Source organism: Skermanella mucosa (assembly GCF_016765655.2).
Lineage (GTDB): Bacteria > Pseudomonadota > Alphaproteobacteria > Azospirillales > Azospirillaceae > Skermanella > Skermanella mucosa.
Window position 1 is genome coordinate 663,456 of record NZ_CP086106.1, and the last position, 230,686, is coordinate 894,141.

General features: G+C 68.4%; 203 protein-coding genes, 1 tRNA gene, 1 other RNA gene and 1 riboswitch (2 of these 206 only partly in view). Of the genes, 115 read left to right on the forward strand and 90 right to left on the reverse strand.

The features are described 5' to 3' along the window. The 3 genes from JL100_RS03065 to JL100_RS03075 all read right to left on the reverse strand — a co-directional run. A protein-coding gene (locus JL100_RS03065) for a hypothetical protein (RefSeq protein ID WP_202682831.1) crosses the window boundary here: on the reverse strand, positions 1-1,664 show its 5' portion. It extends 247 nt beyond the left edge of the window; the window shows 1,664 of its 1,911 coding nt (coding positions 1-1,664); the start codon lies at positions 1,662-1,664; the stop codon falls past the left edge of the window. A gap of 40 nt (positions 1,665-1,704) precedes the next feature. Continuing rightward, complete coding sequence (locus JL100_RS03070) at positions 1,705-3,012, reverse strand: S8 family serine peptidase (RefSeq protein WP_202682832.1); 1,308 nt, start codon at positions 3,010-3,012, stop codon at positions 1,705-1,707. Between the two features lie 276 nt (positions 3,013-3,288). Next, positions 3,289-4,209, reverse strand: a complete 921-nt coding sequence (locus JL100_RS03075) for a LysR substrate-binding domain-containing protein (protein WP_202682833.1) — start codon at positions 4,207-4,209, stop codon at positions 3,289-3,291. Positions 4,210-4,319: 110 nt separating this feature from the next. Between JL100_RS03075 and JL100_RS03080 the strand changes: the two genes are divergently transcribed. Both JL100_RS03080 and JL100_RS03085 read left to right on the forward strand, forming a co-directional pair. Then, entirely contained in the window at positions 4,320-4,859 is a 540-nt protein-coding gene (locus JL100_RS03080) for a peroxiredoxin (protein WP_158043785.1), read from the forward strand. 116 nt (positions 4,860-4,975) lie between these two features. Next, on the forward strand, positions 4,976-5,506 hold the full coding sequence (locus tag JL100_RS03085; RefSeq protein ID WP_202682834.1) for a carboxymuconolactone decarboxylase family protein: 531 nt from the start codon (positions 4,976-4,978) through the stop codon (positions 5,504-5,506). 86 nt (positions 5,507-5,592) lie between these two features. On the opposite strand, the gene JL100_RS03090 is transcribed toward JL100_RS03085, so the two are convergent. Further along, a complete protein-coding gene (locus JL100_RS03090) occupies positions 5,593-6,243 on the reverse strand; it encodes a LysE family translocator (protein ID WP_228421044.1) in 651 nt (216 codons plus the stop codon). Positions 6,244-6,591: 348 nt separating this feature from the next. Between JL100_RS03090 and JL100_RS03095 the strand changes: the two genes are divergently transcribed. Continuing rightward, entirely contained in the window at positions 6,592-8,814 is a 2,223-nt protein-coding gene (locus tag JL100_RS03095) for an LPS-assembly protein LptD (protein ID WP_202682836.1), read from the forward strand. 180 nt (positions 8,815-8,994) lie between these two features. Here the strand turns inward: JL100_RS03095 and lptE are convergent, their stop codons facing one another. The 7 genes from lptE to JL100_RS03130 all read right to left on the reverse strand — a co-directional run bounded on the left by lptE (position 8,995) and on the right by JL100_RS03130 (position 17,308). Then, a complete protein-coding gene (lptE, locus tag JL100_RS03100) occupies positions 8,995-9,477 on the reverse strand; it encodes an LPS assembly lipoprotein LptE (RefSeq protein ID WP_202682837.1) in 483 nt (160 codons plus the stop codon). A 109-nt stretch (positions 9,478-9,586) separates the two neighbouring features. Next, positions 9,587-10,783 carry an O-antigen ligase family protein gene (locus JL100_RS03105; protein ID WP_202682838.1) on the reverse strand — a complete coding sequence of 399 codons (1,197 nt, stop codon included), beginning with the start codon at positions 10,781-10,783 and terminating at the stop codon, positions 9,587-9,589. Between the two features lie 24 nt (positions 10,784-10,807). Further along, a complete protein-coding gene (locus JL100_RS03110) occupies positions 10,808-12,772 on the reverse strand; it encodes a polysaccharide biosynthesis protein (RefSeq protein WP_202682839.1) in 1,965 nt (654 codons plus the stop codon). 19 nt (positions 12,773-12,791) lie between these two features. Next, the gene (locus JL100_RS03115) at positions 12,792-13,751 is read right to left on the reverse strand and encodes an NAD-dependent epimerase/dehydratase family protein (protein ID WP_228421045.1); all 960 of its coding nucleotides are present in this window, start codon (positions 13,749-13,751) and stop codon (positions 12,792-12,794) included. Next, on the reverse strand, positions 13,748-14,752 hold the full coding sequence (locus JL100_RS03120; protein ID WP_202682840.1) for an MraY family glycosyltransferase: 1,005 nt from the start codon (positions 14,750-14,752) through the stop codon (positions 13,748-13,750). Before JL100_RS03120 ends, JL100_RS03115 begins: the two co-directional genes overlap by 4 nt. A 64-nt stretch (positions 14,753-14,816) precedes the next feature. After that, on the reverse strand, positions 14,817-15,809 hold the full coding sequence (locus JL100_RS03125) for an NAD-dependent epimerase/dehydratase family protein (RefSeq protein ID WP_202682841.1): 993 nt from the start codon (positions 15,807-15,809) through the stop codon (positions 14,817-14,819). A 122-nt stretch (positions 15,810-15,931) separates the two neighbouring features. Next, positions 15,932-17,308: an oligosaccharide flippase family protein gene (locus JL100_RS03130; RefSeq protein ID WP_202682842.1), complete on the reverse strand. Its 1,377-nt coding sequence runs from the start codon at positions 17,306-17,308 to the stop codon at positions 15,932-15,934. A gap of 244 nt (positions 17,309-17,552) precedes the next feature. Here JL100_RS03130 and asnB point away from each other — a divergent pair, with 244 nt between their 5' ends. From asnB to JL100_RS03175, 9 genes are all read left to right on the forward strand, one after another. Then, complete coding sequence (asnB, locus tag JL100_RS03135; protein WP_202682843.1) at positions 17,553-19,562, forward strand: asparagine synthase (glutamine-hydrolyzing); 2,010 nt, start codon at positions 17,553-17,555, stop codon at positions 19,560-19,562. Positions 19,563-19,975: 413 nt separating this feature from the next. Further along, complete coding sequence (locus JL100_RS03140; protein WP_407696949.1) at positions 19,976-21,115, forward strand: glycosyltransferase family 4 protein; 1,140 nt, start codon at positions 19,976-19,978, stop codon at positions 21,113-21,115. 23 nt (positions 21,116-21,138) lie between these two features. Next, positions 21,139-22,362, forward strand: coding sequence for a glycosyltransferase family 4 protein (locus tag JL100_RS03145; RefSeq protein WP_202682845.1), 1,224 nt, complete (start codon positions 21,139-21,141; stop codon positions 22,360-22,362). A 225-nt stretch (positions 22,363-22,587) separates the two neighbouring features. Then, positions 22,588-23,403: an ABC transporter permease gene (locus JL100_RS03150; RefSeq protein WP_202682846.1), complete on the forward strand. Its 816-nt coding sequence runs from the start codon at positions 22,588-22,590 to the stop codon at positions 23,401-23,403. Next, entirely contained in the window at positions 23,403-24,695 is a 1,293-nt protein-coding gene (locus JL100_RS03155) for an ABC transporter ATP-binding protein (protein ID WP_202682847.1), read from the forward strand. The genes JL100_RS03150 and JL100_RS03155 overlap by 1 nt, the downstream gene beginning before the upstream one ends. A 104-nt stretch (positions 24,696-24,799) precedes the next feature. After that, entirely contained in the window at positions 24,800-26,296 is a 1,497-nt protein-coding gene (locus JL100_RS36455; RefSeq protein ID WP_202682848.1) for an FkbM family methyltransferase, read from the forward strand. A 15-nt stretch (positions 26,297-26,311) separates the two neighbouring features. Beyond that, complete coding sequence (locus JL100_RS03165) at positions 26,312-29,527, forward strand: glycosyltransferase family 4 protein (protein WP_202682849.1); 3,216 nt, start codon at positions 26,312-26,314, stop codon at positions 29,525-29,527. A gap of 390 nt (positions 29,528-29,917) precedes the next feature. Continuing rightward, on the forward strand, positions 29,918-30,898 hold the full coding sequence (gene gmd / locus JL100_RS03170) for a GDP-mannose 4,6-dehydratase (RefSeq protein WP_202682850.1): 981 nt from the start codon (positions 29,918-29,920) through the stop codon (positions 30,896-30,898). Between the two features lie 23 nt (positions 30,899-30,921). Then, a complete protein-coding gene (locus JL100_RS03175; protein WP_228421046.1) occupies positions 30,922-31,914 on the forward strand; it encodes a GDP-mannose 4,6-dehydratase in 993 nt (330 codons plus the stop codon). A gap of 65 nt (positions 31,915-31,979) precedes the next feature. Here JL100_RS03175 and JL100_RS03180 read toward each other — a convergent pair whose 3' ends face one another. From JL100_RS03180 to JL100_RS03190, 3 genes are read right to left on the reverse strand one after another with little or no spacing between them, the layout of a single operon-like run. Next, on the reverse strand, positions 31,980-33,365 hold the full coding sequence (locus tag JL100_RS03180) for a hypothetical protein (RefSeq protein ID WP_202682851.1): 1,386 nt from the start codon (positions 33,363-33,365) through the stop codon (positions 31,980-31,982). Positions 33,366-33,399: 34 nt separating this feature from the next. Then, a complete protein-coding gene (locus tag JL100_RS03185; RefSeq protein ID WP_202682852.1) occupies positions 33,400-34,311 on the reverse strand; it encodes an alpha/beta hydrolase in 912 nt (303 codons plus the stop codon). Then, complete coding sequence (locus tag JL100_RS03190) at positions 34,304-36,292, reverse strand: O-antigen ligase family protein (RefSeq protein ID WP_202682853.1); 1,989 nt, start codon at positions 36,290-36,292, stop codon at positions 34,304-34,306. Before JL100_RS03190 ends, JL100_RS03185 begins: the two co-directional genes overlap by 8 nt. A gap of 538 nt (positions 36,293-36,830) precedes the next feature. Between JL100_RS03190 and JL100_RS03195 the strand changes: the two genes are divergently transcribed. Continuing rightward, positions 36,831-39,410: an autotransporter family protein gene (locus tag JL100_RS03195; protein ID WP_202682854.1), complete on the forward strand. Its 2,580-nt coding sequence runs from the start codon at positions 36,831-36,833 to the stop codon at positions 39,408-39,410. 90 nt (positions 39,411-39,500) lie between these two features. Continuing rightward, positions 39,501-41,879 carry a hypothetical protein gene (locus JL100_RS03200; protein ID WP_202682855.1) on the forward strand — a complete coding sequence of 793 codons (2,379 nt, stop codon included), beginning with the start codon at positions 39,501-39,503 and terminating at the stop codon, positions 41,877-41,879. A gap of 10 nt (positions 41,880-41,889) precedes the next feature. Here JL100_RS03200 and JL100_RS03205 read toward each other — a convergent pair whose 3' ends face one another. Together JL100_RS03205 and JL100_RS03210 are read right to left on the reverse strand one after the other, a co-directional pair. Continuing rightward, entirely contained in the window at positions 41,890-43,539 is a 1,650-nt protein-coding gene (locus JL100_RS03205) for a sulfatase-like hydrolase/transferase (RefSeq protein ID WP_202682856.1), read from the reverse strand. Then, a complete protein-coding gene (locus JL100_RS03210) occupies positions 43,514-44,335 on the reverse strand; it encodes a VanZ family protein (RefSeq protein WP_202682857.1) in 822 nt (273 codons plus the stop codon). Before JL100_RS03210 ends, JL100_RS03205 begins: the two co-directional genes overlap by 26 nt. Before the next feature lie 163 nt (positions 44,336-44,498). Between JL100_RS03210 and JL100_RS03215 the strand changes: the two genes are divergently transcribed. Both JL100_RS03215 and JL100_RS03220 read left to right on the forward strand, forming a co-directional pair. Next, on the forward strand, positions 44,499-45,203 hold the full coding sequence (locus JL100_RS03215; protein WP_202682858.1) for a class I SAM-dependent methyltransferase: 705 nt from the start codon (positions 44,499-44,501) through the stop codon (positions 45,201-45,203). A gap of 12 nt (positions 45,204-45,215) precedes the next feature. Beyond that, the gene (locus JL100_RS03220) at positions 45,216-46,124 is read left to right on the forward strand and encodes an NAD(P)H-binding protein (RefSeq protein ID WP_202682859.1); all 909 of its coding nucleotides are present in this window, start codon (positions 45,216-45,218) and stop codon (positions 46,122-46,124) included. Here the strand turns inward: JL100_RS03220 and JL100_RS03225 are convergent. Both JL100_RS03225 and JL100_RS03230 read right to left on the reverse strand, forming a co-directional pair. Beyond that, entirely contained in the window at positions 46,061-47,143 is a 1,083-nt protein-coding gene (locus JL100_RS03225; RefSeq protein ID WP_202682860.1) for a glycosyltransferase family 2 protein, read from the reverse strand. The genes JL100_RS03220 and JL100_RS03225 overlap by 64 nt on opposite strands. Before the next feature lie 57 nt (positions 47,144-47,200). Beyond that, entirely contained in the window at positions 47,201-48,247 is a 1,047-nt protein-coding gene (locus tag JL100_RS03230) for a glycosyltransferase family 2 protein (RefSeq protein WP_202682861.1), read from the reverse strand. Between the two features lie 426 nt (positions 48,248-48,673). On the opposite strand from JL100_RS03230, the gene rfbB reads away from it, so the two are divergent. Then, positions 48,674-49,759 carry a dTDP-glucose 4,6-dehydratase gene (gene rfbB, locus JL100_RS03235; RefSeq protein WP_202682862.1) on the forward strand — a complete coding sequence of 362 codons (1,086 nt, stop codon included), beginning with the start codon at positions 48,674-48,676 and terminating at the stop codon, positions 49,757-49,759. An 8-nt stretch (positions 49,760-49,767) separates the two neighbouring features. Next, positions 49,768-50,700, forward strand: a complete 933-nt coding sequence (gene rfbD / locus JL100_RS03240; protein ID WP_267133599.1) for a dTDP-4-dehydrorhamnose reductase — start codon at positions 49,768-49,770, stop codon at positions 50,698-50,700. A gap of 70 nt (positions 50,701-50,770) precedes the next feature. On the opposite strand, the gene JL100_RS03245 is transcribed toward rfbD, so the two are convergent. Next, positions 50,771-53,380, reverse strand: a complete 2,610-nt coding sequence (locus tag JL100_RS03245; RefSeq protein ID WP_202682864.1) for a glycosyltransferase — start codon at positions 53,378-53,380, stop codon at positions 50,771-50,773. A 377-nt stretch (positions 53,381-53,757) separates the two neighbouring features. Between JL100_RS03245 and JL100_RS03250 the strand changes: the two genes are divergently transcribed. Continuing rightward, on the forward strand, positions 53,758-54,162 hold the full coding sequence (locus tag JL100_RS03250; RefSeq protein WP_202682865.1) for an HIT domain-containing protein: 405 nt from the start codon (positions 53,758-53,760) through the stop codon (positions 54,160-54,162). Positions 54,163-54,183: 21 nt separating this feature from the next. On the opposite strand, the gene JL100_RS03255 is transcribed toward JL100_RS03250, so the two are convergent. After that, positions 54,184-55,548, reverse strand: a complete 1,365-nt coding sequence (locus JL100_RS03255) for an NAD(P)/FAD-dependent oxidoreductase (protein WP_202682866.1) — start codon at positions 55,546-55,548, stop codon at positions 54,184-54,186. A gap of 164 nt (positions 55,549-55,712) precedes the next feature. On the opposite strand from JL100_RS03255, the gene JL100_RS03260 reads away from it, so the two are divergent. Together JL100_RS03260 and JL100_RS03265 are read left to right on the forward strand one after the other, a co-directional pair. After that, positions 55,713-56,264: a DUF1190 domain-containing protein gene (locus JL100_RS03260; RefSeq protein ID WP_202682867.1), complete on the forward strand. Its 552-nt coding sequence runs from the start codon at positions 55,713-55,715 to the stop codon at positions 56,262-56,264. A gap of 4 nt (positions 56,265-56,268) precedes the next feature. Continuing rightward, a complete protein-coding gene (locus tag JL100_RS03265) occupies positions 56,269-57,411 on the forward strand; it encodes a glutathionylspermidine synthase family protein (RefSeq protein WP_202682868.1) in 1,143 nt (380 codons plus the stop codon). A gap of 79 nt (positions 57,412-57,490) precedes the next feature. Here JL100_RS03265 and JL100_RS03270 read toward each other — a convergent pair whose 3' ends face one another. Next, positions 57,491-59,536 carry a 4Fe-4S dicluster domain-containing protein gene (locus JL100_RS03270; protein WP_228421047.1) on the reverse strand — a complete coding sequence of 682 codons (2,046 nt, stop codon included), beginning with the start codon at positions 59,534-59,536 and terminating at the stop codon, positions 57,491-57,493. 124 nt (positions 59,537-59,660) lie between these two features. On the opposite strand from JL100_RS03270, the gene JL100_RS03275 reads away from it, so the two are divergent. The 12 genes from JL100_RS03275 (at position 59,661) to JL100_RS03330 (ending at position 72,461) form a co-directional block, all read left to right on the forward strand. Next, complete coding sequence (locus JL100_RS03275) at positions 59,661-60,356, forward strand: biotin/lipoate--protein ligase family protein (protein ID WP_202682869.1); 696 nt, start codon at positions 59,661-59,663, stop codon at positions 60,354-60,356. Then, entirely contained in the window at positions 60,353-60,847 is a 495-nt protein-coding gene (locus tag JL100_RS03280) for a DUF6505 family protein (RefSeq protein ID WP_202682870.1), read from the forward strand. Before JL100_RS03275 ends, JL100_RS03280 begins: the two co-directional genes overlap by 4 nt. A 1-nt stretch (position 60,848) precedes the next feature. Then, a complete protein-coding gene (locus tag JL100_RS03285; RefSeq protein WP_228421049.1) occupies positions 60,849-61,874 on the forward strand; it encodes a DUF6352 family protein in 1,026 nt (341 codons plus the stop codon). Beyond that, on the forward strand, positions 61,871-62,416 hold the full coding sequence (locus JL100_RS03290; protein WP_202682872.1) for a DUF3305 domain-containing protein: 546 nt from the start codon (positions 61,871-61,873) through the stop codon (positions 62,414-62,416). The genes JL100_RS03285 and JL100_RS03290 overlap by 4 nt, the downstream gene beginning before the upstream one ends. Then, positions 62,406-63,062 carry a DUF3306 domain-containing protein gene (locus tag JL100_RS03295; protein WP_202682873.1) on the forward strand — a complete coding sequence of 219 codons (657 nt, stop codon included), beginning with the start codon at positions 62,406-62,408 and terminating at the stop codon, positions 63,060-63,062. Before JL100_RS03290 ends, JL100_RS03295 begins: the two co-directional genes overlap by 11 nt. A gap of 81 nt (positions 63,063-63,143) precedes the next feature. Then, positions 63,144-66,284, forward strand: a complete 3,141-nt coding sequence (locus tag JL100_RS03300) for a hybrid sensor histidine kinase/response regulator (RefSeq protein WP_202682874.1) — start codon at positions 63,144-63,146, stop codon at positions 66,282-66,284. 8 nt (positions 66,285-66,292) lie between these two features. Continuing rightward, complete coding sequence (locus JL100_RS03305) at positions 66,293-66,727, forward strand: response regulator (RefSeq protein WP_202682875.1); 435 nt, start codon at positions 66,293-66,295, stop codon at positions 66,725-66,727. 195 nt (positions 66,728-66,922) lie between these two features. After that, positions 66,923-67,513: a TorD/DmsD family molecular chaperone gene (locus tag JL100_RS03310; RefSeq protein WP_202682876.1), complete on the forward strand. Its 591-nt coding sequence runs from the start codon at positions 66,923-66,925 to the stop codon at positions 67,511-67,513. A 126-nt stretch (positions 67,514-67,639) separates the two neighbouring features. Continuing rightward, a complete protein-coding gene (locus tag JL100_RS03315) occupies positions 67,640-67,843 on the forward strand; it encodes a twin-arginine translocation signal domain-containing protein (RefSeq protein WP_202682877.1) in 204 nt (67 codons plus the stop codon). Positions 67,844-67,856: 13 nt separating this feature from the next. Then, positions 67,857-70,769: a formate dehydrogenase subunit alpha gene (locus JL100_RS03320; RefSeq protein ID WP_202682878.1), complete on the forward strand. Its 2,913-nt coding sequence runs from the start codon at positions 67,857-67,859 to the stop codon at positions 70,767-70,769. 16 nt (positions 70,770-70,785) lie between these two features. After that, positions 70,786-71,382, forward strand: a complete 597-nt coding sequence (fdh3B, locus tag JL100_RS03325) for a formate dehydrogenase FDH3 subunit beta (protein ID WP_202682879.1) — start codon at positions 70,786-70,788, stop codon at positions 71,380-71,382. 20 nt (positions 71,383-71,402) lie between these two features. Next, positions 71,403-72,461, forward strand: a complete 1,059-nt coding sequence (locus JL100_RS03330; protein WP_228421050.1) for a formate dehydrogenase subunit gamma — start codon at positions 71,403-71,405, stop codon at positions 72,459-72,461. A 9-nt stretch (positions 72,462-72,470) separates the two neighbouring features. Here JL100_RS03330 and JL100_RS03335 read toward each other — a convergent pair whose 3' ends face one another. Then, positions 72,471-74,078 carry a 5-guanidino-2-oxopentanoate decarboxylase gene (locus JL100_RS03335; protein ID WP_202682880.1) on the reverse strand — a complete coding sequence of 536 codons (1,608 nt, stop codon included), beginning with the start codon at positions 74,076-74,078 and terminating at the stop codon, positions 72,471-72,473. Next, positions 74,075-74,599: a hypothetical protein gene (locus JL100_RS03340; RefSeq protein ID WP_202682881.1), complete on the reverse strand. Its 525-nt coding sequence runs from the start codon at positions 74,597-74,599 to the stop codon at positions 74,075-74,077. Before JL100_RS03340 ends, JL100_RS03335 begins: the two co-directional genes overlap by 4 nt. A 195-nt stretch (positions 74,600-74,794) precedes the next feature. On the opposite strand from JL100_RS03340, the gene JL100_RS03345 reads away from it, so the two are divergent. Further along, entirely contained in the window at positions 74,795-75,772 is a 978-nt protein-coding gene (locus JL100_RS03345) for an HpcH/HpaI aldolase/citrate lyase family protein (RefSeq protein WP_202682882.1), read from the forward strand. Positions 75,773-75,829: 57 nt separating this feature from the next. On the opposite strand, the gene JL100_RS03350 is transcribed toward JL100_RS03345, so the two are convergent. Both JL100_RS03350 and JL100_RS03355 read right to left on the reverse strand, forming a co-directional pair. Further along, positions 75,830-76,279 (reverse strand): GNAT family N-acetyltransferase, encoded by a 450-nt coding sequence (locus JL100_RS03350; protein ID WP_228421051.1) that lies wholly within the window; start codon positions 76,277-76,279, stop codon positions 75,830-75,832. Between the two features lie 83 nt (positions 76,280-76,362). Beyond that, a complete protein-coding gene (locus JL100_RS03355) occupies positions 76,363-76,644 on the reverse strand; it encodes a type II toxin-antitoxin system TacA family antitoxin (protein ID WP_202682884.1) in 282 nt (93 codons plus the stop codon). A 173-nt stretch (positions 76,645-76,817) separates the two neighbouring features. Here JL100_RS03355 and JL100_RS03360 point away from each other — a divergent pair, with 173 nt between their 5' ends. Genes JL100_RS03360 through JL100_RS03370 form a run of 3 tightly spaced genes read left to right on the forward strand, consistent with a single transcriptional unit; the run spans position 76,818 to position 78,878 of the window. Next, the gene (locus tag JL100_RS03360; protein ID WP_202682885.1) at positions 76,818-77,774 is read left to right on the forward strand and encodes an acetyl-CoA carboxylase carboxyltransferase subunit alpha; all 957 of its coding nucleotides are present in this window, start codon (positions 76,818-76,820) and stop codon (positions 77,772-77,774) included. A 16-nt stretch (positions 77,775-77,790) separates the two neighbouring features. Next, complete coding sequence (locus JL100_RS03365; protein ID WP_202682886.1) at positions 77,791-78,300, forward strand: MAPEG family protein; 510 nt, start codon at positions 77,791-77,793, stop codon at positions 78,298-78,300. A gap of 50 nt (positions 78,301-78,350) precedes the next feature. Further along, positions 78,351-78,878, forward strand: coding sequence for an OsmC family protein (locus JL100_RS03370; RefSeq protein WP_202682887.1), 528 nt, complete (start codon positions 78,351-78,353; stop codon positions 78,876-78,878). Between the two features lie 303 nt (positions 78,879-79,181). Here the strand turns inward: JL100_RS03370 and JL100_RS03375 are convergent, their stop codons facing one another. The 3 genes from JL100_RS03375 to secA all read right to left on the reverse strand — a co-directional run bounded on the left by JL100_RS03375 (position 79,182) and on the right by secA (position 83,061). Beyond that, positions 79,182-79,682 carry a pyridoxamine 5'-phosphate oxidase family protein gene (locus JL100_RS03375; RefSeq protein ID WP_202682888.1) on the reverse strand — a complete coding sequence of 167 codons (501 nt, stop codon included), beginning with the start codon at positions 79,680-79,682 and terminating at the stop codon, positions 79,182-79,184. Positions 79,683-79,757: 75 nt separating this feature from the next. Continuing rightward, positions 79,758-80,162: a hypothetical protein gene (locus tag JL100_RS03380; RefSeq protein ID WP_202682889.1), complete on the reverse strand. Its 405-nt coding sequence runs from the start codon at positions 80,160-80,162 to the stop codon at positions 79,758-79,760. A gap of 184 nt (positions 80,163-80,346) precedes the next feature. After that, the gene (gene secA / locus JL100_RS03385) at positions 80,347-83,061 is read right to left on the reverse strand and encodes a preprotein translocase subunit SecA (protein WP_202682890.1); all 2,715 of its coding nucleotides are present in this window, start codon (positions 83,059-83,061) and stop codon (positions 80,347-80,349) included. A gap of 316 nt (positions 83,062-83,377) precedes the next feature. Between secA and JL100_RS03390 the strand changes: the two genes are divergently transcribed. The 8 genes from JL100_RS03390 (at position 83,378) to JL100_RS03425 (ending at position 94,984) form a co-directional block, all read left to right on the forward strand. Further along, positions 83,378-84,535 (forward strand): hypothetical protein, encoded by a 1,158-nt coding sequence (locus JL100_RS03390; RefSeq protein WP_202682891.1) that lies wholly within the window; start codon positions 83,378-83,380, stop codon positions 84,533-84,535. A 123-nt stretch (positions 84,536-84,658) separates the two neighbouring features. Next, positions 84,659-85,987 carry an esterase-like activity of phytase family protein gene (locus tag JL100_RS03395; protein ID WP_228421052.1) on the forward strand — a complete coding sequence of 443 codons (1,329 nt, stop codon included), beginning with the start codon at positions 84,659-84,661 and terminating at the stop codon, positions 85,985-85,987. Between the two features lie 187 nt (positions 85,988-86,174). Beyond that, a complete protein-coding gene (locus JL100_RS03400) occupies positions 86,175-87,101 on the forward strand; it encodes a peptidylprolyl isomerase (protein WP_202682892.1) in 927 nt (308 codons plus the stop codon). 39 nt (positions 87,102-87,140) lie between these two features. Beyond that, a complete protein-coding gene (gene argJ, locus JL100_RS03405) occupies positions 87,141-88,373 on the forward strand; it encodes a bifunctional glutamate N-acetyltransferase/amino-acid acetyltransferase ArgJ (protein ID WP_202682893.1) in 1,233 nt (410 codons plus the stop codon). A 33-nt stretch (positions 88,374-88,406) separates the two neighbouring features. Next, complete coding sequence (locus JL100_RS03410) at positions 88,407-88,844, forward strand: (deoxy)nucleoside triphosphate pyrophosphohydrolase (protein ID WP_202682894.1); 438 nt, start codon at positions 88,407-88,409, stop codon at positions 88,842-88,844. A gap of 80 nt (positions 88,845-88,924) precedes the next feature. Then, the gene (locus JL100_RS03415; protein WP_202682895.1) at positions 88,925-90,085 is read left to right on the forward strand and encodes an aminotransferase; all 1,161 of its coding nucleotides are present in this window, start codon (positions 88,925-88,927) and stop codon (positions 90,083-90,085) included. Positions 90,086-90,186: 101 nt separating this feature from the next. Beyond that, positions 90,187-94,011: an alpha-2-macroglobulin family protein gene (locus JL100_RS03420; RefSeq protein WP_202682896.1), complete on the forward strand. Its 3,825-nt coding sequence runs from the start codon at positions 90,187-90,189 to the stop codon at positions 94,009-94,011. After that, a complete protein-coding gene (locus JL100_RS03425; RefSeq protein ID WP_202682897.1) occupies positions 93,938-94,984 on the forward strand; it encodes an alpha-2-macroglobulin family protein in 1,047 nt (348 codons plus the stop codon). Before JL100_RS03420 ends, JL100_RS03425 begins: the two co-directional genes overlap by 74 nt. 15 nt (positions 94,985-94,999) lie before the next feature. On the opposite strand, the gene JL100_RS03430 is transcribed toward JL100_RS03425, so the two are convergent. Beyond that, complete coding sequence (locus tag JL100_RS03430; RefSeq protein ID WP_202682898.1) at positions 95,000-95,197, reverse strand: hypothetical protein; 198 nt, start codon at positions 95,195-95,197, stop codon at positions 95,000-95,002. A gap of 234 nt (positions 95,198-95,431) precedes the next feature. Between JL100_RS03430 and JL100_RS03435 the strand changes: the two genes are divergently transcribed. From JL100_RS03435 to mnhG, 7 genes are read left to right on the forward strand one after another with little or no spacing between them, the layout of a single operon-like run. Continuing rightward, on the forward strand, positions 95,432-97,798 hold the full coding sequence (locus JL100_RS03435) for a putative monovalent cation/H+ antiporter subunit A (RefSeq protein ID WP_202682899.1): 2,367 nt from the start codon (positions 95,432-95,434) through the stop codon (positions 97,796-97,798). Then, on the forward strand, positions 97,795-98,214 hold the full coding sequence (locus JL100_RS03440; RefSeq protein ID WP_228421053.1) for a Na+/H+ antiporter subunit B: 420 nt from the start codon (positions 97,795-97,797) through the stop codon (positions 98,212-98,214). Before JL100_RS03435 ends, JL100_RS03440 begins: the two co-directional genes overlap by 4 nt. Further along, a complete protein-coding gene (locus JL100_RS03445; RefSeq protein ID WP_202682900.1) occupies positions 98,215-98,703 on the forward strand; it encodes a Na+/H+ antiporter subunit C in 489 nt (162 codons plus the stop codon). It abuts the gene before it with no gap. Next, positions 98,700-100,244, forward strand: coding sequence for a Na+/H+ antiporter subunit D (locus tag JL100_RS03450; RefSeq protein WP_228421054.1), 1,545 nt, complete (start codon positions 98,700-98,702; stop codon positions 100,242-100,244). The genes JL100_RS03445 and JL100_RS03450 overlap by 4 nt, the downstream gene beginning before the upstream one ends. Beyond that, positions 100,241-100,714, forward strand: coding sequence for a Na+/H+ antiporter subunit E (locus JL100_RS03455; protein ID WP_202682901.1), 474 nt, complete (start codon positions 100,241-100,243; stop codon positions 100,712-100,714). Before JL100_RS03450 ends, JL100_RS03455 begins: the two co-directional genes overlap by 4 nt. Beyond that, positions 100,711-101,025, forward strand: a complete 315-nt coding sequence (locus JL100_RS03460) for a monovalent cation/H+ antiporter complex subunit F (protein ID WP_202682902.1) — start codon at positions 100,711-100,713, stop codon at positions 101,023-101,025. Before JL100_RS03455 ends, JL100_RS03460 begins: the two co-directional genes overlap by 4 nt. Beyond that, complete coding sequence (gene mnhG / locus JL100_RS03465; RefSeq protein ID WP_202682903.1) at positions 101,022-101,402, forward strand: monovalent cation/H(+) antiporter subunit G; 381 nt, start codon at positions 101,022-101,024, stop codon at positions 101,400-101,402. The genes JL100_RS03460 and mnhG overlap by 4 nt, the downstream gene beginning before the upstream one ends. Before the next feature lie 744 nt (positions 101,403-102,146). On the opposite strand, the gene JL100_RS03470 is transcribed toward mnhG, so the two are convergent. Then, on the reverse strand, positions 102,147-102,821 hold the full coding sequence (locus tag JL100_RS03470) for an OmpW/AlkL family protein (RefSeq protein WP_202682904.1): 675 nt from the start codon (positions 102,819-102,821) through the stop codon (positions 102,147-102,149). 519 nt (positions 102,822-103,340) lie between these two features. On the opposite strand from JL100_RS03470, the gene JL100_RS03475 reads away from it, so the two are divergent. The 4 genes from JL100_RS03475 to JL100_RS03490 all read left to right on the forward strand — a co-directional run bounded on the left by JL100_RS03475 (position 103,341) and on the right by JL100_RS03490 (position 109,611). Continuing rightward, entirely contained in the window at positions 103,341-105,113 is a 1,773-nt protein-coding gene (locus JL100_RS03475; protein ID WP_202682905.1) for an N-acetylglutaminylglutamine amidotransferase, read from the forward strand. Between the two features lie 2 nt (positions 105,114-105,115). Beyond that, positions 105,116-106,876: an N-acetylglutaminylglutamine synthetase gene (gene ngg / locus JL100_RS03480; RefSeq protein ID WP_202682906.1), complete on the forward strand. Its 1,761-nt coding sequence runs from the start codon at positions 105,116-105,118 to the stop codon at positions 106,874-106,876. Between the two features lie 60 nt (positions 106,877-106,936). Beyond that, a complete protein-coding gene (locus JL100_RS03485; RefSeq protein WP_323378396.1) occupies positions 106,937-108,106 on the forward strand; it encodes an osmoprotectant NAGGN system M42 family peptidase in 1,170 nt (389 codons plus the stop codon). A 278-nt stretch (positions 108,107-108,384) separates the two neighbouring features. After that, a complete protein-coding gene (locus JL100_RS03490) occupies positions 108,385-109,611 on the forward strand; it encodes a sensor histidine kinase (protein ID WP_202682908.1) in 1,227 nt (408 codons plus the stop codon). A gap of 46 nt (positions 109,612-109,657) precedes the next feature. On the opposite strand, the gene JL100_RS36655 is transcribed toward JL100_RS03490, so the two are convergent. Beyond that, the gene (locus JL100_RS36655) at positions 109,658-110,332 is read right to left on the reverse strand and encodes a cold-shock protein (RefSeq protein ID WP_323378397.1); all 675 of its coding nucleotides are present in this window, start codon (positions 110,330-110,332) and stop codon (positions 109,658-109,660) included. A gap of 382 nt (positions 110,333-110,714) precedes the next feature. Between JL100_RS36655 and JL100_RS03505 the strand changes: the two genes are divergently transcribed. Beyond that, entirely contained in the window at positions 110,715-112,430 is a 1,716-nt protein-coding gene (locus JL100_RS03505; RefSeq protein ID WP_202682909.1) for a long-chain-fatty-acid--CoA ligase, read from the forward strand. A 31-nt stretch (positions 112,431-112,461) separates the two neighbouring features. Here JL100_RS03505 and JL100_RS03510 read toward each other — a convergent pair whose 3' ends face one another. The 8 genes from JL100_RS03510 to JL100_RS03545 all read right to left on the reverse strand — a co-directional run bounded on the left by JL100_RS03510 (position 112,462) and on the right by JL100_RS03545 (position 121,943). Further along, on the reverse strand, positions 112,462-113,115 hold the full coding sequence (locus JL100_RS03510; protein ID WP_202682910.1) for a LuxR C-terminal-related transcriptional regulator: 654 nt from the start codon (positions 113,113-113,115) through the stop codon (positions 112,462-112,464). A gap of 225 nt (positions 113,116-113,340) precedes the next feature. After that, entirely contained in the window at positions 113,341-113,856 is a 516-nt protein-coding gene (locus tag JL100_RS03515; protein ID WP_202682911.1) for a thioesterase family protein, read from the reverse strand. A 13-nt stretch (positions 113,857-113,869) separates the two neighbouring features. Then, positions 113,870-115,666, reverse strand: coding sequence for an acyl-CoA dehydrogenase C-terminal domain-containing protein (locus JL100_RS03520; protein WP_202682912.1), 1,797 nt, complete (start codon positions 115,664-115,666; stop codon positions 113,870-113,872). A gap of 47 nt (positions 115,667-115,713) precedes the next feature. Next, a complete protein-coding gene (locus JL100_RS03525) occupies positions 115,714-118,059 on the reverse strand; it encodes a 3-hydroxyacyl-CoA dehydrogenase/enoyl-CoA hydratase family protein (RefSeq protein WP_202682913.1) in 2,346 nt (781 codons plus the stop codon). 29 nt (positions 118,060-118,088) lie between these two features. Beyond that, positions 118,089-119,225: a thiolase family protein gene (locus tag JL100_RS03530; RefSeq protein ID WP_202682914.1), complete on the reverse strand. Its 1,137-nt coding sequence runs from the start codon at positions 119,223-119,225 to the stop codon at positions 118,089-118,091. A gap of 42 nt (positions 119,226-119,267) precedes the next feature. Continuing rightward, positions 119,268-119,708 (reverse strand): MerR family transcriptional regulator, encoded by a 441-nt coding sequence (locus JL100_RS03535; RefSeq protein ID WP_202682915.1) that lies wholly within the window; start codon positions 119,706-119,708, stop codon positions 119,268-119,270. A gap of 818 nt (positions 119,709-120,526) precedes the next feature. After that, on the reverse strand, positions 120,527-121,459 hold the full coding sequence (locus tag JL100_RS03540) for a DUF4142 domain-containing protein (RefSeq protein ID WP_202682916.1): 933 nt from the start codon (positions 121,457-121,459) through the stop codon (positions 120,527-120,529). 202 nt (positions 121,460-121,661) lie between these two features. Further along, a complete protein-coding gene (locus JL100_RS03545) occupies positions 121,662-121,943 on the reverse strand; it encodes a hypothetical protein (protein WP_202685820.1) in 282 nt (93 codons plus the stop codon). A gap of 58 nt (positions 121,944-122,001) precedes the next feature. Between JL100_RS03545 and JL100_RS03550 the strand changes: the two genes are divergently transcribed. The 5 genes from JL100_RS03550 (at position 122,002) to JL100_RS03570 (ending at position 128,343) form a co-directional block, all read left to right on the forward strand. Next, positions 122,002-123,366 (forward strand): IS701 family transposase, encoded by a 1,365-nt coding sequence (locus JL100_RS03550; protein ID WP_228420846.1) that lies wholly within the window; start codon positions 122,002-122,004, stop codon positions 123,364-123,366. 586 nt (positions 123,367-123,952) lie between these two features. Beyond that, positions 123,953-124,855, forward strand: a complete 903-nt coding sequence (locus JL100_RS03555; protein ID WP_202685784.1) for a hypothetical protein — start codon at positions 123,953-123,955, stop codon at positions 124,853-124,855. Between the two features lie 14 nt (positions 124,856-124,869). After that, a complete protein-coding gene (locus JL100_RS03560; RefSeq protein WP_202685783.1) occupies positions 124,870-125,595 on the forward strand; it encodes a hypothetical protein in 726 nt (241 codons plus the stop codon). Positions 125,596-125,823: 228 nt separating this feature from the next. Beyond that, positions 125,824-126,831: a terminase small subunit gene (locus JL100_RS03565; protein WP_228421055.1), complete on the forward strand. Its 1,008-nt coding sequence runs from the start codon at positions 125,824-125,826 to the stop codon at positions 126,829-126,831. 147 nt (positions 126,832-126,978) lie between these two features. Continuing rightward, a complete protein-coding gene (locus tag JL100_RS03570; RefSeq protein ID WP_228420846.1) occupies positions 126,979-128,343 on the forward strand; it encodes an IS701 family transposase in 1,365 nt (454 codons plus the stop codon). 136 nt (positions 128,344-128,479) lie between these two features. Here the strand turns inward: JL100_RS03570 and JL100_RS03580 are convergent, their stop codons facing one another. Beyond that, the gene (locus JL100_RS03580; RefSeq protein ID WP_211113094.1) at positions 128,480-128,968 is read right to left on the reverse strand and encodes a copper chaperone PCu(A)C; all 489 of its coding nucleotides are present in this window, start codon (positions 128,966-128,968) and stop codon (positions 128,480-128,482) included. A 38-nt stretch (positions 128,969-129,006) separates the two neighbouring features. Next, a complete protein-coding gene (locus tag JL100_RS03585; protein WP_202681835.1) occupies positions 129,007-129,402 on the reverse strand; it encodes a DUF2946 family protein in 396 nt (131 codons plus the stop codon). 196 nt (positions 129,403-129,598) lie between these two features. On the opposite strand from JL100_RS03585, the gene JL100_RS03590 reads away from it, so the two are divergent. The 7 genes from JL100_RS03590 to JL100_RS03620 are packed head-to-tail and all read left to right on the forward strand — an operon-like array spanning position 129,599 to position 136,323. Further along, positions 129,599-130,870 (forward strand): Zn-dependent hydrolase, encoded by a 1,272-nt coding sequence (locus JL100_RS03590; RefSeq protein ID WP_202681815.1) that lies wholly within the window; start codon positions 129,599-129,601, stop codon positions 130,868-130,870. Then, a complete protein-coding gene (locus JL100_RS03595; RefSeq protein ID WP_202681814.1) occupies positions 130,870-131,715 on the forward strand; it encodes an ABC transporter ATP-binding protein in 846 nt (281 codons plus the stop codon). Before JL100_RS03590 ends, JL100_RS03595 begins: the two co-directional genes overlap by 1 nt. Further along, positions 131,708-132,625: an ABC transporter permease gene (locus JL100_RS03600; RefSeq protein ID WP_202681813.1), complete on the forward strand. Its 918-nt coding sequence runs from the start codon at positions 131,708-131,710 to the stop codon at positions 132,623-132,625. The genes JL100_RS03595 and JL100_RS03600 overlap by 8 nt, the downstream gene beginning before the upstream one ends. Next, positions 132,625-133,527, forward strand: a complete 903-nt coding sequence (locus tag JL100_RS03605; protein ID WP_202681812.1) for an ABC transporter permease — start codon at positions 132,625-132,627, stop codon at positions 133,525-133,527. Before JL100_RS03600 ends, JL100_RS03605 begins: the two co-directional genes overlap by 1 nt. Before the next feature lie 41 nt (positions 133,528-133,568). Beyond that, the gene (locus JL100_RS03610) at positions 133,569-134,576 is read left to right on the forward strand and encodes an ABC transporter substrate-binding protein (protein ID WP_202681811.1); all 1,008 of its coding nucleotides are present in this window, start codon (positions 133,569-133,571) and stop codon (positions 134,574-134,576) included. A 29-nt stretch (positions 134,577-134,605) separates the two neighbouring features. After that, positions 134,606-135,511 (forward strand): diacylglycerol kinase family protein, encoded by a 906-nt coding sequence (locus JL100_RS03615; RefSeq protein WP_202681810.1) that lies wholly within the window; start codon positions 134,606-134,608, stop codon positions 135,509-135,511. Next, positions 135,508-136,323 carry a metallophosphoesterase family protein gene (locus JL100_RS03620; RefSeq protein WP_202681809.1) on the forward strand — a complete coding sequence of 272 codons (816 nt, stop codon included), beginning with the start codon at positions 135,508-135,510 and terminating at the stop codon, positions 136,321-136,323. Before JL100_RS03615 ends, JL100_RS03620 begins: the two co-directional genes overlap by 4 nt. Here JL100_RS03620 and JL100_RS03625 read toward each other — a convergent pair. The 9 genes from JL100_RS03625 to JL100_RS03665 all read right to left on the reverse strand — a co-directional run bounded on the left by JL100_RS03625 (position 136,320) and on the right by JL100_RS03665 (position 144,269). Further along, a complete protein-coding gene (locus tag JL100_RS03625) occupies positions 136,320-138,527 on the reverse strand; it encodes an ATP-binding protein (RefSeq protein ID WP_202681808.1) in 2,208 nt (735 codons plus the stop codon). The genes JL100_RS03620 and JL100_RS03625 overlap by 4 nt on opposite strands. Beyond that, a complete protein-coding gene (locus JL100_RS03630) occupies positions 138,524-139,000 on the reverse strand; it encodes a molybdopterin-dependent oxidoreductase (RefSeq protein ID WP_202681807.1) in 477 nt (158 codons plus the stop codon). Before JL100_RS03630 ends, JL100_RS03625 begins: the two co-directional genes overlap by 4 nt. 81 nt (positions 139,001-139,081) lie before the next feature. Beyond that, entirely contained in the window at positions 139,082-140,545 is a 1,464-nt protein-coding gene (gene hydA / locus JL100_RS03635; RefSeq protein WP_202681806.1) for a dihydropyrimidinase, read from the reverse strand. A gap of 147 nt (positions 140,546-140,692) precedes the next feature. Continuing rightward, positions 140,693-141,175, reverse strand: a complete 483-nt coding sequence (locus JL100_RS03640) for a F0F1 ATP synthase subunit B family protein (RefSeq protein WP_202681805.1) — start codon at positions 141,173-141,175, stop codon at positions 140,693-140,695. Continuing rightward, positions 141,175-141,843 carry a F0F1 ATP synthase subunit B family protein gene (locus JL100_RS03645; protein ID WP_202681804.1) on the reverse strand — a complete coding sequence of 223 codons (669 nt, stop codon included), beginning with the start codon at positions 141,841-141,843 and terminating at the stop codon, positions 141,175-141,177. The genes JL100_RS03640 and JL100_RS03645 overlap by 1 nt, the downstream gene beginning before the upstream one ends. A 99-nt stretch (positions 141,844-141,942) precedes the next feature. Next, positions 141,943-142,167 (reverse strand): ATP synthase subunit C family protein, encoded by a 225-nt coding sequence (locus tag JL100_RS03650; protein ID WP_037449290.1) that lies wholly within the window; start codon positions 142,165-142,167, stop codon positions 141,943-141,945. 95 nt (positions 142,168-142,262) lie between these two features. Further along, positions 142,263-143,006, reverse strand: coding sequence for a F0F1 ATP synthase subunit A (locus tag JL100_RS03655; protein WP_201077370.1), 744 nt, complete (start codon positions 143,004-143,006; stop codon positions 142,263-142,265). 38 nt (positions 143,007-143,044) lie between these two features. Continuing rightward, positions 143,045-143,401 carry an AtpZ/AtpI family protein gene (locus JL100_RS03660; RefSeq protein WP_202681803.1) on the reverse strand — a complete coding sequence of 119 codons (357 nt, stop codon included), beginning with the start codon at positions 143,399-143,401 and terminating at the stop codon, positions 143,045-143,047. A 253-nt stretch (positions 143,402-143,654) separates the two neighbouring features. After that, positions 143,655-144,269, reverse strand: coding sequence for an SCO family protein (locus JL100_RS03665; protein WP_202681802.1), 615 nt, complete (start codon positions 144,267-144,269; stop codon positions 143,655-143,657). Between the two features lie 172 nt (positions 144,270-144,441). On the opposite strand from JL100_RS03665, the gene JL100_RS03670 reads away from it, so the two are divergent. From JL100_RS03670 to JL100_RS03690, 5 genes are all read left to right on the forward strand, one after another. After that, entirely contained in the window at positions 144,442-145,392 is a 951-nt protein-coding gene (locus tag JL100_RS03670) for an L-lactate dehydrogenase (protein ID WP_202681801.1), read from the forward strand. 135 nt (positions 145,393-145,527) lie between these two features. Next, positions 145,528-145,932, forward strand: coding sequence for a hypothetical protein (locus JL100_RS03675; RefSeq protein WP_202681800.1), 405 nt, complete (start codon positions 145,528-145,530; stop codon positions 145,930-145,932). A gap of 99 nt (positions 145,933-146,031) precedes the next feature. Continuing rightward, complete coding sequence (locus JL100_RS03680) at positions 146,032-146,604, forward strand: cupredoxin domain-containing protein (RefSeq protein ID WP_211113093.1); 573 nt, start codon at positions 146,032-146,034, stop codon at positions 146,602-146,604. A 13-nt stretch (positions 146,605-146,617) separates the two neighbouring features. Next, positions 146,618-148,321, forward strand: coding sequence for a copper resistance system multicopper oxidase (locus JL100_RS03685; RefSeq protein WP_202681799.1), 1,704 nt, complete (start codon positions 146,618-146,620; stop codon positions 148,319-148,321). Between the two features lie 19 nt (positions 148,322-148,340). Beyond that, the gene (locus JL100_RS03690) at positions 148,341-149,114 is read left to right on the forward strand and encodes a copper resistance protein B (protein ID WP_202681798.1); all 774 of its coding nucleotides are present in this window, start codon (positions 148,341-148,343) and stop codon (positions 149,112-149,114) included. A 90-nt stretch (positions 149,115-149,204) separates the two neighbouring features. Here the strand turns inward: JL100_RS03690 and JL100_RS03695 are convergent, their stop codons facing one another. Then, positions 149,205-149,906 carry a PhoH family protein gene (locus tag JL100_RS03695; protein ID WP_201077383.1) on the reverse strand — a complete coding sequence of 234 codons (702 nt, stop codon included), beginning with the start codon at positions 149,904-149,906 and terminating at the stop codon, positions 149,205-149,207. Between the two features lie 515 nt (positions 149,907-150,421). Between JL100_RS03695 and JL100_RS03700 the strand changes: the two genes are divergently transcribed. From JL100_RS03700 to minE, 4 genes are all read left to right on the forward strand, one after another. Further along, positions 150,422-150,691, forward strand: a complete 270-nt coding sequence (locus JL100_RS03700; protein WP_202681797.1) for an SHOCT domain-containing protein — start codon at positions 150,422-150,424, stop codon at positions 150,689-150,691. Between the two features lie 313 nt (positions 150,692-151,004). Beyond that, positions 151,005-151,784: a septum site-determining protein MinC gene (gene minC, locus JL100_RS03705; RefSeq protein WP_202681796.1), complete on the forward strand. Its 780-nt coding sequence runs from the start codon at positions 151,005-151,007 to the stop codon at positions 151,782-151,784. 53 nt (positions 151,785-151,837) lie between these two features. Then, positions 151,838-152,653 carry a septum site-determining protein MinD gene (gene minD, locus JL100_RS03710; RefSeq protein ID WP_202681795.1) on the forward strand — a complete coding sequence of 272 codons (816 nt, stop codon included), beginning with the start codon at positions 151,838-151,840 and terminating at the stop codon, positions 152,651-152,653. After that, on the forward strand, positions 152,650-152,958 hold the full coding sequence (gene minE / locus JL100_RS03715) for a cell division topological specificity factor MinE (protein ID WP_202681794.1): 309 nt from the start codon (positions 152,650-152,652) through the stop codon (positions 152,956-152,958). Before minD ends, minE begins: the two co-directional genes overlap by 4 nt. A gap of 137 nt (positions 152,959-153,095) precedes the next feature. On the opposite strand, the gene panC is transcribed toward minE, so the two are convergent. Next, on the reverse strand, positions 153,096-153,950 hold the full coding sequence (gene panC / locus JL100_RS03720; protein WP_202681793.1) for a pantoate--beta-alanine ligase: 855 nt from the start codon (positions 153,948-153,950) through the stop codon (positions 153,096-153,098). Continuing rightward, entirely contained in the window at positions 153,943-154,785 is an 843-nt protein-coding gene (gene panB / locus JL100_RS03725; protein WP_202681792.1) for a 3-methyl-2-oxobutanoate hydroxymethyltransferase, read from the reverse strand. Before panB ends, panC begins: the two co-directional genes overlap by 8 nt. Before the next feature lie 231 nt (positions 154,786-155,016). On the opposite strand from panB, the gene JL100_RS03730 reads away from it, so the two are divergent. The 4 genes from JL100_RS03730 to ade all read left to right on the forward strand — a co-directional run bounded on the left by JL100_RS03730 (position 155,017) and on the right by ade (position 160,180). After that, on the forward strand, positions 155,017-156,384 hold the full coding sequence (locus tag JL100_RS03730) for a CRTAC1 family protein (RefSeq protein WP_202681791.1): 1,368 nt from the start codon (positions 155,017-155,019) through the stop codon (positions 156,382-156,384). A gap of 91 nt (positions 156,385-156,475) precedes the next feature. Next, positions 156,476-157,474 (forward strand): N-acetyltransferase DgcN, encoded by a 999-nt coding sequence (gene dgcN / locus JL100_RS03735; protein WP_202681790.1) that lies wholly within the window; start codon positions 156,476-156,478, stop codon positions 157,472-157,474. A gap of 4 nt (positions 157,475-157,478) precedes the next feature. Continuing rightward, positions 157,479-158,480, forward strand: a complete 1,002-nt coding sequence (gene dgcA, locus JL100_RS03740) for an N-acetyl-D-Glu racemase DgcA (RefSeq protein WP_202681789.1) — start codon at positions 157,479-157,481, stop codon at positions 158,478-158,480. Then, positions 158,477-160,180: an adenine deaminase gene (gene ade, locus JL100_RS03745; protein WP_456115308.1), complete on the forward strand. Its 1,704-nt coding sequence runs from the start codon at positions 158,477-158,479 to the stop codon at positions 160,178-160,180. Before dgcA ends, ade begins: the two co-directional genes overlap by 4 nt. Positions 160,181-160,193: 13 nt before the next feature. Here the strand turns inward: ade and JL100_RS03750 are convergent, their stop codons facing one another. From JL100_RS03750 to JL100_RS03770, 5 genes are all read right to left on the reverse strand, one after another. Further along, positions 160,194-161,522, reverse strand: coding sequence for an ImmA/IrrE family metallo-endopeptidase (locus tag JL100_RS03750; RefSeq protein ID WP_228421056.1), 1,329 nt, complete (start codon positions 161,520-161,522; stop codon positions 160,194-160,196). Next, positions 161,498-161,863: a hypothetical protein gene (locus JL100_RS03755; protein ID WP_202681787.1), complete on the reverse strand. Its 366-nt coding sequence runs from the start codon at positions 161,861-161,863 to the stop codon at positions 161,498-161,500. The genes JL100_RS03750 and JL100_RS03755 overlap by 25 nt, the downstream gene beginning before the upstream one ends. Positions 161,864-162,081: 218 nt before the next feature. Continuing rightward, positions 162,082-162,690, reverse strand: a complete 609-nt coding sequence (locus JL100_RS03760) for a uracil-DNA glycosylase (RefSeq protein WP_202681786.1) — start codon at positions 162,688-162,690, stop codon at positions 162,082-162,084. Then, entirely contained in the window at positions 162,687-163,406 is a 720-nt protein-coding gene (locus JL100_RS03765) for a class I SAM-dependent methyltransferase (protein WP_323378404.1), read from the reverse strand. The genes JL100_RS03760 and JL100_RS03765 overlap by 4 nt, the downstream gene beginning before the upstream one ends. Before the next feature lie 133 nt (positions 163,407-163,539). Beyond that, positions 163,540-163,926 carry a hypothetical protein gene (locus tag JL100_RS03770; RefSeq protein WP_202681784.1) on the reverse strand — a complete coding sequence of 129 codons (387 nt, stop codon included), beginning with the start codon at positions 163,924-163,926 and terminating at the stop codon, positions 163,540-163,542. 145 nt (positions 163,927-164,071) lie between these two features. After that, positions 164,072-164,182: riboswitch (SAM-I-IV-variant riboswitch) on the forward strand. A gap of 47 nt (positions 164,183-164,229) precedes the next feature. Between JL100_RS03770 and JL100_RS03775 the strand changes: the two genes are divergently transcribed. Further along, complete coding sequence (locus JL100_RS03775; RefSeq protein ID WP_202681783.1) at positions 164,230-164,520, forward strand: hypothetical protein; 291 nt, start codon at positions 164,230-164,232, stop codon at positions 164,518-164,520. Positions 164,521-164,541: 21 nt separating this feature from the next. On the opposite strand, the gene JL100_RS03780 is transcribed toward JL100_RS03775, so the two are convergent. Further along, entirely contained in the window at positions 164,542-165,717 is a 1,176-nt protein-coding gene (locus JL100_RS03780; RefSeq protein ID WP_202681782.1) for an aminotransferase class V-fold PLP-dependent enzyme, read from the reverse strand. 157 nt (positions 165,718-165,874) lie between these two features. Here JL100_RS03780 and JL100_RS03785 point away from each other — a divergent pair, with 157 nt between their 5' ends. The 3 genes from JL100_RS03785 (at position 165,875) to wbaP (ending at position 169,750) form a co-directional block, all read left to right on the forward strand. Then, positions 165,875-166,690 carry a PA2169 family four-helix-bundle protein gene (locus tag JL100_RS03785; protein WP_202681781.1) on the forward strand — a complete coding sequence of 272 codons (816 nt, stop codon included), beginning with the start codon at positions 165,875-165,877 and terminating at the stop codon, positions 166,688-166,690. 13 nt (positions 166,691-166,703) lie between these two features. Then, positions 166,704-167,756 carry a YihY/virulence factor BrkB family protein gene (locus JL100_RS03790; RefSeq protein WP_228421057.1) on the forward strand — a complete coding sequence of 351 codons (1,053 nt, stop codon included), beginning with the start codon at positions 166,704-166,706 and terminating at the stop codon, positions 167,754-167,756. A 614-nt stretch (positions 167,757-168,370) separates the two neighbouring features. Continuing rightward, the gene (gene wbaP, locus JL100_RS03795) at positions 168,371-169,750 is read left to right on the forward strand and encodes an undecaprenyl-phosphate galactose phosphotransferase WbaP (RefSeq protein ID WP_202681780.1); all 1,380 of its coding nucleotides are present in this window, start codon (positions 168,371-168,373) and stop codon (positions 169,748-169,750) included. 158 nt (positions 169,751-169,908) lie between these two features. Here the strand turns inward: wbaP and JL100_RS03800 are convergent, their stop codons facing one another. Together JL100_RS03800 and JL100_RS03805 are read right to left on the reverse strand one after the other, a co-directional pair. Continuing rightward, positions 169,909-170,697: a WecB/TagA/CpsF family glycosyltransferase gene (locus JL100_RS03800; RefSeq protein WP_202681779.1), complete on the reverse strand. Its 789-nt coding sequence runs from the start codon at positions 170,695-170,697 to the stop codon at positions 169,909-169,911. A 52-nt stretch (positions 170,698-170,749) separates the two neighbouring features. Further along, positions 170,750-173,023: a GumC family protein gene (locus tag JL100_RS03805; RefSeq protein WP_202681778.1), complete on the reverse strand. Its 2,274-nt coding sequence runs from the start codon at positions 173,021-173,023 to the stop codon at positions 170,750-170,752. Positions 173,024-173,573: 550 nt separating this feature from the next. On the opposite strand from JL100_RS03805, the gene JL100_RS03810 reads away from it, so the two are divergent. The 4 genes from JL100_RS03810 (at position 173,574) to JL100_RS03825 (ending at position 177,111) form a co-directional block, all read left to right on the forward strand. Continuing rightward, entirely contained in the window at positions 173,574-174,644 is a 1,071-nt protein-coding gene (locus tag JL100_RS03810; protein ID WP_202681777.1) for a glycosyltransferase, read from the forward strand. Continuing rightward, the gene (locus JL100_RS03815) at positions 174,641-175,807 is read left to right on the forward strand and encodes a glycosyltransferase family 4 protein (protein ID WP_202681776.1); all 1,167 of its coding nucleotides are present in this window, start codon (positions 174,641-174,643) and stop codon (positions 175,805-175,807) included. The genes JL100_RS03810 and JL100_RS03815 overlap by 4 nt, the downstream gene beginning before the upstream one ends. 3 nt (positions 175,808-175,810) lie before the next feature. Next, on the forward strand, positions 175,811-176,647 hold the full coding sequence (locus JL100_RS03820) for a beta-1,6-N-acetylglucosaminyltransferase (RefSeq protein ID WP_202681775.1): 837 nt from the start codon (positions 175,811-175,813) through the stop codon (positions 176,645-176,647). A 215-nt stretch (positions 176,648-176,862) separates the two neighbouring features. Next, entirely contained in the window at positions 176,863-177,111 is a 249-nt protein-coding gene (locus tag JL100_RS03825) for a hypothetical protein (RefSeq protein ID WP_202681774.1), read from the forward strand. A gap of 81 nt (positions 177,112-177,192) precedes the next feature. Here JL100_RS03825 and JL100_RS03830 read toward each other — a convergent pair whose 3' ends face one another. The 3 genes from JL100_RS03830 to ssrA all read right to left on the reverse strand — a co-directional run bounded on the left by JL100_RS03830 (position 177,193) and on the right by ssrA (position 179,920). Then, positions 177,193-178,749, reverse strand: a complete 1,557-nt coding sequence (locus JL100_RS03830; RefSeq protein ID WP_202681773.1) for a hypothetical protein — start codon at positions 178,747-178,749, stop codon at positions 177,193-177,195. Between the two features lie 282 nt (positions 178,750-179,031). After that, positions 179,032-179,538 carry an SspB family protein gene (locus JL100_RS03835; RefSeq protein ID WP_202681772.1) on the reverse strand — a complete coding sequence of 169 codons (507 nt, stop codon included), beginning with the start codon at positions 179,536-179,538 and terminating at the stop codon, positions 179,032-179,034. A gap of 54 nt (positions 179,539-179,592) precedes the next feature. Continuing rightward, positions 179,593-179,920, reverse strand: a transfer-messenger RNA (tmRNA) gene (gene ssrA, locus JL100_RS03840). A gap of 105 nt (positions 179,921-180,025) precedes the next feature. Here ssrA and thyX point away from each other — a divergent pair. The 5 genes from thyX to JL100_RS03865 all read left to right on the forward strand — a co-directional run bounded on the left by thyX (position 180,026) and on the right by JL100_RS03865 (position 184,186). Then, positions 180,026-180,970 carry an FAD-dependent thymidylate synthase gene (gene thyX / locus JL100_RS03845; RefSeq protein ID WP_202681771.1) on the forward strand — a complete coding sequence of 315 codons (945 nt, stop codon included), beginning with the start codon at positions 180,026-180,028 and terminating at the stop codon, positions 180,968-180,970. 30 nt (positions 180,971-181,000) lie between these two features. After that, positions 181,001-181,972 carry an ABC transporter substrate-binding protein gene (locus JL100_RS03850; protein WP_211113092.1) on the forward strand — a complete coding sequence of 324 codons (972 nt, stop codon included), beginning with the start codon at positions 181,001-181,003 and terminating at the stop codon, positions 181,970-181,972. Positions 181,973-182,010: 38 nt separating this feature from the next. Then, the gene (locus JL100_RS03855; protein WP_202681770.1) at positions 182,011-182,925 is read left to right on the forward strand and encodes an ABC transporter permease; all 915 of its coding nucleotides are present in this window, start codon (positions 182,011-182,013) and stop codon (positions 182,923-182,925) included. Next, the gene (locus JL100_RS03860; RefSeq protein WP_202681769.1) at positions 182,922-183,716 is read left to right on the forward strand and encodes an ABC transporter ATP-binding protein; all 795 of its coding nucleotides are present in this window, start codon (positions 182,922-182,924) and stop codon (positions 183,714-183,716) included. The genes JL100_RS03855 and JL100_RS03860 overlap by 4 nt, the downstream gene beginning before the upstream one ends. 170 nt (positions 183,717-183,886) lie before the next feature. Beyond that, positions 183,887-184,186: an XRE family transcriptional regulator gene (locus JL100_RS03865; RefSeq protein WP_202681768.1), complete on the forward strand. Its 300-nt coding sequence runs from the start codon at positions 183,887-183,889 to the stop codon at positions 184,184-184,186. A 41-nt stretch (positions 184,187-184,227) separates the two neighbouring features. Here the strand turns inward: JL100_RS03865 and apbC are convergent, their stop codons facing one another. Then, on the reverse strand, positions 184,228-185,328 hold the full coding sequence (gene apbC / locus JL100_RS03870) for an iron-sulfur cluster carrier protein ApbC (protein WP_202681767.1): 1,101 nt from the start codon (positions 185,326-185,328) through the stop codon (positions 184,228-184,230). Between the two features lie 157 nt (positions 185,329-185,485). Here apbC and hflK point away from each other — a divergent pair, with 157 nt between their 5' ends. The 4 genes from hflK to JL100_RS03890 all read left to right on the forward strand — a co-directional run bounded on the left by hflK (position 185,486) and on the right by JL100_RS03890 (position 189,834). Then, on the forward strand, positions 185,486-186,676 hold the full coding sequence (hflK, locus tag JL100_RS03875; protein WP_202681766.1) for an FtsH protease activity modulator HflK: 1,191 nt from the start codon (positions 185,486-185,488) through the stop codon (positions 186,674-186,676). Positions 186,677-186,687: 11 nt separating this feature from the next. Beyond that, the gene (gene hflC / locus JL100_RS03880; RefSeq protein WP_202681765.1) at positions 186,688-187,698 is read left to right on the forward strand and encodes a protease modulator HflC; all 1,011 of its coding nucleotides are present in this window, start codon (positions 186,688-186,690) and stop codon (positions 187,696-187,698) included. A 127-nt stretch (positions 187,699-187,825) separates the two neighbouring features. Beyond that, entirely contained in the window at positions 187,826-188,014 is a 189-nt protein-coding gene (locus JL100_RS03885) for a DUF2065 domain-containing protein (RefSeq protein WP_158043926.1), read from the forward strand. Positions 188,015-188,298: 284 nt separating this feature from the next. Further along, a complete protein-coding gene (locus JL100_RS03890; protein WP_202681764.1) occupies positions 188,299-189,834 on the forward strand; it encodes a DegQ family serine endoprotease in 1,536 nt (511 codons plus the stop codon). A gap of 243 nt (positions 189,835-190,077) precedes the next feature. Here the strand turns inward: JL100_RS03890 and JL100_RS03895 are convergent, their stop codons facing one another. The 8 genes from JL100_RS03895 to JL100_RS03930 form a co-directional block, all read right to left on the reverse strand. After that, positions 190,078-190,272: a hypothetical protein gene (locus JL100_RS03895; protein WP_202681763.1), complete on the reverse strand. Its 195-nt coding sequence runs from the start codon at positions 190,270-190,272 to the stop codon at positions 190,078-190,080. A 155-nt stretch (positions 190,273-190,427) separates the two neighbouring features. Further along, positions 190,428-190,503: transfer RNA gene (locus JL100_RS03900), tRNA-Lys, on the reverse strand. Between the two features lie 153 nt (positions 190,504-190,656). Beyond that, complete coding sequence (rodA, locus tag JL100_RS03905; protein ID WP_202681762.1) at positions 190,657-191,808, reverse strand: rod shape-determining protein RodA; 1,152 nt, start codon at positions 191,806-191,808, stop codon at positions 190,657-190,659. Next, positions 191,805-193,724: a penicillin-binding protein 2 gene (gene mrdA / locus JL100_RS03910; RefSeq protein ID WP_202681761.1), complete on the reverse strand. Its 1,920-nt coding sequence runs from the start codon at positions 193,722-193,724 to the stop codon at positions 191,805-191,807. The genes rodA and mrdA overlap by 4 nt, the downstream gene beginning before the upstream one ends. 17 nt (positions 193,725-193,741) lie before the next feature. Next, positions 193,742-194,254: a rod shape-determining protein MreD gene (mreD, locus tag JL100_RS03915; protein WP_202681760.1), complete on the reverse strand. Its 513-nt coding sequence runs from the start codon at positions 194,252-194,254 to the stop codon at positions 193,742-193,744. 19 nt (positions 194,255-194,273) lie between these two features. Continuing rightward, positions 194,274-195,158 (reverse strand): rod shape-determining protein MreC, encoded by an 885-nt coding sequence (gene mreC / locus JL100_RS03920; RefSeq protein ID WP_202681759.1) that lies wholly within the window; start codon positions 195,156-195,158, stop codon positions 194,274-194,276. 101 nt (positions 195,159-195,259) lie between these two features. Next, positions 195,260-196,303: a rod shape-determining protein gene (locus JL100_RS03925; protein WP_158043941.1), complete on the reverse strand. Its 1,044-nt coding sequence runs from the start codon at positions 196,301-196,303 to the stop codon at positions 195,260-195,262. Between the two features lie 143 nt (positions 196,304-196,446). After that, entirely contained in the window at positions 196,447-198,027 is a 1,581-nt protein-coding gene (locus tag JL100_RS03930; protein WP_202681758.1) for a 2-isopropylmalate synthase, read from the reverse strand. Positions 198,028-199,038: 1,011 nt separating this feature from the next. Here JL100_RS03930 and JL100_RS03935 point away from each other — a divergent pair. Then, the gene (locus tag JL100_RS03935; protein ID WP_202681757.1) at positions 199,039-199,680 is read left to right on the forward strand and encodes a sigma-70 family RNA polymerase sigma factor; all 642 of its coding nucleotides are present in this window, start codon (positions 199,039-199,041) and stop codon (positions 199,678-199,680) included. 398 nt (positions 199,681-200,078) lie between these two features. On the opposite strand, the gene JL100_RS03940 is transcribed toward JL100_RS03935, so the two are convergent. From JL100_RS03940 to miaA, 5 genes are all read right to left on the reverse strand, one after another. Continuing rightward, entirely contained in the window at positions 200,079-200,234 is a 156-nt protein-coding gene (locus JL100_RS03940) for a hypothetical protein (protein ID WP_202681756.1), read from the reverse strand. Positions 200,235-200,587: 353 nt separating this feature from the next. Next, complete coding sequence (gene ilvC, locus JL100_RS03945) at positions 200,588-201,607, reverse strand: ketol-acid reductoisomerase (RefSeq protein WP_202681755.1); 1,020 nt, start codon at positions 201,605-201,607, stop codon at positions 200,588-200,590. A gap of 90 nt (positions 201,608-201,697) precedes the next feature. Beyond that, a complete protein-coding gene (gene ilvN / locus JL100_RS03950; protein WP_202681754.1) occupies positions 201,698-202,204 on the reverse strand; it encodes an acetolactate synthase small subunit in 507 nt (168 codons plus the stop codon). Positions 202,205-202,309: 105 nt separating this feature from the next. Then, complete coding sequence (locus JL100_RS03955; protein ID WP_202681753.1) at positions 202,310-204,085, reverse strand: acetolactate synthase 3 large subunit; 1,776 nt, start codon at positions 204,083-204,085, stop codon at positions 202,310-202,312. 163 nt (positions 204,086-204,248) lie between these two features. Continuing rightward, positions 204,249-205,190: a tRNA (adenosine(37)-N6)-dimethylallyltransferase MiaA gene (miaA, locus tag JL100_RS03960; RefSeq protein ID WP_202681752.1), complete on the reverse strand. Its 942-nt coding sequence runs from the start codon at positions 205,188-205,190 to the stop codon at positions 204,249-204,251. A 59-nt stretch (positions 205,191-205,249) separates the two neighbouring features. On the opposite strand from miaA, the gene serB reads away from it, so the two are divergent. Further along, positions 205,250-206,161, forward strand: a complete 912-nt coding sequence (gene serB, locus JL100_RS03965; RefSeq protein ID WP_202681751.1) for a phosphoserine phosphatase SerB — start codon at positions 205,250-205,252, stop codon at positions 206,159-206,161. A gap of 16 nt (positions 206,162-206,177) precedes the next feature. Here serB and JL100_RS03970 read toward each other — a convergent pair whose 3' ends face one another. Then, positions 206,178-207,323 carry a hypothetical protein gene (locus JL100_RS03970; RefSeq protein ID WP_202681750.1) on the reverse strand — a complete coding sequence of 382 codons (1,146 nt, stop codon included), beginning with the start codon at positions 207,321-207,323 and terminating at the stop codon, positions 206,178-206,180. A 196-nt stretch (positions 207,324-207,519) separates the two neighbouring features. On the opposite strand from JL100_RS03970, the gene JL100_RS03975 reads away from it, so the two are divergent. Then, entirely contained in the window at positions 207,520-209,682 is a 2,163-nt protein-coding gene (locus tag JL100_RS03975; RefSeq protein WP_202681749.1) for a DNA topoisomerase, read from the forward strand. Between the two features lie 77 nt (positions 209,683-209,759). Here JL100_RS03975 and JL100_RS03980 read toward each other — a convergent pair whose 3' ends face one another. Further along, positions 209,760-210,440: a superoxide dismutase gene (locus tag JL100_RS03980; RefSeq protein WP_202681748.1), complete on the reverse strand. Its 681-nt coding sequence runs from the start codon at positions 210,438-210,440 to the stop codon at positions 209,760-209,762. Between the two features lie 440 nt (positions 210,441-210,880). On the opposite strand from JL100_RS03980, the gene JL100_RS03985 reads away from it, so the two are divergent. After that, on the forward strand, positions 210,881-211,489 hold the full coding sequence (locus JL100_RS03985) for a hypothetical protein (protein ID WP_228421059.1): 609 nt from the start codon (positions 210,881-210,883) through the stop codon (positions 211,487-211,489). A 24-nt stretch (positions 211,490-211,513) separates the two neighbouring features. On the opposite strand, the gene JL100_RS03990 is transcribed toward JL100_RS03985, so the two are convergent. Beyond that, positions 211,514-211,882 carry a cupin domain-containing protein gene (locus JL100_RS03990; protein ID WP_202681746.1) on the reverse strand — a complete coding sequence of 123 codons (369 nt, stop codon included), beginning with the start codon at positions 211,880-211,882 and terminating at the stop codon, positions 211,514-211,516. 185 nt (positions 211,883-212,067) lie between these two features. On the opposite strand from JL100_RS03990, the gene leuC reads away from it, so the two are divergent. The 6 genes from leuC to JL100_RS04020 all read left to right on the forward strand — a co-directional run bounded on the left by leuC (position 212,068) and on the right by JL100_RS04020 (position 217,059). Beyond that, a complete protein-coding gene (leuC, locus tag JL100_RS03995) occupies positions 212,068-213,474 on the forward strand; it encodes a 3-isopropylmalate dehydratase large subunit (protein WP_202681745.1) in 1,407 nt (468 codons plus the stop codon). 15 nt (positions 213,475-213,489) lie between these two features. Next, entirely contained in the window at positions 213,490-214,101 is a 612-nt protein-coding gene (gene leuD, locus JL100_RS04000; RefSeq protein ID WP_202681744.1) for a 3-isopropylmalate dehydratase small subunit, read from the forward strand. A gap of 78 nt (positions 214,102-214,179) precedes the next feature. Continuing rightward, positions 214,180-215,292, forward strand: a complete 1,113-nt coding sequence (gene leuB / locus JL100_RS04005; RefSeq protein ID WP_202681743.1) for a 3-isopropylmalate dehydrogenase — start codon at positions 214,180-214,182, stop codon at positions 215,290-215,292. 107 nt (positions 215,293-215,399) lie between these two features. Beyond that, a complete protein-coding gene (locus JL100_RS04010; RefSeq protein WP_202681742.1) occupies positions 215,400-216,245 on the forward strand; it encodes an RpnC/YadD family protein in 846 nt (281 codons plus the stop codon). Positions 216,246-216,370: 125 nt separating this feature from the next. After that, a complete protein-coding gene (locus JL100_RS04015) occupies positions 216,371-216,622 on the forward strand; it encodes a hypothetical protein (protein WP_202681741.1) in 252 nt (83 codons plus the stop codon). A 125-nt stretch (positions 216,623-216,747) separates the two neighbouring features. Continuing rightward, on the forward strand, positions 216,748-217,059 hold the full coding sequence (locus JL100_RS04020; RefSeq protein ID WP_202681740.1) for a hypothetical protein: 312 nt from the start codon (positions 216,748-216,750) through the stop codon (positions 217,057-217,059). 140 nt (positions 217,060-217,199) lie between these two features. Here JL100_RS04020 and JL100_RS04025 read toward each other — a convergent pair whose 3' ends face one another. Continuing rightward, positions 217,200-218,048, reverse strand: a complete 849-nt coding sequence (locus tag JL100_RS04025; protein WP_202681739.1) for a tetratricopeptide repeat protein — start codon at positions 218,046-218,048, stop codon at positions 217,200-217,202. A 100-nt stretch (positions 218,049-218,148) separates the two neighbouring features. Between JL100_RS04025 and JL100_RS04030 the strand changes: the two genes are divergently transcribed. Further along, positions 218,149-218,289 carry a hypothetical protein gene (locus JL100_RS04030; protein ID WP_228421060.1) on the forward strand — a complete coding sequence of 47 codons (141 nt, stop codon included), beginning with the start codon at positions 218,149-218,151 and terminating at the stop codon, positions 218,287-218,289. Further along, positions 218,286-218,813: a hypothetical protein gene (locus JL100_RS04035; protein WP_202681738.1), complete on the forward strand. Its 528-nt coding sequence runs from the start codon at positions 218,286-218,288 to the stop codon at positions 218,811-218,813. The genes JL100_RS04030 and JL100_RS04035 overlap by 4 nt, the downstream gene beginning before the upstream one ends. 148 nt (positions 218,814-218,961) lie before the next feature. Here the strand turns inward: JL100_RS04035 and JL100_RS04040 are convergent, their stop codons facing one another. Continuing rightward, positions 218,962-219,225, reverse strand: coding sequence for a hypothetical protein (locus JL100_RS04040; RefSeq protein ID WP_201077482.1), 264 nt, complete (start codon positions 219,223-219,225; stop codon positions 218,962-218,964). Continuing rightward, positions 219,222-219,572, reverse strand: a complete 351-nt coding sequence (locus JL100_RS04045; protein WP_202681737.1) for a DUF962 domain-containing protein — start codon at positions 219,570-219,572, stop codon at positions 219,222-219,224. The genes JL100_RS04040 and JL100_RS04045 overlap by 4 nt, the downstream gene beginning before the upstream one ends. A gap of 169 nt (positions 219,573-219,741) precedes the next feature. Here JL100_RS04045 and JL100_RS04050 point away from each other — a divergent pair, with 169 nt between their 5' ends. Next, positions 219,742-220,761 (forward strand): aspartate-semialdehyde dehydrogenase, encoded by a 1,020-nt coding sequence (locus JL100_RS04050; RefSeq protein WP_202681736.1) that lies wholly within the window; start codon positions 219,742-219,744, stop codon positions 220,759-220,761. A 118-nt stretch (positions 220,762-220,879) separates the two neighbouring features. On the opposite strand, the gene pdxY is transcribed toward JL100_RS04050, so the two are convergent. Next, positions 220,880-221,740 carry a pyridoxal kinase PdxY gene (pdxY, locus tag JL100_RS04055; RefSeq protein ID WP_202681735.1) on the reverse strand — a complete coding sequence of 287 codons (861 nt, stop codon included), beginning with the start codon at positions 221,738-221,740 and terminating at the stop codon, positions 220,880-220,882. Between the two features lie 13 nt (positions 221,741-221,753). Further along, positions 221,754-223,112 (reverse strand): GGDEF domain-containing protein, encoded by a 1,359-nt coding sequence (locus JL100_RS04060; RefSeq protein WP_202681734.1) that lies wholly within the window; start codon positions 223,110-223,112, stop codon positions 221,754-221,756. Positions 223,113-223,345: 233 nt separating this feature from the next. Here JL100_RS04060 and JL100_RS04065 point away from each other — a divergent pair, with 233 nt between their 5' ends. Further along, on the forward strand, positions 223,346-224,236 hold the full coding sequence (locus JL100_RS04065; protein ID WP_202681733.1) for an HpcH/HpaI aldolase/citrate lyase family protein: 891 nt from the start codon (positions 223,346-223,348) through the stop codon (positions 224,234-224,236). Positions 224,237-224,277: 41 nt separating this feature from the next. After that, positions 224,278-225,336 carry a MaoC family dehydratase gene (locus tag JL100_RS04070; RefSeq protein ID WP_202681732.1) on the forward strand — a complete coding sequence of 353 codons (1,059 nt, stop codon included), beginning with the start codon at positions 224,278-224,280 and terminating at the stop codon, positions 225,334-225,336. Positions 225,337-225,493: 157 nt separating this feature from the next. Here JL100_RS04070 and JL100_RS04075 read toward each other — a convergent pair whose 3' ends face one another. The 4 genes from JL100_RS04075 to JL100_RS04090 all read right to left on the reverse strand — a co-directional run bounded on the left by JL100_RS04075 (position 225,494) and on the right by JL100_RS04090 (position 230,067). Then, positions 225,494-226,867 carry a M28 family peptidase gene (locus tag JL100_RS04075; RefSeq protein WP_202681731.1) on the reverse strand — a complete coding sequence of 458 codons (1,374 nt, stop codon included), beginning with the start codon at positions 226,865-226,867 and terminating at the stop codon, positions 225,494-225,496. 137 nt (positions 226,868-227,004) lie between these two features. After that, entirely contained in the window at positions 227,005-227,793 is a 789-nt protein-coding gene (locus JL100_RS04080) for a lytic transglycosylase domain-containing protein (RefSeq protein ID WP_202681730.1), read from the reverse strand. Between the two features lie 289 nt (positions 227,794-228,082). After that, positions 228,083-229,255 (reverse strand): NAD(P)/FAD-dependent oxidoreductase, encoded by a 1,173-nt coding sequence (locus tag JL100_RS04085; RefSeq protein WP_228421061.1) that lies wholly within the window; start codon positions 229,253-229,255, stop codon positions 228,083-228,085. A 443-nt stretch (positions 229,256-229,698) separates the two neighbouring features. Beyond that, positions 229,699-230,067 carry a hypothetical protein gene (locus tag JL100_RS04090; protein ID WP_202681729.1) on the reverse strand — a complete coding sequence of 123 codons (369 nt, stop codon included), beginning with the start codon at positions 230,065-230,067 and terminating at the stop codon, positions 229,699-229,701. Positions 230,068-230,264: 197 nt separating this feature from the next. Here JL100_RS04090 and JL100_RS04095 point away from each other — a divergent pair, with 197 nt between their 5' ends. Then, positions 230,265-230,686, forward strand: the beginning of a protein-coding gene (locus tag JL100_RS04095; RefSeq protein WP_202681728.1) for a zinc-dependent alcohol dehydrogenase family protein. The gene runs 565 nt beyond the window's last position; 422 of the gene's 987 nt are visible here — the first part of the coding sequence; its start codon is at positions 230,265-230,267; the stop codon falls past the right edge of the window.

The window sequence follows — 230,686 nt, forward strand, 5'->3', positions numbered from 1 at the left end:
TCGAAATCCTCGGCCGCGATGCGTTCCATCAGGGTCCACATGTTCTGGCGCCGGCCGCCGCCCACGGACGCGATGATCTCCGGGTCGGACAGCAGCTCCTTCACCTCCTCGAACTGGCGGTACAGCTCCTGGACGTCCAGCTCCATGTCGCCCATGTGGGTGGACAGGTTGTACTGGAGCAGCCGGATCGCCTCCTCGATCGAGGCGCGCGACGCCTTCTCCTCGGCGGCGCTGTTCTCCTCGTTCTTGCGGATGTTCTCGGCGACCTCCGTCATCAGCCCGTGCCAGAGCTGCGGGAAATCCTCGTTCACGATGGTGCCGTCGAGCACCTGGCCCTCGCCCAGGTTCAGCGCCCGGCGGTAGAAGTGCGACCGCTCGTCCACGGTCATGCGGTCGTTGCGGCGCAGCTTGTAGGCGTGCAGCTTGCTGCCGGCGGCCCGGCTGAGGTCCAGCCGCCCCTTCGCCCGGCGCAGCAGCAGGGCGTCGGCGAACTGGAAGGCGCCGAGCACGTCGCCCAGCACATAGACGTAGTAGAGCACGCTGGCCGCCAGGATGTTGTCCTTGACGACGCCCTGCTCCTCGGCGTTCTCGAAGGTGTCGACCAGGAAGTCCCAGGCGCCCATCTGGCCCTTGGCGTGCTTCAGGTCGAGCGGGTCCTCGCCGCGCCGCGACGACTGCACCGCCTCGCGGTAGGCCAGGGCGAAATACTCGTCGAACAGCCCCTTGGCGAACCCTTCCGGCGTCAGCTGCAGGTCGAAATCGCCCAGGATTGAGACCATCCGGTCGCGGATGTCCTGGGTGAACCGGGTCGGCGCGATCTCGCCCCGGCCGGCGTACTGGGCGACGTAGCTGGGCAGCAGCCCGACCGTGTTGAGCTGGTCGAGCAGCCCGCCGAGCACCGACTTGACCTTGCCCGGCGGCCCCAGCGGGATGTTCATGCCGGCGGCATTGAGCGCCAGCAGATCGGTGGTCCGCTGGTCGAGGCTGAGCCGCGCCTCCTTCAGGTAGAAATCGACCAGGGCGCCGAAGAACTTGGCCGACGGCTCCTGCGAGACCCCGACCAGGATCGCCTGCTTCAGCCCCTCGGTGTCGCGGGGATCGGCCCTGTCGTCGGTCAGCAGCTTCAGCAGCAGGTACTCGTAGACCCCCGGGGTGGCCAGGATCAGCCGCGTCGCGGCCGGCAGGTTGGAGCCGTTGATCGCCTGGGTCAGCTTCAGGATGCCGGGATAGATCCCGGCCTTGGCGACATGGTCGAACAGCTTTTCGGCATTGGTGTCGCCGTCGGCGGACTGCTCCAGTTCCTCCTCGGCTTCCTGGGCCTCGACCTTCGCCTGGTCGAGATCGTCCATCAGCTTCTTGCGCTTCTCCTCGATCCCGACCGACAGCTCGGGCGAGCCGGGCGAGGAACCCGCCGAACGCTGGAAGGAGGCCAGCGCCTTGGCGGCCGCCGAGACCCGCTCCTTGGCTTTCAGGAGGCGGTACTTGAGCTGGTCCTTGTCGGGCAGCGGGCTGGACCGGACGCTCTCGCCGGAATAGGCCTCGCTCAGCGCCGCCTGGGCCTTCAGCACCAGCGGGTCGGGCAGGCGCAGCCGAGGCTCGATGGCGATCAGCCGGCTCCGGCTGTCGGCCAGCACGGAAGTGTTGTCCAGTATCGCAGCGATCACCTTCACGTCTCCTCGTGTCTGGTCCCGGTTCCGGGGCCGGTCAGGCGCCCAGGCGGTATTCCAGGAAGCGCATGGCGTCCCGGAGGTTCAGCATGCCGAAGCCGGCCTTGGGGTCCTTGAAGTCCCGGCCGACCTTGTCCGCGGTGTGCTTGAATACGTGCTTGACCTGTTGGTCGGTCAGCCTGCGCCCGAGCGACCGGGCGTAGCATTTCATCATGGCGGCCGCCCCGGCGACGAACGGCGCCGCGTGGGAGGTGCCGGTCGAGAAGGCGTAGCCGCGCCCCAGGTAGGTGCTGTAGACGTCCACGCCCGGCGCGATCAGGCTGACCTGGTCGCCGAAGGTCGAGAAGTCGGCCACCCGGCCGTGGTTGTCGGCGGCCCCCACCGCGATCACGTGGGGCAGGGCGCCGGGATAGTAGAGCTCGCGCCGGCCATCGTTGCCGGATGCCGCGACGATGGTGACGCCGTTGCGCCGGGCATAGTCCACCACCTCGCGGTGGGGCAGTCCGCCGCCTTCGTGGCGAACGCCCAGGCTCATGTTGATCACGTCGGCGCCCTGGTCCACCGCCCATTTGACGGCGCTGTTGATGTTGTCCAGCAGGCCGGCGCCGAACCGCTTGCCCGCCCGTTCCATGGCGCCCAGCACGCGGACGGGAAGCACCGAGCAGCGCGGCACCACGCCGGCCGGCATCCTGATGCCGCGCGCGGCGATGATTCCGGCGACATGGGTCCCGTGGCCGACCTCGTCGTCGGGCACGTCGTCGGCGCCCAGATAGTCGCCGACGAACTGGCCCGCCCCGTCGAGGATGTCGACGAAGTCGCGGCCGGGGCGGAGCGCCTCCGCCAGCTCGGGATGGGCAAGGTCGATCCCGGTGTCGAGCACGGCGACCAGCACCCGCTTGTCGCCCCGCGTATAGTCCGATGCCTCGTCCAGCCCGATCGCGGTCCGGGCGGCCCGGCCGGTCCGGTCGTCGCCGGACAGCGCCGACGCCCTGGGCAGTTCCGACCGCGCGATCAGGCCCGGGCGGACCTGCTCGACCACCGGCAGCAGGGAAATGTCCTTGAGGAGGTCTGGCGGGATCTCCCGGTTGTCCTGGAGCACCAGGCGGTAGACGCGGTTGAGGCCGCTCTCCAGTTCCTGCGCAGACCACCGGCCGGACGGGTCGCGCGGCCGGTATTCCGCGGTGACCCAGACGGCGACCCGGTGGCGGTCGAGCACCCGGTCCACGTCGGGATGGATCCTGCCGCCGACGTCCGACTTGTCCCGGACCGCATCGCTCCAGGACGGCGCGGTCGCCGAGGCGGACGCAGCCCTGGGGGCAAGCCTGATGATCAGATGCGGTTTCATGGGCGGACCTGGAAGGCTCTCGGACGGACCTGTCCACAAGCCGGTGGTTGGACGGGAGTCGTGCCGCTGCAGTGATTCTGAAAACTGTTGCAGATTATATGAAATATCAGATCCGCTTTTGCGGTCTGCATACTATGCTATGCTGTAGTTATTCTTGCTTCTTCTGAATCCATACGTAGAACACGTCAAATGGTCAAGCCGGAATCACTTTGAACTCCGGCGATTTCGGGTGGTGATTACCAGGGGATGTCGGAGAGTGTCGTCCGTGCCGACCGGTCAGCCGACCGGTTCGGCGCCCAGCGGCAGATTGTCGCGCAGGAACTGCGCCAGTTCCTTGAACTCGCGGCCGCGGGCGGCCTCGCGCCGCCAGACCAGGGCGACTCGGCGGGATGGGCAGGGCGGGGCGAAGGGGCGGATCTCGACGCTCCCGTTCGGCGCGGAAGCGCCGGTCACCGACAGCGCCGGCAGCAGGGTGATGCCGATGCGGCTCGCGACCATCTCGCGCAGCGTATCGAGCGACGTGGCGGCGAAACTTTCGCGGTCGCGCGCCCGGGCATGGCCGCAGACTGCCAGCGCCTGGTCGCGGAAGCAGTGGCCGTCCTCCAGCAGAAGGACCTGCTCGTCCGCCAGATCCGATTCGTTGACCTGGTTGCGCGCGGCCAGGCGATGGCCGGCGGGCAGCGCCACCACGAAATCCTCGTCGAACAGGGGTTCGGCTTCGAATGACGGCTCGGTCACGGGCATGGCGAGCATCAGCGTGTCCAGGTCGCCGCTCTTGAGCCGCTCCACGAGTCGCCCGGTCTGGTCCTCCCGTAGATAGAGTCGCAGATCCGGGTATGTGCGGCGCAGCGAAGGAAGCACCCTGGGAAGCAGATAAGGGCCGACCGTGGGTATGACACCTAGTCGCAGGTCGCCGGCCAGCGGGGCCGCCACGCCCTGCACGCTGTCGGCCAGGTCGCGCACCTCCGCCAGGATGCGGCGCGCCCTTTCGGCCACCTCCGTGCCGATCGGGGTGAGCATCACGCGGCGTTTCGTGCGCTCGACCAGCTGGGTGCCAAGTGCTTCTTCCAATTGCTGGATCTGGGCCGACAGGCTGGGCTGGCTGATGTTGGCGGCATCCGCCGCCCGGCCGAAATGCAGGGTGTCGGCGACCGCCACCAGATAGCGCAGGTGCTTGAGCGTGACGGCCTGACTCATCGGCCCCTCCTATCACTGCGTTCGGAAAATGCGATTGGATTTATCATAGGGCTGCCGCCAGTTTTGGAACTGTTCGAATTTAATGCACTGCAGCATACGGAGCGAGTTTCATGCTTACTGTCGGCGACAAGTTTCCCGCCTTCGACCTCAAGGCCGTCGTTTCCACCGATCCGAAGGAAGCCTTCGCGCAGTTCACCGACCGCTCCTTCGAGGGCAAGTGGCTGGTCGTGTTCTTCTGGCCGAAGGATTTCACCTTCGTGTGCCCGACCGAGATCGCCGCGTTCGGCAAGCTGAACGGCGAGTTCGCCGACCGTGACGCCCAGGTGCTCGGCGGTTCGACCGACAGCGAGTTCGTCCACCACGCCTGGCGCGTCCACCACGACGACCTGCGCGACCTGCCGTTCCCGATGCTGGCCGACATCAAGCGCGAGCTGTGCACCGAGCTGGGCATCCTGGACAAGACCGAGGGCGTGGCGCTGCGCGCCACCTTCATCGTCGATCCCGAGGGCATCATCCGCTTCGCGTCGGTCAACGACCTGTCGGTCGGCCGCAACCCGCAGGAAGTCCTGCGCGTCCTGGACGCCCTGCAGACCGACGAGCTGTGCCCCTGCAACTGGCAGAAGGGCCAGGACACCCTGCAGGCCGCCTGATCCCGGTTCCATACGGGCTTCGTCAGGGTGGGCGCCGGATGGCGCCCACCATGCCGGCGCCGGTTCCGGCCGGCCTGAACTGCATTCTATTGTCCGCACCTTAGGAATTGCCTGCCATGTCGATCGATGCGCTGAAGGGCAAGCTGCCCGACTACGCCAAGGACCTGAAGCTGAACCTGTCCGGCGTGTTCAACACGCCCAACCTGACACCGCAGCAGGCCTGGGGTACCGCCGTCGCGTCCGCCCTCGCATCGCGCCAGCCCGAAGTGATCCGCGCCATCGTCGCCGACGCCGGGCAGCACCTGGAGCCGGCGGCGCTGAACGGTGCCAAGGCCGCCGCGGCGATCATGGGCATGAACAATATCTACTATCGCTTCGTCCACCTGTCCGCAACCAAGGACTACGCCCAGATGCCGGCGCGCCTGCGCATGAACGTCATCGGCAATCCGGGGGTGGACAAGGTCGATTTCGAATTGTGGTCGCTCGCCGTGTCGGCCGTCAACGGCTGCGGCATGTGCATCGAGAGCCACGAGCACGAGGTCGTCAAGAAGGGCGTCTCCAAGGAGGCCGTGCAGGACGTGATCCGGATCGCTTCCGTGATCCACGCCGTCTCCGCGGTGATCGACGGGGAGAACGCGCTCGCCTGAGGGCGCTCCTCACCACCCTGGAACGATCCGTAAAAGGCGTCGGCCCGCGAAAGCGGCCGGCGCCTTTTCCGCATGCGCGCCGGCGTTCAGTTCATCGCGGAGGCCGGCCCGGCGAGGCCGTACAACGCGCTGTACAGCGCATAGACCCCGAAGCAGGCCAGCAGCACCGCCGCGGTTTGGTTGATCCGCCGGAACACGCCGTCCGAGATCATGTGCCGCATCATGGCCACGCTGCCGCTGAGCGTCAGGAACCACAGGGCGGAGCCCAGGAAGACGCCCAGCACCAGGACGGCCGCCTCGTAGTCGGACGCCAGCTCGCCGCCCAGCCCGAAGCCGGCGAAGATCGCGATGAAGGCGAAGATGGTGATCGGGTTGGTCAGGGTGAGGCCGAGCCCGACCGCGAAGCCGCCCAGCACGGTGCGGATGTCCCGCGTGATCTCCCGCGGGTGCGGCTCGGCGCCGTAGGCCCTGGCCGCGATCAGCAGCATGACGGTGCCGCCGACCAGCCGGAAGGTCGTCTGGTGGCCGGCCAGCCAGTCGGTCATGGCCTGGACGCCGAAGGCCGCGATCGCGCCGAAGATCCCGTCGGCCACCGCGGCGCCCAGGCCGGTGGCGAATCCCGTCAGGACCCCGCCCTGGAGCGTGCGGCGGATGCACAGCAGGCCGATCGGCCCCACCGGCGCCGCGATGGCGATCCCCAGCAGGATGCCGCGCAGGAGAACTGCCAGATACTCCACAACCAGAACTCCCCAATCCCCCATGCGCGCGACGCGGCGGAGTATGCCCGCCCGGCTCCCGAAGCGGAACGGGGGAATGGGCGGTGCGGCACTAAACACGACCCGTGGGGACGCGCTTAAGGAAAGTATGGGGCGCGGAGGGTTGCCGGAGTGCAGCACCTGTGACCTTTGTACCGGCTGCCGGTCCGATGCGGCTTGCCTCCCGGACGGCCTTCGATTAATCAGGGAACCGGTACAGGGCCGCGGACCAAGTCCCATCGCCAACCATCCGCCTCCACTGGGGAGCGCTCCGCCGGGGCCGCTCCGAAGGGTATTCTTGTGCGTGCTTTTTCCTTCCGGGATAAGGGTTTGAAGCGTCCTGAACGGGGACTGCGGAACAGCTTGCGCGGCGGCCTGTTGGCCCTGGGGATCGCGGCGGCGGCGGGCGTTCCCGCGGCATCGGCGCAGCAGGCCGGGGACGACCAGCCCGTGCTGCTGAATGCCGACGAACTCACCTATGACGAGACCCTGGGCATCGTGACCGCCACGGGCGACGTGGAACTGGCCCAGGGCGACCGCCTGCTGCTGGCCGACCGGGTCTCCTTCAACGAGCGCACCCGGGTGGTGACCGCCACCGGCAATATCCGCCTGCTGGAGCCGAGCGGCGACGTGATGTTCGCGGAATACGCCGAACTGACCGACGACCTGGCCCAGGGGTTCGTGCAGCAGGTCCGCGCCCTGCTGACCGACAATTCCCGGCTCGCCGGGACCGAGGCGGAACGGACCGAAGGGGGCCGCTTCATGCGGATCAACCGGGCGGTCTATTCCCCCTGCGACCTGTGCGTCGAGGACCCGACCCGGGCGCCGCTCTGGCAGCTCCGCGCCAACCGGGTGGTCCATGACAAGGAGGCGAAGGAGGTCGTCTATCGCGACGCCTGGCTCGAGATGTTCGGCATCCCCGTGCTGTACACGCCTTATTTCGAGCATCCCGACCCGACGGTCGACCGGAAGAGCGGCTTCCTGAGTCCCATCTTCGGCTATGGCGGCAATCTCGGGACTTTCGCGGCGGTGCCCTACTACTGGTCGATCGCCCCCGACATGGACGCGACGATCACCCCGATGTTCAGCACGGAGGACGGGGTCCAGCTGCGCGGCGAATGGCGCCAGCGGTTCGAGCGGGGACGCCTGTTCCTCGACGGCAGCATCGTGAACGCCGACCGGACCACGACCTCGGGCGAGGTGAAGGAGGACCGCTGGCGCGGCCACCTGTTCGGCGAGGGCCTGTTCGACCTCGACGAGACCTGGCGGGCGGGCTTCAACCTCCAGCAGACGTCGGACCGATCCTACCTGCGGCGGTACCGGATCAGCGGCGAGGACATCCTGACCAGCCGCGCCTTCGTCGAAGGCTTCCAGGGCCGCAACTACGCGGTCGCGAACGCCTATCGGTTCGACGACCTGCGCGAGATCTATGAGAACGAGCCCTATGTGATCCCGCTCGCCGAGGCCCAGATGCTCGGCGAACCCGACTCGCTGCTGGGCGGGCGCTGGTCGCTGGATTTCGGCCTGGTCGGATTGCAGCGCCCGGAAGGGCGCGACACCCAGCGCGCCTCGATCGAGGCGGGCTGGCAGCGCCAGTTCGTCGCGGACGCGGGGCTGATCACCACGGTCAGCGGCAGCCTGCGGGGCGACGCCTATTACGCCACCGACTATGTCAGGCCGGACGATCCCACCGGGCGGGAGGACAGCACGACCGACTACCGCCTGTTTCCCCAGGGGCAGATCACCATGCGGTATCCGGTGGCGCGCCAGATCGGCACGGTCCAGCACGTGATCGAGCCGATCGTCTCGTTCACCACCTCGCCCAATGTCGACGACCAGGACGACATCCCGAACGAGGACAGCCAGGATATCGAGCTGACCGCCTACAACCTGTTCCGGCCCAACCGCTTCCCCGGCGTCGACCGGATCGACTCGGGCACCCGGGTGACCTACGGCGCCAAGACGGGCTTCTACGGTTTCGGCGGCGGCTTCTCGGAATTCTTCCTGGGACAGAGCTACCAGATCTCCCGGAACGACGAGGCGCTCGAAGCCTCGGGCCTGGGCGAGGATTATTCCGACATCGTCGGCAGCGTCCGCATCCAGCCCGGCCCCTACCTGGACCTGCAGTATAATTTCCAGCTCTCGGAGGAGGACCTGGAGGCTCAGGTCCAGCAGTTCCGCGTCAGCGCCGGCGTTCCCGTGCTGCGCGCCGGCGTCAACTATTACTACCGCGACCGGCCGACCAGCGGCGACACCGCCCCGCGCCGCGAATACTTGTCCGCGTCCCTCAGCTCGTCCTTCTCGCAGTACTGGTCCGCGGCCGTGGCGCAGAGCTACGACCTCCAGGCGACCGACGAGAGGCTGCGCAGCACCAGCGCCTCGCTGACCTACAGCGACGAGTGCTTCACCTTCCAGATCATCGGATCGCGGGACAATACCGTCCGCTCCGGCGAGGAAGGCGGCGACACGATCTATTTCCGCCTGGTGTTCCGCAACCTGGGCGAGGTCGAGGCCCCGCTGATCAGCTCCTCCTCGCAGGCGTCGTCCCAGTAAGCCCGCCGCGAGGCGGAGGGTCGGCAGGGACGCTTTTCCTTGCGGAGGGTCGGCGTCCCGCCGACCGTGGTGCGCGGGACGCGCACCCTCCCCGGGAGTCCCCCGGCTCCGGCCAGCCGATAGTCGATCGTAGGTTGGGCCGTGGCCGAACGCTCGGAACCAAATATGTCGGTCGGAAAACTAGGACGCCGACGCCGTAACCGGCTCGCGGTTGAAGAACAGCGACAGCCGTCGGGTGATGTCTTCGCTCAGCTGCGCCACGCTCCGGTCGTAGGCGTCCTGCTCCCCGATCAGGGTCGCGTACTGGCTGCGCAGGATGTTGAAGTTGCTGACGGACGTCGTGGTACCGGACAGGACGGCGGCACCCTGGGCGTTCCGCAGCGTATAGGCCGCCAGCACGTTCAGCTCGGCGCGGGTGGCGCTGTCGTCGACCGCGATGCCCAGCTTGATCACCGTCGGGTTCAGAGCGATGTCGAGGGTGTACTCCGGCGAGGCCGGCCGGCCGTCGAGATAGAACCGGTCGATCAGGCTGTTGCGGAGCTGCTGCCCCAGGCGATTCGGGATATTGTTGACCTGGACGAGCGACAGTTGCTGCGCGGCCGGGGCGCTGGCGCCGTGGAGCGGCTGGTATCCGCAGGCGGGCAGCAGCATCAGACAGAGCAAAGCGCCCCACCTTGAAAGCGGGTTTGTCTTGTTCGACGGCATCGGCCACCTGGTGAATTCACGGGACTTCAGAGAACTGATGCGGCCGGCGCGATCAGCCCCGTCGAAGCTATCCAACTCGGTGCTGGCGCGCAAGCACGTGGATCGCCAGCATCGACAGGAACAGCGCGCCCAGCCACCAGACCTGCCAGATTCCATAGGCGACCGAGATCATGGCGAGCATGCCGGCGAAGGCGGCGAGCGCTACCGGCTGGCTGTCGCGCGGCAGGGTGCCGATGTCGCGCAGGATGGTCAGCCCGGCGGCGATGCCGAGGCAGACTCCGACGAATCCAAGCTCCAGCCAGACCTGAAGGATGGCATTGTGCGGGTGGAGCGGCAGCACCGGGAAGCTGTAGCCGCCGCGGTCGACGAACACGTTCTCCGCCAGGGAGCGGGACGAATCCAGTCCCCAGCCCAACAGCGGGCGCTCGAACACGAGGTTGGACGCGTAGTGCCAGATTTCGATCCGGTGGAGGAACGAGAAGGGCAGGTCGCCCCGGTCGATCAGATCCAGGCCGTAGAGATATTCCATGGCCGGAATGGTCGCGAAGAAGGTGACGACGACTCCGACGCCCAGCAGATGCCGGACCAAGGTCGGCGCCGCCATCGCGGCCGCCAGGGTCACCAGGCCGACCAGCAGCCCGGCCATCGCCGACTCGCTTTCCCCGCCGGTCACCAGGACGATCATGCCGACCGGAAGCAGGGCGGTCGCTGCCCGCTGGCGGCGCAGCCACAACACCTGGCAGACCGGCCAGCACAGGGCCGCCATCGCGACCATGTTCCGGTTGATCAACGATCCGTAGAATTCTGTGTCGGGCAGGGCGCCGCCGCGCATCAGCCGATAGACCGGCAGGCCGTGCAGCAGGTCCAGCATCAGCAGGATCACCGCCGCGGCGTAGGCCGTCACGAACAGGCCGGCGCGGCGCCCGTCCAGCAGCGGGGCCCGGGTCGCGGCGACCGCCAGGAACAGGGCGGGCACCAGCGCGTAGCCCAGTTCCCAGGCCTGCTTGAGGCTCTGCCCCGGCCGGATGCTCCAGAGCGAGGTCAGGGCGCCGTAGGCCAGGAATCCGCCCAGGATCACCAGCCACCGGACCGGCGGGGCGGGCCAGCGGCCGGTGTCCAGGCGGTGGAGCACGACGCCGATGACCGAGCCGGCGATCATCAGCGGGGCCAGCCCGCGCGGCACTGTGACCGCGATCAGGGGGGCGAGCAGGAGGGTGATCAGGCAAGCGGTCGCGAAGCGCGCGGGCACGGCCGGCCCGCTCATGTCGCCAAACTCATTCTGGATCACTCATTCTGGGCCGCTCATCCTTGCGGGTTCATGTCGATCGGAGCCCGGTTCCCGGCGCGGGGCCTCCGCCGTGGCACCCTCCGACCGGAAATCGGGGACAAGGGTGCGCAGGGTGGCCAGGGTCCTGGGCCGGTCGGTCGCGCGCGCGGCAAGCTCCAGCTCGTTCAGAAGCCGGTTGATCACCGCGTGGTCGATCGCGCGGGGCGATGCCTGGAACACCCCGTCGGCGCTGGTGCGGGTCGGCGCCTCGCCCTCGGACAGCAGTTCCTCGAACAGCTTCTCGCCCGGCCGCAGCCCGGTGAACTCGATCCGGATGTCCTTGTCCGGGCGGAGCCCGACCAGCCGGATCATGTTGCGGGCCAGATCGACGATCTTCACCGGCTCGCCCATGTCGAGCACGAAGATCCGGCCGCGGCCCTGGGGGTGGGCCGAGCCGTAGGCGGATGCCTGGAGCACCAGCTCGACCGCCTCGCGCACGGTCATGAAGTAGCGCCGCATGTCCGGATGGGTGACCGTCAGCGGGCCGCCCGCCGCGAGCTGGCGCTGGAACAGCGGGACCACCGAGCCGCTGGAGCCCAGCACGTTGCCGAACCGGACCGTCATGAACCGGGTGCTGGCCCCCTCCGACGCCGGCAGCAGGTCCAGCGACTGGCAATAGGATTCGGCGGCGCGCTTGGTGGCGCCCATCACGCTGCTCGGGTTGATCGCCTTGTCGGTGGAGATCAGGACCATGGCGCGGGTGCCGGCCGTCCGCGCCGCGTCGGCGACGTTGCGCGTGCCGATGGCATTGGTCAGCACGCCCTCCTCCGGGTTGGCCTCGACCAGCGGAACGTGCTTCAGGGCGGCGGCGTGGAACACAAGGTCGGGCCGGGCGTCCTGGAACAGCCGCAGCACGCGGGCGCGTTCGCGCACGTCCGCGATGACGCTTCGGCAGGCCAGGTTCGGGTACCGGCTCCGGATCTCGCCGTCGATCGTGTAGAGATTGAATTCGCCCGCATCGACCATGGTCAGCTCAGCCGGGCCCAGTGCCGCGATCTGGCGCGTCAGCTCGCTGCCGATCGTGCCGCCGGCACCGGTGACCAATACCCGGCGCCCGGCGATCAGGCCTTCGATGGCGCTTCGGTTCAGCACCGTCTGGGGGCGGCCCAGCAGGTCCTCCACCGCGATCGGCCGAAGCTCGATCTTGCCTTCACCCAGCGCGTCCTTGAACTCGGTCAGGCTGGGCAGGCGGCTGAGCGACAGTCCCAGCGGTTCGGCGAGATCGAGCAGCCGGCGGATCAGGTCGCCGTCATGGTCAGTTTCCGGCTTGGTTACGATCAGCCTCTGCGGCTTCACGCCGCGCCGGTGCAGCGATTCGACCACTGAGGTCAGGTCGCCCACGCCGCCCAGCACCGGCACGCCGCGGATTTCCCGACCGATCCGGCCGCCCTTGTCATCCACCACGCCGACCACGCGGTACGCCGACTGGGGCGTTTGGGAGAGCGCGCGGATCAGTTGGTCCGCGCCGTCCTCGGCGCCGACCAGCAGCACCGGCACCTGCTGCCCGCCGCCGGAGAAGTCGGACAGGGCCAGCCGCCGGTCCTTGAACAGGCGGTAGCCGAAGCGCGGCCCGCCGAGCAGGAACAGGAGCACGAACCACTGGATCACCGGGATCGAGCGCGGGATCGTGTCCAGCCGGGTCAGCAGGAACAGCAGCAGGACGGACACGACCGAAACGACGGTGGCGGCCTTGGTCACCAGGATCAGGTCCGGGGCCGACGCGTAGCGCCAGATCCCGCGGTAAAGTCCCAGCAGGCGGTAGGTGATGGCCGCGGTCAGCAGGACCACCACGAGGCCCTCCAGCAGGCCTTCGAAATGGAACCCGAACAGGTCGTCCCCCACGCGCAGGTAGAACGCCGCGACGAAGGCGAGACCCGTCATCAGGAGGTCGTGGAAGTAGGCGAGGCCGGCTCGATCGAATTTCATCAGGTCAACGGGCGCTGCTCTATGGGCCGGCCGCAGCATTGAACCATTCCGCGGTGAGGCGCAAGGCGTCTTCCTGCGACCAATTCGGTTGCCAGCCCAGGGATTTCCGAATGGCGCGGTCGTCCAGTTCCAGCGATGCCGCCAGCCGGTCGAAGGCGTCGCGGCGTCCTATCAGGCTGAAGGCGGCCCCCAGCAGGGGCGGCGGAACGCCGAACAGACGCGCCGGACGCCCCAGAGCGCGGGCGAGCGCGCGGATCAGGTCCGGCGTCGACAGCACCGGGCCGTCATGGACCAGGAACCGGTGGCCCGGAGCGTCGCGGTGTTCGACGCACGCCGTGATGGCGCCGGCCAGGTTCCCGACATAGACCAGGCTGCGCCGGTTGCGGATGGAACCGAAGGGCAGCGGCGGGGCGCGGCGGCACAGCTCCATCAATTGCCGGAAATTGGCGCCGACGCCCGGGCCGTAGACCAGCGGGGGCCTGACCACGACCTGTTCCAGTCCGGTCCGCGCGGCAACCGCCTCCAGCGCCTGCTCGGCCTCCAGCTTGGAGATGCCGTAGGGGGAACTCGGCCGGGGCGGGGTCTCGTCGGTCACCGCATCCTCGGCGCCGTTCTCTGTCACCGCCTTGATGGTGCTGACCAGCACCATGCGGCGCACCCCGGCGGCGGCGGCGGCCTCGGCCAGCCGCCGCGTGCCCTCCCGGTTGACCCGGCGGTGCAGGTCGAGCGCCGCGGCGGACTCGCCCGGCTCCTCCGTCTGGTGGACCCGGGCGGCGAGATGGACGACCGCGTCGACCCCGTCCAGGGCGCGGGCCCAGTCGGTTTCCGGGCCGATGTCGCCGACCGCCGCCGTGTCGGGGACGGGGAGGGGGCCGGGACGGCGGACCGCGGCGCGGACATGGTGGCCCCGGCAGGCGAGCATCGGAATCAGGGCGGACGCGACGAAGCCGGTCGCTCCGGTCACCAGGACGCGCATCATGCCCTCCCGGCCGGACGGGGCAGGAAGGCCATCAGGGCGAGCACGACCAGGGCGCCGGGCACCAGCGCCATCCAGCCGACCGTCACCGACGCGGCGGCCAGGGCCACCAGGCCGGCATTGGCCGCGAGAACCCACAGCACGACGCCGGAGTGGCTGCGGCCGGCCTGGACCGCGCGCTGGTATATGTGCTCGCGGTGGGGCTGCCAGATCCGCTTGCCCGCGGCCAGCCGGCGCAGCAGCGTGAAGGTGGCGTCCGCCAGGAAATAGAGCGGGACCAGGAGTGCGGCCGCCCAGGCGCCCGCCCCGGCGGCGCCGAGCAGGAGCCAGCCCAGCAGGTAGCCCAGCGGGACGCTTCCCACGTCGCCCATGAAGACCCGGGCCGGATGCCAGTTCCAGCCGAGGAACCCCAGCGCCGCCCCGGCCGTCGCCAGCGCCAGCCAGAGCGGCACGACCCCCAGCCCCGCGGTCACCGAGACCAGCGCCAGCCCGGCGCCGATCGAGGCGGCCTCGCTGCCCGCCAGCCCGTCGATCCCGTCCATGAAGTTGAACAGGTTGACGAACCAGAGCCAGCAGAAGCCCGCCGCCAGCCGGTCCGCCCACAGGGGCAGCCAGCCCTGGAAGACCAGGTCGTGGCCCGGCAGCGCCGTCAGCCCCAGGGCCACCGCCGCGACCTGCGCCGCCAGCCGGAACAGGGCGGGGCGGCTGCGCCGGTCATCCATCCAGGAGACGGCGATCAGCCCGGCGGCGCCCGCCAGCACGGGTCCGATTCGGTCGAACGAGCCGACAATCCAGCCGATCAGCGCGAAGGCCGGCAGCAGGGTCGCCATGATGCCCCAGCCGCCGCCGCGCGGCGTCGGCACGGTATGGCTGCTGCGCTCGTTGGGAAGGTCGAGGATCGCGTTGCGGCGCAGGTAACCGAGCACCATGCCGGTCGCCATGTAGGACAGGGCGGCGGTGCCGGCGAGCAGGGCGGTTTCGAACAGGCCAATGGCATCGGTCATCGGGATATCCGGGCGGAACGCCCCAGCTTGGTCCGGCCGGATGGTCCCGGCTTGGCGAAGGCGATCATGCGATGCCGTGATAGTCCTTGTACCACGCGACGAACCGGGGAATACCCACTTCTATCGGAATGGCGGGTTCGAAACCGAGATCGCGGCGGGTCGCGTCGATGTCGGCATAGGTCGCGGGCACGTCGCCGGCCTGCATCGGCTCCAGGTTCTTCAGGGCGGTGCGGCCCAGCGCCTGTTCGATCACCTCGATGAAGCGGATCAGGCTCTCCGACTTGTGATTGCCCAGGTTGTAGAGCATGGAACGTACGCCGCGCGCGTCCGGAGCGGGCGGGCGCCCCAGCGCGGCGACGACGCCGGCCACGATGTCGTCCACATAAGTGAAGTCGCGCTCCATCCGGCCTTCGTTGAACACCCGGATCGGCCGGCCGGCCATGATCGCGTCGCAGAACAGGTAGGCCGCCATGTCCGGCCGGCCCCAGGGACCGTAGACCGTGAAGAACCGCAGCCCGGTCGCCGGCAGCTTGTGGATGTGGCTGAAGCTGTAGGCGATCAGCTCGCCCGCACGCTTCGTCGCGGCGTACAGCGAGACCGGATGGTCCACCGGATCGTCGATCGAGAAGGGCAGCTTGGTGTTTGCGCCGTAGACCGAGGAGGAGCTGGCATAGACGAAATGCTCCAGGGAATCCAGGTTCCGGGCCGCCTCCAGCATGACCACCTGGCCGACCACGTTGGCGTCCGCATAGGCGTACGGGTTCTCCAGCGAATATCGTACACCCGCCTGCGCGGCGAGATGGACGATGCCGGTGACCGGTCCGGACGATCCCGCCCGCTTCAGCGCCGCGCCGACCGCGTCGCGGTCGGCCACGTCGGCCTGGATGAAGGTGAAGCCGGTCCGGCCCGCCAGCCGCCCGAGCCGCGCGCGCTTGAGGTCCACGCTGTAATAGTCGTTCATGTTGTCGATGCCGACCACCTGATCGCCGCGGGCCAGCAGCGCCTCGGCGACATGGGAGCCGATGAAGCCGGCGACACCGGTGAGAAAGATCGTCATCCAGGACCTCGGTCGAGTTCAGTACGGCCGCTTTATGGCCCAGCCCACCCGGCAGTGCCAGCGCAACTCGGTCATAGCCCTTCCGAATCGGGATCGTACGGGTCGAGCTTCCCCGAATCGGTTCAGCCGCCGCTGTCCGCGTCACGCGGCCCGCCGTCGCGCGGCCCCAGGGCGGCCAGCAGGCGGCGCGGCAGCAGGGGCGGCGGGATGCCGACCCGCTGCCAGGCCATGGCCGCCATGGCGATCTGGCTGCCCAGCAGCGACAGGGTGGTCATGGCGGCGGCCCCCTCGATCCCGAAGGCCGGGATCATGACCAGGTTCAGGGCGATATTGGCCGCCGCGGCGCAGCCGAGCGCCCGCATCGCCTGCTGCTCGTGCCCCGTCATGGTCAGCATCAGGTGACTCGGGCCGATCACGGTGCGCAGGCAGATGCCGATCATCAGGATGCGGGCGGCTCCGGCGCCGTCGACGAATTCGGACCCGAACAGCCCGAGGATCCAGGGAGCCAGGGCGATCAGCGGAATCCCGATGACGAGCGACCCGGCGAGCGTCATCAGGGTCGTCGTCCGCATGAAGGCGGCCAGTTCGGTCCGCTCTCCCCGGGCATAGTGGGCGGCGAACGTCGGGCCGACGATCGCGCCGACCGCCAGGTACGGGAAAAGCACCAGTTCCGCCACGTTGCAGGCGACGACATAGACGCCGGCGTCGGCGGCCGTCAACAGCCAGCCGATCATCAGCACGTCGCTGCGCTGGAGCAGGAGCTGGCTGCCGCCGGTAAGCCCCAGGACGAACGCCGAGCCGATCCAGTCGCGCCGCCGGAAAATCGCGCGGGGCGCGGGGGCGGGCAGCACCGCGAGGCGCCGGCGCAGATACAGGATCAGGATCAGCGCGCTCGCCCCGCCCAGCGCCACGAACCCCATGACCGCCGGTGGCGTCAGCGCCAGCGACAGGCCGGTCGCGGCCCCCACCAGGAGCAGCACGACGGCGTCGCGTCCGAGTCGTTCCGGCGCGGTGCCCAGCACCACCTGGCCCTGCCCGTACAGGACGGCGGCATTGAGCCTCAGCATGGCGAGCAGGGGCAGCACCATGAAGCCGGCCAGGAAGGTGGCGCCGAGCTCGGCCGGGATCCCCGGCTGCAGGGATATCAGGAACGCGCCGAGCGCCGAGATCGCGATGCTGAGGCCGCCGACCAGGCCGGCGGCATGGCGCAGCACGCCGGCGAGCAGGGCCCATTCCTGACGGGCCTGGTGTGCCGCGACGCTGCGCATCATCAGCATGTCGTGGCCCATGACGGCCACGTATACCAGGATGTTGATCCAGGCCATGACGTAGGCGAAATGCCCGTAGCCCTCGTGGCCGAGCAGGCGGGCGAGCACGATCTGGAGCAGCAGGGCCTGGGCCATGCCCGCGACGTTCAGCGCCATGACGCTGCCGCCGCCCCGGGCCAGCCGCATGAGCGCCGGGTTTCGCGTGATCAGGAGAGGAAGTCGAAATGCCACCGCGATAACCGAAACCTGCGAAGACCGGGACGCGCGCCGCTGCCGGAAGCTTATGCGGCGGAGAATGCTGTCGCGCGAAGGAGGAAGTCAATGCGGCTGGGCACCTTTTCGATCGTCACCCATAAGGTGGCCCCGCTTACCGATGATTGCGCTTGCCCGGAGCGGGCGCGGGCTTCTATTCGAAGACTTCGGTTCTTCTTGAACCATCGTCGTCACGGACAGTCAGGCGGGGAGATCGGTTCCGTTGTGTGGCATCTGCGGTTTCGTCGAACCTTCCGGCCGCCGGGCGCCGGCACCCCTGGTGCGCGCCATGGCGGACGCCCTGGCCCACCGCGGTCCGGACGGCGACGGGGTGTGGACCGACGAGGCGGCGGGCGTCGCGTTCGGCCACCGGCGGCTCGCGATCGTCGACCTGTCGCCCCTGGGGCGCCAGCCGATGGAGTCGGCCGACGGCCGGCTGGTGCTGACCTTCAACGGCGAAATCTACAACTACCGCGACCTGCGCGCCGAGCTCGAGGCCGGCGGGATCCGCCTGCGCGGCCAGTCCGACACCGAGGTGCTGGTCGAGGCCTGCGCCGCCTGGGGCGTCGGGCGGACGGTGCGCCGGCTGATCGGCATCTTCGCCTTCGCCCTGTGGGACAAGGCCGCCCGGCGCCTGACGCTGGTCCGCGACCAGCTCGGCGTCAAGCCGCTCTACTGGGGCCGGGTCGGGGCAGGGGGCGGTGCCGGGATAGGGGCCGGCGTGATGTTCGCGTCCGAGCTGAAGGCGCTGCGGGTGCATCCCGGCTGGTCGCCCGGACTGGACCGCGGCGCGCTGGCCTCCTACCTGCGCTTCAACTACGTCCCCGCGCCGCACACGATCTATCGCGGCGTGGCCAAGCTTCCCGCCGGCTCGATGCTGACCTGGGAACCGGGGGCCGAGCCCCGGACCGAATGTTACTGGGACATGCGGGCGGTGGCGCGGGTTCCGCCGCGCGAGCGCGACCCGGTCTCGGCGGTCGGCGAGCTGGAGGCGCTGCTGGGCGATGCCGTCGGCCGGCAGATGGTCGCGGACGTGCCGCTCGGCGCCTTCCTGTCCGGCGGGATCGACAGTTCGACCGTGGCGGCGCTGATGCAGGCCCGAAGCGGCCGGCCGGTGCGGACCTTCTCCATCGGGTTCGACGTGGCCGGCTATGACGAGGCGGTCCACGCGAAGGTGGTCGCCGGGCACCTGGGCACCGACCACACCGAGCTCTATGTCGGCCGCGACCACGCGCGCGACGTGATCCCCCGGCTGCCGGACCTGTTCGACGAGCCTTTCGCGGACAGTTCCCAGATTCCCACATACCTGGTCTCGGAAATGACCCGCCGCCACGTCACCGTGGCGCTGTCGGGCGATGGCGGCGACGAGCTGTTCGCGGGCTATCACCGCTATTTCTGGGCGGACGCGGCGCGCCGGCGGCTGGGCCGCATTCCCCGGAGCCTGCGCGGGTTCGCGGCGGCGGCGCTCTCGGGTCCGTCCGAAGGTGCCTGGGACCGCGGGTTCGGCCTGCTCCCCCGCGGGGTCCGTCCGGACCGCGCGGGCGACCGCATGCACAAGCTGGCGGCGCTGCTGGCGGCGTCGGGACCGGACGAGGTCTATCGCGGCCTGCTGTCCCACTGGGACCCCGCGGAGATCGTCAGGGGTGCGGACGAGCCGCGCGGCATCCTGTGGGACGGTTCGGTCGCCGGCGAGATCCCCGACTTTCTCCGGCGCATGCAGTTCCTGGACACGGTGACCTATCTTCCGGACGACATCCTGGCGAAGGTGGACCGGGCGAGCATGGCGGTCGGGCTGGAGGCGCGGGTGCCGCTGCTCGACCACCGCGTGGTCGAGTTCGCCGCCGGCCTGCCGACCTCGCTCAAGGTGCGCGGCGGGCAGGGCAAATGGCTGCTCCGCCAGGTGCTCTACCGCCATGTTCCCCGTGACCTTGTCGAGCGGCCGAAGATGGGCTTCAGCGTGCCGCTCGACGGCTGGTTGCGCGGCCCCTTGCGCGACTGGGCCGAGGACCTGCTGGACGAGCGGCGGCTGGAGGAGGAGGGCGTGCTCGATCCCGGGCCGGTCCGCCGCCGCTGGGCGGAGCATCTGTCGGGCACGCGGGACCATCATGACAGGCTGTGGGGCGTTCTCATGTTCCAGGCGTGGCGGCGGCGGTGGCTCGACCCGGGCTCCAACCGGACCGGGGAGGGCGATCCGGAGATCCGGCCGCGCCCGGCGGCAGCGGCAGCCTGGTGATGGCTCATTGGGGAAACAGGAGTAGATGATTGGAAATATTCAACCGAGAACCCCTAGCCCCAATGGACTGCTGCACTTGATTTTCCGGTCTAGCCGAAAAGGCATATTTCCTTTGTTTTTGCCATCCTGATCGCTCAGGGAACTTAGATTAAGCCCCTTTGATAATTGACGGGGTTGGGTACGCTCATTAGCTATGGCATTGATGCCAACTGCTCGGGTGTTTTGTTTGCGAAACAGGCCTGCTCCGGAGTGGCAGGCAACCAGCAGGTCTGACGTGCGTGGCCAGCCCGTAAGCGACGAGAAGAGGGCCTGATTGAGTGGTCGGCACTGACAAGCGAAACATGCCCGACGGCCGGAAGCGGAACATTCTGCTTTGGTATTGGGGCAGGCGAGGCGGTGGAGCCCATTATTGCTTGGAAGTTGCCCGTGAACTGTCCCGGCGAGACGAGTTCAACCTGCACCTGTCGGTATCGCGCAATTGCGATCTCTACGGCGAGATCAAGGCGCTGGGGCTTCCGGGGTTCGACGTGGACACCTATTGCGATGTCGGATCCGCGGTCGTGGCCCTGTCGCGCCTGCCGCAGGTCAGGCGGCGATTCAGGGAATACCTGGAAAAGCACGAGATCGACGTCGTCCTGTGCACCATGCAGCACCTATGGAACCCCTTCATGCTGCCGGCGATCCGCCGGGTCGGCGCGCGGTACGTGGTGACCATCCACGACGCGACACTCCATCCGGGCGAGCGGTTCCTGCCGTACCAGTGGTGGCTGGACTGGGAGATCCGCCAGGCCGACGGGTACGTGGTGCTGAGCGACCATGTCGGCGGAGTCCTGCGCACCCGCCACCGCACCGCGGCCGACCGGATCGCCGTGGCCCCCTGCGGCCCGTTCAACCAGTTCATCGACGCCGGACGGGCCTGCCGGCCGGCGGCCGAGATACGGGCGCCCCGGCGGCTGCTCTTCTTCGGCCGGATCATCGCCTACAAGGGCCTCGACCTCCTGCTCGACGCCTACGGCCGGCTGAAGGCCGCCCATCCCGACCTCAGCCTGGCCATCTACGGCGACGGCGACCTGTCGCCGTACCGGGCGGCCCTGGAAGGGCTGGCGGACGTGACCGTGGAGAACCGCTACATCGGGGAGGAGGAGCTTCCGGCCATCCTGGAAGAGGCCGACCTCGTCGTCCTGCCTTACCGGGAGGCCAGCCAGTCCGGGGTCCTGGTCCTGGCCGAGGCCGCCGGCCTTCCGGTGGTCGGCACGCCGGCCGGCGCGCTGGTCGAGCAGATCGTCCCCGGCGTCAACGGCCTGATCGCCGCCGGCATCAGCGGCGAGGCGCTGGCGGCGTCGATCGGCCGTCTGCTCGACGATCCCGCCCTCTACCATCGCTGCATCCAGGGCATCGCCCGGAACGCCGAGTACCGCTGGTCGGAGGCCGGAGACCGCATTTCCCGCTTCCTGCTGGACCCGGGCTCGTCGGCCCCGCCGGCACCCCGTTACAGCGCCGCTCCCGGCCCCGGGACGGAGCACCGCCTGCCGCTCCGCCGGCAGGCGCGCTGACGGACGGGGACGGCATCGCCGTGATGACGGTATCCCCCCGGAAGACCGCCCGCTCGCTGTGGCGCAGCATGCCGCCGGGACTGCGACGGTCGCTGCTGTTCGGCACCACCCGGCTGGCCGCTCCCGCCGCACGGCTGCCCGGCCCGCCGCCGGCCGAGCCGGTGGTCGTCGTGGGACCCATCTCCAGCGCCACCGGACTGGGCGAGGGGGCGCGGCTCTGCATGCGCGCGCTCCGCGCCCAGGGATTGGACGTCCGGGGCTTCGACGTCAGCCAGGTCATGCTCGGCGGCGATCCGGCGGAGCCGATCGACCCCGGGGCCGCGGTCGGACCGGGGCCGGGCACCGTGATCCTGCACGTCAACGCGCCGCTGGCGCCGCTGGCCCTGCTGATGCTGGGAAGGGCGGCGGTCAAGGCCAAGCGGATCATCGGCTACTTCGCCTGGGAACTGCCCGACCTGCCGGCCGACTGGATCGCCGCCCTGCCCCATGTCCACGAGATCTGGGTTCCCAGCCGGTTCACCGCCGACGCGTTCCGGCGGCACACCGACCGGCCGGTGCGGATCGTAGCCCATCCGGTCGCGACGCCGGGCCGCACGCGGCCGGCCGGCGAGCAGGCCGGCGCGCCCTTCACGGTGCTCACCCCGTTCAACATGGCGTCCGGCTTCACCCGGAAGAACCCGGTGGCGGCGGTCCAGGCGTTCAAGCTGGCCTTCGGGCCGGCCGACGAGGCGCGGCTGATCCTGAAGACGCACCATGTCCCGTCATATCCGGCGGGCCGGGACCGGCTGGCCGAGGCGATCGACGGCGATCCGCGCATCAGCATCCTCGACGGCACGATGGACCGGAAGGAGCTGGACGCGCTGATCGCCGGCAGCGATGCCGTCATGCTGCTGCACCGGTCCGAAGGGTTCGGCCTGCCGCTTGCGGAGGCGATGGGGCATGGCGTGCCGGTCGTCGCCACGAACTGGTCGGGCAATACGGACTTCATGGATTTCGGCAACTCCTGCCCGGTCTCCTACTGCCTGGTGCCCGCCCTCGACCCCCAGGGAAGCTACCACTACGCCGACCAGGTCTGGGCCGAGCCCTCGGTGGATAACGCCGCCCGGCAACTGGGCCTGCTGGCGGAAAGCCCTGACGCCCGCGCCCGCATGGGAGAGGCCGCCACCGCGACGATCCGCCGGCGCTGTTCGGCCGAGGCCTATGCCCAGACCCTGGGCGCTCTGCTGTTGACCGGCGCAGATGTCTAGGTGCGGCTCCCCTATGGGGCAGTACGCTTGACAACAGCAAAGCGTTCCGCTCCTATTCGCGGCATGAAATACAGTAAATATTAGCTGATATGTTGTTAAACATGCTTAAGTGGAAACCTAAAGAGAGATTTCGAGTGCCAGGCAGTCTGCCGGGACGTGTGAGGCTGGATTCATGATGGACCTGCCATTTGGCGGAAGCGGGCTGACTACAATGCGGACTCTCTCATGAATGCGGTGATCACGAAAATTCCCTTTGCTGAGCCGCTGTGGCGCTACCGGGCTTTCATCTGGAGCGCCGCCACCCGTGAGATGCGCCTGCAGTCGATGAATTCCGTGCTCGGCTGGCTGTGGCCGGTGCTGAACGCCGCGGCCCTCATCCTGCTGTACATGACGCTGTTCGTGGAGGTGCTGAAAAGCAGGCTGCCGGGTTCCGACGACAGCATGTCCTATGCGATCTACCTGTGCGTCGGCATCATCACCTGGACCTATTTCTCCAACACCATCCTGCGCTCGCTGAACATCTTCGGCGAGAACGCCATGCTGCTGAAGAAGGCGGGGTTTCCGAAGATCACGCTGCCGATCATCGTGATCGTGTCCCAGGGCGTCCATTTCGCGATCATGCTGGGGGTCTTCGCCGTCCTGCTGATCGTCACCGGGCGGATCCCCGGATGGGCCCTGCTGGGCATGGTCCCGCTGCTGGTCCTGCAGCAGACCATCGCGATCTCGCTTGGCATGCTGCTCGGCACGCTCAACGTCTTCTTCCGGGACGTCGGGCAGGCGATCGGGATCGTGCTGACCTTCTGGTTCTGGCTGACACCCATCGTCTACCCGCTGTCGATCCTGCCGCCGGCGGTCGCCTCGTTCGTCACCAACTGGAACCCGATGACCCGGATCATCACCGGATACCACGACATCGCGCTCAACAACGCCATGCCGGACCCGGCCGCCTATGTCGGCCACGCGGTGCTGGCGATGTTGCTGTTCGCGCTGGCCTATTTCTGCTTCAAGCGTCTGTACAGCGCGGTCCAGGACTATCTCTGATGCCCCTGATCAGCATCCGGAACATCACCAAGAAGTATCATACCTTCGCCAGCGACTGGGACCGCTTCGTCGAGGCGATCACCAACGGCAAGGTCCGGCGCCGCCACGAGCACTGGATCCTGAAGGGGGTCTCGCTGGAGGCGGAGCCGGGCGAGTCGATCGGCATCATCGGCTACAACGGCGCCGGCAAGAGCACCCTTCTGAAGATCGTGCTGGGCGTCTCGACGCCCGACAGCGGCACCGTCGCGATCAACGGCCGGGTCGCCGGGCTGCTGGAGCTGGGCGTGGGCTTCCATCCCGAATTCACCGGCCGGGAGAACGCGACGATCAGCTGCCAGCTCCTCGGCCTCGACCCGGCGGAGATCCCGCCGCTGGTCGAGGAGATCAAGCGTTTCTCGGAGCTGGAGGACTATTTCGACGAGCCGATGCGGACATATTCCACCGGCATGCAGATGCGCCTCGCCTTCAGCGCGTCCACCGCGGTCCGCCCGGAGATCCTGGTGGTCGACGAGGCGCTGGCGGTCGGCGACGCCTATTTCCAGCACAAGTCGATGGCCCGCATCCGGCGATTCCGCGAGGCCGGGACGACCCTGTTCCTCGTCTCCCACGATCCCACCGCGATCAAGAACCTGTGCGACCGGGCGCTCATCCTCGAGGAGGGCGTGGTGATCCGCGACGGCCGGCCGGACGAGGTCCTGGACTACTACCAGGCCATGGTCAACCGGCGGAAGAAGGACGAGGAGATCCGCCAGTTCAGCAACGACGGCGTCGTCGTCACCCGCAGCGGCGACGCCCGGATGGAGATCTCCGCCATCCAGGTCCTCGACATGGATGGCAATCCCGGCCGGGTGTTCAGGACGGGGGAGACGGCCCGCATCCGGCAGACCATCACCTGCAACGATCCCGGCGTCCGGCCCAATGTCGGCATCATGATCCGCGACCGGCTGGGCAACCACATCTACGGCACCAACACTCACCTGAAGAAGGTCGCGATCGACGACCGCTTCGAGGCCGGGACCCGGTTCCACGTGGATTTCGACGTCGAGCTCCGGCTGGGCGCCGGGTCGTACAACGTGTCCGTCGCCGTGGTCGACGACGCGCTGCACAGCAGCCATCTCGACTGGATCGACCAGGCCGTCGTCTTCCAGGTCATGCCCGACGGCGTGCCCGACTTCGCCGGGCTGACGCCGCTGCCGGCCCGCCTTTCCTACGGCCTGGGGCCCGGGATCGAAGCCGGGCAGGGGGCCGCGGACCAGCGGCTCGGTGCCGACCGGGTGGAGGCGGGAGACTGAATGTCCCGGCGAACTGACGGAGCGGCGCCCCGGCCCGAGGAGCGGCGAAGCGCCCCGATCCCGGCCGCCGCCCGTGACCGATCCGATATCGAGACCCCGAGCCGATGACCTTTATTTCCTACGCCCAGAACTACGAAGACATCATGCTGTTCCGCGCCCTGCGCGACGTGGAGCAGGGCTTCTATGTCGATGTCGGCGCCAACAGCCCGGACGAGCATTCGGTGACCCGTGCCTTCTATGAGCGAGGATGGCACGGGATCAACATCGAGCCGGTCCTGGAATTCCACCGGCAATTGCTGGCGGCGCGTCCGCGTGACGTCAACCTGCCGATCGCCGTCGCCGACCGGACCGGGTTCATCGATTTCCACGACGTGGCCGGCACGGGCCTCTCCACGATCAGCCCGGAAATCGCCGACAACCACCGCGCGGCCGGCTATCAGGTCACGAAGCGCGGCGTCGTCGTCGAGACCCTCGACGAGGTGTTCAGGAAATACGTGACCGGCGACGTCCATTTCCTCAAGATCGACGTGGAGGGGCTGGAGGACTCGGTCCTGCGGGGGCTATCCCTCGCGGAAGTCCGGCCCTGGATCATCGTCGTCGAGGCGACGGAAGTGCTGAGCCAGGTCCAGAACCATGCGTCCTGGGACCCCTGGCTGAAGGAAAGGGATTATTCCTTCGTCTATTTCGACGGGCTCAACCGCTTCTACGTGGCGGACGAGCATTCCGGCCTGGCCCGCTCCTTCCAGAGCCCGCCCAATGTCTTCGACGACTGGATGCGGGTCGGCGACCGCCAGGCGCACGACAGGGCGAACGTGCTCACCGCCAAGCTGGAGGAGGAGCGGGAGGCGCACAAGGGCGAGCTGGAGATCCTGAGGACCCAGGTCGAGGAATGGAAGGCCCGGGCCGCGGCTGCCCAGGCCGCCGAAACCGCCCGCCGGGCCGAGGACGAGGCGCGGCGGCTGGAACTGCAGACGCGGCTGGGCGAGCTGATGCGTGCCCTCGACGAGGCTGCCGCGACGGCGGCCCGGAGGTCGGAGCGGGAGGCGAAGCTGCTCGACCAGATGGCGGACCTGTCCGCCCAGGCCGCCGGCCTGAGGGCCGGCATGGCGGGCCTGCGGAAGGGAATGGGCGGTTCGGCGCAGGCCGAGGCCGACGCGCTGAGGCACCGGGTGTCCGAGCTGGAGCACGCCTCGTCGGTGGCCAAGCTGCAGCTGGACGCCGTCCTGACCAGCTCCTCCTGGCGGATCACGGCGCCGATGCGCGGGGTCAAGATGGCCGCCGCGACTCTTGCCAAGTCCATGGGAGGCGCCGATGGCTCCCGGCCGGGTCCCTCCCTGGTCAGCCGCGCGGCCCACTGGTCGGCGCGCCAACCCATGCTCAAGCGGGCCGCGGTGGCCGTCCTGGCGAGGAGTCCCGCGCTGGAGCGCAAGGTCCGCTCCCTGGTGGCGCCGCCGCCGGGGGTGCCGCCGACCGTTGTCGCCGACATTCCGCAGCCGCGCCGGCCGGACGGGTCAGGCCCCGCCATCGTCTCCCGAAGCCCGTCCCCGGCGGAAGCCATCGTCGAAACCGCTTTCCGCCGCGCTCTCTCTCGCGCGCGCTGACCGGAAGAAGATCCCATGCGTATCGTCCTGGACCTGCAGTCCCGCCAATCGCCGAGCCGTGTCCGCGGCATCGGGCGCTATTCCCTGGCCCTGGCGCGCCACCTGGCGACGCTGGCGACCGGCCACGAGGTCATCGTCGCGCTGAACGGGGCGCTGCCCGACACGGTCGACGCGGTCCGCGCCGACCTGGACGGGGTCGTCCCCGCGGAGCGGATCGTCACCTGGTCCCAGCCCGGCGGCGTCGGGTCGGTGACGGGGGACAGCCGCTGGCGCGCCCGCGCCGCGGAGCGGCTGCGCGAGCGGTTTCTCGAGTCGCTGCGGCCGGACGTCCTGCACGTGTCGAGCCTGTTCGAGGGGCTGGGCGACGACGTGACCACCTCCATCGGGGAGGTCGCCGCCGACCTGCCGACGGCGGTCACGCTGTACGACCTGATCCCGCTGGTCCGGCGCGACGTCTACCTGGCCAACCCCGCGGTCGCCGACTGGTACGAGCGCAAGCTTGCGTCGCTGCGGCGGGCCGACCTGTGGCTGGCGATCTCCGACCATACGCGGCGGGAGGGAATCGAACTGCTGGGCCTGCCGGAGGACCGGGTGCGGTCGATCTCCTCCGCGGTCGACCCGATGTTCCGCCCGGTCAAGCCGGCTGACGAGGCGGCGCTGCGGCGGCGCTACGGCCTGGAAAAGCCGTTCGTCCTGTATACGGCGACCGTCGAGCCGCACAAGAACGTGGAAGGGCTGTTCACGGCTTACGGGAAACTGTCGCCGCAGGTGCGCCGGACCCACCGGCTGGCGATCGTCTGCCGGATCGACGACCACAACCTGGCGCGGCTGAACGCCGCCGCCCGCCGGGCCGGGCTGCGCGACGACGACTACGTCATCACCGGCTACGTCCCGGACGAGGATCTGCTGGCGCTCTACTCCATCTGCCGGCTCTACGTCTTCCCGTCGCTCCACGAGGGCTTCGGCCTGCCGGCGCTGGAGGCGATGGCCTGCGGCGCTCCGGTAATCGCGTCGGACTCGACGAGCCTGCCCGAGGTGGTCGGCCGCCGGGACGCCCTGTTCGACGCCGGATCGCCCGATGCCGTCGCGGGCGCCATGGAGCGGGCGCTGGGCGACGAAGGCTTCCTCGCGGACCTGCGCCGGCACGGCCTTGCCCGCGCCCGCCTGTTCAGCTGGGAGAGCACGGCGCGCAAGGCGCTCGACGCCTTCGAGGAACTGCATGACCGCCGGCGCGAAAGCTCCCGCGCCGCGGTGCGCGGGCCGCTGACGCGGCGGCCCCGGCTGGCTTTCGTCTGCCCTCTGAAGCCGGAGGAGAACCGGTTCTCCCGCCACGCCGGCGCGGTGCTGCCGGAACTGGCCCGCTACTACGACATCGAGTGCGTCGTTCGCCAGGATCTGGTCGAGGACGGCTTCGCCCGGTCGAACCTGCCCATCCGATCCGCCTCGTGGTTCGCCGGGAACGGGGCGCGCTACGACCGCGTGCTCTATCACCTGGGCGACGACGCCGTCCTCCATCCCTGGGTTTCGGACCTGCTCAGCCAGTGGCCGGGCACCGTCGCGCTGCATGACGATGGCCTGGGCGGCGCGCTGTCGCTCCTGCCGCCCGCCGAAGGGCGGCCCGATCCCTGGAGCGCCGAGCTTTACCGCTCCCACGGCTGGACGGCGGTGGTCGAGCGCCTGCGGGCCGAAGACCCCGATGCCGTCGCGGCGAAGTACCCGTGCCTCGGCTCCATCGTCGAGAACGCCGCCGGGATCATCCGGCCCGATCCGGACCGCAGCCCGGCCCGCATGGCCGAGCTTTACCGCGACGCGCTGGAGGACCATGCCGCGAATTCCCGCATGGCGCGCCTGGACCGGCTGGCCGACGACGTCATGGCGATCTCCGCCCCCGACGCTCCCGGTCCGGAGGATTGGGAGAAGGTGCTGGCCTGCGCCGCCGAGAACCTGCCTCCGGCAGTACCGGTCCGCCAGTTCCTGATCGACGTGTCGGAACTCGTGCAGCGCGATGCCGGCACCGGCATCCAGCGCGTCACGAAGAACATCACCCTGAAGCTCCTGGAGAACCCGCCGGCCGGCTTCCGGGTCGAGCCGGTCTTCGACGACGGTTCAGGGGTCTTCCGCTACGCCCGCGCGCTGACGGCGAAGCTGATCGGCATGCCCGGCAAGGGGCTCGGGGACGACCTGATCGACACCCGGCCGGGCGACGTGCTGCTGGGCCTGGACCTGGTGGCGCACCAGATCACCGGGCGGCGGGAGTTGAACCGCCGCCTGAGGCATCGGGGCGTCCGCGTCTTCTACGTCGTGTACGACCTGCTGCCGGTCCTGCGGCCGCAATGGTTCCCGCCCTTCCCGCTGTTCCGCACCTGGCTCCAAGCGATCTGCCGCGAGGCGGACGGGCTGGTCTGCATCTCGCGATCGGTGGCGCAGCAGCTGCTGGACCACCTGCCGGAACTGGGTGTCGAGCGGCAGACGCCGCTGAAGATCGGTCATTTCCATCTCGGCGCGGATATCGACACCAAGGCGGGTGCGGTATCGGACGGGGTGGCGTCCCTGCTGGAACGGCCGACCCTGAAGTTCCTGGTGGTCGGCACGGTCGAGCCCAGGAAGGGCCATGCCCAGTGCCTCGCCGCCTTCGAGGAACTGTGGGCCGCCGGAGCCGACGTCGACCTCGTCCTGGTCGGCAAGCAGGGTTGGATGGTCGATGAACTGGCCGCCAGGATGCGTGGCCACGTCGAGGCCGGCAGGCGGCTCCACTGGCTCGACAAGGCGTCGGACGCCGATCTGAACGCGCTCTACGCGGAATGCACCGCGCTGCTCGGCATGTCGCAGGACGAGGGCTTCGGGCTGCCGCTGATCGAGGCCGCCAAGCATGGCCTGCCGATCATCGCGCGGGACATCCCGGTGTTCCGGGAGATCGCCGGCGATCATGCGGCATATTTCTCCGGGATGGAGGGGCATGACTTCGCGGAGGCGCTGTCCGCCTGGATCGAACGCCGCCGGCGCGGCGACGTGCCGGATTCCGGGAGCATGCCCTGGCTGACCTGGGCGCGTGCGGCGGAACAGCTCGTCGACGCCATCCTCCACAATCGATGGGACGCCGCCTGGCTCCCGGGGGCTGCCGACCAGGGACGGCGGGCGGACGCCGGGGAGGATGAAGGTTCAAGCGCCGGCGGACCGGCCGTGACGGGCGGCGGCGAGCGGGAGCCGCCCCGCCTGGCGCGGCGTGCCTGAATCCTGGCCGCACGCCGCGGCGCCGGTTTCGTCCGCGTTTTGCCGCGACCCCGTCGAGCCTGTTGTTGTGCGCCCGTGGGATTGACTATGGTGGGTGGATCGAAGGTGATCGGTCGTTCGTTGCCGCTTTCCCGATGCGATACCGCCGGTGCTGCTTCCGGAGTGTCAGCCGTCTGGCCGGGTCCGGGTGAGCCGGCCGACCCGATGCGCCGGATCCATCCGGCGGAAGCACGACGTGCCAGGTACCTTGATATCGTGCCCATGGTATGACATTGACCGACCCGGACGATATCCAGCTTGGCGCGGGAAGATGATCTTGCTGATTTCAGCGATGTGGATTGCTTAAACGCCTCCTGTGGACGATGCCTTTTGTGATCAAGGGGAAAAGTAATGAAGCGCGCGTTGATTACCGGTGTTACCGGACAGGACGGAGCTTATCTGTCTGAACTTCTGCTCGGCAAAGGGTATGAAGTTTACGGCATGCTGCGGCGCAGCAGCTCGGCGGATGTGGTGGATTCGCGCCTGCGGTGGCTCGGGATCGAAAAGGACATCAGGTACGTCGACGGGAATCTCACCGATCTGTCCGGTCTGATCAGGACCTTCAAGGAGGTCAAGCCGGACGAGGTATACAATCTCGCGGCCCAGTCCTTCGTCAAGTCGTCCTGGCAGCAGCCCCTCCTGACCGGCACCGTCACCGGCCTGGGCACGGCCAACGTTCTGGAGGCGGTCCGCCTGGAGTGCCCGACCGCGCGCTTCTATCAGGCATCCTCGTCCGAGATGTACGGGTTGATCCAGGAACCCGTCCAGACGGAGACGACCCCTTTCTACCCGCGCTCGCCCTATGCCGCCGCCAAGCTGTACGCCCATTGGATGACGGTCAATTACCGCGAGAGCTTCGACCTGCACGCCAGCAGCGGCATCCTGTTCAACCATGAATCCCCGCTGCGCGGCATCGAGTTCGTGACCCGCAAGGTCACCGACGGCGTCGCCCGGATCAAGCTCGGCCTGGAGAAGGAGCTTCGGCTCGGCAACATCGACGCGAAGCGCGACTGGGGGCATTCGAAGGATTATGTCCGGGCCATGTGGCTGATGCTTCAGCAGGACGTGCCCGACGACTACGTGATCGCGACCGGACGCACGACGACCGTCCGCGACATGTGCAGGATCGCCTTCGACCATGTCGGCCTGAAGGCTGACGATCATATCGTGATCTGCCCCGATCTGTTCCGGCCGGCCGAGGTCGATGTCCTGCTGGGCGACTCGACGAAGGCTCGGGAAAAGTTCGGCTGGGTCCCGGAAATCGGCCTTGAAGAGATGATCCGCGAAATGGTGGATGTCGATCTTCAGCGTGTCCGCCGGAACATGAAGTAGGACCGGCTGTGTCTCTGGAGGAAGTGCCGCTCAAGGTCCTGGTAACGGGGGGAACCGGTTTCGTAGGCGGTCACCTGATCCCCGCGCTGGACGGGACGCTGGCGGAGGGTAGCGAGATCGTCGTCGGCACCTCCCGGCCGGACAGCGAGCGGGCGGGCGCGGCGATTCCGTCCGGCCGCATTCCGGTCCGCCTGATAGGCATGGACGTCACCGACGCGGCGCAGGTCAGCGCCGCCGTCCGGGCCGAACAGCCGACCCATCTGGTGCATCTCGCGGCGATCGCGGCCGTGACGGCGGCCACCCGGGACCCGCGTTTCGCCTGGAACGTCAATCTCGGCGGCACGTTGAACGTCGCCCTGGCGGTGGCTGACGAGTGCCCGTCGTGCCGCATCCTGTTCAGCAGCAGTTCGGAAGTCTACGGCGCCAGCTTCAAGGCCGGCGTACCCCTGGACGAGGGGGCGCTGCTTCAGCCGGCCAATCCCTATGCCGCCAGCAAGGCGGCGGCCGACCTGATGCTCGGGCAGATGGCGCTCCAGGGGGTCGCCGTCACCCGGGTGCGGCCGTTCAACCATACCGGTTCCGGCCAGGGCGAGCAGTTCGCCATCCCGTCCTTCGCGGCCCAGATCGCACGGATCGAGCTTGGGTTGCAGGAACCCGTAATCCGCGTCGGTTGGCTGGATGCCGTCCGCGATTTCCTCGATGTCGGGGACGTGGTCGACGGCTATGTCCGGATCATCCGATCGGCCGACCGGCTGCCGCCCGGGTGCATCATCAACCTTGCCTCGGGAACTGGCAGGCGGATCGGCGACCTGCTGGACAGGCTCGTGTCCATGTCGACGGTGCCGATCGAACTGGTCCGGGATCCCGCTCGGTTCCGCGCCAGCGATACGCCCTCGGTCGTCGGCGACAGCGGCCGGGCCCGCGAACTGCTGGGCTGGGAACCGAAGCGCGACATGGACGATACCCTGCGTTCGGTGCTGGATTACTGGCGGAAGCACCTGGGCCGGAACGACTGACCGGCCCGGCCCATCATCGAATGGGATAGGGGCCTCGCGGGGCGCGCCCCGCGAGGCCTGAGCCGTCAGCGGGCCGCCGTGGCGACCTGGCGGATCACGGACGCCAGCTGGTCGCGGGCCTTTTCCGCCATGGCCTTTCCGGCCGTGTCGCTCTCGTGGATGAAGGTCGTGAAGATCCGCGCCCTGTTTATGTAATAGACATGGCGGAATTCCGTCGTCCGCTCCGGCAGGACGCAGGTGGCCTCGCCGATCCGCAGGGTGATTTCGCGAAGCTGCTCGACCGGGCCCAGGGACGACCTGAATTCCCCTGAACAGCTGTTCTTCAGCACGGTGACATAGGATTCGGTCAATTCCGCAAGGCTGCGGTTGTCGATGATGCTGACCTCGCGGATGCCGCCGAACACTTGGCCGTACTTCCAGGCGAATGTCGCCGGCCTCTGGTCGGGCGCGACCCGGTCCAGCGAAACCGGGACGATCCCGGCCATGCCGGCGGCGGACAGCAGGTTGACCAGCGCGTCGGGCAGGGCGGGTCCCAGGATCGGGGGAGCGGCGGCCGGTGGCGGGACGGGGTCCGGAGCGGTCCCGGCGGGAGGAGCCGGCATCGGAAGCACCGAGGCGACGTTCACCGCGGGGGACTCGCCGACCGGGGGCGGGACCAGCTCGGGCGCTGCTTCCACAGCTTGGGCATTCCCGGGCGTCGGCGGCGTGGCCGTCGCGGCGGCCGGGGTGGCGGGCGGCTCCGCCTGGACCGCGGCCGGCGGGGGCTCGGGGACCGCGGCCGCCGCTTCCGTCGGGGCGGGAACCTTCGGCGCATCGGCGGCCGGACCGGGAATGGGGGCCGGCGGCGCGTCGGCGGCTGGGCCGGGAGTGGGGGCCGGCGGTGCTTCGGTGATCGTCAGGGGCTTCGCAGCCGTCCTCCCGTCGGACTGGACGCAGCTGTTCAGGTTGGCCAGCGCGGCGCCGCTGCCGCGCAGGCTGAGCGACAGCTTCACGTCCGGATTGTCGATGGCCAGCGTGTTGCCGCGGCGGATCGCCTCGAAGAAGGAAGCGTCCTTGCCCAGCGAGACCGCCAGGGCGGACGGTCTGGTGACCAGCCCCGAACCCTGCCGCGTGCCGCGCTGGTCGATCGTCAGTTTCGTCGGCAGCAGGGATTTCGGATTCAGCCTGGGTTCGGGCAGGCCGATTATCACGACGACCTCGTCGGCCCTGTTCTTCGCGATCAGCAGGGCATGCCCGTTGTCGTACCGGGTGCCCGCGGCGCAGTAGTCGAACTCGCCGCCTTCCCGCGACACGGCCGTGACCGCCCAGTCCTCGGCCGGGAGCGAGACCGCGGCGGCCCGCTTGGCGGCGGGCTTTTCGGCCGCCTTCTCGACGGCCCGCGCGGAACCCGCCGGCAGGGCGGGGCCGAGCGCCAGTCCCAGGCCGACGGTCCACAGCATCCAGTGGTTCATGACGATTTTTCCAGGTGTCATCGCTGTTCACATGTCATCGAATCGGAGCCGGACGGGGCGGCACGGCCGTGCAATCGGGAATTTCCCGGAGCGCCGCCGGCCACTCATCCAGCCAGCCCTTGTCGTGGCTGGCACCGGGGACCTGCAGGATGCGCAGGCAGGCATCGGGCGCCGCGCGCCGGGCGTAGCTGTCGGCGACCAGCCGGGGCACGATGCCGTCCCGCGCGCCGACCAGGTGCAGTTGCGGCAAGGCGCCCAGGCTGCGCGCCGAGTCGGACGGGTCGAGCGATCCGGACAGCGGCGTGATCCGATGGTGGGATGTCCACGCCGCAGTGGCGAGGTTTCCCGCCACGCTGACCACGGCCGTCACGTCGGGCCGCCTGGCCGCCAGCAGGACGACGGCGCCGCCCCCGCCCGAATAACCGATCAGCACGAGCCTTCGGGAAGATGCCGGAACCGCCCGGTCGATCGCGCCGTCCAGCGCCGCCACCACCGGCTCGGCGAGGCGGCGCGAGGTCCAGAACGCCGGCTCGCACGAGTCGCGGGAGCCCGCCGGCCGGAACTGGCACGGCCGCGCCAGGTACAGGACGTTGGGTCCGCCGTCCCGCGCGGCGAGCCGCAACGCCATGGGGTTGAGCGGAGTGGGATCCGACGACGGGTCGGAGGGCGACGACCAGGCGTAGCCGTCGCCCTCGACATAGACGTGGACGGGTTCGCCCGGCTTGTCGAAGCGCGACCAGACGGCGATGTCGAACCCGCCGGAGCGCAGGGTGGACCGGGCCAACCCGCCTTCGGCCGCGATGCCGGCCGCCGCCGATCCGCGCTCGGCCGGGCTGGCCGTGCAGCCGGCGGCGAGAAGCGAAGCCAGGAGAAGCGCCAGCCGGCGGCGCCCCCGCGGCATCCGCGGCGGCGGCCGATCGGACGCGGTGCCGGTGGGCTCAGTCACGGCGCAGTTCATGGAGCCTGTTCCTGAGCTCGGGTGTCAGGGGGATGACCCGCTCGACGCCCGCGTCCATCGCGCGCAGCAGCCGGGCCTGTCCCAGGTTTCCCCACTCGGCGGTCGGTGCCATGGCGATGCCCGTGAACCACAGGGCGACGGGATCGTCGGGGTTGCGCAGCAGCAGTTCGTTGCCGACCCGGATCGCGACAGGGCCGTTGTTCGACGTCACCAGCAGGTCGAGGAAAGGAACGGCAAGGTCGACCCGGTCGGGCAGCTGGTCGAGCAGGGCGAACAGCTTCTGGCTCCAGCCGGGGACCTCCCACTCGCGCAGGCGGTCGAGTCGGGGATCGCCCATCTTGGTCGCCAGCTCGTCGCGCATGATCAGCGTCAGCGACTTCAGCCGGATGCTCGACGGCAGGTCTGCGGCGTGGCGGTCGACCGCCCGAAGCAGGGTTTCGAACCAGAAGACCTCGCTTTCCGTCAGCGGTTGCCCGTTCTGACCTTTCGCGGCGAGTTCGTGCGTCAGGTCCAGCGCGATCCACCACAGGTGCGAGCCGCCCTGCCCGTGATCCCACAGCAGGATCGGCGGCGTGTCCGGCGACGGCGGCCGGCCGGACCTGATCACCGCGAGCAGCCGTTCCGAGTCTGCGGCTACCCGGACCGCGAGGACCGATCCGGCGGCGAGCGTCACGGCGACGATCAGCGCGATGCCGGTAGCCAGGTGGCGCGGGGTCCCGGTGCCGACAGGGCTCCGGCGCCGCCTCACGCCACCCGCGGTCGCGGCGAAGGCGACCGCCTGGAACGGAACCGCGACCGGCAAGGTGAACCAGGCCGCCAGAAGTCCGGCGATCGCCACCCAGACGGCGCACAGCAGCGCGCGGGACCGGCGGCGGGCGCACAGGATCGCCGTGACCGGCAGGGCTGCCATCAGGATGCCGCCGGGCAGTCCCGCCGACAGGATCGCCTCCAGATAGGTGTTGTGGGTATGGAAGGCTCCGCCGCCGGTGCTTCCCAAGGACTGCTGCCAGGTCTCGGTGACCGCGCGGACGTCGCGCACCCGGTGCAGGAAGCTGTAGAGGACGTCGTTGAACGAGCCCCAGCCGGCGCCGTGCACCAGCAGCATCGGGTCGGACCGGAGCGCCTCGAGCGCCACCAGGATCATCTCGGTGCGCGACAGGGGCGATTCGAGTCCCTTGGCGGTGCCGAGCCAGTACATTCCCGCCGGGACCGCCACGGTCAGGCCCAGTGCCGTTGCGACGGCCAGGGCGCGCCAGGTGCGTCCGGTCCCGATCGCCTGGGCCAGGATCAGCATGGCGGGAATCGCCGCCGCCGCGATGCCGATCGCGGTCTTGTTCTGCGACGTCGCGACGATCGCGCCGCCAAGCGCCAGGGCGGCCGCCATCCGCAGAGGGCCGGGGCCGGATGACGCGCGGCCGGCGACCCGCTCGAGTCGGCGGGCCAGCGGCGCCGGCCACCGGAGGCTCTTGTCGCTCGCGACGATGGCCATCACGGACAGGCCCAGGAGCGCCGCGAACTCCGGCCAGACCACCGGGCGCCAGGGAGAGCCGATCGGCTCGCCGACATTGAGGACCAGCAGGGTGACGCCGGAGACCGCCGCCGAGCCGACGATGGCTTGGCGGACCCGCCGGCGCTGCCACAGCGCGAGCGTCAGCGCCGTCAGGACGGCGAGGGACGCGTACCAAAGTACCCCTTCGCCGGTCTGCGGCGGTCCCATGGCCGACCGCACCGGGAGCGGAGCCGCCAGCGACGCCGCGGCCGACCAGAGCGCCAGCGCCGAGGTCGCCAGGGTCAGGGGATGGGTGAGGGCGGCTGTCACCGGGTAGCGCAGGGCGGCCATCAGCGCGAGGCATAGTGTCGCGGCGGCCGCACAGGCGAACAGCGCCGCGACGACCGGTTCCGACTGGTACCACACGCCGAACGCGAACGGTTTCAGCGCGGGCACGAAGATGAAGAACGACGCCGACACGATCGCTCCGCCCGTGGCTGTCAGCCAGGATGGCGCAGCACTGGCGGATCGTTCCGCCGATACCGCGGCGGGGCTCACGGTCGAAGGCCCGTCCGATACGGGGGAGTTGGCTGGCACCCGGATTATCCTCTCAGCGACCCGTCCAGGGCCTTTCATGACGCGGCCCATGCCGCCGACGCGGGGCGGTGCTCGGCCCCCCCGGCCGCCGTCCCGGATTGGGTCCCGACCAGGTCCGGCAGGCTCCCGCGGAGGCCGCTTCGGCGATCGCCACTATCGAGGCGAGTATTTAATGTTGCCTTAACGCTGATTTATTCCAATCGAAGGGTCGGGCACATGGGATGGGGGCCATTCCGGGGTGTGCATATCCTGATAATCACTGCCGAGGTGTGTCTTCACGGCCATATACCCGAACACGACCATTGCGACGCACGTGATGCGATTATCGGTACTTGATCCTTCTCCGAAGATTGTTTACTCATGATGGTACGCAGTTCGAAATTTGCAGAACTTTGCCGCATTCGCCGCAGGGGGCACATTTATGTTGATCAATAGACGTCGTAGGCAGCAGGCGGTACTGCTTGCAACCACATCGGTATTCGCGTTCAGCGCAGTATTCTCGGGCGCCGGCAGCGCCTACGCTCAGGCCCAGTCCGTCACGGCGGTCGCGACGGTCAGGACGACCTCCACCGTCGCCGCGTCCGAAACAGTCGTCGGAACGGCGGACAAGCCCGTGGCGATCGAACTGATCGGCGGCGGCACGGTCGAGAACCGGGGCACGATCCGCGGCTTCGCGAACAGCTCCGCCATCGTCGTCACCGGCGTCGCCTCCGCCGCGACCAAGATCGACAACTACGGCACGATCGAGGCGAGCAAGGACCCCGGCAACACGGCGCGAAACGTCGCCGCGATCTATCTCGCCAGCCGGGCTGACATCATCAACCGCCCGACGGGCGTGATCCGGGGCACGGGCGGTGCCGACGGCATCATCGTCGCGACCGACGTCGCCAACGGGGACACCGGCGGGTCGACGATCACCAACGAAGGCCTGATCTCCAGCGACAGCGGCAACGCGATCTCCGTCTACGGGGCGATGCGCAGCATCACCAACAGCGGCACGATCATCTCCCAGACCGGCACCGCCATCTATCTCGGCGCGAACGGCTCGATCTCCGACGGGATCACCAACAGCGGCACGATCCAGGGCGGTCCGGACGACGGTTCCGGCAAGGCGATCGACGCCTCGCTCAGCTCGGCCGGCCTGACGGTCATCAACTCCGGCAAGATCGTCGGCCAGGTCCTTTTCGGGTCGGGCAACGACGAGTTGCGCCTGCTCGGCGGCAGCATCACCGGCAACGTCAGCGGCGGCGCCGGCACCAACACCGTGAACGCGGTGAGCGGCACCTCCACGCTCAACGGCAGCATCTCGGGCTTCAGCGCCTTCACCATCGCCTCGGGCGCCAAGGTCAACCAGAACGGCTCCATCGCCGCGACCACGGTGACCAACTCCGGCACCCTGGATGTCGGAAGCGCCACCCGCACCATCACCGGCAACTACGTCCAGACATCGACCGGCACCCTGGCCGTCACGATCACCGACGCCGCCCAGGGCCAGCTCTCGGTCAGCGGAACGGCCAGCGTGGACGGCAAGGTCGCGCCGAACACCGGGTCGCGGACCGCCACGGTGGCTCCCGGCACGTCCCTGACGGTCCTCGAGTCGACCGGCACGCTGACCCTCGCGTCGACCGCCGGCATCGACAACACCAACGCGATCGAAAAGTTCGTACTGTCCCAATCGGGCAACCAGCTCCGGATCACCCGCGAGGCCGGTATCTCTCCCGACGCGCCGGTCCAGAAGGCGATCAACGCGATCAAGACCGGCACGGTCTCGACCGGCGGCAACGCTTCGGTCGCGACAACGACCGTCGCTCTCGAGTCGGCGCTGACCACGATCGTGGACCAGCCCGGCGGCTTGTCGCAGCGGATCACCACCGTGGGGTCGACGACCTCCCTCGGCAGCATCCTGTCGATCTTCCAGAGCTCGACCGTCACGATCAACGGCACCTCGGTCCAGCTGACCCAGACCCAGGTCAACGACATCGTCTCACAGTTCGTCAGGGAACTGACGCCTGACTTCAGCATCTCCGCCACGGGCGCCACCGTCACCAACGCGATCAGCGCTGCGTCCACGACGACGGTCAGCACCCGTATCGCGTCCATGCGCGGAGCGGACAGCCAGACCGGCATGGCCGCCGGTGACATGGTCGGCCGCGGCATCGAGATGTGGGCCCAGCCCTACCTGTCCACCTTCACGCAGGATCTGAAGGACGGCGTTTCCGGCTTCCAGGCCGACAGCCGCGGCCTGACGATCGGTGCGGATACGGTGGTCGCCGACAACCTGCGCGTCGGCCTGGCGGTCGGCTATGCGAACACCGACATCGACGGCAAGGACGCTTCCGTCGGCGATACTTCGGATATCGACAGCTACCAGGCGACGCTGTACGCCAGCTACAGCCCGGCTCCGTGGTTCGTGGACTTCCAGCTGGGCTACGGCTTCAACAAGAACGACCAGACCCGCAAGTTCAACGTCACCCAGGCCTCCAGCGGCTTCTCGACGATCGAGAACCTGACGGCGGACTTCGACTCCTCCGCCTACCGGGCCCGCGTCGGCGGCGGCATGACGACGAACCTCAACGGCTTCGAACTGACGCCCAACCTGTTCCTGCAGTACACCTACTCCGATACCGACTCCTACCAGGAGACGGGGTCGAACGGTGTGTCGATGGCTTCCTCCGACAACACGTCGTTCCAGGCCGGCATCGGCTTGCGGATCGCCTATCCCGTGGCGATCGAAGGCGGGCGCCTGATCCCCGAACTGCGCATCGGTTACACGCGTGAGTTCAACGACGACGCTCCGTCCAACAACTTCACCATGGTCAACCTTCCCGAGCTCGCCTCGACCATCAAGGGGGCCAAGCCGAGCCAGGACATCTACAATGTCGGCGTCGGCCTGACCTTCCTGTCGAACGACAAGCTGACCATCTCCGGCAACTACGACTATCAGGGCACCGACTCGAGCGACGGCCACGTCGGTTACCTGCGCCTCCGCTACAAGTTCTGATGCGGACGCTCGTCTGAGCAGCGGCAGGGGCTCCATCCTCCGGGATGGAGCCCCTGTTGTTTTGTGCGCCAGCCTAGAAGTGATGGACCCATGAACAGGATCAGGTCCGATGGGGCCGGAGCGCTCGTCCTGTTCTCCGGCGCGATACGGTTGGGAGCGCTGGCCGCCTCCCTCTTGCTGCCACTCCATGCCGCCGCGCTGGCCTGGGACGAGGCGGCGTCGCACGCGCGCCTGGAACGGGCCGCGATCGCGAAGGCCGCCGGCATCGAAGCGCTTCTCGTCCCGGCCAATCTTCTTGAAACCGAAGCGTTCGACCTTCCCGACGGGGTCCAACCCCTCCTGACGGAGCTGCTTCGAAAGCCGGTCGAGACCGCGACCGGGGGGACCCAGCTCGCCGACCGGGTCGTCCGGGAACTGGGTCTGGAGAAAGCAGCGGACATGCTCCGGTCGTGGGGCCGTCGCGACGCCGCCGAATCCGGGCAGACAGCCCTCCGGGATCGCCTCGCGGACTATGGGCGGACCGTGGCGGACCTGCTGGCGGAGCTTCCCCAAGCTCCCGCCTGCTGCGACGTCCCTGCCATCCTTGCCGATCTCCGCGCCGGCGGACCGGGCGCCGCCACCCTGGCGGCCGTGGGAGGTTCCGCGGCCGGGGATGCCGCCCGGCGACTAGCCCCCCGATTCGCCGCCGTCCTGGAGGCGCTGGTCGGCGACATGGCCGGGCTGGCCGTCTGGGGCGACGGCTTCGTCCAGGACGGGTCCGGGGGACGGATCCTGATCGGCGGAACCGGTGACGACCGCCACCGGATCGAACCCGGCACGATCCTGGTCGTCGATCCCGGCGGCAACGACAGCTACGAATTCGCCGGCCCGGTGGCGGGCGATCGAATGACGGGCGGCCAGTTGACGGTCGTCGACCTCAAGGGCGACGATCGCTATCTCGGAGATCCCCTCGCGATCCGGTCGTTCGTCGCCCTCGCGGACCTCGGCGGCGACGACATCCACGAGGGCGGTACGGGGACCCAGGCCGCCGCCCTCGGGGGTGTTGCGGTCCTGATCGACCGCGCCGGAAACGACCGCTACGTCGCGGAAACCTTCGGGCAGGCCGCCGCCGCCCTCGGGGTCGCCGTTCTGATCGACGGGGCGGGGGACGACTCGCGCGGGATCGGCGAGCGCGGGCAGGGGTTCGGCCAGGCCCAGGGTATGGCGACCGGGATCAGGGCCAGCCACGGGGGCGGTATCGGCGTCCTGCGGGACGACTCGGGGGACGACACCTACGTGCTGGAGATGTTCGGGCAGGGTGCCGGCTATTTCACCGGGATCGGCGTGCTGGCGGACGGGGCGGGGAACGACCGCTACGAGGGAGTCCGCTATGTCCAGGGCGCCGGGGTCCATGGCGGGATCGGACTGCTGGCGGACCGGGGCGGGGACGACGCCTATGTCGCGCGCCACGGCGTCGGGCAAGGCATGGGCCTGGACATGGCGCTGGGCGCTCTCCAGGACGATGGCGGCGGCGACGCCTACGAGGCCGGCAGCCTGGCCCAGGGGGCTGGAACGGCGAACGGCATCGGGGTCCTGCTGGACGGCGGGGATGCGGACAGCTTCTCCCTTGCCGCCGAGGGCTGGGGGCGCGATCATGCCGCGCGCGGCCTGCCCGGGGTCTCGTTCCTGGTCGGCGCCGGTCCGGAAGACCGCTTCCTGAGGAACGGCGAGGCCGTGGGGGTCGACCTGGATCGTCCCGACGGCCCGGCCGGCGGTCCACCTTATCGAATCGACCCACCCGGCGACTATGCCTGTCCCGCGGACGCACCTCCGGCTCCGGTGCCGGATGTCGGGGGGAACCTAACGGAGCTGATCCGGCGCAGCGCTCCGATGCAGGGTGACGGGGCTGAAGCGCTGGCGGCGTGGGCCGCGCTGGGCGGGCTGCTTCCCGGCGGGATGCCGGCCCTGCTCCGGGCGGTGCCCGACCGCGACTTCGCGACCGGCTTCGCCCTGCTTCAGGCGGTTCGCTGCCACCTGCTGGACGCCGGCCCCGAATCCCGGGCGGCGGTCTGGGCCGGGGTGCTGGAAGACCTGGATGCCCGCCGCCCCGTCGGCCAGCCGTGGCTTCACGCCCGCCTCGCCGGTCTCTCCAGGCCCGCCGAAAGCGAATCGGGCCGGGCGGTCATCGATCGGCTTGCGGCGCATCCGGCCTGCTCGGCCCGGGTCGGCGCCGTGGAACTGGCGGGCGGTGCCGTAAGGGCGGACTCGGCGCCGCCGGCGTGGCTGGCGGACTTCCTTTCCGGCATGCTCGGCGACCTGCTGGGGCAGTCCCCCGGGGATCGTTGCCTGCGGCTCGCCGCCGCGCTCCTGCGCCTTGCCGACCGAATCGGCGACCCCACCCTGGCCGGGCGCGTCGCGGAACTGGTCGCGGTCCTGCCGCCCTTCCTGGCCGACCCCGCGATCCGCTCCTCCCTTCGGCCGCCGCCCTGAGGGGGCCTTCCTATGGAACGGGGGTCATGACCAGCCAGTCGCTCCACCGGTCGCCGCGGCCCGCCAGCCCGACGCGCATCCGGACCTTGCCGTAGGGCAGGATGAAGGTCTTCCAGTAGGCGGCGTCGACCGGCCCGAACTCCCGCACGGATCCCTTGACCTCCAGTTCCCCCTTCAGGCTGAGCAGGCCCTCGCCGGCCTCGTACTGGATGACATAGTCGGTCGCCGGGTCGCCGGCCCACTCCATGCGGAAGCCCCCGGACACCTGCTGGTGGGATACGGTCCCGCTGGCCGCCGGCACCCGCCAGACCGGCGCCGCGCCGTCGCCGCCGGGGTTCGCCGCCGCCGGCCTGACGATCCGGCGCGCCGCGAAGGCCGACTCGAGCGGCCCCGACAGCCGTTCCACGGTACCGGGATGCAGGGCGGCGACGTCGGCAAGCTCCCCGGGGTCCGAGCCCAGGTCATAGAGCCGGCGGGAAACCACCGCGCCGTCCCGATGGTCCAGGTGGAGCTTCCATCCGCCCTCGACGATGGCCGTGCGATAGTCGCGAATCGCGTCCGGGTCGGGTTCCTGGAAGCCGGCCCTGCTGGTCAGCGCCATCCAGGGGCGGTCCGGGGCGATCGGGTCGGCCAGAAGGTCGCGCCCGGCCAGGGGCAGTTCCGCCGCGATGCCCAGCCGACGCATCACCGTCGGCATGATGTCCAGATGGTCGGTCGGCGCTTCGACGACGCGCCCGCCCGGCTCGTTCCGCCCGCCGCCGGCCCCGGGCACCCAGAGGAACAGGGGGATGCGGGTCACCTCCTCATGGAGGTGCCCGTCATGGGTGGTCGAGGCATGGCCGACATGGCCGCGCTCCAGGTGCTCGTCGCCATGGTCGGCGGTCACCACCAGGATGGTGTCGCGGTCGAGACCGCTTGCCTTGAAAAAGCTCCAGAACCGGCCGAACCAGGCATCGAACTCCCGGTAGGTCCCCGCATGCAGAGCGGCGATAGCCGGCCGATCGGTCGGCTCGAAGGCGACCGTGCCGGTCCGGATGGTCGGCCGGGTCATCACGGCGTCCATGCGCTCCCGGGCGGCCTGGTCACCGGCGGGCAGCAAAGCCGCCAGATCCGGCATGAAGTCGGCGGATGGCCGGTAGGGCAGGTGGGTCGGCAGGTAGTGGTGCCACAGGACGAACGGCGTCGCGGCGCCGGCCTGGCGTTCCAGCCAGGGCACCGGTTCCTCCCCGGGTTCGATCGCCAGCCCCAGGCCGCGGAAGGTGTCGATCTGCATGAAGCTCTGCAGCCCGGTCACCCGCCATCCCAAGTCCGACAGGGTTTCCAGCGGCACCTTCCACTCCGGCGGCACGGCTTGGCGCTGGGCATGGACTCCCTGCGCGAAGGGGTTGGTCCCGGTCAGCACGGAGATCACGTTGGGCGCCGTCCAGGCCGAGATGGTCCGGTGGCCGGTGAACCGGATTCCCGATTCGGCGGCGGCGGCGAGCAGGTTCGGCGTGACGTCCGGCCGGACGAAGTCGGCGCGGAAACTCTCCACGGTCAGGATCACGACGTTCAGCCGCTTCGGCTGCCCATGGCGATGCCACGCGGCATAGCCGGCCAGTCCCAGCGCGAGGGCGAGGACGGCGGCGGCGAGGCTAATTGAAAACGAGCGGCGCGACATGGGGCATCACCGGGTAGAGGGCCAGGGGAAGGGTGATCCAGGCGAGCGCCGTGGCGGCGTGCCCGACCGCCGGACCCGACGCCGTCGCGCGGGCCGCCGCCAGCAGGGCCAGGCCGGCCGCCAGGACGGGCAGCCCGAGCCAGACAGGCGGCGGCATCCCGCGATGATCGACCAGCTGGAGCACCAGGAACAGGACGGCACCGGCCAGGGCCGCGGCCGCCGTCGCGGTTCGGCGGTCCGGGCGGAACGGGACCGCCGGACCCGTCCACAGCCCGATGCCGGCGGCCAGCAGGGCTCCGGCCGCACCCGACACGCCGTTCACGGCCATGTCGCGCAACCCGTAGGTCCGGTTCGGGTGGAGGCCCTGGAGCATCTCGTCATGGATGCCGAAAAGCAGGGCGAACAGCACGGCGGTGCCGGTCAGGGCGGCGCCGCCGACATGGTCGGACAGCGCCCTGCGCAGCACCAGCGCCAGCAGCAGATACTGCGGCACATGGATGCGCTTGGCCGGAAAGGCGGGGTCGGTGATCAGCAGCCCGAGGGCGATCAGGGCCGCGGCGGCCATGACGGCGCCGGGCCGCAGCCTGGTCGGGCCGCGCCCGCGGACCAGCCACGGGACGCAGCCCAGGGCGGCCACCAGCGCCGCGAAGGGAACCAGGCCGGCCCGCTCGCCGCCCAGGGCGCCGACCAGCATCCCCCAGATTTCGAAGGTATTGACATAGAGGATGACGAGCAGCGCGGCGGCGGGATAAAGATACCGCCCGGCCGGAACCGTCCGGGGAATGTCAGTTGTCATATCCGAGTATTCGATAGGCTATAAATGAATTAACCCCTCGTTCACGAAAACAGGGGTAACTGCGCAAAGCAACACCGGATGGTCTAAAGTCCGACCGCCCGGTACTCAACAGGATCTTTGTGACGAATTCCGGGCGGCCGTCCATGACAGTACACCGACTTCCATGTCCTATGCCGAACTGACATATCGTTCGCACAACCCGTTGAAGCGCCTCGTCCAGGGCCACCGCTACCGCGCGATGCTGGGGCAGGTGGCGCCGGGGGCGGATATCCGCGTGCTGGATTACGGCTGCGGCGACGGCTTCTTCCTCAGCCTGCTCCAGCGGCGGGGCGTGGGACCGGACCGGCTGACCGGCTACGAACCCTTCGCGTCCATGGCGGCTCAGTTCGCGGCCGGCGCCGGCCGTCCCCGGCTGGTCGAACACCCGTCCGGACTGGCCGGCCTGGCGGAGGAGCGGTTTTCCCACATCTTCTGCATGGAGGTGCTGGAGCATCTGGACGACCCGGAACTGGCGGAGGCGCTCGACCGGATCGCCGCGCTCGCCGGCCCCGAGACCCGGATCATCGTGACCGTCCCGTCGGAACTGGGGCCGGCGGGCGCGGTCAAATGCCTCTTCCGGGCCATGTCGGGAACGGAACGGGTGGATCATGAAACCGTTCGGTCCGTGCTGGCGGGTCGGCCGCCGCCCCGCCTGGTCAGCGATACCCCCGAGGGGCGGTATATCTATTCCCATATCGGCTTCGACCAGCGGCGGGTGGAGGCGGAGCTGGCGAGTCGGTTCCGGGTAGAGCGGCGGTTCGGCATACCGTTCCGGTTCCTGCCCCTGTCCGTCAACAACGAGGTCGCCTTCATCTGCCGCCCGCGCTGAGGAGACGTCGCCATGGATGATCCGGAGCTTTTCCCCTCCGCCCCGCCGGTGCTGGTGCTCGGGGCGAGCAGCCTCGTCGGGCCGTACCTGCTCGCCCGGCTGGCCGCCCGCGGGCGCGCCGGCATATGCGCCGGGCGGCGCCCTCCGCCCGGCGGAACCATGGCGGCGCCGGGCTTCCCCTGGCTCCGGCTGGACGTGGCCGACCCTGCCGGCTGGGCGGTGGAGCCGGGCGCCGCCGTGCAGTCGCTGATGCCTTTGTGGCTCCTGCCGCCGCTTCTGCCCCGCCTCGCCGGGGCGGGGCAGATCGTGGCGCTCGGCTCGACCAGCGTGCAGGCCAAATCCGACAGCGCCGACCCGGAGGAGCGCGCGGTGGCCCGGCGCCTCGCCGACGCCGAGCGCGCGATCGCGGCGTTCTGCGCCGATGCCGGCATTCCCTGGACCATACTGCGCCCGACGCTGATCCATGACGGCCTCCGCGACGCCAACGTGACCGCCATCGCGCGCTTCGTCCAGCGGTTCGGCTTCTTTCCCGTCGGCATGCCGGCCCGCGGCCTGCGCCAGCCGATCCACGCCGACGATGTCGCCGGCGCCCTCGTGGCGGCTCTCGGCAACGGACTCGTGGCCGGGCGGTCGATCGACCTGCCGGGCGGCGAGACCCTGACCTATCGCGAGATGGTCCGGCGCGTCTTCGTGGCGCTGGACCGGCCGGTCCGGATCGTGCCGCTGCCCGCCGGCCTGCTCGCCGCAGGCATCTCCGTGGTCCGCCGGGTGACCGGGGTGGCCTACAGCCCGGCGATGTTCGCTCGGATGAACCAGGACCTGGCGTTCGACGGCGGCGACGCGGTGCGGTTGCTGGGCTATGCCGCCCAGCCTTTCCGCCCCCGCTTTTCGGCCTCGCCGCCGGATTTGGCCGCCCCCTGAGCCAGCCGCCCGAACCGCAGCAGCCCGGTGATCCCGCGGACGGCCCCCCTCCGGGCCAGGCTGGACAGGCGCAGCAGGAAATATCCCCAGACCAGGAAATTGACGAAACCCAGGAAGAAGCCGGGATACAGCCCGGTGAAGTTCTTGCGGAAATACCGGGTGAAGCCGCGCGCCTTGCACCACTCGATCCGGACGACCGACGCGTCGCTCGTGCTCCGGTAGTGGATCAGGCTGACCTGCGGGACGAACAGGACCGTGCCTCCCCTGCGGGACATCGCGAAGCACAGGTCCAGGTCCTCCACATGGAGGAAATAGCGCTCGTCCATGCCGCCCAGCGTCAGGTAATCCTCCAGGGGCATCAGCATGCAGGCGCCGCTGACCGCGGGAACCGCCGTGATTGTCTCCGGCAGCGGCTGGTCGTGCTGGTTCAGCCGCCGGAAATAGGGATGGTTGGGAGCCATCCGGTCCAGCCGCAAGGCTTCCACCAGGGTCAGCCAGGGCGTCGGCAGCTCGCGCCGGGAGCCGCGCTGGTCGGTTCCGTCGGGATTGACGATCCGGCACCCCGCGACCCAGGGCCGGGGCGCCGGCCCGGTCAGCCGGATCAACTCGGCGAGCGCCCCCGGCTGCAGCACGCAGTCGGGGTTCAGCAGCAGAAGATATTCGCCGCGGGCTCCGCAGGCTCCCAGGTTGCAGGCGGCCGCATAGCCGATGTTGCCGTGGCCGGTGACCACCCGGAACCGCGGGTCATGGGTGGCGCGGGCCAGCAGCGCGCCGGTCACCGCGGCGGGATTGCCGTTGTCCACCAGGACCAGTTCGATCCCGACGTCCTGCGACAGGACGGCCGCGATCGCCTCGTCCAGGACCGGGCCGGTGTGATAGCTGACCATGACGATCGTGACGGTCGGCTGGCCCTGCCGCGCCGGGCGCGGGGCGTCCCTTTCGGGCCGCGCAGCGCCGGGGGTGTCTTCAGGCCCCGCCGGCCGCCGCCTCTTCGAATCGAGATAAACGATCTTGTTCATTCAAATGGACCTTCATGTATCAATAGCGTGCCGGGATCCGGGAAATTCCGGTGGAAATCACTTCGTCAGGACAGTCGGCAGGGGGCCGGCGGCCCGGCGGGAGGGAGGAGCCAGGGGACGGGCGCGCCGGCCCATGAGCCCCGTGACGGACCAATCCACGGCGCGCGCCACGGCGGCGGCGGACAGTCGGCGCCGGGCCTGGATCGCGCGCCGGTCGGCCATGACCGGCCCGATATGGCGGACCGCGTCGCGCAGGCCGCGCAGCATCGGCCCGGCCTGGCCCAGGGCAGCACCCCTGGCCAGCAGCAGGCCGTTCGCGGCGAGATGGACGGGGAGCAGCCCGATCAGCAGCGGGGCGGGCATGTTCTTGACGAACATCCAGATCCGGTTGCGGGTGCTGTGGTAGGTGGCGAAGTCGCTGCGCCGGCCCGTGATCGCCGAGCCGACATGGAGGACCCGGGCGGAGGCGACCTGGATGCAGCGCTCGCCCGCCAGGCGCAGCCGGAATCCCAGGTCGACGTCCTCGCAATAGCAGAAGAACCTCTCGTCGAACCCTCCCGCCGCCAGGAAGGCGTCGCGGCGGTAGAGGGCCGCGGCCGCGCACGGCGCGAAGACCTCGCCTTCCGGGGGCAGTTCGGATACCGGCGCGCCGTGATGCCCGCGCCAGACCAGGCCGCTGGCATGGTAGACGTCGCCGGCGCCGTCGAGCCGGCCGGGGGACGCGGCATCGATCTGCGTCGATCCGAACATCGCGACATCGGGATGGCGGACGGTCGCGTCCGCCAGGGCCTCCAGCCACCCCGGTTCGGGAAAGGCGTCCGGGTTGAGCATGGCGATCCAGGGCTCCCGCGTCAGGCCGGCCGCCAGGTTGTTGGCCGCCGCGAAGCCGAGATTGGCTCCCGGAAGGACCAGCCGGACCCGCCGCGCGAGCGGACCGGACAGGCGCTCCAGGAAGGCGGCGGACCCGTCCGTCGAGAGATTGTCCACGACGACCACCTCGCGCGGCAGCACCGTCTGGGCCGCGAGGCTGTCGATGCAGCGGCTCAGCAGGGACCCGCCGTTGTGGTTGACGACGATTACGCAGACGGGAGCTTCGGTCGTCACGGTGAAGGGGCCTCGCTTCCGCCGTTTTCTGGTCGCGGGAAGTGCTACCACGGAAGGTTTATTCTAAAGGGGTAGCAAGCGCCTCAACAACACCAAAATCCGCATATCGCTGGGACATCTTCCTGCCGATCCGCTCAAGGTGCCGACCGGAACCCCGCAGTGGTGGCGAATATACCGGAATATGCAAAGATCTTCTCGCGATGGCTGTGTGTGCTCCCGCAAGGGTGGCAAATCGTAGTTAACGAACGGTTCACACTTTGGTGGTAGCTAATCTATGCCTTCCGGCGGAGCGTCCTCCGCCGAACGTTGGGGACAGGGCGATGCCAGCGACGACCGACGTATTTTTTGCCGCGCCGCGTGACCGGTTCTTAATCCAGTCATGACAATCATGGGGAAGTTTCACCAACCGGGACCCGGAACAGAGCCATGAAGATCATCATCACCGGCGCCGCAGGCTTCATCGGTTCGGCCGTGGCGCGGCACCTCCTGCGGGACACGAACGCCTCCATCGTGTGCCTGGACAAGATGACCTACGCGGCCCATCCCGATACCCTGGCGCCGATCATCGACGGGGTGCGGGCGGTGTTCGAGCCGGTCGACATCTGCGACCGGGCCGAGGTCGAACGGGTCTTCCGGGAGCACCGGCCCGACGCGGTCATGCACCTGGCCGCGGAGAGCCATGTGGACCGGTCGATCGAGATCCCCGGCGTCTTCATCGAGACCAACGTGGTCGGCACCTACGTGCTGCTGGAGGCGGCGCGCCGCCACTGGTCGGAGCTGACCGGGGAGCGGCGGGACGGCTTCCGGTTCCACCATGTCTCGACCGACGAGGTCTACGGCTCGCTCGGGCCGACCGGCAAGTTCACCGAGGAGACGCCCTACGCGCCCAGCTCGCCCTACTCGGCGAGCAAGGCCTCGGCCGACCACATCGTCAACGCCTGGCACCATACCCACGGGCTGCCGGTCGTCGTCAGCAACTGCTCGAACAACTACGGCCCCTACCAGTTTCCCGAGAAGCTGATCCCGCTGATGATCATCAACGCGCTGGAAGGCAAGCCGCTGCCGGTCTACGGCGCCGGGGCCAATGTCCGCGACTGGCTGTTCGTCGAGGACCACGCGGCCGCGCTGGTGCGGATCCTCACCGCGGGACGGGTGGGGCAGAAATACAATGTCGGCGGCGATGCCGAACGGAGCAACCTCGAGGTCGTGCACGCCATCTGCGACACGCTCGACGGGATGCTGCCGCGCGAGAGGCCCCGCCGCGACCTGATCACCCATGTGGCCGACCGGCCGGGCCATGATCTCCGCTACGCGATCGACGCGACGAAGATCCGCCGCGAACTGGGCTGGGAACCGTCGGTGACCTTCGAGGCCGGCCTGCGCCGGACCATCGAATGGTACCTGACCAACCAGACCTGGTGGCAGCCGCTCCGCTCCGCCGTCTATGGCGGGCAGCGCCTCGGTCTCGGCGCCCTCGAAACCACCCGCAGGCTGGAGGTTGTCGCCTCGTGACGGAAACCATGGAAAATACCGCATCCCCCCGGACGCTTCTGGTGTTCGGCCACCACGGGCAGGTCGCGACCGCGCTTCGCGAGGCGGTTCCGCCCGCCGGCTGGAGCATCCGGACGATCGGCCGCGACGGGGTCGACATCGTCGACCGCGCCGGCGTCGAGCGGGCCGTCCGGGAGAGCGGCGCCGCGCTGGTGATCAATGCCGCCGCCTATACCGCCGTCGACCGCGCCGAGAGCGAGCCCGACCAAGCCTTCGCCGTCAACCGCGACGGCGCCGCCCATGTCGCGCAGGCCTGCGCCCGGGCCGGCCTGCCGCTGATCCATCTCTCGACCGACTATGTCTTCGACGGCAAGGCGGCCGGCCACGCCTACCGCGAGACCGACCCGGTCAACCCGCTCAGCGCCTACGGCGTCAGCAAGGCCGCCGGCGAGCAGGCGGTGCGGGCGGCGGGCGCCCGGCACGCGATCGTCCGGACCTCCTGGGTATACGGCCCGCACGGCCACAATTTCGTCCGGACCATGCTGCGCATGGGCGACGAGCGGCCGGAGCTGGGCATCGTGGACGATCAGGTCGGCTGCCCGACCGCGGCGGCCGACATCGCCGACGCCCTGATCGCGATGGCGGCCCGCATCCTCTCCGAGCCGGCACCCGCGGAGGCGGGGCTGTTCGGCACCTTCCATTTCGCCGGGGCGGCCCGCATGACCTGGTACCGCTTCGCCCGCGAAGTCTTCTCGCTCGCCGCCCGCCACGGCCGCGGCACCCCGGGTCTGCGGCCGATCGCGTCGCTGGACTATCCCACCCCGGCGGTCCGGCCGGTCAATTCGGTGCTCGACTGCTCCCGGCTGGCGGCGGTCTACGGCATATCCAGCCCGCCGCTCCGCTCCAGCCTGGAAACCTGCATCGCCCGCCTGTGCGAGGCCCGGATGGAAGTGGCGGCCTGACCGGGTCCGGAGGGTGCGCGTCCCGCGCACCTTGGGCGGCGGGACGCCGCCCCTCCGCGGAAGCTTCCGGTCAATCGCCCGCTTCGGCCTCGGCGACCTGCGGCTGGGCGTTGCGGCGGCGGCGCAGGCGAATCGCCGGCATGACGTTGATCATGGAGGTCGCCAGGGCCGCCAGGTAGGGCAGCGACTGCACGACCAGCAGGCCGGCCCACAGGAAGGCGTCGCGGTTCTCGTGGCCGAACACCGCCACGATCGCCGCCGCGGCCAGCCACAGGCCGAGCATCAGCCCGATCTCCTCCCGCGCGTGCAGCAGCCCCTGGACGATCGCCGGCTGGTTCTCGCATTTGGGCGTCCGGACGAACGGCCGGCCGGAGGTGAACATCCCCTGCCAGATCGCCCGCCCGACCGTGTGGGTCAGCGCCATGCCCGCCACCGCGGCGCCGATCTTCTGGGGCCAGGTGCAGCGGACCCGCGCCTCGTAGAGCCACAGGCTGCACACGATCTTGAAGCCGAACACCGACAGGGTCGGGACCATGAAGACGGTCGGCGGGAACTCGAAATATTTCGGGAAGGCCAGCAGCCCCAGCGACCAGAACACCGCGGCCGCGGCGAACGCCATGTGCGCCGCGTCGGCGAACCAGGGCAGCCAGCCGGTCAGGAAATGATAGCGCTGGGCCGTCGTCAGCGTGCGGCTGCCCGGCATCATCTCCCGCCAGTGGCGCTTCAGGATCTGCACCGCGCCGTAGGCCCACCGGAAGCGCTGGGTCTTGTAGGCGGCGAAGCTGTCCGGCACGAGCCCCCGGCCGAAGCTGTCCGGCATGTAGACCGCCTCGTACCCGGCCTCGAACAGGCGCAGGCCCAGCTCGGCGTCCTCGGTGATGCACCACTCGCCCCAGCGGCCGACCTCGACCAGCGCCGACTTGCGGATCAGCGTCATGGTGCCGTGCTGGATGATGGCGTTGCGCTCGTTGCGCTGGATCATGCCGATCTTGAAGAAGCCCTGGTACTCCCAGTTGCACATGGCCTGGAAGGTATCGTGGCCCCAGTCGCGATAGTCCTGCGGCGACTGGACGAACCCGACCTCTGCGCGCTGGAAATAGGGCACGGTGGAGGACAGCCAGGCGGGATCGACCTGATAGTCGCTGTCGATCACCGCGACGATCTCGGCGTCGGGCGCGGTGTGGTCCAGCCCGAAATTCAGGGCGCCGGCCTTGTAGCCCGGCCATTTCGGCAGGTGGAAGAAGCGGAAGCGGTCGCCGAGCTGGTGGCAGAAGGCCTCGACCGGCCGCCACACGGCCTCGTCCCGGGTATTGTTGTCGATGATCAGCACTTCGAAGTTCGGGTAGTCCAGCTTCGCCAGCGCGTTCAGCGTCTGCATGACCATGTGCGGCGGCTCGTTGTAGCAGGGCACATGGATCGACACCTTGGGCGCGTCCGGCCCCGGCGCCCCCCGGGCCGGCTCGAACCGGCGGCGCCAGCGGTCGGTCCAGACCACTTCGGTCAGCTCCAGCCCGTCGAACAGCATGACTGCCAGCAGCACGACCTGGCAGGCGAGCAGAACCGCCCAGGCGATCTCGGTGGTCACCGCCATGCCGAAGGACATCGCCGAGGCGCCGGTCCAGACCAGGATCGAGGCGCTCGCCTGGATCAATGCCGCGTAGAAGAACTGACCGCTCGGCTTCAGGTCCGACCGGCGGAACACGAACCACAAGGTCGGCAGGAACGCCATGGCGATCGCGACGGCGCACAGGACCGGCCAGTCCGGCACCTCCAGGATGCCGCCCGACAGCGGGAACTTGGGCTGGCGTATCGCGTCCCACATGCCCCAGTTGGCGCCCGCCGTGCCTTCCAGCGTCCGCTTCCACGGCTGGTCGAAGGCTTCCATCACGTAATAGTCCAGCCGCTCGCGCGCGGCGACATTGAAGAAGGTGCGCAGGAACTTGGCCTGGTTGACCAGCGACGCCTCGGCGCCGCGCCGCCACGGGCCGTCGCTGGGCCAGCCGATCTCGCCGATCAGGATGTGCTTGCCGGGGTATTTCGCCTTCAGCTCGTTGTAGCGGAACAGGGCGTACTCGACGGCGCCCTCGGCCGGCACTCCCTCCCAGTAGGGCAGGATATGGACGGTGATGTAGTCCACCGCCGCCACCAGTTCGGGATGGTCCAGCCAGACGTGCCACGGCTCGGCGGTCGAGACCGGGACGTCCACCTGCCGCTTGACCCGCTCGATGTTGGCGATCTGCTGGGGCACCGTCACGTCGGTGCGCAGGATCGCCTCGTTGCCGACCAGCACGCGGCGGACATTGTCATGATGCCGGGTCACGCGCACGAGGCTGGCGATCTCCGCCTCGTCCACTTCCGGTATGCCCTGGATCCAGGCGCCCTGGGTGACGGTCAGGCCGTGGCGGCGGGCGGCCTGGGGGATCAGGTCGGCGCCGTTGAGCGAGCTGTAGCTGCGCACGCTCTTGACGTGGCCCGACAGCGCCGAGATGTCGCGCTCGATGTCGGCGGGGCCGGGATGGCGTCCCTCGATCGGGTTCTGGTCGACCTGGTAGGGGCTGAGCGCCACGCCGTTGATCAGGCCGGCCCAGGAGCGCTCGTCCTCGGGCCGGTTGGATAGCGCCCAGGCGCCGAGATTGCCCAGCATGACGAGCATGAGTACGAGGATCGCTGATGTGCGCATGTCTTGTCGGCTTTCCGTTATTCTTCTTGCTCGCCGACACGTGGCGCGGCGCCGCCATAGGACAGGACCTGTGACCTATTGCACCAGAACGCACGAAACCCCTTGGCATCGGGATCGGGTCGCGGCCCCGATGCCATCCACCGGCGATGACTCTCCCTGCGGGAGTCGTCTCCGGCACTGCTCAACTAACGCGAAGCCATAGATTCCACAACGCGCCACGCGGGTGCGATGCGGCATTTTATCTGCTTATCATGTAACTTAAACTACAATGCGCTTCATATGCTCGTAAACCCGCCCATTCCGTGGGCCATGGGACAAACATGTGCCGGCGCGCGTTATTCCGTTCGACGCAGCGGGGCAGGGAGGAAAATCCGATCATGTTCAAGCTTCACGACAGGCTGGCCGCCGACACCGTGCTGGTGCATCCCCTGACCTTGTGCCAGATGCTCTGCATGAACAACCGGGTCTGGCCCTGGCTGATCCTGGTGCCGGCGCGGCCCGACGTGACGGAACTGCATCACCTGTCGGCGGACGACCGCGCCCTGCTGATCGAGGAGATAGCCCAGGCGTCGGCGCTGCTCGAAGGGATGTTCCGGCCGGACAAGCTGAACGTCGCCGCGATCGGCAACGTCGTGCCGCAGCTGCATGTCCATGTGGTGGCGCGGCGCCGCGACGATCCCGCCTGGCCCAACCCGGTTTGGGGCAGTGGCATCGCCGAACCCTACGCCCCGGCAGACCTCGACTCCCTGGTGCTGCGCCTGCGGGACGGGCTGGAGACATGACCGCCGCGGACGGCCGCTTCGTCACTCCGCCGGGCGCGCCTGCCGACGGTTCTCCCGCACGGGGGCCTTGCGCTCGCCGGTGATCAGCCGGGCGCCGCGCTGGTAGGTCGCGTAGGCGACCAGCCACTGCATCGTGACGAGCAGCCGGTTCCGGAAGCCGATCAGCAGATAGACGTGGACGACCCCCCACAGCAGCCAGGCGACGAAACCCTTCAGCTTCGTCTTGCCGAAGTCGGCGACCGCCGAGTTGCGGCCGATGGTCGCCAGGTTGCCGCGGTTCTTGAACCGGAAGGGCGGCATCGGCTCGCCCCGGGTCAGATGGGCGTGCAGGTGCCTGCCGACATGCTCGCCCTGCTGCTTGGCCACCTGCGCCAACCCCGGCAGCGGCTGGCCGTCGTCGTGCATCGCCAGCGCGGTGTCGCCCAGCACGAAAATGTCGGGATGCCCGGGAACACCGAGGTCATCCCCCACCTTGACCCGGCCCGCCTTGTCGGTCTCCACGTCCAGCCACGTCCCGGCGGGCGAGGCCCTGACGCCGGCGCCCCAGACGATGGTTCCGGCCGGCACGACCCTTCCCCCGACGGTGACCCCCTCGGCGGTCACGTCCTCGACCGGAGTATCCACCATCACGGTCACGCCCAGCTTCGTCAGCGCCCGGTGGGCGTATTCGGACAGTTCGGGCGGGAAGGCCGGCAGCACGCGCGGCCCAGCCTCGACCAGGATCACGCGCGCCGTCTCGGGGTCGATGTTGCGGAAGTCGCGGGCCAGCGTGTGGCGCGACAGTTCGGCGATCGCCCCGGCCATCTCGACGCCGGTCGGACCGGCGCCGACGATCACGGTGGTCATCAGGCTCTGCTGCTTGGCCGGGTCGGGGCAGATCTCCGCCTGCTCGAAGGCCATCAGCACCCGGCCGCGGATCTGCCGGGCGTCCTCGATCGTCTTGAGGCCCGTGGCGTGGCGCTCCCACTCGTCATGGCCGAAATAGCTGTGGGTGGACCCGGTCGCGACGACCAGCCGGTCATAGGAAACGGCGGAACCGTCGGCCAGCGCCACCGACCTGGCCTCCTTGTCGATCCCGACGACCTCGCCCAGCATCACCTCGATGTTGGCGTGGCGGCTGACGATCCGGCGGATCGGCTCGGCGATGTCGGCCGGCGACAGGGCGGCGCTGGCGACCTGGTAGAGCAGCGGCACGAACAGGTGATAGTTGCGCCGGTCGATCAGCGTGACGTCGATCTCCTTCCCGCCCAGCTCATTGGCGGCGGCCAATCCCGCGAATCCGGCGCCGATGACGACCACGCGCGGGCGTCCTCCCGCTCGGCCGTCATGCCGGCCGGCGGGAGCGGCGGCGGAATGCGGATCTGCGGCTTCCTTGGCGGCGGTCATGGTTTCGTCCTCGCAGCGTTCGGTAACCATGCCCTTGAAATGGCCGCGACGCGAAAGGGTTCCCTGTGCGCCAAGCGTTCCGCCACCGGAAGCACTCCAATGGACACCTTGGCATCGGACCCCATCGGGCCACCTTGTAAAGACAGGAACACGAGGAGGACGGGATGAAGAGATCGCGAAGAATAAAGCTTACGATGCTCGGCGCCTCGGCCATCGTGCTGACCGCCTGCGAAGAACGCGTCGAAACGCAGGTATACGAGACGGTCGAGCAATGCCTGGCGAACGTCGAGGAACACCCGGACGACTGCCGCCGCGACTTCGAGAGCGCCAGGGCGACCCACGTCGAAACTGCGCCCCGTTACACGTCGCAGGCCGATTGCGAGGCTGAATTCGGCGACGGCAGATGCGAGGCGGGACCCGCCGGCCAGCAAACCGAGGCCGGCCAGGGCGGATCGTTCTTCATGCCGGTCATGATGGGCTACATGCTGGGCAATGCCCTGGGCCGGACCAGCATGGCGGCCCAGCCCCTCTACCGCCCGCTGGTCAACGGGACGCCCGGATCGTTCCGGACGCCGGGCAACGTCGATGTCGGGTCTTCCGTGGGGCGGACCAGCGTCCGGCCCTCGGCGGTCAACGCCCCCGTCGCGAATGCCGGGCAGGCCATCAGCCGCGGCGGCTTCGGCGCCCGGGGTGCCGCCACGGGTACGGGCGGCTGATCCGGTGGAACGGATCGGCCTCGCCGCCCGGCCCGATTGGCGGGACACGGCCGCCGAGGCGGGCTTCACCTTCCACTCCGAGAACGGTCCCTACTGGGACGAGACGGCGGCCTACCGCTTCACCCTGGCGCAGGTCGAGGAGATCGAGGAAGCCACCGAATCGCTGGAGTCGCTGTGCTATCAGGTCGTCGACCGTGCCGTCGGGGACCCCGCCGTCCTGGACCGCCTTGCCATACCGCGCGGGTTCCATGACCTGGTCCGGCGGAGTTGGACGGACCGGGAGCGCAACCTCTACGGCCGGTTCGACTTCAGCTACGACGGCGGGACCCCGCCGAAGTTGCTCGAATACAATGCCGACACGCCGACCTCCCTCTACGAGGCCGCCGTGTTCCAGTGGGTGTGGCTGGAGCAGATGATCGGCCGCGGCGCCTTGCCCAGGGGCTCCGACCAGTTCAATTCCCTCCACGAGCGGCTGGTCGAGTCCTGGAAAGGCGTGGGCGTCGTCGGCGACCGCCTGCACCTCGCCGGCGTGATGGACGCCGAGGAGGACCGCGTCACCGTGGCCTACCTCGCCGACTGCGCCCGGCAGGCCGGCTTCGCCACCGAGGAAATGGACGTCGCGGAGATCGGGGTGACCGCCGCGGGGGATTTCGTCGACCTGCGGGACCGCCCGATCAGGACGCTGTTCAAGCTCTACCCCTGGGAGTTCATGGTCCGGGAACAGTACGCGGCCAGCCTGCTCCGCCGGAGCACCCGGTTCATCGAGCCCGCCTGGAAGATGATCCTCTCCAACAAGGGCCTGCTGGCGCTGCTGTGGGAGATGTTCCCCGGCCATCCGAACCTGCTTCCCGCCTTCTTCGACGGGAGCGAACACGGTCTGGCGCAACCTTTCGTCCGGAAGCCGCTGCTGTCCCGGGAAGGCGCCAACGTGGAGATCGTCGGCCTGCTCGACGCGGAGGACGGCCCCTACGGCGCCGAGGGTTACGTGGTCCAGCAATACGCCCCGCTGCCCCGCTTCGACGGGAACTACCCCGTGATCGGTTCCTGGGTGGTCGCCGGCCAGCCCGCCGGCATGGGCATCCGGGAAGACACCTCCCCGGTGACCCGCAACACCAGCCGCTTTATCCCGCATTTCATCCAGGGTTAGCGCCCGGCCATGGGAGGGTGCGCGTTCCGCGCACCTTGGGCGGCGGGACGCCGCCCCTCCGCAAAGGCCGGCAGCCCCCTTACGCCTTGTAGTCCTCCGTCGTGATGGTCGGCGGGCGCTCCGGCCCGGCATAGGGGTCGAGGGCCGTTTCCGACTGGGCGATCACGCGGCAGTCGGCGCACATGTAGATGCGGTCGATCAGCGCCTTGTTGCCGAACATCCAGTGCTTGCCGGCCAGCTTCTCGGCGATCCGGTCGATCGACGCCTTGGTGCCGAACGCGGTGCCGCAGCGGATGCAGTGGCAGGGCTCCTCCTGCTTCACCATCACGGGGGACCGGGCGGCGTCGGTGAAGTCGAGTCGCGGGTTCAGACGGATCACCTTCTCGGGGCAGGTGTTCTGGCACAGCCCGCACTGGACGCAGGCATCCTCGGTGAAGCTCAGCATCGGCCGGTCCGCGTTGTCCGACAGGGCGCCGGTCGGGCAGGCGGAGACGCAGGCGAGGCAGAGCGTGCAGCCCTCCACGTCGATGTCGAGCGTGCCGAACGGCGCCCCCGCCGCCAGTGGCAGGACCGGCACCGGTTCCGGGGCGACGCCGTGGAGCTTGCGCAGCGCCAGCCGCGACAGGCCCTTCTTGTCGCCCAGCGCCAGGAAATTCTCCGGCTCCGCCCCCGGCCGCCGCGGCATGCCGTACAGCTCGCCGGTCAGCAGGTCGGGGTCGTCGGCCTCGATCAGCCCGACCCGGCCGGAGCCGAAGCCCAGGCCGGACAGCACCGTCTCCGCCAAGCCCAGGGTGCGGGCGAGCGGCAGCAGGTCCTCGCGCGGGCGGGCGGTGACCAGCACCCGCAACTCGGCGGCACCATAGGCGAAGCTTGCCGCCAGCGCCTCGATGCCGAGCTGGGTGACCGAATTGACCGCGAAGGGGATCACCCGAGCCGGCAGGCCGGCGCCGAAGCGGGCCGCGAGGTCGATCAGCGGGTCGCCGTGGTCGGCGTCATGGACCAGCACGACCGCGTCCCGTCCGCCCGCGCGGTGATATGTCATCAGCAGGGTGCGCAGCCGTTCCAGCAGCGATTCCGGCGCGGGCAGGGCATATGTGGCGGCCCCGGTCGGGCAGACCGCCGCGCAGGAGCCGCAGCCCGCGCAGACGAACGGGTCGATCGCGACATGCTCGCCGGCCGATGCGATGGCCCCGGTCGGGCAGACCTCCAGGCAGCGGGTGCAGCCGGTCTTGCGCGAGCGGGAGTGGGCGCACAGCTCCGCCCGGTAGTCCACGTAGCGCGGCTTGTCGAACTCGCCCACCAGGTCGGCGGCCTTGAAAACCGCCTTCTGCACCTCCGCCGGGCTGCCGGGGTCGGGCCTCAGGTAGCCGTCCCTCTTGCCGTGGGCCGGGAACAGCGGCGTGCCGCCGGTCAGGTCGATGATGATGTCGCAGGTGGACTTGGCGCCCCGCCGCGCCGGGCCGAACGCCAGCGCCTGACGCGACGAGGGCAGCGGGACGGCGTAGTCGTCCACCTCGATCTCGAACGCGCCGAGATGGCCGCTCGCCCGCGTGATGGTGCCCTTCAGGATCGGGAACTCCGCGGTGCGCGGCGGGATCACGGCGCCGGGCCGGGTCAGCATCACCGTGATGTCCAGCCGGTCCGACAGCTGCCGGGCGACCTCGATCGCCAACTCGTCCCGGCCATAGATCAGGGCCACGCCTTCCGACTTCAGCTCGACCGATCCGGCGGGCGGCAGGTCGAGCGCCGCCTCGGCGATCAGCGCCGCGATCTTCGGGTGGGCGTCGGCAGCCTCGTCCGACCAGCCGGCGCGCTCGCGGATATTGAAGAACCCGACCCGCGCGTCGGGATGGGTATCCTCGCGCTGCTCGTCGAACAGGGGCGCCTCCTGGGTGCAGGCGACCAGCACCGGGCCGGACGCCTCGCCCAGGGCCGCGGTGAAGCGGTCCAGCTCGCCGCGGCACAGCTGGGTGGCGACAAGGGCCGTCGCCTCGGGGCCGGCGCCGCAGGCTTTCGCCAGTTTCCCGCCGTCCAGGGGCATCGTGCCCTCGCAATTGCACACGAGGACGGTGCGGCCGTTTACGTCCATCGGGCCGGTCACGCGATCATAGGAGAGAGGTTTCATTGCGATCCTAGGGGAGTGCCCCGATATTTGCGATAACTGGCCATTTCATGAGAGTGCCGCCTTGGCGTCGGATATTACCTCAAACTCCGCTCCGGATCCCGAGCTTCCGCCGATTTATCAGCCGGTGACCATCCCGCGCGGCAGCGCCTTCGCCCGAGCCCTGGCGGACGCCGCGGCGGGAGCGGAGGCCGGCACGCTGGTCTGGACCCGGCGCGACGACCGGCTTGACGCCGCCGTCGTGCTGGAGCCGAACGAGCCGCTGGCGCAATCGCTGCCGGTCACCTACGTCGCGCTGCTCGGCCTGGGCGACGCGCTGGGCGCCCTGGGACCGCCCAACATCCCGGTGACCTTCGGCTGGCCCGACCGAATCGAGGTGAACGGCGCCACGGTCGGCGGCGTCCGCCTCGCCGCGGCTGAGACCCGGAGCGCGGACGCCATTCCCGACTGGCTGGTACTGGGTATCTCGATCCAGATCCATGGTTTTCCCGACGACGACAGCCCCGGCCTGAGCCCGGACCGCACCGCCCTCCACGAGGAGGGGTTCGGCGAGGTCGAGGCGCTGCCGTTGCTGGAAAGCTTCAGCAGGCACTTCCTTGCCTGGATGAACAGTTGGCAGGAGGATGGGTTCGATCAAGTACGGCAGGCGTGGTTAAGTCGCGCCACCGGCTTCGACGACGCGATCTCGCTGGAGGTGGACGGCGTCCGCCTGTCCGGCGGCTTCACCGGCCTCGACGATGCCGGCGGGCTGCTGCTGGGGCGGGAGGACGGCATCCGCCACGTGGCCCTGGCCCCGGTCCTGCGGGAGCCGACATGGTCATGACCCGGCTGCCGCGGACCATCCGGCTCGACGCGTCCGACGCGGCCATCTTCGAGCGCGCGGCCGAACCCGGCGAATGGGCGGTGCCCGGCGCCTTCATGTTCGTCCAGGCCGATCCCGCCCTGCTGAAGGGCAAGGCCCGGCAGGCCTTCGCCAACGGCTTCCTGGGTACTTCCAGCTTCGGCTGGTCCACACTGGTCGCGGTCGGCGAGGCGGACGAGGCCGAGGCGGCGGCCGTGGCCGAGGCGCTGGCCGACCGCTTCGTCGCGGAGTTCGGGGCACCCGACCGGGCCTCCGCCCTGGCCGCCGCGCGCGAGGAGGTGGAGTTCGCCACCGGCCTCTGCGGGCATCCGGTCAACACGCTGCTGGCGGTCAGCCGGGAATTCGGGGCCGACGGGGACATCCGGGAGAGCTTCCGGGTGATCGAGCCGAGGACGGAAAAACTTCATGCGCCGATCTGGACGATCGTTCCGGATCAGGAAGAGGGACACTGAATTGACCGCCGATTTCTGGCTGAGTTCCGGCCATCACCTGCTCGACCGCACGCCCGAGGGCCGGCTGGAGGTCACCGACGATTTCCTGCGAGCCTATCTCGCGCGGCCGGAGATCCGCCCGGTGGAGGAATCCTGCGCCGCTGAGCTGGCGCTGCACCGCTCCCTCCTCGCCGACCCGCGGGCGGAGGTGCCGCCCGAGCGGCTGGCCGCCCTGGGCGATCCCGACGCGCGCGAGAACTACGAGGTCTGGCTGGGCTTCCGCGACACCCTGGCGGCGCACGACACCCTGGAGGAGGGCTATCTGGCCCTGGTCCGCGGCGGCACCGGGCGGGTGCCCGCGCTGTTCATCGACCAGCTCGTCCACCTGATCCTGCGGACCATGCTGGACGGCTGCGCGGATCCGACGCGCGTGCGGGCGGCCGAGCTGCTGTTCCGGCCGCAGCGGGTCAACATCCAGGACGGCGCGGTCCTGGTGGCCGACGAGGAGACCGTGGACCAGCGGACCCGCGACGGCGGCTTCGGCTCGCTCGGCCGGCTGCTGTCGGAGAACGGCACCGCCGTGCGCGGCGTCGACCTCGACGTCATGACCGAGGCCAACGCCGGCCAGTACTGGGAGCGCAGCGACCGCTTCGACATGGTGCTTGAGGTAGGCTTCCCGAAGCCCGGCCTCGACGCGCTATGCCGCGTGCTGGAGCAGTGGGTCCGCCACCTGCTGGGCGTCGGCGTGCGCATCCATCCGGTCCAGCAGATCCGGGACGAGCGCTGGGTCTGGCATGTCGGCCTGGACGGGGAGGCGACCGCGATCATGAACGCGCTGTACGACGGGGCGGAGGTCGGCGAGGCGGACATGGCCCGCGTGCTGGCATTGTTCCGGCTGGAGTTCGACGATCCCGCCGCCATGCTGCCCCGGGTCGCCGGCCGTCCGGTCTACCTGGCGATGGCGATGACCGGCGACCGCAAGCTGCGCCTGAAGCCGCAGAACCTGCTGGTCAATCTGCCGCTTGCCGAAGGAGGGCGGGGAAGATGAGCACGGTTCCGAATCCGAGCGACCGGATGACGGTCGGTGTGGTCGTCGAGCACCGCCGGATCGACCATCCCTGGCAGTCCCACCGCTGGCAGCCGGTCGCCGTTCTGCCCGGCGCGCCGGCGGCGCCCGCCTGGACGGTGCTGGGGCAGGGCGAAGGCTGGGCGCGCTATCTGGCCGGCACGGCGGAGCTCACCCTCTATCCCGGCGAGACCGAAACCTACGTTTACAACCTGGAAAGCCCCGAGCCGGCCATCTACGTCGTGCTCCGCAAGAGCGACGACGCGCGCGGCATAAGACTGCTCGGCGCCACGGTCGACCCCGGCGAGGCCCACGCCCACGCCGATACCGGCGACGATCTGGTGGAAGCCCTGCCGCTTCCCGGCATCGTCCGCGACTGGATGGCGGCCTTCGTCGCGGTCCACCATGTCCCGCGCACGAAATGGAAGCGCAAGCGCGACCGCGTCGATCCCGAGGCCATGGCGATCCGGGTGCCGGGGCAGGGCCGGTTCGAGAGCTCGGAAGAGGACGACGATGACGAGTGATCGCGAAGAAGGTTTTCTGGGCCGCTGGGCGCGGCTGAAGAAACGGCCAACCGTATCGGAGCCCGAACGGGCGCCCGATCCCGTCCCGGCGGAGAATGCCGTCCAGGCCGCCGCCCAGGACACCGGGCCCGCCGCGCCGGAGGAGCCCTTCGATCCCGCGTCGCTGCCCGCCCTGGACACCCTGGACGCGGGCAGCGACTACGCCGCCTTCCTGAAGCCCGGCGTCCCGCGCGAGCTGCGGACCCTGGCGCTCCGGCGCGCCTGGGTGACCGATCCGGCGATCACCGGCTACAAGACGCTGGCCGACTACGACTGGGACTTCAACGCGCCGGGCTACGGCGCGCTGAGGGTGACCGACGATGTCGCCGACCTGGCCCGGCGGGCGTTCGGACTGCTCGACCCGGAGGAAAAGTCCGACCCCAAGCCGCAGCCTGAAGTCCCCCAGCCTGAAGTCCCTGAGCCCGAGATCCGCGAGCCGCCCGACCATCCGGCCGAATCCGTGCCCGCCATCGCCGAAGCCCCCGCGCAGCCGACGGCACCGTCAGGACTGCCGCGCGAGGCGGAACCGGAGCCGGAGCCGCCCGCCGCGGAGCGGGGTGGGCCTCGGCGGCGGCGCCACGGGGGAGCCGTCCCGACGATCGCCTGAACAGCGAAATTGTCGCATGTGATCCATCCTCAGCTGGTGTTAACGGTTGCTTGAATTTACCTAAAGTAAGCGATACCGGAAATGCCGACTGGAGTGGGAGCGGAAGTCGCCGGTCCCGGCGAGCCGATGAGCCGTCCATCGGTGCTCGGCTTGGCCAGGGGCAACCTGCTGATCATCGGTATCGTCGCGATCGCCGCGAGCCTTGCCATGGCCGTCGCGATCTATCTGTGGCAGCGGCAAGGGCTCATTGCCGAGGCCGAACTGTCGGTCCACGCCAAGGCGGAGGAGTTCGCCAGGACCGTCTCGGCTTCCCTCGACGCGGCTCGCCGGATACCCTCGACGCTTCGCCGGGCGGAGCTCGACGCCCTGGACGGGGACGACGCCCGGCGCGTCTTCTTCGCGGCCTCATCAGCGTCGGTCGCCGACGATCCGCAGATCACCGGCGTCTTCCTGGGATTCCGGTCGGGTGCGTTCTGGCAGGCGACCGACCTGATGCCGCGCCCGCTCGAAGCGGAGTTCGCTGATCGATGGGACCCGGCCTGGGAGATCCGCCGCGTCATCGAGCCCGGTTCCGGCGCCACCTGGACCCTGCGGCTCAAGGACGGCCACCGGGTCGAGGCGCCCGACGCCTCCGGTTATGATCCGCGTACGCGGCCCTGGTTCCAGGCAGCATCAGCGGCCGGCGCGGGGAGTTGGACGGAGCCCTACCGTTTCTCATCCAGCGGCAAGGACGGCATCACCTTCGCGGCGCCGCTCCGGTCGGCCGGCGGAGAGGCCTGGAGCATCCTGGGCATCGACATGACGCTGGACCGCCTGCGGGAAGGGCTGGAACGTGCCGCCGCGGGCAGCCTGCCGCCGGGCGGCGCCATCGCCGTCATTCCGGCGGGATCGGGCGGCGGCGCCCCGCTGGCCACCCACGCGACCCGGTCCGCCGATCCCGGCTGGCGCGGGATCGTGGAGGGCTTGGCCGCCGCCGGTCCGGGCACCCGGACGACGGACGATTACCGCCACATCGCGGCGGTCCTGCCGGTGGCGGAGGATCTCCGCTTTCCCTACGTGCTGGCGCTGCTCTACCCGACCAGCGCCGTGATCGGCCCGGCGGACGCGCAGCTCCGGACCAGCCTGATCCTGCTGGGGACGGCGTCGGCCGTGATGTCCGTGATCGTCGTCTACGCTTTCCGGCTGCGGCGCGAGGTCGCCGCCCGCCGCGCGGCGGAGCGCGAGCTGGTCGAGGCCAACGCCGACCTCGCCAAGGCGCGCGACGAGGCGGAAGCGGCGACCCGCGCCAAATCCTCCTTCCTCGCCATGATGAGCCACGAGATCCGCACGCCGATGAACGGCGTGATGGCGATGGCCGAGATGCTCGACCAGACCGACCTGTCCGACGACCAGCGCGACATGTCGTCCCTGATCCGGACCTCGGCCGCCGCTCTGCTGACCATCATCAACGACATCCTCGACTTCTCCAAGATCGAGGCCGGCAAGCTCGACCTGGAGACGATCCCGTTCGACCCGCTGGACCTGATCGAGGGCGTCGGCGAGCTGCTGGTCGCCAAGGCCGAGGAGAAGGGCATCGTCCTGTCGGTCGAGGCGGACGCCCGCCTGCCGCGCCGGCTGACGGGCGATCCGACCCGGCTCAGGCAGGTGCTGCTCAACCTCGGCGGCAACGCCGTCAAGTTCACCGACCGGGGCGGCGTCGTCCTCAAGCTCGTCCCGCTCGGCGCGGACTCCGGCTCCTGGTGGCGGTTCGAGGTGGTGGACAGCGGGATCGGGCTGACCGCCGAGCAGCAGGGCCGCCTTTTCACCGCGTTCCAGCAGGCCGACGGCTCGACCACGCGGCGGTTCGGCGGCACCGGCCTGGGGCTGGCGATCTGCCGGAAGATGGTGGACATGATGGGCGGCCGGATCGGCGTCGCCTCGGTCCCCGGCGAAGGCTCCGTCTTCTGGTTCGAGGTGCCCCCGGAAATCGCGGAGGAGGAGCCCCTGCGCCCGGCGTTTCCCGCAGCCGGGCTGTCCGTCCTCGCCCTCGACGTCCATCCCCTGCGCCAGTCCGCGATCCGCAGCCATCTCGAAGCCGCCGGGGTCGGCCGGCACGCCTTCCGGAGGAGCGACGGCCTGGACGCGGCGGAGATCGCGGCGGATCCTCCCTCGGTCGTTCTCCTGGACGCCGGGGACAATTCGGACCACGCTTTCGCGCTTCACCACGCGCTGGCCGGGGAACTGCCGGGCGTCCCCTGGGCGCTCCTGTGCTCGCGCGGCCTTGCCTCGACCCTGGGTGCCGCCGCGGACGAGGGATTCTTCGCGAAGCTGACCCACTCCGTCCGGCGGGAGCGGCTGTTCAACGTGGTCGGCGCCGCCGCCGGCCTCGTTCCCCTGGAGGAGCGCCGGACCGCTGCGGGGGACGAGTTCTCCGGCTGGCGGCCTCCCGACGGCGCCGAGGCGGAGGCCGCCGGCGTCCTGATCCTGGTGGCGGAGGACAACGCCACCAACCAGACCGTCATCCGCAAGGTCCTTGGCGACATGGGGTTCGCCCACGACATCGTGGACAACGGGCGGCTGGCGCTGGAGGCGCTGGACCGCCGCCGTTACGGCCTGCTGCTGACCGACTTCCACATGCCCGAGATGGACGGATTCCAATTGACCGCCGCCGTCCGCGCCCGGGAGACCGGCGACGGGGCGCGCCTGCCGATCGTCGCCCTGACCGCCGACGCCCTGCCGGGAACCGCCCAGCATTGCCTGGAGTCCGGCATGGACGGCTATCTGACCAAGCCCATCGAGCGGCGCGCGATGGCGGGCGAGATCGCGCGGTTCCTGCCCCGGGCGCTCGACCTGCGGGAACGGACCGCTGCCCAGGCGGCGCCGGCGGCACCGAGACCGCGGCTCGATCCGGCGATCTTCGACATCGGCCGGATCAATGACGTGTTCGGCGGCTTCGACGCCGACGCCAGGGCGATGCTGGCGGGCTTCCTCGACCGCGCGGCCGAGCTTGCCGCCGATGTGGAAAGGGCGCTGGGCGCCGGCGACCCCGCCGCCGCGCGCGACTCCGTCCATATGCTGAAGGGGGCCGCCGCCAGCGTCGGGGCCGTGCGGCTCGGCGGGCTGGCCGGCGACATCCAGGACTGCCTGGACGGCGGCGACGCCGACACAGCCGGCTTCCTCGCCTCGATGCTCGACCCGACGGTCGCCGAACTGCGCGGGACCGTGGATTTCCTGGTGACGTGATGACCGGCATGACCAGATCATTCAACTATGAATTGCTTCGCGTCGCCCTGATCGACGACGAGGCCTATGCGCGCCAGATCATCAAGCAGATCCTGCACCAGATCGGCGTCCGCTCCTTCGTCGAGGCGGAGGACGGCAGGAGCGGCCTGATGGAGGTCGTCCGCACCCGGCCCGACATCGTCTTCTGCGACGTCCACATGAAGCCGCTGAACGGACTCCAGTTCCTCGAAGGGCTGCGGCAGGTCAAGGTCAAGGGGCTGGACCAGATCCCGGTGATCATGCTGACGGCCGACGCCAAGACCGATACCGTCGCGGTCGCCCGGGAGCGCGCCGTCGCCGGCTATCTGGTCAAGCCCGTCAGCACCGGGCAGGTCAAGGGCAGGCTGGACCAGGTGATCGCCAACAGCCCGCGCCTCCAGGAAATTCTCCGGGGCAACCGGTGATCCGGGGGAATTCCGCCGGCTTGCGCTTCGGACCTATTGCCGAACCTTCACAATTTTTATACATTTTAGTCCAGTCTCGAAAGGATGAGCGCGCGCGACTTTTGTTGCATTGCGGTATATTCGTTCGGGAATCGGGTGGAAAGATTCTTTAATCTTTTCTCCTTAGTATGACTGGTAACTGACTCTGGTGATGACTTGACCGCTGACATCGACGAAGGCGACCTGTTGCGGGCGCAGTGCTACGGACTGCTGGCCCAACTTCTGGTCGGACCTCCGGGGCGGGACCTCCTGACGCGCGTGGCGGCGCTTCGGGGGGACGACACGGCTTTCGGCAAGGCCCTGTCCCGGCTGGCCGGGGCCGCCGCCGAAAGCGATCCGGGCACCGCCGAGCGGGAGTATTTCGCGCTCTTCATCGGCGTCGCGCGGGGTGAGCTGGTGCCTTACGCCTCCTATTACCTGACGGGTTTCCTCAACGAAAAGCCGTTGGCCCGCCTGCGTGCCGACATGCAGGGCTTCGGCATCGCCCGCCAGCCCGGCGTGTCGGAGCCGGAAGACCACATCGCCTCGATCTGCGAGATGATGGCCGGCCTGATCCTGGGCAGCTTCGGCGCTCCGGCCGATCTGGCCACCCAGCGCCGTTTCTACGACCGGCATCTCGCCCCGTGGGCCGCGCGCTTCTTCGGGGACGTGGAAAACGCGCAGGCGGCGGTGCTGTACCGCCCCGTGGGAGAGATCGGCCGGCTCTTCGTCGCGATCGAAGCCGAAGCCTTCCACATGTCCGCCTGATTTTTTTGAAGTCGAGGCCAAGCGATCCAGAGTACCCACTAGATACAGCCAGTTAGTCCCAAATAAAAAGAAAATGGCAGGCAGTTGGAGCATGACGCTGAACATTCGACACGAAGGAGCACGGGGATGAGCGCCAAGGGCAAGGCGGATGGACTGGAGCGCCGCGAGTTCCTGCGGGTGATCGGGGCGGGCGCGGCGGGCGCGGCCGCCGCCGCCCCGCTCCTCGTGGCCGGAACGGCCGAAGCCGCGGAAACGCCGGAGCAGCGCGTCAAGCAGCGCTACCGCGAGACCGACCACGTCAAGAAATACTACGAAACCAATCGGTTCTGACGGGAGCCACGCCATGTTGGTCAAGAGAGGTTCAGCAAAGGCGCCGGGTCCGCAGTCGGCCGGAACGCGCCGGTCCGGCATCCTGTCGGCAGCCGCGGGCACGTTGGCCCAGGCGCCGGTCGACCGCCGCACCTTCCTCAAGCGCTCCGGTCTGGCGGCCGGCGGGCTCGCCGCGGCCGGCACCCTGTCGGTCGGCACGGTCCGCAAGGCGGAGGCAGGCCCGACCACGCCGGGCGTCGAGATCGTCCGCAAGAAGAGCATCTGCACCCATTGCTCGGTCGGCTGCACCGTCACCGCCGAGGTGCAGAACGGCGTCTGGGTCGGCCAGGAGCCGTCCTGGGACAGCCCGATCAATCTCGGCACCCACTGCGCCAAGGGCGCCTCGGTGCGCGAGCTGGTCCACGGCGACCGCCGCCTGAAATACCCCATGAAGCTGGAGAACGGGGAGTGGAAGCGCCTCTCCTGGACCCAGGCGATCGACGAGATCGGGGCCAAGCTGCTGGAGATCCGCGAGAAGGCCGGACCTGAATCGGTCTTCTGGCTGGGCTCGGCCAAGTTCTCCAACGAGGGCGCCTACCTGTTCCGCAAGATGGCGGCATTCTGGGGCACCAACACGGTGGACCACCAGGCGCGCATCTGCCACAGCACCACGGTCGCGGGCGTCGCGAACACGTGGGGCTACGGCGCCATGACCAACAGCTACAACGACATCCACAACGCCAAGGCGATCCTGATCATCGGCGGCAATCCGGCCGAGGCCCATCCCGTGTCGCTCCAGCACGTGCTGCGCGGGAAGGAGATCAACCGGGCCCACCTGATCGTCGTCGATCCCCGCTTCACCCGCACGGCCGCCCACGCGACCGAGTACGTGCGGTTGCGCCCCGGCACGGACATCCCGCTGGTCTGGGGCATGCTCTGGCACATCTTCGAGAACGGCTGGGAAGACAAGGACTACATCGCCAAGCGCGTGTTCGGCATGGACAAGATCCGCGCCGAAGTGAAGAAGTGGGACCCGGCGGAGGTCGAGCGGGTCACCGGCGTGCCCGGCGCGCAGGTCCGCAAGGTCGCCGAGATCATGGCGAAGAACCGGCCGTCCACGCTGATCTGGTGCATGGGCGTCACCCAGCACACCGTCGGCACCGCCAACGTCCGGGCGCTCAGCATCCTCCAGCTGGCGCTCGGCAACATCGGCGTCGAGGGAGGAGGGGCGAACATCTTCCGCGGCCACTGCAACGTGCAGGGCGCCACCGACTTCGGCCTCGACGTCACCTCCCTGCCGGCCTACTACGGCCTGACCGAGGGCGCCTGGAAGCACTGGAGCCGGGTCTGGGGCGTCGACTACGAGTGGATGAAGGGCCGCTTCGTCTCCCAGAAGTTCATGGAAGCGAAGGGCATCCCGACCACCCGCTGGTTCGACGCCGTGCTGGCCAAGCCGGACGAGATCGAGCAGCCGGCCCCCGTCAAGGCCATGATGGTGTTCGGCCACGGCGGCAACACCGTGACCCGCATGCCGGAGATGCGGAAAGGGCTGGAAGCGCTGGACCTGCTGGTCGTCGCCGACCCGCACCCGACCACCTTCGCCTCCGTCAGCGGCCGCAGGAACGGGACATACCTGCTGCCGATCTGCACCCAGTTCGAGGCCGAGGGCTCGCGCACCGCGTCCAACCGCTCGATCCAGTGGGGCGACCGCGTCGTCGATCCGATCTTCGAATCGAAGAACGACTACGACGTGATGTACGCGCTGGCCGACCGGCTCGGCTTCGCGGCCGAGATGTTCAAGCGCATCAAGGTCGTGAACGGCGTGCCCGATCCCGAGGACATCCTGCGGGAGATCAATTACGGCTCGCTCTCCACCGGCTATTCCGGCCAGTCGCCGGAGCGCCTCAAGCTCCACATGCAGCATCAGGCCGATTTCGACCGGACCACGCTGAAGGCCTCCACCGGACCGTGCGCCGGCGAATATTACGGCCTGCCCTGGCCCTGCTGGGGCACGCCGGAGATGAAGCATCCCGGCACCCACGTCCTGTACGACACATCCAAGCATGTGCTTGAGGGCGGCGGCACCTTCCGCGCCCGCTTCGGGGTGGAGAAGGACGGCGCCACCCTGCTGGCCGAGGGCTCCTGGTCCAAGGGGTCGGAGATCGAGGACGGCTATCCCGAGTTCACCTACGGGATGCTGAAGAAGCTGGGCTGGAACGCCGACCTGACGGACGCGGAGCGGGCGACCATCGAGAAGATCGGCGGCGCCAACCCCGACGGCGTGAGCTGGGCGACCGACCTGTCCTGCGGCATCATCCGGGTGGCGCTGAAGCACGGCTGCTCGCCGTTCGGCAACGCCAAGGCCCGGGCGGTCGCCTGGAACCTGCCGGACCCGGTGCCGGTCCACCGCGAGCCGATCTACACCTCCCGGCGCGACCTGGTCGAGAAATACCCGACCCTGGACGACCGCCGCGACTTCCGCCTGGCCCACCTGGGCAAGACGGTGCAGGCCCGCGACGTCACCAAGGACTTCCCGATCATCCTGACCTCCGGCCGTCTGGTCGAGTACGAGGGCGGCGGCGAGGAGACCCGGTCCAACAAGTGGCTGGCCGAGCTTCAGCAGGAGATGTTCGTCGAGGTCAATACCCAGGACGCGGCGCGCCTGGGCGTCAAGGACGGCGCCATGGTCTGGGTCCACGGTCCGGAAGGCAACGGCAAGGCCAAGGTCAAGGCGCTGGTCACCGACCGCGTCGGCCCGGGCGTCGCCTTCATGCCCTTCCACTTCGCGGGCTTCTGGGACGGCGAGAGCCAGCGCGGAGCCTATCCGCCGGGCACCGACCCGATCGTGCTCGGCCACTCGGTGAATGCTCTGACGACCTACGGGTACGACCCGGTCACCTACATGCAGGAGACCAAGTGCACCCTGTGTCGGATTGTTGCGGCGTAAGGCGGGGATCAAAGCAATGGCAAGAATGAAGTTCCTGTGCGACGCCGAACGCTGCATCGAATGCAACGCCTGCGTCACGGCCTGCAAGAACGAGCACGAGGTGCCCTGGGGCATCAACCGCCGGCGCGTCGTCACCCTCAACGACGGCAAGCCGGGCGAGCGGTCGATATCCATGGCCTGCATGCACTGCACCGACGCGCCCTGCATGGCGGTGTGCCCGGTGGACTGCTTCTACAAGACCGCCGAGGGCGTGGTTCTGCACTCCAAGGACCTGTGCATCGGCTGCGGCTACTGCTTCTACGCCTGTCCGTTCGGCGCGCCGCAGTACCCGCAGGTCGGCAACTTCGGCAGCCGCGGCAAGATGGACAAGTGCACCTTCTGCGCCGGCGGCCCGGAGGACGACGTCACCCCGGCGGAGTACCAGAAATACGGCTCCAACCGCCTCGCCGAGGGCAAGCTTCCGCTCTGCGCGGAGATGTGCTCGACCAAGGCGCTGCTGGCCGGCGACGGCGACATCATCGCCGACATCTACAAGGAACGCGTCGTCCGGCGCGGTTACGGCTCCGGTGCCTGGGGCTGGTCGACCGCGTACAAGGACAAGGCGAGCGCCTAGGACCGGCTGGAGGAACGATCATGTCCATGATGAATCTCGGGCGCGTCCTGCGCCTCGCCGCGCTGACGGTCCTGCTGCTGGTCCCGGCGGTCGGGGCGGGCGCCCAATCCACGACCGGCGCGACCCCGTCCGGCGCGACCCCGGTCCCGCCGGGGCCGAACGCCCTGACCGGGCCGGACATCAGCAACGAGCAGCTGCTGTTCCAGCAGCTCCAGGGCGGCTTCCAGGGGCGCGTCAGCATCCCCGACCAGAAGTCGGCCACGCTGATCCAGCCGGAAGGCCGCGACTGGCGGGAGTTCCGCCAGGGCACGCTGAAGACCATCGCCGCGGTGGTGCTGCTGGGCAGCATCGCCGGACTGGTGATCTTCTACATGGTCCGGGGCAAGATCCGGATCGACGCCGGGCCGTCCCGGTTCCGGGTGCGGCGGTTCAACGGGCTGGAGCGGTTCGCCCACTGGATCACCGCCGTCAGCTTCCTGGTGCTGGCGCTGACCGGGCTCAACCTCGTGTTCGGCCGCTACATCCTGATCCCGCTGCTGGGGCCGGAGGCGTTCACCACCCTGACGATCTACGGCAAGCTGGCGCATAACTTCGTCAGCTTCCCGTTCGTCCTCGGCATCGTGCTGATGCTGCTGGTCTGGGTCCGTCACAACATCCCCGACGGCACCGACCTCGCTTGGCTCAAGGCGGCCGGCGGCCTGTTCTCCAAGGGCAAGCACCCGGCGGCGAAGAAGTTCAACGCCGGCCAGAAGATGATCTTCTGGCTGGTCGTGGCGGGCGGCGGCGTCGTGGCGGCCAGCGGCTACGTGCTGCTGTTCCCGTTCTACGTGACCGACGTCGCCGGCATGCAGCTCGCCCATCTGGTCCACGCGGTCCTGTCGGTGCTGCTGATCGCCGGCATCATCGGGCACATCTATATCGGCTCGGTCGGTATGGAAGGCGCCTTCGACGCCATGGGCAGCGGCGAGGTGGACGTCAACTGGGCGCGGGAACACCACAGCCTCTGGCTGGAGGAGGAGTCCCGCAAGGGCCGCGCGCCGCCGGCTCGCGGCGTCGGACACCGGGCGCCGGCGGAATGACGCCGGAGCTCAAGCGGCGAACCGGTCCTGCCTCACCTCGATCAGGGTTGGTCCCCGCCGCTTGAAAGCCTCCTTCAGGGCTGCCGCCAGCATCGCCGGATCTTCCGCGCGGACGCTGGGGCAGCCCATCGCCTTCGCCAGCATGTGGTGGTCGGGGTTCCTCAGGGTGACGCCGATTTCCGGGATGCCGCGCTGGATCATGCCGTCGCGGATCTGGCCGTAGCCGTCGTTGTTCCACATCACGACCGCCAGCGGCAGGTCCAGCTCGACCGCCGTCATCAGGTCCTGCACCGTGAACATCAGCCCGCCGTCCCCGATCAGGCAGACCACGTCGCGATCCGGCATGGCCAGCTTCGCCCCGATCGAGGCCGGCAGGGCGAAGCCCAGGGTGCCGTAGCCGTGGGGATGGTGCCACGTGCGCGGCTGGTCGGTCGGCCACAGGCTGTTGCCGGCATAGGCGATCTGGGTCATGTCGGTCATGACGATGCCATCGGCCGGCAGGCCCGCCCGGATCGCCGCCAGGACTTCCCGATGCTGCCGTCTCAAGGGCGGCAGGTCGGCGGTCGCGGCCTCGCGCGCGGCCCTGACGGCGGCGTGCTGCCGGGCCGGGTTCGGCGTCGCCAGACGGTCCACCAAGTCGCACAGGATGGAACCGGCGTCGCCCAGCAGGGCCACGTCCGGGGCCGTGTCGCGGGTCAGCGCGGCCGGGTCTATGTCGATGCGGATCAGCGTCCCGCCGAACTTCGGCACGCCGCTCCAGAAGTCGGTCTCCGCCAGTTCCGATCCGGCGACCACCACCACGTCGGCGCGCTCGATGAATTCCACCATGGCCGGATGGTCGCAGGACGACCCCAGGTTCAGCGGATGACCGTCCGGCAACACGCCTTTGGCGGCGCCGGTCAGCAGGACCGCGGCGCCGACGCCCTCCGCGAATTCGCGGACCGCCTTGGGGCAGTCGCGGGCGCCGCCGCCCACGATCATCGCGGGGCGCTCCGCCACGGCGATCAGGTCGGCGGCCCGGACCAGGGCGGCGTCGCACGCCGCGGGACGGCCGATGACGGCGCGGGCCTCCGTGCGGAAGTCGGCCGGAGACGCGAGCACGTCCAGCGGGATCTCGATATGGACCGGGCGGGGGCGGGCGGACTGGAACACGCCGAAGGCGCGCGCCATCACCTCCGGCAGTTCGTCCGCGTCCATCACGGTGTGGCTGAAGGCGCAGAGCGGCGCCATCGCCGCCTGCTGGCTCCGAAGCTCATGCAGCCGCCCACGGCCCATGCCCAGGTCGCGCCGGTCGTTGACGCTGCTCAGCACCAGCATGGGGATGCTGTCGGAATAGGCCTGCGCGATCGGCGTCGCGGCGTTGGTCAGGCCGGGACCCGTCGTCAGCAGGCAGGCGGCGGGGCGGCCCGATGCCCGGGCATAGCCGTCGGCCATGAAGCCGGCGCCCTGCTCGTGCCGCGGCGTGACGTGGCGGATGCGGCTGTTGGGCAGCCCCCGATAGAGTTCCAGCGTATGGACCCCCGGTATGCCGAACACGGTGTCGATGCCGTAGGATTCCAGCAGGCGGATCGCCGATTCGCCGCATGTCGCCTTGCCGCTTGGCGCCTTGGATGTCACGAAGTCACCTGCGCTTCCGGTTCTGTTTTTCTGTCCGGGGCAGCGTAGGCAGGCGCCGGGGCGCTGGCAAGCATCCCGAACAGCCGGCCGGCGTCGGCCCTGGCGATCGGCGGGATCGGCGTGGACCAGTCAGGCAGGGCGAACAGCGGCCAGTCCGGCTCGACCCGGAGCCCATCCCGGAAGAAGACGTCATGGCCGCCGGCCTGCTCGTACCGCCAGCCTCCCGCCGCCTCGCACAGCGGCGGCAGCACGATGGTCCGCAGCGCCTGGGCGTAGTCGAGGCCCGGACCCGACCGGACCTGAAGCCCGATGAACAGCCCGACCGCGGCAAGGACCGGGGCGGCGGACCAGAGCAGCGGGTGCCCGACCCAAGCCGCGAGGCCCAGCCAGCCCAGGCACAGGGTCCCGAACGCCAGGGCGCGCCGCCGCAGGCGGATGGCGTGATGCCGCCGGGCATCCTCCAGCGGCATCAGGTGCGGCGCGATGCGCGCTGCGAACATGTCGTCGAAATCGCTTGGCATGGTACTTTCCGCCATTATGGTGCGGCTGCGAAGAAACGTAGTATCCACCGGCAGCGTGCCCGGCGGAATATCGCGCCTTCCGTACCGCACGCCATACCTGCCGCTTTCCGGATCAGGGAAGGCAGCTCCGATACCGCGACGGCGCGGCGACCCGGTCGCCCGACCGCGCGGCGACACTGTGATGGGGGAACAGCAATGAGCTTCAAGATCGTCGAACAGGCTCCGGCCCGGCTCAACCGCAGCGAACTGGCGGTTCCCGGGAGCAGCCCGAAGCTGTTCGAGAAGGCCGCCAAATCGGCCGCCGACGTCATCTTCCTGGACCTGGAGGACGCCGTGGCGCCGGACGACAAGCCGCAGGCCCGCAAGAACATCGTCGAGGCGATCAACGACATCGACTGGGGCAACAAGACCCTGTCGGTCCGCATCAACGGCCTCGACACCCATTACATGTACCGCGACGTGGTCGAGGTGCTGGAGCAGTGCGGCGACCGGCTCGACCTGATCATGATCCCCAAGGTCGGCACCGCCGCCGACGTCTACGCGGTCGACATGCTGGTCACCCAGATCGAGGCCGCCAAGGGCCGCAAGAAGCGGATCGGCTTCGAGCTGATCATCGAGACCGCGCTCGGCATGGCGAACATCGACGAGATCGCGACCGCGTCGAAGCGCAACGAAAGCCTGCATTTCGGTGTCGCCGACTATGCCGCCTCGACCAAGGCGCAGACCACCGGCATCGGCGGCCCCAACCCGTCCTACGGCGTGCTGACCGACAAGGACGGCGACAAGCCGCGCGATTATCACTGGGGCGACATGTGGCATTACGCCACCGCGCGCATGGTGGTCGCGGCCCGCGCCGCCGGCCTGCGCCCGGTGGACGGCCCGTTCGGCGACTTCTCCGACGCCGACGGCTACAAGGCCCAGGGCCGGCGCGCCGCCGTGCTGGGCTGCGAGGGCAAGTGGGCCATCCACCCCTCCCAGATCCCCCTGGCGAACGAGGTGTTCAGCCCGTCCGAGGCCGAGATCACCAAGGCCAAGCGCATCCTGGAAGCGATGGAGCAGGCCCAGAAGGAAGGCCGCGGCGCCGTGGCCCTGGACGGCCGCCTGATCGACATCGCGTCGATCCGCCAGGCGGAAGTGATGGTCAAGAAGGCCGAGCAGATCGCCGGTTCGTAAGCGCAAGCCGGCGGCGCCCGCCCGGGTGCCGCCGGAACGCCGCGTCGGAGGCGGTCCTCAGCCTTCAAGTGAGTCCCGTTTCAAGGTCGGGAGCGCCAGGAACATCCGCCGCTCAGGTCCGAGCAGGGATCGGAAACCGAAAGCCTCATAGAACCGTCGGGCCGCATCATCGATGGGATCGACGGCGATGACCGTCATGGCGACCGTTTGCGCTGCCAGCATGGTCTTCTTCACCGCGTCGGCGAGCAGCAGGCTTCCCAGGCCCCGCCTCGCGGCGGTCCGGTCAACGGCCAGCCGTCCGACCAGGGCTGCCGGGACGGGATATTTCGGCAGGCGTTGCGTCATGTCGGGCGGGAGATCTCCGGCCGAAACGGTCGCCGCGCTCAAGGTATAATAGCCGAGGATGCGGTCCGGATGATCGGCGGACACCGCGACGAACACGCGCGCCATTACCCGGCGCATGTCTTGCGATGCCTGCTGCCGGATATAGCGGTCCAGGGACTCCACGCCGCAGGCGAAGGCTGCCCGGTCGTGCCCCTGTCCCAGCGTTTCGATTCGCAATGATCCCGCTGCCCAGGAAACCCCCGTGTTCACGAACCGACGGCCCGCCCGTGCTCGGCAAGCGCCTGCCGCAGGCGTTCGTTCGGCTCGGGCGGATCGAGCAGCAGGTCCTGGAAGCGCGCCCATTCTTCGGCGGTAAGGGCGATCGTCTCGTGCTCGCGCACGATGGTTTCCGCTTTCTGCAAAGCCACGTCGATGACGAAGTCCGTCAGCGTCTTGTCGAGATAAGCGGCCGCGCGCTCCAGTTTCCGCTTGGATTGCGGGCTGAGACGCAGGCTGACGCGATCCTGGCGCTGGGCGACGCGGGGCATGATGGCTTCTCCGGATAGTGCCGTCTCGAAACGTACGCCTTTCAGGCGTACATTGCAACGTCTTATCCACTTGGTAGCAAACTAACCTTTCTGCGTCCTATTAGCGCTGGCTCACCCTTGGGGCGTGTGGTAGGGAACCCGGTCATTTTTTCAGGCCGCCGTGAAGTCACCCCATGCAGACCTTCCTTGAATTTGAAAAGCCGATCGCGGAACTCGAAGGCAAGATCGAGGAGCTGCGGCACCTGACCGACACCGGCGACATCAATATCGCCGAGGAAGTCTCCAAGCTCCAGGCCAAGGTCGACAAGCTGCTGCGCCAGACCTACGCCAAGCTCGCGCCGGCGCAGAAGGTCCAGGTGGCCCGCCATCCCAACCGGCCGCACTGCATGGACTATATCGACGGTCTGGTCCGGGACTTCACGCCGCTCGCCGGCGACCGGGGCTACGCGGAGGATAGCGCCGTCATCGGCGGCATCGGGCGCTTCCGGGGCCGTTCCGTCATGGTCATCGGCCAGGAAAAGGGCCATGACACCGAAAGCCGCGTCCGCCACAATTTCGGCATGGCGAAGCCGGAAGGCTACCGCAAGGCGATTCGCCTGATGGAGCTTGCCGACCGTTTCAAGCTGCCGGTCATCACCCTGGTCGATACCGCGGGAGCATATCCCGGCGTCGGTGCCGAGGAGCGCGGGCAGGCCGAGGCGATCGCCAAGTCGATCGATACCTGCCTGAGCCTCAAGGTGCCCCTGGTCGCCACGGTGATCGGCGAGGGCGGCTCCGGCGGGGCCATCGCGCTGGCCGCCGCCGACCGTGTCATGATGCTGGAACACGCGATCTACTCGGTCATCTCGCCGGAAGGCTGCGCCTCGATCCTGTGGCGGACCAACACGGCGGCGGCGGAAGCCGCGGCGGCGCTCAGGCTGACCGCCCAGGACCTGAAGGATCTCGGCGTGATCGACCGCGTCATAGCCGAGCCGATCGGCGGCGCCCACCGTGACCGGGACGAGGTCATGACCGCCGTCGGCAATGCCATCGAGGACTGCCTGGACGAACTCCGCGGCCTCGAAGGCGGCGCCCTGCGCCTGAAGCGGCGCGACAAGTTCCTGGAAATGGGCCACAAGGGCCTGTCCTGACGCGATGCTCGGGCTGGTGCTCGATCGCCGCCACCTGATTTCGGCCGCCGGGGTCGTCTTCGGGACGGCCCTGGCCTGGGGCGGACTCGCGCTGTTCTGGCCCGGACCCATGGCCGGCAGCGGCTCCGCGGCCGACCGGCTGGCCTTGGCCGCCGGCCTTCTGGTCTGGCCGGCGCTGCTGCTGGTGCACATGGTTTTCGCGGTGGCCCTGGCCCGTTTCTTCACGGCCGCGTTCGATCCCCTGAACGACCCGGAAAGCCGGTTCCAGCGGCGCGCCCAGCGGGCGCTGTCCAACTCGGTCGAGCAGGTCGCGGTCTACGTGCCGGCGATGCTCTCCGCAGCGGCGCTCGCCGATCCAGGCGATATCCGCTTCGCCGGCGTCATGACCGGGCTGTTCTGCGTGTCCCGCCTGTTGTTCTGGGTCGGATACCTGATCCACCCTTATCTGCGGGCGCCGGGAATGATCATGACGCTCAACGTGAACGTCGCTATCGTCGGATACGCACTCTACCGGGCGCTGGGGTGATCGGATCACCCAGGGATGATCATCAAGAACGAGACCGGAGGAAAAACCCCATGGATGCCGAAACCCTCAAGGCCGTCCAGGCACCCTTGAAGCAGCGATACCGCGACACGCCCGAAAGCGCGGTCATTACCCTGAAGGCAGAAGGCACCGTCGGGGCCGAGGGCGTGACCTGCAAGGTGGACACCGGCCGGGCGCTGGTCGAGGCTGGTCTTCATCCCGCCGCCGGCGGCGACGGCATCGCGGCCTGCTCGGGCGACATGCTGCTGGAGGCGCTGGTCGCCTGCGCCGGCGTGACCCTGCGGGCTGTCGCCACGGCGCTGAACATCGATCTGCGCGGCGGTACCGTGCGGGCCGAAGGCGACCTGGACATGCGAGGCACCCTGGGCGTCTCGAAGGAGGCGCCGGTGGGCTTCCGCAGCATCCGCATGACCTTCGACCTGGATACCGACGCCGACGACGAGAAACTCGCCAGCCTGCTCAAGCTGACGGAGCGCTATTGCGTGATCTATCAGACGCTGCGCAACCCGCCCGCAACCGAAGCCAGGATCGTCCGGAGCAGCGACCATCCGGCACGGTAATCGCCAGTTCAATCAGGCGAGGCCTTTCCGGCAGGGCGCTAACCCTCTCACCGTCATGACCGGGTCAAGCCCGCGCATGAAGAAACAAGGGCGCCGCGTGGGACTGGTAGGGCCGGTCGCCGGTTCAATCAGGAGGGACTTTTCCGGCAGGGCTCCAATCCCCTCACCGTCATGACCGGGCTTGACCCGGTCATCCACGCGCGAACTCCATCACGCCGGTTTGCGCGTAAATGCGCGGGGACAAGCCCGCGCACGACGAAAGAGGGGCGCCGCGTAGGGCGGCCATGGCCCACCGATTCCGACCTACATGTTAATCTTTTTGTTGTCGCCGGGATGGGGCGGCTCGCCGGTCAGCTTGGACTTCACATAGCCGTAGGCATGGACCATCGTGCTGGACGGGCTATCCCAGTATTCTGCCTTCGTCACGTGGACGCGGATCAGGGCGATGTTCGGATCGTCCTTGCCCTTCGGGAACCAGGCGGCGAGTGGCTCGCTCCAGAGTTCCTCGATCTTCCCCTTGTCCCGGACGAGTTGGGCCGTGCCGGAGATCGAGACATAGTTCTGGTCGTCGGGATCGGCGTAGCTCAGGTTGACTTCATGGTGCTGGTTGACTTCGTCGACCTTGTGGGAATCGGCACCGGTGAAGAACCAGAGATCGCCGTCGAAATCGGATTGCTGGGCGACCATCGGACGGCTGCGGAGGGTACCGTCATCATCGATGGTTGTCATCATCGTGAAGCGGATGTCCTTGATCATCCCCCAGAGCTTCTTGATGTCGTCTGAATTCTGGGTGCTGGTAGCCATCGTGGCTCTCTCCGTTCCAATTGAATATCGCACTTCAACAGGAGGAGAGCCTCGGTGTTCCCGCCGTACGGCGGCTCAGAGCATCAGCGTGGGGAACGCCAGCAGCACGCCCAGCGCCGCGATGCCCAGCAGGGCGGTGGCGCAGTGGCCGTATTCGCCCGCAAGGGGCGCCAGGGTGAACTCGACGCCGGCCCGCTTCAGCGCCTGTCGGGCGTACTTCTCGGGTTCCGGGCAACGTACGCCGTCGATCCGGAACTTGGTCAGCATGTCGGAGAGGTCCTGGACCGCGGCCTCGCCCGGCAGGGCCATCAGCCGGCGGGCGGTCGAGACCGGCTCGCGGCCGCAGGATTCCAGGGCGGAGCGCAGCGTGATCGGCTGGTTCGTGACGCGGGAATTGCCGATCCGGTGGGCGAGGAGCTTGCCGATGACGTCTTCGGATTGACGGGAAACTCCGGAAACACACGGGAAGAACGCGCGCATGAACCTGCCCTCCGCTTGGGTGCATATGACTTATGGCGGAGATTGTGCGGCGCACAGACCGGTGCGACGTTGATCCATGTCAAGTTTTTGGAAAATCGTCGCAGGTGGCTTCAGTTACATTTTAGACTGTATGTCCAAACCCCCGGGGCGCCGTGTTCCGGACGCCCCGGGGTTACCCGGCTACTCAGGCGACGCGCCCGTGGCAGTGCTTGTACTTCTTGCCGGATCCGCAGGGGCACACGGCGTTGCGCGGCGTACGCGGGTCGATCTCGGCTTCGGAGCCGACCGACGCGGGCGCCACGCGCCGTACCATCCCGTCCGGCAGCGCCGCGTCGGCGGGAACGGCGTCGGCGGCGGCCAGCGCCGGGTCCTGGCGCGATTCGACGCCCTCGAACGGCGGCGGCTCCATGTCCTCGGGGTGGTTCACCCGCATCTCGACGTACGAGAGCACGGTGGTGACCGTCTCGCGCAGGTGGGACAGCATCCCCTCGAACAGCTCGAAGGCTTCGCGCTTGTACTCGTTCAGCGGGTCGCGCTGGGCGTAGGCCCGCAGGTTGATGCCCTGGCGCAGATGGTCCAGGTGGAGCAGGTGCTCCTTCCAGGCCTGGTCGAGCAATTGCAGCAGCAGGCTTTTCTCGGCCGCCCGCATCAGGTCGGGACCGTAGTTGGCCGCCTTCTGGGCCATCTTCTCGTCTGAGGCGCGGCGCACCCGGTCCTCGATCTCGGTCTCGGCGATACCCTCTTCCTTGGCCCACTCATGGACCGGCAGGTCAAGGTTCAGGACGCGGCGGATCTCCTCGTGCAGGCCGTCGATGTTCCACTGCTCGGCATAGGCGTTCGCCGGGATGGCCTTCTTGACCATCTCCTCGACCACCTCGTGGCGCATGTCCTCGATGGTGCCGCCGATCTCCGGCGCGTCCATGATCTCGCGGCGCTGCTCGTAGACGACCTTGCGCTGGTCGTTCATCACGTTGTCGTACTTCAGCAGGTTCTTGCGGATCTCGAAGTTGTGCGCCTCGACCTTCTGCTGTGCCTTCTCCAGGGCCTTGTTGATCCAGCTGTGGACGATCGCTTCGCCCTCCTTCAGGCCCAGGCGCTGGAGCATGCCGTCCATCCGCTCGGACCCGAAGATCCGCATCAGGTCGTCGTCCAGGCTGAGGAAGAACTTGGAGGCGCCGGGGTCGCCCTGGCGGCCCGACCGGCCGCGCAGCTGGTTGTCGATGCGCCGGCTCTCGTGCCGCTCGGTGCCGATCACGAACAGGCCGCCGGCCTCCTTCACGATCTCCTTGTCGCGCGCGATCTCCGCCTGGATCGCTGCCGCGCGGCTCTCGCCCTCGGCCGGGTCCTGGATGTCCGCCAGCTCTACCGCCAGGCGCATTTCCAGGTTGCCGCCGAGCTGGATGTCGGTGCCGCGGCCCGCCATGTTGGTGGCGATCGTCACGGCCCCGGGCCGGCCGGCCTGGGCGATGATCTGGGCTTCCTGCTCGTGGTAGCGGGCGTTCAGCACCGCGTGCGGGACGTTCTTCTTCTTCAGCAGGTCGGACAGCACCTCCGACTTCTCGATCGACACGGTGCCGACCAGGATCGGTTGGCGGCGCGCCCGGCACTCCTCGACCAGGACCGCGATGGCCTCGAACTTCTCGCGGCCGGTGCGGTAGACCTCGTCGTCGAAATCCTTGCGCTGGACCGCGACGTTCGTCGGCATCTCGACCACTTCCAGGCCGTAGATCTCGGCGAACTCGTTGGCCTCGGTCATGGCGGTGCCGGTCATGCCGGACAGGCGCGGATAAAGGCGGAAATAGTTCTGGAAGGTGATCGAGGCCAGCGTCTGGTTCTCGCGCTGGATCGTCACGCCTTCCTTGGCCTCCAGCGCCTGGTGCAGGCCCTCGGAATAGCGCCGGCCCTCCATCATGCGGCCGGTGAACTCGTCGATGATGATGACCTTGTCATCCTTGACGATGTAGTCCTTGTCCCGCTGGAACAGCGTATGCGCCCGCAGGGCCTGGTTGGCGTGGTGGACCAGGCTGACGTTCTGTATGTCGTAGAGGTTGCCTTCCGTCAGCAGTCCCATGTCGCGCAGGGTCTGCTCGACCTTCTCGGTGCCGGCCTCGGTCAGGCTGACCGCGCGGACCTTCTCGTCCTTCTCGTAGTCCTCAGGCGTCAGGTGCGGGATCACCCGGTTGACCGCGATGTACAGCTCGGAGCTGTCGGTCGACGGGCCGGAGATGATCAGCGGCGTGCGCGCCTCGTCGATCAGGATGCTGTCGACCTCGTCGACGATCGCGAAGTTGAACGGCCGCTGGACCATGTCCTCCAGCCGGAACTTCATGTTGTCGCGCAGGTAGTCGAAGCCGAACTCGTTGTTGGTGCCGTAGGTGATGTCGGCCGCATAGGCCATCTTGCGCTCGAAATCGTCAAGCCCGTGGACGATGCAGCCGACCGAAAGCCCCAGGAAGCCGTAGACCTTGCCCATCCAGCCGCTGTCGCGCCGGGCCAGGTAGTCGTTGACGGTGACGACGTGGACGCCCTTGCCGGCGATCGCGTTGAGATAGACGGGAAGCGTGGCGACCAGCGTCTTGCCTTCGCCGGTCCGCATCTCCGCGATCTTGCCCTGGTGCAGGACGATGCCGCCCATCAGCTGGACGTCGAAATGGCGTTGCCCCAGCACGCGCTTGGCCGCTTCGCGGACGGTTGCGAAGGCGTCGGGCAGGATCTCGTCCAGCGTCTCGCCCTTTTCCAGGCGCTCGCGCAGCCAGTCGGTCCGCTTCCGGAGTTCGTCGTCCGACAGGCCGGCCACGTCAGGCTCCAGGGCGTTGATGACCTCGACCTGCCGCAGCAGCGCCTTCACGGTGCGATCATTCGCGGTGCCGAAAAGTTTACGGGCAATAGCACCGAACATTGAGACCTCGGGTTAGAGCAAAGGACGGTTTGAGCAAGAAACGGCTGGCGCACGATCCAGGGCGCCCGCTCGGCACAGGCCCGGGCATGGCACGGCCTTGACATAAGAGTGCGCGCAATGCCTGTCAACAAGCCTGCGGGTGCGCCACCCCTGCGCCCGGCGGCGCACCCGGCCGTCCGGCGGGTGCGGCTGGCGTCTTAAGCAATCGTTAAGCCGTATGGGACAAAGATAAGCCCGCGGAGATGCATTTCCAACCGCGCAGTAGGCGCAGGTACCCGCTCCCCCGTCATTGTTGGCCCTTAGAAAGAGGCAGCCGATGGTTGGCACACTCGAAGTCCTCGCCCCGACTCTGCTCGCGGGCCTCAAGCGCTCCGATCGCCCCGATCCGGCACCCGTCCAGCCCCGGGTCGCCGCGAAGTCCGAGGCGCCGCCGCGCCGGGACGCCGCCCCGAACGCGGCTCCCCGGACCCCGTCCAATTCGAACTCCGGCGCCCCGGACGATGCCCCGAACGCCGGGAGCGTCAAGGTCGAGTTCTCCGCGACGGCGATGCGGCTCAGTCAGGTCGTCAGCGAGAATTCCCGCCTCGCGCGGACCCCGCTGTCGGTCGGACGGGCGCGCGAACCCGAACGGCCGCTCGACGCCGTGCTGGAAAAGGTGCGTGAGGACCTGATCAAGGTCCTCCGCATGTTCGGCCGCTCGGAGGAGGAAAGCCTCAAGGCTGCCGAGGCGGTCGCCGGCAAGGCTCGGGAGGCGACCGCCCGCGGCCCGCTGGCCGCGCGCTCGCCGGAGCCGGGCCAGGCGTCGGCCAACATCTCGCTGGTCTTCCAGTCGGTCAGCCTGAAGATCACCAGCGAGACCGGCAACATAGAGGCTTCCATCGAGATGGTTCGCCTGGACGCCAGCATGACGACGGGGGCCGCCCTGGCGGTCGGGCTTCCGGGTGGTGGCGCTGGGGCTGGGGCTGGCGGCGGCGGCGCTGGCGGTGGTGGCCAGCAGGTCGATCCGCTGGTGCTGGACATGGACGGCAACGGCATCGACCTGACCACGGCGCAGTCCGGCATCCTGTTCGACATCGACGGCGACGGCTCCCGCGACCGGACCGCCTGGGTGGCGGGTAAGGACGCGTTCCTGGCGCTCGACCGCGACGGCAACGGCAGGATCGACGACGGGCGCGAGCTGTTCGGCGAGCAGAACGGCGCCACCGGCGGGTTCGCCGAACTGGCCCGGTTCGACCAGGACGGCAACAGCGTCATCGATCGCCGCGATGCCGTGTTCAATTCGCTGATCCTGCTGCGCGGCGACGGTGCCATGACCCGCCTGCGGGACGAGGGCATCACCGAGATCCGCCTCGACCTCGCGATCCCGGTCGACCAGCGTCTGGCCGGCGGCAACGCGGTCGCCCAGAGCGAGTTCGGCCGGGCCGACGGCCGTCGGGGAATGCTCGCCGACGTCCTGCTCGACGTGACGGTCTGATCCTTCCGCCGGGGGCCGGTATCCGGGGCCGCCGCATGCGAATGTGTCATGCGGCTGTCATCCTGCTGTAATCCGTTGCGCCTAAGTTCCGCAAAATTTTCCTGATTGCGGAGACCCGACGGAATGCGCGCACCCCTGCTCCCGATACCGGCCCTCATGATCGGCGCGCTGGCCGCCGCTCCGCTTCCGGCCGCCGCCCAGGCGCCCGCGGCGGCCGTCCAGGTATATACGAGCAGCGATCCGATCCTGACCCTGCGCAAGGTCGCTTTCGAGGGCGGCAAGACTCTCGACCTCTCCGTCGGGATCGGCAGCGGCGCGTTCCGCGGCAAGGGCGATCCGGCCGGCATCTTCCACACGGTCAGCGACCGCGGCCCCAACTTCACCTGCGGCGACGCCGAGGACATCGTCGGCGTCAAGGGCGAGAAGATCTGCGGCGACGTCAAGCGCGGCCGCATCTACCCGGTGCCGGAATACAGCCCCTCGATCTACCGCATCCAGGTGCTGGACGGCGGCACCTTCCGCGTGCTCGACAGCATCTCGCTGAAGGATTCCCGGGGCAACCCGGTGGACGGCATGCTGAACCCGCTGACCGTGGCCTCGACCGAGCAGCCGCTGGACGCCGCCGGGAACAAGCTGAAGCAGAATCCCAATGCCGTGGACGCCGAGGGCATCGTGCGCCTGTCCGACGGCAGCTTCTGGATCGGCGACGAGAACGGGCCTTCCATCCTGCACGCGGCCGCCGACGGCCGAATCCAGGTCCGCCATGTCCCGGCCGGGACGGAAAAGGACTATGCCGGCGCCGGCTACGAGGTGAAGGGCACGCTGCCGGCCATCCTGGCCAAGCGGGCGCTGAACCGCGGCATCGAATCCATGGCGGTTTCCGAGGACGAAAACTTCCTCTATTTCGTCCTTCAGAACCCGCTGGCCAACCCGGGCAACGACGCCTACGCGGACGCCGCCAATACCCGGCTGTTCAAACTGGACCGCGCGACCATGCAGGTCGCGGGCGAGTATGTCTACGTGATGGAGCCGACCTCGGCCTACCGGGGCGAGGAGAAGAAGAAGCAGAACACCGTGCGCATCAGCGAGCTGATGCATCTCGCCGGCGACGACCTGCTGATCCTGGAGCGGACGGAGCGGACCACCAAGATCTTCCGCATCTCCCTGGCCGGCGCCACCGACATCAAGGCCGGCAAGTGGGACGACGCGGCCACGGCCCCGTCGCTGGAACAGGCCGACCTCGCCAAGGAAGGCATCGTGCCGGCCGCCAAGGCCCTGGTGCTCGACACCGTGTCCCATCCGGAGATCGCGCCCAAGATCGAGGGCATGGCCCTGTTCGGCGACGGCGCGCTGATGCTGATCAACGACGACGATTTCGGCATCGACGGCAAGCGCACCGCGGTCTTCAAGGTGACCGGACTGGCCCTCGACGCCCCGGCCAAGGGCAAATAAGGCGGCGGACCGGACGATCCATGGCCGGGATGTGGCGGGGTTCGGGCATTTGCCGGACCCCGGCAGTCCCGCCTTGCAAGCCGCTCCAAGCCGTGCTTAATCGCTGCGAAAGGGAAAAAGTGCGTGCGACCGCGGATTGCTGGCGCATGTCGCCGCACCCGTCATTCCGATGAATAAGGAACTTCTCATGTTCGCACGAGTCCTCCGCGTCGCCGCCGTCTCGCTGGCGCTCGGCGGTGCCGGCTTCGCCGCCCTGGCCCAGACCGGCACGACTGCACCGGCGGGTGCCGGCGCCGGCGAAGATCCGGTGGTGGCCAAGGTCAACGGAGCCGAGATCAAGCGTTCCGAGGTCATGCGCACGATCGCGTCGCTGCCGCCCCAGGTTCAGCAGATGCCCGTGCAGATGATCTTCCCCGCCGTGATCGACCAGATCATCAACGGCAAGCTGGTGGCCGAGGCCGGCTACAAGAACAACGTGCAGAACGATCCGGAAGTGGCGGAGCGGATGAAGCGCGCCGAGGAGCGCATCGTCCAGGAGCTCTACCTGACCAAGGAAGTCCAGAAGCGCATCACCGCCGAGCGCCTCCAGGAAGCCTACAACCAGTTCAAGCAGGAGAACCCGCCGCAGGACGAGGTCAAGGCCAGCCACATCCTGGTCGAGTCCGAGGACGCCGCCAAGGCGATCATCGCCGACCTGAAGAATGGCGGCGACTTCGCCAAGATCGCGGGCGAGAAGTCGACCGACAAGGCCGCGGCCCAGCAGGGCGGCGACCTCGGCTTCTTCACCAAGGACCAGATGGTCGAGCCGTTCGCCAACGCCGCCTTCGCCATGAAGCCGGGCGACGTCAGCGAGACCCCCGTCCAGACCCAGTTCGGCTGGCACGTGATCAAGGTCGTCGAGCGCCGCCAGAGCACTCCGCCGACTTTCGAGGAGGTGCAGGAGCAGCTCCGCAGCCAGGTCTCCGAGCAGGTGATCGGCGAGCTGGTCGAGGACCTGCGCAGCGACGCCAAGGTCGAGCGCTTCCAGATGGACGGCTCGCCGATGCCCGAACAGCCCGCCGCCACGCCCGGCGCCGCTCCGGCTCCCGGCGCCGCCCCCGCGCCGAAACCGTAACCCAAGTCAAACTTCCACGACCCGAAAGCCACGACCACCATGGCACCGACCATCTCTCCCCTTGCACCCGGCGACTTCCCTTGGATGCCGGCAATACCCGGTGTCCGGCTGGCTACGACCAATTGCGGCATTCGCTACCAGGGCCGCGACGACCTGATGGTGGCGCTCCTCGATCCCGGCACGACGGTGGCCGGCGTGGTCACGCGGTCGCTGACCGCTTCGGCGCCGGTCCACTGGTGCAAGAAGAACCTGGCGGGCGGCGGCGCCCGCGCGATCGTGGTGAATTCGGGTAATTCCAACGCCTTCACCGGCAAGGCCGGCGAGGCGTTCGTCCAGGCCACGGTGGAGGCGGCGGCCACGCTCGCCGGCTGCGAGCCCGGCGAGGTGTTCGTCGCGTCCACCGGCGTGATCGGCCAGCCGATCCCGGCCGACGCCATCGCCCGGCACCTGCCGGGGCTGGCCAACTCCTTCGACGCCGACGGCTGGTTCCCGGCCGCCAAGGCGATCATGACGACCGACACCTTCGCCAAGGGCGTCACCCGCACGGCGAGGATCGGCGACACCGCCGTGACCATCAACGGGTTCGCCAAGGGCTCCGGGATGATCGCGCCCGACATGGCGACCATGCTGGGCTTCATCTTCACCGACGCGGCGATCGCCGCCCCGGTGCTCCAGAAACTGCTGGCCGAGGCCAACGAGCGGTCGTTCAACTGCATCACGGTCGACGGCGACACCTCGACCAGCGACACCGTTCTGCTGTGCGCCACCGGCCAGGCCGGCAACAAGCCGGTCACCAAGGCCGGCGACAAGGCCCTGGCCGACTTCAAGGCGCAGCTCAACGCCCTGATGGTCGATCTCGCCCAGCAGATCGTCCGCGACGGCGAGGGGGTGACCAAGTTCGTCACCGTCCGAGTCGAGGGCGCCGCGTCGGACAAGGCGGCCAAGCGGATCGCTCTCAGCATCGCCAACTCCCCGCTGGTCAAGACCGCCATCGCCGGCGAGGACGCCAATTGGGGCCGCATCGTCATGGCGGTCGGCAAGGCGGGCGAGAAGGCCGACCGCGACAAGCTTCGGATCTCCGCCGGCGGCGTGCTGATCGCGGCCGACGGCATGGAGGTTCCGGGCTACGACGAGACGCCGGTGGTCGAGCACATGAAGGGCCGCTACATCGACTTCCTGGTCGAACTGGGCATCGGGTCCGGCGCCGCGACGGTCTGGACCTGCGACCTGACCCACGGCTACATCGACATCAACGGCAGCTACCGGAGCTGATCCGGCGGTGACGCTCCTTCCGGCTGGATCCCCATGAACTGCTTCGACCCGAACTCCACCCCCGAGCCCGGCAAGCCGATCCTGCTGGTGGTCGCGGTGGCCCTGGTCGATCCGGACGGTCGCGTCCTCCTGGCCCAGCGGCCGGAGGGCAAGGCTCTCGCCGGCCTGTGGGAGTTCCCCGGGGGCAAGGTCCATGAGGGCGAAAGCCCGGAATACGCGCTGGTCCGCGAACTGCGGGAGGAGTTGGGGATCGAGACGGCGGGAAGCTGCCTCGCCCCCTTCACCTTCGCCTCGCACCGCTACGAGAGCTTCCACCTCCTGATGCCGCTCTATGTCTGCCGCGTCTGGCAGGGCACGGTCGCCCCGCTGGAAGGCCAGTCCCTGGCCTGGGTGCGGCCCAACGACATGGGCAAATACCCCATGCCCCCGGCCGACAAGCCCCTGGTCGCGATGCTGCGGGACCTGCTGTAGGGCGGCATAGCCCATCGACCCGCCGGGTTCGATCGGCTAAGTTCCCGCCTCCCGTGTCCACAGAAGCGCCCGATTCCATCATGACCGCCAAAGTCGGCAATCCTCTCTTCCGCGATATGCCCACCACCGTGTTCGAGGTGATGTCCCAACTGGCCCTCAAGCATCAGACGATCAATCTGGGGCAGGGTTTTCCCGACGACCGCGGGCCGGCCGACGTGCTCCGGGCGGCGGCCGACGCGCTGCTGGACGGCTACAACCAGTATCCCTCCATGATGGGAACGCCGGAGCTGCGCCAGGCCGTGGCCGCCCACGCCGGCCGTTTCTACGGGCTGGAGGTGGACTGGGCGCGCGAGGTCATGGTGACCTCCGGCGCCACCGAGGCGCTGGGCGCCTGCCTGCTGGGGCTGATCGAGCCGGGCGACGAGGTGGTCCTGTTCGAGCCGATGTACGACAGCTACCTGCCCATCGTCCGGCTGGCCGGCGGCATCCCCCGCATCGTGACGCTGAAGGCGCCGGACTGGAGCTTCACCCGCGAGGACCTGGAGCGGGTGTTCGGCCCGAAGACCAAGGCGCTGGTGCTGAACAATCCGCTGAACCCCGTGGGCAAGGTCTATTCCCGCGCCGAGCTGGAGCTGATCGGCGAGTTCATGCGGCGCTTCGACGCGTACGCGGTCTGCGACGAGGTGTACGAGCACCTGGTGTTCGACGGCGCCCGCCACATCCCGCTGATCACCATACCGGGATTGCGCGACCGCTGCCTGCGGGTCGGCTCGGCCGGCAAGACCTTCTCCCTGACCGGCTGGAAGATCGGCTACGTGACGGGGGCGCCCGAGCTGCTCCAGCCCGTCGCCAAGGCGCACCAGTTCATGACCTTCACGACCGCGCCCAACCTCCAGGCCGGAGTAGCCTACGGCCTCGCCAAGGAGGAGGCGTATTTCACCGGCCTCGCCACCTCGATGCAGGCCAAGCGCGACCGGCTGGCTGCCGGCCTGCGCGAGGCCGGGCTGTCCGTGCTGCACAGCGGCGGCACCTATTTCCTGATCGCCGACATCTCCTCCACCGGATTCGACGGCGACGACGTGGCGTTCTGCCTGAACCTGACGGAGGCGGCCGGCGTCACCGCGATCCCGGTCAGCGCCTTCTTCGCCGAAAGCCCGGTGCGCAACTTCATCCGCTTCTGCTTCTGCAAGCAGGATGCGCTGCTGGACGAGGCCGTCGCCCGACTCAAGCGCTATTTCTAAGGCAATTGTATAGAACTTGCGCCATAATCCGGCGCCATGCTCCAGCAGGCGCCGCTCGGCGCCTGCTGGTTATTCATGTCGGCATCGGGGTTTGTCGTTTCATGCGCATACTGCGTCCGTTCGGGCTCGCTCTCGCCGTGGCCCTTGGGTGTTCGACGGCAGCTCCGGCACAGCAACCCGCACCGGAACCGATCCCCGAAGCGCCGCCCTTCGGCGTCGCCGGGGTCGAGGTCCTGGCGGAACGCGACGTCCCCCAGGCCTGCTTCACCTTCACCCGCCCGCTGGAGAAATCCTCCCCGACCGACTACGCCGCGCAGGTGGAGGTCGAGCCGCCCGTGCGCGTGATCGCGATCGCCCGCGGCGCCACCCTCTGCCTCGAAGGGCTGAGCCACGGCGCCGGCTACGGCGTGACACTGAAAAGGGGGCTGCCGGGAGCCAACTCGGCGGCGCTCGGGGAACCCGCGCGCTACGAGGTGGCGGTGCCGGACCGCAAGCCCGTGCTGGCCTTCCGGGGCGCCGGCTACGTCCTTCCCCAGGTCGGCGCCGAGGGGCTGCCGCTGCGCACCGTCAACGTCGCCCGCGCCCGGCTGCAGGTGCTGCGCATCGAGGACCGCTCCCTGGTCGAGCAGATCTATTACGGCCGGATCAGCCAGGCGCTGACCGAACTGGACGTCGGCGGCATCGTGGAGCGGAGCGGCACCCAGGTCTGGCAGGGGGAGATGGCGATCGGCGAAAGGCGGAACCAGGCCGTCGTCACGCCCTTCCCGGTGGAGGCGGTCATCGGCGCCTCGGGCGGCGCGCTGAAGCCGGGCGTCTATCTCGCCGTCGCGGGCAATGCCGACCGGGAGGGCGAGTCGTGGGAGGCCAAGGCCACCCAGTGGTTCGTCGTCTCCGACCTGGGGCTGACCACCTTCGCGGGGGAGGACGGGCTGCTGGTGTTCGCCCGCAGCCTGACCACCGCCGAGCCCGTGCCTGGGGTCGAGCTTCGGCTGCTGGCGCGCAGCAACGCCGAGCTGGGCAAGCTCTCGACCGGGCCGGACGGAATCGCCCGCTTCCCGCGCGAGGCCCTGGGCGGCACCGGCGGCGGCGCGCCCCAGGCGGTCTTCGCCTATGGCGCGTCCGGCGACATGGCGTTCCTGGACGTGGCCGCGGCGACCGACCCGTCCGAACGCGCCGGCCCCGGCGCGGACGGGTCGCCCCTGGACGCCTGGCTCTATACCGACCGCGGCTTCTACCAGCCGGGGGAGACGGTCTTCCTCAACGCCCTGCTGCGCGACGCCGGCGCGGTCGCGGCCGAAGGGCGCGCCCTGACCCTGAGGATCCTCCGCCCCGACGGGTTCGAGGTGGATCGGCGGCAGGTGGCCGACTCGGGCGCGGGAAGCTACCATCTCGGCCTGGAGCTGCCGCGTCCCGCCGCGGCCGGGCAATGGTCCGTCACCGCCCACCTGGAGCCGGACGGCGCGCCGATCGGCCGCGTCGATTTCGCGGTGGAGGACTTCGTGCCGCCGCGCCTCGACGTCGAGCTGGCGGCCGACCGCGACCAGGCGGATGCCGGCGCCGCCCTGGCGCTCCGGATCGACGGCCGGTACCGCAGGGCGGGACCGGCGGCGAAGCTGCCGGGCGAGCTGGCGGTGACCCTGCGCCGCGCGGCCGAGCCGTACCCCCGCTTCGCCGGCTACCGCTTCGGCCTGGTCCAGCAGCCGTTCGAGCCGCTGCGGACCGATGCGCCGGGCTTCGTCACGGGTCCCGACGGCGTCGCGCGGGTGGACATCCGCCTGCCCGAGCCGCCCGACACCAGCCACGCGCTGGAAGCCGTCATCCAGGGCACGCTCTACGACATCGGCGGCCGTCCGGCGGTGCGCGAGATCGCCCTCCCGGTCCGGCACCAACCCTTCGCGATCGGGATCAAGCCCCGCTTCGGCGGCGATGCCGTGCCGGAGGGGGCCACCGCCGCCTTCGACGTGGTCGCGGTCGGGCCGGACGGCGCGCCGCTCGACCGGCCCTCCCTGTCCTACGAGCTGTACGAGGAGGAATACGACTACGCGTGGTTCGAGGCGGACGGCCACTGGGACTACCGGGCCCAGGTCAAGGACAAGCGCGTGACCGGCGGCACGCTGGCGGTCATGGCGGAACCGCCGGCCGACGGCCGCGCCGCGATCGAGCAGCCGGTCGGCTCCGGCCGCTACCGGCTGGAGGTTTTCGATACCGGAACGGGCGTCGCGACCAGCCTGCGGTTCTCGGCCGGCTGGTGGGTCACGCCGACCGCGGGCGAGCGGCCGGACCAGGTGGACGTGGCGGTCATGCTGCCGAAATATTCCGGTGGCGAAACGGCCAAGGTCTTCGTCAGGCCGCCCTACCAGGCCCAGGTGCTGGTCGCCGTCGCCGGCCGGGCCGTCCACCAGACGGTGCTGCGCCGGATCGGGCCGGAGGGCGCGTTCCTGGACGTTCCCGTGGACCCGTCCTGGACCGCAGGCGTCCATGTGGTCGCCACCGCCTTCGCGCCGGCCGAGCCGGCCCACGGCGCCCCGTCGCGCCGGGCAGTCGGCAGCGCGTGGCTCGCGGTCGATCCCGCGCCCCGGCGTCTCGACGTCTCGATCGCCGCCCCGGCCGATCTCGCCCCCCGCGGCCGGGTCCGCGTCCCGGTCACCGTGCGCGGGGCGGAGGAAGGCGCCCAGGTCCGCCTGACCCTGTCGGCGGTGGACGACGCCATGCTCCGGCTGACCGACTTCGCCGCTCCCGATCCGGCGATGCATTTTCTCGGCCGGCGCCCGCTCGAAGTCGACCTGCGGGACGTGGGGGGACCGCTGGTGGACCGTGACGGCGCCGCCGCCCCGCGGGGCATCCGGTCCGTCATGGTTCCGCCGGTGCGGCGCCGGCCGGGCGACCCGCCGCCGCCGCGCCGGAGAGAAATGACGGCGCTTCATTCCGGCATCGTCACGGTCGGCGCCGACGGCACGGCGGAGGTCCCGCTGGAGATTCCGGATTTCGACGGCCGCCTGCGCCTGATGGCGGTCGCCTGGACGCCGGCCAAGGTCGGCAGCGCCACCGCGACCGCCGCCGTCCGCGATCCCGTCCTGGTCGAGCTGGGTCTGCCCCGCTTCCTGGCGCCGGACGACGTGGCGCAGGTCCCGCTGACCGTGACCGACCGGGGCCGGAAAGGCGGGGACTATTCGGTTCGCTTCGCCGCCGAGGGAATGGTCGCCCTGCGCGACGGCGGCGAGGTGGCGCTCCGCGATGTCCGGCCCGGCAAGCCGGTCACGGTGCCGCTGACCATCGCCGGCACCGGCGTCGGCGCGGGGCTGGTCCGGGCCGAGGTCATCGGGCCCGACGGGTTCGCCGTCACCCGGGAATGGCAGGTCGGCGTGCGCCGCCTCCAGCCCGCCGTCTCGCGCCGCCACGTCGAACTGATCGAGCCGGGCCGGAAATCGACCGTCTCGCCCGACGCGGTGCCCGAACTGGTGGCACTCCGCCGCGAGACGGTCGCCGTCATGCTGGCGATCGGGACGATGCCCGACCTGGACGTGCCGGGATTGCTGCTGTCGCTCGACCGCTACCCCTATGCCAGCGCCGAGCAGATCACCAGCCGGGCGATGCCGCTGCTCCGGCTCGGCCCCGTGATGGCGGCCCTGGACATCGCCCCGGAGGCCGAGGTCCGCCAGCGTGTCCAGCGCGCGATCGACCGGCTGATCTCGGTCCAACGGTCCGACGGCGCCTTCGCCATGTGGTCGTCCCAGGGGCCGGGGGAGCTCTGGCTGACCTCCTACGCGCTGGACTTCCTCGGCCGCGCGCGCGAGGCGGGCTACCGGGTGCCCGAGGCGCCCTGGCGGAAGGGGGGGCGAATGGCTGAACGGCGTGCTCGACAACGCCTGGCTCGACGAGGCGGAACTGGCTGCGCGCGCCTATGCCCTTTACACGCTGGCAGGTAGCAAGGCGGTTGATTTGGCCGAGGCGCGCTATTTCCAGGAGACCCATTGGGACGCCCTGCCGACCCGGCTGGCCCGCGCCCAGGTCGCGGGGGCGCTCGCCCGGCTGGGCGACGCCGACCGCGCCGCCGAGGCCTTCGGCCGTCTCGACCGCGCCCGGGTAGAGCCCGGGGGAATGCGCGATTTCGGCTCGGAACTGCGCGACCAGGCAGCATTGATCGCGCTCCTGGCGGAAGCCGGGGGTGGCCGCGACCGGCTGACCGGCCCGGCCCGGCAGCTCGCCACCATGCTGGCCGACGCCGAGGCGACCAGCACCCAGGAGCGGGCCTGGGTGCTGAACGCCGCCGCCGCCCTGGCCTCCAAGGCCGGGGAGACGAAGCTGGCCCTGGACGGCCAGCCCGTGGCGGAGTCCGGCCCGCTGTACCGCCGGCTCCAGCCCGGCGACCGGGCGATGCCGATCGAGAACACCGGCCCGGCGCCGCTCTACCGGTCCGTCACGCTGGCGGGAGTGCCGGCGAACCCGCTGCCGGCCGATGCCGAAGGCTTCCGCATCCAGCGCACCATCCTCGGAACCGACGGCACCCCCGTCGATCCGGCCGGGGTGGAGAAGGGCCGGGTGCTGGTGATGATCCTCGAGGGCGAGAGCCTGCGGCGGGAGAACCACCAGGCGCTGGTCGTGGACATGCTTCCGGCCGGGTTGGAGATCGAGAATGTCCGGCTGGCCGACAGCGGGCAGCTCGGCGACCTGTCCTGGCTCGGCGATCTCAGCGCCGCCAACCACGTGGAGTTCCGCGACGACCGGTTCGTCGCCGAGCTGGACCTGACGCCCGACCGGCCCGCGTTCCGGCTGGTCTATCTGGCGCGGGCCGTGGTCCCGGGCGACTACGCCCTGCCCGGAGCCTATGTGGAGGACATGTACAGCCCCAACCTGTTCGCCCGCGGCCCCGCCGGGCGGATGGTGGTCGGGGAGGAGTAGGGCGCGCCGCCGGGACTACGCCCCCCTGGGGCGGGCGCCGGCGTGCCGTCCGCCGGCCCTCCTGCGGGAGGCGATGAAGAGGATCGCCGCCAGCGCCGCCATCATCGTGCCGAGGCCGATGTAGAAGGCGATGGCGATCCCGATCGTGGCGGTGCCCATGAGTACGAGCGATAGGAGCCACACTCCCAGCGCCACGATAGCGCGGTCGGACATCTAACACCCCTGCAACTCTGTCTCTCTTGCCTCGACTATAGGCGTACGGATTTCGGCTCGCCCGTGGCAAGCTGTCGCTGGCCCGACTGAAGGGGAGGATTCTTAAAATGCAAATAAAACCCGCGCGGTTGAAACAAGCGGGCCGAGCCCCATATAGCGCCAGTCTTTTTGAATGAAATCAACAGCCAGCCGGTGGGCAGGGGGAAGCATGGAACCCGCGGAGGAACTCCGCCGATGCTGAGTGCTATTCTCGGCATCTTTGCATGGGCGCTGGTAGCACCAATTGTCGCAGGCAGATCGCCGAAACTGGGCGGATGGATCCTGGCCATCGTCCCGGCGGCTCTGACCGTCTGGTTCGCGGGATTCGTCCCCGAAATCGCCGCCGGCGGCGTGGTCCGCGAGGTGGTGCCCTGGATTCCGGGCCTCGACGTCAACCTGTCGTTCTATCTCGACGGCCTAAGCCTGACCTTCGCGCTGATGGTCTGCGGCATCGGCACGCTGATCGTGATCTATTGCGGCGGCTACCTGCATGGCGATCCCATGCTGCCCCGGTTCTTCCTGTACATCCTGGCCTTCATGGCCTCGATGCTCGGCGTAGTGCTGGCCGACAACGTGATCTCGCTGATCGTGTTCTGGGAACTGACCAGCGTCACGTCGTTCCTGCTGATCGGCTACCTGCACGACAGCCCCAAGTCGCGCCGGTCGGCGCTCCAGGCGCTGCTGGTGACCTCGCTGGGCGGACTGGTCATGATGGCCGGGCTGATCCTGCTCGGGATCGTGGGCGGCAGCTTCGAGTTGAGCGAACTGGCCGGGCAGAGCGACCTGCTGCGCGAGCATCCGCTCTATCTCGCGATCCTGATCCTGATCCTGGTCGGCACCTTCACCAAGTCGGCCCAGTTCCCGTTCCATTTCTGGTTGCCCAACGCGATGGACGCGCCGACCCCGGTCAGCGCCTACCTGCACTCGGCCACCATGGTCAAGGCGGGCGTCTACCTGATGGCGCGACTCGCCCCGACCCTGGGCGGGACGGAGGTCTGGATCTACACGCTGGTGAGCTTCGGCGCCTTCACCTCGCTGCTGGGCGCCATCCTGGCGGTCCGGCAGACCGACCTGAAGAGGATCCTCGCCTACACCACGATCACGGCGCTGGGCCAGCTGACCATGCTGATCGGTATCGGCAGCACCTACGCCGTGGAGACCTTCGCCGTCTACCTGCTCGCCCATGCCTGCTACAAGGGCGCGCTCTTCATGGGCGTCGGGGCCATCGACCACGAGACCGGCACGCGGGAGGTCGGCCAGCTCGGCGGCCTGTTGAAGCTGATGCCGGTCACCGCCGCCGCGGTCGGCCTGGCGGCCATGTCCAATGCCGGGCTGCCGCCGTTCCTGGGCTTCCTCGGCAAGGAATTCATGTATTCCAGCACGGTGGGCATGGCCGGGGACGGCATGGCGGCGCTCGGCTGGATCGCCACCCTGGCGATGCTGGCGTCCAACGCCCTGATGCTGGTCACCGCCGGCCTCGTCTTCGTCAAGCCCTTCCTGGGACCCAAGGTCGAGACGCCGAAGCATGCCCACGAGGCGCCGGTCAGCCTGTGGCTCGGCCCCGTCGTCCTGTCCGCGGTCGGCCTGGGCCTCGGCGTGTTCCACGGGGTGCTGGAGCGCCTGTTCGTGGCGCCCGTGGCCGCCTCGCTGGCGGGGCAGGCGGTCGATGTCCACATCTATCTCTGGGGCGGCTTCACCACCCCGCTGGGGCTCAGCATCGTGACCGTGGCGCTCGGCGCGGCACTCTATGTCGGCTGGTCCCGGGTCAAGGCGGCGCTCGACGGCGTCGCGCGCGCGCTGGGCTACGACTCCGACGGCGGGTGGGACCGCATCCTCAAGGGGCTGGTCGGCGTCGCCTGGTGGCAGACGCGGGTTATCCAGTCCGGCTATCTGCGCCACTACGTGATGTTCACCATCGGCTTCACGACTGTGGCGATCGGCGCCACCATGGTGATCCACCGGGCCTTCACCATGCCCTCCGTCTCGGTGCTGGAGGCGCCCTATACCGCCTGGGTCCTGGCATTGACCGTGATCGCGGCGACCTCCGCCGCGGTCGTGGCCAAGTCGCGCCTCGTCGCGATCCTGTCGCTGGGCGTGGTCGGCGTCGTCATCGCGCTGATCTTCCTGCTCTACGGCGCCCCGGACGTCGCGATCACACAATTCATGGTCGAGACCCTGGTGGTCATCATCGTGGCGCTGGTCCTGGCCCGCCTGCCGCGGCTGACCGCGTTCCAGCGGCCCAGCCGGCGAAGCGCCGCCCGCGACGCCGTCATCTCGATCGCCTTCGGCGCAGTCGTCACGGCGGTGATGCTGGCGGTCATCGACCTGCCCATCCCGCTGGACCTCAGCGAGTATTTCGCGACCCGCAGCTATGTCGAGGGCTTCGGCCGCAACGTGGTCAACGTGATCCTGGTGGATTTCCGGGCGGTCGATACCCTGGGCGAGATCCTGGTGGTGGCGACCGCGGGGCTGGGGGCCTTCGCCCTGCTGAAGGCCCGCCCCCGGGGCAAGATGCCCGGGACGGCCCTTCCCCAAACCGAACGGACCGGAGAACGGCCATGATGGACAGCCTGATCCTGAGGACGGCGACCCGGCTCCTGCTCAGCCTGATGCTGCTCTTCTCCTTTTTCATCCTGCTGCGCGGGCACAACGAGCCGGGCGGCGGCTTCATCGGCGGCCTGATCGCCGCCAGCGCCTTCGCGCTCCATTCCATCGCCTATGGTCCCGCCGCCCTCCGCCAGGTGCTGGTCTTCGATCCCAAGGCGATCGTCGGCGCCGGGATGCTGTGCGCCATCGCCGCCGGCCTGTGGTCGGCGTTCCTGGGCGATGCCTTCCTGACCGGCCAGTGGCTGCACTGGGGCGAGGGGGATGCGGCGTTCCATGTCGGCACGCCGCTGCTGTTCGACGTCGGCGTCTTCCTGGTGGTGATCGGCGCGGTGCTGACCATCGTGCTGTCCCTGGAAGAGGAGGACGTGTAGGTGGAAACCCTCATGGCCTTCACCCTGGGATTCATGGCGGCCGGCAGCGTCTACCTGCTGCTCAGCCACAACCTCGTGCGCGTCCTGTTCGGCCTCATCCTGCTCAGCAACGCGGCCAATTTCGTGATCTTCGCGGCCGGCGGCATGACCGAGGGGCTGCCGCCGCTGATCGCCCCGGGCGCCAAGGAGCTGACCGGCGTCTACTCCAACCCGCTGCCCCAGGCCCTGATCCTGACCGCCATCGTGATCAGCTTCGGCCTGCTGGCCTTCGCGCTGGTGCTGGTCTATCGCGGCTACCAGGAGCTGGGCACGGTCGACAGCGACCGGATGCGCCTGGCCGAGCCGCCGCACCCCGACCAGGACATCCCCGAACCCGAGGAGCCGCGCCGCCCCCAGGTCCGGGACGCCTCGCACCGTGTAGAGAACATACGTGAGTCTGTCGGGAGTGAACCCGCCGGGCGTGAACCGGCCGGGAGCGACGCATCGTGAGCTGGTACCTGATCGCTCCCATCGTGGTCCCCATGACGACCGCGGTGCTCGCCATCATGCTGTGGAACAACCGCGCCGCCCAGCGCGCGGTCAGCGCCGCCGGCGCGGGACTCCATCTCGTCAGCGCGATACTCTTGATGGCCCAGGTCTGGCAGGGCGGCATCCTGGCCGGGCAGATGGGCGAATGGCCGGCACCGTTCGGCATCACCCTGGTGGCCGACCATCTCAGCGCCGTGATGGTGCTGATCACCGGCATCATGGGGCTTGGCGTCGGCCTCTACAGCTTGTCCGACATCAACGAGGACCGGGAGCGCAACGGCTTCCACCCGCTCTACCACGTGCTCCTGACCGGCGTGACGGGGGCCTTCATCACCGGCGACCTGTTCAACCTCTATGTCTGGTTCGAGGTGATGCTGATCGCCTCCTTCGCGCTGCTGGCGCTGGGGGCGGAGAAGGAACAGCTCGACGGCGCCATCAAGTACGCCGTGGTCAACGTGGTCGCCACGGTCATGTTCCTGATCGCGGTCGGCATCCTCTACGGCCTGACCGGGACGCTGAACATGGCCGACCTGGCGGTCAGGCTGCCTCAGGTCGAGCAGCAGGGGCTGGTCACCACGGTGGCCGTCCTGTTCATGATCACGTTCGGCATCAAATCGGCGGTGTTCCCGCTGTTCTTCTGGCTGCCGGCCTCGTACCACACGCCGGCCGTGGCGGTTTCCGCGATCTTCGCCGGGCTTCTGACCAAGGTCGGCGTCTATGCCCTGGTCCGGACCTTCACCCTGATCTTCACCGGCGACGTCGCCTATACCCATACGGCGCTGCTGGTGGTGGCCGGCCTGACCATGGTGACCGGCGTGCTCGGCGCCGCGGCCCAGAACGAGATCCGCCGCATCCTGTCGTTCCACATCATCAGCCAGATCGGCTACATGGTGATGGGCCTGGCGCTCTATACGCCCCTGGGGCTGATCGGCGCGGTCTTCTACCTGGTCCACCACATCATCGTCAAAACCAACCTGTTCCTGGTGGCGGGGGTCGCGAAGCGGCTGACCGGGTCGATGGAGCTGAAGAAGATCGGCGGGCTCTACAAGGCGTCGCCCCTGCTGGCGGTGCTGTTCCTGATCCCGGCGCTCAGCCTCGCCGGCATCCCGCCGCTGTCGGGCTTCTGGGCGAAGCTGGTGCTGATCCGGGCCAGCCTGGAGATCGGGTCCTACGCGATCGCCGCGACCGCGATCCTGGTGGGATTGCTGACCATGTTCTCCATGACCAAGATCTGGGGCGAGGCCTTCTGGAAACCCCATCCCGGCGGCGACGTCAGGGTCCTGTCCATCTCGGACCTGACCGCCACCGAGCGGGTGCTGCTGGTCGGGCCGATCGTCGTGTTCGCGGCCCTGACCGTCGCGATCGGCCTCTGGACCCAGCCGTTCCTGGACCTGGCGACCCGCGCGTCGGCCGAGCTGCTGGCGCCTGCCCCCTATATCGAGGCCGTGCTGGGACCCGGGGCGGGATCGCCGGGCGCGCAGCAAGCGGGAGCGCAGCCATGACCATGTTCATGTTCAACCTGGCCCTGGCGATCGTCTGGCAGGCCGTCACGGCCAGTTTCAGCATGGGCGGCCTGATGATCGGGTTCGTCGTCGGCTACGCCGTGCTGTGGATCGCGCGGCCGGTGTTCGGCAACGACCCGTATTTTTGGAAGCTGTGGCGCATCATCGGCTTCTTCTTCTATTTCCTGAAAGAGCTGGTGGTGTCCAGCCTGAAGGTCGCCTGGGACGTGGTGACCCCGCCGATCTATGCCCGGCCGGGGGTGGTGCGGGTGCCGATCGACGCCAGGACCGACCTGGAGATCACCCTCCTCGCCAACCTGATCACGCTGACGCCGGGCACCCTGACGCTCGACGTGGCGCCCGACCGCAAGTCCCTGTACGTCCACGCCATGTTCATCGACGACCCGGAGAAGGTGCGGGCCGAGATCAAGAACGGCATGGAGCGCCGCCTGCTGGAGCTGACGCGATGAGAAGCGACCTGTCGCCCTTCCTCAACTGGTCTATCGAGATCACCTTCATCGTCCTGCTGATATCGATCCTGATCGCCTTCGTCCGGCTGGTCCGCGGACCCTCGCTGCCCGACCGCATCGTGGCGCTGGACCTGCTGACCCTGCTGGCGGTCGGCGTCATCGCCCTGTTCGCGATCCGGGAGGACAAGCCCGTTTTCCTGGACGCCGCCATCGCGCTGGCCCTGGTGGCTTTCCTCGGCACCGTCGCCTATGCCCGTTTCCTGGAACGGCGCGGACGCCATGAACGCAAGATCGAGGAGCCCGGACCATGATCGGCACCGTCCTGGAGATCCTGGCCGGCGTTCTGCTGCTGGGCGGCGCCGCCTTCTCCCTGATCAGCGCGCTCGGCGTCCTGCGCCTGCCGGACGTCCTGATCCGCATGCACGCCTCCAGCAAGGCCGGCACCCTGGGCGCCGGCATGATCCTGCTGGCGGTGGCGGTCCTGTACGGCACCGACGAGATCATCGCCCGCGCCGTCGCCGCCATCTTCTTCCTGCTCCTGACCGTCCCGGTCGCCTCCCACATGATCGGCCGCGCCGCCTACATCACCGGCGTCAAGCTGTGGTCGGGCACCGTGGTGGACGAGGTCCGCGGGGAATACGAGAGCCGCGCCGCCGACCGCCCGAAGGTCTATCCCGAGAACCAATGAGGGAGCTTGCGCGTGGATGCGCGGGTCAAGCCCGCGCATGGAGGAAAAGAACATCCCCGGCTGTCCGGCACGGTTTCGCTCGGACCGCAAAGGCGATCGTCACGGGCGGCGACACTCCCTTTTCGTCATGACCGGACTTGATCCGATCATCCACGTGCAAACTCCATCACGCCGGTTTGCGCGTGGATGCGCGGGTCAAGCCCGCGCATGGAGGAAAAGAGCATCCCCGGCTGTCCGGCAGGGTTTCGCTCGGACCGCGCAAGCGATCGTCACGGGCCGCGACACTCCCTTTTCGTCATGACCGGACTTGATCCGGTCATCCACGTGCAAACTCCCTCATGCCGGTTTGCGCGTGGATGCGCGGGTCAAGCCCGCGCATGAAGGAAAAGAACATCCCCGGCTGTCCGGCACGGTTTCGCTCGGACCGCAAAGGCGATCATCACGGGCAGCGACACTCCCTCTTCGTCATGACCGGACTTGATCCGGTCATCCACGTGCAAACTCCCTCATGCCGGTTTGCGCATGAACGAAAAAGGGGTGCCCCGTAGGTCGGGTAGAGCGAAGCGGCACCCGACATCAACTCGCCGGATTGCGTCGGGTGCCGCTTCGCTCTACCCGACCTGCATTTTTCTCCACGACGGTGAAGCCGTGCCGATCCGTATTCATCCTTGAAAGGACCGGCGGCCCAAACGAAAAATGCGGGCCGAAGCCCGCATTCTCCGCGATCCGACGGTGCGGTCCGGCTTAGAAGCGGTAGCCGAGGCCGACGCCGAAGATCCAGGGGTTGATGTCCACGTCGGCCTTCAGCGCGGTGCCGCCCAGGTTGGCCTTGACGTCGGTGCTCAGCCACAGCTTCTTGACGTCGACGTTCAGCGACCACGGGCCGGAGATCGCGTAGTCGATGCCGGCCTGGAGGGCGAAGCCGAAGCCGTCCTCGTAGCTGATCGAACGCAGCGCACCCTTCGACTCGTTGTAGAAGATGGTGTAGTTGACGCCGGCGCCGACATAGGGGCTGAACCGCTCCTTCGGGGCGAAGTGGTACTGCGCCGTCAGGGTCGGCGGCAGCAGCCAGACACTGCCCAGGTCCAGGCCGTTGGAGGCGTCCACGTCGTGCTTCGTGGTCGCGGCGATCAGTTCCAGGGCGATGTTGTCCGTAATGAAGTAGGAAACGTCGACTTCCGGAACATAGGCGTTGCCGAGCCGGGTGTTCAGGGTGGTGTCGACACCGCCCGCCGTCTTGATGTCGCCGCGCTCGGTCGGGATCACGCCGATGCCGCGCAGGCGGATGTTGATGTCGCCGGCGGCCTTGGGCTTGAAGGCGGCGGCTTCCTGGGCGCTGACCGGGGCCGGGGTGCCGGCGGCGAACAGGGCTGCAGTCAGGGCAGAAACGGCACAGGCGACACGCCAGGAACGAACCATTCTCAGTACTCCATTGTTCTTCGAATTTCTTGGAACGAAACTTCTCTCGTAAGAATGGCTCTCTATCACAATCGGCATATCGTGACTAGAAAGGCATATTTGTTTGGCACGCATACAGTTTGCGTCATGAGCTTTTGCAGCGGGATAGGGGAAAGCACGCCGGGTCGGCGGAATTCGGCGAAAATGGCCGATCGCGCCGCAGCATTTCTAAAATGTATGTTTTTTGTGCAGCAGGGATCAGGATGCACACATAGTAAACGGCTGATCTTTACCGCCCTGATAACTTTGGAGCCCGGTGGTGCGCATCGGATTCGGTAGTTTTTACTATCAAGGCAGACGGCGCATACTGCGTCGGTGTCTTTCGAACCTAATTGCCCGCAATGTGTTTAAGCTGTGACCGAGCACCGAAACGTGCTTCCGCTGCCCCGGTGTTGCCCGCGACAGGGTGACGCTCCCCTTGACCAGAGGTGCTTTCGACATCGTCGCGGGCCGACCAACAAGCAGGAGATCAGACAACCCATGTGTGGCATTTGCGGTGAGATAAGGCTCGATCGAAGCGCCGCCGACGGCAGGGCGGTCAATGCCATGGCCGACGTGCTGGCGCCGCGCGGCCCCGACAGCGCGGGTGCCTTCGCGCAGGGCCGGGTGGCGTTCGGCCACCGCCGCCTCAAGATCATCGACCTGTCCGACGCCGCCCAGCAGCCCATGGTCGACCCGGCCCTGGGCCTGACCATCGTGTTCAACGGCTGCATCTACAATTACCCGGAACTGCGCGCCCAGTTGGAGGGGGAGGGCTACCGGTTCTTCTCCCACGGCGACACCGAGGTGATGCTGAAGGCCTATCATGCCTGGGGGCCACGCTTCGTCGAGAAGCTGTACGGCATGTTCGCCTTCGCGATCTGGGAACGCGAGAGCGGCCGGGTCGTGATGGGCCGCGACCGGCTCGGCATCAAGCCGCTGTATCTGGCCGAGACGCCGGGCATGATCCGGTTCGCCTCGACCCTGCCGGCCCTGGTCGCCGCGGGCGGCATCGACACCGACATCGATCCGGTGGCGCTCCACCACTACATGAGCTTCCACGCCGTCGTGCCGGCTCCCATGACCATCCTGAAGGGCGTGCGCAAGCTGCCGCCCGCGACGCTGCTGACCGTCGAGCCCGACGGCACGAAGCGCGAGGAGGTCTACTGGACCGTGAATTACGGCCCGCGGGCGGGTGACGGGAGCCTGTCCGAGAGCGACTGGCAGGACCTCGTCCTGGAGACCCTGCGCAAGGCGGTGGAGCGGCGGCTGGTGTCCGACGTGCCGGTCGGCGTGCTGCTGTCGGGCGGGCTGGACAGCTCGATCATCGTGGCGCTGCTGGCCGAGGCCGGGCAGCACGGCCTCCAGACCTTCTCGATCGGGTTCGAGACCGTCGGCAACGAGCGCGGCGACGAGTTCCAGTATTCCGACATCATCGCCGAGCGGTTCGAGACCGACCACCACAAGCTGTTCGTGGACAGCAGCCGGACCCTGCCGGAACTTCAGAACTGCGTCCGCGCCATGGCGGAGCCGATGGTCAGCCACGACGCGATCGGCTTCTACCTGCTGTCGCAGGAGGTGGCGAAGCACGTCAAGGTCGTGCAGAGCGGGCAGGGGGCCGACGAGATCTTCGGCGGCTACCACTGGTATCCGCCCATGTTGGAGAGCCGCGACCCGGTGTCCGACTATGCGCGCGTCTTCTTCGACCGCGACCAGTCGGAGATGGCCCGGGTGCTCGATCCGCGCATGCTGGGCGACGACCACAGCCGCGCCTTCGTCGAGCGCCACTTCGCCCAGCCCGGCGCCGACCGGCCGATCGACAAGGCGATGCGGCTCGACACCAGCGTCATGCTCGTGGATGACCCGGTCAAGCGGGTGGACAACATGACCATGGCCTGGGGGCTGGAAGGCCGCGTCCCGTTCCTCGACCACGATCTGGTCGAGCTGGCGGCCCGTGTCCCGCCCGAGCTGAAGATCGCCGAGGGCGGCAAATACGTGCTGAAGGAGGCCGGGCGCCGAGTCGTCCCGTCGGAGGTGATCGACCGGCCCAAGGGCTATTTCCCCATGCCGGCGCTGAAATACCTGCGCGGACCGTACCTGGACCTCGTCCGCGACGTGCTGAACGAACCCAAGGCGCGGCAGCGCGGGCTGTTCCAGCGGGACTACGTGGATCGCCTGCTGGCCGAGCCCGACAGCCACATCACGCCGCTGCGCGGTTCCAAGCTCTGGCAGGTCGCCCTCTTGGAATTCTGGCTCCAGACACACGGCATCTGACCATGACCCAGCCTCCCAACCCAAGGTCGCAGCATCGTCTGGAGCGGCGCAATGCGCCGTCGCTCCGCAACTGGTACTCGCGCGACCAGCACCATCCCGACCAGACCGGCTACGAGGAGAACGCGACGGTCGATTGCGGCTGGGGCCGGCTGCTTTTCGCCCACACCTTCCCCGACCTGCCCGAGCTGGCCAAGGCGCTGCGGGAGGAGACGCAGGGCCGGCGCGACATCGCGCTGTACCTGCGCGATCCCCACGTGGCGCTGTCGCTGGCGCCGCAGGAGCTGTTCCTCGACCCGTCGCACACCTACCGGCTCTGGCTGGAGAACTACCGGCCGAGCCGGCGCCGGCCGCGCGGCTTCACGGTGCGCCGGCTGCGCACGGTGGAGGATGCCGAGGCGATCAACCGCATCTATGCCGCCCGCAACATGGTGCAGGTCCCGCCCCACTTCTTCCACGACAAGCGCAACAGCCGGGTGCTCACCTATTTCGTCGCGGTCGACCAGGCGACCAACAGCGTGATCGGCTCGGTCACCGGCGTCGATCACGGGCGCGCCTTCAACGACCCGGAGAACGGCTCGTCCCTGTGGTGCCTGGCTGTCGATCCGCAGGCCTCGTTCCCCGGCATCGGCGAGAACCTGGTCCGGACGCTGGCCGAGCATTTCCAGGCGCGCGGCCGCAGCTTCATGGACCTGTCCGTGATGCACGACAACGTCAATGCCATAGCCCTCTACGAGAAGCTGGGGTTCCAGCGGGTGCCGGTGTTCGCCTTGAAGACGAAGAACTCGATCAACGAGAAGCTCTATGTCGGGCCGCCGCCCGACGAGACGCTCAATCCCTACGCCATGATCATCATCAACGAGGCCCGGCGCCGCGGCATCGGGGTGGACGTGGTGGACGCCGAGGGCGGCTACTTCGCGCTCAGCTACGGCGGACGGTCGATCATCTGCCGGGAGAGCCTCAGCGAATTGACCACGGCGGTCGCCATGAGCCGCTGCGACGACAAGGCGGTCACCCGCCGGCTGATGGTCAAGGCGGGGCTGAGGGTGCCGGCCCAGCAGGCGGCCGGCAAACCGGAGGACGACGCCGCCTTCCTGGAAAATCACGGCTCGATCGTGGTCAAGCCGGCGCGGGGCGAGCAGGGCAAGGGCATCACCGTCGACGTCCGCACGCCGGAAGCGGTCGCCAAGGCGGTGGCGGAGGCCCGAAACCACGCGGAGACCGTGCTGCTGGAGCAGTTCTTCCAGGGCGACGACCTGCGGATCATCGTGATCGACTATCGCGTCGTGGCCGCGGCGATCCGCCGGCCGGCCGAAGTGACGGGAACCGGCGAGCATACCGTCCGGGAGCTGATCGAGGCCCAGAGCCGGCGCCGTGCCGCCGCGACCGGCGGCGAGAGCCGCATCCCCATGGATGCCGAGACCGAGCGCTGCGTCGCCGCCAACGGCTTCTCCATGACCGACGTGCTGCCGGAAGGACAGGTCCTGCCGGTCCGCAAGACCGCCAACCTCCACACCGGCGGCACTATTCACGATGTCACGGACCGCCTGCACAGGACGCTGGTGGATGCCGCCATCGCCGGCGCCAAGGCCTTGGATATACCCGTGGTCGGTTTCGACTTCCTCGTGCCGTCGGTGACCGAGCCCGACTATGTCATCATTGAGGCGAACGAGCGGCCGGGCCTCGCCAATCATGAACCTCAGCCGACGGCCGAACGTTTCGTTGACCTTCTGTTTCCCAATACCAAGCTACTGTCCAATGGATAGAGATAACGAAGCGAGAAGCTCAATCTGATGCAAGGCATACCTTCCGATAGGCCGCAGGCGGTGGCTTCGAACCGGCCTGACGGCCAGGCGCCCCTGCCCCCGGCCCGGCCGGCGATCGACATGGATTACGTCCTGTCCATGCTGGAAAGCCTGCTGAAGATCCCGAGCCCGACCGGCTACACCGACGAGATCGTGCATTTCTGCGGGCGCGAGTTGAAGCGGCTGGGGATTCCCTTCGAGCTGACCCGGCGCGGCGCCATCCGCGCCGACATCAAGGGCCGGCTCAACAGCCCGGACCGGGCGATCGTCGCCCATGTCGACACGCTGGGCGCCCAGGTGAAGGGCCTGAAGTCCAACGGTCGGCTGGAGGTGGTCGCCATCGGCACCTGGTCCGCCCGGTTCGCCGAGGGTGCCCGCTGCACCATCTTGACCGACCACGGCTCCTACCGTGGGACGATCCTGCCGCTGAAGGCGTCGGGCCACACCTACAACGAGGAGATCGACACCCAGCCCGTCGCCTGGACCAACCTGGAGGTCCGGGTGGACGCGGTCTGCTCCAACACGGCTGATCTGATCCGGCACGGCTTCAATGTCGGCGACTTCGTCGCGATCGACCCGCAGCCCGAGTTCCAGCCCAACGGCTTCATCAATTCCCGCCACCTGGACGACAAGGCGGGCGTCGCCGTGCTGTTCGGGGCGGCCAAGGCGGTGATCGACTCGGGCGTGGAATTGCCGGTCGATTGCCACCTGCTCCTGACCATCTCCGAGGAAGTCGGGTCCGGCGCCTCGTCGGTCCTGCACGGCGACGTGGCCGAGATGGTCTCCATCGATAACGCGACCCCGGCGCCGGGGCAGAACAGCCGCGAATCGGGCGTCACCATCGCGATGGCGGACAGCACCGGCCCGTTCGACTATCACCTGACCCACAAGCTGCTGGACCTGTGCTCCGACCACGATATCCGGCACCAGCGCGACATCTTCCGCTTCTACCGGTGCGACAGCGCCGCCGCGATCGAAGCCGGCAACGACATCCGCACCGCCCTGGTCTGCTTCGGCGTTGACAGCTCCCACGGCTACGAGCGCACCCATGTCCACGCGCTGCGCTCCCTGGCCGAGCTGGTGGCGCTCTACATGCAGAGCGACGTCACCTTCGAGCGCGACCGCCATGCCATGGGCCCGCTGACCGGCTTTCCGCACCAGAAGACCGAACCGGCCGAAGCGGCCGAGTAGGCCGCGCCCTCCGTCCCCGGGTACTGCGGCATTCCCGCCGCCCCAGGGGCGTCGGCAGATATCCGCCAGCGTTCGGCTTCTATTTTCAAAGAGATAGCGAATTGTCGCCACCATCCTGCGTTTCGCAGGATGGTTTTTCTCTGCCGGAGTATAAAAAATCTATCCGTTCGGGGAAGGGATTTCCGGCCTCTTGTGTTCTATTTCCCATTCGGTACGAGTTTTACTGAGGCGATGGGTAACTCTTTGTTTGAGTTTTTTGGAAAATTCAAGGGTGTCTCTTGACGATTGAGCCAGGCCTGTTCGGCCAAGGCGCGGTGTCCCGGGAACCCGATCGATCCCAGCTGCTGGCGCGCTCCCTGACCCGGCGGCTGCGGTTCGTGGCAGTCCTGACGGTGGTCTTCGTATCTGGGCTCACCGCGGTCTTCCTGCTGCTGTTCCACGAGGTGGAATCCCGGGAACAGGCGATCCGGACCACCTACGAGGCGCGCGTCGCCCTGGAGGCCCTGCGGGGCGCCTTCGACCTGGCGGCGGTTCCCGAAGCGGAGCGGCCGGACCTCCGCCGCTCGCGCATCGCCGAAGCCGGGGAGGCGCTTTCGACCCTCTCCCTGGTGGCGGCCGACGACGACGCGAACCGCCCGGAACTGGAGCGGCTCGTCCGGTTCGTCCGGGAGAGGCTGGAGGCGCCCGACGGACCCGACGATGCCGACGCCGTCGACCGGCGCATCGAGGCGTTTCAGGCCGACCAGGAGGCGGATCTCCGCGAGCGGGTCGCCTGGATCGATCTGCTGGGCGACGGCGTCCTGTATGGCGGAGGGGCGCTCGGTTTCGCCAAGGTCCTGATCCTGGGCGTCCTGCTCGGCCAGGCGGCCCGCATGGCGCGGCGGGAAACCGACATGATCGACGAGCGGACGATCCTGCTGCGGGAGCTGAACCACAGGGTCGGGAACAGCCTCGCGATCGCGGTCGCGTTCCTTCAGCTCCAGGCGGCGCAGATCAGGGATCCCCGGCTGCTCGGGACCTTCCGGGAAGCCCAGAACCGCATCATGGCGCTGGGCGAAGTCCATCGGCGGCTGCTCCAGGCGGAAGCCGTCACGGCCCTCGACCTCTCGACCTTGCTGCCCGGCCTCGCCGGCGAACTGGCGCGGACGCTGGCGGCCGAGGATCGCGTCTCGGTCCGCGCCGCGCCGGCCGTCGTCCCGGTGGAGACCGCCGTCGCGCTGGCCATCATCATGACCGAGCTGACGACCAATGCCGTGCTGCATGGCTGCCGGGGCGACGCCGGCTGCGACGTCCTGGTCCGGCTCGACTCGGAGGCGGACGGCAGCCTTGGATTGTCGGTGAGGGACTCGGGGGGAAGGCTTCCGAAGGATTTCGACCCGCAGGCGTCCGGCAAGGCCGGACTCCGGATCGTCACCGCGCTGGTGGAACAGGTCGGGGGAAGCTTGAGCTATCGGGCAGACGGTTTCACCGAGGCCCGGGTGCGCGTGCCCGCGGGGCTTCCGTGAGGCCGGCCGGCCCCCGACAGGTCCGGCCGGCCCCCGGCGCAAAGACTCAGAGCGGCATGATCCAGGTCGCTTCGCGGCCCTTGGCGGCGTCCTGGACCCGCATCTGCACGCGCTGGCCGGCTTCCAGCTGCATCAGGCCGCAGCGGCGCAGCACGCTCTTATGGACGAAGACATCCTTGCTCGCGTCGTCGGCGGTGACGAAGCCGAAGCCCTTGTCCGGCTTGAACCACTTGACCGTGCCCGACATCTCGACCTCCGGCCCGCCCGAGGACGCGCCGTAGTCGCTGTCGCCATAGCGGTCGCCGCCGCCGTAACCGCCGCCATAGCCGCCGCGGTCGCTGCCGTAGCGGTCGCCGCCGCCATAGCTGTCGCGGTCGCCGTAGCGGTCGCCTCCGCCGTAGCCGCGGTCGCCGCCACGGTCGCCGTAGCGGTCGCCGCCGGCGGGACGGGCCGAGACGGGCGCGCCGCCGACCACTTCGACGATCCGGGTGACCTGGGGACCCTTCGGCCCCTGGCTGATCGTGCACAGGATCTCGGTGCCGTCGCTCAGCTCCTGCAGGCCTGCCCTGTTCAACACCGAGATGTGGAGGAATGCGTCCGGAGAGCCGTCAACCGGAGCGACGAAACCAAAGCCCTTGGTTACATTGAACCATTTCACCAGGGCCCGAGCCTGGGCGCCATCGTCGAACGACATGGCGTTGTGCTGACTGAAGCGAGACAAGTGTGCAGAACCTTCGAATCCAGCGCCGCGCGCGGTTAACACCTTCGAGGGCAGCACCGGTTGTTCCCCCTGGCTTGCCCCCGCAATGATTTTATGCACAGAAAAATTTGAGTCTCCAGTGTAATTTTTTGTTCACCCTACTCTGTCCGCTGGTTCTTTTCTTCTTTGGACAGACCGGTCCATACGATTTCAGCCGAATTCCGCGAAAAATCGACGGTTCGGGTTGATCTTGACCTTTACGTAAACGGCAATTAGCCTGAAACCACCTGGACCGGCCCGGAAAGCGGAAAGCCCGCTCCCGGGCCGGGGACGGCAAGCGGCGGCGACCCGGAGGGCGCGTTATAAGGCCGCGGCGACGATGGGCAGCAGGGAGACAGATGGAATGGCCGATCCGGCAGCGAAGCTCGCAGAGCACCCGTGGGCGCGTTCGTACCCCGCGGACATCGACTGGAACGCCGAGATCCCGACGGCGCCGCTCCACCGCCTCATGGACGATGCGGTCGCCCGATTCGGCGACCGGCCGTGCATCGACTTCATGGACAAGCGCTACACCTACGCACAGGTCGGCGCCCTGGTCGACAAGGCGGCGAAGGGCTTCCAGGACATGGGCGTGGGGAAGGGCAGCAAGGTCGGGCTGTTCCTGCCCAACACGCCTTACTTCGTGATCTGCTACTACGCGGTGCTGAAGGCCGGCGGCACGGTGGTCAACTTCAACCCGCTCTACGCCGAGCGGGAGATCGCCAAGCAGATCGAGGACAGCGACACCGACATCATGGTCACGCTCGACCTGGCGGTGCTCTACGGCAAGATCGCCAAGATGCTCGGGCAGACCCGGCTGAAGCGGGTCGTCGTCGCCCGCATGGCCGACATCCTGCCCTTCCCGAAGAACTGGCTGTTTCCGATCGTCAAGCGCAAGGACGTCGCGCGCATCCCGTCCGACGACCGGCACCTCGCCTTCGCCAGGCTGATCGCCAATGCCGGCCGGCCCGCCCCGGTGGAGATCGACCCGGCGGAGGACGTGGCCGTGCTCCAGTACACCGGCGGGACCACCGGCGTGCCCAAGGGCGCCATGCTGACCCACGCCAACATCTACGCCAACGCCATCCAGTCGCGCCTGTGGTGCACCGACGCCAAGCCGGGGCAGGAGCGCATGCTGGGCGTGCTGCCGCTGTTCCACGTCTTCGCCATGACCGGCGTGATGAACCTGCCGCTGGTGCTCGGCGCCGAGATGGTGCTGGTTCCCCGGTTCGAGCTGGACACCGTGATCCGGCTGATCCAGTCCAAGAAGCCGACGCTGTTCCCCGCGGTGCCGACCATCTACACCGCGATCGTCAACCACAAGGACATCGGCTCCTACGACCTGTCGTCGATCCGCTTCTGCCTGTCGGGCGGGGCGCCCCTGCCGGTGGAGGTCAAGCACGCGTTCGAGACCAAGACCGGCTGCAAGCTGGTCGAGGGCTACGGCCTGTCGGAAAGCTCCCCGGTCGCCACGGCCAACCCGATGTACGGGGTCAACAAGGCCGGCTCGATCGGCATCCCGCTGCCCGGCACCGTGATCGAGATCGTCAGCCTGGACGACCGCTCCCGCCTGGTTCCCCTGGGCGAGAAGGGCGAGGTCTGCATCCGCGGCCCGCAGGTGATGAAGGGATACTGGAAGCGCCCGGCCGAGACCGCGGACGCGCTGGCCGACGGCCGCCTGCATACCGGCGACGTCGGGTACCTGGACGAGGACGGCTACACCTTCATCGTCGACCGGATCAAGGACATGATCCTGTGCGGCGGCTACAACGTCTATCCGCGCAACGTGGAGGAGGCGATCTACCTGCATCCCGCCGTCGCGGAATGCGTGGTCGCCGGCGTGCCGGACCCCTACCGGGGCCAGACCGTCAAGGCCTATGTCAAGCTGACCGAGGGCCACGGGCTGACGCGCGAGGACCTGACGGAGTTCCTGCGCGACAAACTGTCGCCCATCGAGATCCCCAAGCACCTGGAGATCCGCGACGAGCTGCCGAAGACCATGATCGGCAAGCTGTCCCGCAAGGCGCTGCTGGAGGAGGAGGAAGCCCGCCGTTCCAGCCGTCAGGTCCCGGAGGGCTGACGGCAGGACCGGAGAGGGGCGGGGGCGTCGGTCAGCGCATCGCGTAGCGGGATGCGCTGATCACCGCCTGGGTGCGGTTCTTGACGCCGAGCGACTTGAAGATCGCGGTCACGTGGATCTTCACCGTGCCCTCGGACAGGCCCAGCTCGTAGGCGATCTGCTTGTTGGACTTGCCCTCGCGCAGGCAGCCCAGCACGTCGCGCTGGCGCTGGGTCAGGCTGACGCCGGGGGCCGGCTCGGCCACGACGGCGTGGTCGCGCGGCACGCTGGTCAGGCCGCTGGTCCCGGACGCGTTCATCAGGGCGTGCGGCACGTAGACGCCGCCGGCCAGCACCAGCTGCAGCGCGCTGACCATGATCTGGACGCTCGACGACTTGGGGATGAAACCGCCGGCGCCGTGCTCGATCGCCTGCCGGGCGTCGGCGCCGCTCTCGGACGCGGACACCACCACCAGGGCGGTCTTGGGCAGCAGCGCCTTGATCTGGCGGATGCCGTCGAAACCGGGCCAGCCCGGCATCTGGAGGTCGGTCAGGATCAGGTCGGGCGGCTCGCTTCCCGAGCATTGCGCCATGACGTCCTGGTAGGTCGCCGCCTGGATATAGTCTGCGTCCGAAAAAATCTGCTCCAGCAGACGATTCAGTCCTTCGCGGAACAGCGCGTGGTCGTCCCCGATCAAAATACGCATCTCTTTGCCCCTTTCCCGTTTTGGCCCACTATCGCATACGCAATTATGAGGTATCCACGTTCGGAAGCATACTATTTTGTTCGTTAATAAACTCTGCCAATCCTACTTGTGCAATTTTATCATAGGAGGGTTGGTTAATGTGGCAGTTAAATCACAGATTAATGCAGCCAAAGGAATATGCCTGTAGTCGGGAGGATATCGGATGGGGCTGATTTTATCTTATGATCATATCTCTTCGGTCATAGGGGCGGGCAGGGGGAACGGCCGGGTCATAGGCGGAGATTCGACGTCCCGGCCCAGGAGTCGCAGTATTTCGGCCGGTTCGACCGTTCCTGCGCGGGATTTGAACAGCCCGCGCACCGTCGCGTGCGCCGCGACTCGGCCGTCCATCGACTCGATGCGGTGTTCCATGTAGACCCACTTCGCATCCCAGCCCAGCACGCGGGTGTGCAGCCTGAACCGCTCGAACGGCTTCAGCGACCGCCGGAACCGGACGCTGGCCCCGCCCAGCACCGGCATCCAGCGGTTCCTGATGATCGGCCGCGCCAGCCCGCAGCGGATCATCAGGTCCATCCGGCCGAGATCCATGATGGTCAGGTACCGGCCGTTGTTCATGTGCAGGTTGACGTCCAGGTCGTTCGGCCACACCCGGAACGTCAGGACCGACTCGTCCATCAGGTCCCGCCGCCGCCCGAACAGGGCGGCCAGCAGGACCTTGATCATGCGGAAGACCAGGTTCATCTCGGCGCCGCCCTCAGAAAGCGTCGGCGTCCATGTCCATCAGCACCTGGGAGCCGGCCATGATGGTCAGGAACAGGCCGTTGACCTGGGGCAGCAGCTTGGTCATGTAGAACCGCCCGGTCTTGACCTTGCTGTCGTAGAACCCGGCGCGGCCGTCCGCCTCGGGCAGCTTCTCCTTCGCCGCCTTGACCATGCGAAGCCACATGTAGCCCAGCGCCACCAGCGCGAACATCCGCAGATAATCGGTGGAGGCGGCCCCCGCCTCGTCCGCGTTCTTCATGCCCCTCTGGGCGACCAGCGCGGTCGCCTGCTGGAGCTTGCCGAACGCCTTGGCCAGCGGGATCACGAATTCCAGCAGTTCCGGATCCTCCTGGGTCTCCTCCAGGAATTCCGAGACGGGGTGGAAGAACCGGCGCAGCAGCCGTCCCATGTCCTGGGGCAGCTTGCGCCCGACCAGGTCCAGCGCCTGGATCGCGTTGGTTCCCTCGTAGATCTGGGCGATCCGGGCGTCGCGCACGAACTGCTCCATCCCGTATTCCCGGATATAGCCGTGCCCGCCGTACAGCTGCATGCCCATGTTGGTCGCGTCGAACCCGTGGTCGGTGAAGAACGCCTTCACCACCGGGGTCATCAGCGCCACCAGGTCGTCGGCCTCGCGCCGAACCTCCGGGTCGGGATGCTTGATGGACACGTCGATGTTCATGCCGACCCAGGCGGCCAGCGCCCTGCACCCCTCGGTGTGGGCCCGCATGGTCAGCAGGGTCTTGCGCACGTCGGGATGGACGATGATCGGGTCCGCCGGCTTGTCCGGCGCCTTGGCCCCCGTCAGCGACCGCCCCTGGAGCCGCTCGCGGGCATAGGTCACGGCGTTCTGGTAGCTGACCTCGGCGAGGCCCAGCCCCTGGATGCCGACGCCCAGCCGGGCCGCGTTCATCATGGTGAACATGGCGCGCATGCCCTTGTGCGGCTGCCCGACCAGCCAGCCCTTGGCGCCCTCGAAGTTCATCACGCAAGTCGAGGACGCCTTGATGCCCATCTTGTGCTCGATCGAGCCGCACATCACGCCGTTCCGCATGCCCGGCGTGCCGTCCTCGCGCGGCAGGAACTTGGGCACCAGGAACAGGCTGATGCCCCGCGTCCCGGCCGGCGCGTCCGGCAGCTTCGCCAGCACCAGGTGCAGGATGTTCTCGGTCAGGTCATGCTCCCCGGCCGAGATGAAGATCTTGGTGCCGGTGATCGAATAGCTGCCGTCGCCCGACCCGTCGGGCACCGCGCGGGTGCGGATCATGCCCAGGTCGGTGCCGCAGTGGGGCTCGGTCAGGCACATGGTGCCCGACCAGGTGCCGTCCACCAGCTTCGGCAGGTAGGCCCGCTTCAGCTCGTCCGTCCCGTGAAGCGACAGCGCGTTGTAGGCGCCGTGGCTGAGGCCGGGATACATGCCGAACGACAGGTTGGCCGAGCAGATGAACTCCTCCAGGATGAAGTTCACCACATGCGGCAGCCCCTGGCCGCCATAGTCCGGATCGCAGGAAACCCCCGTCCAGCCGCCCTCGATGAACCGCGCATAGGCTTCCTTGAAGCCCGTGGGCGTCCGCACCACGCCGTTCTCGTAGTGGCAGCCCTCCTCGTCGCCGGAGCGGTTGAGCGGCTGGAGCTCGTTCTCGGCGAACTTCGCCCCTTCCTCCAGCACCGCCTCGATCAGGTCGGGCGTATGGTCCTCATGGCCCGGCAGCTCGGCGAGCCTGCCGACCGCGAAGACTTCGTTGAGCACGAAACGGACATCGTCCAGAGGCGCCTTGTAGGTCGGCATGGTTCAAGTCCCTTGGTATCTCGATGGTGGTCTGACCCCGGTTTCCCTCAGTTGCGCAGCGGCTTGCCGGTGGTCAGCATGTGTTCGATCCGGGCGACCGTGGCGCGGCTCCGGACCAGCTTCATGAAGCTCTCGCGCTCCAGCTCCAGCAGCCGGTCCTCGTCCACCTCCTCCGTGATGTCGGTGTCGCCGCCGCTCAGCACCTCGGCCAGCGCGCCCGACACGACGACATCGTGGTCCGTCGCCTTGCCCTGCTGGTGGAACCCGTCCACCGCCATCCGCAACGCAGCCCGCGCAGTCGGCCCCGGCAGCCGCAGCGTCACCGGCTCCGGCGGGGCGTAGTTCTCCGCCAGTTCCAGCGCCTTCGCCTTGGCGTCGGCCAGCAGCCGGTCGCGGTTCATGGTGATGCCGTCGGTCGGGCGCAGGAACATCAGGTCGCGCGCCTCGTCCGCCGACTTCGCCACCTTGGCCATGCTGATCGTCTCGAACACCTGGGCGATCGGCGGCATCGGCCCGCCCGGCCGCTTCCTGTTCAAGGTCGCGCGGGTCAGCATCTCCTTGCAGCCGCCCCAGCCGGGGATCACCCCGACGCCGACCTCGACCAGCCCCATGTAGGTCTCGGCATGGGCCTGCACCGCGTCGCAATGCAACAGGATCTCGCAGCCGCCGCCCAGCGCCATGCCCGACGGCGCCGCGACCACGGGGAAGGGGGCGTATTTCAGCGCCTTGTAGGTCTCCTGTCCCTCCTGGACCGACTGCTCCACCTGCGGCCACAGGGCGATGTTGACCGCGAACAGCGCCAGCCCGAGATTGACGCCGACCGAGAAATTGTCGCCCTCGTTATGGACGACCAGCGCCTTCCACTCGCCCGTGCCGTCGCCGATCATGCCGATCGCCTTCTGGATCAGCGCCATCACGTCGCCGTCCAGCGCGTTCATCTTGCCGGTGAACTCCAGGCACGCGACCCCGTCGCCGATGTCCCACAGCGCGGCCGAACCGTTCCGCTTGATCGGCTTCGACCCGCGCTTGATGTCGGACAGCAGCAGCACGCCCTCGGGCCGCACCACCTCGGCATAGCTCCCGTCCACCGTCAGGAACTCCAGCCTGCCGCCCTCGGTCCGGTAGAATCCCTTGCCCGCGGCCTTCTCCAGCAGCGCCGGCACCGGCTTGCCCTCGTCCCTCAGCGCCCCGGCCAGCCAGTCCGCCCCCAGCTGGTCGATCAGCTCGAACGGCCCGAACTTCCAGTTGTAGCCCAGCCGCATCGCCTGATCGACCGAGGTCACGTCGTCTGCGATCTCCGGCACCAGCGAGGCGGCATAGGCCAGCAGGTCCACCAGCACCCGGCGGGCATAGGTGCCGCCCCGGTCCGGATGCTCGACCAGCGCCCGGAGCCCCTGCTTCGCCGCACCCACGCTCTCCAGCGAAGGTTTCTCCGACGGGCGGTACTGCCCCGTCGCCAGGTCGATCGCCTCCTTCACCCGGCCGCCGCCAGCCTTGTTCAGCCGGTAGAAGCCGCCCTTGCCCTTCCGCCCGGTATAGCCTTCGGCGATCATGCGGGTGAACAGCTCCGGCTCCCGGTGGATCGCCCGGTACGGGTCGTCCGCCGGCAGGGTGTTCAGCAGCGAGCGGCTGACATAGGGCATCAGGTCCAGCCCGACGAGATCGACCAGCCCGAACACGCCCGTCTTGGGAATGCCCATGGGCCGCCCCACGACGGCGTCGGCCTCCTCCACGGTCAGCCCCAGGTCCATCGCCTGGTTGATCGCGGCCTGGATCCAGTAAGTCCCGATCCGGTTGGCGATGAAGCCCGGCCGGTCCTTGCACCGGACCACGCCCTTGCCCAGCCGCACGTCGGCGAAGCGGCTCAGGGCCTCGACCGCCTCGGGCCGCGTGTCCGGCCCGGCGACCAATTCCAGCAGCCGCATATAGCGCGGCGGGTTGAAGAAGTGGGTGATCATGAAGTCCCGGGCGAACCCGTCGCCCCGCCCCTCGACCAAATTCTTCAGCGGGATGGTCGAGGTGTTGGAGGAAACGATCGACCCCGGCTTCCGCACCGCGTCCAGCCGGGCATAGAGGTCCGCCTTGACCGCCGGGTTCTCGACCACGGCCTCGACGATCCAGTCCACCCCGGCCAGCTTCTCCAGGTCGTCCTCGATGTTGCCGGGCGTCACCAGCCGAGCGTTGCGCTTGTGCATGAAGGGCGCCGGCTCGGTCTTCAGCATCCTGTCGATCGCGGTGCGGGCGACCACACTGCGATCATTACCCCGCCCGTCCTTGACCTCCTGCGGCACGATGTCGAGCAGGAAGACCGGAATGCCGGCATTGGCGATGTGCGCGGCGATGCCGCTGCCCATCACGCCGGCGCCGATCACGGCGGCGCTGCGGATTTCCATGGGGGCTCTCCTCCGTTTCCGCTCTTGGCTCAGACCGCTTCCAGGACGGTGGCGATGCCCTGACCGCCGCCGATGCACTGGGTGGACAGCGCGAACTGCCCGCCCTCGCGCTTCAGAAGCTGCGCCGCCTTGCCGGTGATGCGGGCACCCGTGGCGCCCAGCGGATGGCCCAGCGCCAGCGCGCCGCCGTCCAGGTTCACCTTGGCCCCGTCGAAGCCCAGCGCCTGCGCCACCGACAGGGCCTGCACCGCGAAGGCCTCGTTGCTCTCCACGATGTCCAGGTCCTTCACGGTGATGCCGGCCCGCTTCAGCGCCTTCTCGGTGGACGGCACCGGGCCGTAGCCCATGATGGTCGGGTCGCAGCCGGACACGGCGATCGACCTGATCCGGGCCAGCACCGGCAGCCCGTGGGCGCGGGCGAACTCCTCCGACGTGACCAGCGTTGCCGACGATCCGTCGGTCAGCGGGCTCGCGGTGCCCGCCGTGACCGTCCCCTCCGCCAGGAAGGCGGCCTTCAGCGACTTCAGGCTCTCGGCGCTGGTGTCGGCGCGGATGCAGCCGTCCTTGTCCACGATGCCGTCGGGCGTCTCGATCGCCACGATCTCGTCGTCGAACCGGCCGGACTCCTGCGCCGCCGCCGCCTTGCGGTGGCTCTCCACGGCGAAGGCCTCCTGGGCCTCGCGGGTGAACTGGAACTTCATCGCCAGGTTCTCGGCGGTGATGCCCATGGGCATGTAGGCGCCGGGGTTGCTCTCGGCCAGCTTCGGGTTGGGCATCGGGTTGAAGCCCAGCATGGGCACCCGGCTCATGCTCTCGATTCCGCCGGCGATGAAGGCGTGCCCGGCATCCATCTGGATGGCGCCCGCCGCCATGTGGATCGCCTGCATGGACGAGCCGCAGAAGCGGTTGATCGTGGTCCCCGCGACGCTCTGGGGCAGCTCCGACAGCATGCCGACCAGCTTGGCGATATTGAAGCCCTGCTCGCCCTCCGGGAAGGCGCAGCCCAGGATGATGTCCTCGATCTCGTTCGGATCGACGCCGGTTCTCTTCAGCAGGCCGTTGACCACCTGGGACGCCAGATCGTCCGGCCGGATGCGGGCCAGCTTGCCCTTGCTGGCGAAGTGGAACGGCGACCGGACGTACCCGGCAATGACCACGTTCTTCATGGTGCTAGCTCCTCACCGACTGTTCGGATTCTGGTTTGGCGTTTACTTCTTGGTTTTCTTGTCCGGCTCGACGCCGGCGGCATCCAGGTGGTCCAGGATCTGGCGCTCCAGCGCGCGCAGCTCGTGCAGCGTCTGCTTGACGTCCTCCAGCTGGGTCTCCAGCGACCGGATCCGCTCCCGCCCGCGGCCCAGCGCATAGCGCATCTGCTCGATCTGCCTGTCGTCCGTGTCGTACAGGTCCAGGAAGTCCTTGATCTCCGCCAGGCTGAAGCCCAGCCGCTTGCCCCGGCAGATCAGCGTCAGCCGCGCCCGGTCGCGGTGGCTGTAGATCCGGTTCAGCCCGTCCCGCGTCGGCGCCAGCAGCCCCTGGTCCTCATAGAACCGGATCGTCCGCGGCGTCACCCTGAACTCCTCCGCCAGCTCGCTGATCGAGAAGGTCCGGGCGTTGGTGGAGCCGTTGGGCGGATCGATCATGCTGAGCATAGGAGGACACCGCGCAGGGAAACAGGGACCGGGAACCGGGATATGACGTTTACGTAAACGGAAGGTACGCGACCCGGCCCGCCGCGTCAAGCCCGCGATGCCGGCCGCCCAACTCGCCGCCCCCTGCGGAGGGGCGGCGTCCCGCCGCCCAAGGTGCGCGGGACGCGCACCCTCCCAAATGCCGCTTCCCTTAAGGTCCGAACGGATCGCGGCATGCCGCAACAGCCGGATCGATGCGTTGGGCCATGGCCCAACCGACGATCGACGGTCCGCATCAACTCCGCCCTGCATCAAGCCGTAGGTTGGGCCGTGGCCCAACACGACGCGACGCGTGGAACGGCAGGCCGCATGGACCACGTCAACCCGGCAGGAAACCCTCCCGAATCCTACGCCTCGCTCCGAACCAAGCAGGATCATCCGACCCGCCGGCTTCCTCCCACGGCGCCTTTCGCGACAGCGACTCGACCATAGGAAGCATTTTGGCAGATCATTCCTCTATTTATCGTCATGACCGGGCTTGACCCGGTCATCGCTTGCAGACTCCATCAGTGCCGCCGTGCGGGGAAATGCCCGGATCAAGTCCACCGCTGTCCGGCACGGTATTTGCCGATCAACCATCGAGAACATTCCTGGCGACTGTTCTCTCCTCCGGTTCGTCATCCGCGGGCTTGACCCGCGGATCGCAAGGCACGGAGGCTTCGATGCTTCCCGCGAACGATGGCCGGATCAAGTCCGGCCATGACGAAAAGGGAGTGTTTCTGCCCGCGATCTACCCTTTCGCAGAATGGGCAGTCACCGTGCCGCACCGGCGCCCGCCGTCACCGGCGCGCCTCTCCGTCCCCATGCCCGGCGGCGGCGCCGATTTCGCCGTCTCCCCAGTCCGAGACGATCGCCAGGACCGAGTCGTGATGGGCCTTCCCCGACTTGGCACCCTTCGCCGCCAGCTCGCGCACCGCGGGATCGCGTCCGTGGATCGACGCATGCTCGTAGCGATAGAACCATTCGTAATGATGGATCACCTGGGACATGATGTATTCCCGGTCGAACGCCGGGCCGGACAGCCCCTCCAGCCGATCGCGCGTCCGCCGCTGGACCGGCCCGACCGTCTCCAGCGGCGCCACGCCATTGGCGCCGGCGGCCTGCCGGAACTGCTCGCCCGAGCGGCCATGTTCCTCGACCATGCGGCGCGCGAACGCGCGGACCGGTTCCGTCACGGCTTTCTCCGCCGCCATTTCGCCCAGGCGCACCTGCGACAGTTCGACGTTCATGGCATAGACCAGGAACATCCGATCCTCCGGCGCCAACCCTTCCAACTGGCCCTCCGGCAGGCCGCCCCCCAGTTCCTCGGCGAGCCGCCCGGCCTGCTCCCGGAAAGCCTCGTTGGCATCGACCTCCCCGGCGGCGGCACTCCGCACCGCGGGATCGGTGCCGTGCCGCGCCTCCCGCCGGTAGATCCAGCCCGCGGTATAGAGAGCCGGTTCCTGAATGCCCACATACACGGCGTCGAAAGCGGCGCCGTCCAGGCTCCGAAGCCAGTCGATCGACCGTTGCGTAACCGGATCGATTTCCCGCACGGGCTCGACACCGTTGCTTCCGGCAAGGCCGGCCAGCTCTTCACCGGTCTCCGAATGATGGGCGAGGATCCGGCGGGCAAGGTCGCGCACCCGCTCGTCCCGGGCATGTTCCGCGGCGAGCGTGCCGATCGCGATCTGGCCGGCGCTGGTGGACGTCGCCGAAAGAAGGTAGTTCACTTCCTCCGCATGGGGCTCTGCGGCCCGCGGGGGAGTCTGCGCCTGGGCCGCGCCGGCCAAGGCCGCCTGGGCGACCGATGCGAGGAGGGCGATTCCGCGGATCGTGGACCCAATCGTTGCTGGTCTGGCTCGGTGCATCTTTCTCTCCGGTATAAGGTTCGTGCCCTGACCTCGACTTTGGCCATCCTAAATGGGACTTTGATCAGGCCCTGATCCAGAAGAAGGGTTCCTCGGCGATGAAGTCGAGGGCGTCATCAAGGGGCATGATGGCGCCGAAGGGACCGGCGGGTCCCCAGGCGTCGCGTCGCCACCAGAGGACCTCGACCTCGTCGTCCTCGCCGGTCGGGCACAGGCGGGCGACCGGCGCGCCGGTGCGGGTGCTGACCAGCGAGTAGCCGTGACCGGCGCGCCGGGCGCGGACGCCACCTTGCGGCCAGGGGTGGGCGTGGATGCGCTGGAGCACGGGGTCGGTCTTGGCGGCCATGGCGATCTCCGCGGGGCGGGACTGTTGGGTCCAACACTCCAACCGCCCGGAGGGGACCATGGACCGCCCTGACCCGCCGCTGCCCGAGGCGTTCTGCCGCTGGCTCGCCCCGGCGCTCGCTGTGTTCTCGCCGACCTGCCGGCCCCAGGCCGCCGCGCTGGCGGTCGGCGCCCTGCTGGCGCTTGGCCCGCGCACCGTGGCCGGCGCGCTACGCGCGCTCGGCCTGGCCGGACGGGCCGATTTCGCCACCTTCCACCGGGTGCTCAGCCGCGACGTGTGGTCCGGGCTGGCGCTGGCCCGGCGGCTCACCCGGGCGCTGGTGCGCGTGTTCGCCCCGCTCGGCCCGGTGGTGGTCGGGCTCGACCACACCCTGGAGCGCCGGCGCGGTCCCCGGGTCCGGCCGGCGGCACACTACTACGACCCGGTGCGCTCCTCGCGCGGGCGCAAGGTCACCAGCCGCGGCCTGCGCTGGGTCTCGGCCATGCTGCTGGCCGAGGTGCCGTTCGCCCGCAAGGTCTGGGCGCTGCCGATGCTCAGCGCGCTGGCGCCGAGCCAAGCCTTCTGCCAGGCCGAGGGCCGGCGATACCGGCCGGTCACGGCGTGGGCGCTCAGCCTGCTGCGCCTGGTGCGGCGCTGGCTGCCGGGGCGCGCCATGGTCGCGGTGATGGACGGCGAGTTCGCCTCGGTCGGCCTGCTGCGCGAGTTGGGCCGCGCAATGACCGTGGTGACCCGGCTCCGCCTGGACGCCCGGCTGTTCGACTTCCCGGCCCCGCGCCCGCCCGGCCGGGGCGGTCGGCCCGCCACCAAGGGCAAGGCCCAAACCAAGCTGGCCAAGCGGCGGCACGACGCGGGCGAGCCCTGGCAGCGCTTCGCCCTGCTGGTCCGCACCGGGCGTCGCCACGCGCGGGAGGCGGAGTTCATCTCCGGCACCGCGCTGTGGCACCACCCGGGGGAGCCGCCGGTCGCGGTCCGCTGGATCCTGGTGCGCTATCCCGGGTCCAAGCGCGACCCCGACGCGTTGGCGTGCACCGACTTGACGGCCGACCCGCTGGTCATCCTCGGCTGGTTCTCCAGGCGCTGGCTGATGGAACTCACCTATGAAGAGGCGCGCGCCCACCTCGGCGTCGAGACCCAGCGCCAGCACGCCGACAAGGCGGTGTTCCGCACCACCCCGGTGCTGTTCGGCCTGTACTCGCTGGTCGCGCTCCATGTCCAGGCCTTCGCCGGCCAACTCGACCTGACCCCGCGCCGGGCGGCCTGGTACCCCAAGACCGCCCCGACCTTCGCCGACGCCCTGGCTGCCGTACGCATCGCCCTGTGGACCGACCTGAATTTCGTCACAGCCCTGGATCCCGGCGAAACCGTCCAAATTCCTCGCACCGTCTACGTCAGGCTCGTCCAGGCCGCCGCTTATGCCCCCTGACCTATCAAAACCAATCCGAAGCCGCTCGTAGTCCCATTTAGGATGGCCAAAGTCGAGCTGACCAGAGATGACCACCGAACGGCGCGGAAGTTCCAATCTGCGCAAGCCCCGGTCGGCTCCGCAGGAAAAGGATCGGCCCGGAAAAGCGTTCACCGCGCTTCTCGCCAGCATCACCCCGATGCCGACGCCGCGTCCTTCGGAGTTCTCTCGGCCTGGAAGCCCTTCATGCGTCTCGTTCCGAACGCAAGCGCCTACAGTGCCGTGCGCTGAATCTGATGCACCCAGACCGTTGCCTTGGCATTGCTGGGCGATATCAAGCTCTCAACCGATCCGATTTTAACGCAATCCGCTAGATTGTTTTCTCTATAAGGTTTGTCCTTCAACCAACGTCGCGATCATGCGCCTGCCGCGAGGATTTGCGACCAGCCTGGAACCATCGACCCCCTGGCCGCCCCCCATCGAGGGGGGGGCGGCGCCAGCACCAAGCAGATGGCAAGTCGGTCTGGATATCTTTGGTAACCCCTTGACGAAGGATTCGGTTGGTGTTGTATCCGCTGGTACCTCGACCTTGAACAGATGGCGCACAGTGGAAGCCTATAGAATCAACGAGATCCGCCGGATCTGCGGTGAGTCCGCTGCTGCCTACGCACGGAATAAGAACCGCGGCGGCCGCTCCAGTGCGCAAGGGCGCGACTATGAGTTGCTGTACGGCACGTACCGCATCACCATGAAAGCGGCGAAGGAGGTCGAGGCTGAACGGTTCGGTGACGACATTTTCTTCGGCGACCAGCTGCTGTGCTTCGTCGATGACCTAGTGGTCCAGACGGCCGAGGGGCGCGTGCATAGCCAGCTGAAAAGTGGCGGAGTCTGGTGGAATGGCGGGGATCACCCTGTCGCTGAGGACTTCCGGCTCCAGAAGATGCTTGATGACGCGATCGGCGCCGCACCGCAGTACGAACTCGTGGTTTCTGATGCCGACCGGCGTGGCGCCCTTGAGGATGCTCGGCCGGACGACGTCGCCGCGGTCAAGGTGGTAATGTTCAGCAGTGACAAGAGCTTCGACGCCCTTGCGACCGCGCACCCCGAGCTTGTGGATGCCCTGGACTGCATCTCTGCACGCCGGGAGCACAGGGCCGTGTCGCGCGAGCAGATGTTCCAGCTGCTCCTCGGAGCGTGGACGCAATCTACTGGATCGGTGAACCTCAGGAATTTCATCAACAAGGCTGCGGCCGCACCTCTTGCCCTCGTCGCTCCCATGGAGCCGCCGTATATCATGCCCGAAGAGGCTGCCGAGGTCCTTTCTGCCATCGCTGGCTTCAGCTTTGAGATCCACCGCAACCAATTTTCCTACCGTATCCGTGGTCTCAGCGGCTATGCCGCCTACCACTGCCATACGAAATGGTTCTCTGATTTCGTGCAGTTTCTTCTTGCCAAGCGCCCCGGTACCATCGAGGAGTTGGCTCTGGCCTTGAGGGATGAACGCCAGTGAGCGATGGGCGGAAATTGACCGATGTCGGATCGGCTGCCGGGGGGACCGTCACGGCGAGGCTGGCTGAGCTTGCGGACGCTCAGACTGACGTTGACCACTACCGCGAGGCCATGCGGGAAATCGGGAGGATCCTTGGGTATAGCTTCGGGAGCCGTGCGGATGTCTCTCAGGAGAGCTTGTATGTCGCGATGACGGTCGAGGATGCGGACTTCCTGGGAGCCGGGTTTCTAGAGGCTTTGGCTGCACACGGAGCACAAGACATCGGCATCGCGTGCTTCTGGAATCGGCGAGACCGTCCGTTCAACGTGAAGTGGCTCGAAATCGCGCCGATCGTGCAGGAGTACCGTGATCCGCTGCCGGAGCATTTGGACCACCTCATTGTACTGAAGTCCATTATCTCGGGCGGGTGCGTGGTGAAGACTAACCTCATGCACCTCCTTGAGGATGTTGATCCCGAACGGATGCATGTGATCGCGCCGGTGATGCTGGAAGGTTCCGAGGAACGGCTCAAGAGCGAATTCCCGCCTGAGACTGCTGCCCGGTTCGAGTACCTGACACTGGCCCACGACACGGTGCATGATCCCGATGGGATGGTGCGGCCCGGCATCGGCGGGGAAGTCTATGGACGACTCGGGCTCGGAAGCCAAGCCGACAAGAACATGTACTTACCTGAAATCGTTCGTCGCCACATGGAGAGCTACGAGGAGCGCCACACTCCGCTTAGAGGACCTGCCATCTAGTTGTCCGGATGCACAAAATCCCCGTCCGGCGCTAACTCTCGAAAAGCCGTAGGTCGGATAGAACGAAGCGGCATCCGACATCGACCCGTCTGCTTATCGGTGCCGCTTCGTTCTACCCGACCTACGGAGCCGGCCGAAATTCCTATAAAATTCTCAATAGGATTGCTTTCCTGCCCGTTTCGAGGATAGTATACCTATCCCTCGTCCATCCGCACGAAAGCCGCAGCCATGACCCAGCCCGCCGCCGCCCCGACAGCCTCCGCATACTCCCCCCTCCCGCACCGCCAGGAAGCCTTCGCCCGCCACGTCGCGGCCGGCCGAAGCTTCAGCCAAGCGGCCCGGCTCTCCGGCTATGCGTGGAACAGCGCGCGCCAGACCGGCTCCCGCCTGATGCGGGACCCCGGCATCGCCGCCCGCGTGGTCGAGCTCACCGCCATCGAGGATACCCGCCGCCATGCCGAGCTGGACGAACTGGTCGCGGCGGCCAAGCGGGTGCTGCTCGACGCCATGGAGAAGCAGCAGCATTTCGCGGCCCTGCGCGCGATCGACCAGATCGCCCGCCTGCGCAGCCTGGACGGCCCGCAGGCCGACACCCGCCGCGCCGCCTTCAACGACGATCCCGACGACGCGGAAGAGGCCGGCGGACCCGTCAGCAGCATCGCCGACCCCGACGCCCTGTTCGAGCCGCCGATGCCCCCCGCCGTCGCGGCCCCGGTCGAACCCGCGCCCGAGGACCCGGAGAAGGCGTACGCCAAGGCCGTCAAGCTGCAGAACCGGCGCTACAGCAAATGCTACGACCTGGTCATGTCCAGGCATCCCGACATCAAGGCGAGGCTCCGCGACGCCCAGGACGTGTCGCTCTACTTCGACTCGGAATACCGCCTGCTGCCGCCCGAACTCTGGCCCGCCGGCAAGTCCCCGGCCGTGCCGGCCCTTTCGCCCGCGCCGGCTGTGCCGGCCGTTTCGCCCGCGCCGGCTGTGCCGGCCGCGCCGAAGATGACGAATGTTGACCTCGACTTTGGCCATCCTAAATGGGACTTTGATCAGGCCCTGATCCAGAAGAAGGGTTCCTCGGCGATGAAGTCGAGGGCGTCATCAAGGGGCATGATGGCGCCGAAGGGACCGGCGGGTCCCCAGGCGTCGCGTCGCCACCAGAGGACCTCGACCTCGTCGTCCTCGCCGGTCGGGCACAGGCGGGCGACCGGCGCGCCGGTGCGGGTGCTGACCAGCGAGTAGCCGTGACCGGCGCGCCGGGCGCGGACGCCACCTTGCGGCCAGGGGTGGGCGTGGATGCGCTGGAGCACGGGGTCGGTCTTGGCGGCCATGGCGATCTCCGCGGGGCGGGACTGTTGGGTCCAACACTCCAACCGCCCGGAGGGGACCATGGACCGCCCTGACCCGCCGCTGCCCGAGGCGTTCTGCCGCTGGCTCGCCCCGGCGCTCGCTGTGTTCTCGCCGACCTGCCGGCCCCAGGCCGCCGCGCTGGCGGTCGGCGCCCTGCTGGCGCTTGGCCCGCGCACCGTGGCCGGCGCGCTACGCGCGCTCGGCCTGGCCGGACGGGCCGATTTCGCCACCTTCCACCGGGTGCTCAGCCGCGACGTGTGGTCCGGGCTGGCGCTGGCCCGGCGGCTCACCCGGGCGCTGGTGCGCGTGTTCGCCCCGCTCGGCCCGGTGGTGGTCGGGCTCGACCACACCCTGGAGCGCCGGCGCGGTCCCCGGGTCCGGCCGGCGGCACACTACTACGACCCGGTGCGCTCCTCGCGCGGGCGCAAGGTCACCAGCCGCGGCCTGCGCTGGGTCTCGGCCATGCTGCTGGCCGAGGTGCCGTTCGCCCGCAAGGTCTGGGCGCTGCCGATGCTCAGCGCGCTGGCGCCGAGCCAAGCCTTCTGCCAGGCCGAGGGCCGGCGATACCGGCCGGTCACGGCGTGGGCGCTCAGCCTGCTGCGCCTGGTGCGGCGCTGGCTGCCGGGGCGCGCCATGGTCGCGGTGATGGACGGCGAGTTCGCCTCGGTCGGCCTGCTGCGCGAGTTGGGCCGCGCAATGACCGTGGTGACCCGGCTCCGCCTGGACGCCCGGCTGTTCGACTTCCCGGCCCCGCGCCCGCCCGGCCGGGGCGGTCGGCCCGCCACCAAGGGCAAGGCCCAAACCAAGCTGGCCAAGCGGCGGCACGACGCGGGCGAGCCCTGGCAGCGCTTCGCCCTGCTGGTCCGCACCGGGCGTCGCCACGCGCGGGAGGCGGAGTTCATCTCCGGCACCGCGCTGTGGCACCACCCGGGGGAGCCGCCGGTCGCGGTCCGCTGGATCCTGGTGCGCTATCCCGGGTCCAAGCGCGACCCCGACGCGTTGGCGTGCACCGACTTGACGGCCGACCCGCTGGTCATCCTCGGCTGGTTCTCCAGGCGCTGGCTGATGGAACTCACCTATGAAGAGGCGCGCGCCCACCTCGGCGTCGAGACCCAGCGCCAGCACGCCGACAAGGCGGTGTTCCGCACCACCCCGGTGCTGTTCGGCCTGTACTCGCTGGTCGCGCTCCATGTCCAGGCCTTCGCCGGCCAACTCGACCTGACCCCGCGCCGGGCGGCCTGGTACCCCAAGACCGCCCCGACCTTCGCCGACGCCCTGGCTGCCGTACGCATCGCCCTGTGGACCGACCTGAATTTCGTCACAGCCCTGGATCCCGGCGAAACCGTCCAAATTCCTCGCACCGTCTACGTCAGGCTCGTCCAGGCCGCCGCTTATGCCCCCTGACCTATCAAAACCAATCCGAAGCCGCTCGTAGTCCCATTTAGGATGGCCAAAGTCGAGTTGACGGAAGCGGCCATGCCCCGGGGGGCCGCGCGGCCTGATCCCCCGCCGCCGGCCCCCCCCCAGCCTCCCAACCCCCTCAGTGGTGCGCCGATCCCGACGCCCCCAGGGCCTCCACCACGAACTCGACCTCGACCGTCCCGGCCTTCTCGAAGGTCAGGGTACCGGCGAAGCTCTCGCCCTGCTTCAGGGGCCGTTTCAGGTCCATGAACATCAGGTGGTAGCTCCCGGGCTTGAACTCGACCTTGCCCCCGGCCGGCACGGCGATGCCGTCGGGCAGGTGGCGCATGGTCATGATGCTGTCCTTCATCGCCATCTCGTGGATCTCCGTCCGGCCGGCGATCTCCGCCGTGGCGGAAACCAGCCGGTCGGCCTCGGTCCCGGTGTTGGCGACGGCAAGGTAGCCCCCGGCCACCCGGGCGCCGCCCGGCGTGGCGCGGGACCAGGGATGGTCGATCTCCAGAGGACCCGCCTTGGTGCCGTGGGCGAAAGCCGGGATCGCGGAAGGGCCGGCGGATGAAAACAGGACGGCGACCGCCAGCGCGGCGGCGCGGAAAGACTTGGACATGCGGATACTCCACGCGAAAGGGAACGGGTTTCGGTCGTTCAGTCGACCGCCGGGGGCGCCCGCGTCCTGCGTGGAGTCTGGTCGAGCGGAAGCAGGACGGGGCCGGCCGCCGGAACCGCCGAAGCCGCCCCGCGCGCCGGGACCGGGGCGGCGACCGCGACATCCCCCGGCGGCGGAGCGGTGCCCCCACCGAACATCGCGCAGCCGGCGAGGCAGCAGTCCGGCAGATGCGGCCCGCCATCCTGTCCGCCGTCGGGATCGGAAGCCGCACCCCCCGTACACAGCGAGTCGCCATAGATCCGCTCCGGGGAGGCCGCCGCGGCGCCGATCGCCATGCCGGACAGCAGCATCTGGACGGCAAGCAGCAAGGCGGCGCCCAGCGCCACCCAGAAACCCGCAGCCCGTCCCTGGGCCTGTCGCCGCGATCCCGCCATCCCGTCCTTCCCGTGCCGGCCCGCGCACTATCATGCTTTCCACGCTCCGGCAACCTGCTTAAACTCCGGGCAGCCGGTGCCCGGCCGGAAGGCAGCGGCGGGCGGCGGGACAGCGCGCGGGACGGAAGCGACGGGGCCGCCGGCATGGCACCAACCTTGCGTCCAAGAACGATAAGCACGCCTTACAGGGAGCATCATGCACAACCTTCAGATCAACGCCCAGCGGCTGTGGGACAGCATCATGGAGACGGCGAAGATCGGCGGCACGGCCAAGGGCGGCATCTGCCGGCTGACGCTGACCGACCTGGACCGCCAGGTGCGGGACTGGTTCGTCGCCGCCTGCGAGGAGGCCGGCTGCACCGTCACCGTGGACGAGATGGGCAACATCTTCGCGCGCCGCCCGGGCAAGGACAATTCGCTGCCGCCCATCGCCATGGGCAGCCACCTCGACACCCAGCCGACCGGCGGAAAGTTCGACGGCGTCCTGGGCGTCCTGTCCGGGCTGGAAGTCCTGCGCACGCTGAAGGATACGGGGTACGAAACCAACGCCCCGATCGAGGTGATCAACTGGACCAACGAGGAAGGCTCCCGCTTCGCGCCGGCCATGCTGGCCTCGGGCGTCTTCGCCGGGGTCTTCACCCGCGACTATGCCGACGGCCGCAAGGACCGGGAAGGCAAGAGCTTCGGGGAGGAGCTGGACCGCATCGGCTACCGGGGCACGGAGAAATGCGGCGACCGCAAGCTCGGCGCCTTCTTCGAGATCCATATCGAGCAGGGCCCCATCCTGGAGGACGAGGAGAAGGTGATCGGCGTCGTCACCGGCGTCCAGGGCATCCGCTGGTACGAGGTGACCGTCACCGGGTTCGAGAGCCACGCCGGCACCACGCCCATGCATCTGCGCCGCGACGCGCTGGTCGGTGCCGCCCGGATGGTCGAGGCCGTCAACAAGGTGGCGCTCGCCCACCCGCCGCTGGCGGTCTCCACCGTCGGGCTGATGGAGGTCAGGCCCAACAGCCGCAACATCCTGCCGGGCGAGGTCTTCTTCTCCATCGACCTGCGCCACCCCGACGACGAGGTCGTCGCCGCCATGGATGCCGAGGTCCGCGAGGCGATCGGCCGGATCGCGGCGGAGTTGAAGCTGGAGGCCGCGATCGAGCAGGTCTGGGACTCGCCGGCCGTCAAGTTCGACCCGGCCTGCGTCGGGGCTGTAAGCACCGCCGCGAAGGAGAACGGCTACAGCCACCGGGAGATCGTCTCGGGCGCCGGCCACGACGCCGCCTACATGGCGCGCGTGGCGCCGACCGCCATGATCTTCATCCCGTGCGAGAAGGGCATCAGCCACAACGAGGTCGAGAACGCCGAGTTCGACCATGTCGCCGCCGGCGCCAACGTGCTTCTGCGCGCGGTGCTGGAATACGACAACCGCGACGGCGCCGGCGGCCCGGCCCCCGGTACCGAGGCGGCGTGATGCCTGCCTCCGGGGCCGTCGTGGCCGAGAAGGCCGGCACCGCCGCGCGGCCCGACCCCGCCAAGGACCGGGCGCCGGTGGTGGAGGCCAGGGACCTGTCCCTGGTCTTCCAGACCGCCGACGCGCCGGTCACCGCGCTGAGCGGGATCGACCTGACGATCCGGCGGGGCGATTTCGTCTCGCTGATCGGGCCGTCCGGCTGCGGCAAGACCACCCTGATGCGGGCCGTGGCCGACCTCGTCAGGCCGACCTCCGGGACGCTGCTGGTCAACGGCGGCACCGCCGGGCAGGCAAGGCTGGACCGCGCCTACGGCTACGTCTTCCAGGCGCCGGCCCTCTATCCGTGGCGCTCGATCGAGCGCAACATCATGCTGCCGCTGGAGATCATGGGCATGCCCCGGGCCGAGCGGAAGGAGCGGGCGGCGCGCTACCTGGACCTGGTCGGGCTGAAGGGGTTCGAGCGCAAGTTCCCCTGGCAGCTTTCCGGCGGCATGCAGCAGCGGGTGTCGATCGCCCGCGCCCTCAGCTTCGAGCCGGCGCTCCTCCTGATGGACGAGCCGTTCGGCGCCCTGGACGAGATCACCCGCGACAACCTCAACGTCCACCTGCTGCGGCTGTGGGAGAAGACCGGCATCACCGTGATCTTCGTGACCCACTCGATCCCGGAGGCGGTGTTCCTGTCCTCCCGGATCGTCGTGATGTCGCCGCGGCCCGGCCGCATCCTGGAGGTGATCGACGGCGACCTCCCCCGCGACCGCGACCTGGACGTACGGGAAACGCCCGAATTCCTGGAGATCGCCCACCGCGTCCGCGTCGCCCTGCGGGCGGGCCACAGCTATGACTGACGCCGCCGCCCCCGCCGCCCCCGCCGTCCATCGCGTGCCGGCGCGCGACGGCGCGGCCCTGCCGATCCTGACCGTGCTGGCGGCCCTGCTGCTGGTCTGGTACGCCGCCTCGGTCTGGCTGAACGCGCCGCAGGTGCAGGAAAGGCTGGAGCGCGCCTCGCCGGACTGGTCGGTCTCCGACCTCGTCGCCGGCGCCTGGGCGATGGACCGGCCGGTGCTGCCGGCTCCCCACCAGATCGGCGTCGAACTGTACGAGTCCGTCCTGGGCCGCCCGGTCACGTCCAAGCGCAGCCTGGCCTTCCATGCCGGGGTGACCCTGTCGGCGACGCTCGCCGGCTTCGCCCTGGGGCTGGCGACGGGCGTGGCGCTGGCGGTCGGGATCGTCCATGTCCGGGTGCTCGACCGCTCGCTGATGCCCTGGATCATCGCGTCCCAGACCATCCCGATCCTCGCCATAGCGCCCATGATCGTGGTGGTGCTGGGCAACCTGGGCTTCACCGGGCTGCTGCCCAAGGCGATCATCTCGGCCTATCTCAGCTTCTTCCCCATCGCGATCGGCATGGTCAAGGGGCTGCGCTCGCCCGACCCGATCCAGCTCGACCTGATGCGCACATACAGCGCCACCCCGGCCCAGACCTTCGCCAAGCTGCGCTGGCCGTCCAGCATGGCGTTCCTGTTCCCCAGCCTCAAGGTCGCCATAGCACTCGCCCTGGTCGGCGCCATCGTGGCGGAGCTGCCGACCGGCGCCCAGGCGGGGCTGGGCGCGCGGCTGCTGGCCGGCTCCTATTACGGCCAGACGATCCAGATCTGGGCGGCGCTGTTCATGTCCGCCTTCCTGGCGATGCTGGCCATCGGCGCCGTCGGGCTGGCCGAGCGCGGGCTGACCCGGATCAGGGGAGGGCGCCTGTGATGCGCTGGGTATTCGCGACCCTCCTGGCCGGGGCGGCGGCGCTGGCGCTGCTGGACGTCAACGGCGTCGCCGCCCTCGTCGCGGGGCTGGCGGCAGTGGCGGCCTGCGGTGCCGCCATGGCGGCGCTGGCGCGGGACGACCGCTGGCCGGCCCGCATCGCGGTGCCGCTGCTGTTCGGCGTGCTGCTGCTGTGGCTGTGGGAGATGGTGACGGTCGGGTTCGGCGTCCCGCGCATCCTGCTGCCGCCGCCCAGCATGATCGCGGCGGCCTTCGGCAGCCATCTGCCGACCCTGGCGGCGGATTTCCACCAGACGGTGATCCGCTCCGTGATCCCCGGCTATGCGATCGGCTGCGGCGCGGGGTTCCTGACGGCGCTGGCGATCGACCGCTCGCCGTTCCTGCAACGCGGGCTGCTGCCGCTGGGCAGCCTGGTCAGCGCCATGCCGATCGTCGGGATCGCGCCGATCATGGTCATGTGGTTCGGCTTCGACTGGCAGTCCAAGGCGGCGGTGATCGTCGTGATGACCTTCTTCCCCATGCTGGTCAACACGCTGGCCGGGCTCCGCGCGGCAGGCGCCATGGAGCTGGACCTGATGCGCTCCTACGCGGCGGGCTACGGGCAGACGCTGATGAAGCTTCGGCTGCCGGCGGCGCTGCCCTTCGTCTTCAACGCCCTCAAGCTCAATTCCACCCTGGCGCTGATCGGCGCCATCGTGGCGGAGTTCTTCGGCACGCCGATCGTCGGCATGGGCTTCCGCATCTCCACCGAGGTGGCGCGGATGAACGTGGACGTGGTGTGGGCGACCATCGCCGTCGCCGCCCTGGTCGGCTCGGCATCCTACGGAATCATCTCGGTGATCGAGCGGGGGGCCACCTTCTGGCATCCCTCGTTTCGCCAATAAGCTGCAACTCAACGACAAAACGAGGCTGGGGGTACTGGGTGATGCGCAAATTGGCTCTGGCGATGGCGGCACTGGCCGCCGCGGGTATCGGCGGGATGGCGGGGACGGCCCGGGCGGCGGACCCGCTGACCCTGCAATTGAAATGGGTCACGCAGGCGCAGTTCGCCGGCTATTACGTGGCGGAAGCGAAGGGCTTCTACGACGAGGTCGGGCTGGACGTCACGATCAAGCCGGGCGGGCCGGACATCAACCCGTCCCAGGTCATCGCCGGCGGCGGGGCCGACGTGGTCGTGGACTGGATGCCCTCGGCGCTGGCGACCCGCGAGAAGGGCGTTCCGCTGGTCAACATCGCCCAGACCTTCAACAAGTCCGGCATGATGCTGACCTGCCGCAAGGACAGCGGCGTCGCCACGCCCGCCGACTTCAAGGGCAAGACGCTCGGCGTCTGGTTCTCCGGCAACGAGTATCCGTTCCTGTCCTGGATGGACAAGCTGGGCTACAGCACCTCCGGCACGAACCCCGACATCAAGGTGCTGAAGCAGGGCTTCAACGTCGATCCGCTGCTCCAGAAGCAGGCGGCCTGCATCTCCACCATGACCTATAACGAATATTGGCAGGTGATCGCGGCCGGCGTGCCGGAAAGCGACCTGATCGTCTTCAAGTACGAGGACCAGGGTGTCGCCACGTTGGAGGACGGGCTCTATACCCTCGATTCCAAGCTGAAGGACCCCAAGATGGTCGACAAGCTGGCCCGCTTCGTGAAGGCTTCCATGAAGGGCTGGGACTACGCGATCAAGAACCAGGCCGAAGCGGTGGAGATCGTGCTGGAGAACGACGCCTCCGGCGCCCAGACCGAAGAGCACCAGGCCAAGATGATCAGCGAGATCGCCAAGCTGATCGAGGGCGGCACCAAGGGTCCCGGCTACCTGGACCCCGCGGCCTACGAGCGGACCGTCAACGTGCTGATCGGCGGAAAGTCCGACCCGGTCATCAGCAGGAAGCCGGAAGGCGCCTGGACCCACGAGGTCTGGGAGAAGGCGGGGCTGTAACCGGCGCCCGAGGACCCATATTGGTCCGCATGAAGCTGGCCGTCGTCATCAACGGATCGGCGGGGGCCTTGCTCGACCAGTCGGCGGGGGACGCCGCCGGCCGGATCGAAGCACTGTTCCGCGACCAGGGGGCGTCCGCGACCGTGACGGTCGCCCCTCCCGGCGGACTGATGGAAACCCTGCGGGCCGCTGCGGCGACCGATGCCGACGCCGTGGTGGTCGGCGGCGGCGACGGCACCGTGGCGGCGGCCGCCGCCCTGCTGGTCGATACCGACAAGGCCATGGGCGTCCTTCCCCTCGGCACGGCCAACCTGCTGGCCAAGGACCTGCACATGGCCCTCGACCTGGAGGCGGCGGTCGGCCAGCTCGCCGCCGGCGAGATCCGGGCAGTGGACGTGGCGGAGGTCAACGGCACCGTGTTCCTGTGCAACGCCGTGCTGGGACTGTTCCCCATGCTGGCCCGCTACCGGGAGCGGCACAGGCACGAGCCGGGAATCGCCAAATGGTTGCATCTCGGGGCCGCGACCCTGGCGGCCATGCGGCGCTATCCCCGGCTGGAGATGGAGATCGACCTGGGCTCCGGGCCGCAGCGCCGCCGGACCATGGCCCTGGCCGTCGCCAACAACGCCTACGACGACGCCTTCTTCTCCTTCTTCGCCCGGTCCAACCTGGGGGCCGGCGAGCTGGTGGTCTATCTGGCCCGCCACAAGACATCGGTCGGGATGTTCCGCATGGCGATGCGCATGCTGCTCGGCCGCTGGCAGAGCGACCGGGACCTCAGCGTCGAGCGCGTCCGCGAAGTCACCGTCCGGACCCGCAAGCGCAGCCTGGCGGTCGCCATCGACGGCGAGGTCCACCGGCTGGCGACTCCGTTGCGCTTCCGGATGCGTCCCGGCGCGCTCAAGGTCCTGGTGCCGGCCGGGACCATGCCATGAGGCGGCTCGCCCATATCTCCGACCTGCATTTCGGCCGGATCGACGAGGCGGTGGTCGAGGCGCTCCTGGTCGACCTCGCCGAGGTCCGGCCCGACCTGATCGTGGTCAGCGGCGACCTGACCCAGCGCGGCCACCACGACCAGTTCCGCGCCGCCCGCGCCTTCCTCCAGCGGCTGGAATCGCCCTATCTGGTGGTCCCCGGCAACCACGACATTCCGGGCATCAACCTGCTGGCCCGCTTCGCCGCGCCCCTGCGGCGCTACCGCCGCTACATCGAACGCGACCTCCGCCCGCTCCACCGGGACGACGAGATCGCGGTGCTGGGCCTCAACACCGCCCGGCCGGTCGGGCTCCACTGGAACTGGTCCCACGGCAGGATCAACGCCGAGCAGATCGCCCACGCCCGCCAGGTCTTCGACTCCGTGGGGCCTGATGTCTTCAAGGTGGTGGTCACCCACCATCCGTTCCTGCCACCCCCCGACGCGCCGGACACGCGGCTGGTCGGGCGGGCGAGCCTGGCGCTGCGCACCTTCGAGGACTGCGGCGTCGACCTGCTGCTGGCCGGGCACCTGCACCGCGGCTACCACGGCGATGTCAGGACCCACCACACGGCGGTGAAACGCTCGATCCTGGTGGCCCAGGCCTCCACCGCGACATCGACCCGGCTGCGGAACGAACCCAATGCCTACAACCTGATCGAGGTGGACGGCGACCGCATCGGCTTCGGGGTCAGGGTGTGGACCGGCACCGGTTTCCGCTACGCCGCCGCCGGCCGCTTCGTCCGCCGGCACGGCCATTGGGAGCGGGCCTAGCCATGGGCGGCCGGGGCGAACTGTTCCTCCAGCGCCTGCCGGGTCGGCTCGATCTGCTGCCGCGCCAGGGCCAGCAGGCGGCTCGACTCCTCCGGGTCGGCAGAGCTCAGCTCGATCGCCCGGGCGATGGCGGAGAGGCGCCGGGCGCCCAGGTTGGCGTTGGCGCCCTTCATGCCATGGGCCGCCCGCTTGACCGCGGCGGCGTCGCCGCCCGCGATGGCCGCCTCGATCTCGTCCGCCTGTATCCGGGCCTGACCGGGGAACAGCCCCAGCATGTCCATCAGGTCCTCCGCGTCCAGGCAGTCGCGCAGCTGGTCCAGCATGGACTGGTCGAGCAGCGGCGTCTCCGCCAGATCGTCGGACGCGGTCGGGGCAGGGGCCTGCGCCGCCGGCGCTGGAAGCCTGCTCATGACGCGCTCCATCGCGGCGAACAGTTCGGCCGGGCGCACCGGCTTGGAAACGTAGTCGTTCATTCCGGCGGCGAGATAACGTTCCCGGTCGCCCGCCATGGCATGGGCCGTGACGGCGATGACCGGGATCGTTCCCAGGGGCGGGGGCAGGCTGCGGATCGCCTCTGTTGCCGAGCAGCCGTCCATGACCGGCATCTGGATGTCCATCATCACCAGGTCGAAGCGCTCGTCCAGGGCGGCTACCTCGGCCACCGCTTCCGCCCCGTTGACCGCCAGCCGGACGGAATGGCCCCGGCGCGTCAGCAAGCTGTTCATCAGGGTCCGGTTCACCTCGACGTCGTCCACCACCAGGATGCGGAGCGGGCCGTGGTCCACGGCTTCCGGCGCGGGATCGGGCAGGGGAGCCTCGACGATCTCGGGGCCGGGCTGGCAGCGCACGGTGAAGCTGAAAATGCTGCCCTTGCCGACCTCGCTCCGGACGGTGATGTCGCCGCCTTGGAGCAGGCAAAGCTGCCGGCAGATCGCCAGCCCCAGCCCGGTGCCGCCGTAGCGCCGGGTGGTCGAGCCATCGGCCTGGGAGAACCGCTCGAACAGGTGGCCCAGGAATTCCTCCGGGATGCCGATACCGGTATCCTCGACCTCCACCGCCAGAAACAGCGCTCCCGCCCCGTCCGGCCGGGTGGCGAAGCGGATATCGATGCGGCCCTGGTGGGTGAACTTGACCGCGTTGCCGACCAGGTTGAACAGGACCTGCCGGATCCGGCCGACATCGCCGCGCAGCGAAATCCGCGCGTCCGGATCGATCGTGTAGGACAGCTCGTTGCCGCTCTCCATCGCCCTGGGGTGGAGGATAGAGACCACGTCCTCGGCCGGCTGGGTCAGCAGGAAATCCACCGCCTCGACCTCGATCCGCCCGGCCTCCAGCTTGGACAGGTCCAGGATGTCGTTGACGATGGTCAGCAGATTCTCGGCGGACCGCAGGGCGGAGCGGGCATGGTCCTGGGGCTGGGAAGGCAGCCGGCTGTCCACCAGCAGGCCCAGCAGCCCCATCACGCCGTTCAGCGGGGTCCGGATCTCGTGGCTGATGTTGGCCAGGAACTCCGATTTGGCGCGGCTCGCCGCCTCGGCGTCCTGCTTGGCCTGGTTGAGCGTTCCGGTCAGCCGCAGCAGCTCGCGCCGGGACCGGCTGCTCTGAAGGATGTACCAGCCGGCAAGGCCCGCGAAGCCGGCGCACAGAACGGCCTGTATAACGGTCGCCGTGGTCGCGAGCCGCTGCATCGCCGTGATCTCGGTCCAGCGCTGGGCGGCCTCGCCGGCGCTCACGCTGTTGATCCCCAGCATCATGGCTTGGATCGGTTCGCGCAACAGCGGCAGCCGGACCAGCAGTTCCGCCACGACGGCGCCGTCGAAGTCGCCGCGCCCGGCCACCAGGGCATCCGTTTCGTCAACGAAACGACCCAGCTCGCCGATGGCGCCGTCATAGAAGGCCCGGCCGGTGAACAGCTGCCGGTAGGTGCCGCCGCGCACGATGTTCAGCCGGCTGACGAACACCTCGTACCGCCGCTCCGCCGCGGCGGCGTCGCTGACGCCGGCCGAGGCCTCCAGCAGCGCCACGTTCAGCCGCTGGTGCTCGGTCCCGAGCTGGAAAAAGGCCCAGGCTTGGTTATCGGTCCCCCCGGCCAGCACGCCCACCGTCTTGTTCGACAGCGCGTACTGCAACGCCCCGACGATCGAGAAGGAGACGACGACGGCGAGGCCCAGCCCTGCCAGGGCGGCGCGCAGTCCCCGTGTCAAGGCTCGACCCTGATCCGGTCGATCTGCCAGATCGCCCGGAAGAACCAGGCGTCGTTCTGCAATTCGGGATGGTCGTCGAACGGGAACATCAACCAGAACGGCCCGCGCTCCCGCGGCGGGATGGGCTTGCCGTTCATGGAGGTCGCGATGATCGGCCGGTAGCGCCGGATATCCGTCAGAGACAACTCCACCTTGTAGTCGTCCTTGGCGATCAACGAGACCTTGCCGCCCTCGGCCTTCAGCAGGGCCAGGACATCGGTCAGGTATGGGCCGGAGAAGCTGGCCTTGCCCGTCCAGGGGGTGGCGGTGGCGATCTCCACCGCGGGCAGGCCGGCGAGCTGCTGCGAATCGATCGTGGCCGCCGCCGGGAGGCCGGCGCCGGAGACGCTGATCTGCGCCGCCAGCGCCGGCGTCCCGCCGGTCAGGGAAGCCAGCGAAAACAGGAGGGTGGCGGCAAGGATGCGGGCAATCATGATGGGGGCGGGTCCCAGCTGGTCGAGATGACCCGACGAGACTACCCCATTCGGAGAAAAAGTGCCCGCACCCGTATCGTCTCAGGGGGTGACTGCCGTCGCGACCTCCCTGTCGACACCGACCGGCCTGTGCAGCTCGTTGTACCGCTCGATCGCCTTGAACGCCGGCGGATGGCACGGACGATCGATATAGCGCCCGGCGCCCCGGACGGTGCGCAGCTCGCCGTCGGTCCAGACCAGGTTGCCCTGCGACAGCGTGTGCCGGGCGATGCCCTTCACCTCCATCCCCTCGTAGATGTTGAAATCGACGTTCTGGTGGTGGGTCTTGGCCGAGATGGTCCGGGTGCCCTCGGGGTCCCAGACGACCAGGTCGGCATCCGCCCCGACCTGCACCGCGCCCTTGCGCGGGTACAGGTTGAAGATCTGGGCGCAGTTGGTCGAGGTGATCCGGACGAACTCGTTGGGCGTCAGGCGCCCCGCGCCGACGCCGTTGTGCCACAGGATCGACATGCGGTCCTCGATCCCGCCGGTGCCGTTGGGGATCTTGGTGAAATTGTCGCGCCCCGCCGCCTTCTGCGGCGCGCAGAAGCAGCAATGGTCGGTCGCCGTGGTCTGCAGGCCGCCGGAGGACAGGCCGGCCCACAGGGCCTCCTGGTGGTGCCTGGCGCGGAACGGCGGGCTCATCACGTAGGCTGCGGCGGTCTGCCAGTCGGGATTGCGGTAGACCGACTCATCGATCACCAGATGCTGGGCCAGCACCTCCCCGTAGACGCGGTGCCCGGCGGCGCGGGCGCGGGCGATCGCCTGGGTCGCCTGCTCGGTCGAGACATGGACGATATAGACCGGCGCGCCGAGCACGTTGGCGATCGCGATGGCGCGCTGAGCGGCCTCCCCCTCGACCTGGGGCGGGCGGGACAGGGCATGGCCCTCCGGCCCGGTGATTCCCTGCTCCAGCAGCGTCTTCTGCAGATGGAAGACGGCGTCGCCGTTCTCCGCGTGGACGGTGCACAGGGCGCCCAGTTCCTGCGCGCGGGCGAAGCTGTTCAGCAGGACGCCGTCATCGACCATGATGGCGCCCTTGTACGCCATGAAATGCTTGAAGGAGTTGACCCCGTGCTCGCGGGTCAGCACGCCCATCTCCTCCCGCACCTGGTCGGACCACCAGGTGACCGCGACATGGAAGGAATAGTCCGTCGCCGCCTTCTCCGCCCAGCCGCGCCACTGCCTGTACGCCTCGACCAGCGACTGCTGGGGCGCGGGGATCACGAAGTCGATGATCATGGTGGTGCCGCCGGCCGCCCCCGCCGAGGTGCCGGAGAAGAAATCCTCGCTGGCGACCGTTCCCATGAAGGGCAGTTCCATGTGGGTATGCGGATCGATGCCGCCCGGCATGACATACATGCCGCCCGCGTCGACCACATCAGCGCCGGCCGGCGGGTCGAAACCGTCGCCGATCGCGACGATCGTGCCGTTCTCGCAATAGACGTCGGCGCGGAAGCTCTGCTCGGCGGTCACGACGGTTCCGCCGCGGATCAGGATCGACATGAAGCTTTTTCTCCCCGTTATTCCGTGTCCGCTGTTCCGGACCCCTGTCGAGCGTAACGCAGGGAGGCCGTGCCCCGAAACGCGAAAAGCCCCCGATGCCGGAGCATCGGGGGCTTTCCGTCGAAGGCTCTCCGCGGAACGGAGCGCTTAGTGCAGGTTGCGCGGCAGGTCGGCGATCGCGGCGTCGACCAGCTTGGCGGACTGCGCGGCGTTCATGTTCTCCGCGATCAGGCGACCGCTGGCGGCGATCGCGAGATCGACCGTCAGGCTCTTCACTTCCTGAAGGGCCAGGGCTTCCGCCTGGGCGATCTTGTCCATCGCCTGGGCTTCGCGCCGCTTCATGGAGGCGTCGAGATCGGCCGCGGCGTGCAACCGAAGCCGCTCGGCTTCCTCGCGGGCATGGGCGATGATGTCCTCGGCTTCCTTCAGCGCGTCGCGCTGACGGCGCTGGTAGGAGGCGAGGGTGGACTGGGCGTCCTCGCGCAGCCGCTGGGCCTCCTCCAGTTCCTGGCGGATCTTGTCCGCCCGGTCGTCCAGCATCGCCGTCAGGGCCTTGGCGCCCGGGCGGAATGCGAAGAAGAGGAAGATGAAGAAGGCGACGGCGACCCAGAATTCAGCAGCTTGAAACATCAGCCACGCTCCTGCATCACGGCGCCGACGGCCGTATCGGCCCGGGCGGCATCGACCTTGATGCCGCCGAGCTTCTCGGCGGCCTGCTGGGCGATCTCGACCGCCACGGAGCGGACGCTGGTGAGCGCCGTTTCCTTGGCCGCGTTGATCCGCTCCTCGGCGGCGCGGGTCTTGGCGGCCAGATCGGCATTGAACTGGGCCTGACGGCCGGACGACGCCGAGGCGATGTCGGCGGTCGTGGCGGCCATCACCGACTGGGCGTGCGCCCGGGCGTCGGTCAGGGCCTTCTCATAGCCCTCCATGACACCGGCCGACTCTTCCCGGAGCGCGGACGCCCGGTCGAGGTCGTTGGTGATCCGCTCCTGCCGCTCCTCCAGGACCTCGGCGACCTTGGGCAGAGCCACCTTGGCCATGAGGAAGTAGAGGGCGATGAACGAGATCGCCAGCCAGATCAACTGGGGGGCGAATACGGTGGGATCGAGCTGAGGCAAGCCGCCGCTGGCATGTTCCGCACCATGGGCCATGTCGGCCCCGTGCGCCGCATCGCCGGCCGCTCCATGATCCGCCTGGGCCAGGGCGCCGCCCGCCGTGACGACGAGCATCGTCCAGGCGAGACCAGCGCGCCCGGCCAGTCTGCCCGCACGCAGACGAGCCAAAAACTTGGGCATGATCGATCCCCTAAGCTTGCGGCGCCGGTCGCCGGGATGGTGATCCCGTTGAGCCAGGCGCCGCATGTGAGCGAAAACCAGCTTCGTTCAGGCTCGAGCTTAGGCGAACAGGATGAGGAAGGCGATCAGCAGGGCGAACAGCGCCACGGCTTCCGTCAGCGCGAAGCCCAGAATGCCGATCGGGAAGACTGCCGCGCGCGATGCCGGGTTACGGGCGATCGAGCTGATCAGGGTCGAGAAGATGTTGCCGATGCCGAGGCCAACACCGAACAGGGCGAAAACCGCCAGACCGGCGCCGATGAACTTAGCGGCTTCTGCGTCCATGATTAGATACCCTTCTTTTGAGACTGGAAAGTAAGACAGGTGGGTGGTGTCGATTAACCCGCGGCGCGGCACCGATCATTGGCCGACGGGGCCGATCAGTGCAGTTCCAGGGCGTCGCGGATATAGAGGCAGGTCAGGATCGTGAACACGTAGGCCTGAAGAAGGGCCACGAGGATTTCGAAACCGACCAATGCAACGTTGATCGCGAGCGGCAGAATGCCGATCGTGTAGCCGAGGCCGCCGAGACCGGCGCCGAGCAGGACCGAGAAGCCGCCGAACACCTTCAGCATCGTATGGCCGGCCATCATGTTGGCGAACAACCGGATGGACAGGCTGACCGGACGCGACAGGTAGGACAGGACCTCGATCGGGATCAGGATCGGCGCCAGCGCGATCGGCGCGCCGTGCGGCATGAACAGCGAAAAGAAATGGAAGCCGTGCTTGATGAGTCCCAGCAGGGTGACGAAGACGAACACCGTCAAGGCCAGCCCGAAGGTGACGATGATGTGGCTGGTGAACGTGAAGGTCCCCGGGATCATGCCCAGCAGGTTGCCGACCAGGATGAACATGAACAGCGAGAACACGAAGGGGAAGTATTTCCGCGCATCGGGACCCGCGTTCTCGCGCACCATGTTGGCGACGAACTCGTAGAACATTTCGGCCAGCGACTGCATGCGGCCCGGGACGAGGGCCCGGCCGCGCATGCCGAACACGATGAAACCGGTGATCAGCGCGACTGCAATCACCATGTACAGCGACGAATTGCTGAACGATGCGTCGAGGCCGCCGACATTGATCGGCACGTACCTCTGGATTTGGAATTGGTGAAGCGGATCCACGGTCGTCCTCGTTCAGCCAAACTTTGCGTCTGGCGCTGTTATTGTTCCGGCCCGTCTTCCGGCTTCCGCATGCTCCGGTATCCGGGAGCGTAGCCGACGCCTGTGACGGCCCGGTAGACATTCACAATTCCGGCCCCGGCGCCAAGGAAAAACATCCCGATCAGGCCCCAGGGCGTCGTACCCAGCCAGCGATCCAGCAGCAGACCGCTGCCGACGCCTATGATCATGGCGGCCACCAGCTCGATCCCGATCCGGAAGGCGAGCCCGAGGGATTTCCTCGGCAGGTCGTCGTCACCGTCAGGCTTGACAGCCGGGCCGGCGTTACGTTCCCGCGCCTTCCGCAAACGGGCATCCAGATCGTCCAACGAAGACGGGGGAGACTGGTCGTCGCTCATGTCCGGTCCCACTTCCCCCGGTTGGCCGGGAAGCCGCGCGAAAGCGGCGGCACCATACGGTTAGGGCAGTACCCTGTCAAGTCGCAAAACCCTCCCCTCAAGTGGTTGAATTACTTGAATTTCCGCCGCAACCGGCCCCTTCTAAAGGCTCATCGGAGAGGCTTTCGGGGGCCTTGGAGCGCCGATGCGACACTATGTACGCCCGGCGCGTACCGCCGCGCGGCGCCGGTTTCACACGGTTCCAGACCGTCCGTCAGGAGTCCAGGTGGGCTGAGATCGTCTCCGCCATCTTGTCCGGGGCGGTGCCGTGGGCGAAGGCCTCGAGGAACTTGCCGTCGGGACCCATCAGGTAGACGAAGGACGAGTGGTCCATCGTGTAGTAGTCGCCGCCGTCCTTGTCCGGGGCCTTGGCGAAATAGACCCGGTAGGCCCGCGCCGCGCCGGCGACTTGCTCCGGCGTGCCGGTGAGCCCGACGAGCCGGGGATGGAACTGGGCGACATAGTCGGCCATCTGCGTCACGGTGTCACGCTCCGGGTCGATCGTGACGAACAGCGGCTGGACCTGGTCGGCCCTGGCGCCCAGGCGGTCGAGGGCCGTGGCCATCACCTGCAGTTCGGTCGGGCAGACGTCCGGGCAGAAGGTGAAGCCGAAATAGACCAGCATGTGGCGGCCCTGGTAGTCGTCCTGGGTGACGGGCCGGCCGGTATGGTCGGTGAGCGAGAACGGGCCGCCGATCAGGGCCGTGCCGGTCTGGGTCCCGCCCCGGGTGCCGCCGGGCAGCTGGGAGACCTGCCACCAGACGATCCCGGCGGCGATCAGCAGGCCGATCAGGGTGCCGACGGCGAGGCGGATGAGGCGTTGGTTCATTGTCTTGACTGCGGTTGCGTTGGACGGGGCGAACAGGCCGGGCGATTCACACCTTGACCGGGTTATCTGTTCCGGTCGAGGGTAGGGTGCAGCGGGACCAATCGCCGCAGCCCTGTTGTCCTTCAGCATTCCTTTATGGCACCGCCGGGTGCCAGTCCATGAGGATCGGACCATGAAGATCGGAATTGTCGGAGCCGGTTTCGTCGGAAGCGCCGCTGCCTATGCCATGGTGATGCGGGGCGTCGGGACGGAAATCGTCCTGGTCGACCGCAACCGCGACTTGGCGGCGGCGCAGGCCGAGGACATCCTGCACGCGACCCCCTTCGCCTATCCGATGCCGGTGAACGCCGGCGACTACGGCGATCTGGCCGGATCCTGCGTGGTGGTCCTGGCGGCCGGCGCCAACCAGCGGCCGGGCGAAACGCGGCTGGAGCTGCTGGAGCGCAACGCCGCCGTCTTCGGCGAGATCATCCCCGACGTCCTGTCGAGCGCGCCCGACGCGATCCTGCTGATCGCCACCAATCCGGTCGACGTCATGACCCAGGTGTCGCTGGACATCGCCCGCCGCACGCGGCCCGACATGCCGGCCGGGCGGGTGATCGGCTCCGGCACGATCCTGGACACCGCCCGGTTCCGGGCGCTGCTTGGGCGGCACCTGGGCATCTCCCCGAAGTCGGTCCATGCCCATGTGCTGGGGGAGCACGGCGACAGCGAGGTGCTCCACTGGTCCGGGGCGGACGCCGGTGCGATGCCGGTCGCGGAGTTCGCCGAACAGGTCGGCCGCCCGCTGACCGGCGCCGTGCGGGCGGAGATCGACGAGGGCGTGCGCGGCGCCGCCGGTCGGATCATCAAGGGCAAGGGCGCCACCTGGTACGGCATCGGCGGCGGTCTGGCGCGCATCGCCCAGGCGATCTCCGACGACGAGCGCGCCGTCGTGACCTGCTCGATCGTCAACCCGGACGTGGCCGGCGTCGAGACGGTGGCGCTGTCGCTGCCGCGCATCCTCGGCATCAACGGGGTGATCGAGACGCTGAGGCCGACCTTGGACGACGGTGAAACCCAGGCGCTGGCGCGGAGCGCCGGCATCCTGAAGGAGGCTGTGGCGAAGCTGGGGCTCGGGTGATCCGCCTGCCTGGACACCAGGGGCTTTGCTGAAGGCCAGGGTGTCCTTGCAACCGCGCCGGCCTGTGCACTACACTAGGGGTATTCGGGAAAGTTGTTCGGGCAGTGGCCCGCGGTCATGGATCCAGCAGTGGGCATGGGCTTCTCACGCATCTTGGCGGCCGTGCTGTTCAGTCTCCTCCTCGGCTGGGGAGGGGCGGCCGTGTCCGGCGCCGTGGCCGCCTCCATGACCCACCATGCCGCGAATTCCGGCGAGAATGCCGAAGTCGGCTGCGGCGAGCAGCCGGGACACCATGGGCACGAAGATCACCGGCACCAGGACGGCTACCAGGACGTCGATGGGCACGGCCACGGAGATAACTCCAAGCTCTTCCACCAGGGCTGTTGCGCCATGGCCTGCGGCATGTCGGCCCTGGAGCCGGTCGAGCTCCAGGTGAAGCCCATCGAATGGACGCCCGTCCGCACCCTGACCATCGCCGACGATACGCTGCGCGACCGTCCCGTCTCCCCCCTGCGCCGGCCGCCCAGACCCGCGGCCTGACGGCGACATTTATCCCGGTTCCGGGCCGTCGCGCCCGGTAGCAGCAACTTTCCCTTGTCTCCTCGGCATCGATGAAGCCGGAGACGGAGAGTACCCGACATGCGTCCGATTACCCGCACCCTGTGTGCCGTCGCCACCCTCATGGCTGGCGCCAGCCTTCTCGCAGCACCCACCAAGGCCTTTGCCGCTCCCGGCCAGACAGGCCACAAGCATGACACCGCCGCGATCGGCGAGCCGGCCAAGGCGACCGCCAAGACCCGCACCGTCCAGGTCGAGATGGGCGACAATTACTACGAGCCGGAAACCATTCCGGTGAAGGCCGGCGAGACGGTCCGGTTCGTGGTCAGGAACACGGGCGAGTTCCTGCACGAGTTCAACATCGGCACCGCCGCGATGCATGCGGCCCACCAGAAGGAAATGGCCATGATGGTGGACCACGGCATGTTGACCGAGACCGGCGTGAACGAGGAGATGATGAGGATGGACCACTCCGGCATGCCGGGCATGGGCCATTCCATGAAGCACGACGATCCCAACAGCGTCCTCGTGGAGCCCGGCCAGACCAGGGAACTGGTCTGGAAGTTCTCCCAGCAGGCGACGATCGAGTTCGCCTGCAACATGCCGGGCCACTACGAGTCCGGGATGGTCGGCAAGGTCGCGTTCCAGCGCTGAGGGAGGACGACCCATGCATGAGGCATCGCGTGGCCTTTCCCGCCGCGCCGCCCTCAAGCTCGCCGCAGCGGCGGGTTTGGCGGGCATCGTCACGGTCCATCCCGGACGCCGCGTCTTCGCGGCCGCCGACCAGAGCCTGGACCTTGCCGTCGAACGGACCCGCATCACGATTGACGGCGAGACCAGCGGCGCCATTTCCATCGGCGGCTCGATCCCGGCGCCCACGCTGCGCTGGCGCGAGGGTCAGGAGGTGGTCGTCCACGTGACCAACCGGCTGGACGAGGCGACCTCCGTCCACTGGCACGGCCTGCTGCTGCAGGGCGTCATGGACGGCGCGCCGGGATTCAACGGGTACCGGCCGATCGGTCCCGGCGAGACCTACACCTACCGGTTCAAGCTGCGCCAAGCCGGCACCTACTGGTACCACAGCCACTCCGCCTCCCAGGAGCAGGAGGGCATGTACGGGGCCATCGTGATCGAGCCCGCCGGGCGCGATCCCGTCCGGACCGACCGCGACTACGTGGTGCTGCTTTCCGACCACACGCCCGAAGCACCCGAATCCGTGCTGCGGAAGCTCAAGGTCAGCGAAGGCTATTACAACAACGGCCGGCGCACGCTGGTCGACTTCTTCCGGGACGCCCGGCGCGACGGCCTGGGCGCCGCGATGGACGACCGCCTCGCCTGGGGCGAGATGCGCATGGACGCCACCGACCTGGCGGACGTGACCGGATACCGGTTCCTGGTCAACGGCAAGGGTCCGAAGGACAACTGGACCGCCCTATGCGATCCGGGCGAGCGGGTGAGGCTCAGGGTCGTCAACGGTTCGGCCATGTCGATCTTCGACGTGCGCATCCCCGGCCTGTCCATGACCGTGGTCGCGGCCGACGGGCAGAACGTGGTGCCGGTCAAGGTGGACGAGTTCCGCATCGGCGTCGGCGAGACCTACGACGTCGTTGTCATGCCGACCGGAGACAAGCCCTTCACCTTCTTCGCCGAACCGATCGACCGCACCGGCTTCGCCCGGGCGACCCTCGCCTCCCGGGAAGGGATGGAAGGCGAGATCCCCGAGCGGCGCCCCCGCGCCATCCTGACCATGGAGGACATGGCCATGGCCCACGGCGGCATGGACCATGGCTCGATGGATCACCGTACCATGGACCCTGGTTCGATGGACCACGGTTCCATGCCCGGAATGGACCATGGCGCCATGCAGGGCATGGATCACGGTGCCGCGGCGCGCCCGGAACGCGCGGTCGGCTGGGCCGACGCGGGGACGCCTCCGGGAGCCAAGGCCCTCTCCTACGCGGACCTGAAATCGTTCTCGAAGGCCAGGGACCTGCGCGAGCCCTCCCACGAGATCGAGATCCAGCTCACGGGCATGATGTCGCGCTACATCTGGACCCTGAACGGCCGGAAGTTCGACGAGGGGGCCGCGATCCGGGTCGCCTACGGCGATCGGATTCGGATCCGCTTCGTCAACACGACCATGATGGCCCATCCGATGCACCTGCACGGCATGTTCGTCGAGCTTGAGAACGGCCAGACGGACCGGATGCCCCGGAAGCACGTCGTGCTCGTGCCGCCGGGCCAGGTCACCACGGTCCAGCTGACCGCCGACGAGCCCGGCGAGTGGCCCCTCCACTGCCATCTCCTCTACCACATGGCCTCGGGCATGATGACGCGGTTCATCGTCGAACCCCGCACGGCGAGCCTCTGATGCGGGGACCGGTATGCGAATGACGAAGACAAGCCTCCGGACGGCGGCGCTCGCGGCGGGATCCGTCCTGCTGGCGCTGTCGGCGGTCCCGTCGCGCGTCGCCGCGCAGGAACACGGCGGCCCCGGGGACGCGGACCAGGCCGAGCAGTTCCACGAGGAGCCGCCGATCCTCTCGACCCTCCTCGTCGACCGGCTGGAGCATCGCTGGCGGGACGGCGAGAACTCGATCGACTGGGAGGTGCAGGGCTGGATCGGCGGGGACACCAACAAGGTCCGGCTCAACGCCGAAGGCAGCAAACCCGTGGAAGGCGGGGTGGAGGAGGCGGAGTTCCAGCTTCTCTACAGTCGCATGACGTCGGAGTTCTGGGACGTCCAGGCAGGCATCCGGCACGACGTGCGACCCCGGCCGCAGACGACCTACGGCGTGGTCGGGTTCGAGGGGGTGGCGCCATACTTCTTCGACGTGACCGCCCAGCTGTTCGTCAGCGAGGACGGCGACTTCAGCGCCCGCCTGGAAGCCGAGTACGACCTGCTCATCACGCAGAAGCTCGTCCTGCAGCCGGTCGCCGAGGTCAATGTCTCGGCCCAGCGGGTCCGGGAGCTTCATGTCGGTCCCGGCTTCAACGACGTGGAGCTGGGGTTGCGCCTGCGCTACGAGGTCGTCCGGGAGTTCGCCCCCTACATAGGCGTTAACTGGGAGCGGAAGCTGGGCGAGACCGCCGACATCGCCCGCGACCACGGCGAGGACCCGAGCGACCTGTCCTTCGTCACGGGCGTGCGGTTCTGGTTCTAGGGTTCCCGGCACCCTGTTTCCGATGGGTCCGGTTCGCCGCCGCCCGGCCTGGAAAAGGGCCGGCCGGCGGCGCTCCGTCCCGCCGGAAGGTCAGGACAGCAGCGGCATCATCGCGGCCACCAGCGGGTGGCGGACGATGTCCTGGGTGGTCAGGCGGACGATGGCGACGTCGTCCAGCGGGTCGAGCCGGCGCACCGCCTCCTCCAGGCCGGACATGCCGGGCAGCAGGTCGGTCTGGTCGGGATCGCCGGTGATCACCATGGTGGAGTGCCAGCCCAGCCGGGTCAGCAGCATCTTGATCTGCTGGAACGTCATGTTCTGCGCCTCGTCCACGATGACGAAGCTGCGCGAGATCGTCCGCCCGCGCATATAGGCGAGGGGGGCGATCTCGACCGTGCCGTCCTTGGTCATCTGGCGCACCTGGCGGGCGCCCAGCCGGTCGGACAGCGCGTCGTAGATCGGGCGCATCCACGGGTCCATCTTCTCGTTGATGTCGCCGGGCAGGAAACCCAGGCTCTCGCCCGCCTCGACGACCGGCCGGGTGATCACGATGCGCGTCACCCTGCCGGCGCTCATCGCCTCGACCGCCTTTGTGACGGCCAGGTAGGTCTTGCCGGTCCCGGCAGGCCCCACCGCCAGCGTCAGCGCGTGGGTGTCGATCGCCGCCATCAGCGCTTCCTGGTTGGACGTGCGCGGCTTCACCGTCTTCAGGTAGCTCTGTTCGCGGAAGCCGTCCTCGTCGGCTTCGGTGAGAGCCACGACCCGGGCCGAGGATGCGGTGCGTTTCGCCATGGTGCGTCGTCCTTTCCCTTCGCTGGCATCCTGGTTGAGGGGATCCCAGGCGCTGCATGTGTCAAACGGGGCTCTCATCGATCACCTCCTGCTGCCGAAGCGGCGTTGGGCCATGTCGTTCTCCTGGACCGTTGAAACCGGGACCTGAAGCTGAACGCGGGCACAAAAAAACCTCCCGGACGGGAGGTTCGATCGTGCGGTCGGCTGACTCGTCGAGGCGGATGGCTGTCCGGCGGCGGCGAAGGGTCGGGGCCCCGCACGCTGGATCCGGAATGCTTCTCGACGGGTCGGACAAGGGAAGCGGCTCCTGTCGTCTGTGTCAGCCTTGATGTCAGCAAGGATAACCGTCAAATTCGTCCTTTGTCGCCGTTATTTCGTGGGGCCAATAAAAAATTCATCTACATGTTGCGGGTTACCCACGCCGCGCCCTCGAAGGCGACGCCGGCATGGCGTCCGCGCGCGTCTTTGCCTATGCTGGCGCCACGGTGTCGGGCTCGAAGGTGACGAGGGTAGGCATGGCGAACAGGTTCACGTCGATCTGGAACGAGAAGAAGCCGACGTCCGGTGCCGCGCGGCCCTCGGGGCGTCCCGTCCGGGGCCGGGCGGGGGTGGCGAGCGGCGCAGCGGACAGCGAGAGCGGCGACGAAGGGGACGACTCGGCGGCGCGGTCCCTGCGGGCGTTGAAGGTGATGTTCGACCGCGGGTTGATGACCCAGGCGGAGTATGAGCAGCGCAGGGCGGCACTGGCCGGCGATGCCGCGGAACGGCCCTTCGACAACGGGTGAGGCGTACCGGGCGGGTTCGAAGAGTTTGTCAAAAAATAGGCGTATCGGCACCATAGTTTGTAGTTTTTGAGGCACAGACCCCAAGAATTGGGCTATGGTCCGCAGTCAAGCCCGGCCGTGGGGCTGGTCGCGGAAATATCCGCAGGTTATGGTTAACTAGACGCTTGCACTTCGGGGCCATGGCTCGCTAGAAGGAGTAGCCATTTTCTCGATTTTCGTAGGGGCGGTCGATTTCAACCCGTGGGGCAGGGCAGGGGACGGCGGTGCCGGACGCCTGCCGGGCGGCGGTCATCATGATAAGTGGTAGGGGTTTGTGAGAAGCACCAGTCAGATTTCGGAACGTGACGCGCCGTTCCAGCTCAGGGGCAACAGCTTCACCGTCATGGTGCTGAAGCTGGTGGCTCCCGATGACCCGTCGTTCTTCCCACAACTGCTGAGCAAGATCCGCCAGGCGCCGAACTTTTTCCGGAACGCCCCGGTGGTGCTCGACCTGGACGACCTGGAGGAAGGCGCCGGCCCCGCCGACTTCATCGATTTCGTCGTCACCCTGCGCCAGAACAGCCTGATCCCGGTCGGCATCCAGGGCGGCACGCCGGCCCAGCAGGCCGCCGCGTTCGAGGCCGGGCTGACGGTCATGCCGACCGGCCGCCCGAGCCGCGAGCCGGAGCGCGACTTCCAGCGGCCGGCCCCCGGACGGGCACCGACCGACCCGCTGCCGCCGCGCAACCCGATGCCGCAGGCCGAGACGGCGCCGGAGTTCCAGAAGACCACCCTGATCATCACCGAGCCGGTGCGCTCGGGCCGGCAGATCTACGCCGCGCGCGGCGACCTGATCGTGCTGGGGCCGGTCAGCGCCGGGGCCGAGCTGCTGGCCGACGGCAACATCCACGTCTACAGCTCGCTGCGCGGACGCGCGCTGGCGGGCATCTCCGGCGATACCGCCGCCCGAATCTTCTGCCACAGCCTGGAGGCGGAACTGGTATCGATCGCCGGGCTCTACCGGGTCAGCGAGGATCTGGACGCCTCGGTGTTCAAAAAGCAGGTTCACATATATCTGGACGACGGGTATCTGCGCATGGATCCGTTGTCATGAGCCGCGGCAAAGAAACAAGTTCGCAATCAACATCGAAGAGTGGAGAGGCTTCCTTGGCCAAGGTAATCGTTATGACATCGGGCAAGGGCGGCGTGGGCAAGACCACGTCGAGCGCTGCCTTCGCCACTGGACTGGCACTGCGCGGGTTCAAGACCGTTGTCATCGACTTCGACGTCGGTCTGCGGAACCTGGACCTGATCATGGGCTGCGAGCGCCGGGTGGTGTTCGATTTCGTCAACGTCATCAACGGCGAGGCCAAGCTCAACCAGGCCCTGATCAAGGACAAGCGGGTCGAGAACCTCTTCATCCTGCCGACCAGCCAGACCCGCGACAAGGACGCGCTGACCAAGGAAGGCGTGGAGAAGATCCTCGACGAGCTGAGGAAGGACTTCGACTACATCCTGTGCGACAGCCCGGCCGGCATCGAGAAGGGCGCCCTTATGGCGCTGTATTTCGCCGACCACGCGATCATCGTGACCAACCCGGAAGTCTCGTCGGTGCGCGACAGCGACCGCATCCTGGGCGTGCTGGCGTCCAAGTCCCGCCGGGCCGAACTGAACCTGGAGCCGGTGCAGGAGCATCTGCTGCTGACCCGCTACGATCCGGAGCGGGTCGAGCGCGGCGACATGCTGAAGGTCGACGACGTGCTGGAGATCCTGGCGATCCCGCTGCTGGGCGTCGTGCCGGAGAGCCCGGCCGTGCTGCGCGCCTCCAACATCGGCATGCCGGTGACGCTCGACGAGAAGAGCAACGCCAACCACGCCTACACCGACGCGGTCGCAAGATTCCTGGGCGAGACGGTCGAGCACCGTTTCATGAAGCCGGAAAAGAAGGGCTTCCTGGATCGCCTCCTGCGGAGGACCGCATGAGCATCTTCAACTTCTTCCGGCAACCTCCGCGCAAGTCGGTCGCCGACGAGGCGAAGGAACGCCTCCAGATCGTCCTTGCGCATGAGCGCGCCGCCGGGTCCAGCCCGGACTATCTGCCGATCCTTCAGCGGGAATTGCTGGCGGTCATCGCCAAGTACGTGCAGATCGACGAGAAGAAGGTCGAGGTGAGCTTCGAGCGTGGGGGCGACTACTCCACGCTCGAAGTCAACATCGAGCTGCCGCCGCCGACGGCGGACAAGGCCCGGGCGCGCGGCGGTGCGGCCGCCGCCGCGAAGCAGGCCTGAAGCCATGCTGGCCGGTCAGTGCCGGCCGGCTATGGTCGGGAAGTCCCGATCCCGTTGAACGATCCGGCCACCTGATCCGGGTGCGCGCGCGATGCGGTCCGGCCCGCCTTCCCGGACGGTCATACCGGCCCGGACGATCATACCGGGAAGTTGTCGATCAGCCGGGTGCGTCCGATGAAGCCGGCGGCCAGGACCCTGGCCGGGCGGTCCGCCACCTCCAGCGGCTCCAGCGACGCGGCATCGCAGACGGCCAGATAATCGATCCGGTCGAAACCGGCCGCCCTCAGCCGTTCCAATCCCCAGTCGATCTCGCTTCGGCACCGCGCCGGATCCGCAGCGATGCGTTCCGCCATGGCGAACAGCACGCCGTTGAGCTGGCGCGCGACGGCGAGCTGGTCGGCGGACAGGTACGCGTTGCGCGACGACAGCGCCAGCCCGCTCTCGTCGCGGACGGTGGCCGCTCCCTCGATCAGGACGGGGATGTTCAGGTCGCGCACCATGCGGCGGATCACCTGGAGCTGCTGATAGTCCTTCTCGCCGAACACGGCGACATCGGGCAGGCATTGCAGCAGAAGCTTGGACACGACGGTCGCCACCCCGTCGAAATGGCCGGGGCGCAGGGGACCGCACAGCCCGTCGGTCAGCCCGGCGACATGGACCGTCGTCGCGAAGCCGTCGGGATACATCTCGCCCACGTCGGGCGCATAGAGCAGGTCGGCGCCCACCGTCTCCAGCTTGGCGGCGTCGGAGTCCTCCTGCCGCGGGTACTTGGAGAAGTCCTCGTTGGGACCGAACTGGGTCGGATTGACGAAGACGCTGACCACCACGTGGTCCGCTCCCCTGCGGCGGGCGGCCTGGACCAGGCTCAGGTGCCCCTCGTGCAGGGCGCCCATGGTCGGCACCAGCCCGACCTTCTCCCCGGCGGCGCGCCACCGCGCGACCTGGGCGCGCAGGTCGGCCACGGTCCGGACGGTGGTCAGTTTCTCAGGCATCGGGCGTGCTCCCGCTGGGTTTTGGGGCGAAGACGTGTTCGGGACCGGGGAACCGGCGCGCGCGCACATCGTCGGCATAGGCCTGCGCGGCGGCCGAGACCAGGGGACCCAGCTCGGCATAGCGCTTGACGAATTTCGGCGTGAAGTCGCTGAACAGGCCGACCAGGTCCTCGGTCACCAGGATCTGACCGTCGCAGGCGGGCGAGGCGCCGATGCCGATGGTCGGGACGGGCAGGTCCGCGGTCAGCTGGCGGGCCAGGGGCTCGACCGTGCCCTCGATCACCAGGGCGAAGGCGCCGGCCTCGGCGATGGCGAAGGCGTCAGCCGCGATCGCGTTGCTTTCCTGCCCGCTCCGTCCCCGCGCCCTGTATCCGCCCAGCACGTTGACCGACTGCGGGGTCAGGCCGACATGGCCCAGCACGGGGATGCCGCGTCTCGTCAGGAACTCGACCGTCGGGGCCATCTCGACGCCGCCCTCCAGCTTGACCGCGGCGCAGCCGGTCTCCGCCATGACGCGCGCCGCGGCGCGGAAAGCGGCTTCGGGAGACTCCTGGTAGGACCCGAACGGCAGGTCCACGACGACGCAGGACAGCGCCGAGCCGCGCATCACGGCGGCGCCGTGGGCGATCATCATGTCGAGCGTCACCGGCAGTGTGCTGTCCATCCCGTAGAGGACCATGCCCAAGCTGTCGCCGACCAGCAGCATGTCCACATGGGCATCGAGCTGCCGGGCCATGGGCGTGGTATAGGCGGTCAGCGACACGATCGGCGCGCCGCCCTTGCGGGCGGACAGTTCCGGCACGGTGGTGCGCCGGCGGCGGTCGGGGACACTCATGTCGGGCTTCCCCTCTGTCGGGTGCGGGTTCCAGGTCCTGCTCGTGCGCCTAGATATAACGCCGGGACCGCTGCGTCACGATGATTGGAGTGGGGGACGGCTGGAATCGGCGGCGAATTCCCGCCCTGCGGAAGGACAAGGGCGGCCGGAACGTACCTGGATACGCACTGCGTGCCGTCCGCTCCGGATTGTGTCAGCATGGGGGCAAGCAACGGTACCAGGGAGTGGGCGATGTTTCTCGACGAGACGGCGTCGATCGACCGGAACGAACCCCGGCTTGGCTACGGCGTGGCGGTGACCGACATCGACGGCGACGGCGCCTTCGAGTTCGTCGTGGCCGGCCATGGCTGCGCCAACCTGGTGCTGAAATGGGACGGGCGTCGGCTGGTCGACATCGCCGACCCCGTGTTGGCCGACGCGACCCGCCAAGCGATCGGCCTGTGCGCCGCCGATGCCGACGGCGACGGGCGCGAAGAGCTGTACGTGCTGAATTCCGAAAGCTTCTCCGGCCCGAAGCGATTCGGCGACCGGCTGTTCGCCTGCTTCGGCAAGCGTTGGCTGGACCTGTTCGGGCAGCCGGAGAATTTCGGCGCGGTCAATCAGACGGCCGGCCGGTCGGTCGCCTGCATCGACCGGTCGGGCACGGGCCGGTACGGATTCGTCATCGCCAGCCACGGCGGGCGGTTCAGGCTCTACGAGCTGGACCGGCGCGGGCGCGCGTCCGACAGGGCGGAGGAGGCCGGTATCGACTTGACGGCGGCGGGCCGGGGGCTGGTCAGCTTGCCGCTGGTATCGGAGCACATGGATATCTTTGCCGCCAACGAGCACGGGCCGAACTTCCTGTTCCGGAATCTTGGCGACGGGACCTTCGAGGAGATCGCGGAGGACTGGGGGGTGGCCGACCCGGGCGGGAACGGGCGCGGCGTCGCGGTGCTGGATGCCGACGGCGACGGGCTGCTCGACCTGGTCTGCGGCAATTGGGAGGGGCCGCACCGGCTGTTCCTCCAGCGGGGCGGCGGCGGCTTCATCGAGTCGGCCCCCGCCGGGTTGGCGGAGCCGTCGCGCGTCCGCACCGTGATCGCGGCCGATTTCGACAATGACGGGTTCGAGGAGATCTTCTTCAACAATATCGGGGAGCCGAACCGCCTGTTCGCCTGGACCAACGAGCGCTGGACCGAGGCAGAGATCGGCGACGCGGAGGAGCCGCTGGGCTTCGGCACCGGCGCCGCGGTCGCCGACATCGACGGCGACGGAAGGCTGGAACTCCTGGTGTCCCACGGCGAATCGGCGCCCCAGCCTCTGGGGTTCTACCGCCCCTATCCGACCGACAACGGTTGGCTCAGGGTCATGCCCCTGACCGCCGCCGGGGCGCCGGCGCGGGGCGCCCTGGTGACCTGCACGGCGCGCGGGCGGACCCAGCGGCGCGCGATCTGCGCCGGCAGCGGCTATCTCTGCCAGATGGAGCCGGTCGCCCATTTCGGGCTGGGAGCCGTCCATTCCGTCGAGCGTGTGGAGGTCCGCTGGCCCGACGGGGCGGTGCGGGTGATCGAACACCCCCATGCCAACCGGATGATCCGGGTGGAGCATCCCGGGCGATGAGGATCGGGCTGGGAAAGCGGGTTGGCGCTGGTCAGCGCCGGAGAATGGAATAGACTGTAACCAAGTTGCAGACGCGTAATGGAGAAGACCCTTGGCCATAGCCAATCCCTACCTGCTGTTCCTCGGCGATGCGCCGGACCAACTGGCCGCCAAGACCGCCGACGGCGTGGCGCGCTGGCGCCGTGACTGGTGCGTCGGCCAGTTGCGCCTGGACGGCTGCAAGGCCGACCTGGGGCTTCCCGACAAGAGCCTGGAGGAGGCGGCCGCGGAAGGGGCCAGGACCCTGATCATCGGCGTCGCCAACCGGGGCGGGCGCTTCGCCGCGAGCTGGCAGGAAACCATGCTGAAGGCCCTGGACCTGGGCATGGACATCGCCAGCGGGCTGCACAACAAGATCACCGATCTGCCCTCCGTCGCGGCCAAGGCCAAGGAGCTGGGCCGCTCGCTCCACGACGTGCGCCACCCGACCCGCGAGTTCGAGATCGGCACCGGCGATCGGCGGCCGGGCAAGCGGCTGCTGGCGGTCGGCACCGACTGCTCCATCGGCAAGATGTTCACGGCGCTGGCCTTCGAGAAGGAGATGCGGGCGCGCGGCATGAACGCCGACTTCCGCGCCACCGGCCAGACCGGCATCCTGATCGCGGGCGACGGCGTGTCGATCGACGCGGTGGTTTCCGACTTCGTCTCGGGCGCGGTCGAGTACCTGACCCCGGCCAACGATCCCGACCACTGGGACGTGGTCGAGGGGCAGGCCTCGCTGCTCCATCCCAGCTATGCCGGTGTGACGCTGGCGCTGGTCCACGGCTCTCAGCCGGACGTGATGGTGATGTGCCACGAGCCGACCCGACCGCACATGCGGGGCCTGCCGAACCGCAAGGTTCCGGACATCCAGGATTGCATCGTGGCGCACGAGGCGGCGGCGCGGGTGACCAATCCCGATGCCAAGGTGATCGGGTTCAGCGTCAATACCGCGGCCATGGAGAAGTCCGCCGCCGAGGCCTACCTGAAGCAGCTGTCCGACCGCTTCGGCATGCCGGCGGTGGATCCGGTGCGCATGGGGGTCGGCCCGATCGTCGACCTGCTGGGCTGAGGCCATGGCAGCGCCGAGCGCGAAACGCACCCTGACCGTCCGCCGCGAGACCTTCCCGATCCGCGGCACCTTCCGGATCTCCCGCGGGGCCAAGACCGAGGCCCATGTGGTCGTCGCCGAGATCGACGACGGCGGCACCGTCGGCCGGGGCGAATGCGTGCCCTATGCCCGCTACGGCGAGAGCATCGACGGGGTCGTGGCCCAGATCGAGAGCGTCGCCGACGCGATCGGCGCCGGCATGGAGCAGGAGGAGCTTCTGGAGGCCCTGCCGCCGGGCGCCGCCCGCAACGCGGTGGACTGCGCGCTGTGGGACCTCGCCTGCAAGCTGACCGGGCAGCCGATCTGGCAGGTGGCCGACCTGGACGCGCCGCTCGCCCCGGTGGTCACGGCTTACACCCTGAGTCTCGACACGGTGGAGAACATGGCCGCCGCGGCGCGCGCCTCGGCTCACCGGCCCCTGCTCAAGCTGAAGCTGACGGGGGACGGCGACCTGGAGCGGGTGACGGCGGTGCGGGAGAACGCGCCCGACGCCCGGCTGATCGTCGATGCCAACGAGGGCTGGACGCTGGAGCACCTGAAGCGCTTCGGCGACGCCTTCGCCCGGCTCCGGGTCGAGCTGATCGAGCAGCCGCTGCCGGCGGGACAGGACGACGCCCTGCTGGGCTTCGACTGCCCGGTGCCGCTGGGCGCCGACGAGTCGTGCCACGACCGATCGACCCTGGACGAGCTGCGCGGCAAGTACGGGGTGGTCAATATCAAGCTGGACAAGACCGGCGGCCTGACCGAGGCGCTGCGCCTGAAACGTGCCGCCGAGGAGGCGGGGTTCGACATCATGGTCGGCTGCATGCTGGCGACCTCGCTCGCCATGGCGCCGGGGGTGGTGATCGCGCAGGGAGCCAAGCTGGTCGACCTCGACGGGCCGCTGTGGCTGGCGCGGGACCGGGAGCCCGGCCTCCGCTACGAGGGCGAGACCGTCTTTCCGCCGGAGACCGGCCTGTGGGGGTGACGCGCGACGACCTGGGAAAGCGCATCGACCAGGCCATGGGCCGGACGAAGGCTGACCTGGTGATCAAGGACACCCGCTTCCTCAACGTGGTGACGGGCGAGATCGCCTCGGGCGACATCGCCGTCTGCGGCGACGTGATCGTCGGCACCTACGAGAGCTACGACGGCGAGGTCGTGATCGACGGGCGCGACCGCATCGCGGTGCCGGGTTTCATCGACACCCATGTCCATTGCGAGAGCACCCTGGTCACGCCGGCCGAATTCGACCGTTGCGTGCTGCCGCGCGGGACGACGACCGCGGTCTGCGACCCGCACGAGATCTGCAACGTGCTGGGCGAGGAGGGGCTGAGATACTTCCTCGACAGCTCGGTCGAGCTGGCCATGGACCTGCGGGTCCAGCTCTCCTCGTGCGTCCCGGCGACCGAGCTGGAGACCTCGGGCGCCCGGCTGGAGGCGGAGGACCTGGTCCGCCACCGCGGCCACCCCCAGGTGATCGGCCTGGCGGAGTTCATGAACTTCCCCGGCGTGCTCCACAAGGACCCCAAGGTGCTGGACAAGCTGGCGGCGTTCCAGGGCGGCCATATCGACGGGCACAGCCCGCTGGTGACGGGCCGCGACCTCAACGCCTACCTGTCCTGCGGCATCAGGAACTGCCACGAGACGACCGGGGTCGAGGAGGCGCGGGAGAAGCTGCGGAAAGGCATGCAGGTGCTGATCCGCGACGGCAGCGTATCGAAGGACGTCAACACGCTGGCCCCGATCATCGACGCCATGACCTCCCCGTTCCTGGGCTTCTGCACCGACGACCGCAATCCGCTCGACATCGCCGAGGAAGGCCATATCGACCACCTGATCCGGCGCTCCATCGCCCTGGGCGCGCCGGTCGAATCGGTCTACCGCGCGGCGACCTGGTCGGCGGCGCGGGGCTTCGGGCTGACCGACCGCGGGCTGATCGCGCCGGGCTTCCGGGCCGACATCGTGCTGCTGGACGACCTGGAGGACTGCCGGGTCGGCCAGGTGATCCGCAACGGCCGGGTCGTGGGGCCGGAGAGTTTCGCGGGCCGGACCATCGTGCCGCCGGTCGGGCTGGGCTCGATCCGGCTGGACCCGGTGACGCCGGAGGTCTTCCGGACCCCCTCGGGCGGCCCGTCGGGTCCGGTGATCGGGCTGATCCCGGGCAAGATCCTGACGGAGCACCTGACCGCGAACCTGCCCTATCGGAACGGCGAGCGGCACCCGGACCCGGAGGCGGACATCCTGAAGGTCTGCGTGCTGAGCCGTCACGGCACCAACCGCAATGTCGGCCGGGGCTTCGTCAAGGGATTCGGGCTGAAGCGCGGCGCGCTGGCATCCAGCGTCGGCCACGACAGCCACAACGTGATCGTCGTGGGTGCCGACGACACCGACATGGCGGTGGCGGTCAACCGGCTGATCGAGCTTCAGGGCGGCTTCGTCGCCGTGCTGGACGGCAAGGTGGTCGGCGAACTGGCGCTGACCCTGGCCGGGCTGATCAGCGACCGGACCTTCGAGGAGGTCGAGCACCTTCTGACGGCACTCCGCGCCGCCGTCCGCGGCATGGGCTGCCCGCTGGCCGAACCCTTCCTGCAACTGGCCTTCCTGCCCCTGCCGGTGATCCCGTACCTGAAGATCACCGACATGGGGTTGGTGGACGTGGACCGGTTCGAATTGATTCCGGCGTGAGCGGGAAGGGACGTCAGACCCTGACTATTTCCGGCGGGATGAGGTCGTGGTTCGCCAGTTGGCTTTTCGCGGTGAGGACCGAGACGCCGAAATGATCGGCAGCCTCCTCCATCCGATCGTCCGAGTAGTCACCGTTCATGAACGAGTCCAGCGCATCGATCGGGCACAGGAGCTCTGCGGCGAAGGCGCGCTGCATCTTCTGGCGGACCGTCTTCGTTCTGGTTGCCGGAAGCCAGGCGTCCGATTTCGGGGCTGTCAGGTGGTCGGCCAGGAAGCGCGCGGCTTCGAACCGGATGCCCGGAGCGTTCCGTTTTCCGAAGACCAGTTTGAGGTGAGCGCCGTCGTCTTCCCGTACCGCCAAGCCGAACGGGATACCGGGGTTATGGGCCGAGTCCGGCAGGAATGCCTTCTTCGGAGCATCCAAAAGCCTCGCCAGTTCCTCGTCGGAAATGCCATCGCTCGGTAGCCGCCAAGCTTTCCGGGCCGCGCCGGCAAGGCTCCTGCCCCGGTCCCACGGGGGCGTTCCATCTGGAACGCTATGTTGGTGCAACGCTGAAGGGAGGTCCACGGCCACCCGGACGCCTTTCCCATGGGCCGCTACGACCGTCTTCCTGATGGCATCCTCGATCCCGGTCGCGCTCCCGGACAAGGCGGGCGCGATCTCGTCCAGTGCAGATTCTCCGGCTTCGCCGGAAAGCTCCAGCAAGTGGGCAAGTATCTCCTCCGGCGCCTCGTCCGGATCGCATCCAAGGCGAGCCTCCAAGCGGCGCCGGACACTTTCCACCGGATCCTCGCGCTCGGCCTTGACCTCTTCCCAAAGCGTGGACAGGTCCTGGCCGACGCCTCCGCGTGTCTCCAATTGGGCGATTACATCGGCTACGAAGTCATCGACGGCCGCCTCGAAGGACGTTGCCGGGACTGCACACCGGAAATCCGAAAGATAGCGGACCGGCTCCCCGGAGTTCGGCCGCGATGCGTGGCACACCGCTTCCACGGTCGGTCCGTCGCTGGCGAAGATTAGGCGCGGCCACAGGAAGCCGTGGCCTGCCGCCGCGACTTCATGGGCCATGCGCCAGGACGGGGAGGGGACGCCGGTCGCAGGGTAAGGTTCCCAGCGAAGCCGCCACCAATTTGCCGCGAACCACATCGCCAGGGGATAGGCCGACACATGGACACGATCCTGGACCTCGCGCGACCAGTCGCTTTCAACCCGGGTCGCCACCAGTTCGTCGAAGGCGATGCGAAGCTTGGCGGCCGTTGCGCGATCCTCGGCCAAGCCGTGCTGGCACGCCTGCCATTGGGCATCGATAGAGAAACCTACCGGCATGTCGCCGCGCTCCATCTCTGTCGTACGCTGGCGGCCATGGGATCGCTGTCACCCATGGAATAGCCATGATAGATGCCCTGGGTTTCATTCTCCAGGATCGCTTCGACGGGTTCACCGTTTTGAGCAACCGCCCAGATGTTCTTCGGCCAGTCACCTTTCATGGCGTCGCTGACCAATCCGTACGCGGCGCCCTGCTTCAATAGGCGGGTGGCTTCAGCCCTGGTGAAGACTTTCGCCCTGTCGCACAGAGTCTTGTGCTGGCGACCATCGCTGGGTGGGTTTAGTTTGAAATCGCCTGGACTGCGCTTATGCATTGGATTACCGCCGTATCCGACCTTGGTCGAAATGCTGTCCAACCAATATTTTTCCTCAGTCGTCAGAGGGACGGATCGGATCGAACGCTTCAGATTCACTGTGCGCTTGGACATCGCTTCGCTAGAAATCAGTTTATTGGGTAATTACAGAGATTTGCAACTCTACCACCGGCAAGGGTGATAATCATTCATATAGCACTTTTGGGGTAGTTATGAAATCAAATGGTGTCGCGGCAGGCTCGCCGCGACACCGTGAGCTCTCATCCCGCCCGTTCCGCGGCCAGCTTCACGTCGGCGTGGAAGAGGGGTTCCTCGACGCGGTTGCCGCGCAGGATGTAGCTGGGGTGGAAGGTCGGGACCACGATGGCGCCGGCCAGCAGGCGGCAGGGAAGCTCCTGGCCGCGCAGCGCGGTGATGCCGCTCTGGCCGGTCAGCGCCCACAGGGGCGTACGGCCAAGCGCGATGATCACGGCGGGCTTCACCTCGGCCAGGGTCCGGCGCAGGTGCTCGATCTCGCCGGCGTATCGGGCGAGACAATAGTCGGAGGTGCCCATGGGGCCAAGGTCCTCCGCCACCTCGACGCCCATCTTGCGCGCCTTGGTGCGGGACGAGAAGAAATGGGCCACCTTGTTGCCGGGCGGCTGGTAGCGGAAGGTGTTGCCGATCAGGCAGGTGGCGCGCTCCAGCCCGACCGATTTCAGGTTCTCGTCCAGCAGCCGGCCGCTGGCGCCGACGAAGGGCTTGCCGGTGCGGGCCTCCTCGGCGCCGGGGGCTTCGCCGATGATGGCGACGCGCCCGCCGGCGGGATCCTTGCCGGGGTACTGGTAATCGACGAAAGGCAGCTCGTTCTCGGTACGCGGTACAGTCACTGTGTCGGCTTTCGCAGCAGGTTGATCCGGGCCGGCTGGTCGAACCACCAGGCACCCTCCCGCCGCTCCCCGATGGTTTCGAACAGGTCGCGCAGTTCCGCGTCGCGGGTTCGGATCAGCCTGGAGCGGGTCGGATCGATGCCGGCCATGCGGTCGGCGAAGCTCTGGTAATCCTCGTGCTTCACCGGATTCAGGTAGAACAGTTCATCCACCTGTTCCAGCGCGTCCACTGCCTTCACCGCCGCATGGGCCAGAGCCCGGACCTCCGTCTCGTCGTCCAGCAGCCTGGTCAGTTCGAAGTATCCGCCGGTCGGCTCCGGCTCGTTCACCAGGGCAAGCCCGCCTGGCTTCAGGACGCGTGCGGCCTCGCGCAACGCCTTGCCCATATGGGCGGCCGGCACATGGTGCAGGCTGTTCATGAAGATGACGGCGTCGGCGCTGTTGTCGGGCAGGGGCAGATCCTCGCCCACGCCCTTCAGGTAGCGCTCGCCGCCGACCGGTTCCGCCTTGCGGGCCTTGGACAGCGCCTCGTCCAGGATCTCGACGCCGACCACTTGAGCGCCGCGCCGAGCCAGCGCCCGCACCAGCGCGCCCTCGCCGCAGCCGACATCGACGATCCGGGCGCCCGCCAGAGGGATCAGGTCGGGGATCAGGTCCATCGCCTTCAGGCGTCGGGGCGACGTGCCCCGGGTCGGCATATCCGTATGCTGGGCCATCGTGTCGGTTCCTCTCCGCGCTGCCATGCCGCAGGGCACTATCCGTGGTAAACGGGTTCGCCCCGATTATAGCACCGGGGTGGAACACATGGCGGTCGATCGGAGCGGCGGGTGTGATGACGGGCGGTTCGACTCAGGCGCTCAGGTCGAGCTGGCCGCCGCCCGGCCCCCGGCCAAGGGTGCGGGCGCGGGCGCCCGCCGCGGCCATGCTTTCGACGTTGCTCTGGTCGGCCGACTTCAGCTCGGTCACGAAGGCGCTGGTGGCGCCCGTGAGCGCCGGGACGCGGGCGCCCGGCTTGGTGTAGGCGTTGGTTTCCTGGATCGCCCGGCGGTCCTCGCCGACGATCGAGCTTGTGATGCCGGTCAGCGGCTCGGTCTTGGCATTGACCTTCATGCCGCCGTTGGTGTCGCTGACCTGCCGGTTGATATCCTGGTTGAACGCCTGCGTCTGCGGCGTCAGGTCCCGCACCTTGGGCGCGGTGCGCATCAACTCGGGTGAGATGGGAGATGTGGAAACCACGGCATAGCTCCAGGGTCCGCGATACACGGCCAAGTTATCGGATTCTTCAGGTTTTCGCCATAGTCCTTTCTTGAGAGGTAATCGGTCGCACACCTTTGCCGCAGGGAAATCTGTTGCGCATGTCGCCATCGGCAGGATACAGGAGAGCCAGCATCAAGAGTTGGGCTGGCGCCCGACACCAACCTGCCGACCCGGGCAAGGTGGTGGTCCCTTTCGGGGGACGATGCGGCCTGGACCGGCAAACAAACGGGAACGAGCCGCCGCGTCAGCCCTCCTCGGCACTTGAGCCAGGAGGGTTTATTCATGTCTGAACGCTTGCCGGTCGCTCCAGCGACCATTCCCCTGTGCGGCCCGGACGACAGCATCGAGCTGATCGCCGGCGGCTGCCGCGCCACCGCGCGGGAGCCCGACCGGTACGAGTGGGTCTTCGCCGCCGTCCACCGCGGCCTGGGCACCTGGACGCATCTCTACCTGGTCGTCGAGTCGCGCCGGCGCGGCCGGCCGGAGATCCATCTCCGCCTGGTGCTCCAGGGCGACCGTCTGGACGAGGCGCGGCGGCGCGCCGTCGCCGACTGGTGGCGGCCGGTCGGCTGACGGGTTTTCCGGGGCGCCGTATCATCGCAGCGCCGCGACCAGCCGGTCGATCTCCTCCTCCGTATTGTAATAATGGACCGAGGCCCGGACCATCTCGTCGAGGCCGCGCGCCTCCATGTCGAGCCGGGTCGAGGGGGCGGCCGTCACCGACACGTTGATGCCGCGTGCGCCCAGGTCGCGCTTGATCTCGGCGGCGGGGCGCGGGGCGGTGAAGGTGACGATGCCGCAGCGGGTCTCGCCCAGGTCGCGCACGGCGTGGCCGGGCAGGGATGCCAGCCGGTCGCGCAGCAGGTCCGCGAGTTCCCTGATCCGCTCCCAGATGGCATCCAGGCCCCAGTCCAGCGCGTAGTCCACGGCGGCGCCGAGGCCGATCCGGGCGGCGACGTTGCTCTCCCAGTTCTCGAACCGGCGGGCGTCGGGGCGAAGCTCGTACCGGTCGGGCGCCACCCAGGTGGCCGCGTGGTTGTCGATCATCGGCGGCTCCAGGCGCTCCAGCAATCCCTTGCGCACATAGAGGAAACCGGTGCCGCGCGGCCCGCGCAGGAACTTGCGCCCGGTCGCCGAGAGCATGTCGCAGCCGATCCCGTCCACGTCGATCGGCATCTGCCCCGCCGTCTGGCAGGCATCCAGCAGATAGGGGATGCCGCGGGCGCGGGCGATCCGCCCGACCGCCGCGGCGGGATTGACCAGGCCGCCGTTGGTCGGGATGTGGGTGATGGAGATCAGCTTCACCGGCCCGCGCGCTTCGTCGTCGACGCTGTCCGCCAGGGCCGCCACGTCGAGTTGCCCGTGGGCGTCGTTCGGGATCACCTCGATCACCGCGCCGGTCTTCCGGGCGACCTGGAGATAGGGGATGAAGTTGCTGGAATACTCCGCCATGGCCGTCAGGATCCTGTCGCCGGGATCGAACCGCAGCGAATAGAAGGCCATGTCCCACCCCACCGTGGCGTTTTCCACCAGCGCGACCTCGTCCCGTGAGCAGCCCAGCAGGGCGGCGACCGAGTCGTAGACGCGCTCGATGCGGTCGCGGGCCTGCGCCTCCGCCTCGTAGCCGCCGATGCGGGCTTCCAGGTCGAGATGGGCGGCGACCGCGTCGAGCACCGGCCGCGGCGGCAGGGCGGCGCCTGCATTGTTGAAATGGGTCACGTGACGGGTGCCGGGCGTCTCGGCCCGCGCCCGCTCCACATCGAAAGTCATCGCCGCCTCGGATCGCTTGTGTCGCTGAAGATGGGCCTTCCATAACGGAATCGGCGGCCCCGGACAAACGCTCCGGGCGGTCCGCCGGCCCGGCTCCCGGAACACTGACCCTCCGCTGGTGTTGATTTGCCGCAAATGGGGCATGGAGTTTATCGGGATGAACCGCAGCGACGACAACGACGATCTGAGAGCGACCGGGAGATCGGGGACGGAGTCCGGTTCCGACCAGGGTGCCGCCGGCCGCAGCCCCGAGGACATCGAGCGCGATATCGCGGGCATCCGCGCGCGCATGGACCAGACCCTGGACGAGCTGGAGTTCCGGCTGTCGCCGGGCCAGCTGACCTCCGGGGCGGTGGATCTGGTGAAGGACGTGATGCGCGGCAATCCGAGCCGGCTGGGCGACGCGATCCGCAACAACCCGATCCCCGTCGTCATGATCGGCATCGGCGCCCTGTGGCTCGCCGTCGCCATGGGACGGTCGCAGCAGCAGCTGCGGCAGGACGAACCGGAGGGCCGCAGGATCAGCCGTCTGACCCCCGCCGACATCTCCGACGTGCTGTCGCCGCTGATCGCGGTGACGCTCCAGGGCGTCGACGGGCTTCGGCAGGCCGAGACGAAGATCGCCGATCCCAAGGTCCAGGCCATTGTGCGCGAGATCGCGCAGCAGCACGACCGGGCCGCCGCCGCCCTGGAGGAGGAGGTCCGCCGCCACGGCGCGGTGCCGCAGGCCGGTACCACGCCGCCGGGCCGTCTCCACCCGGCCTGGAGCGAACTGCGCCGGGCCCTGGTGACGGGCGAGACCTCGGCCATCATCGCCGGCATCGAGAACGGCGAGGATTCCGCGCTCGAAGCCTTCCGCATGGCGCTGCATGCCGACCTTCCCGAGGAAACGCGCGTGCTTGTCGGCGCCCATTTCCACGCCATCCAGCAGATCCACAACCGCATGAGCGCGCTCAAGGGCGCGACGACCTGACCGGGGACAGAACATGTTGGGATTGAGCAAGTCCGCCCACCGCGAGGCCATGGCCGATCGCTATGCCGGTCCCAGCCAGGGGCGCAACCGGGGCGCCGGGCAGGACCGCAACCTGGCGCGCGAAGGGGGTCGGGGCCGCGATGCCAATTCGCCCGGGGAACTGCCGGGCAGCGGCTGGCGCGACGTGCTGTGGCGGGTCAAGGAGGAGACCGACAAGGACAACATCTCGATGATCGCGGCCGGGGTCGCGTTCTACCTGATGCTGGCGATCTTCCCGATCCTCGCCGCGACCGTCTCCATCTACGGCCTGGTGGCGGACCCGATCGACGTGGAGCGGAACTTCCAGGTGGTCGCCGGCGTGATCCCGGACCAGGCCCGCTCGATCATCGTGGACCAGTTGAGCGCCGTCGCGGCGGCTTCCGGCGGTCAGCTCGGCTTCAGCGTCCTGTTGAGCATCGCGCTGACCCTGTGGAGCGCGTCGCGCGGCGTCAACGCGGTCATCACGGCGCTCAACATCGCCTATGACGAGACCGAGAGCCGCGGTTTCCTGAAGCTCAACGCCATAGCGCTGGCCCTTACCCTCGCCATGATCCTGTTCATGATCGTCACCCTGATCGTGGTGGTCGGATTGCCGGCGGTGATCGGCTATCTCAATCTGGGCGGAACGGTCGAGTGGGTGGTCCGCCTGGCGCGCTGGCCGATCCTCGCGGTCGCCGTCATGCTGGCGCTCGCCGTGCTCTACCGCTACGGACCGGACCGCGAAACGCCGCAGTGGCGCTGGGTAAGCTGGGGGGCGGTGGTCGCGACGCTGCTGTGGGTCCTGGGGTCCGTCGCCTTCTCGGTCTATGTCTCCAACTTCGCGAACTACAACGAGACCTACGGCACCATGGGCGCCGTCGTGATCCTGCTGCTGTGGTTCAACCTCTCGGCCTACGCGGTGCTGCTCGGCGCCGAGCTGAACTCCGAGATGGAGCATCAGACCGCACGCGACACCACGACGGGCTCGGTCAAGCCTCTCGGCCAGCGGGATGCCTATGTCGCCGACACGGTCGGACACAAGCCCTGACGGGTGTCCTCGTACGTACCGGCGGGGCGCGCACTGCGCGGCAAGCGGGCGCCCCGACCGCGGGGGTACTCCCAGGTGGCGTACAACGCATTGGGAGTGCCGCCGCCTTACCGCGGATCAAGGCCCGCTGCGGAATGTTCTAGGAAAATGCAAATCTTCGATAGCGGCTTCGTTGCAACAGGTGTTCAACGCAATGGAGCGTAACCCGGAAAGGGAACTGGATGACTTGCGGTTTTTAGATAAGTATGAGATGCGCTCCATCTTAAGTTCAGCGCAGAGTACAGTAATGCGTGACGGGCAAACAGAAAGACAAATTTTAGCTTCTCGAGACAAAAATGTAGCTTGCCAACGGGCTTACATCCTTTTTGTCCGAAGGATGGAAGCATTTCGTGTTTACCCTTTATTGGGACCATGTGATTGTTGCAGTGCATTATAGTGCTACGCTATGCGGAGGTTCTCGATCTCATGTTCGTTGGGTCGACGTAAATCAGCCGGTTTGCTGACCCTCGGCTACCGGTGCGGGGAATTTCAGAATGCTCAATGACTTCCAGATTTCTGTTAGATCTGGTCCTGCCGTGCGGACCCGGGGTCAGTTCCGATCCTTGCAGCCCGCCTTGTTTCTGTTTTTCGTAGACGTGACGGCCGTCTTCCTGGCCGTACTTTTCGCCCATCTCGGCATCGGCCTCATCAGCCCCGCGCCTACGACCTTCCTGCTCGACCCGACCCTGCATGCCCAGGAACTGGCGGGCGCGCTGCTCGTCGTGCCGATCCTCAAGGCCATGGTGGGGCTGTACCCGGGCTACGGAATGTCGCCGGTGGAGCGTTTGCGCCGCCAGTTCATGATCCTGATCGGAACCGTCGTCGGCATCACCATCGTCGATCTCCAGTTCAACGAGGCGATCTGGTTCAACAACGGCATGCTCGCGGCACTGTTGGTGCTGGGCGTGCTGATCTGGATTTCCGACGCCATGGGCCGCGGCGTGCTGATGCGGCTGCGCCTGTGGGGCCGCCCCTGCGTGGTTGTCGGCACCGGCCAGGCCGGTATCGACATCGCCCGCCGGCTCGGCCAGAACGAGCATCTGGGATACAATCCGGTCCTCTTCATCGACGAGAACCCGAGCCTGTGGGGCACCACGGTGGAGGGCCTGCCGGTCGTCGCTCCCGGCGGCAAGACCACCGACGAGCGCTTGGTGCGCTACGCCTCGGTCGGCATCCTGGCGGTTCCGCGGGAGCAGCCGGAGCGCCTGAGCGAGATGATCGGGAACCTGCCGTTCTCCACGATCCTGGTGGTGCCCGAATGGACCGGCGTCCAGACGGTCAACACCCGGGTCCGGGACCTGTCCGGCCTGCTGTCCCTGGAGGTGCGGCGCCCGCTGGGCGCCAGCATCACGCCGCTGATCAAGCGCGGTTTCGATATCGTCACCTCGGCCCTCCTGCTGATCCTGGTGACGCCGTTGCTCCTGTTGATCGCGGCCGGCATCAAGCTCGATTCGAAGGGTCCCCTGCTGTTCCGCCAGGCTCGCTGGGCCGGCGGCTCCCGTTCGTTCCCGGCGCTGAAGTTCCGGACGATGCATGCCGACGCCGAGCAGCGCCTGAAGGAGCTGCTGGCCACCGATCCGGTCCTGCGGCGCGAATACGAGATGTACCACAAGCTGACCCGCGATCCGCGGGTGACCCGGTTCGGCCGCATCCTGCGCCGGCTCAGCTTCGACGAACTGCCCCAGCTGTGGAACGTGCTGGTCGGCGACATGAGCCTGATCGGCCCGCGCCCCTACATGCCCCACGAACTGATCAAGTATCCGCACCAGCAGCAGATCCTGTCCCGCGTGCGCCCGGGGATCACCGGGCTGTGGCAGGTCTCCGGGCGTCACCGCACGACGTTCGAGCGGCGCATCGAGCTGGACGTCTACTATGTCGAGAACTACTCGATCTGGCTGGACCTCCACGTCCTGATGCGCACCGTCTGGATCGTCGTGAAGGCCGACGGCGCCTGATATCCCGCAGGCTTCGAAAACTCCCGCCCCGAGGCACGGATCGGCGTTGATCCGCGGCTTGCCGGAACCTGCTTCCGGTCCCTCGAAAACGCGCGAAGGGCGCCGGACCCGCAGGTCTGGCGCCCTTCGCGTTGACGGCCGGGAAGGTCGAGGCTCGCTTACCGTTCCGTCCGGGCCGCGGCGCGGCGGCGGCCGGCCCCGGTCACCAGGAACCAGGCGACGATCCAGGGCTCCACCAGATAGCGGTGCCAGAACCGCTTCGGATCGCTGAGCAGCCGGTACAGCCACTCCAGCCCCAGCGGACCGAGCCAGCGCGGCGCGGTCGGCACGGCTCCCGCGAAATACTCCATGCAGGCGCCGCAGGTGCCGATGCAGTTCGTCTTCAGGTCGGCCCGGTTCTCCGAGATCCAGTGCTCCTGGCGGCCCATTCCCATGCCCACGATCAGGATATGGGGCCGGAACGCGTTGATGTGCTCGACCACGGCGCCGTTGCCGGCACTGCCGGGTCGGGCGTCGAAATAGCCGTCGTGCCCGTCGATCACCAGGTCCGGGTAGTCCCGGCGCAGGCGCGCCAGCCCGTCGTTCAGCACGCGGGACGTGCCGCCCAGATAGTAGATCCGCCATCCGGAGCGCTGGGCGCGCTCCATCAGGGGAAGGAACCAGTCGATCCAGCCGGTCCTGTGGCTGGCGTCGAGGTCGAGCCCCGCCGCGCGCCCCAGCCAGACGATCGGCATGCCGTCGATATGGACGCAGGTCTTGTCGTCCTCGTGCAGGGCACGGAAGACGTCGTCCTTGAACAGCTTGTACATGCCGTGGAGGTTGAGGCTGGCGATGACAACCTTGTCCTCCGCGGCGATAGAGCGATCCATCAGGGTGAACAGATCGTCCATGGTGGTCGGCGTCACCTTCACACCGAAGATATCGCTCGACTTGAAGCCCAGAGTCATGCCGTTTTCCCGATGGAATAAGATACTTGCCGGTGAGAGATCACGGGCCGGTTCAGTTTTTGAAGTAGCTGCCGCGACGGCCCATGTAGTACTCCGCCTCGCCGGAGCCGTAGCGCGCCGCCTTGGTGGTGTCGACCTGGTTCAGCGCCACGCCCGCGATGTTGGCCCCGGCGTCGCCGAGCTGCCGGATCGCGAGTTGGACCAGCTTGCGCGGGGTCCGGCGCCACTTGACGACGACCACCGTCTGGCTGGCCTTTTCCGCCAGGATGCGCGTGTCGGACACCGGTAGCACCGGCGGCGCGTCGAGCAGGATCAGGTCGTACTGCGGACGCAGGTTGAACAGCATCTGGTCGAACAGCGGGTTGCGGATCGTTTCCTCCGGATAGTCGGTCGGCGATCCAGCCGTGATCACGTCGGCCCCGGTGCGGGTGTCCGTGCGCATCACGTCGGGCAGCGTCGCGTCTCCATGGAGGAAATCGGCGAGGCCGAGCTGGTTGGGCAGGCCCAGCGTCCGGTGGATGTTGGGACGGCGCAGGTCGCAGTCGATGATCAGCACGCGCCGGCCGGCGATGGCGATGACCCGGGCCAGGGTCGCCGCCAGCGACGACTTTCCTTCACCCGGAACCGCCGAGGTCAGCATGACGATGTTGCCGCTGCCCTTGCGCTGGTGGGCGATGATCAGCGAGGTGAACAGGCTCTTGACCGCCTGGGAATAGGCCGATGCCGGCTTGTCCAGGGCGTAGTCCTGCGGAGTCTTGCGGGTGAGGCGCCCGCGGCGGACCAGCGGGATCATGCCGAGCGACGGCATGCGCAGCAGCCGCTCGACGTCCTCCTGGGTCTGCAGGCCGCGTTCCAGCTGCTCGGCCAGGAACACCAGGATCAGCCCCAGGCCGATCGCCAGGACCAGCGCCACCGCCACGAACAGCGGCTTCGACGGGAAGGACGGGCCGAGCGGCGCGCTGGCCGTCGAGACGATCCAGGCGTTTGGCTGCTCCAGGTCGACCGACTGGGTCTCCTTGGAGCGCGCCAGGAAGTTCTCGAACAGCGCGCGGTTGGCTTCCGCCTCGCGCTCGAGCGCCCGGATCTCCACGTCGGACTGGTTGAGTCGGCCCGCCTCCTGCTCCAGCCTGGACATGGACTGCTCCAGCGACGTGACCCGCTGCTGGGTCACCGACGCCTGGGCCCGCAGCGCCCGCAGCCGGTTCTCGGCCTCGTTGTTGATCTCGCCGGCGATCGCGGAGATCTGCGACTTCAGGTCTACGATCGTCGGGTGGCGCGGGCCGAGATTGTTCAACAGCTCCGCCTCGCGCTGGCGGAGCGTGGCCTCCTGGGCGCGGAGACCGCTGACCAGCGTCGAATCGACCACGTCGAACACGGCGCGCACGCCGCGCGCCCTGACCGCGTTCTCGACGCTGCGCAGCTGCGCCTGGGTGGTGTTGTTCTCCGCCCGGGCCATCACGAGCTGGGTGTTGAGCTGGGTCAGCTGCTCGTTGACCAGGCCGGAGTCGCGGCCCTGCACGACGCCGAGGCCCGCCCGCGCCGTCTCGACGGCGCGCTCGGCCGTCTCGACCTCCTCGCGCAGCCGGGTCAGCCGCTCGCCCAGCCAGGCGTTGGCCTTCTGGCGCGCATCGAATTTCTGTTCGAGCTGCTGGGTGATGTAGAGCGACGCGATCGTGTTGGCCACGTTGGCGGCCAGCGTCGGATTCTCCGACGTGAAGCTGATGGTCAGCACGCGCGACCGGCCGACCGCCGAGACGCTGAGGCGGCCGAGGAAGGTGGTGAGCATCGAGGTCTGAAGGCGCGCCTCCTCCGCGGCCGGGTCCGGAGCCACCGGCTCCTCCGTGACCAGCAGGCTTTTCGCCCACTGGACGGGAGGCAGGTCGCGCAGGCTCGGCAGCTTGAAGCTGTCGGCGTTCTGCTCCGCGGCCACGCGGGGATTGAACTCCGCCAGGCGGTCCAGGCCGAGCTGGCGGATCACGCGCATGGCGAGCTCGTCCGACCTGATGACCTGGATTTCGCTTTCGATCGTCGACTGGTCCGCGGGAGCACCGCTGACCAGCGCCTCCACGTCGACCACCCGCTGTTCGCGCGGATCCACCATGACCGAGGTGTCGGCGGTGTAGAGCGGCGTCATCATGTAGACGTTGACGATGCCGAGCAGGGTCACGATCGCGATCGTTCCCAGCAGCAGGTATTTCCGGCGCGAGAGGACCATGAGCAGGTCGCCCAGCCCGAGCGTCGGGGCGCTTCGCGACGGCCCTTCCTCGTGGGTGGTCCAATCATGCCGGTCGGTCTCTTGGCGTTCCGGCGTCAAAAGCTTGTTCATCGGTAATATCCGGTAGTTTTACACGCGCGTGCAGCACCGCAGAGCAAACATCACCTTGTCAGGCAATGTTCAGTGGAATGCCGGGTGCCTTCCATTGCTTTGGAAGGCGTCGCAAAATGGTGGAGCCAAATACCCATAAGGGTTAAGTGGTTAGCACCAATGCGCAATGCGATTGCGTAGATTATATTTGCCATCCATTCTGTGTGTCCAGATCGTTTTGCAGTGCGGCAAGGGTTTTGGCTCCACTACAGCAGGTCATTATACGAGTATTTTATTTTCTATATATGGCTCTGGCATGGCAAAAGGTCGCCGAAGGCGTGCCATCAATGGGTGCCCACTCCGGGTAGGGCTAAATAGCCGTGGCGCTTTGGTGAATAATGGGCACCATCGCACCATTCATCATTGGGACTTCACCGATCCCGACCGCCCATTTCCGCGGCAGTTCAAACCTCACGTAATGACGACTGGTATCATGACCGCATCCGCGCCTGTGGCGCCCAAGATTTCCCTGTTTCTCCAGGATCTTCATGGAGGCGGTGCGGAGAGGGTGATGCTGCGCCTCGCCGCCGGCATCGCGGAACGCTCCCACCCCGTCGACCTGGTGCTGATCCGCCGGGAGGGCGCCTATATCGACGCGATCCCCCCGGGCGTCCGCCTGGTCGTGCTGAATACCCGGCGCACCCTCAACAGCGTCGCGTCGCTCGCCCGCTATCTCCGGCGGGAGCGGCCCGCGGCCATGCTCTCGGCGCTGGTCCATGTCAATGTCGGGGCGCTGCTGGCGGCCAAGTTCGCCCGGACGCGCACCCGCATGATCGTCACCGAGCACAGCCAGATCACCCGGAATTTCGGCTCCAACCCGTCTTCGACGGTCAAGCTCGCCTTCCGGATGGTGCCCTGGCTCTATCCCACGGCGTCCCGCATCATCGCCGTCTCGGGCGGGGTCGCGGAGGATCTCGCCAGGTTCTCCGGCATACCCGGTAATCGGATCGACGTGGTCCACAACGGCATCGTGACGCCGGACCTCTACGCCAAGGCGGGCGAGCCGTGCGACCATCCCTGGTTCCGGCCGGGCGAGCCGCCCGTCGTCCTGGCGGCCGGACGCATGGTCGACGTCAAGGATTTCGCGGCGCTGATCCGCGCTTTCGCCCTGCTGCGCGCCCGGCGCCCGGTCCGCCTGATGATCCTGGGGGAGGGTGAACTGCGCGCCGACCTGGAGCGACTCGCAGAGCAGCTTGGCGTGGCCGCCGATGTCGCGATGCCGGGCTTCCAGCCCAATCCCTACGCGCTGATGTCGCGGGCCGGCGTGTTCGTCCAGTCCTCGCGCTGGGAAGGGCTGCCGTCCGTCCTGGTCGAAGCCATGGCCTGCGGAACTCCCGTGGTGGCGACCGACTGCCCGGGCGGCACCCGGGAGATCCTGGACGACGGAAAGCTGGGCGCGCTGGTTCCCCTCGGTGACGACCAGGCGCTCGCCGACGCGATCGGGCGGACACTCGACCATCCCGTCCCGGCCAACGCGATGGCGTGCAAGGTCGGGCAGTTCACCCTCGACCGCGCGGTCGATACCTACCTCGATCTCGCACTCGGAACCGGACGGGTGCGTTCCTGGGAGAATGGCCGATGAATGCGACGACGCCGAGGCTGCGGCTGGTCCTGCTGATCACCCACATGGACCAGGGCGGCGCCCAGGAGGCGCTGCTGCGGCTGGGGCGCAGCCTGCGTGCCCGCGGCCACGAGGTGGAGACCTGGTTCCTCTATGAGAAATCGCCGCTCTACCGGAACGAGGAGGGCATCCGGGTGCTCCTGCCCGTGCGCTCGCCGGGCGCCGGCGGGTACCTGCAGCTCCTGGTCCGGCTGTTCCGGCAGCTCAGGTCCCATCGACCGGACGCGGTTATCAGCTTCCTGCCGCTCGCCAACGGCTTCGGCCAGGCCGTGGCCCGGCTTGCCGGGGTGCCCCGCCGCGTCGCGTCCCAGCGCAATCCTTCCTGGACCTATACTCCCTGGATGCAGCGGCTCGACAAGCTGGCGGGAACGCTCGGCTGCTACACCGCCAACGTGGGCAACTCGCAGTCCGTGGTGGAGAGTTTCTCGGCCTATCCGCAAGCCTACCGCCGCCACCTGACGGTGGTCCACAACGGCATCGACTGGCGGTCGTCGGAACTGGACGGCACGGCCGCGCGCGCCAAATTCGGATTGCCGGCCGGCGAGCCGCTGATCCTGAACATCGGCCGGCTGGCCGAGCAGAAGAACCAGTCCCTGCTGCTGCGCGTCCTGCCGTCCCTGTCGGCGGGGCACCTGGCGCTGGCCGGCGACGGGAGCGACCGGGGCAAGCTGGAGCGGCTGGCAGCCGATCTGGGCGTGACGTCCCGGGTCACCTTCCTGGGCGAGGTCGCCCGCGCCGCCATTCCCGACCTGCTGCGCGCCGCCGACATCTTCGCCATGCCGACGCTCTTCGAAGGGCAGAGCAACGCCGTCCTGGAAGCCATGCATGCCGGCCTCGCCATCGTCTCCAGCGACATTCCGGCCCAGGTCGAGACGCTGGGCGGACCGGGGGAAGGCGCCGTCGGCGACCTGCTGCCGCTCGACGACGACGGGGCGTGGACGCGATCGCTCGAAGCGCTGGTGCGCGACCCGGCGCTTCGGGCGCTGATGGCCGAGCGGGCCCGGGCCCGCGCGCAGCTTTTCACCGTCGACCGGATGACCGATGGATTCGAACGCCTGGTGGATTTCTCGGCGCCGGAAGGGCGGGTCTTCAGCCCCCAGGCCGGGCTGAGGCAGCGGAGTTAACCGATGTCACTCGCCTATGTCATCACCGCCTACAAGCAGCCGTCGCAGTTCGCCCGGCTGATCGACGCGCTTTGGCACCCCGACGATCACTTCGCGATCCATATCGACGCCAAGACACCTCCCGAGGTCCACCGGGAATTCGCCCGCGTCGCCGAAGGGCGCGGCAACATCGTCTTCGTGAAGCCCGTGCCGGTGTACTGGGGCGGCTTCGGCCTGTGCCAGGCGGAGTGGGCGGCGATGAACGCGCTGCTCGGCCGGAAGGGCTGGACCCACATGATCAATATCACGGGCCAGGACTTCCCGCTCAAGGCCCGGGACGAAATGCTGGCCGAACTGGCGGCCCGGCCGGGCGTCAACCACATGCGCGTGCATCTGCTGGCCGATACCAAATCCCATTTCCGCCGGCGCTTCCGCTGGGTCTGCGTCGAGATGGGCGGCAAGCTGCGCCGCCTGCCGATCCCCTATCCCAAGCCCCGGACCTTCCGGAACGAGTGGTACGGCGACGGCTGGCACATCCTGACGCGCGAATTCTGCGAGTGGGCGGCGGCCGCGCCGGTGGCGCAGGACATCCTGCGCTGGTTCCGCCGGGTCAAGCATCCGCACGAGTCCTGGTATCAGGCGATGATGATGTCGAGCCCCTTCGCCGGCACGGTGGACCGGGACAACAAGCGGATGATCAAGTGGGTTCGCAACTCCGGCAATCCCAAGGTCCTGACCATGGACGACCTGCCGGACCTGCTGGCTTCGCCGGCGTTCTTCGCCCGGAAGTTCGACGAGACCGCCGATGCGGAGGTGCTGAAGGTCCTCGCCGGCCGGCTGCGCGCGCTGGTGCCGGCCTGATCCCGGGCCTGTCCAGCTTTCCTTGACGGCGTCCACCCGACTGGACCGCCTGCCGACCCGCCGGGCCGGCGCGGATCTCGGATTTGCAAGGCCTGGGCTCCCTCCGAAGGGCTAATCCTGATTTGGCACGCGGCTTGCTCAATAGGGGAGTACCGGCGGAGAGCTCGCCGGTCCCAGCGATCCACAGAAACCTTTCATTAGGTCGGGAGATTCACATGAGCACCAATGTTGGCATTGAGCAGAGCGGCAAGGCCGGTGGCGACGCTCTCGGTTACTCGGGTTCGACCTCGACCGGCCTGGGCGGCGACGCCAGCGGCATGGCTTCGGCCGGTGGCCTGGGCTTCAACACGGGTTCCGCCTCGGCGACCGGCGGCGACGCCCTCTCCGGCTCGTCCGCCGCGGGTGCGCTCGGCGGCGACGTCAGCGACAATACCCAGATCGGTTCGATCTCCATCAATTCCTGATGGACGAATCCCGGTCCTCCGGGTTCTGCGAAAGGGGCGCGGCTTCCTGGCCGCGCCCTTTTTGCGTCTCCGGGCGGTTTCCTACGAGGGAACGCGCCGGGCCGCCGACCCGGCGGAGGCATAGCCCGCGGCATGATCGCGCCCGCCGGCCAGAGCCGCCTCCCTGAGCCATCCGGCGGCGCAAATCCACGACAGGGCGATGCAGGGCCAGATCGGCACTAGGTAGCGCACGCCGCCGACATCGCCCAGCGCGGTCATGGTGATGGTCCCGCCATACAGGATCGCGCAGGAACCGATCATCTGGAGTTCCCAGGCGACCGGCCGGCGCCGCACCATGGTCACGACCATCGCCAGGGCGCCGCCGATGCCGATGATATAGAAGCCGTAATAGACCGCCCGGAACGCCATCACCGTCGCGGTGCCGCGTTGCTCCGTGCCGATGCCGACCTCCATCTTCAGCAGCCGCGGCCCGGCCTCGTATTCCCAGCTCTCGTCGCCGTCATAGGGCCACGGCGCCTGGCGCTCGACGTCGGCGCGGGCGGCTTCCGCCTCCGACGCGGTCATGATCGGCGCGAGCGTCACCAGCGCCATGAATTCCCGGTACGAGAGCTCCAGGTAGCCGAGGAGGTCCTTCTCCACGATCGCGCCGGCGATCTCGCGGACATGAAGCTCCCGGTCCCAGCCGTCGGCATGGCCATGGCGCTCCCGGTAGGTCGGGAACAGGACGCCGAAGCGCAGGTAGTTCACATAGGTCTGCGAGACCAGCGTCCGGGCGCGCGGGTCCTCCATGCGGTCCAGCCGGGCGACGACCGGCTCCATGATGGCCGCCAGCTCGGTCACGCTGTCCTGAAGCGGCGTACCGGCGAAGTCGCCGGCATGCTCGGGCGCCAGCAGCATGGCCTTGCCGAGCAGCCCGGTGCCGTGGTTGCTGTTCGTCCCCGTGAAGCCGTGGACCGCGTAGTTGACGGCGTTGATGGAGCCGTAGCTGACCAGCACGGCGACCGCGATGGAAGCCGCCATGCGCATCGGGCTGACCCGCAGGGCCAGCCAGGCATAGACCGCGACCACCGCCAGGAAAGGCAGGTAGACCTGCCCGGCCGGCCGGATCACGATGTTGAAGACGGCGACCGCGCAGATCAGGGCGAACCAGGACAGCCTGCGCGTCCGGTAGAACTGGAGCAGGGCGCCCAGCGCCACCATGGTCGAGGAGGTGATCAGCGACTCGGTGACGGCGATGAAGTTGTAGGTGGTGGTGACGATGTTGCCGTGGAGCAGGACCGTCAGCGCCAGGGCCAAGGCCAGCGAGCGCGACGCGCGAAGCACGGTCAAGGCCAGGAAGACGCTGGATGCGAAATAGAGGGCGGTCTGCACGACGACCGACGTGATCCGGACGTCGCCGATCGCCTGCATCATCATCAGGAACGTAGGGTAGCCGAAAACCCGGAGGGGGGAGAAGGCGAGATAGTCGCGGGTATCCGCGGCGATCACCTCCCGCTTGCCGGCCAGCAGGTAGGCCATGGCCAGGGTCAGCGCCAGGGCGAGGACGGCGACCGCCACCCGAGCCCAGGGACTGCGCGCCAGCGCGGCATCCAGGTGCAGGATACGGGTCAGCGGGCTGGGTGTCTGGAAGCGCGGCATGGCGGCTTTCGCTTTTGATTCCGCACGGACACGGAAAAGGGTGCTTCGTACGATCGTCACAGTATTCGGCAGTCCTCGCGAGGACTGCCGGTGTATGGGTACCCTCTGCTTCGCTCCAGGGAAAGTCGCCTCCCGGAATTCTCAAGGGGTAGTACCGGCGCTTGCGCCGCGATATTTAGGGAACGGAACGGATCGTCGCCGCTCCGGGCGGTACAAATGCGAAAGGGGCACCGCTGCTACGGTGCCCCTTGCCGGTCCTTGCGATCCAACGATGCCGGAAAGCTATTTCTTGCGGAACGAGTCCAGGGCCACGACCTGACCCATCTTGCCGTCGTCGGCCTGCTTCGCGCCTACGGCCTTGGCCGCCTGGCGTTCCGCTTCCTCGGTCACCTCCTCCTCGATCTCCTCCATGCTCGTCGGGCCTTCCTGGGTGCTCAGCGGCTGGAACTGGAGCGCGAAGGTGACGGAGGGATCGGCGAAGGTGGTGATCGCCGCGAACGGGATGACCAGTCGCTCATGCGCGTTGTTGAAGCTCAGCGTCACGCCGAATTTGTCGTCCTCGACCTCCAGACCGTAGAACTGGTACTGGAGCACGATGGTCATCTCTGAGGGATACTGGCCGCGCAGGTAGTCGGGAATCTGGACGCCCGCGTCGTTGGTGCGGAAGGTCAGGTAGAAATGGTGATTGCCCGGCAGACCGCGTTCGGCCGCCTGGATCAACGCTTCCCGAACGACACCGCGCAGGGCGTTCTCGACCATCTTGTCGTATCGCAGATACTCGGTTGCCATTACGGGCGCCGCCTCAACCTTAATCAAATCGCTGCCGGACACAGCACTGAATGAAGTGGGGGGCTTCTGTTGCCCGGCGCCCCCCGGACCGCGCTTACCCAAGGTCAGGCAGCGAGAGCCATACGGTTGTCGTTGGCACTTGTAAAATCAGCCCGATAACGGCGGTACCATGCCGGGCGAAAATCATGCCTTTACCACGCGCGTCGATCCTGATTCGCCCCCGTAGGCCTGCCCGTCCGGTGCCGGCGGACAGGTATAACTGGTGGAGGCGCCGGGTGCCGCCCCCGGGTCCGCAACGCTTATTCCACATGACGTTTATCGCCATAGCCGGGCGTTACCCGACAATTCGAATATAGGCTCTGCGATCGTGAGAATAAAGGGGCGATGTTGCCGGGAACCGCCCCGCCGTCCGCGACATTCCCGCTCGCTATGGTCTCCGGCGGGTCCAGGCGCTAGAGTGCGGCGGTCAACGAACGCCGGAGAAAACATGCCGCTTACCCCGGAACAGCGCGACGAGATCGCCCATTTGCGGAACGAGGCCGTGCCGACCCGGCGCGCCACCGTGCCCGCGCTGGAGGACATCCTCTACGAGGCCTTCCCCGTGCTCGACCACGGATTCGTGCGCGTGATCGACTATATGGGCGACGATTCGGCGGTGGTCCAGGCGGCCCGCGTGTCCTATGGCCGCGGCACCCGGAAGGTCAGCGAGGATGCCGGCCTGATCCGCTACCTGATGCGGCACTGGCATTCGACCCCGTTCGAGATGTGCGAGATCAAGTACCACGTCAAGCTGCCGATCTTCGTGGCCCGGCAGTGGATCCGCCACCGTACGGCCAACGTCAACGAGTACAGCGCGCGCTACTCGATCCTGGACAAGGAGTTCTACGTCCCGGCGCCCGAGCACCTGTCGGCGCAGAGCACCGTCAACCGCCAGGGCCGCGGCGAGGTGTTGCAGGGCGACGAGGCGGCCCGCGTCATGGACCTGCTGCGCGAGGACAGCGAGCGGGCCTACCGCGGCTATGCCGAGATGCTGAACCAGGACGAGGACGGGGCTCCCCTCGACCCGTCGCGCTCGGGGCTGGCGCGCGAGCTGGCGCGCATGAACCTGTCCCTGAACTACTATACGCAATGGTACTGGAAGGTGGATCTGCACAACCTGATGCATTTCCTGCGGCTGCGCGCCGACAGCCACGCCCAGTACGAGATCCGGGCCTACGCCGACATCATGATCGACATCCTGGAGCGCTGGGTGCCGCTGACCGCGGAGGCGTTCCGCGAATACCGGCTGGGCGGGGCGAGCCTGTCGGCGACCGGCCTCGCCATCGTCCGGCGGATGCTCTCCGGCGAGACCGTCGCCCAGGCGGACAGCGGCCTGAGCAAGCGGGAATGGCGTGAACTGATGGAGCAGCTCGGCCGTTCCCCGGAGCTTTGAGGGGATAGAAGGTCCCCAGGAGGAAGCAAGATGAAGATCACCCGCATCGCCGGGACCGTCCTGGCGCTGGCGTGCCTTGGCGCCGTTCCGGCCGGAGCCCAGGTCCAGAGCAAGAGCGTCGCGGTCACCGCGATCGTCGAGCATCCGGCGCTGGACGCCGTCCGCGACGGTGTACGCGACGAGCTGGCCGAGCAGGGCTGGAAACCCGGCGACACCCTGAGGTTCGACTACCAGAGCGCCCAGGGCAATCCCGGCACGGCGGTCCAGATCGCCCGGCAGTTCGTCGGACAGGCGCCCGACGTGATCGTGCCGATCTCGACGCCGTCGGCCCAGGCCGTGGTGTCGGCGGCGCGGGACATCCCGGTCGTCTTCACCGCGGTGACCGATCCGCTGGGCGCCCAGCTGGTCCGCGACTTGGAGAAGCCGGGCCGCAACGTGACCGGCCTGTCCGACCTGTCGCCGGTGGCCGACCATCTGGCGCTGATCCGGGAGATCATGCCCGACGCCAGGCGGCTGGGCTTCCCGTACAATCCGGGGGAGCCGAACTCCGTGACCCTGCTGGAACTGGTGAAGAAGCTGGCGCCCGAGCACGGCTTCTCCATCGTCGAGGCGCCGGCCACCCGCTCGGCCGACGTGCAGGGCGCGGCGCGCGGGCTGGTCGGCCGGGTCGACGCGGTCTACATGCCGACCGACAACACCATCGTCTCCGCCCTGGAAGCCCTGCTGATCGTGGGCGCCCAGAACAAGCTGCCGGTCTTCACCGCCGACACCGACAGCGTCCAGCGCGGCGCCGTCGCCACCGTGGGCTTCAACTATTACCAGGTCGGCCGCCAGACCGGGCAGATCGTCGCCCGCGTCCTGAAGGGCGAGAATCCCGGCGACATCCCCGTGACGTCGGCCGAGGGAACGGACCTGTACGTCAATCCCAAGGCCGCGGCGGCGATGGGCATCACCATCCCCGACGCCGTGGTCGCCCGGGCCAGCAAGGTCGTCGGACAGTGATGCGCCCAAATCGATGAAGCCGAATCGATGAAGCATCCATGAGCGCCGTAGCTTTCCTGGGGGCCGCGGAGCTGGGGCTGGTCTTCGCCCTGGTCGCCCTCGGCGTCTTCCTGTCGTTCCGCGTCCTGGACTTTCCCGACCTGACCGTGGACGGCAGCTTCCCGCTGGGCGCCGCCGTCACCGCGACCCTGATCGTGGCGGGCTGGAACCCGTGGCTCGCCACCGGGGCCGCCATGGCGGCCGGGGCGCTGGCGGGAATCGTCACCGCCACGCTCAACGTTCGCTGCAGGATCCTGCACCTGCTGGCCAGCATCCTGACCATGATCGCGCTGTTCTCGGTCAACCTGCGGATCATGGGGCGGCCGAACGTCGCGATCATCACCCAGGACACGGTGCTGACGCCGTTCTACGGGCTCGGCCTGTCCGACGCGGTGCTCCGGCCGCTGTTCGTGCTGGTCGTGGTCGCCGCCGTGGTGGCGCTGCTCGCCCGCTTCCTCAACAGCGAGTTCGGACTCGCCATGCGGGCGACCGGGGTCAACGCGCGGATGGCGCGAGCCCAGGGCGTCTCGACCGACCTGCACATCTATGCCGGGATGGCGCTGAGCAACGCGCTGGTGGCGCTGGCCGGCGCCCTGTTCGCCCAGACCAACGGCTTCGCCGATGTGACCAGCGGCATCGGCACCATCGTGATCGGGCTGGCGGCCGTCATCGTCGGCGAGACGGTGATGCGCAGCCGGGTGATCCTGTGGGCGCTGGTTGGCTGCGTCGTCGGTTCGATCCTGTACCGCATCGCGATCCAGGTGGCGCTGAACGCCGACTTCATCGGGCTCCAGGCGTCCGACCTGAACCTGGTGACGGCCCTGCTGGTGGCCGGCGCGCTGATCCTGCCGCGCCTGCGCAATCCCCTCCGGGCCGGAAGACAGGAGCCCGGAACACAGGGAACTGCGCGATGATCGAGGTCAGGGACCTGCACGTCACCTTCGGCCGGGGCACGCCGCTGGAAAAGCACGCGCTGCGCGGCATCGACCTGACGATCCCGGGCGGCCAGTTCGTCACCGTGATCGGCTCCAACGGGGCGGGCAAATCCACCGTCCTGGGCGCGCTGGCCGGCGACGTCATCGCCGAGCGGGGCAGCGTGGCGATCGACGGCACCGACGTGACCCGCTGGCCCACGCCCCGCCGCGCCGGGCTGGTCGCCCGGGTCTTCCAGGACCCCATGGCGGGCACCTGCGCCACCCTCTCGATCGAGGAGAACATGGCGCTCGCCGCCGCGCGCGGCCGGCGTCGCGGGCTGGGACCGGCGGTCGGGCAGGGCCAGCGCGCCGGCTTCCGCGACCGCATCGCGGAGCTGGGCCTGGGGCTGGAGAACCGGCTGAAGGACCAGATGGGCCTGCTGTCCGGCGGCCAGCGCCAAGCGGTCAGCCTGCTGATGGCGACCCTGGCGGGCTCGCGCATCCTGCTGCTGGACGAGCACACCGCCGCCCTCGACCCCTCGACGGCGGACTTCGTGCTCGACCTGACCCGCCGGATCGTCGCCGGCCACGGCCTGACCACCCTGATGGTCACCCACTCCATGCGCCACGCCCTGGACCATGGCGACCGCACGATCATGCTGCACGAGGGCAGGGTGGTGCTGGACGTCGGCGGCCAGGAGCGCGCCGGCCTGGACGTGCCCGACCTGCTGGCGATGTTCAGCCGCGTCCGGGGCCAGCAGCTGGCGGACGACAGCTTGCTGATCGGGTGAACCTTATACGGTACAATTCCTGGGCGGGGCCGATGGATGAAGAGACTTGCCGCTCATTTCTACAGGACGACAGCCGGCAACCAACCGGTCAAGGAGTGATTGCTGGACATTGATCCCGCTGATCGGAAAATCGTCGGCAGCGACAGGCGCAGCGGGAAGGGGCAGAAATCATGAAGGGGAAAGACACTGCTCCGATCGGAGACACTTTCGAGTCGTTCCTGGAGTCGGAAGGCATCCGGGAGGAAGTCTACAGCGCTGCCATCAAACGCGTGATCTCATGGGAGCTTGAGGAGGCGCGCAAGGCGACCGACCTCACGAAGACCGCGATGGCGGAGGCGATGCAGACCAGCCGTAGCCAGGTGGAGCGCGTTCTCGACCCCGAGAATGTCGCGGTTTCCCTGGATGTCCTCAGCCGGGCGGCGCTTGCGGTGGGAAAGCGCCTCAAGGTGGAACTCGTGGACGCGCCCTGATTTCCGGCCCGGGAACCGGGCCGGAAATCAGGATGCCCCCCTCACTCGATCACGATCTTCGGCGTTCCCCGCTGCGGCCCCGCGACCTTGGACCAGACCCTGGCCGCGATCTCGCGGTAGACCTTGGCGTGCTCGCTGTCGGGGCGGGACATGACGATCGGCTGGCCGTCGTCGCTGGTCTCGCGGATCGCGATGTCCAGCGGGATCTCGCCCAGGAAGTCCATGCCCAGCGCCTCGGCCTCGCGCCGGGCGCCGCCGTGGCTGAAGATGTCGGTGCGGTGGCCGCAGTTGGGGCAGCAGAAATAGCTCATGTTCTCGACGATGCCGAGCACCGGCACGTCCACCCGGCGGAACATGTTCAGCCCCTTGCGGGCGTCGAGCAAGGCTATGTCCTGCGGGGTGGAAACGATCACCGCCCCCGCCAGCGGAACCTGCTGCGCCATGGTGAGCTGGGCGTCGCCGGTGCCGGGCGGCATGTCGACCACCAGGATGTCCAGCTCGCCCCAGGCGACGTCGCGCAGCATCTGCTGCAGCGCGCTCTGCACCATCGGCCCGCGCCAGATCATCGGCGTGTCCTCGGCGACCAGGAAGCCCATGGACATCACCTTGATGCCGTAGTTCTCCATCGGCTGGAGCGTCTTGCCGTCGGCCGAGGCGGGCTTGCCGGTGATCGCCATCATGCGCGGCATGCTGGGGCCGTAGATGTCGGCGTCGAGCAGTCCGACTCGAAGGCCGTTCGCCTTGAGCCCGAGGGCCAGGTTGACCGACGTGGTGGACTTGCCGACGCCGCCCTTGCCCGACGCGACCGCGACAATGGCGCGCACGCCGGGGACCAGCGCCTTGCCGCCCGCGGCGGGGGCCGCCGCCGGCTTGGAGGGGGCCGCGGGAGCCTCGCGGTGGGCGGTCAGGACCGCCGTCACCGACGTGACGCCGGGAATTCCCTGCACCGCCTTTTCGGCCGCCTGGCGCATCGGTTCCAGCTGCGGGCCGCGCTTGGGGTCCACTTCTATCGAAAAGCCGACGTTGGAATCCTTGACGACCAACCCGGAAATCATGTTCAGACTCACGATGTCCGCCTGCCTGTCGGAATCGATCACGGTCCGCAGTGCGTCTAGTACCTGAGTCTCGGTAACCTGCGCCATGGTTGAAAACTCCGATCTTTTCCCAATATTGGCGGATAACTGTCAGCCCGGACGGCGCCGCGCCTACCGGCCGTTATAAGACCGGACCCGCGGCTTGGAAAGAGCTCCGGAGTCCGACGCAAACGCGAGAGAATAAGAGAGAAAGGGACCGAGAGGCATGCCTTGGAGCAATCAGGGAGGGGGCGGAGGTGGCCCCTGGGGTCCTCCGCCCGGCAATGGCGGCGGAAACAACCCGTGGGGCAGGCCGGGCGGGTCCGGTGGCGGTTCCCAACCGCCGGATCTCGAGGATCTGCTCCGCAAAGGACAGGACCGGTTCCGCCGGGTGATGCCGGGCGGCTTCGGCAGCGGCAAGGGCATCGCCATCGCTGCCGCGGTGGTGGTGCTGATCTGGCTGTTCAGCGGAGTCTACCGCGTCGAGGCCGATGAGCAGGGCGTCGTCATGCGGTTCGGCGAGTGGGTACGGACCGAGCAGCCGGGACTGCGCTACCATATCCCGGCCCCGATCGAGACCGCCCTGACGCCGAAGGTCACCCGCGTCAACCGCATCGAGATCGGCTACCGGTCTGGCGTCGGCGACGGCCGCCGCACCGGCGGCGACCGCGACGTGACCGACGAGAGCCTGATGCTCACCGGCGACGAGAACATCATCGACATCGACTTCACGGTCCTGTGGGTGATCAAGGACGCCGGCCAGTACCTGTTCAAGATTCGCGACCCCGAGACCACCGTCAAGAAGGCCGCCGAGAGCGCCATCCGCGAGGTGATCGGCCGCACCGACATCCAGCCGGCCCTGACCGAGGCCCGGCAGGAGATCGAGAACAGCACGCTTCAGCTGCTCCAGACGATGCTCGACGACTATCAGGCCGGCATCGAGATCACCCAGATCCAGCTGCAGAAGGTCGATCCGCCGGCGCCGGTGGTCGATGCCTTCAACGACGTCCAGCGCGCCCGCGCCGACCGCGAGCGGGTTCGGAACGAAGCCGAAGCCTACCGGAACGACATCATCCCGCGTGCCCGAGGCGAGGCCGAGCGGCTGATCCAGGAAGCCTCCGCGTACCGCGAGCAGACCGTCAGCCTGGCCCAGGGTGACGCCCAGCGCTTCCTGTCGGTCTACGACGCCTATTCCGGCGCCCGCGAAGTCACCGCCCGCCGGATGTACCTGGAGACGATGGAGCAGGTCCTGCGCGGCACCAACAAGGTGATCATCGACGGCAACGGCAACGGCGAGAACGGGGCCGGAAACGGCGTCGTGCCCTACCTGCCGCTGACCGAGCTGCAGCGCATGCAGCGGCCCGCGGCGGCGCCGGCCTCTAATTCCGCTCCCGGCCCCACCCGTACGGCGCAGTGAGGAGCTGAGACATGAACAAGAAACTCGCCATCGTCGGCATCGTCGTCGTGGTCCTCGGCATCCTCGCGTCGGCCAGCCTGTTCACCGTCAACGAAACCCAGCAGGCGCTGGTGCTCCAGTTCGGCGAGCCGCGCCGGGTCATCCAGGATCCGGGCCTGAAGGCCAAGGTCCCGTTCATCCAGAACGTCGTCCTGTACGACCGGCGCGTGCTCGACGTCGATCCGCCGGTCGAGCAGGTCATCCTGGCCGACCAGAAGCGCCTCGACGTGGACGCCTTCGCCCGCTACCGGATCACCGATCCCCTCCGGTTCTTCCAGTCGGTCGGGTCTGAACAGATCCTCGAGCAGCGGCTGAGCACCGTGGTCGTCTCGGCCCTGCGCCGCGTGCTCGGCAATGTCACCGTGTTGTCCATCCTGTCGGACGAGCGTGCCCGCGTGATGACCGACATCCGCGATCAGGTCAACGGCGAGGCCCAGCGCTTCGGCATCGAGGTGGTGGACGTGCGTATCCGCCGCGCCGACCTGCCGGAGGAGACCAGCCAGTCCATCTTCGCCCGCATGCGGTCGGAGCGTGAACGCGAGGCCGCCGAGTTCCGCGCGCAGGGCCAGGAACAGGCCCAGCAGATCCGCTCCCGGGCGGAACGCGAGCGGACCGTCATCCTGGCCGAGGCCCAGCGCGACGCGCAGGTGCTCCGAGGCGAGGGCGACAACCAGGCGTTCCGCATCATCGCGGAAGCGACCGGGCGGGACGCGGAATTCTACTCGTTCTACCGCACGCTCCAGGCCTACCGCGACAGCCTGCGCAACGAGGACACCACCATGGTGCTCTCGCCGACGGGCGACTTCTTCAAGTATTTCGGCAATCTGGCGGGCACGCCGGGCGGCGCTCCGGGCAGCATTCCCGGAGCCCCCGGCAGCGGCCCCGGTGCTGCGGGCGGTCCGCCTGCGGCCCAAATCAGCCCGCCGTCCCCGTCGGCCACCCAGGGTGCCGAAAACGTCCAGCCGGGCGGCACGGCGAACTGATCCACGGTTAAGCGTGTTCCCCGGGCCGGCACCGCCTTGAACGGTGCCGGCCCACCCTTTCCCCTATGACCCGCCGCGGCGCCGAATCGGCGCGCTTCGGCGTCCTCCCTCGCTCCAAGGCTTCGCGTTGACCACTGAACTGCTGACGGCGCTGGCCCTCGTGCTCGTGCTCGAGGGCATCGCCTATGCCCTCTTCCCGGACCTGATGCGCCGCATGCTGGCGATCGCCCTGATGACCCCGGTCGGCCAGCTCCGGGTCGCCGGCCTGATCGCGGCCATCAGCGGGGTCGGGCTGGTCTGGCTGCTGCGGGGCTGACCGCGGCGCGGCCGGCTTCCCGCCAGGCCGCACATCCTTCGGCCGATGCCCAAGCAAAGCCTTACTTTCGCACCTCCGAAGCGTCTATTATCGGCGATGACGGCTTGGGCCGGACTGGCCGAGACCGGCCGGCGGGCACATATCGACTGACACCCGGCGATCGGCTGCGGTGCCCCTGGATGGGTGCGCGGCGGCGCGGGCAGTGGCATAATCGAAGCAAGGAGAGAGCTTCCGTGACGAACAGCGCTCGAAGGGATGCCGCAGCGAATGCCGGAGGAGACGCCATGACCATAGACCGCGGGCAGCGGCGCCCGGCCTGGTTCAGGCCCGCCTTGACGGGGTCCGCCTTGATCAGATTCGCCGCCGGCCTGCCGGTGATCGCGGCTCTGCTCCTGGTCTCCCCCGACATGGTCCATGCCCAGGGCCGCGCCAACGCTCCGGAGAGTTTCGCCGACCTGGCGCAGAAGCTGCTTCCCGCCGTGGTGAACATCTCGACCACGCAGAATATTCCGGAACGCCGAGGCGCCGGCCCGCGCCCCGGGCCGGAGATGCCGCAGTTCCCGCCGGGATCTCCGTTCGAGGAGTTTTTCCGCGACTTCTTCGACCGCCAGGGACGGGAGCAGAACGCGCCGCCGCGCCGCGCCACCTCGCTCGGCTCGGGCTTCGTGATCGACGCCGAAGGCCTGGTGGTGACCAACAACCACGTGATCCAGGACGCCGACGAGATCAACGTCATCCTTCAGGACGACACCAACCTGAAGGCCGAGCTGGTCGGCCGCGACCCCAAGACCGACCTCGCGCTGCTGCGCGTCAAGACGGACCGCAAGCTGACGGCCGTAACCTTCGGCGACAGCGACTCGATGCGGGTCGGCGACTGGGTGCTGGCGATCGGCAACCCGTTCGGCCTGGGCGGCACCGTGACCGCCGGCATCATCTCGGCCCGCGCCCGCGACATCAACGCCGGTCCCTATGACGACTTCCTGCAGACCGACGCCTCGATCAACCGCGGCAATTCCGGCGGCCCCATGTTCAACATGCGGGGCGAGGTGATCGGCATCAACACCGCGATCTTCTCGCCGTCCGGCGGCTCGGTCGGCATCGGCTTCGCGATCCCCTCGACGCTGGCCCGCAGCGTGGTCGCCCAGCTCCAGGAATATGGCCGCACCCGGCGCGGCTGGCTCGGCGTCCGCATCCAGGGCGTCACGCCCGAGATCGCCGAGAGCCTGGGTCTGCGCTCCGCCACCGGCGCGCTGGTCGCCAGCGTGACCCCGAACGGCCCGGCCGCCGAGGCCGGCATCCAGGCCGGCGACGTGATCCTGACCTTCGACGGCAAGGAGGTGTACGAGATGCGCCGCCTGCCGCGCGTCGTCGCCGAGACCGGCGTCGAGGAGCGGGTGCCCGTCAAGCTGTGGCGCCGCGGCCAGGAGCAGACGGTCCAGGTCAAGGTCGGAGAGCTCGAGGCCGCCGAGGAGTCCGGCATTCTGGCCGCGGTCCCCGAAGAGCCGGCGCCCGCCGCTCCGGAATCGGTCGAGGCCCTGGGCCTCAAGCTGACCGGCATCACGCCCGAGCTGCGCCAGCAGTTCGACATCAACGAGCAGCTCCGCGGCGTCCTGGTCACCGAGGTCGCCGGCAACAGCAGCGCCGCCGAGAAGGACCTGCGCCCCGGCGACGTGATCGTCGAGGTCGGCCAGGAGGAGGTCTCCACGCCCCAGGACGTCGCCGCCAAGGTCAAGGCCGCCCGTGACGCCAACCGCAAGACCGTGCTGCTGCTGATCGACCGCCGCGGCGACCTGCGCTTCGTCGCCCTCAACGTGAGCTGAAGCCCAACGCCTGCTTCATGGGGAGGGTGCGCGGGACGCGCACCCTCCCACGGGGGTGGCGAAGCGAGGCAGTGCCGGAGAGCGCGATGGCTGGAAGTCGAGGCGGCGCTGGCCGGTCGCTTCCAGCAGGGCCGTTACGATCTGAACGAAACGAACTGTTCTGCCATGCGCGGGCTGTCCTTGGCGATGCGTTCACCGACACCTGACGCGTCCCGGATAGCGCGACGCGAACGGATGGCATTCTTACTCGGCTTTACCGTCGATCATTCGCTGAATCTCGGCGAAAGCCTCGTCCTCGTCCAGAACCTTGCCCGCTTCGATGTCCGCCAGTCCTTCCTGGATCCTGGCGCAGATTTCGAGGAATTCGGCCGCGTCCTCCGCGGACAGCTCTGGCGGCAATCTGTCTACCGGAAATGCAAGTCTCGCGTCTTCCCGCATAACCGACCTCTCCCCTGCTCATGGCGGCAGTCTACATAAGCCCGATCCTCTGTGGAACCTGAAGCGGATGCCGAACCGGAAGGAGCGGTCACGCCGGCGGTGACGCGAAAAAGCAAAGGCCCTGGAAAGCGTCGCTCTCCAGGGCCTTCTGAATTTGGTGGGTGCACAAGGACTCGAACCTTGGGCCCGCTGATTAAGAGTCAGCTGCTCTACCAACTGAGCTATGCACCCGCAATGTTCGCCGCCGTGTTCCGTCCGTTTCCGTCCGGTGTCCGGCGACGAGGGGTAGATAGCAAAGCGGACCCGCCTTGTCGATGCCAAAAAGCCGCTTCCATGACGGTTTTTTTGCCGGCCCGCCGGGGCTCGTCTGCCGCGGCTCTCCGCTCACAGTTCCCCGGCGACGGTGCGGCGGGTGATCCGGACGTCGCGGTGGATATAGACCGACATCACCAGCCCGAAGCCGAACAGCACCGTCAGCATGGCCGTGCCGCCGTAGGAGATCAGGGGCAGGGGGATGCCGACCACGGGGATCAGGCCCATCACCATGGCGATGTTGATGAACACGTAGAGAAACAGGTTGGTGGAAACGCCCAGGCCCACCAGCCGGCCGAACTGGTTGCGGCAGCGGAGCGCGATGATCACCCCGTAGGCGATCAGCAGGCTGTAGAGCAGCAGCAGCCCGGTGCCGCCGATCATGCCCAGCTCCTCCGCCAGCATCGTGAAGATGAAGTCGGTCTGCTTCTCCGGCAGGAAGTTCAGGTGGCTCTGGCTGCCCATCATGTAGCCCTTGCCGGCCACGCCGCCGGACCCCAGCGCGATCTTGGACTGGGTGATGTGGTACCCGGCCCCCAGCGGGTCGTTCTCCGGGTTCAGGAAGATCAGCACCCGGTTCTTCTGGTAGTCGTGCAGGAACTGCCACGCCACCGGGATCGACGCGGCCCCGCCGGCAAGGACGATGGCGAATTTCCAGAGCCGCACGCCGACCAGGAAGAAGATCGCCCCGCCGACCATCATGACCATCAGCGCGGTTCCCAGGTCCGGCTGCTTCATCACCAGCCCGACCGGCGCCAGCACCATCAGCAGCGGCACGATCAGGAAGGTCGGCCGTCCGACCTCCTCCAGCGAGGCGCCATGGAAGTAGCGGGCGAGCGCCAGCACGATCGCGATCTTCATGATCTCCGACGGCTGGATCTGGATGATGCCCAGGTCGATCCAGCGCTGGGCGCCCATGCCGATCTCGCCGACGATCTCGACCGCGATCAGCAGCACCAGGGCCACGCCGTAGATCGGATAGGACAGGCGCAGCCAGATCCTCAGGTCGATCAGGCCCACCACCACCATCACGCAGATGCCGGCGCCGAACCGGACGGCCTGGCGCGACGCCCAGGGGTCGACGTTGCCGTTGGCCGCCGAATAGAGCATCGCCCAGCCGACCGAGGCGATGGCGGTCAGCAGCAGGATCAGCTTCCAATTGATCTGCCACAGCTTCTCGCCCAGCGAGAGTTCCGGCTGGTGGCCCAGGAAGTCGCCGCTCATCCGCCGATCCTCCCCGGCTTGTCGCCCAGTCCCGGGGGCGGTGCCGTCCGGGCCGGCTCCGCCGCCGGGACCGCGCTGGACAGCTGGGGCGCGCCCCGCGCGCTGTCGCGGCGCTGGACCTCCAGCAGGATGTCGCGGGCGATCGGCGCCGCCACGGCCGAACCGCCGCCGCCATGCTCGACGATCACCGCGCAGGCGTACCGGGGCGCGTGGAGCGGCGCGAAGCCGACGAACAGCGCGTGGTCGCGCTGGCGCCACGGCAGCTGCTCGTTCTTCAGGACGCCGGTGCTGCGTTCCGCCATGGTGATCCGGCGGACCTGGCTGGTGCCCGTCTTGCCCCCCATCTCGTAGCCGGCCTCGGATATGCGCATCTTGTACGCGGTGCCGCCGGGCTGGTTCATTACGGCGTTCATGCCCTGGAGCACCATGTCCAGGTGGGTCTTGTTGACCCCCAGCGACGGCCAGGCGGTCTGCTCCGCCGGCCCGCGCTCGATCTGCTTGGTCAGGTGCGGCTTGACCGCGAAGCCGCCGTTGACCAGCCGCGACAGCATGACCGCCAGCTGCAGCGGGGTCGCCAGCACGTAGCCCTGGCCGATCGCGGCGATCAGGGACTCGCCCTGGGTCCAGGACTTGCCGAGGTTGGCCTGCTTCCAGTCGCGGCTGGGTATCAGCCCCGGCCGCTCGCTGGGCAGGTCAAGCTGGGTTCGCTGGCCCATGCCGAACCTTTTCGCCATGTCGTGGATGCGGTCGATGCCGATCCGCCGGGCCAGGTCGTAGAAGAAGGTGTCGCAGGAATGCTTGAGCGCGCCGACCAGGTCCAGCGTGCCGTGTCCGCCCTTCTTCCAGCAATGGAACCGGTGGTCGCCCAGGTCCATGTGGCCGGGGCAGAACACGGTATGGCGCGGCCCGACGATGCCGCTGTCCAGCGCCGCCAGCGCCACCAGCATCTTGAAGGTGGAGCCCGGCGCGTACTGCCCGCCGACCACCTTGTTGGTCAGCGGCGTCGTCGGGTCGGACAGCAGGTCTTCCCAGGCTTCCGCGTTGATGCCCGTCGTGAACAGGTTGGGGTCGTAGCTGGGGTTCGACGCCATGGAATAGATGCCGCCGGTATGCACGTCCATCACGACGGCCGCGGCGCTCTTCTCCTCCTTCAGGCGGTCCTGGGCATATTGCTGCAGGCCGATGTCGATGGTCAGCGTGATGTCGCGGCCGGGCTGGCCCTCCTGGCGCGACAGCTCGCGGATCACCCGGCCGACCGCGTTGACCTCCAGCTGGCTGGTGCCGGCGACGCCGCGCAGGCTGGCGTCGTGGAACTTCTCCATGCCGGACTTGCCGATGCGGAAGCCGGGCAGCGCCAGGACCGGGTCGCCGTTCAGCTCGGATTCCGACACCGCGCCGACATAGCCCAGGAAATGGGCGGTCGCCGCCTCGTAGGGATAGCTGCGCAGTTCGCCGACCTCGATCGAGACGCCGGGCAGGTCGGGGGCGTTCACCTCGATCATGGTGACCTGGTCCCAGGTCAGGTTCTCCTTCACCGTGACCGGCACGAAGGCGCGCTTGCGCTGGATCTCGCGGGTGATGCGGCGCCAGTCGGCCTCGGTCAGCGGCACGATCTCCGAGATCAAGGTCAGCATGCGGTCGATCTTGCGCGCCTGCTCCTGCACCATGACGACGCGGAAATTCTGCTGGTTCACCGCCAGCGGCACGCCGAACCGGTCCAGCACCTGGCCGCGCGACGGGGCGAGCAGCCGCATGTTGATCCGGTTCTCGTCGGCCAGGACCGTGTAGCGGTCGGACTCCAGCACCTGCAGGTAATACATCCGGGCGACCAGGGTCGACAGCAGGCCGACCTGCATGCCGCCCAGCATCAGGGCCCGCCGGGTCAGGCTGCGGTATCTGTCGGTATCGCGCTCCATGGCGGGCAGGGACCTCGTCAGGCCTGGAGAAAGGCGCGGTGGATGCGGATGAACAGCCAGCCGAACAGCGGGAACACCGCCACCGTCATGGTCGACTGCATCAGGGCGGAGTTGGGCGACAGCAGTTGGAGGCTCAGGATCGACCAGGCGAGCCAGCCGACGAAGCCGGCGCCGAAGGCGATCAGCGCGAAGCCCAACCACAGCATGGCGAAGGACGTGCCCAGGAAGAAGCGCCGCTGGGTCAGCACCACCCAGTAGACCAGCACATGGATCAGCGGCGTCATCCCCAGCGGGGCGCCGCTCAGCAGGTCCTGCAGCAGGCCCAGGCCGAAGGCCATGCTGGGGCGCAGCAGGTCGGGCCGGTGGATCACCCAGTAATAGAGCGCCATCAGCGGCAGCATGGGGGCCACCGGGGCGTAGTTGGGCAGGTGCAGGGGCACCATGCCGACCAGCATCAGCGCGGCCGTGACCGCCACCGGCGCGATGTTGCGCCCGGTCTGGTCGATCCTGCTCCAGAAGCCGCCGGTCATGGGATCGGTCCCGCCGGCGTCAGTTCAGGCCGCCGGCGGCGTCCGCCGGGGCGTTGGCGCTCAGGCCGCCGGGCAGCCCGAAATTGACCAGCTGGACATGCTCGACCCGCCCCGGATCGACGAAAGGCTGCACGCGGATCGCGCTCTCGGCCACCTCGGCGATCAGGCCCACCGGCAGCCCCGGCGGGAACATGCCGCCATGGCCCGAGGTCACCACCCGGTCGCCGACCGCCGGCGTGGCGTCGCCCGGCAGATAGAGCAGGCGCGGCTGGCCGGAATTGTCTCCGCTCATCACCGCCCGCTGGCGCGACGGCTCGATCACCACCGGGATGCGCGAGTTGAGGTCGGTGATCAGCAGGACGCGCGACGACCATTCCCCCGCCTGGACCACCCGGCCCATCAATCCCCGGCCGGACACCGCCGCTTGGCCCGGCCTGACGCCGTCGCGCCGGCCGGCGGTGACCACGACGGTCCGGACGAAGGCGCCGCCGGGGTCGGCGACGACGCGGCCCGTGATGTAGGAGGCCGCCAGCTCCGGCTTGTAGTTCAGCAGGCTGCGCAGGCTGCGGTTCTCGGCGTCGAGCCGCTGGGCCGCCTGCTGCCACTGCAGCAGGGCCGCGTTCTCCTGCCGCAGCCGCTCGTTCTCGCCCCGCAGGTTGACGATCTCGTGCAGGCTCTCGACGAAATGGGCCGCCGTCGCCGCGGGGCGGGAGATCGCATCCAGGATCGGGGTGAAGGCGTCGGTCACCCGGCTGCGGATGCCCTCCACCAGGACCGTGTCGACCTTGCCGACCATCATCAGGGCTATGGCGGCGAACACCAGGAGAAGGAACGAGAATCGTTGGGCCAGCGCACGCAGGGGTGCGGCGAGACGAACCACGGATCCGGTGGCACGTGTCTTCACGGGGCCTTTCCTGTGCTCTGAGGGGCCGAAAGCCGGATGTCGGGAGGTCGCACGGGCGGCCGCCCTCCTGGAAGGAGAGTGTGCCGCGCCAATGATGAATATCAGGAGTACATTTGGATGAGAACGTGCTTGAGCGTCTTCATCTCTTCGAGAGCCCGGCCCGTGCCCAGCGCGACGCAGGACAGCGGATCGTCGGCGATGGAGACCGGAAGACCCGTCGCGTGGCGCAGCACATAATCCAGGTTGCTGAGCAGGGCGCCGCCGCCGGTCAGCACGATGCCCTTGTCCACGATGTCGGCGGCCAGTTCGGGCGCCGTGTGCTCCAGGGCCACCTTGACCGCCTCGATGATGGCGCTGACCGGTTCCGACAGGGACTCGGCGATCTGGCGCTCGCTGATGATCAGTTCCTTGGGAACGCCGTTCATCAGGTCGCGGCCCTTGATCTCCATGATCCGGCCCTCGCCGTCCTCGGGCGGGCAGGCGGAGCCGATCTCCTTCTTGATCCGCTCGGCCGAGCTTTCGCCGACCAGCAGATTGTGGTTGCGGCGGATATAGCCGATGATCGCCTCGTCCATCTTGTCGCCGCCGACGCGGACGGACCGGGAATAGACGATGCCGCCCAGCGACAGCACGGCGACTTCGGTCGTGCCGCCGCCGATATCGACCACCATGCTTCCGGTCGGCTCGGTCACCGGCAGGCCGGCGCCGATCGCGGCGGCCATGGGCTCCTCGATCAGGAAGACCCGGCGGGCACCGGCCGACTCGGCCGATTCCTGGATCGCGCGCCGTTCGACCGCGGTGGACCCCGACGGCACGCAGATGATCACCTGCGGGCTCGCGAAGCTGCGCCGGTTATGCACCTTGCGGATGAAGTGCTTGATCATCTCCTCGGCGACTTCGAAGTCGGCGATGACGCCGTCCCGCAGCGGACGGATCGCCTGGATGTTGCCGGGGGTGCGGCCCAGCATCATCTTGGCCTCGTCGCCGACCGCGAGCACCTGCTTCTTGCCGCGGATGGTGGCGATGGCGACGACCGACGGCTCGTTCAGGACGATTCCCCGCCCCTTGACGTACACGAGGGTGTTGGCCGTACCCAGGTCGATCGCCATGTCGGCCGACAGGACGCCGAGCAATTTGGAAAACATGGAGTTGATTAACTCTTTATCCGGTTGACGCGGCCCATCCGAGACAACGGCGGCTCATTGGCGAGCCGCCGTCGGAGGTAGTCTGGATGGAAGCTCGGGGTACGAACCACCATCCGTTTGAATAGAGCAACGCCGCAAACCACTCAAGCGGAGAGTGCTTCGGGCGCCGTTTTCTGGCGCTTGGTCAGCAGCTTGTTCAAGGCATGAACATAGGCGCGGCAGCTCGCCACCAGGGTGTCGGTGTCGGCTCCCTGGCCGTTGACCGTCTTGCCGTTCTCCTCCAGCCGCACGGTCACTTCCGCCTGGGCGTCGGTGCCCTCGGTGACGGCGTGGACCTGGTACAGCTGCAGCTTTGCCTCGTGCGGGAACAGCGCCGAGATCGCGTTGAAGGTGGCATCCACCGGGCCGGACCCGGTGGCGACCGTGCTCACCGCCTCGCCGTCGATCTCCAGCTCCAGCTCGGCCCGTTGGGGACCCTTGGAGCCGGCGACCACCATCAGCGAGACGAAGCGGATGCGCTCGTTGGTGCTGCCGATACTGTCATCGACCAGCGCGATGATGTCCTCGTCGAAGACGTCCTTCTTCTTGTCCGCCAGATCCTTGAAGCGGACGAAGGTTTCCTCGATCGCGTTGTCGCCCAGCGCGTAGCCCAGGTCCTTCAGCTTGGCGCGGAAGGCGGCGCGGCCGGAATGCTTGCCCATCACCAGGGTCGAGCGGTTCAGCCCGACCGATTCCGGGGTCATGATCTCGTAGGTCTGGGCGTTCTTCAGCATGCCGTCCTGGTGGATGCCGGATTCGTGGGCGAAGGCGTTCTTGCCGACGATCGCCTTGTTCGGCTGGACGACGAAGCCGGTCACCGCCGACACCAGGCGGGACGCCGTCATGATCTGCTCGGTGTGGATGCCGTTGGAGTAGGGCATGGCGTCGGCGCGGGTGCGCATCGCCATCACGATCTCCTCCAGTGCCGCGTTGCCGGCGCGCTCGCCCAGGCCGTTGATCGTGCATTCGATCTGCCGGGCGCCGGCGGCCACGCCGGCCAGCGAGTTGGCGACCGCCAGGCCCAGGTCGTTATGGCAGTGGACGGAGAAGATCGCCTTGTCGGCGTTGGGGACCCGGTCGATCAGCATGGTGAACAGGGCGCCGTACTCCTCCGGCACGCCGTAGCCGACCGTGTCGGGAATGTTGATCGTGGTGGCGCCCGCCTTGATCGCGGTCTCGACGCAGCGGCACAGGAAGTCGTGCTCGGTGCGCGAGCCGTCCTCGGCGCTCCATTCCACGTCGTCCACATGGTTGCGGGCGTGGGTGACGCTGTCCCAGATGGCCTGCAGCACCTTTTCCGGCTCCATCTGCAGCTTGTACTTCATGTGCAGCGGGCTGGTGGAGATGAAGGTGTGGATGCGCTTGCGCTCGGCGAACTGCAGGGCCTCGGCGGCGCGGTCGATGTCGCGGCGGTTGGCGCGCGACAGCCCGGCGATGACCGAGTTGCGGACGACCTTGCCGATCTCGCGCACGGCCTCGAAGTCGCCGTTGGAGGCGATCGGGAAGCCCGCCTCGATCACGTCGACCCCCATCTCCTCCAGCACCCGGGCGATGCGCAGCTTCTCCTCCAGGTTCATGGAGGCGCCGGGCGACTGCTCGCCGTCGCGCAGGGTGGTGTCGAAGATGATGACGCGGTTGGCGTCGGAGGAGGGGGCGTTGGCGGTCTGGTCGGTGGTGGCGGTCATGGGAACTGGATCCTTCTGTGCTTACCGGCGCCCGCCGCCCCTTGCCGGGACCGGATTGCGGGCAAAGCCGATATCAATGATGCGACGGCGATGGATGGCGCGAGCGCCATGATCCCCCTGAACACCTGTCAATGACGACGGCGGCGCTCAGGGGCGCATAAGTCGCAGAAGGAGAGCCCCATGCAGCCCACGGGCAGACAACAGCGCTTCCGGCAGGGGCAGGGCGATGCCCGTGCTGGCGATGGGCAGGGCGCGCACACCGATCCGGTCCCCGTGGGGGGCCTTCATGATGTCGGACGTGCAAGCCTGCGTAATCACCAGTTTCTACCTTCGGTCAATCGGTCCGCACCGCCGGGGTGCCGGAGCCGGCTGCTGGTGCCAAGGTGGCGCCGGTATGGTTAAATTTGCGTTAAGGCGTCTGGGCGGCTATCGTGACCGTCCAAGGCCCCAGGCCCGGTATGTCTAAAGCAAGGGCAGGGGGTCCCGCAACCGTTTTCCTCCTGGGTTCCCGGATGCCTCGGGACATTCCGGGAAGGGTGAGCAAAGACAAGCGCGGGGTTGTGATATAATAATGGCTACAAAACGTCAGGATATGACGTTGGAGGTAGCGTTTTGTTTCTTAAAGATAGGTCGTGTTGCGGGACGGGTGTCCCATATCCTAGAGGTAACGGCGACGCCCCGGCGATCCGGCTCCGGGAAGTCACGCAGGATGTAAACCGCTGATGCCCATGGAAATCACGCGGTCTACGCCGCAGTCTTTCGAAACCGGGATTTTTTGCGGATCGTGGGAACAAAGCGTCGTCCCGAGGTTTTACCGCTCAGGAGTTCGTGTGGTTGGTGCGCGGCGCGTGTCCAGTCGCGGGACCGGGCGGTGGTTCATCCAAACAGGCCGGAGTCGCCGATCCGAGGCGATGGCCGGCTGGTCAGGAAGTGGAAAAATGGTGTTGCGCTCAACCATCCCATCCTTAGTCAACAGCGCGAAGACGAAAATGTCCGGGGAGGCTGTCACACATGTCTGAGAACACGCTTGACCGGTTGGAACAGGAAATTCCCGCACTGCGCCGTTTCGCGCGGGCTCTGGTCGGCCACCCCGAACGGGCCGACGACCTTGTCCAGGACACCCTCGAGCGGGCCTTGACCCGTCTGGACAGCTACACGCCGGGCACCAACATGCGCGCCTGGCTCTTCACCATCCTTCGCAACGCGCACATCAACGAGCTGCGCCGCGCTCGCACCACCGCGACCCCGGACGAGACGCTGGAAGCGCTGAGCCCGCCGGCCCCGGCCGCCCAGGAGCACGGCCTCGCCGTCCGCGACCTGGAGCGGGCCCTGGCCCGGCTGACCCCGGAAATGCGCGAGGTGCTCCTGCTGATCGGCCTCGAAGGCATGAGCTACGAGGAAGCGGCCGACGTGCTGGGCGCCAAGGTCGGCACCGTCAAGTCGCGCCTCTGCCGCGGCCGCGAGGCGCTCCGCCGCCTGATGGACGGCGAAGTGGGCGAGGACGGCGTGACCCGGTTGCCCGGCCGCCCGCTGACCCCCGCCACCAGCCGCGAGATGGCCGCCGTCGTCCTGGCCTTCCAGCGCTCGGCCGCCGCCGCCGCGCGGACCGTGCACATGGGCATGGACCTCGAGGAACGCCGCACCGGGGCCTGATCCCGTATCGGACCGAGACCGGAAAGGCCGCCGCCCCGAAAGGGACGGCGGCCTTTTCTTTTTGGCTCCGCTACATGCAAGAAAGCAGGTTCAGGCCGACGCTGGGGCGGCAAGGCGCCGAAGCGCTGCCTGTCGGCGGCGCTGACGGCAGCCTGCCCCGGCCGGAGCGACCTGATCGGGCACGGCTCTGACTACCACGACGAAATCCATGTCCGCCGCCTTTCGCGCTCCTGTTCGCCAATCTCGGTGTTCTCGATGACGAAGGGCCGCTGGTCAACCCGTCACTGACTGCATCGACACGACCAATCGCATGTCAAAGGGCCAGCAGCAGATCCAGCCGGTCGGCTACCCGGAGGCTGTTGAACGGCCCCGCAGCGGGAAGGCGACGGTGCGCCGTTTCAAGACTGCTTCCAGAGTTTGGCGAAAGCCACGGCCTGGTTCTCGAGGTCATGGGGTGGCGGCAGCGGCATCGGCAGGTCGGCATCCCCAAGCGCGACGAGCAACTCGGCGGAGTCGCGCAGCCCGAGAAGTCGAATGGCCTTGTTCCTGGCCAAGCGTCCCTGCGACTACGCTGGCAACGGATCGTCCGTGACGGGGTCGGTGCCACTCGAGGTCACCGCCCCCAAGTGGTCTCGGACAATCGCCGTCATCATCGTCCCATGCGCGGCGGCATGCGTCTTGGCCCGAGCCTCAAGATCGGCCGGTGGGTTGAGCGTCGTGTTCCTCGGCATATAGCACCTCCAGGCGTTACCTGTAGATGTGGAAGCCGCTTCCACGATCGATGTCATGCCGGAAGCCACACCAACGCAAGATGCGAACAGAGCCCTTTATTCAACGTTCGCCGGCCGGAGCCTGGGAACCGGGGGCAGCCCCCGGTTCCCAGGCTCCGACGCAGGGAGCGCCCCGATCAGTTCTTGGTCTTGTCCACCAGCTTGTTGGCGGAGATCCAGGGCATCATGGCGCGCAGCTTCTCGCCGACTTCCTCGATCTGGTGCTCGGCGTTGCGGCGGCGCATGGCCTTGAAGCTGGGCTGGCCGACCTTGCACTCCTGGATCCAATCGCGGGTGAAGCGGCCGGACTGGATGTCGTCGAGGATGCGCTTCATCTCGGCCTTGGTCTCCGGCGTCACGACGCGCGGGCCGCGGGTGTAGTCGCCGTACTCGGCCGTGTTGCTGATCGAGTAGCGCATGTTGGCCATGCCGCCCTCGTAGATCAGGTCGACGATCAGCTTGACCTCGTGCAGGCACTCGAAATAGGCCATCTCGGGCGCGTAGCCGGCTTCCACCAGCGTCTCGAAGCCGGCCTGGATCAGGGCGGTGAGGCCGCCGCACAGCACGGCCTGCTCGCCGAACAGGTCGGTCTCGCACTCTTCCTTGAAGGTCGTCTCGATCACGCCGGCGCGGCCGCCGCCGTTGGCCGAGGCGTAGGACAGCGCCAGCTCCAGCGCGTTGCCCGAGGCGTTCTGATGCACCGCCACCAGCGACGGCACGCCGCCGCCGCGCACATATTCGCTGCGGACGGTGTGGCCGGGACCCTTCGGGGCGATCATGAACACGTCGATGTCGGCGCGCGGCTCGATCAGGTTGAAGTGGATGTTCAGGCCGTGGGCGAAGGCCAGGGCGGAGCCTTCCTTCATGTTGGGCGCGAGGTGGTCGCGGTACAGGTCGGCCTGCAGCTCGTCCGGAGTCAGCACCATGATCACGTCGGCGACCTTGGCGGCCTCGGCCGGGGTCATGACGGTGAAGCCGGCGGCCTCGGCCTTGGCGCCGCTCGGGCTGCCCGGACGGGCGCCGACGATCACGTCCTTTACGCCGCTGTCGCGCAGATTGTTGGCATGGGCGTGGCCCTGGCTGCCGTAGCCGACGATGCAGACTTTCTTACCCTTGATCAGGTTGACGTCGGCATCACGATCGTAATAGACGCGCATGGTGGATGTTCCTCGGTTTTCGCTACAGTCGGTTAATTCCGGGCACAATAGGCCGGGTTTGGTGCTGGGGGAAGTTCCGCGCTTTCGTTTCTACAGGCTGGCGGCGCCTTTGGAGATGGCGGCGGCGCCGGTCCGGCTGACATCGACCAGCCCGAGCTGACGCATCAGCCCGATGAAGTCGTCCAGCTGGGCCGCCGTGCCCGTCATTTCGAACACGAAGGAATTGAGCGTGGCATCGACCACGCGGGCCTTGAAGATGTCGGCGATGCGCAGGCTTTCGATGCGCCGGTCGCCGGTGCCCGCCACCTTGATCAGTGCCAGCTCGCGCTCGATGAACGGTCCCTCGTCGGTCAGGTCGCGGACCCGATGGACCGGAACCAGCCGGTCCAGCTGGTTCTTGATCTGCTCGATGATCATGCGGGTGCCGCTGGTCACGATGGTGATGCGCGAGACCTGCTGCTCGGCATCCACCTCGGCGACGGTCAGGCTCTCGATGTTGTAGCCCCGGCCGGAGAACAGGCCGATGACGCGGGCGAGCACGCCCGGCTCGTTATCGACCAGGACCGAGATGGTGTGTTTTTCGATGTTGGGTTCCACGGGACGGGCTCCAGGAGGAATGGCATGGGGACGGTTGGCATCGGCGCATGGCGACCGGCCCCGCGCCGTCGCGGGACCGGTCTTTCGACCGCGGAAAGCGGCGCCTTATACCAGGACCATGCCTTCCTCGGGAGTGCTGTCCCGCTGCATGCCGTTGCCCTGCTGGTCCGCCGGACCCAGCAGGATCTCGTTGTGGGCGCGGCCGCCGGGGATCATCGGGAAGCAGTTTTCCTTCTGGTCCACGCACATGTCCACGATCACCGGGCGGCGGATGTCGATCATCTCCTGAAGCACGGAGTCCACCTCCGACACCTTGGTGGCGCGCAATCCGACGCCGCCGAAGGCTTCCGCCAGCTTGACGAAGTCGGGCAGGGCCTCGCTGTAGCTTTCGGAATAGCGGCTGCCGTGCAGCAGCTCCTGCCACTGGCGGACCATGCCCATGTACTGGTTGTTCAGGATCAGCACCTTGATCGGCAGGCGGTACTGCACGGCGGTCGCCATCTCCTGCATGTTCATCATGAAGGAAGCCTCGCCCGACACGTCCACCACCAGCGCGTCGGGGTGGGCGATCTGGGTGCCGATGGCGGCCGGCAGGCCGTAGCCCATGGTGCCCAGCCCGCCCGAGGTCATCCAGCGGTTCGGCTCCTCGAAGGGGATGAACTGGGCGGCCCACATCTGGTGCTGGCCGACTTCCGTCGTGATGTAGGTGTCGCGGTTGCGGGTCAGCTCGCGCAGCCGCTCCAGCGCGTATTGCGGCTTGATCACCGGGTCGGTGTGGATGTAGCGCAGGCAGTCGCGGCCGCGCCATTCGGCGATCTGCGCCCACCACTGCTTCAGCGCCTCCTTGTCCGGACGCTTCTGACGGGCCTTCCAGATGCGGATCATGTCTTCCAGGACATGGGCGCAGTCGCCGACGATCGGCACGTCCACCCGGACGTTCTTGTTGATCGAGCTGGGGTCGATGTCGACATGGATCTTCTTGCTGCCCGGCGAGAACTCCGACAGCTTGCCGGTCACGCGGTCGTCGAACCGCGCGCCGATATTGATCATCACGTCGCACCCGTGCATCGCCAGGTTGGCCTCGTAGGTGCCGTGCATGCCCAGCATGCCCAGGAACTGCGGGTCCGACGCCGGATAGGCTCCCAGGCCCATCAGGGTGTTGGTGCAGGGATAGCCCGTCATGCGGACGAACTGGGTCAGCAGCTTGGACGCCAGCGGGCCGGAATTGATCACGCCGCCGCCGGTGTAGAAGATCGGCCGCTTGGCGTTGGCGATCAGCTCGACCGCCTCCTCGACGCGGGCGATCTCCGGCTTGACCTGCGGGCGGTAGGTCTTGTGCCTGACCTCGTTCGGCGGCACGTACGGGCCGTCGGCGAACTGCACGTCCTTGGGGATGTCGACCACGACGGGGCCGGGGCGGCCGCTCTTCGCGACCCAGAAGGCCTCGTGCATGGTCCGCGCCAGGTTGGCGACGTCCTTCACCAGGTAGTTGTGCTTGGTGCAGGGTCGGGTGATGCCGGTCGTGTCGGCTTCCTGGAAGGCGTCGTTGCCGATCAGGTGCGTCGGCACCTGGCCGCTCAGGCACACGATCGGGATGCTGTCCATCAGCGCGTCGGTCAGCCCGGTGACCGCGTTGGTGGCGCCGGGGCCGGACGTTACGAGAACGACGCCGACCTTGCCGGTCGAGCGCGCATAACCTTCCGCCGCATGGACAGCCGCCTGTTCGTGACGCACCAGGATGTGGCGCAGGTCGTTCTGCTTGAACAGGGCGTCATAGATCGGAAGTACCGCGCCGCCGGGATAGCCGAAAATGACGTCTACGCCCTGGTCCTTCAGGGACTTGATGACGATCTCCGCACCGGTCAGCTTGTTCTCGGACATCTTTGACTACCTTCGTGTGTAGCGCACCCGCGCGTACCGCGGATGCCTCGTCTCCGTCTATGAAAATCCCGCTGTTTCTCAGGAATTTCAGCAAGTTGGTACTTCGGCCCGGGGCTGTGCCGAGGGCCGGGAAGCCGCAACCTAATCAAAACATTTTCCAGGGTCAACCCATTTTGCGAATTATGTTGCGAACGGTTTGTTGCATGCTTTCCGAATCTTGCGCGTTGCTCACATGGCTGCCATGCGCCGGGCCGAGCTGGTGGCGGAACCAGGTGCCCTGCCGTTTGGCGTAGCGCCGGGTCGAGGTCTTCGCCGCGGCGACGGCCTCCTCCAGCCCGGCCTCGCCGCGCAGATAGGCCGAAAGCTCGGGCACGCCCAGCGCCTTCAGGGCCGGCAGGCCGGGGGAGAGGTCCAGCTCCAGCAAGGCCCGGACCTCGTCCAGCGCGCCGCGCGCCATCATGGCGTCGAAGCGCCGGTCGCAGGCGGCGTACAGCGCATCGCGCGGCGGATCGACCACGAACGGCACGAAGCGCAGGCCGGGCGGCGGGCCGGCCACCGGGTCCGACTGCCAGTCGGTGATCGACCGGCCGGTCGCCTCCAGCACCTCCAGCGCGCGGCCCAGGCGCTGGCCGTCGCCCGGCTTCAGGCGGGCCGCCGTGGCAGGGTCGCGTTCGGCCAGCAGCGCGTGCAGCCCGGCGGCGCCCAACGCCTCCCGCCGCTCCCGCACGGAGGCGCGGACCGCCTCGGGGATCGGCGGGATGTCGGCCAGCCCCTCCATCAGCGCCCGGATATAGAGGCCGGTGCCGCCGACCACGATCGGCAGCCGTCCGGCCGCGTGGGCCTCGGCGATCTCCGCCAGGGCCAGCGCCTGCCAGCGCGCCGCCGAGCAGCGCTCCGACGCCGGCAGCGCGCCGTAGAGCCGGTGCGGCGCCCGCGCCTCGTCCTCCGTGGTCGGCCGGGCGGTCAGGACCGGCAGCTCGGCGTAGATCTGCATGCTGTCGGCATTGATGACGGTGCCGCCGAATTCCTCGGCCAGATCGAGCGCCAGCGCGGATTTGCCGCTGGCGGTAGGTCCGCCGACGACGATTACGGGTTTATCTGGCATGGACAACGCTTGGTGAGACATTTCATAAAGGCGGCCGACCCTCGCCCGCGGATGCTTCCATGAACAATGTGCTGACCCTGATCGCCGATCCCGCCGCCGCCGACCTGGACGATAGCACGGTCGGCGCCGCGCGCGCCGCCCTGAAGGACCTGGGCGCCGAAACCGGCGCTCCGGACTGGCTCGCCCCCGGCGTCGCCTGCGACATCCCGTTCGACGGGCTCAACTGCGACCAGGCCGACGCGGCGCTGCACACCGCCTTGCCCGGGCGCCCGGTGGACCTGATCACCCAGCCGGCCGAGGGACGCCGCAAGCGGCTGCTGGTGGCCGACATGGAATCCACCATCATCCGGCAGGAGATGCTGGACGAACTGGCCGAGCTGGTCGGGCTCAAGGACCTGATCGCCGGGATCACCTGGCGCGCGATGAACGGCGAGATCGACTTCAAGGACGCGCTGCGCGAGCGGGTGGCGCTCCTCAAGGACCTGCCGGTCGAGGCGCTGGAGCAGGTCTACGGCCGGGTCGAGCTGATGCCGGGCGCGCTGGCGCTGGTCGCGACCATGAAGGCGAACGGCGCCTACTGTACCCTGGTGTCCGGCGGCTTCAAGTACTTCACCGAGCGGGTGCGCGCCACGGTCGGGTTCGACGAGGACCAGGCCAACGATTTCGAGATCGCCGACGGAAGGCTGAGCGGCCGGGCGGTCGAGCCGATCCTGGACAAGGATGCCAAGGTGGCGGCCCTGATCCGGGTCGCCGGCGCCCGGCGGATCCCGATCCGCGAGTCCATCGCGGTGGGCGACGGCGCCAACGACCTGCCGATGCTCCAGGCCGCCGGGCTGGGCGTCGCGTTCCACGCCAAGCCGGCGGTGGCGGCCCAGGCGCGGGCGCGGGTGGAACGTTCCGACCTGACCGCGCTGCTCTACGCCCAGGGCTACCGGGCCGAGGAGATCCAGGCGCCCCGCCTGCTCTCCTGACGTCCGGCGCTTCCCGTCACGCCGTTTTCCGCTCCGCGTCCGGAGCATCCGGAGCGTCCGTCGGCTGCGGAGCGTCCGCCGGCGGGGCAGTCTCCGGCTCCGCGGCGGCGGGGGCCATGGCGGCCGCCGCGGCCGTCGTCGCGGCGGCGACCGCCGCTACCGCCGCGGCGCTGCCCGCCAGGGTGCCCGGGGTACCCTCCGCCGAGGCCTGAGCGTCCGCCGCCGCGGGAGCGGAGGAGGGGGCCGGGGCGGGAGCAGGCGCGGGAGCCGGAGCGGTGGCCGGAGCAAGAACCGGCACGAAGTCCGAAGCCGCTGGGGCCGGGCTCTGGGTGGGGGCCGCCGGCGCGTCCGTCTTCTGCTTGAACAGGGATTCGACGGTGTCCACCAGCCGCTGCAGGATCGTATAGACCAGCGTCGCCGAGAATCCGCCGAGCAGCGCCAGCAGCGGCTTGCTGAAGGTGGCCGCCGCCGAGGTCGAGGTGACCGTCCCGGTCGCCTGGTCGATCTCCGGCCCGATCGGGATCATCTGCGACAGGACGAGCCCGGCGATCACGCCCAGCCCGATCCGGATCCAGTAGGAGGATTCGAAATGCGGGTCGTAGGTGCCGGCCCCGATATAGTTGTGTGCGACGAACAGGGCGTGGAAGCACCCGCCCATCGCCGCGGCGCTCATCAGGAAGAGCAGCACCAGGAGGCTTTCCATCCCGCTCATGGAATAGATGTCGGACGCGAGGTTGGTGAGATTGACCGAGTCCGACAGGCTGGTCAGCACGAACAGCAGGGTGAACAGAATGGCGCCGACCACCAGCCGCCGGATCGCCGGCAGCGGTCCCAGGCAGGATGTCCAGCCGTTGCGCGCCCGGTCGATCTGGAGCAGGTAGATCGTCCGGGGCGACGCCGGCGCCACCACCTTGGCCAGCTGGGTGTGGATCGCCCCGAGCGTCGCGAGCGGCACCCCTCCGGAATTCACCGCCGTCTCGACCAGGTCCAGCGACTGCATCAGCGGCTCCGATATCGCGGTCCCGGTGCCCAGCGCGTGCCGGGCCATGGCGTCGCATTCCAGGGCGATCCGCTGTGTCAGGGTGACTTCGCCCCATTCGGCTTCGGGCGAGCCGTTCGCCGCCGCCAGCTGGCCCAGTTTGTTGACCGATGTATCCGTCACGGCCCATCTCCAGAAGATTGACAACCGAAAGATTGTAACAATTCTCTTGAACCATAAATAAATACTAAAAACAGATAGAAACACGTCTATAACGTGTAGCGCATCGGGAGTTGGCTGCAACCGCCTGCCGATGTTCTTGATTTGTTTGCGCGCGCGCCTTAGTATCGGCCCGTCATCACAGCCCGGCATGCTTCCCATGGCGACCGTCATCATCACGGAAAAATCCAGTCAGGCCAAAGACCTGCGCGCCGCGCTGGGCGACCGGTTCGGCCGCATCCTGCCGGCGGAGGGGCACCTGCTGCGCTTGGCCGAGCCGGACGAGGTCAACCCCGCCTGGAAGCGCTGGTCCTCGGCCCTGCTCAAGCCCGACGGGCTGTACCCGACTCGGCCCGACCCGAACGGCAACAAGCCGGCCAAGTTCCAGGCCATCGCGTCGGCGCTCAAGGCGTGCGACCGGGTGATCCTGGCGACCGACTGCGACCGCGAGGGCCAGCTGATCGGGCAGGAGATCCTGGAGCATGTCGGGTTCCGCGGGCCGGTGCTGCGCGCCATCTTCACCGCGCAGGACCCCAAGACGATCCGCGACGCCTTCGACCGGCTGAAGCCCAACGCCGAGCTGCGCCCCGTCTACGAGGCGGCGGTCGCGCGCCAGCAGGCTGACCAGATCTTCAACCTGTCCCTGACCCGCACCGCGACCACGACCCTGCTGGCGCCGGGCGTCAAGGGCGTCATCGGCATCGGCCGGGTCAAGACGCCGACCCTGGCGATCGTCTGCCTGCGCGAGCTGGAGATCCTGAACTTCAAGCCGGAGGATTATTTCGAGGTCACGGCCACCGCGACCGTGGAGGCCGGCACCTTCCTGATGCGCCACGCCCCGCCGCCCAAGGACCGGATCAAGGACCGCGCCCGGGCGGAGGCGATCGCCGCCGCGGCCGAAGGCTGCCGGGGACCCCTGGCGGTGACGGTGGAGGAGAAGCGGCAGGGTCCCCCCCGCCTGTTCGACCTGCCCGCGCTCCAGAAGACCTGCGGCCAGCGCTGGGGCTGGAATGCCGACAAGACCCTGGCGGTGGCCCAGGAACTGTACGACGGCGACGGCAAGAAGCTGATAACCTATCCGCGCGCCGAGGCCCGCTACCTGTCGGAGAACCAGATCGCCGACGTGCCGGCGATCGTCGGCGCGCTCACGGCATTACGGGGCTTCGCCCACCTGGACATCTCCCGCCCGGTGATCCGCAAGGGCAAGTCCGGCCATTTCCACGACAAGTCGCTGGAAGGCGTGTCGCACCACGCGATCGTCCCCAACGTCAACGTCCTGAATGACCTGGAGCCCCGGCTGGCCCGGCTGAGCGACGACGAGAAGCGCCTGTTCGCGCTGATCTGCCGCTCCTACCTGGCGATCGTCATGCCGGACTACGAGTACCGCCAGACCACCATCACCATGCCGGTGCCCGTGCCGGGGTCGGTGCCCCAGGGAAAGCCGGTGGACTTTCGCACCATCGGCCGCGTGCCGATCCGGCTGGGCTGGAAGCAGGTCTTCGGCGGCACCGAGCCGGGCGCCCCCGCCGAGCCCGAGAACGAGCAGACCCTTCCCCCCGTCAACGACGGCGACCCCGCCACCCTGTCCGACGCCAAGGTGGAGGCCAAGCGCACCCAGCCACCGCCCCGCTATAACGAGGGCACCCTGATCGACGCCATGCAGAACGCCTGGCGCTTCGTCGAGGACCCGGCGCTCCGCGACCGGCTGAAGGAGGCCAAGGGCATCGGCACGCCGGCGACCCGCGCCGAGGTGATCAAGGGGCTGAAGCGGCAGAACATGCTTGCGACCGACGGCAAGCTGGTGGTGCCGACGCCGGCCGGCCTCCACCTGTTCGAGTTGCTCCGGACCTCCGCGCCCGTGCTGGTCGATCCCGGCACGACCGCCGTCTGGGAGATGCGGCTGGACGAGATCGTGACCGGCCGGGCCGAGTTCCGCCACGTCATCGACGGCATCGCGACCGAGGCCGAACGCCTGATCGGCGCCCTCCGGTCCCGCCGGGGCACCGCCCTGGACCTGGGCGCCCCGGCCCCTCCCGTCGCCAAGACCCCGTCCAGGCGCCGCGCCGCCGCACCCGGAACCGCGCGCAAGCGCAAAATCTCGGCGCCCGCGGACGGCGAGGCTCCTGCGGCACCGAAGCGCCGCCGGGCCGCCACGCCGCGCAAGGCTGCGCCCAAGCCGTCCGGCAATCCGCCGACCGAGAAGATGCTGGCCTTCGCCAACAGCCTCGCCACCCGCAAGGGCGTCCCGCTGCCCCCGGAGGTAAGCACCGACTTCGACGCCTGCCGCAAGTTCCTGGACGCGCACGCCAAGGCCTCGCCCTGACATCCGGAGGGTGCGCGTCCCGCGCACCATGGGCGGCGTGACGCCGCCCCTCCCCGGAAACGAAGACGGCGGACGCCTCAGACCGTCAGCGACCCCGCCTTGGCGGCGGCATATCGCTCGCCCACCTTGTCCCAGTTCACCGTGTTCCACCAAGCCTTCAGGTAGTCGGCCCGGCGGTTCTGGTAGGTCAGGTAATAGGCGTGCTCCCACACGTCGTTGCCCATCAGCACGCGCTTGCCGTCCATCAGAGGCGTGTCCTGGTTCGGCCTGCTGTCCAGCGCCAGCTTGCCCTGGCGGTCCACCGTCACGAACACCCAGCCGGACCCGAACACCCGCGCCCCGGCGCCGTTGAACAGCTCCTTCATGGATTCCAGTCCGCCCAGGTCGCGGTCGATCGCGGCCTTCAGCTCGCCCGCCGGGGCACCGCCGCCCGGCCCCATGATCTGCCAGAACATGGTGTGGTTGGCGTGCCCGCCGCCATTGTTCCGGATCGCCGTCCGCACCGCCTCGGGCATCTCACCCAGCTTCGCCAGGATGTTCTGGAGCGGCATCTCCGCGACCCTGGAATGGTCCTTCACCGCATTGTTCAGGTTGTTGACATAGGCCGCGTGATGGCGCCCATGGTGGATCTCCATGGTCTTCGCATCGATGTGCGGCTCCAGCGCCGACGGCGCATAGCCCAGCGGCTCCAGCTTGAACGGCCCCGCCGGCGCCTGGGCCCACGCCCGGCCCACCGCTCCGCCCGCCAGAGTGACCATCGAGACAGCCCCCGCACCCGCAAGAAATCCGCGGCGCCCCATCATCAGCATCGCTCGTGCCCTCCCTGATGCAGTCTTCGACCGGCGCCGGTTCCCCTTGGGCGGGTCTCGGCGCCACCGATTGCTAGATGGGATCGGCTGCTGCTTCTACGAAGCTGGACAAGATGCCTTACCCCACCGTTCCGAACATCGCGGTAGGATGCCGACCGATCTTGCGGAGAGGACCTTGGAATGGCGATGAGCCGGGGGAGTGCTGGGAGTACCCAGAAAAAGCTGCGCCCTGGGCGCATGCCGAAGGCAGAGGCGGGTCCAGGGCGTACCAAACGATAATGTCTACTGGACCCGACTCCGTCAAGAAGCCTTTCACCTATACCGAGGAGAGGCTTGCCGCCCTTACGGCTTCTCTATCGCCCGAGCGCATGAGGACATATCTTTCCAGGATGGACGGCGATCGGGAACGTGCGATCCGATTGTACGCGTGGAATGCGACTGTCAGCGCCGCCTTCTATGAACCCCTCCAAGGACTCGAAATCGCATTGCGGAATGCGATGCATCGTGAGCTCACGGCGAAGTTCGGCCTCCTCTGGTACGAGAATCCCCTATGCGGGCTGGACACCAAGACCCTTGCGAAGCTCGCCGCGACCCGGGGCGAACTGCTGCGGGACAGGTACGACGACACTCCGCCCCAGATCGTGTCCGCGCTCTCGTTCGGCTTCTGGATCGCGTTGCTGGGACCGGGCGGGCAGAGTCCCTTTTCCGGACGGGCCAATTATGAAATGACGCTCTGGCGGCCGGCGCTGTTCAAGGCATTTCCTCACAAGAGGATCAGCCGCAAGGCGGCGCATGCGCCCCTGGATTATCTCAGGGTATTCCGTAACCGGATCGCGCACCATGAACCGATCTTCAGCCGGCATTTGGCCAGGGATTACGAGTCCATCCTCGAAGTCACGGGCTGGATCTGCCCGGCGACCAGGGATTGGATCGCACATCACAGCCGTGTCGGCGAAGTCCTCGACACCCGGTACAACGATCCGGCCCTGGGATGCTGAAGGCCGCCCCGGCGCTCCCTTCGGCTATTCCACCGCCTCGAAGCTTGCATAAAGCTTCCGCGCCCGCTCCACCACCTCCCACGTCCCCACGAACCCCGCCGGCATCACGAAGGCGTCCCCCGCCTTGAAGGTCCGCTCGCCGCCCGCCTCGTCGCGCACCACGACCACGCCCGCCAGCAGGTGGCAGAACTCGTTCTCGGTGAAGTTCACCCGCCACACGCCGGGGGCGCCCTCCCAGACGCCGGCCGAGAACTGACCGGTTGCATCGGTGAAATGGTTCCACGCCACCTGGTCGGGAGATCCCGCGAGGATGCGCTCCTCGTCCGGGCGGATGACGTACTCCTCGGACGGGGTCTCCCCGATCACGGCGAGGTCGGAGACGCGTTTCGACATGAAATTTCCTTTTTCCGGGGGCGCCGCGCATCGGATGCTCCGAAATGCGCTGGCTGTATTGCATTAAAGTCTAGTCCCTTGAGACGCGAAGGGGCAGGGGCTATGTTGACGCCCAGAGGCGAGTCCGGCCCCCGGGCCGGGCAGTTCGGGTCCCCCGATGGAACGTGAATCAGAGAATTAAAGAAATGGCCAAGCCGCGCACTCTCTTCGACAAGATCTGGGACAGCCACGTCGTCCACCGCCAGGAGGACGGCACCTGCGTCCTCTATATCGACCGTCACCTGGTGCACGAAGTGACCAGCCCGCAGGCTTTCGAGGGACTGCGACTTGCCGGGCGCAAGGTGCGCCGGCCGGAAGCGACGCTGGCCGTCGCCGACCATAACGTGCCGACCAGCGACCGCAGCGAGGGCATCGCCGACGAGGAGAGTCGCATCCAGGTCGAGACGCTGGAGATGAATGCCCGCGACTTCGGCGTGCCTTATTACGCCATGGACGACATCCGCCAGGGCATCGTCCACATCATCGGGCCGGAGCAGGGACTGACCCAGCCGGGCATGACCATCGTGTGCGGCGACAGCCACACCGCGACCCACGGCGCGTTCGGCGCGCTGGCCTTCGGCATCGGCACGTCCGAGGTCGAGCACGTGCTGGCGACCCAGACGCTCCAGCAGCGCCCGGCCAAGAACATGCGCATCACGGTGGACGGCGACTTGGCCCTCGGCGTCACCGCCAAGGACCTGATCCTGGCCGTGATCGGCGTGATCGGCACCGCCGGCGGCACCGGCCACGTCATCGAATACGCCGGCAAGGCGATCCGCGACCTGTCCATGGAAGGCCGCATGACCGTCTGCAACATGTCGATCGAGGCGGGCGCCCGCGCCGGCCTGATCGCCCCGGACGACACCACCTTCGACTACCTGAAGGGCCGCCCCCACGCCCCCAAGGCCGGCGCCTGGGAGCAGGCCGTCGCCTACTGGCGCACGCTGCCCAGCGACGACGGCGCGGTCTATGACAAGGAGGTGGTGCTGAAGGCGGAGGACATCGTGCCGCAGGTCACCTGGGGCACCAGCCCGCAGGACGTGCTGCCGATCACCGGTTCCGTGCCCAACCCGGCCGACATCGCCGACAAGGCGAAGCGCGCCGCGATCGAGCGGGCGCTGGACTACATGGGCCTGACCCCCGGCACGCCGCTCAACCAGGTCAAGGTGGACAAGGTCTTCATCGGCTCCTGCACCAACGGCCGGATCGAGGACCTGCGCGCCGCGGCCACGGTCGCCCGGGGCCGCAAGGTCGCCGACGGCGTCTACGCCATGATCGTCCCCGGCTCCGGCCTCGTGAAGGAGCAGGCGGAGGAAGAGGGCCTGGACGTGATCTTCAAGGAGGCCGGCTTCGACTGGCGCGAGCCCGGCTGCTCCATGTGCCTCGCCATGAACGCCGACAAGCTCAACCCCGGCGAGCGCTGCGCCTCCACCTCGAACCGCAACTTCGAGGGTCGGCAGGGCCGCGGCGGCCGTACCCACCTGGTCAGCCCGGCGATGGCCGTGGCGGCGGCGGTGACCGGCCACCTGACCGACATCCGCGAACTCGCCTGAGGAGCGTCCCGCATCATGGAAAAATTCACCACGCTGACCGGGGTCGCGGCCCCCTTGCCGATCATCAACGTCGATACCGACATGCTGATCCCCAAGCAGTTCCTCAAGACGATCAAGCGGACCGGCCTGGGCAAGCACCTGTTCGACGAGATGCGCTACACCCCGGAAGGGGCGGAGAAGCCCGACTTCGTGCTGAACAAGCCGGCCTACCGCCAGGCGAAGATCCTGGTCGCCGGCGACAATTTCGGCTGCGGCTCCTCGCGCGAGCATGCCCCCTGGGCGCTGGCCGATTTCGGCATCCGCTGCGTCATCGCACCCAGCTTCGCGGACATCTTCTACAATAACTGCTTCAAGAACGGCATCCTGCCGATCGTCCTGCCGCAGGAGCAGGTGGACCTGCTGATGGACGACGCCGAGCGCGGCTCCAACGCCGTCGTCACGGTGGACCTGGAGAAGCAGGAGATCACCGGCCCCGACGGCGGCAAGATCGGCTTCGAGGTCGATGCCTTCCGAAAGCACTGCCTGTTGAACGGCCTGGACGACATCGGGCTGACGCTGGAGCACGCCGGCTCGATCGACACTTACGAGACATCGCAGCGCGGCACGCAACCCTGGCTGTGGGCATAGCGCATCAGGGGAGCTTTTCAGGAGCGCCCCGGCGCACTACAAAGCTCCCCAGCACATAATCCATGGAGTGAACACGCGATGTCCGCCAACAAGAAGCTGCTGATACTGCCCGGTGATGGTATCGGCCCGGAAGTGATGCGCCAGGTGCGGCGTGTGATCGACTGGATGGATCGCAAGAGGCGTGTGACGTTCGACGTTCAGGAAGGCCTGGTCGGCGGCATCGCCATCGACCACTACGGCGTTCCCATTTCCGACGAGACGATGGCCGACGCCATGGGCGTCGACGCCGTGCTGCTGGGCGCCGTCGGCGGCCCCAAGTGGGACAATATCGGCTTCGACAAGCGCCCCGAGGCCGGCCTGCTGCGCCTGCGCAAGGAGCTGGGCCTGTTCGCCAACCTGCGCCCGGCGATCGTGTTCGACGCCCTGGTGGACGCCTCGACCCTCAAGCCGGACATCGTCCGCGGCCTGGACCTGATGATCGTCCGCGAGCTGACCGGCGGCGTCTATTTCGGCGAGCCGCGCGGGATCGAGGAACTGCCCGATGGCCAGCGCCGCGGCGTCAACACCCAGGTCTACACCACGTCGGAGATCCACCGCGTCGCCCGCGTCGCCTTCGAGTTGGCGCGCAAGCGTCAGAACAAGGTCTGCTCGGTCGAGAAGGCCAACGTGATGGAATCCGGCCTGCTGTGGCGCCAGGAGGTGACCGCCCTGCACAAGGCCGAGTACTCCGACGTCGAGCTGTCGCACATGTACGCCGACAACTGCGCCATGCAGCTGATCAAGAACCCCAAGCAGTTCGACGTCATCGTCACCGACAACCTGTTCGGCGACATGCTGTCGGACGAGGCGGCGATGATGACCGGCTCGCTCGGCATGCTGCCGTCCGCCTCGCTGGGTGCCCCCGACGACACCGGCCGCCGCCGCGCCCTGTACGAGCCGGTCCACGGCTCCGCCCCGGACATCGCCGGCCGCGACCTCGCCAACCCGATCGCGACGCTGCTCAGCTTCGCCATGATGCTGCGCTACTCGTTCGACATGAACGAGGACGCCGACCTGATCGAGAAGGCGGTCCAGACCGTGCTGAACGGCGGCACCCGCACCTCCGACATCATGGCGCCGGGCATGGCCCGCTGCTCCACGTCGGTGATGGGCGACTCGATCGTCCGCGTGCTGGACAAGATCGCCTCCTGAACCGGTCCGAAGCGCGGGCCGCCCCCGGCCCGCGCTTCCCGATCCCGCTACGCCTCGCGTCAGCGCGCCGCATCGACCATCGCGCGTAGAACCGTCATGAAATGCATGTGGAGGCATGCAAGGGGCGGTTCGTGGGGCACGATTACGATGCGACGATCAAGGCGCTGGTCTGGACCGGCACCCCGGCCCTGCTGCGCCTGCTGACCGGCGCCGACGTCGAGCGCTTCGTCCCCACCGAGTTCGCCAGCATCCGCCTGCGCCGCCCCGACATGGTGGCCGAGCTGGCCGGCGGCGGCGTCTTCCACCTGGAACTGGAATCAGGCACTTCCCCGGACATCGTCTGGCGGATGTACGAGTATTACGGCCTGACCTCCGAACGCTACGGCAACGCGCCGGTCACCCAGCTCGTGCTGCGCCTCGGCGAGCGCCGGGCCGACGAGCCCGCCGGCATCTTCCATCCCAACCTGAACTTCCGCTTCGAAGTCCGCTACATCGCCGACTTCGACGCCGGCCCGCTGCTCGACAGCCCATCGCCCGACGACGCGGTACTGGCAATCCTGTGCAAATGCGACGATATTCGAGAGCGCGTGCGCGCGATCCTGAAGCGGCTCGCGACACTCGGCAGGCGGGACCGGAACGACGCGGCCAACCGGCTGCTGACCCTGTCGAAACTGCGGAAAGCCGCCCCGGTCGTAGTGGAGGAGGTCAGGAACATGGCAGTGCAGTTCACGCTCGAAGAATACCCGCTGTACGACGAGGCGTTCGCGAAGGGACAGGTGAAAAGCCTGCTGCGCCTTATCGAGCGCCGCATCGGATCGGTTCCCGGCCATGTGGCTGAGCGCGTCCGCCAGGGATCTGCCGATGATCTCGACCGCTGGTTCGACGCCGTCGACGATAGCCGGAAGCTGACCGCCGCCGAACTCGATTCGATCCTCGATCTGCGTCCAAACTGACATGCCGCTTCCTGGACAACCACCGCCCTGATCGGCAGAGCGCCCCATCACCGTAGGTCGGACTTCGCCCGCAGGGCGAACTCCGACTCCAGCCTCCGACTTGTCCTTGATGGGAGACCGATGAGATGGCAGTGCAGTTCACGCTCGAAGAATACCCGCTCTATGACGAGGCGTTCGCGAAGGGCATGGCCAAGGGGGATGTGAAAAGACTGCTGCGCCTTATCGAGCGCCGTGTCGGAACGGTTCCCGACAATGTGGCCGAGCGCGTCCGCAACGGTTCGGCCGAAGATTTTGACCGTTGGTTCGACGCCATCGGCGACAGCGGGAACCTGACCGCCGCCGAACTCGATTCTATTCTCGACCTGCGGACGAACTGACATGCTGTTTCCTGGCAGACGATCTCCCTGATCGGCAGAGCGCCCCATCCTCGTAGGTCGGACTTCGCCCGCAGGGCGAACTTCGACACCAGCCTCCGACTTGTCCATGATGGGAGACCGATGCGATGGCGGTGGAGTTCACTCTCGAAGAATACCCGCTATACGACGAGGCGTTCGCCAAGGGCTTCGCGGTGGGCCATGCCGAGGGCTTTAACAGAGGCTATGCCAAGGGCTTCGCGGTGGGCTATGCCAAGCGCCAGACAAAGTCCCTGCTCCATTTGATCGAATGTTGCTGCGGGTCGGTTCCCGACCACGTGCCGGACCGCATACTCGCGGGATCGAACGAAGACCGCGACCGCTGGCTCAAGGCCATCATCGGCGCCGACAATCTGACCACCGCCGATCTCGACGCGATCCTGAACCTGCAACCGTCCTGACATCGCCACCCACTCCGCCTGCCGGAGCCGGGAACCCGGGGGTCAGACCACCATTTCCCCGGAACTTCGGCACTCGGAAAAGCGATTGGGAAATGGTGGTCTGACCCCCGGGTTCCCTCGCCAACGCCGACGCTCGGTACCTATCCGCGCCTGCCCATGATCCCGTCTGCTTCCCGCTTAGCCGCCTCCGCTCCCGCCGGATCACCTGTCCGTTCAAGACAGTCGGCCAGATTGTAAAGGCTTTGCGCCAGATCTCGCGCGAACCGTGCGGGCAACGCCCCGGTCAGCCGTCGCCGTATTTCGACGGCTTCGCGGATGACGTCGAGCGCCGCTCTGTCGTCGCCGGCCTCACCGAGAAAGTTGGACAGGTTGTTTAGAAGTGTGGCCCGCTCTTCTTCTCCAAGGGTCGCCACGTTCAGAAGAGCACGGCAGATCGCCGCCGCGAGCGGAGCCAGCCGAAAGGTCGCCTGCTCCGAAGTCTCCCCCCGGTCCAGCCTCCGTTGCTCGCGCCTCACCAGCGCCCTGACGATCTCCGCGCCCGCAAGTTCGAAGGTCGGCGCCCGGTCAAGCACGGCATGCACCGCCGCCGCCGCCGCGAACAGCGGCAATCCGTGCCGGGCGGGATCGCGCCCATGCCAGGCGGCGGCGGCCGCCTCGTCCGGCACCGCCACCGGCTCAGCCCTGCCGAAATGCCCGCTCAGCCGTGCGACCGCGTCCCGCACCAGCGCGCAGGTCTGGCCGGCGTCGAGCGGACCGACCGCGACCTCCTGCCCGTCGCACAACTCGCTGGTCCCCGCCGCGATCAACTCATCCGACCACCATTCCAGCGGATGGCGGGAGACCGGCAGCAGCCGGATCGGGCAGGCCGTCCGCTCCAGCGAGCCGGATGCCTTCAGCAGGGACCGGACCGCCGCCCGGCTCTCCTCCGGATAGTCGATCACCACGAACGCCCCGGCTTCGACCCGTCCGACCGCGAAGGTGATTGCCACATGACCGATACCGACGACCCGGCCCCGCCGCCGGGGGCGAACGTCGTCCCATGCCCTCGACGAGGCCCTGGGAATCGTCACCCTGCTGAAGGACTGCGGCGTGATCATGACCGAGGCGGAACCGACCTCCGCCATGGTGGCCGCCGGAATGGCCGTCTCCGGCCTCGACGCCGGCCGCGTGCGCGCGGTTTTCCGAGCGATGCTCGCGGCCGGCGGCGACCCGTCCGCCCGCGTCCAGTGACGCCCATCCCCACGCCGGCACCTCCGCCCGCCTACCGCTATCCTGGGTATCTCCGGCTGACCGGCAATCCCGGCCTGGACGATCTGCTGACCCTGTGGCGGCGGAGGCAGAACTGGCACGAGCAGCGCCCGCCCCGCTGGTCGGAACTGCGGGACGACCTGTACGACGGCATCTGCCTGCGCATGGCCCTCGTCCTCCACCGCGAGGGCATGCGCCCGCCGGTCTGCCTGGAGATCTTCCCGGTCGCCGCCGGCATCCTCGGCCTGCCCTGGGACTTCCGGGGCACCCGCTGGCCCGACCCGCCGCAACTCCGCGCCCTTGCCGGCCTCGCGCGCCGGGCGGCGCGGTCGCGGCAGGCGGCGACGGGAAGGCTCCCCCTCGACGCCCGCTCGCCCCCGGGGGTGGCCGACCACATCCTCGCCGCCGCGGTGCCGCTGGCCCTGGAAGCGGACCATGCCTCCCCCGCAGCCGGCCGGTGCTGCTGGCGGTGGCATGGCCGGCGCGGGCACGAAAGCAATTCTTAACCGAGGAAGGATAATATACCTAAAAATTCCCCCTCTCCGCGAGACCTCCGGCCATGCCCGCATCCCCTGCCGAGCCCGGCGCCGTCACTCCGCGTCGCGTCCCCATGATGACGAATGCTGACACATGCGGCCAAACCCCCGGGGGGCCTCACGGGAATTTCCGGCTGTTCTCCACCAGCAGCACGTACAGTTCCTTGATGAAGTCCTGCTGCTTCAGCCGGCCGAACGGCAGGTTGTCGCAGGCGAAATCGACCAGCCCGTCCGACGCCTTGGTCGGGACGATCTCGAACCCGGCCTTGCGCAGCGCGATGATCACCGCCGTCGCCTGCTTCACATAGTCCTCGTTGAAGAACGACTTGTCCGCGTCCTTGATCGCCAGGGCGATCGTGTCGCGCAAGAGATTGGTGCTCACGCCGGCTCCCGTCTGGAGTGCTGATCCGCATGACGGCGCAGCTCGGCATCCAGCCGCCCCGTCACGAACAGGTAGAACATGCGGAAATCGCTGACCAAAGACCAGAGCGGATAGGTGAACGTCGCCGGCCGGTTCCGCTCGATCGCCATGTGGCTGATCCAGGCGAAGGCATAGCCGGAGACGACGGCCGCCAGGACCAGCCAGCCTTTGCCGGTCGCGGCGGCGGCCCCCAGCAGGACCAGCGCCAGCGCGGTGCCGGCGAAGTGGAAGGCCCGGGTGCCCGGCCGGCTGTGCTCGGCCAGGTAATGGGGCCAGAACTCGCGATATGTCGAAAAGTCGCGCGCCATGTCCATCCTCCAGGAGCAGCGTCCTCCGGGGACTCATCATGTCGAATCACCCCCGTCCTTGCAAACGGGTGGCGCGGGGCATAAGTCAAGTACCCTTGACGGATAGTCACGGGCGCCGTCCCCAAAGGCGCGCCCGGCCCGATACCCAGAAAAGAAACAGGAACGCATCATGGGCTACAAGGTCGCGGTCATCGGCGCCACCGGCAATGTCGGGCGCGAGATGTTGACCACCCTGGCGGAGCGCAATTTCCCGGTGGACGCCGTCGCCGCCCTCGCGTCGGAGAAGTCGATCGGCACCCAGGTCTCCTTCGGCGAGAAGGACGTGCTGGACGTCCAGGACCTCGCCAAGTTCGACTTCCGGGGCTGGGACATCGCGCTCTCGTCGCCCGGCGGCAAGGTGTCCGCCCAGTACGCGCCCAAGGCCGCCGGCGCCGGCTGCGTCGTGATCGACAACACGTCCCATTTCCGCATGGAGCCGGACGTGCCCCTGGTGGTGCCGGAGGTCAATCCCGAGGCGTTGGCCGGCTACACCAAGCGCAACATCGTCGCCAACCCCAACTGCTCGACCATCCAGATGGTGGTGGCGCTGAAGCCGCTGCACGACCTCGCCCGCATCAAGCGCATCGTGGTCTCCACGTACCAGTCGGTGTCGGGGGCGGGCAGGGACGGCATGGACGAGCTGTTCAACCAGACCCGCGCCATCTACGTCAACGACCCGGTCGAGAAGCGCAAGTTCGACAAGCAGATCGCCTTCAACGTCATTCCCCACATCGACAGCTTCATGGAGGACGGCACCACCCGGGAGGAGTGGAAGATGATGGTCGAGACCAAGAAGATCCTCGACCCCCGCATCACCGTCACCGCCACCTGTGTGCGCGTGCCGGTCTTCATCGGCCATGCCGAGGCCGTCAACGTCGAGTTCGAACGGCCGATCAGCGCCGATGAGGCGACCGAGGCGCTGCGCGAAGCTCCCGGCATCACCGTGATCGACCACCGCACCGACGAGGGCTTCGTCACCCCGGTCGAATGCGCCGGAGACGATCCGGTCTTCGTCTCGCGCATCCGGGAGGACTTCTCGGTCGAGAACGGCCTGAACCTCTGGATCGTCGCCGACAACCTGCGCAAGGGCGCCGCCCTCAACGCGGTGCAGATCGCAGAGCTGCTGGCCCGGGATTACCTGCGGAAGTAACGGGAGAATCTTCGCCACGGATGGCGGCACGACAAAGAAAGGCTTCCCTGGAGAGTTCCGCCCACGGATCATCCCTGTCCATCGCCGTAATCTGTGGCAAGAACCCTTTCCCCTTCCTCTACCGCACCTTCGCGACGTCGAACAGCCGCCCCGGCCGCACCAGCTCGTCCTGGGCGGCGATCAGCTGAAGCTCCCGCGTCCCGGCCTTCAGGGTCGCGGCGAATACGGCATAGATCGACGCCGCGGCATGCCCCAGGGCCGCCGCCGCGTCGCCGGTCTCCAGGTACTTCGCCAGGAACACAGCGGCCACGCAGTCGCCCGCCCCGTTGGGCGGCGGGTCCAGCGGCAGGCGGGGCGTCGCCACCACATAGGCGCCGTCCGGCGTGTCCAGCAGCATCTCGATGGTGTCGGGGGCCGCCTCGGCACGGGTCAGGCTGGTCAGCAGCACCAGCTTCGGCCCCAGCGCGCGGGCCGCCGCCGCCGCGGCCAGCGCGTCCTCCATCGTGCGGATCTCCCGCCCGGTCAGGAACTCCAGCTCGAACTGGTTGGGGGTGATGATCCCGGCGGCCGGGACCGCGTGCTCCCGCATGAAGCTGCGGATGTCCTCGCTGACGAAGAAGCCGCGCCCGACGTCGCCCATCACCGGGTCGCAGCAATAGACCGCCCGGGGATTGCCGGCCTGGACCCGGCGGACCGTCTCGACGATCACCTGGCCCAGCGCCGCCCCGCCCATGTAGCCGGACAGCACGGCGCCGCAGCGGTCCAGGCCGCCGCGCTGGCCGATGCCTTCGATCACGTCGGCGATGTGCTCGGGCGTGAAGACCTGGCCGGTCCAGGACCCGTAGCCGGTGTGGTTGGAGAACTGGACGGTATTGACCGCCATCGCGTCGAACCCGAGGCGCTGGAGCGGGAACACGGCCGCACGGTTGCCGACATAGCCGAAGGCGACGTGGGACTGGATGCTGAGGATCTGTTTCATGGCACCGTTGATTTCACGATAGCGCCAACGGTGCCACAAGCCCGCGCGCCGCACCAGCCCGCATGACGCGGTTCCGCCCCGCGGCCTTGGCCTCGTAGAGCGCCTGGTCGGCCCGGGCCAGCGGCTGTTCGATCCGGCTGTCGTCGCGCCGGCCCTCCGCCACGCCCAGGCTGACGGTGAAGCGGATCCCGGCGCCGGGCGCACCCTCGGCGGACCTGGCGGGCAGGCGCAGGCCGGCGACATGGTGGCGGACCCGCTCCGCCACGGCCACGGCCTCGTCCTCGCGGGCCTCCGGCAGCAGGATGGCGAACTCCTCGCCGCCCATGCGGCCGGCCAGGTCGTTCTCGCGGATCACCGGGCGGAAGGCCGACGCCAGCAGCATCAGCGCCTCGTCGCCGACCGCGTGCCCATAGGTGTCGTTGATACGCTTGAAATGGTCGACATCGGCCATGATCAGGCTGAACGGGGTGCCGGACCGGCCCAGCCGCGCCATCTCGCGCTCGGCGCAGTCGAGCAGGTGGCGCCGGTTGGCGATGCCGGTCAGCGGGTCGGTGGTCGCCAGCAGCACCAGCTCCGCCTCGGTCCGCTTGCGGCCGGTGATGTCCCTGATCATGGCGGTGAAGATCGGGCCTTCCGGCCCCTCGGAGCGGGACAGCGAGATCTCGACCGGGAATACGGTGCCGTCGCGGCGGCGGGCGCCCACCTCCGGCCGGTCGGCCATCACCTGCGAGGTCACGGCGTTGCGCAGGAATTCCCCGAAATGGGCGGAATGCCGGGCGCGCAGCGGTTCGGGGACCAGCCGCGACAGCGGCTCGCCCAGGATCTCGTCGGTCCGGTAGCCGAACATCCGTTCCGCCGCCGGATTGAACAGGACGATGCGCTGGCCGGCATCGACCGAGACGACGGCGTCGTGGGCGAGGTCCAGGATGTTTTTCAGCCGCGCCTCCGACCGGCGCAGCCGCTCCTCCAGCTGGCCGCGCGCGATCGCGTGGCGCACCGCGCGCTCGATCATGGCCTCCTCGAACTCGCCCTTGACCAGGAAGTCCTGGGCGCCCGCCTCGACCGCGGCCAGCGCCATGTCGTTGTCGCTCAGCCCGGTCAGGACGATCAGGGGCAGGGTTGGGGCGGCGTGGCGCACCGCGCCGATGGTCTGGAAGCCTTGGCTGTCCGGCAGCGACAGGTCGAGCAGGACGACGTCATACCGCATCTCGGCCAGCAGGGTCAGCGCGTGCGCCAGCGTCTCGACCCAGGTCACCTCGAATTGCCCGCGCCGGCCTCCCAATGCCCGCGTGACGAGGCCGGCGTCGCCCGGCTGGTCCTCGACGAGCAGGACGCTAATGGTCTCGGCGGTATGGCCTGCGGGAGCGAACATTCTGATTGCGGTCCGCCGTCCGCCAGGGGAAACGGAGCCTCCCGGGGATGGGCGATTCATCGGTGGAAACGACGATATCATATCAAGTTGCGGGGGAGGTCGGGCGCAAAATCCGCCACCTGAAGGTGGCGCGTCATTGTGCTGCACCTCCGCCCATGTCGCCGATTGCCCTTTGCCGCACCCGCGCTGTAAGGTCCCGGCCGACTCAAGCCGGCATCTTCGGGAGAACACCCATGGCAATGACTGTCCGCCCCCGTCGCAGCGTCCTCTACATGCCGGGGTCCAACCCGCGCGCCATGGAGAAGGGCAAGGCCCTGCAGGCCGACGGGCTGATCCTCGACCTGGAGGACGCGGTCGCTCCCGATGCCAAGGCGCAGGCCCGGACCCAGATCGGCGACGCGATCCGGGGCGGCGGCTACGGAAGGCGCGAGCTGATCGTCCGGACCAACGGGCTCAACACCCCCTGGGGCTACGAGGACCTGGTGTTCGCCGCCGCCTCGGGCGCCGACGCGGTGCTGCTGCCCAAGGTCGAATCGGCCGATATGGTCCGTCAGGCGGAGCAGGTCCTCGTGGCCTCCGGCGCTCCGGCCGACCAGAAGATCTGGTGCATGATGGAGACCCCGCTGGCGATGCTGAACGTCAAGGAGATCGCCGGCGCCTCGCCCCGCCTGGGCGGGCTGGTGATGGGCACCTCCGACCTCGCCAAGGACCTGCACGCCGCCCACACGCGCGACCGCCTGCCGATGATCACCAGCCTGGGCCTGTGCCTGCTGGCGGCGCGGGCCTACAACCTCGCCATCCTGGACGGCGTCTATCTCGACCTCAACGACGACGAGGGCTTCGCCGCCAGCTGCCGGCAGGGGCTGGAGCTGGGCTTCGACGGCAAGACCCTGATCCACCCCAAGACGCTGGCCGCCGCCAACGCGGTGTTCGGCCCGTCCGCCGAGGAGGTGGCGTGGTCCCGCCGCATCATCGACGCCTTCCAGGCCGCCGTTGCCGAGGGGAAGGGCGTGGTGCTGGTGGACGGCAAGCTGGTGGAGAACCTGCACGTCGAGAACGCCCGCCGGCTGGTGGCGCTGGCCGAGGCGATCGAGGCCATGGACGGCGACTCCGCGGCCGCCTGACACCCCCATCCCAGTTCCCGCGTCAGGAGAGAGCCAAGGCCATGACCAAGACCAATCCCGGCAACTACTTCGAAGATTTCCGCCTGGGCCAGGAGATCGTCCACGCCACGCCGCGCACCGTGACCGAAGGCGACATGGCGCTCTACGTGGCGCTCACCGGCTCCCGCTTCGCCCTGCATTCGGCGGACACCTTCGCCCAGGACCTCGGGTTCGAAGGCGCCACCATCGACGACGTGCTGGCGTTCCACGTGGTGTTCGGCAAGACCGTGCCCGACGTCTCGCTGAACGCCGTCGCCAACCTGGGCTACGCCGCCTGCCGCTTCGGCGAGCCGGTCTATCCCGGCGACACCCTGTCCTCGGTCTCCCAGGTGATCGGCCTGAAGGAGAATTCCAACGGCAAGACCGGCACGGTCTATGTCCGCTCCATCGGGGTCAACCAGCGGGACGAGATGGTGCTGGACTATTGCCGCTGGGTGATGGTCCGCAAGCGCGACGAATCGGCCCCGGCGCCCGATCCGGTGGTTCCCGAACTGCCCGACGCCGTCGCGGTCCACGACCTGATCGTGCCGACCGGCGCCGGTTTCGCCGTCTACGACACGGTCGCGGCGGGCTCCCCGCACCTGTGGGACGACTACGAGGAGGGCGAGCGGATCGACCATGCCGACGGCATGACGATCGAGGAGGCGGAGCACGCCATGGCGACCCGCCTCTACCAGAACACCGCGCGCGTCCACTTCAACCAGCACACCGAGAAGGACGGGCGGTTCGGCCGGCGGCTGATCTATGGCGGCCATATCATCAGCATCGCCCGAGCCCTCAGCTTCAACGGGCTGGCCAACGCGGTCCGCATCGCCGCGATCAACGGCGGGCGCCACGTCGCCCCGACCTTCGCCGGCGACACCATCTATGCCTGGAGCGAGGTGCTGGAGAAGCACGAGCTGCCCGGCCGCCACGACATCGGCGTGCTTCGCCTGCGCACCATCGCCGCCAAGGACCGGCCCTGCGCCGACTTCCCCGGCACCGGGGCGGACGGGAAGACCAACCCGTCCGTCGTGCTCGACCTCGACTACACCGTGCTGATGCCGCGCCGGGTGTCCTGACCGGCCCGGCTGCCCTGGTGTTTCGGCGCAACCGTAGGTCGGCCTTCGCCCGCAAGGGCGAACGCCGACACCCTGCCTCAACGCTCCGGCCACGCTGTCGGCGTCGGCCTCCGGCCGAGGCCGACCTACGATGAACCGATCAAGAAAACTGTGCCGCTCAGGAGGGCTCGCGCTCCTTCCCGGCTTCGGGATCGCGGGCCAGCGTGAGCACGGCATGGGCCGCGGCGTCGGCCATCTGGTGGAGCACGGCGGCGTCTATGTTGGTCAGGTCGTCGCAGGCCTGGTGGTAGCAGGGGTCGAACGGCTGTCCGGCGGTGCCGCCGAACCGGGCGGCCGACTCCTCCGACTTGATCTCTCCGGCGCCGGTATAGAGCCCGCCGGTCGGGATGCCCGCCCGGGCGAAGGGCGCGTGGTCCGATCCTCCGCGCATCGGGGTGGATCCTGCCTCCAGCCCGATCGCGGCGAAATAGTCCCTGAACACCCGCTCGATCACGGCCGGGCCGTCATAGATCAGCCGGCCGGGATTGGGCGAACCCAGCATGTCGAAGTTGAGCACGGCGGCCAGCCTGCCGCGCTCCTCCTCCGGCAGGGATTGCAGATGGTGGCGGGAGCCGACCAGCCCGACCTCCTCGGCGCCCCAGAAGGCGAACCTGACCCGGTTGGCCGGCCGCTCGCCGCCGCCCAGTTCGGCCATGCGCAACGCGGTCTCCAGCACGACCGCGGCGCCGCTGCCGTTGTCGTTGATGCCCGGTCCCTCCGGCACGCCGTCCAGGTGGGCGCCGACCAGGACGGTGTTGCCGGTGGTCCCCTCCGGCCCGTCCGCCACGACGTTGCGGCTCGACCGCATGCCGGTGCGGGCATCGACCGCCAGCCGGATCTCCGGCCGGGCCTCGCGCAGCCGCGCCCCGATCTCCGCCGGGACGCCGACCACTGGGACCGGCGCCGGATCGCCCAGCTGGCCGCGGAAGGGGCCCGTGCGCCCCTCCGTGCCCTCGTTGTAGATCACGACGCCCTTGGCCCCGGCCGCCGCGGCATGGCCGACTTTGGTCTGGAAGGTGCAGTTTCCGCGCCGCACCAGGGCGATCGCGCCGCGGGTGAAGCCCTGGAAGTCGGACGCCTCGCAGGCGAGCGACGAGCCCGACGGCGGGACCACGCGGGCGGTCACGTCGCCGCTGCCGGAATTGGCGAGGGTCCGGATCTGGTCCCGCTCCAGCGCGACGCCCGGCGCGGCCAGCACGGGCGGCGCGGTTTCCTCGAAGAAGGGGAATTCGAACCGCTCGAAGCGTACCGTGTATCCCGCCTGCTCCAGCAGGGCGGCGACATGGTCGGCGGAGCGCTCGTGGCCCGGTCGCCCGGCGGCCCGGTTGCCGCCGTTCTCCTCGGCGATCCGCTGGAACGAGCGGAGATGGCCCAGCAAGCCGTCCTCCGTCACCGCGTTCCGGAGCGCCTCTGTGGCCCCCACGTCCGCAACGGCCGGGACTGCGGCCAGGCACAGGGCGCCGGCCAGGACGGCATGGCGCGCGGCGGACATCCACGGCGACGCTCCATCACGCATCGGATCTGCTCCAGGTTCGGGAAGGCACGATCCGATACATAGGGCCGTCCCGCGGATTATCCGCCGGGCGCGTCAAATACCTTGGTTTCGCCCCAATCCCGGGCCGGACCGGGTCAGTCCAGCTCGGCCACCTCGGACGAGGCGAAGACGCCGGACGCCTTGGCGATGCTGGGTTCGTAGGGATGGCGCTTGCGGGGGTAGACGCCGCTCAGGCGCTTCACATAGGCCTCGGTCTCGCGGTAGGGGGGAATGCCGCGGTGGCGCTCCACCGCGCCCTCGCCGGCATTGTAGGCGGCGGCGACCAGCGCCACGTCGCCCCGGAAATAGGCCATCAGCCAGCGCAGGTAACGCATGCCGCCCTGGATGTTCTCCTTCGGGTCGAACGGGTCCTTGACGCCGAAGCGCTCCGCCGTGTCCGGGATCAGCTGCATCAGCCCCTGGGCGTTGCGCGGCGACACCGCGTCGGCCCGGTAGCCGGATTCGATCTGCATGATCGCCAGCACGAAATCGGGGTCGAGGCCGTAGCCCGGCGCCATCGACCGGACCATCTTCTCGATCTTCGCCGGGGCGGGCAGGTGGCCGGCGCCGCGGACGCCGGGGACATAGCAGCCCGGTGCCTGGACCTGCTTGACGCCCGCGACCTGGGGCGTCAACTCGCGGGCATCGATGTGGCCCAACTCGATCGCGCGGCGGATCCAGGCGGCCGCCATGGCCTGGTCGCGCGGCGCGCCCTTGCCGGCGAGATAGAGCCGGGCGAGCCGGTACGCCGCGATCGGATGCCCCTTCGCCGCCGCCTGGCAGTACAGGCTGAACGCCCGGCCGAAATCGAGGGCGACCCCGACGCCGTTCTCGAACCGCCGGCCCAGTTCGAACTGGGCCCGCGTGCTTCCGGAATGGGCCAAAGTTTCAAGGGCAAGTACAGCGCGATCCGGCGTTGCGGCATATGCAGGAATAGAACTGAAGCAAAGGCCGAAAATAATCAACGTTCGTCGGATTGCCTTCATTGCCGAGCGACTTTCTTTTGATCAAGACTGACCTGTTCGAAGTAACACAGGGCGTCTCGTTGCCCAAGAGCAACTTTCGGCTATCGGGAAGCCCATCCGGTTCACCCCGATGCTCGCCGCCGGCCGCCCCGCTTCTCCGGTCGATACCCGGCGAAGCGGGGAGGCCCCGCCGGCGTGAGGGACCGGTTCAGGCCTGGAGGGGTGCCGTCTCGCGCTCCAGCAGGACCGCCTCCGCCTCCGCCGCGATGGCGAGCGAGGCGGTGATGCCGGGCGATTCGATGCCGTAGAGGTTGAGCAAGCCGGGCACGCCGTGCTGGCGCGGTCCCTGGATCATGAAGTCGGCGTCGGCCGCCCCGGCCGCGACCAGCTTCGGCCGGATGCCGGCGTAGCCGGGCTGGAGCGCGTCGTCGGGCAGGTCCGGCCAGTAGCGGCGGATCGCTCCGTAGAACTTGTCGGCGCGGCGGATGTCCACGTCGTAGTTGATCCGGTCGATCCATTCGACATCCGGTCCGAACCGCGCCTGCCCGGCCAGGTCGAGCGTCAGGTGGACGCCCAGGCCGCCCGGTTCCGGCACCGGATAGATCAGCCGGCTGAACGGCGCCCGCCGGGCGAGCGAGAAGTAATTGCCCTTCGCCAGATGGATCGGCGGGATCGAATCCGCCGGGATGCCCTGGATCGACCGGGCGATCTCCTGGGCGAACAGCCCGCCCGAATTGACCACCAGGTTGGCGATCAGGCGGAACGGCTCCGGGCCGCCCGTCTCGATGATGATGCCGTCGTCGGTGACCCGCCCGCCGGCGACCGGGCTGTTGAAGGCCACCATGCCGCCATGGTCCTCCAGCTCGCCCTGGTAGGCCAGCATCAGCCCGTGGGTGTCCACGATGCCGCTCGACGGGGAATGCAGGGCGCCGACGGTGTGCAGCGCCGGCTCCAGCGCCGCGACGTCGGCGGCGCCCAGCCATTCCAGATCGGTCACGCCGTTGGCCCGGGCCTTGGCGTCGATCTCGGAGAGCTTGCCGCGCTGGCTCTCGTCGGTCGCGACCAGCAGCTTGCCGCAGCGGCGATGGGGAACGCCCCGGTCGGCGCAATAGGCGTAAAGCGCGTCGCGGCCCCGGACGCACAGCCGCGCCTTCAGGCTGCCCTTGGGATAATAGAGGCCGGCATGGATGACCTCGCTGTTGCGCGAGCTGGTGCCGCTGCCGATGCAGTCCGACCCTTCCAACAGGACGACGTCCCGGCCGGCCAGCGCCAGCTGGCGGGCCACCGCCAGCCCGATCACTCCCGCGCCGATCACCACGCAATCGACTCTTTCCGGGGCCACGCCGTCCAGGGCGCGGTTCGGCTGAATTTCGCTCATCATCACCTGACTGATCGCTGATCCTCGCGGATCGGCCCGCCTGCGCGCCGGCCCGGTCCGCCAACCTGTCCAGCGGCCACTATGCCGCGCGGCGGCGGGGTGCGTCCATGGCTCCGACGAACGCGCCCAAGAAAGAGGGCGGCGTCCCCTTCGGGGAACACCGCCCTTGCCAGTGCGAGGCTAAACATCGAGAGGCATTGGGATAGAGAAACGGCCCGAACCCCACTTCGTCCGGACCCGGCGCCGGGTACTGCAGAAACGACGGTCCGGCGGCGCCGATCCAGACCGTCATTCGCCGTACGACGGCAGTCGTTTCGATCGAGGCCCGGGGGTCCGCGGTCCGAGGACTTTTGGACATCCGGCACTGATCCAAGGATTGCCGAAGTTATGCATCGATAACATTAAGCCGGCACGGCGCGTTCCCTTGGCGGTTCAAAATTTTCCTTTCAGCGCCTCGTGCCCGTCTTGCCGAGCGCGTTGGCCGGAGTCCATGTCGGCCGGCCCCGGCCGGTCCCGTTGGTGCCGGCCCGCTGCGGCTTGGCCGCGGCCTGGGGCTTCGGCGGAGCCGTCACCCGCGCCGGCGCCGGTCTGGGTGGAGCCGCCGTCCGCGCGGGCGCCGCCGGCTTGGCGGGGCCGGCGGTTCTCCGCGCCGGGACGGCGGCGTCCTGCGGCGGCTCCGTGCAGGAGAGCAACCCATGGTAGGCGGTGCGGAAAAGCTGCGGGAAGGCGTCGAACGTCTCGTTGTGGGATCGGGCATACGACAAGGCGATCTTCGTGGCCATCCTGTGGATGTCTGCACGCTGGCTGATGCTCATCGGTGGGGGCTCCTCAGTGTCCGCCCGGACAGGGCAATCCTGCCCATTCGGCTGATTAACGCCGGCCATGCCCCTGTGTTCCCCCAAGGACTCGCCGAAATTGCGGAAACGGTCGGGGTGCTTCGGGGCGACTCGCAACCGCCTCCGCCTGTGATGGTTAACGTATTGGGATCAACTCAACCAGAGAAAGCCTGGCTATGCGAAGTATTCGGTACGAGCGCTTCGGCGAGCCGTCCGACGTCCTGTTCCTGGAAGAGCGGGAAAAACCCCGGCCCGGTCCCGGCGAGGCGCTGGTGCGCCTCCGGCTGCGCTCGATCAACCCGGCGGACCTGCTCCAGGTCCGCGGCCTCTACGGGCAGTTGCCGCAGCTGCCGGCGACCGCCGGGATGGAGGGCGTCGGGGTGATCGAGGAACTGGGCGAAGGCGTCGCGGAGCGGCCCGGCCTGACGGTCGGCAGCCGGGTCATGCCCCTGGGGAGCCCGGCCTGGCAGGAATATGCCTGCGTCAAGGCGGCGGCGCTGCTCCCGATCCCGGACGCCATGCCCGACCAAGTCGCGGCGCAGGCTTTCGTCAACCCGGTCACCGCCTGGCTGATGGCGGTGGAGGAGCTGAAGCTCAA

Excerpts from the sequence above, each read along its gene's own strand:
- JL100_RS03070 (WP_202682832.1), bottom strand. The coding sequence starts at position 3,012 with ATGAAACCGCATCTGATCATCAGGCTTGCCCCCAGGGCTGCGTCCGCC.
- JL100_RS03075 (WP_202682833.1), bottom strand. The coding sequence starts at position 4,209 with ATGAGTCAGGCCGTCACGCTCAAGCACCTGCGCTATCTGGTGGCGGTC.
- JL100_RS03080 (WP_158043785.1), top strand. The coding sequence starts at position 4,320 with ATGCTTACTGTCGGCGACAAGTTTCCCGCCTTCGACCTCAAGGCCGTC.
- JL100_RS03085 (WP_202682834.1), top strand. The coding sequence starts at position 4,976 with ATGTCGATCGATGCGCTGAAGGGCAAGCTGCCCGACTACGCCAAGGAC.
- JL100_RS03105 (WP_202682838.1), bottom strand. The coding sequence starts at position 10,783 with ATGAGCGGGCCGGCCGTGCCCGCGCGCTTCGCGACCGCTTGCCTGATC.
- JL100_RS03110 (WP_202682839.1), bottom strand. The coding sequence starts at position 12,772 with ATGAAATTCGATCGAGCCGGCCTCGCCTACTTCCACGACCTCCTGATG.
- JL100_RS03115 (WP_228421045.1), bottom strand. The coding sequence starts at position 13,751 with ATGATGCGCGTCCTGGTGACCGGAGCGACCGGCTTCGTCGCGTCCGCC.
- JL100_RS03120 (WP_202682840.1), bottom strand. The coding sequence starts at position 14,752 with ATGACCGATGCCATTGGCCTGTTCGAAACCGCCCTGCTCGCCGGCACC.
- JL100_RS03125 (WP_202682841.1), bottom strand. The coding sequence starts at position 15,809 with ATGACGATCTTTCTCACCGGTGTCGCCGGCTTCATCGGCTCCCATGTC.
- JL100_RS03145 (WP_202682845.1), top strand. The coding sequence starts at position 21,139 with ATGACGGTATCCCCCCGGAAGACCGCCCGCTCGCTGTGGCGCAGCATG.
- JL100_RS03150 (WP_202682846.1), top strand. The coding sequence starts at position 22,588 with ATGAATGCGGTGATCACGAAAATTCCCTTTGCTGAGCCGCTGTGGCGC.
- JL100_RS03155 (WP_202682847.1), top strand. The coding sequence starts at position 23,403 with ATGCCCCTGATCAGCATCCGGAACATCACCAAGAAGTATCATACCTTC.
- JL100_RS36455 (WP_202682848.1), top strand. The coding sequence starts at position 24,800 with ATGACCTTTATTTCCTACGCCCAGAACTACGAAGACATCATGCTGTTC.
- JL100_RS03165 (WP_202682849.1), top strand. The coding sequence starts at position 26,312 with ATGCGTATCGTCCTGGACCTGCAGTCCCGCCAATCGCCGAGCCGTGTC.
- gmd (WP_202682850.1), top strand. The coding sequence starts at position 29,918 with ATGAAGCGCGCGTTGATTACCGGTGTTACCGGACAGGACGGAGCTTAT.
- JL100_RS03180 (WP_202682851.1), bottom strand. The coding sequence starts at position 33,365 with ATGAACCACTGGATGCTGTGGACCGTCGGCCTGGGACTGGCGCTCGGC.
- JL100_RS03195 (WP_202682854.1), top strand. The coding sequence starts at position 36,831 with ATGTTGATCAATAGACGTCGTAGGCAGCAGGCGGTACTGCTTGCAACC.
- JL100_RS03200 (WP_202682855.1), top strand. The coding sequence starts at position 39,501 with ATGAACAGGATCAGGTCCGATGGGGCCGGAGCGCTCGTCCTGTTCTCC.
- JL100_RS03205 (WP_202682856.1), bottom strand. The coding sequence starts at position 43,539 with ATGTCGCGCCGCTCGTTTTCAATTAGCCTCGCCGCCGCCGTCCTCGCC.
- JL100_RS03210 (WP_202682857.1), bottom strand. The coding sequence starts at position 44,335 with ATGACAACTGACATTCCCCGGACGGTTCCGGCCGGGCGGTATCTTTAT.
- JL100_RS03215 (WP_202682858.1), top strand. The coding sequence starts at position 44,499 with ATGTCCTATGCCGAACTGACATATCGTTCGCACAACCCGTTGAAGCGC.
- JL100_RS03220 (WP_202682859.1), top strand. The coding sequence starts at position 45,216 with ATGGATGATCCGGAGCTTTTCCCCTCCGCCCCGCCGGTGCTGGTGCTC.
- JL100_RS03225 (WP_202682860.1), bottom strand. The coding sequence starts at position 47,143 with ATGAACAAGATCGTTTATCTCGATTCGAAGAGGCGGCGGCCGGCGGGG.
- rfbB (WP_202682862.1), top strand. The coding sequence starts at position 48,674 with ATGAAGATCATCATCACCGGCGCCGCAGGCTTCATCGGTTCGGCCGTG.
- rfbD (WP_267133599.1), top strand. The coding sequence starts at position 49,768 with ATGGAAAATACCGCATCCCCCCGGACGCTTCTGGTGTTCGGCCACCAC.
- JL100_RS03245 (WP_202682864.1), bottom strand. The coding sequence starts at position 53,380 with ATGCGCACATCAGCGATCCTCGTACTCATGCTCGTCATGCTGGGCAAT.
- JL100_RS03250 (WP_202682865.1), top strand. The coding sequence starts at position 53,758 with ATGTTCAAGCTTCACGACAGGCTGGCCGCCGACACCGTGCTGGTGCAT.
- JL100_RS03255 (WP_202682866.1), bottom strand. The coding sequence starts at position 55,548 with ATGACCGCCGCCAAGGAAGCCGCAGATCCGCATTCCGCCGCCGCTCCC.
- JL100_RS03260 (WP_202682867.1), top strand. The coding sequence starts at position 55,713 with ATGAAGAGATCGCGAAGAATAAAGCTTACGATGCTCGGCGCCTCGGCC.
- JL100_RS03270 (WP_228421047.1), bottom strand. The coding sequence starts at position 59,536 with ATGAAACCTCTCTCCTATGATCGCGTGACCGGCCCGATGGACGTAAAC.
- JL100_RS03280 (WP_202682870.1), top strand. The coding sequence starts at position 60,353 with ATGACCCGGCTGCCGCGGACCATCCGGCTCGACGCGTCCGACGCGGCC.
- JL100_RS03290 (WP_202682872.1), top strand. The coding sequence starts at position 61,871 with ATGAGCACGGTTCCGAATCCGAGCGACCGGATGACGGTCGGTGTGGTC.
- JL100_RS03295 (WP_202682873.1), top strand. The coding sequence starts at position 62,406 with ATGACGAGTGATCGCGAAGAAGGTTTTCTGGGCCGCTGGGCGCGGCTG.
- JL100_RS03300 (WP_202682874.1), top strand. The coding sequence starts at position 63,144 with ATGCCGACTGGAGTGGGAGCGGAAGTCGCCGGTCCCGGCGAGCCGATG.
- JL100_RS03305 (WP_202682875.1), top strand. The coding sequence starts at position 66,293 with ATGACCAGATCATTCAACTATGAATTGCTTCGCGTCGCCCTGATCGAC.
- JL100_RS03315 (WP_202682877.1), top strand. The coding sequence starts at position 67,640 with ATGAGCGCCAAGGGCAAGGCGGATGGACTGGAGCGCCGCGAGTTCCTG.
- JL100_RS03320 (WP_202682878.1), top strand. The coding sequence starts at position 67,857 with ATGTTGGTCAAGAGAGGTTCAGCAAAGGCGCCGGGTCCGCAGTCGGCC.
- fdh3B (WP_202682879.1), top strand. The coding sequence starts at position 70,786 with ATGGCAAGAATGAAGTTCCTGTGCGACGCCGAACGCTGCATCGAATGC.
- JL100_RS03330 (WP_228421050.1), top strand. The coding sequence starts at position 71,403 with ATGTCCATGATGAATCTCGGGCGCGTCCTGCGCCTCGCCGCGCTGACG.
- JL100_RS03340 (WP_202682881.1), bottom strand. The coding sequence starts at position 74,599 with ATGCCAAGCGATTTCGACGACATGTTCGCAGCGCGCATCGCGCCGCAC.
- JL100_RS03345 (WP_202682882.1), top strand. The coding sequence starts at position 74,795 with ATGAGCTTCAAGATCGTCGAACAGGCTCCGGCCCGGCTCAACCGCAGC.
- JL100_RS03355 (WP_202682884.1), bottom strand. The coding sequence starts at position 76,644 with ATGCCCCGCGTCGCCCAGCGCCAGGATCGCGTCAGCCTGCGTCTCAGC.
- JL100_RS03360 (WP_202682885.1), top strand. The coding sequence starts at position 76,818 with ATGCAGACCTTCCTTGAATTTGAAAAGCCGATCGCGGAACTCGAAGGC.
- JL100_RS03370 (WP_202682887.1), top strand. The coding sequence starts at position 78,351 with ATGGATGCCGAAACCCTCAAGGCCGTCCAGGCACCCTTGAAGCAGCGA.
- JL100_RS03375 (WP_202682888.1), bottom strand. The coding sequence starts at position 79,682 with ATGGCTACCAGCACCCAGAATTCAGACGACATCAAGAAGCTCTGGGGG.
- JL100_RS03380 (WP_202682889.1), bottom strand. The coding sequence starts at position 80,162 with ATGCGCGCGTTCTTCCCGTGTGTTTCCGGAGTTTCCCGTCAATCCGAA.
- secA (WP_202682890.1), bottom strand. The coding sequence starts at position 83,061 with ATGTTCGGTGCTATTGCCCGTAAACTTTTCGGCACCGCGAATGATCGC.
- JL100_RS03390 (WP_202682891.1), top strand. The coding sequence starts at position 83,378 with ATGGTTGGCACACTCGAAGTCCTCGCCCCGACTCTGCTCGCGGGCCTC.
- JL100_RS03395 (WP_228421052.1), top strand. The coding sequence starts at position 84,659 with ATGCGCGCACCCCTGCTCCCGATACCGGCCCTCATGATCGGCGCGCTG.
- JL100_RS03400 (WP_202682892.1), top strand. The coding sequence starts at position 86,175 with ATGTTCGCACGAGTCCTCCGCGTCGCCGCCGTCTCGCTGGCGCTCGGC.
- argJ (WP_202682893.1), top strand. The coding sequence starts at position 87,141 with ATGGCACCGACCATCTCTCCCCTTGCACCCGGCGACTTCCCTTGGATG.
- JL100_RS03410 (WP_202682894.1), top strand. The coding sequence starts at position 88,407 with ATGAACTGCTTCGACCCGAACTCCACCCCCGAGCCCGGCAAGCCGATC.
- JL100_RS03415 (WP_202682895.1), top strand. The coding sequence starts at position 88,925 with ATGACCGCCAAAGTCGGCAATCCTCTCTTCCGCGATATGCCCACCACC.
- JL100_RS03420 (WP_202682896.1), top strand. The coding sequence starts at position 90,187 with ATGCGCATACTGCGTCCGTTCGGGCTCGCTCTCGCCGTGGCCCTTGGG.
- JL100_RS03430 (WP_202682898.1), bottom strand. The coding sequence starts at position 95,197 with ATGTCCGACCGCGCTATCGTGGCGCTGGGAGTGTGGCTCCTATCGCTC.
- JL100_RS03435 (WP_202682899.1), top strand. The coding sequence starts at position 95,432 with ATGCTGAGTGCTATTCTCGGCATCTTTGCATGGGCGCTGGTAGCACCA.
- JL100_RS03440 (WP_228421053.1), top strand. The coding sequence starts at position 97,795 with ATGATGGACAGCCTGATCCTGAGGACGGCGACCCGGCTCCTGCTCAGC.
- JL100_RS03455 (WP_202682901.1), top strand. The coding sequence starts at position 100,241 with ATGACCATGTTCATGTTCAACCTGGCCCTGGCGATCGTCTGGCAGGCC.
- JL100_RS03460 (WP_202682902.1), top strand. The coding sequence starts at position 100,711 with ATGAGAAGCGACCTGTCGCCCTTCCTCAACTGGTCTATCGAGATCACC.
- mnhG (WP_202682903.1), top strand. The coding sequence starts at position 101,022 with ATGATCGGCACCGTCCTGGAGATCCTGGCCGGCGTTCTGCTGCTGGGC.
- JL100_RS03470 (WP_202682904.1), bottom strand. The coding sequence starts at position 102,821 with ATGGTTCGTTCCTGGCGTGTCGCCTGTGCCGTTTCTGCCCTGACTGCA.
- JL100_RS03475 (WP_202682905.1), top strand. The coding sequence starts at position 103,341 with ATGTGTGGCATTTGCGGTGAGATAAGGCTCGATCGAAGCGCCGCCGAC.
- ngg (WP_202682906.1), top strand. The coding sequence starts at position 105,116 with ATGACCCAGCCTCCCAACCCAAGGTCGCAGCATCGTCTGGAGCGGCGC.
- JL100_RS03505 (WP_202682909.1), top strand. The coding sequence starts at position 110,715 with ATGGCCGATCCGGCAGCGAAGCTCGCAGAGCACCCGTGGGCGCGTTCG.
- JL100_RS03510 (WP_202682910.1), bottom strand. The coding sequence starts at position 113,115 with ATGCGTATTTTGATCGGGGACGACCACGCGCTGTTCCGCGAAGGACTG.
- JL100_RS03515 (WP_202682911.1), bottom strand. The coding sequence starts at position 113,856 with ATGAACCTGGTCTTCCGCATGATCAAGGTCCTGCTGGCCGCCCTGTTC.
- JL100_RS03520 (WP_202682912.1), bottom strand. The coding sequence starts at position 115,666 with ATGCCGACCTACAAGGCGCCTCTGGACGATGTCCGTTTCGTGCTCAAC.
- JL100_RS03525 (WP_202682913.1), bottom strand. The coding sequence starts at position 118,059 with ATGGAAATCCGCAGCGCCGCCGTGATCGGCGCCGGCGTGATGGGCAGC.
- JL100_RS03530 (WP_202682914.1), bottom strand. The coding sequence starts at position 119,225 with ATGAAGAACGTGGTCATTGCCGGGTACGTCCGGTCGCCGTTCCACTTC.
- JL100_RS03535 (WP_202682915.1), bottom strand. The coding sequence starts at position 119,708 with ATGCTCAGCATGATCGATCCGCCCAACGGCTCCACCAACGCCCGGACC.
- JL100_RS03545 (WP_202685820.1), bottom strand. The coding sequence starts at position 121,943 with ATGGCCGCCAAGACCGACCCCGTGCTCCAGCGCATCCACGCCCACCCC.
- JL100_RS03550 (WP_228420846.1), top strand. The coding sequence starts at position 122,002 with ATGGACCGCCCTGACCCGCCGCTGCCCGAGGCGTTCTGCCGCTGGCTC.
- JL100_RS03565 (WP_228421055.1), top strand. The coding sequence starts at position 125,824 with ATGACCCAGCCCGCCGCCGCCCCGACAGCCTCCGCATACTCCCCCCTC.
- JL100_RS03570 (WP_228420846.1), top strand. The coding sequence starts at position 126,979 with ATGGACCGCCCTGACCCGCCGCTGCCCGAGGCGTTCTGCCGCTGGCTC.
- JL100_RS03580 (WP_211113094.1), bottom strand. The coding sequence starts at position 128,968 with ATGTCCAAGTCTTTCCGCGCCGCCGCGCTGGCGGTCGCCGTCCTGTTT.
- JL100_RS03585 (WP_202681835.1), bottom strand. The coding sequence starts at position 129,402 with ATGGCGGGATCGCGGCGACAGGCCCAGGGACGGGCTGCGGGTTTCTGG.
- JL100_RS03590 (WP_202681815.1), top strand. The coding sequence starts at position 129,599 with ATGCACAACCTTCAGATCAACGCCCAGCGGCTGTGGGACAGCATCATG.
- JL100_RS03595 (WP_202681814.1), top strand. The coding sequence starts at position 130,870 with ATGCCTGCCTCCGGGGCCGTCGTGGCCGAGAAGGCCGGCACCGCCGCG.
- JL100_RS03600 (WP_202681813.1), top strand. The coding sequence starts at position 131,708 with ATGACTGACGCCGCCGCCCCCGCCGCCCCCGCCGTCCATCGCGTGCCG.
- JL100_RS03605 (WP_202681812.1), top strand. The coding sequence starts at position 132,625 with ATGCGCTGGGTATTCGCGACCCTCCTGGCCGGGGCGGCGGCGCTGGCG.
- JL100_RS03610 (WP_202681811.1), top strand. The coding sequence starts at position 133,569 with ATGCGCAAATTGGCTCTGGCGATGGCGGCACTGGCCGCCGCGGGTATC.
- JL100_RS03615 (WP_202681810.1), top strand. The coding sequence starts at position 134,606 with ATGAAGCTGGCCGTCGTCATCAACGGATCGGCGGGGGCCTTGCTCGAC.
- JL100_RS03620 (WP_202681809.1), top strand. The coding sequence starts at position 135,508 with ATGAGGCGGCTCGCCCATATCTCCGACCTGCATTTCGGCCGGATCGAC.
- JL100_RS03630 (WP_202681807.1), bottom strand. The coding sequence starts at position 139,000 with ATGATTGCCCGCATCCTTGCCGCCACCCTCCTGTTTTCGCTGGCTTCC.
- hydA (WP_202681806.1), bottom strand. The coding sequence starts at position 140,545 with ATGTCGATCCTGATCCGCGGCGGAACCGTCGTGACCGCCGAGCAGAGC.
- JL100_RS03640 (WP_202681805.1), bottom strand. The coding sequence starts at position 141,175 with ATGTTTCAAGCTGCTGAATTCTGGGTCGCCGTCGCCTTCTTCATCTTC.
- JL100_RS03645 (WP_202681804.1), bottom strand. The coding sequence starts at position 141,843 with ATGCCCAAGTTTTTGGCTCGTCTGCGTGCGGGCAGACTGGCCGGGCGC.
- JL100_RS03650 (WP_037449290.1), bottom strand. The coding sequence starts at position 142,167 with ATGGACGCAGAAGCCGCTAAGTTCATCGGCGCCGGTCTGGCGGTTTTC.
- JL100_RS03660 (WP_202681803.1), bottom strand. The coding sequence starts at position 143,401 with ATGAGCGACGACCAGTCTCCCCCGTCTTCGTTGGACGATCTGGATGCC.
- JL100_RS03665 (WP_202681802.1), bottom strand. The coding sequence starts at position 144,269 with ATGAACCAACGCCTCATCCGCCTCGCCGTCGGCACCCTGATCGGCCTG.
- JL100_RS03670 (WP_202681801.1), top strand. The coding sequence starts at position 144,442 with ATGAAGATCGGAATTGTCGGAGCCGGTTTCGTCGGAAGCGCCGCTGCC.
- JL100_RS03675 (WP_202681800.1), top strand. The coding sequence starts at position 145,528 with ATGGGCTTCTCACGCATCTTGGCGGCCGTGCTGTTCAGTCTCCTCCTC.
- JL100_RS03680 (WP_211113093.1), top strand. The coding sequence starts at position 146,032 with ATGCGTCCGATTACCCGCACCCTGTGTGCCGTCGCCACCCTCATGGCT.
- JL100_RS03685 (WP_202681799.1), top strand. The coding sequence starts at position 146,618 with ATGCATGAGGCATCGCGTGGCCTTTCCCGCCGCGCCGCCCTCAAGCTC.
- JL100_RS03690 (WP_202681798.1), top strand. The coding sequence starts at position 148,341 with ATGACGAAGACAAGCCTCCGGACGGCGGCGCTCGCGGCGGGATCCGTC.
- JL100_RS03695 (WP_201077383.1), bottom strand. The coding sequence starts at position 149,906 with ATGGCGAAACGCACCGCATCCTCGGCCCGGGTCGTGGCTCTCACCGAA.
- JL100_RS03700 (WP_202681797.1), top strand. The coding sequence starts at position 150,422 with ATGGCGAACAGGTTCACGTCGATCTGGAACGAGAAGAAGCCGACGTCC.
- minE (WP_202681794.1), top strand. The coding sequence starts at position 152,650 with ATGAGCATCTTCAACTTCTTCCGGCAACCTCCGCGCAAGTCGGTCGCC.
- panC (WP_202681793.1), bottom strand. The coding sequence starts at position 153,950 with ATGCCTGAGAAACTGACCACCGTCCGGACCGTGGCCGACCTGCGCGCC.
- panB (WP_202681792.1), bottom strand. The coding sequence starts at position 154,785 with ATGAGTGTCCCCGACCGCCGCCGGCGCACCACCGTGCCGGAACTGTCC.
- JL100_RS03730 (WP_202681791.1), top strand. The coding sequence starts at position 155,017 with ATGTTTCTCGACGAGACGGCGTCGATCGACCGGAACGAACCCCGGCTT.
- dgcA (WP_202681789.1), top strand. The coding sequence starts at position 157,479 with ATGGCAGCGCCGAGCGCGAAACGCACCCTGACCGTCCGCCGCGAGACC.
- JL100_RS03750 (WP_228421056.1), bottom strand. The coding sequence starts at position 161,522 with ATGGAGCGCGGCGACATGCCGGTAGGTTTCTCTATCGATGCCCAATGG.
- JL100_RS03765 (WP_323378404.1), bottom strand. The coding sequence starts at position 163,406 with ATGGCCCAGCATACGGATATGCCGACCCGGGGCACGTCGCCCCGACGC.
- JL100_RS03775 (WP_202681783.1), top strand. The coding sequence starts at position 164,230 with ATGTCTGAACGCTTGCCGGTCGCTCCAGCGACCATTCCCCTGTGCGGC.
- JL100_RS03780 (WP_202681782.1), bottom strand. The coding sequence starts at position 165,717 with ATGACTTTCGATGTGGAGCGGGCGCGGGCCGAGACGCCCGGCACCCGT.
- JL100_RS03785 (WP_202681781.1), top strand. The coding sequence starts at position 165,875 with ATGAACCGCAGCGACGACAACGACGATCTGAGAGCGACCGGGAGATCG.
- JL100_RS03790 (WP_228421057.1), top strand. The coding sequence starts at position 166,704 with ATGTTGGGATTGAGCAAGTCCGCCCACCGCGAGGCCATGGCCGATCGC.
- JL100_RS03800 (WP_202681779.1), bottom strand. The coding sequence starts at position 170,697 with ATGACTCTGGGCTTCAAGTCGAGCGATATCTTCGGTGTGAAGGTGACG.
- JL100_RS03805 (WP_202681778.1), bottom strand. The coding sequence starts at position 173,023 with ATGAACAAGCTTTTGACGCCGGAACGCCAAGAGACCGACCGGCATGAT.
- JL100_RS03810 (WP_202681777.1), top strand. The coding sequence starts at position 173,574 with ATGCTGCGCCTCGCCGCCGGCATCGCGGAACGCTCCCACCCCGTCGAC.
- JL100_RS03815 (WP_202681776.1), top strand. The coding sequence starts at position 174,641 with ATGAATGCGACGACGCCGAGGCTGCGGCTGGTCCTGCTGATCACCCAC.
- JL100_RS03820 (WP_202681775.1), top strand. The coding sequence starts at position 175,811 with ATGTCACTCGCCTATGTCATCACCGCCTACAAGCAGCCGTCGCAGTTC.
- JL100_RS03825 (WP_202681774.1), top strand. The coding sequence starts at position 176,863 with ATGAGCACCAATGTTGGCATTGAGCAGAGCGGCAAGGCCGGTGGCGAC.
- JL100_RS03830 (WP_202681773.1), bottom strand. The coding sequence starts at position 178,749 with ATGCCGCGCTTCCAGACACCCAGCCCGCTGACCCGTATCCTGCACCTG.
- JL100_RS03835 (WP_202681772.1), bottom strand. The coding sequence starts at position 179,538 with ATGGCAACCGAGTATCTGCGATACGACAAGATGGTCGAGAACGCCCTG.
- thyX (WP_202681771.1), top strand. The coding sequence starts at position 180,026 with ATGCCGCTTACCCCGGAACAGCGCGACGAGATCGCCCATTTGCGGAAC.
- JL100_RS03850 (WP_211113092.1), top strand. The coding sequence starts at position 181,001 with ATGAAGATCACCCGCATCGCCGGGACCGTCCTGGCGCTGGCGTGCCTT.
- JL100_RS03855 (WP_202681770.1), top strand. The coding sequence starts at position 182,011 with ATGAGCGCCGTAGCTTTCCTGGGGGCCGCGGAGCTGGGGCTGGTCTTC.
- JL100_RS03860 (WP_202681769.1), top strand. The coding sequence starts at position 182,922 with ATGATCGAGGTCAGGGACCTGCACGTCACCTTCGGCCGGGGCACGCCG.
- JL100_RS03865 (WP_202681768.1), top strand. The coding sequence starts at position 183,887 with ATGAAGGGGAAAGACACTGCTCCGATCGGAGACACTTTCGAGTCGTTC.
- apbC (WP_202681767.1), bottom strand. The coding sequence starts at position 185,328 with ATGGCGCAGGTTACCGAGACTCAGGTACTAGACGCACTGCGGACCGTG.
- hflK (WP_202681766.1), top strand. The coding sequence starts at position 185,486 with ATGCCTTGGAGCAATCAGGGAGGGGGCGGAGGTGGCCCCTGGGGTCCT.
- hflC (WP_202681765.1), top strand. The coding sequence starts at position 186,688 with ATGAACAAGAAACTCGCCATCGTCGGCATCGTCGTCGTGGTCCTCGGC.
- JL100_RS03890 (WP_202681764.1), top strand. The coding sequence starts at position 188,299 with ATGACCATAGACCGCGGGCAGCGGCGCCCGGCCTGGTTCAGGCCCGCC.
- JL100_RS03895 (WP_202681763.1), bottom strand. The coding sequence starts at position 190,272 with ATGCGGGAAGACGCGAGACTTGCATTTCCGGTAGACAGATTGCCGCCA.
- rodA (WP_202681762.1), bottom strand. The coding sequence starts at position 191,808 with ATGAGCGGCGACTTCCTGGGCCACCAGCCGGAACTCTCGCTGGGCGAG.
- mrdA (WP_202681761.1), bottom strand. The coding sequence starts at position 193,724 with ATGGAGCGCGATACCGACAGATACCGCAGCCTGACCCGGCGGGCCCTG.
- mreD (WP_202681760.1), bottom strand. The coding sequence starts at position 194,254 with ATGACCGGCGGCTTCTGGAGCAGGATCGACCAGACCGGGCGCAACATC.
- JL100_RS03925 (WP_158043941.1), bottom strand. The coding sequence starts at position 196,303 with ATGTTTTCCAAATTGCTCGGCGTCCTGTCGGCCGACATGGCGATCGAC.
- JL100_RS03930 (WP_202681758.1), bottom strand. The coding sequence starts at position 198,027 with ATGACCGCCACCACCGACCAGACCGCCAACGCCCCCTCCTCCGACGCC.
- JL100_RS03935 (WP_202681757.1), top strand. The coding sequence starts at position 199,039 with ATGTCTGAGAACACGCTTGACCGGTTGGAACAGGAAATTCCCGCACTG.
- ilvC (WP_202681755.1), bottom strand. The coding sequence starts at position 201,607 with ATGCGCGTCTATTACGATCGTGATGCCGACGTCAACCTGATCAAGGGT.
- JL100_RS03955 (WP_202681753.1), bottom strand. The coding sequence starts at position 204,085 with ATGTCCGAGAACAAGCTGACCGGTGCGGAGATCGTCATCAAGTCCCTG.
- miaA (WP_202681752.1), bottom strand. The coding sequence starts at position 205,190 with ATGCCAGATAAACCCGTAATCGTCGTCGGCGGACCTACCGCCAGCGGC.
- serB (WP_202681751.1), top strand. The coding sequence starts at position 205,250 with ATGAACAATGTGCTGACCCTGATCGCCGATCCCGCCGCCGCCGACCTG.
- JL100_RS03975 (WP_202681749.1), top strand. The coding sequence starts at position 207,520 with ATGGCGACCGTCATCATCACGGAAAAATCCAGTCAGGCCAAAGACCTG.
- JL100_RS03980 (WP_202681748.1), bottom strand. The coding sequence starts at position 210,440 with ATGGTCACTCTGGCGGGCGGAGCGGTGGGCCGGGCGTGGGCCCAGGCG.
- JL100_RS03985 (WP_228421059.1), top strand. The coding sequence starts at position 210,881 with ATGGACGGCGATCGGGAACGTGCGATCCGATTGTACGCGTGGAATGCG.
- JL100_RS03990 (WP_202681746.1), bottom strand. The coding sequence starts at position 211,882 with ATGTCGAAACGCGTCTCCGACCTCGCCGTGATCGGGGAGACCCCGTCC.
- leuC (WP_202681745.1), top strand. The coding sequence starts at position 212,068 with ATGGCCAAGCCGCGCACTCTCTTCGACAAGATCTGGGACAGCCACGTC.
- leuD (WP_202681744.1), top strand. The coding sequence starts at position 213,490 with ATGGAAAAATTCACCACGCTGACCGGGGTCGCGGCCCCCTTGCCGATC.
- leuB (WP_202681743.1), top strand. The coding sequence starts at position 214,180 with ATGTCCGCCAACAAGAAGCTGCTGATACTGCCCGGTGATGGTATCGGC.
- JL100_RS04015 (WP_202681741.1), top strand. The coding sequence starts at position 216,371 with ATGGCAGTGCAGTTCACGCTCGAAGAATACCCGCTCTATGACGAGGCG.
- JL100_RS04020 (WP_202681740.1), top strand. The coding sequence starts at position 216,748 with ATGGCGGTGGAGTTCACTCTCGAAGAATACCCGCTATACGACGAGGCG.
- JL100_RS04045 (WP_202681737.1), bottom strand. The coding sequence starts at position 219,572 with ATGGCGCGCGACTTTTCGACATATCGCGAGTTCTGGCCCCATTACCTG.
- JL100_RS04050 (WP_202681736.1), top strand. The coding sequence starts at position 219,742 with ATGGGCTACAAGGTCGCGGTCATCGGCGCCACCGGCAATGTCGGGCGC.
- pdxY (WP_202681735.1), bottom strand. The coding sequence starts at position 221,740 with ATGAAACAGATCCTCAGCATCCAGTCCCACGTCGCCTTCGGCTATGTC.
- JL100_RS04060 (WP_202681734.1), bottom strand. The coding sequence starts at position 223,112 with ATGTTCGCTCCCGCAGGCCATACCGCCGAGACCATTAGCGTCCTGCTC.
- JL100_RS04065 (WP_202681733.1), top strand. The coding sequence starts at position 223,346 with ATGGCAATGACTGTCCGCCCCCGTCGCAGCGTCCTCTACATGCCGGGG.
- JL100_RS04070 (WP_202681732.1), top strand. The coding sequence starts at position 224,278 with ATGACCAAGACCAATCCCGGCAACTACTTCGAAGATTTCCGCCTGGGC.
- JL100_RS04075 (WP_202681731.1), bottom strand. The coding sequence starts at position 226,867 with ATGTCCGCCGCGCGCCATGCCGTCCTGGCCGGCGCCCTGTGCCTGGCC.
- JL100_RS04085 (WP_228421061.1), bottom strand. The coding sequence starts at position 229,255 with ATGATGAGCGAAATTCAGCCGAACCGCGCCCTGGACGGCGTGGCCCCG.
- JL100_RS04090 (WP_202681729.1), bottom strand. The coding sequence starts at position 230,067 with ATGAGCATCAGCCAGCGTGCAGACATCCACAGGATGGCCACGAAGATC.